At 59.9% G+C, this 226,873-nt stretch carries 219 protein-coding genes, 1 tRNA gene and 3 pseudogenes (1 of these 223 running past the window's edge); 159 read left to right on the forward strand and 64 right to left on the reverse strand.

Annotated elements, in window-relative coordinates:
- The first annotated feature begins 235 nt into the window (after positions 1-235).
- Both CRX69_RS03115 and CRX69_RS03120 read left to right on the forward strand, forming a co-directional pair.
- Positions 236-595 carry a DUF6124 family protein gene (locus tag CRX69_RS03115; protein WP_107321523.1) on the forward strand — a complete coding sequence of 120 codons (360 nt, stop codon included), beginning with the start codon at positions 236-238 and terminating at the stop codon, positions 593-595.
- Between the two features lie 209 nt (positions 596-804).
- Positions 805-1,674, forward strand: a complete 870-nt coding sequence (locus CRX69_RS03120) for a TIR domain-containing protein (protein ID WP_107321524.1) — start codon at positions 805-807, stop codon at positions 1,672-1,674.
- A 1,064-nt stretch (positions 1,675-2,738) separates the two neighbouring features.
- Here the strand turns inward: CRX69_RS03120 and CRX69_RS03125 are convergent.
- From CRX69_RS03125 to CRX69_RS03160, 8 genes and pseudogenes are all read right to left on the reverse strand, one after another.
- A complete protein-coding gene (locus tag CRX69_RS03125) occupies positions 2,739-3,215 on the reverse strand; it encodes a hypothetical protein (RefSeq protein ID WP_240539582.1) in 477 nt (158 codons plus the stop codon).
- Positions 3,212-3,484, reverse strand: coding sequence for an ECs_2282 family putative zinc-binding protein (locus tag CRX69_RS03130; RefSeq protein WP_107321525.1), 273 nt, complete (start codon positions 3,482-3,484; stop codon positions 3,212-3,214). The genes CRX69_RS03125 and CRX69_RS03130 overlap by 4 nt, the downstream gene beginning before the upstream one ends.
- Positions 3,485-3,702: 218 nt before the next feature.
- Positions 3,703-3,834, reverse strand: a complete 132-nt coding sequence (locus CRX69_RS28050) for a hypothetical protein (protein ID WP_275112858.1) — start codon at positions 3,832-3,834, stop codon at positions 3,703-3,705.
- 62 nt (positions 3,835-3,896) lie between these two features.
- Positions 3,897-4,379 (reverse strand): toll/interleukin-1 receptor domain-containing protein, encoded by a 483-nt coding sequence (locus CRX69_RS03135; RefSeq protein ID WP_240539583.1) that lies wholly within the window; start codon positions 4,377-4,379, stop codon positions 3,897-3,899.
- A gap of 1,048 nt (positions 4,380-5,427) precedes the next feature.
- Entirely contained in the window at positions 5,428-7,893 is a 2,466-nt protein-coding gene (locus tag CRX69_RS03140) for a toll/interleukin-1 receptor domain-containing protein (RefSeq protein ID WP_107321526.1), read from the reverse strand.
- A 505-nt stretch (positions 7,894-8,398) separates the two neighbouring features.
- Positions 8,399-8,587, reverse strand: a complete 189-nt coding sequence (locus CRX69_RS03150; protein WP_107321528.1) for a hypothetical protein — start codon at positions 8,585-8,587, stop codon at positions 8,399-8,401.
- A gap of 66 nt (positions 8,588-8,653) precedes the next feature.
- Complete coding sequence (locus tag CRX69_RS03155) at positions 8,654-9,496, reverse strand: coiled-coil domain-containing protein (RefSeq protein ID WP_107321529.1); 843 nt, start codon at positions 9,494-9,496, stop codon at positions 8,654-8,656.
- A 91-nt stretch (positions 9,497-9,587) separates the two neighbouring features.
- Positions 9,588-10,608: pseudogene (locus tag CRX69_RS03160) on the reverse strand (DUF927 domain-containing protein); the annotation flags it as partial.
- A 365-nt stretch (positions 10,609-10,973) separates the two neighbouring features.
- Here CRX69_RS03160 and CRX69_RS03165 point away from each other — a divergent pair.
- Positions 10,974-12,290 (forward strand): colicin-like pore-forming protein, encoded by a 1,317-nt coding sequence (locus CRX69_RS03165; RefSeq protein ID WP_107321530.1) that lies wholly within the window; start codon positions 10,974-10,976, stop codon positions 12,288-12,290.
- A 20-nt stretch (positions 12,291-12,310) separates the two neighbouring features.
- Here the strand turns inward: CRX69_RS03165 and CRX69_RS28185 are convergent, their stop codons facing one another.
- From CRX69_RS28185 to CRX69_RS03185, 4 genes are all read right to left on the reverse strand, one after another.
- Positions 12,311-12,667, reverse strand: a complete 357-nt coding sequence (locus CRX69_RS28185; protein ID WP_107321531.1) for a colicin E1 family microcin immunity protein — start codon at positions 12,665-12,667, stop codon at positions 12,311-12,313.
- Positions 12,668-13,022: 355 nt separating this feature from the next.
- Entirely contained in the window at positions 13,023-13,427 is a 405-nt protein-coding gene (locus CRX69_RS03175; protein ID WP_107321532.1) for a hypothetical protein, read from the reverse strand.
- A 98-nt stretch (positions 13,428-13,525) separates the two neighbouring features.
- On the reverse strand, positions 13,526-13,855 hold the full coding sequence (locus CRX69_RS03180; RefSeq protein WP_107321533.1) for a hypothetical protein: 330 nt from the start codon (positions 13,853-13,855) through the stop codon (positions 13,526-13,528).
- 385 nt (positions 13,856-14,240) lie between these two features.
- Positions 14,241-14,325: transfer RNA gene (locus CRX69_RS03185), tRNA-Leu, on the reverse strand.
- 108 nt (positions 14,326-14,433) lie between these two features.
- Between CRX69_RS03185 and queA the strand changes: the two genes are divergently transcribed.
- From queA to CRX69_RS03215, 6 genes are all read left to right on the forward strand, one after another.
- The gene (gene queA, locus CRX69_RS03190) at positions 14,434-15,483 is read left to right on the forward strand and encodes a tRNA preQ1(34) S-adenosylmethionine ribosyltransferase-isomerase QueA (protein ID WP_107321534.1); all 1,050 of its coding nucleotides are present in this window, start codon (positions 14,434-14,436) and stop codon (positions 15,481-15,483) included.
- A gap of 14 nt (positions 15,484-15,497) precedes the next feature.
- Entirely contained in the window at positions 15,498-16,613 is a 1,116-nt protein-coding gene (tgt, locus tag CRX69_RS03195; protein WP_160891620.1) for a tRNA guanosine(34) transglycosylase Tgt, read from the forward strand.
- A gap of 43 nt (positions 16,614-16,656) precedes the next feature.
- Positions 16,657-16,992, forward strand: a complete 336-nt coding sequence (gene yajC, locus CRX69_RS03200; RefSeq protein ID WP_007956696.1) for a preprotein translocase subunit YajC — start codon at positions 16,657-16,659, stop codon at positions 16,990-16,992.
- Positions 16,993-17,055: 63 nt separating this feature from the next.
- On the forward strand, positions 17,056-18,924 hold the full coding sequence (gene secD, locus CRX69_RS03205) for a protein translocase subunit SecD (RefSeq protein ID WP_107321535.1): 1,869 nt from the start codon (positions 17,056-17,058) through the stop codon (positions 18,922-18,924).
- Between the two features lie 9 nt (positions 18,925-18,933).
- Positions 18,934-19,848 carry a protein translocase subunit SecF gene (gene secF, locus CRX69_RS03210; protein ID WP_047227465.1) on the forward strand — a complete coding sequence of 305 codons (915 nt, stop codon included), beginning with the start codon at positions 18,934-18,936 and terminating at the stop codon, positions 19,846-19,848.
- Positions 19,849-19,964: 116 nt separating this feature from the next.
- Positions 19,965-20,513 carry a glycine zipper 2TM domain-containing protein gene (locus tag CRX69_RS03215; RefSeq protein ID WP_107321536.1) on the forward strand — a complete coding sequence of 183 codons (549 nt, stop codon included), beginning with the start codon at positions 19,965-19,967 and terminating at the stop codon, positions 20,511-20,513.
- Positions 20,514-20,804: 291 nt separating this feature from the next.
- Here the strand turns inward: CRX69_RS03215 and suhB are convergent, their stop codons facing one another.
- Complete coding sequence (suhB, locus tag CRX69_RS03220; protein WP_003185165.1) at positions 20,805-21,623, reverse strand: type III secretion system regulator SuhB; 819 nt, start codon at positions 21,621-21,623, stop codon at positions 20,805-20,807.
- Between the two features lie 144 nt (positions 21,624-21,767).
- On the opposite strand from suhB, the gene trmJ reads away from it, so the two are divergent.
- The 22 genes from trmJ (at position 21,768) to CRX69_RS03330 (ending at position 41,203) form a co-directional block, all read left to right on the forward strand.
- Entirely contained in the window at positions 21,768-22,538 is a 771-nt protein-coding gene (gene trmJ, locus CRX69_RS03225; protein ID WP_047227467.1) for a tRNA (cytosine(32)/uridine(32)-2'-O)-methyltransferase TrmJ, read from the forward strand.
- A 2-nt stretch (positions 22,539-22,540) separates the two neighbouring features.
- Entirely contained in the window at positions 22,541-23,317 is a 777-nt protein-coding gene (gene cysE, locus CRX69_RS03230) for a serine O-acetyltransferase (RefSeq protein WP_047227468.1), read from the forward strand.
- Positions 23,318-23,584: 267 nt separating this feature from the next.
- A complete protein-coding gene (gene iscR, locus CRX69_RS03235; protein ID WP_047227469.1) occupies positions 23,585-24,076 on the forward strand; it encodes a Fe-S cluster assembly transcriptional regulator IscR in 492 nt (163 codons plus the stop codon).
- Between the two features lie 50 nt (positions 24,077-24,126).
- Positions 24,127-25,341: an IscS subfamily cysteine desulfurase gene (locus CRX69_RS03240; protein WP_047227470.1), complete on the forward strand. Its 1,215-nt coding sequence runs from the start codon at positions 24,127-24,129 to the stop codon at positions 25,339-25,341.
- 43 nt (positions 25,342-25,384) lie between these two features.
- Positions 25,385-25,771 carry a Fe-S cluster assembly scaffold IscU gene (iscU, locus tag CRX69_RS03245; RefSeq protein ID WP_003185157.1) on the forward strand — a complete coding sequence of 129 codons (387 nt, stop codon included), beginning with the start codon at positions 25,385-25,387 and terminating at the stop codon, positions 25,769-25,771.
- A 24-nt stretch (positions 25,772-25,795) separates the two neighbouring features.
- Positions 25,796-26,119 carry an iron-sulfur cluster assembly protein IscA gene (gene iscA / locus CRX69_RS03250; protein ID WP_047227471.1) on the forward strand — a complete coding sequence of 108 codons (324 nt, stop codon included), beginning with the start codon at positions 25,796-25,798 and terminating at the stop codon, positions 26,117-26,119.
- A gap of 8 nt (positions 26,120-26,127) precedes the next feature.
- A complete protein-coding gene (gene hscB, locus CRX69_RS03255) occupies positions 26,128-26,649 on the forward strand; it encodes a co-chaperone HscB (protein ID WP_107321537.1) in 522 nt (173 codons plus the stop codon).
- 50 nt (positions 26,650-26,699) lie between these two features.
- Positions 26,700-28,562 (forward strand): Fe-S protein assembly chaperone HscA, encoded by a 1,863-nt coding sequence (gene hscA, locus CRX69_RS03260; RefSeq protein WP_047227473.1) that lies wholly within the window; start codon positions 26,700-26,702, stop codon positions 28,560-28,562.
- 3 nt (positions 28,563-28,565) lie between these two features.
- Complete coding sequence (fdx, locus tag CRX69_RS03265; RefSeq protein ID WP_046063912.1) at positions 28,566-28,907, forward strand: ISC system 2Fe-2S type ferredoxin; 342 nt, start codon at positions 28,566-28,568, stop codon at positions 28,905-28,907.
- A gap of 13 nt (positions 28,908-28,920) precedes the next feature.
- Entirely contained in the window at positions 28,921-29,121 is a 201-nt protein-coding gene (gene iscX / locus CRX69_RS03270) for a Fe-S cluster assembly protein IscX (protein ID WP_047227474.1), read from the forward strand.
- A gap of 88 nt (positions 29,122-29,209) precedes the next feature.
- Positions 29,210-29,635, forward strand: coding sequence for a nucleoside-diphosphate kinase (ndk, locus tag CRX69_RS03275; protein WP_042727994.1), 426 nt, complete (start codon positions 29,210-29,212; stop codon positions 29,633-29,635).
- A 28-nt stretch (positions 29,636-29,663) separates the two neighbouring features.
- Complete coding sequence (gene rlmN, locus CRX69_RS03280) at positions 29,664-30,812, forward strand: dual-specificity RNA methyltransferase RlmN (protein WP_047227475.1); 1,149 nt, start codon at positions 29,664-29,666, stop codon at positions 30,810-30,812.
- A 12-nt stretch (positions 30,813-30,824) separates the two neighbouring features.
- Positions 30,825-31,583 carry a type IV pilus biogenesis/stability protein PilW gene (pilW, locus tag CRX69_RS03285; RefSeq protein ID WP_107321538.1) on the forward strand — a complete coding sequence of 253 codons (759 nt, stop codon included), beginning with the start codon at positions 30,825-30,827 and terminating at the stop codon, positions 31,581-31,583.
- Positions 31,583-32,626, forward strand: a complete 1,044-nt coding sequence (locus tag CRX69_RS03290; RefSeq protein ID WP_107321539.1) for a RodZ domain-containing protein — start codon at positions 31,583-31,585, stop codon at positions 32,624-32,626. The genes pilW and CRX69_RS03290 overlap by 1 nt, the downstream gene beginning before the upstream one ends.
- Before the next feature lie 3 nt (positions 32,627-32,629).
- Positions 32,630-33,739 (forward strand): flavodoxin-dependent (E)-4-hydroxy-3-methylbut-2-enyl-diphosphate synthase, encoded by a 1,110-nt coding sequence (gene ispG, locus CRX69_RS03295; RefSeq protein WP_003185136.1) that lies wholly within the window; start codon positions 32,630-32,632, stop codon positions 33,737-33,739.
- A gap of 24 nt (positions 33,740-33,763) precedes the next feature.
- Positions 33,764-35,053, forward strand: a complete 1,290-nt coding sequence (hisS, locus tag CRX69_RS03300) for a histidine--tRNA ligase (protein WP_047227478.1) — start codon at positions 33,764-33,766, stop codon at positions 35,051-35,053.
- A 40-nt stretch (positions 35,054-35,093) separates the two neighbouring features.
- The gene (locus CRX69_RS03305) at positions 35,094-35,735 is read left to right on the forward strand and encodes a YfgM family protein (protein WP_047227479.1); all 642 of its coding nucleotides are present in this window, start codon (positions 35,094-35,096) and stop codon (positions 35,733-35,735) included.
- Entirely contained in the window at positions 35,728-36,879 is a 1,152-nt protein-coding gene (gene bamB, locus CRX69_RS03310) for an outer membrane protein assembly factor BamB (RefSeq protein ID WP_047227480.1), read from the forward strand. The genes CRX69_RS03305 and bamB overlap by 8 nt, the downstream gene beginning before the upstream one ends.
- A gap of 199 nt (positions 36,880-37,078) precedes the next feature.
- Complete coding sequence (gene der / locus CRX69_RS03315; protein WP_047227481.1) at positions 37,079-38,551, forward strand: ribosome biogenesis GTPase Der; 1,473 nt, start codon at positions 37,079-37,081, stop codon at positions 38,549-38,551.
- A gap of 237 nt (positions 38,552-38,788) precedes the next feature.
- The gene (locus CRX69_RS03320) at positions 38,789-39,937 is read left to right on the forward strand and encodes a pyridoxal phosphate-dependent aminotransferase (protein ID WP_107321540.1); all 1,149 of its coding nucleotides are present in this window, start codon (positions 38,789-38,791) and stop codon (positions 39,935-39,937) included.
- On the forward strand, positions 39,925-40,716 hold the full coding sequence (locus CRX69_RS03325; RefSeq protein WP_107323226.1) for an amidohydrolase: 792 nt from the start codon (positions 39,925-39,927) through the stop codon (positions 40,714-40,716). Before CRX69_RS03320 ends, CRX69_RS03325 begins: the two co-directional genes overlap by 13 nt.
- 70 nt (positions 40,717-40,786) lie before the next feature.
- Positions 40,787-41,203 (forward strand): hypothetical protein, encoded by a 417-nt coding sequence (locus tag CRX69_RS03330; protein ID WP_047227483.1) that lies wholly within the window; start codon positions 40,787-40,789, stop codon positions 41,201-41,203.
- 206 nt (positions 41,204-41,409) lie between these two features.
- Here the strand turns inward: CRX69_RS03330 and leuA are convergent, their stop codons facing one another.
- The 3 genes from leuA to xseA all read right to left on the reverse strand — a co-directional run bounded on the left by leuA (position 41,410) and on the right by xseA (position 45,762).
- Positions 41,410-43,089, reverse strand: coding sequence for a 2-isopropylmalate synthase (leuA, locus tag CRX69_RS03335; protein WP_047227484.1), 1,680 nt, complete (start codon positions 43,087-43,089; stop codon positions 41,410-41,412).
- Between the two features lie 468 nt (positions 43,090-43,557).
- On the reverse strand, positions 43,558-44,379 hold the full coding sequence (locus tag CRX69_RS03345; RefSeq protein WP_047227485.1) for a peptidoglycan DD-metalloendopeptidase family protein: 822 nt from the start codon (positions 44,377-44,379) through the stop codon (positions 43,558-43,560).
- A 3-nt stretch (positions 44,380-44,382) separates the two neighbouring features.
- Entirely contained in the window at positions 44,383-45,762 is a 1,380-nt protein-coding gene (xseA, locus tag CRX69_RS03350; protein ID WP_107323227.1) for an exodeoxyribonuclease VII large subunit, read from the reverse strand.
- 151 nt (positions 45,763-45,913) lie between these two features.
- Here xseA and CRX69_RS03355 point away from each other — a divergent pair, with 151 nt between their 5' ends.
- The 3 genes from CRX69_RS03355 to guaA all read left to right on the forward strand — a co-directional run bounded on the left by CRX69_RS03355 (position 45,914) and on the right by guaA (position 49,832).
- Positions 45,914-46,462, forward strand: a complete 549-nt coding sequence (locus tag CRX69_RS03355) for a sugar ABC transporter ATPase (protein WP_107321541.1) — start codon at positions 45,914-45,916, stop codon at positions 46,460-46,462.
- A gap of 243 nt (positions 46,463-46,705) precedes the next feature.
- Complete coding sequence (gene guaB / locus CRX69_RS03360; protein WP_047227487.1) at positions 46,706-48,175, forward strand: IMP dehydrogenase; 1,470 nt, start codon at positions 46,706-46,708, stop codon at positions 48,173-48,175.
- 79 nt (positions 48,176-48,254) lie between these two features.
- Positions 48,255-49,832: a glutamine-hydrolyzing GMP synthase gene (gene guaA, locus CRX69_RS03365; protein WP_047227488.1), complete on the forward strand. Its 1,578-nt coding sequence runs from the start codon at positions 48,255-48,257 to the stop codon at positions 49,830-49,832.
- Between the two features lie 183 nt (positions 49,833-50,015).
- On the opposite strand, the gene CRX69_RS03370 is transcribed toward guaA, so the two are convergent.
- Together CRX69_RS03370 and CRX69_RS03375 are read right to left on the reverse strand one after the other, a co-directional pair.
- On the reverse strand, positions 50,016-52,313 hold the full coding sequence (locus tag CRX69_RS03370; RefSeq protein WP_107321542.1) for an autotransporter family protein: 2,298 nt from the start codon (positions 52,311-52,313) through the stop codon (positions 50,016-50,018).
- Positions 52,314-52,581: 268 nt separating this feature from the next.
- Positions 52,582-53,481: an alpha/beta hydrolase family protein gene (locus CRX69_RS03375; RefSeq protein WP_047227594.1), complete on the reverse strand. Its 900-nt coding sequence runs from the start codon at positions 53,479-53,481 to the stop codon at positions 52,582-52,584.
- Between the two features lie 494 nt (positions 53,482-53,975).
- Between CRX69_RS03375 and CRX69_RS27800 the strand changes: the two genes are divergently transcribed.
- The 4 genes from CRX69_RS27800 to tadA all read left to right on the forward strand — a co-directional run bounded on the left by CRX69_RS27800 (position 53,976) and on the right by tadA (position 56,821).
- Positions 53,976-54,251 (forward strand): hypothetical protein, encoded by a 276-nt coding sequence (locus tag CRX69_RS27800; protein WP_107321543.1) that lies wholly within the window; start codon positions 53,976-53,978, stop codon positions 54,249-54,251.
- 3 nt (positions 54,252-54,254) lie between these two features.
- On the forward strand, positions 54,255-54,779 hold the full coding sequence (locus tag CRX69_RS03385; RefSeq protein WP_047227490.1) for a helix-turn-helix transcriptional regulator: 525 nt from the start codon (positions 54,255-54,257) through the stop codon (positions 54,777-54,779).
- 168 nt (positions 54,780-54,947) lie between these two features.
- Positions 54,948-56,324: a multicopper oxidase family protein gene (locus CRX69_RS03390; protein ID WP_076386220.1), complete on the forward strand. Its 1,377-nt coding sequence runs from the start codon at positions 54,948-54,950 to the stop codon at positions 56,322-56,324.
- On the forward strand, positions 56,324-56,821 hold the full coding sequence (gene tadA / locus CRX69_RS03395; protein WP_047227492.1) for a tRNA adenosine(34) deaminase TadA: 498 nt from the start codon (positions 56,324-56,326) through the stop codon (positions 56,819-56,821). Before CRX69_RS03390 ends, tadA begins: the two co-directional genes overlap by 1 nt.
- Positions 56,822-56,947: 126 nt before the next feature.
- Here the strand turns inward: tadA and cmoB are convergent, their stop codons facing one another.
- From cmoB to CRX69_RS03435, 8 genes are all read right to left on the reverse strand, one after another.
- Positions 56,948-57,904, reverse strand: coding sequence for a tRNA 5-methoxyuridine(34)/uridine 5-oxyacetic acid(34) synthase CmoB (gene cmoB, locus CRX69_RS03400; RefSeq protein ID WP_107321544.1), 957 nt, complete (start codon positions 57,902-57,904; stop codon positions 56,948-56,950).
- Positions 57,901-58,644, reverse strand: a complete 744-nt coding sequence (gene cmoA / locus CRX69_RS03405) for a carboxy-S-adenosyl-L-methionine synthase CmoA (protein WP_107321545.1) — start codon at positions 58,642-58,644, stop codon at positions 57,901-57,903. Before cmoA ends, cmoB begins: the two co-directional genes overlap by 4 nt.
- A gap of 95 nt (positions 58,645-58,739) precedes the next feature.
- A complete protein-coding gene (locus tag CRX69_RS03410; protein WP_047227495.1) occupies positions 58,740-59,375 on the reverse strand; it encodes a lysoplasmalogenase in 636 nt (211 codons plus the stop codon).
- A 2-nt stretch (positions 59,376-59,377) separates the two neighbouring features.
- Complete coding sequence (locus tag CRX69_RS03415; RefSeq protein WP_107321546.1) at positions 59,378-59,770, reverse strand: protease inhibitor I42 family protein; 393 nt, start codon at positions 59,768-59,770, stop codon at positions 59,378-59,380.
- Between the two features lie 209 nt (positions 59,771-59,979).
- Positions 59,980-62,394 carry an endopeptidase La gene (gene lon, locus CRX69_RS03420; protein WP_047227497.1) on the reverse strand — a complete coding sequence of 805 codons (2,415 nt, stop codon included), beginning with the start codon at positions 62,392-62,394 and terminating at the stop codon, positions 59,980-59,982.
- A gap of 150 nt (positions 62,395-62,544) precedes the next feature.
- Positions 62,545-63,858, reverse strand: a complete 1,314-nt coding sequence (locus tag CRX69_RS03425) for an MFS transporter (RefSeq protein ID WP_047227498.1) — start codon at positions 63,856-63,858, stop codon at positions 62,545-62,547.
- A gap of 172 nt (positions 63,859-64,030) precedes the next feature.
- Positions 64,031-65,272 carry an HlyC/CorC family transporter gene (locus CRX69_RS03430; RefSeq protein ID WP_107321547.1) on the reverse strand — a complete coding sequence of 414 codons (1,242 nt, stop codon included), beginning with the start codon at positions 65,270-65,272 and terminating at the stop codon, positions 64,031-64,033.
- Positions 65,273-65,284: 12 nt separating this feature from the next.
- On the reverse strand, positions 65,285-66,097 hold the full coding sequence (locus CRX69_RS03435) for a cytochrome C assembly family protein (RefSeq protein WP_047227500.1): 813 nt from the start codon (positions 66,095-66,097) through the stop codon (positions 65,285-65,287).
- A 207-nt stretch (positions 66,098-66,304) separates the two neighbouring features.
- Between CRX69_RS03435 and ffh the strand changes: the two genes are divergently transcribed.
- From ffh to CRX69_RS03490, 11 genes are all read left to right on the forward strand, one after another.
- Entirely contained in the window at positions 66,305-67,681 is a 1,377-nt protein-coding gene (gene ffh, locus CRX69_RS03440) for a signal recognition particle protein (protein WP_047227501.1), read from the forward strand.
- A gap of 251 nt (positions 67,682-67,932) precedes the next feature.
- A complete protein-coding gene (gene rpsP / locus CRX69_RS03445) occupies positions 67,933-68,184 on the forward strand; it encodes a 30S ribosomal protein S16 (protein ID WP_003198088.1) in 252 nt (83 codons plus the stop codon).
- 5 nt (positions 68,185-68,189) lie between these two features.
- On the forward strand, positions 68,190-68,726 hold the full coding sequence (rimM, locus tag CRX69_RS03450; RefSeq protein ID WP_107321548.1) for a ribosome maturation factor RimM: 537 nt from the start codon (positions 68,190-68,192) through the stop codon (positions 68,724-68,726).
- Positions 68,708-69,517, forward strand: coding sequence for a tRNA (guanosine(37)-N1)-methyltransferase TrmD (gene trmD / locus CRX69_RS03455; RefSeq protein ID WP_171061421.1), 810 nt, complete (start codon positions 68,708-68,710; stop codon positions 69,515-69,517). The genes rimM and trmD overlap by 19 nt, the downstream gene beginning before the upstream one ends.
- A gap of 9 nt (positions 69,518-69,526) precedes the next feature.
- The gene (rplS, locus tag CRX69_RS03460; protein ID WP_003175895.1) at positions 69,527-69,877 is read left to right on the forward strand and encodes a 50S ribosomal protein L19; all 351 of its coding nucleotides are present in this window, start codon (positions 69,527-69,529) and stop codon (positions 69,875-69,877) included.
- Positions 69,878-70,008: 131 nt separating this feature from the next.
- Entirely contained in the window at positions 70,009-70,905 is an 897-nt protein-coding gene (gene xerD / locus CRX69_RS03465; RefSeq protein ID WP_047227504.1) for a site-specific tyrosine recombinase XerD, read from the forward strand.
- A 321-nt stretch (positions 70,906-71,226) separates the two neighbouring features.
- Entirely contained in the window at positions 71,227-71,958 is a 732-nt protein-coding gene (gene dsbC, locus CRX69_RS03470; protein ID WP_076386216.1) for a bifunctional protein-disulfide isomerase/oxidoreductase DsbC, read from the forward strand.
- A gap of 132 nt (positions 71,959-72,090) precedes the next feature.
- A complete protein-coding gene (locus CRX69_RS03475) occupies positions 72,091-73,395 on the forward strand; it encodes a homoserine dehydrogenase (protein ID WP_047227506.1) in 1,305 nt (434 codons plus the stop codon).
- A 103-nt stretch (positions 73,396-73,498) separates the two neighbouring features.
- Positions 73,499-74,908: a threonine synthase gene (thrC, locus tag CRX69_RS03480; RefSeq protein ID WP_047227507.1), complete on the forward strand. Its 1,410-nt coding sequence runs from the start codon at positions 73,499-73,501 to the stop codon at positions 74,906-74,908.
- A gap of 120 nt (positions 74,909-75,028) precedes the next feature.
- Positions 75,029-76,399, forward strand: a complete 1,371-nt coding sequence (locus CRX69_RS03485) for a transporter substrate-binding domain-containing protein (protein ID WP_076386214.1) — start codon at positions 75,029-75,031, stop codon at positions 76,397-76,399.
- Positions 76,400-76,584: 185 nt separating this feature from the next.
- Positions 76,585-76,872 carry a DUF3509 domain-containing protein gene (locus CRX69_RS03490; protein ID WP_047227509.1) on the forward strand — a complete coding sequence of 96 codons (288 nt, stop codon included), beginning with the start codon at positions 76,585-76,587 and terminating at the stop codon, positions 76,870-76,872.
- Between the two features lie 332 nt (positions 76,873-77,204).
- Here CRX69_RS03490 and CRX69_RS03495 read toward each other — a convergent pair whose 3' ends face one another.
- The gene (locus tag CRX69_RS03495; protein ID WP_047227510.1) at positions 77,205-78,404 is read right to left on the reverse strand and encodes a CaiB/BaiF CoA transferase family protein; all 1,200 of its coding nucleotides are present in this window, start codon (positions 78,402-78,404) and stop codon (positions 77,205-77,207) included.
- A gap of 146 nt (positions 78,405-78,550) precedes the next feature.
- Between CRX69_RS03495 and CRX69_RS03500 the strand changes: the two genes are divergently transcribed.
- From CRX69_RS03500 to CRX69_RS03515, 3 genes are all read left to right on the forward strand, one after another.
- Positions 78,551-79,093, forward strand: a complete 543-nt coding sequence (locus CRX69_RS03500) for a YaeQ family protein (protein WP_047227511.1) — start codon at positions 78,551-78,553, stop codon at positions 79,091-79,093.
- Positions 79,094-79,264: 171 nt separating this feature from the next.
- Complete coding sequence (gene recJ / locus CRX69_RS03505) at positions 79,265-80,974, forward strand: single-stranded-DNA-specific exonuclease RecJ (protein ID WP_107321549.1); 1,710 nt, start codon at positions 79,265-79,267, stop codon at positions 80,972-80,974.
- A gap of 346 nt (positions 80,975-81,320) precedes the next feature.
- Positions 81,321-82,427, forward strand: a complete 1,107-nt coding sequence (locus tag CRX69_RS03515; RefSeq protein ID WP_047227513.1) for an NADH:flavin oxidoreductase/NADH oxidase — start codon at positions 81,321-81,323, stop codon at positions 82,425-82,427.
- Between the two features lie 202 nt (positions 82,428-82,629).
- On the opposite strand, the gene CRX69_RS03520 is transcribed toward CRX69_RS03515, so the two are convergent.
- A complete protein-coding gene (locus CRX69_RS03520) occupies positions 82,630-84,255 on the reverse strand; it encodes a glucan biosynthesis protein D (protein ID WP_047227514.1) in 1,626 nt (541 codons plus the stop codon).
- Positions 84,256-84,619: 364 nt separating this feature from the next.
- Here CRX69_RS03520 and CRX69_RS03525 point away from each other — a divergent pair, with 364 nt between their 5' ends.
- Complete coding sequence (locus tag CRX69_RS03525; RefSeq protein WP_047227515.1) at positions 84,620-84,805, forward strand: hypothetical protein; 186 nt, start codon at positions 84,620-84,622, stop codon at positions 84,803-84,805.
- Between the two features lie 267 nt (positions 84,806-85,072).
- Here the strand turns inward: CRX69_RS03525 and CRX69_RS03535 are convergent, their stop codons facing one another.
- Positions 85,073-86,497, reverse strand: coding sequence for a gamma-aminobutyraldehyde dehydrogenase (locus CRX69_RS03535; RefSeq protein ID WP_047227516.1), 1,425 nt, complete (start codon positions 86,495-86,497; stop codon positions 85,073-85,075).
- Between the two features lie 196 nt (positions 86,498-86,693).
- Here CRX69_RS03535 and CRX69_RS03540 point away from each other — a divergent pair, with 196 nt between their 5' ends.
- The 15 genes from CRX69_RS03540 to CRX69_RS03610 all read left to right on the forward strand — a co-directional run bounded on the left by CRX69_RS03540 (position 86,694) and on the right by CRX69_RS03610 (position 103,279).
- Entirely contained in the window at positions 86,694-87,407 is a 714-nt protein-coding gene (locus CRX69_RS03540; protein WP_047227517.1) for a tellurite resistance TerB family protein, read from the forward strand.
- A gap of 331 nt (positions 87,408-87,738) precedes the next feature.
- Positions 87,739-89,301, forward strand: coding sequence for a methyl-accepting chemotaxis protein (locus CRX69_RS03545; RefSeq protein ID WP_371516293.1), 1,563 nt, complete (start codon positions 87,739-87,741; stop codon positions 89,299-89,301).
- Positions 89,301-89,837 (forward strand): chemotaxis protein CheW, encoded by a 537-nt coding sequence (locus CRX69_RS03550; protein WP_076386210.1) that lies wholly within the window; start codon positions 89,301-89,303, stop codon positions 89,835-89,837. Before CRX69_RS03545 ends, CRX69_RS03550 begins: the two co-directional genes overlap by 1 nt.
- Positions 89,834-91,111 (forward strand): CheR family methyltransferase, encoded by a 1,278-nt coding sequence (locus tag CRX69_RS03555; RefSeq protein ID WP_107321551.1) that lies wholly within the window; start codon positions 89,834-89,836, stop codon positions 91,109-91,111. Before CRX69_RS03550 ends, CRX69_RS03555 begins: the two co-directional genes overlap by 4 nt.
- Positions 91,108-91,779, forward strand: coding sequence for a chemotaxis protein CheW (locus CRX69_RS03560; RefSeq protein WP_047227521.1), 672 nt, complete (start codon positions 91,108-91,110; stop codon positions 91,777-91,779). The genes CRX69_RS03555 and CRX69_RS03560 overlap by 4 nt, the downstream gene beginning before the upstream one ends.
- On the forward strand, positions 91,776-94,037 hold the full coding sequence (locus CRX69_RS03565) for a hybrid sensor histidine kinase/response regulator (RefSeq protein WP_107321552.1): 2,262 nt from the start codon (positions 91,776-91,778) through the stop codon (positions 94,035-94,037). Before CRX69_RS03560 ends, CRX69_RS03565 begins: the two co-directional genes overlap by 4 nt.
- Entirely contained in the window at positions 94,034-95,044 is a 1,011-nt protein-coding gene (gene cheB, locus CRX69_RS03570) for a chemotaxis response regulator protein-glutamate methylesterase (protein WP_107321553.1), read from the forward strand. Before CRX69_RS03565 ends, cheB begins: the two co-directional genes overlap by 4 nt.
- A 46-nt stretch (positions 95,045-95,090) precedes the next feature.
- Positions 95,091-96,092, forward strand: a complete 1,002-nt coding sequence (locus tag CRX69_RS03575) for a diguanylate cyclase domain-containing protein (RefSeq protein WP_107321554.1) — start codon at positions 95,091-95,093, stop codon at positions 96,090-96,092.
- Positions 96,093-96,349: 257 nt separating this feature from the next.
- A protein-coding gene (prfB, locus tag CRX69_RS03580) for a peptide chain release factor 2 (RefSeq protein WP_107321555.1) occupies positions 96,350-97,445 on the forward strand; the annotation gives its coding sequence in 2 pieces (ribosomal slippage) (positions 96,350-96,421 and positions 96,423-97,445; 1,095 coding nt in all).
- A 109-nt stretch (positions 97,446-97,554) separates the two neighbouring features.
- Positions 97,555-99,057 (forward strand): lysine--tRNA ligase, encoded by a 1,503-nt coding sequence (gene lysS / locus CRX69_RS03585; RefSeq protein WP_107321556.1) that lies wholly within the window; start codon positions 97,555-97,557, stop codon positions 99,055-99,057.
- Between the two features lie 102 nt (positions 99,058-99,159).
- Positions 99,160-99,876, forward strand: coding sequence for a TetR/AcrR family transcriptional regulator (locus tag CRX69_RS03590; protein WP_047227527.1), 717 nt, complete (start codon positions 99,160-99,162; stop codon positions 99,874-99,876).
- A 154-nt stretch (positions 99,877-100,030) separates the two neighbouring features.
- The gene (locus tag CRX69_RS03595) at positions 100,031-100,585 is read left to right on the forward strand and encodes a hypothetical protein (protein ID WP_107321557.1); all 555 of its coding nucleotides are present in this window, start codon (positions 100,031-100,033) and stop codon (positions 100,583-100,585) included.
- Positions 100,586-100,621: 36 nt separating this feature from the next.
- Positions 100,622-101,899, forward strand: a complete 1,278-nt coding sequence (locus CRX69_RS03600) for a flavohemoglobin expression-modulating QEGLA motif protein (protein ID WP_047227529.1) — start codon at positions 100,622-100,624, stop codon at positions 101,897-101,899.
- A gap of 148 nt (positions 101,900-102,047) precedes the next feature.
- Entirely contained in the window at positions 102,048-102,953 is a 906-nt protein-coding gene (locus CRX69_RS03605) for an alpha/beta hydrolase (RefSeq protein WP_076386204.1), read from the forward strand.
- The gene (locus CRX69_RS03610) at positions 102,950-103,279 is read left to right on the forward strand and encodes a PA3694 family proteiin (protein WP_047227531.1); all 330 of its coding nucleotides are present in this window, start codon (positions 102,950-102,952) and stop codon (positions 103,277-103,279) included. The genes CRX69_RS03605 and CRX69_RS03610 overlap by 4 nt, the downstream gene beginning before the upstream one ends.
- Before the next feature lie 179 nt (positions 103,280-103,458).
- Here the strand turns inward: CRX69_RS03610 and lptF are convergent, their stop codons facing one another.
- From lptF to CRX69_RS03625, 3 genes are all read right to left on the reverse strand, one after another.
- Complete coding sequence (gene lptF, locus CRX69_RS03615) at positions 103,459-104,247, reverse strand: lipotoxin F family OmpA-related lipoprotein LptF (protein ID WP_107323229.1); 789 nt, start codon at positions 104,245-104,247, stop codon at positions 103,459-103,461.
- Positions 104,248-104,298: 51 nt separating this feature from the next.
- Positions 104,299-104,712 (reverse strand): DUF4398 domain-containing protein, encoded by a 414-nt coding sequence (locus tag CRX69_RS03620; protein ID WP_047227532.1) that lies wholly within the window; start codon positions 104,710-104,712, stop codon positions 104,299-104,301.
- 341 nt (positions 104,713-105,053) lie between these two features.
- Entirely contained in the window at positions 105,054-105,398 is a 345-nt protein-coding gene (locus CRX69_RS03625; protein WP_047227533.1) for a hypothetical protein, read from the reverse strand.
- A gap of 189 nt (positions 105,399-105,587) precedes the next feature.
- Between CRX69_RS03625 and ppc the strand changes: the two genes are divergently transcribed.
- The 7 genes from ppc (at position 105,588) to CRX69_RS03660 (ending at position 112,927) form a co-directional block, all read left to right on the forward strand.
- Positions 105,588-108,218, forward strand: coding sequence for a phosphoenolpyruvate carboxylase (ppc, locus tag CRX69_RS03630; protein WP_107321558.1), 2,631 nt, complete (start codon positions 105,588-105,590; stop codon positions 108,216-108,218).
- Positions 108,219-108,508: 290 nt separating this feature from the next.
- Complete coding sequence (adk, locus tag CRX69_RS03635) at positions 108,509-109,159, forward strand: adenylate kinase (protein ID WP_047227535.1); 651 nt, start codon at positions 108,509-108,511, stop codon at positions 109,157-109,159.
- A gap of 94 nt (positions 109,160-109,253) precedes the next feature.
- Positions 109,254-109,931, forward strand: coding sequence for a tRNA (adenosine(37)-N6)-threonylcarbamoyltransferase complex dimerization subunit type 1 TsaB (tsaB, locus tag CRX69_RS03640; RefSeq protein ID WP_107321559.1), 678 nt, complete (start codon positions 109,254-109,256; stop codon positions 109,929-109,931).
- A 259-nt stretch (positions 109,932-110,190) separates the two neighbouring features.
- Positions 110,191-110,499 carry a hypothetical protein gene (locus tag CRX69_RS03645; protein ID WP_107321560.1) on the forward strand — a complete coding sequence of 103 codons (309 nt, stop codon included), beginning with the start codon at positions 110,191-110,193 and terminating at the stop codon, positions 110,497-110,499.
- Positions 110,499-111,359 carry a DUF72 domain-containing protein gene (locus tag CRX69_RS03650; protein WP_107321561.1) on the forward strand — a complete coding sequence of 287 codons (861 nt, stop codon included), beginning with the start codon at positions 110,499-110,501 and terminating at the stop codon, positions 111,357-111,359. The genes CRX69_RS03645 and CRX69_RS03650 overlap by 1 nt, the downstream gene beginning before the upstream one ends.
- 31 nt (positions 111,360-111,390) lie before the next feature.
- Positions 111,391-112,212, forward strand: coding sequence for an isocitrate lyase/PEP mutase family protein (locus CRX69_RS03655; protein ID WP_107321562.1), 822 nt, complete (start codon positions 111,391-111,393; stop codon positions 112,210-112,212).
- A 16-nt stretch (positions 112,213-112,228) separates the two neighbouring features.
- Positions 112,229-112,927, forward strand: a complete 699-nt coding sequence (locus tag CRX69_RS03660; RefSeq protein ID WP_107321563.1) for an extensin-like domain-containing protein — start codon at positions 112,229-112,231, stop codon at positions 112,925-112,927.
- Between the two features lies 1 nt (position 112,928).
- On the opposite strand, the gene CRX69_RS03665 is transcribed toward CRX69_RS03660, so the two are convergent.
- Positions 112,929-113,549, reverse strand: coding sequence for an energy transducer TonB (locus CRX69_RS03665; RefSeq protein WP_107321564.1), 621 nt, complete (start codon positions 113,547-113,549; stop codon positions 112,929-112,931).
- 108 nt (positions 113,550-113,657) lie between these two features.
- Between CRX69_RS03665 and CRX69_RS03670 the strand changes: the two genes are divergently transcribed.
- Complete coding sequence (locus CRX69_RS03670) at positions 113,658-114,440, forward strand: class I SAM-dependent methyltransferase (protein WP_047227542.1); 783 nt, start codon at positions 113,658-113,660, stop codon at positions 114,438-114,440.
- 120 nt (positions 114,441-114,560) lie between these two features.
- Here the strand turns inward: CRX69_RS03670 and CRX69_RS03675 are convergent, their stop codons facing one another.
- Complete coding sequence (locus CRX69_RS03675; protein ID WP_047227543.1) at positions 114,561-115,205, reverse strand: TetR/AcrR family transcriptional regulator; 645 nt, start codon at positions 115,203-115,205, stop codon at positions 114,561-114,563.
- Positions 115,206-115,299: 94 nt separating this feature from the next.
- Between CRX69_RS03675 and CRX69_RS03680 the strand changes: the two genes are divergently transcribed.
- Both CRX69_RS03680 and CRX69_RS03685 read left to right on the forward strand, forming a co-directional pair.
- Positions 115,300-116,400 (forward strand): efflux RND transporter periplasmic adaptor subunit, encoded by a 1,101-nt coding sequence (locus CRX69_RS03680; protein WP_047227544.1) that lies wholly within the window; start codon positions 115,300-115,302, stop codon positions 116,398-116,400.
- A gap of 6 nt (positions 116,401-116,406) precedes the next feature.
- The gene (locus CRX69_RS03685; RefSeq protein WP_047227545.1) at positions 116,407-119,472 is read left to right on the forward strand and encodes an efflux RND transporter permease subunit; all 3,066 of its coding nucleotides are present in this window, start codon (positions 116,407-116,409) and stop codon (positions 119,470-119,472) included.
- Between the two features lie 136 nt (positions 119,473-119,608).
- Here CRX69_RS03685 and CRX69_RS03690 read toward each other — a convergent pair whose 3' ends face one another.
- From CRX69_RS03690 to plsB, 3 genes are read right to left on the reverse strand one after another with little or no spacing between them, the layout of a single operon-like run.
- Positions 119,609-120,298: a DUF4197 domain-containing protein gene (locus CRX69_RS03690; RefSeq protein ID WP_076386199.1), complete on the reverse strand. Its 690-nt coding sequence runs from the start codon at positions 120,296-120,298 to the stop codon at positions 119,609-119,611.
- Between the two features lie 32 nt (positions 120,299-120,330).
- Complete coding sequence (locus CRX69_RS03695) at positions 120,331-120,729, reverse strand: YbaY family lipoprotein (protein ID WP_047227547.1); 399 nt, start codon at positions 120,727-120,729, stop codon at positions 120,331-120,333.
- Between the two features lie 51 nt (positions 120,730-120,780).
- Complete coding sequence (gene plsB, locus CRX69_RS03700; protein ID WP_047227548.1) at positions 120,781-123,282, reverse strand: glycerol-3-phosphate 1-O-acyltransferase PlsB; 2,502 nt, start codon at positions 123,280-123,282, stop codon at positions 120,781-120,783.
- A gap of 226 nt (positions 123,283-123,508) precedes the next feature.
- Between plsB and CRX69_RS03705 the strand changes: the two genes are divergently transcribed.
- Positions 123,509-123,718 (forward strand): cold-shock protein, encoded by a 210-nt coding sequence (locus CRX69_RS03705; protein ID WP_003184959.1) that lies wholly within the window; start codon positions 123,509-123,511, stop codon positions 123,716-123,718.
- Between the two features lie 178 nt (positions 123,719-123,896).
- Here the strand turns inward: CRX69_RS03705 and CRX69_RS03710 are convergent, their stop codons facing one another.
- From CRX69_RS03710 to dapE, 3 genes are all read right to left on the reverse strand, one after another.
- Positions 123,897-124,274: a hypothetical protein gene (locus tag CRX69_RS03710; protein ID WP_047227549.1), complete on the reverse strand. Its 378-nt coding sequence runs from the start codon at positions 124,272-124,274 to the stop codon at positions 123,897-123,899.
- Positions 124,275-124,356: 82 nt separating this feature from the next.
- On the reverse strand, positions 124,357-125,166 hold the full coding sequence (locus tag CRX69_RS03715) for a putative RNA methyltransferase (protein WP_047227550.1): 810 nt from the start codon (positions 125,164-125,166) through the stop codon (positions 124,357-124,359).
- Positions 125,166-126,317, reverse strand: a complete 1,152-nt coding sequence (dapE, locus tag CRX69_RS03720; RefSeq protein WP_107321565.1) for a succinyl-diaminopimelate desuccinylase — start codon at positions 126,315-126,317, stop codon at positions 125,166-125,168. Before dapE ends, CRX69_RS03715 begins: the two co-directional genes overlap by 1 nt.
- A 376-nt stretch (positions 126,318-126,693) precedes the next feature.
- Here dapE and tcdA point away from each other — a divergent pair, with 376 nt between their 5' ends.
- On the forward strand, positions 126,694-127,506 hold the full coding sequence (gene tcdA / locus CRX69_RS03725; protein WP_003198205.1) for a tRNA cyclic N6-threonylcarbamoyladenosine(37) synthase TcdA: 813 nt from the start codon (positions 126,694-126,696) through the stop codon (positions 127,504-127,506).
- Between the two features lie 117 nt (positions 127,507-127,623).
- On the opposite strand, the gene CRX69_RS03730 is transcribed toward tcdA, so the two are convergent.
- From CRX69_RS03730 to CRX69_RS03745, 4 genes are all read right to left on the reverse strand, one after another.
- Positions 127,624-128,028 (reverse strand): SufE family protein, encoded by a 405-nt coding sequence (locus tag CRX69_RS03730; RefSeq protein ID WP_047227552.1) that lies wholly within the window; start codon positions 128,026-128,028, stop codon positions 127,624-127,626.
- Entirely contained in the window at positions 128,025-129,230 is a 1,206-nt protein-coding gene (locus CRX69_RS03735) for an aminotransferase class V-fold PLP-dependent enzyme (protein ID WP_107321566.1), read from the reverse strand. The genes CRX69_RS03730 and CRX69_RS03735 overlap by 4 nt, the downstream gene beginning before the upstream one ends.
- A gap of 76 nt (positions 129,231-129,306) precedes the next feature.
- Positions 129,307-130,341 carry a 2,3,4,5-tetrahydropyridine-2,6-dicarboxylate N-succinyltransferase gene (dapD, locus tag CRX69_RS03740; protein WP_107321567.1) on the reverse strand — a complete coding sequence of 345 codons (1,035 nt, stop codon included), beginning with the start codon at positions 130,339-130,341 and terminating at the stop codon, positions 129,307-129,309.
- A gap of 32 nt (positions 130,342-130,373) precedes the next feature.
- The gene (locus tag CRX69_RS03745) at positions 130,374-130,736 is read right to left on the reverse strand and encodes an ArsC family reductase (protein ID WP_076386191.1); all 363 of its coding nucleotides are present in this window, start codon (positions 130,734-130,736) and stop codon (positions 130,374-130,376) included.
- A gap of 319 nt (positions 130,737-131,055) precedes the next feature.
- On the opposite strand from CRX69_RS03745, the gene CRX69_RS03750 reads away from it, so the two are divergent.
- A complete protein-coding gene (locus CRX69_RS03750; RefSeq protein ID WP_107321568.1) occupies positions 131,056-132,702 on the forward strand; it encodes a Na+/H+ antiporter in 1,647 nt (548 codons plus the stop codon).
- A 9-nt stretch (positions 132,703-132,711) separates the two neighbouring features.
- Here the strand turns inward: CRX69_RS03750 and CRX69_RS03755 are convergent, their stop codons facing one another.
- Entirely contained in the window at positions 132,712-133,107 is a 396-nt protein-coding gene (locus CRX69_RS03755) for a type II toxin-antitoxin system PemK/MazF family toxin (RefSeq protein ID WP_107321569.1), read from the reverse strand.
- A 484-nt stretch (positions 133,108-133,591) separates the two neighbouring features.
- Between CRX69_RS03755 and CRX69_RS03760 the strand changes: the two genes are divergently transcribed.
- Positions 133,592-133,954: a DUF6124 family protein gene (locus CRX69_RS03760; RefSeq protein ID WP_047227557.1), complete on the forward strand. Its 363-nt coding sequence runs from the start codon at positions 133,592-133,594 to the stop codon at positions 133,952-133,954.
- Between the two features lie 260 nt (positions 133,955-134,214).
- Here the strand turns inward: CRX69_RS03760 and CRX69_RS03770 are convergent, their stop codons facing one another.
- From CRX69_RS03770 to map, 5 genes and pseudogenes are all read right to left on the reverse strand, one after another.
- On the reverse strand, positions 134,215-134,517 hold the full coding sequence (locus CRX69_RS03770) for an XRE family transcriptional regulator (protein ID WP_107321571.1): 303 nt from the start codon (positions 134,515-134,517) through the stop codon (positions 134,215-134,217).
- Positions 134,495-134,701: pseudogene (locus tag CRX69_RS03775) on the reverse strand (type II toxin-antitoxin system RelE/ParE family toxin); the annotation flags it as partial. The pseudogene CRX69_RS03775 and the gene CRX69_RS03770, both read right to left, overlap by 23 nt.
- Positions 134,702-134,889: 188 nt before the next feature.
- A complete protein-coding gene (dapC, locus tag CRX69_RS03780) occupies positions 134,890-136,089 on the reverse strand; it encodes a succinyldiaminopimelate transaminase (protein WP_047227558.1) in 1,200 nt (399 codons plus the stop codon).
- Positions 136,090-136,212: 123 nt separating this feature from the next.
- Complete coding sequence (locus tag CRX69_RS03785; RefSeq protein WP_107321573.1) at positions 136,213-138,915, reverse strand: [protein-PII] uridylyltransferase; 2,703 nt, start codon at positions 138,913-138,915, stop codon at positions 136,213-136,215.
- Positions 138,916-138,957: 42 nt separating this feature from the next.
- Positions 138,958-139,740 carry a type I methionyl aminopeptidase gene (gene map / locus CRX69_RS03790; protein WP_047227560.1) on the reverse strand — a complete coding sequence of 261 codons (783 nt, stop codon included), beginning with the start codon at positions 139,738-139,740 and terminating at the stop codon, positions 138,958-138,960.
- 350 nt (positions 139,741-140,090) lie between these two features.
- Between map and rpsB the strand changes: the two genes are divergently transcribed.
- The 23 genes from rpsB to ispD all read left to right on the forward strand — a co-directional run bounded on the left by rpsB (position 140,091) and on the right by ispD (position 166,262).
- Positions 140,091-140,828 (forward strand): 30S ribosomal protein S2, encoded by a 738-nt coding sequence (gene rpsB / locus CRX69_RS03795; protein WP_003198231.1) that lies wholly within the window; start codon positions 140,091-140,093, stop codon positions 140,826-140,828.
- 191 nt (positions 140,829-141,019) lie between these two features.
- Positions 141,020-141,886, forward strand: a complete 867-nt coding sequence (gene tsf, locus CRX69_RS03800; RefSeq protein WP_047227561.1) for a translation elongation factor Ts — start codon at positions 141,020-141,022, stop codon at positions 141,884-141,886.
- A gap of 210 nt (positions 141,887-142,096) precedes the next feature.
- A complete protein-coding gene (gene pyrH, locus CRX69_RS03805) occupies positions 142,097-142,840 on the forward strand; it encodes a UMP kinase (protein ID WP_024779012.1) in 744 nt (247 codons plus the stop codon).
- Positions 142,837-143,394 carry a ribosome recycling factor gene (gene frr, locus CRX69_RS03810; protein ID WP_047227562.1) on the forward strand — a complete coding sequence of 186 codons (558 nt, stop codon included), beginning with the start codon at positions 142,837-142,839 and terminating at the stop codon, positions 143,392-143,394. Before pyrH ends, frr begins: the two co-directional genes overlap by 4 nt.
- Positions 143,395-143,407: 13 nt before the next feature.
- A complete protein-coding gene (gene uppS, locus CRX69_RS03815; protein ID WP_047227563.1) occupies positions 143,408-144,163 on the forward strand; it encodes a polyprenyl diphosphate synthase in 756 nt (251 codons plus the stop codon).
- Positions 144,163-144,969 (forward strand): phosphatidate cytidylyltransferase, encoded by an 807-nt coding sequence (locus CRX69_RS03820; RefSeq protein ID WP_047227564.1) that lies wholly within the window; start codon positions 144,163-144,165, stop codon positions 144,967-144,969. The genes uppS and CRX69_RS03820 overlap by 1 nt, the downstream gene beginning before the upstream one ends.
- Entirely contained in the window at positions 144,966-146,156 is a 1,191-nt protein-coding gene (gene ispC / locus CRX69_RS03825) for a 1-deoxy-D-xylulose-5-phosphate reductoisomerase (RefSeq protein WP_107323230.1), read from the forward strand. The genes CRX69_RS03820 and ispC overlap by 4 nt, the downstream gene beginning before the upstream one ends.
- Before the next feature lie 52 nt (positions 146,157-146,208).
- Positions 146,209-147,561 (forward strand): RIP metalloprotease RseP, encoded by a 1,353-nt coding sequence (gene rseP / locus CRX69_RS03830; protein ID WP_107321574.1) that lies wholly within the window; start codon positions 146,209-146,211, stop codon positions 147,559-147,561.
- Between the two features lie 74 nt (positions 147,562-147,635).
- Positions 147,636-150,011, forward strand: coding sequence for an outer membrane protein assembly factor BamA (gene bamA, locus CRX69_RS03835; protein ID WP_047227566.1), 2,376 nt, complete (start codon positions 147,636-147,638; stop codon positions 150,009-150,011).
- 45 nt (positions 150,012-150,056) lie between these two features.
- Positions 150,057-150,560 carry an OmpH/Skp family outer membrane protein gene (locus CRX69_RS03840; protein ID WP_047227567.1) on the forward strand — a complete coding sequence of 168 codons (504 nt, stop codon included), beginning with the start codon at positions 150,057-150,059 and terminating at the stop codon, positions 150,558-150,560.
- 3 nt (positions 150,561-150,563) lie between these two features.
- Entirely contained in the window at positions 150,564-151,619 is a 1,056-nt protein-coding gene (lpxD, locus tag CRX69_RS03845) for a UDP-3-O-(3-hydroxymyristoyl)glucosamine N-acyltransferase (RefSeq protein ID WP_047227568.1), read from the forward strand.
- A gap of 108 nt (positions 151,620-151,727) precedes the next feature.
- Positions 151,728-152,168, forward strand: coding sequence for a 3-hydroxyacyl-ACP dehydratase FabZ (gene fabZ / locus CRX69_RS03850; RefSeq protein ID WP_047227569.1), 441 nt, complete (start codon positions 151,728-151,730; stop codon positions 152,166-152,168).
- Positions 152,165-152,941: an acyl-ACP--UDP-N-acetylglucosamine O-acyltransferase gene (lpxA, locus tag CRX69_RS03855; protein ID WP_107321575.1), complete on the forward strand. Its 777-nt coding sequence runs from the start codon at positions 152,165-152,167 to the stop codon at positions 152,939-152,941. Before fabZ ends, lpxA begins: the two co-directional genes overlap by 4 nt.
- A 2-nt stretch (positions 152,942-152,943) precedes the next feature.
- Positions 152,944-154,074, forward strand: a complete 1,131-nt coding sequence (lpxB, locus tag CRX69_RS03860) for a lipid-A-disaccharide synthase (RefSeq protein WP_047227571.1) — start codon at positions 152,944-152,946, stop codon at positions 154,072-154,074.
- 11 nt (positions 154,075-154,085) lie between these two features.
- Positions 154,086-154,730 (forward strand): ribonuclease HII, encoded by a 645-nt coding sequence (rnhB, locus tag CRX69_RS03865; protein ID WP_160891751.1) that lies wholly within the window; start codon positions 154,086-154,088, stop codon positions 154,728-154,730.
- A gap of 96 nt (positions 154,731-154,826) precedes the next feature.
- Positions 154,827-158,348, forward strand: a complete 3,522-nt coding sequence (gene dnaE / locus CRX69_RS03870) for a DNA polymerase III subunit alpha (protein WP_107321576.1) — start codon at positions 154,827-154,829, stop codon at positions 158,346-158,348.
- A 151-nt stretch (positions 158,349-158,499) separates the two neighbouring features.
- Positions 158,500-159,447, forward strand: a complete 948-nt coding sequence (locus CRX69_RS03875) for an acetyl-CoA carboxylase carboxyltransferase subunit alpha (protein WP_047227574.1) — start codon at positions 158,500-158,502, stop codon at positions 159,445-159,447.
- Positions 159,448-159,578: 131 nt separating this feature from the next.
- Positions 159,579-160,880 carry a tRNA lysidine(34) synthetase TilS gene (gene tilS / locus CRX69_RS03880; RefSeq protein WP_047227575.1) on the forward strand — a complete coding sequence of 434 codons (1,302 nt, stop codon included), beginning with the start codon at positions 159,579-159,581 and terminating at the stop codon, positions 160,878-160,880.
- Between the two features lie 298 nt (positions 160,881-161,178).
- Positions 161,179-162,810: a CTP synthase gene (locus tag CRX69_RS03885; protein WP_047227576.1), complete on the forward strand. Its 1,632-nt coding sequence runs from the start codon at positions 161,179-161,181 to the stop codon at positions 162,808-162,810.
- Positions 162,811-162,814: 4 nt separating this feature from the next.
- Complete coding sequence (gene kdsA / locus CRX69_RS03890; RefSeq protein ID WP_047227577.1) at positions 162,815-163,660, forward strand: 3-deoxy-8-phosphooctulonate synthase; 846 nt, start codon at positions 162,815-162,817, stop codon at positions 163,658-163,660.
- A 159-nt stretch (positions 163,661-163,819) separates the two neighbouring features.
- Entirely contained in the window at positions 163,820-165,109 is a 1,290-nt protein-coding gene (gene eno / locus CRX69_RS03895; protein ID WP_047227578.1) for a phosphopyruvate hydratase, read from the forward strand.
- 170 nt (positions 165,110-165,279) lie between these two features.
- Positions 165,280-165,558, forward strand: a complete 279-nt coding sequence (gene ftsB / locus CRX69_RS03900; RefSeq protein ID WP_047227579.1) for a cell division protein FtsB — start codon at positions 165,280-165,282, stop codon at positions 165,556-165,558.
- Positions 165,555-166,262, forward strand: a complete 708-nt coding sequence (ispD, locus tag CRX69_RS03905; protein ID WP_047227580.1) for a 2-C-methyl-D-erythritol 4-phosphate cytidylyltransferase — start codon at positions 165,555-165,557, stop codon at positions 166,260-166,262. The genes ftsB and ispD overlap by 4 nt, the downstream gene beginning before the upstream one ends.
- Before the next feature lie 135 nt (positions 166,263-166,397).
- On the opposite strand, the gene CRX69_RS03910 is transcribed toward ispD, so the two are convergent.
- Entirely contained in the window at positions 166,398-167,294 is an 897-nt protein-coding gene (locus CRX69_RS03910; protein ID WP_047227581.1) for a LysR substrate-binding domain-containing protein, read from the reverse strand.
- 107 nt (positions 167,295-167,401) lie between these two features.
- On the opposite strand from CRX69_RS03910, the gene CRX69_RS03915 reads away from it, so the two are divergent.
- The 8 genes from CRX69_RS03915 to rpoS all read left to right on the forward strand — a co-directional run bounded on the left by CRX69_RS03915 (position 167,402) and on the right by rpoS (position 174,593).
- Positions 167,402-168,514 (forward strand): S-(hydroxymethyl)glutathione dehydrogenase/class III alcohol dehydrogenase, encoded by a 1,113-nt coding sequence (locus tag CRX69_RS03915; protein WP_107321577.1) that lies wholly within the window; start codon positions 167,402-167,404, stop codon positions 168,512-168,514.
- Positions 168,515-168,522: 8 nt separating this feature from the next.
- Positions 168,523-169,371 (forward strand): S-formylglutathione hydrolase, encoded by an 849-nt coding sequence (gene fghA, locus CRX69_RS03920; protein WP_047227582.1) that lies wholly within the window; start codon positions 168,523-168,525, stop codon positions 169,369-169,371.
- 93 nt (positions 169,372-169,464) lie between these two features.
- Entirely contained in the window at positions 169,465-169,938 is a 474-nt protein-coding gene (gene ispF / locus CRX69_RS03925) for a 2-C-methyl-D-erythritol 2,4-cyclodiphosphate synthase (protein WP_047227583.1), read from the forward strand.
- Positions 169,935-170,993 (forward strand): tRNA pseudouridine(13) synthase TruD, encoded by a 1,059-nt coding sequence (gene truD, locus CRX69_RS03930; RefSeq protein ID WP_047227584.1) that lies wholly within the window; start codon positions 169,935-169,937, stop codon positions 170,991-170,993. Before ispF ends, truD begins: the two co-directional genes overlap by 4 nt.
- Positions 170,981-171,730, forward strand: a complete 750-nt coding sequence (gene surE / locus CRX69_RS03935) for a 5'/3'-nucleotidase SurE (RefSeq protein WP_047227585.1) — start codon at positions 170,981-170,983, stop codon at positions 171,728-171,730. The genes truD and surE overlap by 13 nt, the downstream gene beginning before the upstream one ends.
- Before the next feature lie 41 nt (positions 171,731-171,771).
- Entirely contained in the window at positions 171,772-172,407 is a 636-nt protein-coding gene (locus CRX69_RS03940) for a protein-L-isoaspartate(D-aspartate) O-methyltransferase (protein ID WP_171061419.1), read from the forward strand.
- Between the two features lie 226 nt (positions 172,408-172,633).
- Positions 172,634-173,479: a peptidoglycan DD-metalloendopeptidase family protein gene (locus CRX69_RS03945; protein WP_047227587.1), complete on the forward strand. Its 846-nt coding sequence runs from the start codon at positions 172,634-172,636 to the stop codon at positions 173,477-173,479.
- Positions 173,480-173,585: 106 nt separating this feature from the next.
- Positions 173,586-174,593, forward strand: a complete 1,008-nt coding sequence (gene rpoS / locus CRX69_RS03950; RefSeq protein ID WP_047227588.1) for an RNA polymerase sigma factor RpoS — start codon at positions 173,586-173,588, stop codon at positions 174,591-174,593.
- Positions 174,594-175,089: 496 nt separating this feature from the next.
- On the opposite strand, the gene fdxA is transcribed toward rpoS, so the two are convergent.
- From fdxA to CRX69_RS03965, 3 genes and pseudogenes are all read right to left on the reverse strand, one after another.
- Complete coding sequence (gene fdxA / locus CRX69_RS03955; RefSeq protein ID WP_076386173.1) at positions 175,090-175,413, reverse strand: ferredoxin FdxA; 324 nt, start codon at positions 175,411-175,413, stop codon at positions 175,090-175,092.
- 142 nt (positions 175,414-175,555) lie between these two features.
- Positions 175,556-178,135 carry a DNA mismatch repair protein MutS gene (mutS, locus tag CRX69_RS03960; protein ID WP_107321578.1) on the reverse strand — a complete coding sequence of 860 codons (2,580 nt, stop codon included), beginning with the start codon at positions 178,133-178,135 and terminating at the stop codon, positions 175,556-175,558.
- A 681-nt stretch (positions 178,136-178,816) separates the two neighbouring features.
- Positions 178,817-179,170 (reverse strand): annotated as a pseudogene (locus tag CRX69_RS03965) (DUF6124 family protein); the annotation flags it as partial.
- Positions 179,171-179,950: 780 nt separating this feature from the next.
- Here CRX69_RS03965 and CRX69_RS03975 point away from each other — a divergent pair.
- From CRX69_RS03975 to recX, 40 genes are all read left to right on the forward strand, one after another.
- Positions 179,951-180,685, forward strand: coding sequence for a LexA family transcriptional regulator (locus CRX69_RS03975; protein ID WP_047230040.1), 735 nt, complete (start codon positions 179,951-179,953; stop codon positions 180,683-180,685).
- A 515-nt stretch (positions 180,686-181,200) separates the two neighbouring features.
- Positions 181,201-181,551: a phage holin family protein gene (locus CRX69_RS03980; protein ID WP_047229987.1), complete on the forward strand. Its 351-nt coding sequence runs from the start codon at positions 181,201-181,203 to the stop codon at positions 181,549-181,551.
- Between the two features lie 47 nt (positions 181,552-181,598).
- On the forward strand, positions 181,599-182,111 hold the full coding sequence (locus tag CRX69_RS03985; protein ID WP_107321580.1) for a hypothetical protein: 513 nt from the start codon (positions 181,599-181,601) through the stop codon (positions 182,109-182,111).
- 3 nt (positions 182,112-182,114) lie between these two features.
- Entirely contained in the window at positions 182,115-182,726 is a 612-nt protein-coding gene (locus tag CRX69_RS03990; RefSeq protein ID WP_107321581.1) for a phage baseplate assembly protein V, read from the forward strand.
- Positions 182,727-182,737: 11 nt separating this feature from the next.
- The gene (locus tag CRX69_RS03995; protein WP_076386161.1) at positions 182,738-183,070 is read left to right on the forward strand and encodes a phage baseplate protein; all 333 of its coding nucleotides are present in this window, start codon (positions 182,738-182,740) and stop codon (positions 183,068-183,070) included.
- Complete coding sequence (locus tag CRX69_RS04000; RefSeq protein WP_076386159.1) at positions 183,067-184,062, forward strand: baseplate J/gp47 family protein; 996 nt, start codon at positions 183,067-183,069, stop codon at positions 184,060-184,062. The genes CRX69_RS03995 and CRX69_RS04000 overlap by 4 nt, the downstream gene beginning before the upstream one ends.
- Positions 184,059-184,694 carry a phage tail protein I gene (locus tag CRX69_RS04005; protein WP_107321582.1) on the forward strand — a complete coding sequence of 212 codons (636 nt, stop codon included), beginning with the start codon at positions 184,059-184,061 and terminating at the stop codon, positions 184,692-184,694. Before CRX69_RS04000 ends, CRX69_RS04005 begins: the two co-directional genes overlap by 4 nt.
- A complete protein-coding gene (locus tag CRX69_RS27805) occupies positions 184,695-186,584 on the forward strand; it encodes a phage tail protein (RefSeq protein WP_240539585.1) in 1,890 nt (629 codons plus the stop codon).
- Positions 186,585-186,586: 2 nt separating this feature from the next.
- A complete protein-coding gene (locus tag CRX69_RS04015) occupies positions 186,587-187,015 on the forward strand; it encodes a phage tail assembly chaperone (RefSeq protein ID WP_107321583.1) in 429 nt (142 codons plus the stop codon).
- Positions 187,016-187,113: 98 nt separating this feature from the next.
- A complete protein-coding gene (locus CRX69_RS04020) occupies positions 187,114-187,323 on the forward strand; it encodes a hypothetical protein (RefSeq protein ID WP_107321584.1) in 210 nt (69 codons plus the stop codon).
- 2 nt (positions 187,324-187,325) lie between these two features.
- Positions 187,326-188,492 (forward strand): phage tail sheath protein, encoded by a 1,167-nt coding sequence (locus CRX69_RS04025; RefSeq protein WP_047229995.1) that lies wholly within the window; start codon positions 187,326-187,328, stop codon positions 188,490-188,492.
- Entirely contained in the window at positions 188,492-188,998 is a 507-nt protein-coding gene (locus CRX69_RS04030) for a phage major tail tube protein (RefSeq protein ID WP_047229996.1), read from the forward strand. Before CRX69_RS04025 ends, CRX69_RS04030 begins: the two co-directional genes overlap by 1 nt.
- A 179-nt stretch (positions 188,999-189,177) precedes the next feature.
- Positions 189,178-189,753, forward strand: coding sequence for a phage tail assembly protein (locus CRX69_RS04035; protein ID WP_107321585.1), 576 nt, complete (start codon positions 189,178-189,180; stop codon positions 189,751-189,753).
- A 128-nt stretch (positions 189,754-189,881) separates the two neighbouring features.
- Positions 189,882-192,041: a phage tail tape measure protein gene (locus tag CRX69_RS04040; protein WP_107321586.1), complete on the forward strand. Its 2,160-nt coding sequence runs from the start codon at positions 189,882-189,884 to the stop codon at positions 192,039-192,041.
- The gene (locus CRX69_RS04045) at positions 192,041-192,424 is read left to right on the forward strand and encodes a phage tail protein (RefSeq protein WP_076386147.1); all 384 of its coding nucleotides are present in this window, start codon (positions 192,041-192,043) and stop codon (positions 192,422-192,424) included. The genes CRX69_RS04040 and CRX69_RS04045 overlap by 1 nt, the downstream gene beginning before the upstream one ends.
- Complete coding sequence (locus CRX69_RS04050) at positions 192,417-192,629, forward strand: tail protein X (RefSeq protein ID WP_047230001.1); 213 nt, start codon at positions 192,417-192,419, stop codon at positions 192,627-192,629. Before CRX69_RS04045 ends, CRX69_RS04050 begins: the two co-directional genes overlap by 8 nt.
- Before the next feature lie 9 nt (positions 192,630-192,638).
- Positions 192,639-193,655 (forward strand): contractile injection system protein, VgrG/Pvc8 family, encoded by a 1,017-nt coding sequence (locus CRX69_RS04055; RefSeq protein ID WP_107321587.1) that lies wholly within the window; start codon positions 192,639-192,641, stop codon positions 193,653-193,655.
- 139 nt (positions 193,656-193,794) lie between these two features.
- Positions 193,795-194,379: a phage tail terminator protein gene (locus tag CRX69_RS04060; RefSeq protein WP_107321588.1), complete on the forward strand. Its 585-nt coding sequence runs from the start codon at positions 193,795-193,797 to the stop codon at positions 194,377-194,379.
- Positions 194,376-194,558 (forward strand): DUF2635 domain-containing protein, encoded by a 183-nt coding sequence (locus CRX69_RS04065; protein WP_047230004.1) that lies wholly within the window; start codon positions 194,376-194,378, stop codon positions 194,556-194,558. Before CRX69_RS04060 ends, CRX69_RS04065 begins: the two co-directional genes overlap by 4 nt.
- On the forward strand, positions 194,558-196,054 hold the full coding sequence (locus CRX69_RS04070) for a phage tail sheath subtilisin-like domain-containing protein (protein ID WP_047230005.1): 1,497 nt from the start codon (positions 194,558-194,560) through the stop codon (positions 196,052-196,054). Before CRX69_RS04065 ends, CRX69_RS04070 begins: the two co-directional genes overlap by 1 nt.
- 67 nt (positions 196,055-196,121) lie before the next feature.
- Positions 196,122-196,469, forward strand: coding sequence for a phage tail tube protein (locus tag CRX69_RS04075; RefSeq protein WP_003198314.1), 348 nt, complete (start codon positions 196,122-196,124; stop codon positions 196,467-196,469).
- Entirely contained in the window at positions 196,466-196,762 is a 297-nt protein-coding gene (locus CRX69_RS04080; RefSeq protein WP_047230006.1) for a phage tail assembly protein, read from the forward strand. The genes CRX69_RS04075 and CRX69_RS04080 overlap by 4 nt, the downstream gene beginning before the upstream one ends.
- A 130-nt stretch (positions 196,763-196,892) precedes the next feature.
- Positions 196,893-198,467: a phage tail family protein gene (locus tag CRX69_RS04085; RefSeq protein WP_107321589.1), complete on the forward strand. Its 1,575-nt coding sequence runs from the start codon at positions 196,893-196,895 to the stop codon at positions 198,465-198,467.
- Positions 198,454-199,692 carry a DNA circularization protein gene (locus tag CRX69_RS04090; protein ID WP_107321590.1) on the forward strand — a complete coding sequence of 413 codons (1,239 nt, stop codon included), beginning with the start codon at positions 198,454-198,456 and terminating at the stop codon, positions 199,690-199,692. The genes CRX69_RS04085 and CRX69_RS04090 overlap by 14 nt, the downstream gene beginning before the upstream one ends.
- 3 nt (positions 199,693-199,695) lie before the next feature.
- Positions 199,696-200,736, forward strand: coding sequence for a phage baseplate assembly protein (locus CRX69_RS04095; protein WP_107321591.1), 1,041 nt, complete (start codon positions 199,696-199,698; stop codon positions 200,734-200,736).
- A 251-nt stretch (positions 200,737-200,987) separates the two neighbouring features.
- Positions 200,988-201,497: a phage baseplate assembly protein V gene (locus CRX69_RS04105; protein ID WP_076386133.1), complete on the forward strand. Its 510-nt coding sequence runs from the start codon at positions 200,988-200,990 to the stop codon at positions 201,495-201,497.
- Positions 201,497-201,895, forward strand: coding sequence for a phage GP46 family protein (locus CRX69_RS04110; RefSeq protein ID WP_047230011.1), 399 nt, complete (start codon positions 201,497-201,499; stop codon positions 201,893-201,895). The genes CRX69_RS04105 and CRX69_RS04110 overlap by 1 nt, the downstream gene beginning before the upstream one ends.
- Positions 201,885-202,925, forward strand: coding sequence for a baseplate J/gp47 family protein (locus CRX69_RS04115; protein WP_047230012.1), 1,041 nt, complete (start codon positions 201,885-201,887; stop codon positions 202,923-202,925). The genes CRX69_RS04110 and CRX69_RS04115 overlap by 11 nt, the downstream gene beginning before the upstream one ends.
- Positions 202,913-203,512 carry a YmfQ family protein gene (locus CRX69_RS04120; RefSeq protein WP_047230013.1) on the forward strand — a complete coding sequence of 200 codons (600 nt, stop codon included), beginning with the start codon at positions 202,913-202,915 and terminating at the stop codon, positions 203,510-203,512. Before CRX69_RS04115 ends, CRX69_RS04120 begins: the two co-directional genes overlap by 13 nt.
- A gap of 11 nt (positions 203,513-203,523) precedes the next feature.
- Positions 203,524-204,687, forward strand: a complete 1,164-nt coding sequence (locus CRX69_RS04125; RefSeq protein WP_107321592.1) for a phage tail protein — start codon at positions 203,524-203,526, stop codon at positions 204,685-204,687.
- Positions 204,684-205,193: a hypothetical protein gene (locus CRX69_RS04130; protein ID WP_047230015.1), complete on the forward strand. Its 510-nt coding sequence runs from the start codon at positions 204,684-204,686 to the stop codon at positions 205,191-205,193. Before CRX69_RS04125 ends, CRX69_RS04130 begins: the two co-directional genes overlap by 4 nt.
- Before the next feature lie 27 nt (positions 205,194-205,220).
- The gene (locus CRX69_RS04135; RefSeq protein WP_076386123.1) at positions 205,221-206,318 is read left to right on the forward strand and encodes a phage tail protein; all 1,098 of its coding nucleotides are present in this window, start codon (positions 205,221-205,223) and stop codon (positions 206,316-206,318) included.
- Between the two features lie 7 nt (positions 206,319-206,325).
- The gene (locus CRX69_RS04140) at positions 206,326-206,886 is read left to right on the forward strand and encodes a tail fiber assembly protein (RefSeq protein ID WP_107321593.1); all 561 of its coding nucleotides are present in this window, start codon (positions 206,326-206,328) and stop codon (positions 206,884-206,886) included.
- 111 nt (positions 206,887-206,997) lie between these two features.
- Positions 206,998-207,894 (forward strand): gp53-like domain-containing protein, encoded by an 897-nt coding sequence (locus tag CRX69_RS04145; protein WP_107321594.1) that lies wholly within the window; start codon positions 206,998-207,000, stop codon positions 207,892-207,894.
- Entirely contained in the window at positions 207,895-208,341 is a 447-nt protein-coding gene (locus CRX69_RS04150; RefSeq protein ID WP_076386117.1) for a phage tail assembly chaperone, read from the forward strand.
- Between the two features lie 25 nt (positions 208,342-208,366).
- Positions 208,367-208,930 (forward strand): glycoside hydrolase family 19 protein, encoded by a 564-nt coding sequence (locus CRX69_RS04155; RefSeq protein WP_107323231.1) that lies wholly within the window; start codon positions 208,367-208,369, stop codon positions 208,928-208,930.
- Positions 208,912-209,448, forward strand: a complete 537-nt coding sequence (locus tag CRX69_RS04160; RefSeq protein ID WP_047230021.1) for a lysis system i-spanin subunit Rz — start codon at positions 208,912-208,914, stop codon at positions 209,446-209,448. Before CRX69_RS04155 ends, CRX69_RS04160 begins: the two co-directional genes overlap by 19 nt.
- 69 nt (positions 209,449-209,517) lie before the next feature.
- Positions 209,518-210,018 (forward strand): CinA family protein, encoded by a 501-nt coding sequence (locus CRX69_RS04165; RefSeq protein ID WP_047230022.1) that lies wholly within the window; start codon positions 209,518-209,520, stop codon positions 210,016-210,018.
- An 83-nt stretch (positions 210,019-210,101) separates the two neighbouring features.
- On the forward strand, positions 210,102-211,154 hold the full coding sequence (recA, locus tag CRX69_RS04170; protein WP_047230023.1) for a recombinase RecA: 1,053 nt from the start codon (positions 210,102-210,104) through the stop codon (positions 211,152-211,154).
- Positions 211,155-211,162: 8 nt separating this feature from the next.
- Entirely contained in the window at positions 211,163-211,630 is a 468-nt protein-coding gene (gene recX, locus CRX69_RS04175) for a recombination regulator RecX (RefSeq protein WP_107321595.1), read from the forward strand.
- A 46-nt stretch (positions 211,631-211,676) separates the two neighbouring features.
- On the opposite strand, the gene CRX69_RS04180 is transcribed toward recX, so the two are convergent.
- The gene (locus CRX69_RS04180; protein ID WP_107321596.1) at positions 211,677-212,795 is read right to left on the reverse strand and encodes an LOG family protein; all 1,119 of its coding nucleotides are present in this window, start codon (positions 212,793-212,795) and stop codon (positions 211,677-211,679) included.
- A 450-nt stretch (positions 212,796-213,245) separates the two neighbouring features.
- Here CRX69_RS04180 and CRX69_RS04185 point away from each other — a divergent pair, with 450 nt between their 5' ends.
- Positions 213,246-213,440, forward strand: coding sequence for a hypothetical protein (locus tag CRX69_RS04185; protein ID WP_076386115.1), 195 nt, complete (start codon positions 213,246-213,248; stop codon positions 213,438-213,440).
- Here CRX69_RS04185 and CRX69_RS04190 read toward each other — a convergent pair whose 3' ends face one another.
- On the reverse strand, positions 213,441-213,863 hold the full coding sequence (locus CRX69_RS04190) for a PA3611 family quorum-sensing-regulated virulence factor (protein WP_047230027.1): 423 nt from the start codon (positions 213,861-213,863) through the stop codon (positions 213,441-213,443).
- 181 nt (positions 213,864-214,044) lie between these two features.
- Here CRX69_RS04190 and CRX69_RS04195 point away from each other — a divergent pair, with 181 nt between their 5' ends.
- The 3 genes from CRX69_RS04195 to CRX69_RS04205 all read left to right on the forward strand — a co-directional run bounded on the left by CRX69_RS04195 (position 214,045) and on the right by CRX69_RS04205 (position 216,098).
- A complete protein-coding gene (locus CRX69_RS04195) occupies positions 214,045-214,788 on the forward strand; it encodes a tRNA-uridine aminocarboxypropyltransferase (protein WP_047230028.1) in 744 nt (247 codons plus the stop codon).
- 224 nt (positions 214,789-215,012) lie between these two features.
- Positions 215,013-215,666 (forward strand): response regulator transcription factor ErdR, encoded by a 654-nt coding sequence (erdR, locus tag CRX69_RS04200; protein ID WP_047230029.1) that lies wholly within the window; start codon positions 215,013-215,015, stop codon positions 215,664-215,666.
- Between the two features lie 69 nt (positions 215,667-215,735).
- The gene (locus CRX69_RS04205) at positions 215,736-216,098 is read left to right on the forward strand and encodes a diacylglycerol kinase (RefSeq protein ID WP_047230030.1); all 363 of its coding nucleotides are present in this window, start codon (positions 215,736-215,738) and stop codon (positions 216,096-216,098) included.
- Positions 216,099-216,109: 11 nt separating this feature from the next.
- On the opposite strand, the gene CRX69_RS04210 is transcribed toward CRX69_RS04205, so the two are convergent.
- Positions 216,110-217,036: a LysR family transcriptional regulator gene (locus CRX69_RS04210; RefSeq protein WP_047230031.1), complete on the reverse strand. Its 927-nt coding sequence runs from the start codon at positions 217,034-217,036 to the stop codon at positions 216,110-216,112.
- Positions 217,037-217,157: 121 nt separating this feature from the next.
- Here CRX69_RS04210 and fpr point away from each other — a divergent pair, with 121 nt between their 5' ends.
- Positions 217,158-217,937 (forward strand): ferredoxin-NADP reductase, encoded by a 780-nt coding sequence (gene fpr, locus CRX69_RS04215; RefSeq protein ID WP_003184787.1) that lies wholly within the window; start codon positions 217,158-217,160, stop codon positions 217,935-217,937.
- A gap of 207 nt (positions 217,938-218,144) precedes the next feature.
- Here the strand turns inward: fpr and tsaA are convergent, their stop codons facing one another.
- From tsaA to rimO, 5 genes are all read right to left on the reverse strand, one after another.
- Complete coding sequence (gene tsaA / locus CRX69_RS04220; RefSeq protein ID WP_047230032.1) at positions 218,145-218,843, reverse strand: tRNA (N6-threonylcarbamoyladenosine(37)-N6)-methyltransferase TrmO; 699 nt, start codon at positions 218,841-218,843, stop codon at positions 218,145-218,147.
- A gap of 14 nt (positions 218,844-218,857) precedes the next feature.
- Entirely contained in the window at positions 218,858-219,319 is a 462-nt protein-coding gene (locus CRX69_RS04225) for a YehS family protein (protein ID WP_047230033.1), read from the reverse strand.
- Positions 219,320-219,381: 62 nt separating this feature from the next.
- On the reverse strand, positions 219,382-220,092 hold the full coding sequence (locus tag CRX69_RS04230) for an rRNA pseudouridine synthase (RefSeq protein WP_047230034.1): 711 nt from the start codon (positions 220,090-220,092) through the stop codon (positions 219,382-219,384).
- 73 nt (positions 220,093-220,165) lie between these two features.
- Positions 220,166-220,639, reverse strand: coding sequence for a GNAT family N-acetyltransferase (locus CRX69_RS04235; RefSeq protein ID WP_107321597.1), 474 nt, complete (start codon positions 220,637-220,639; stop codon positions 220,166-220,168).
- 228 nt (positions 220,640-220,867) lie between these two features.
- Positions 220,868-222,208, reverse strand: a complete 1,341-nt coding sequence (gene rimO, locus CRX69_RS04240) for a 30S ribosomal protein S12 methylthiotransferase RimO (protein WP_047230036.1) — start codon at positions 222,206-222,208, stop codon at positions 220,868-220,870.
- Positions 222,209-222,542: 334 nt separating this feature from the next.
- On the opposite strand from rimO, the gene CRX69_RS04245 reads away from it, so the two are divergent.
- Positions 222,543-224,384, forward strand: a complete 1,842-nt coding sequence (locus CRX69_RS04245; protein WP_370695188.1) for a potassium transporter Kup — start codon at positions 222,543-222,545, stop codon at positions 224,382-224,384.
- Positions 224,385-224,609: 225 nt separating this feature from the next.
- On the opposite strand, the gene CRX69_RS04250 is transcribed toward CRX69_RS04245, so the two are convergent.
- Both CRX69_RS04250 and mprF read right to left on the reverse strand, forming a co-directional pair.
- Positions 224,610-225,893: a virulence factor family protein gene (locus CRX69_RS04250; protein WP_047230038.1), complete on the reverse strand. Its 1,284-nt coding sequence runs from the start codon at positions 225,891-225,893 to the stop codon at positions 224,610-224,612.
- On the reverse strand, positions 225,893-226,873 hold the end of the coding sequence (mprF, locus tag CRX69_RS04255; RefSeq protein WP_107321598.1) for a bifunctional lysylphosphatidylglycerol flippase/synthetase MprF. Its footprint extends 1,662 nt past the window's final position; 981 of the gene's 2,643 nt are visible here — the last part of the coding sequence; its start codon lies off the right edge, out of view — the gene reads right to left on this strand; the stop codon is at positions 225,893-225,895. The genes CRX69_RS04250 and mprF overlap by 1 nt, the downstream gene beginning before the upstream one ends.

The following is a 226,873-nucleotide window of genomic DNA, read 5'->3' on the forward strand; positions in this document are numbered from 1 at the left end:
TAGTTTGGGACCTGTCACTGCTCATCAGTGATCGGGTTTAGTCGCCCGTCGTTGCTAAGTCGCTCAAGCGTCCATCAGTCAGGTATCCCCATCCCTGCACTCGATGGTGGCTGTGCGCAGGGCGCCCTCGGGCGCGCCGATTCCTTAGCTCGTCGGTCGACTAACCTGCGTACAGCTGCCTCCCAATCGTTTAGTCGCGAGCGGGAAGTAGCCTCAACCAAAGAGAGCTAAGGCTATGGTCAAAATTACACCGAATCCTCCAGTTACAGACGAACCCACATCCCGTGCTCAGTCTGCCCGTAACAAAAAGCTCGACGAAGCGGCCACTCGTGCCCTGGATTACTACCTGAAACCCAAGCCTAAGGGCGAAGCGTCTGACAAGACCGACTCCATTTTTCGGATTGATCCGGGGGTTGATTCTGAGTGTTTGCTTGCGAATCTGAGTGAAAACCTGGCTTCGGCGAATGCCATGATCAGTGATCTGGCGTTTGATCTGGATGGGTCGCGACGGCATGTTGCATTGGGGATTTTGCAGGTGATTGAGGTGAGTGAATTGTTGGCTAATCGGGCGTTGGATATTGTTGAGGTGAGGTAGGGGCTGCAGCGCTATGTGCCGCCTGGATCAAAAAAGGTCTTGCTAGCAAGACCTTTTATTTCCGAGGGAGACTCGAGACTACCATAAGATCCGTGGCTCGCAGGCCGATTGTGAGGTTTGGGATACATGGAGGGATACACGGTGGTGGGGGCTGGCACACCCTCTAATATGGGATAGTGTTCTGCACCTCACAAAGGAGTACGTCTTCGATGGCCCGAGTTCAGCCCCCAGCAGAACCTTCTGCTTCCAAGTTTCAAACTCAGCAACAGGATATCAATCGGAAAATCGATAGGCTGCGAGAGCGTGTGTCCGAACTCGAAGCATTCGATCTGAATTCTGTGCGTAGCGGCCTTACGCCTGAGGTACGTGGGCTGGAGGTCAGAATCAAAGACACTCTCGTACGGTGCTTCGGCGAGAACACGTCTACGTACAATGATTTGCAATCTGCGGCCTCTCTTGCCTTTTTCCCTCGTTTCAGAACCAACGGAGTGCCAACGGACTACGTTGGACGTCTTGAAAAAAACATTAGAAGAGCTATCGAGCTTCTTCGGCAAGGACAGAAAACGTTAGCGGAAGACTTGGCTGACTATGAGCATGAACATGAGACTAAGGTGGATGTGGGGGAAGTGATGGAAGGTTTATCGCGACGTGTATTTGTCGTTCATGGTCATGACGACGGCTCACGCGAGATGGTGGCGCGCTTCCTTGAAAAAGTAGGTTTCGAGGCCGTGATATTGCACGAGCAAGCTAACCAAGGTCGGACGGTTATTGAGAAGGTCGAAGCCCACGGAGATGTTGGATTCGCGGTTGTACTGCTTACTCCTGATGATGAGGGATGTGTGAAAGGCGGAACGCTTCAATCACGGGCTCGCCAAAACGTCATCTTGGAGCTGGGGTATTTCATCGGTCGTCTGGGGCGAGGAAAGGTCTGTGCACTTAAGCGAGGAAATTTAGAAATACCTAGCGATTATGCCGGTGTGGTGTATGAGTCATTGGACGGTAATTGGAAGCATGCCCTGGGCCGTGAGCTTGAAGAAGTCGGTCATGAAATAGATTGGAATAAGGTTATGCGGTCATAAGGTTTGTGCGAAATGCCACCCGCAGGTGAAGGGTAAGGCTAACACCATCCGACCACGGCGCCGAAGGCCGCCGGGGACCCTGAGGATATCGAGAGGATACGGGGCATGAAACCCGCGGGATCTTGGTAGCAACAGAGATTGCAGCTTACTGAAATTTCAACGTTGAAATTGAAAGGATCCTGACGAAAGAAGGGGATCGTTACCACAACGGTAAAGGTGAGCCATTGTGTTGTTGATAGCGAACGGTTGAACCCGGCCAACCTTGGGGATGCTGTCAACCACGTCAACCTGTCAACCGACGTAGAGAACTCAGTCGCTAACAAGATGCTGCGGGTTCTTTGCCCCGTACCCATTCGAAATGCCCAGGGTCCCCGGCGGAGCTACCAAGCGATAGGGCAAATGCTCAGGTGAACCACCAGTTCACCAGGTTCACCTGTTCACTAAGCTGTGCACTTTTTCGCTAACACGATCACGCGGGTTTCCTACCCCGTGTCTTAAAGAAACCTCAGGGTCCCCGGCAACATTTGAAACTGCTCCTGACGTTCGCTGGTGGCATTGATGTTTCCGGGGAGCGGGGGAATACGCATCCGTCTGAAAAGCAGTGTTACGAACGTTACTGGTGTAACGGTTGTCGATAACTGACTGTATTTATTGGATATTTTGGGCGTAACACAGTGTTTGAGCATGAGTTTTAGGAGTGTTACTAAGCCAACTGGTGTAACGCTCCCGAGGTCTGAAGTAGACCCTAAAATAGGAAAGAGGCTTGTCCATCAGCAACGATTGGCAGTTAGGTATGAGCACTTTGCTAGGCGTCAGCAAGCTATCAGCGATTAGCCCGCTGGTGTGATAGGCCGCTACCGGCCGAGGCTGTGTAAAAACGTTTTTGAACGCGGCAGGTACTCACAACTTGACTGGAAATCGCGTTTCTACGCGAGTTCCACACCTGCGGACGTGCCGATAAATTTCAGATTTAACGTAGACGCGAATACTTTAATTTTGGCGAAGCGTTTTTCCACAGCCTGGGCCAAAAGCGGTCATTCGCAGACTTCTTTAAGTTGCGATTGTTAGATCGTTACCCATATGAGCTTTTCAACTCTCTGCATTCTCCCGTCCGACCATTCAAGTTTTACAAGGTGCTTCGACTTGGTGCTGAGGCCCACGAATGCAATGAGTTCAACTGCCTGATGAACATCAAGGAACTGTAGCGGAAACTTTTCATTGATCTCGTGCTCTGAAATAACTTCATTTCCTTCAGGGAACTCTATTGAGACATTCTGTGCGAGTGCCTTACCTTTATTCCAAATCTTCAATCGATATTTGTTGCTTCCCAGTTTTAGAAAGGACGCGCCGAGTTCAGCTTGCTTTTCGAACTCAATTACTGTGGTTTCTTTCTCAAGCAGCAACTGATTAAGTTTCTCTTGTGTAAGAATCAGCTTTTGCTGCCGATTGTTAAACTTAATAGTTTTGAATGTTGCATAAATTGAAAAAAATAATGCAATTCCTGCAATTATATCTCCGGAATCGACTACAAAATTAATCATTTGAATTTTATATTCTTGTTGCCCTTGAAAGCATCTTTCAAAGTCTTTCTAACCTGGTCGGTAATATCTTTTGAAACGTTTGATGTTACTTCATTTAAATTCTCCTGAATGGTTTCACTATTCTCGCGCAAAAGCTCATCGCGCTGAATTACTCTCTCGCACTGAACGCATTTGACTTCAGGGCTTTCAATCGTTTCAAATTCAAAAGATGAGCCTCCACAAGTCGGGCACTGTAGGGTAATAGTACGGGAGTGCTTATCAAGATTCATAATCAACCTCAGCTGCTTGAGATAGGGGGTGGGCTGAAATGCGCACAGCTTAGGATAAAGTATAGTCCAAGCTAAAAAACAAGCGCTCACGGCATTAGCTGTCCGTCTCATTCACGCAAAAAAGGGGTAGCAGCCCAAACTGTATCAGGGCTCAAGTCTGCTTTCGACCAGAAGCTGCCTAACCTACGTGACTCGCCCCCCTCTCACTGCTTTTAAGGTCAGTCACTTTTTTTGTGTTTATGTACTTCCAGATCAGGATGTTTGGGTTTGTTTTCTTCAGTAACACGACGGCGCTGGTCCTTTTTGCCGGTGGATTCAGCGATCGGTTTGGGGCCGGGTTTAATACTCATGTGTTCAACTCCTTCGATTGATAACGGGTCTGTAAGCAAAGCCGTAAGCATGGACAGTGAAGCTACGGGGCGACCAACTCGGAAAGCTTGGCCGCAATATCTGCAAACGTATCTTCAGTAGTGCTCAGGCCGCTTCTCGAACCGAGTAGAGGACTGACTTCGCGCAGCGATTCGTATGTTGTGTCGTGAATGATGGGAACCAGCAGATCCCTTGCGAGGAGCGCGGAAAGCTCTTTGTCGGCGATGCCTTCGGCTGCTAGGCGGCGCAGCAAAGCAGGGGTGACCAGCACAATTCCTACTCGAGACTTCGCCAATCCCTTATCAATTTCACGCAGTAACGAAGAGCCTAGAAGGACATCTTTCTCGCTGAACCAAACGGAAACACCGAGCGATTCGAGTACATCATGCAGCTCCTTCGCGGATCCTTTCCGGTCGTCCCAGGCGTGACAAAGAAAGACGTCACGTAGATCAGGTACTGTCGCACGCCTCTCGACATTTTCGCGTACCGGCGTGAGCGTTCGTACCTCGGCGGAGGTGTAGGCCACAGAGGATCCGGGTTTCGACCAGCGCGGCTTTGCGCTGCTGGATGAACCGCCGCTACTGCGACCACCCCCGCCATGAGACGGGGACGAATAGGATGGTGCGTAGGACGAGGATGAATACGATCGCGATCCGTACCCGCTATATCCGCTGCCACATGCGGGACACGCTGCCCTTGCGCTTGCCGAACGATGACCATGTACCGGTGCTGTACATCTAGACATGTCGTAAACCTTCCGTTTGTAGCTGCTCGCCCAAGAGATGATTAAGTAGCGGCTGTACCGAGCCATCAGCTTTTGAAAACACCGCAGCCCATCCTTATTGGCCTCGAAATCACCTGCGCTTCAGATCGTGATTCCAATATGCTGGCACAAACGATAGCCCATAGCGCGAATTCCGCTAGCAGGCGTAGCGTGAATATTCGCTAGCGGCTTCCGTTACAAATGCCGCCATGGTCTAGAGCTATCTATCATAGCGGGTAGCTCTCGACCCAGGTTTCAGGTCCCTGACGTTCAACGGCCCAGCCATCGATGCCGTTGTTCAATCGACGAACGTCGCCTATGGGGCTTTCTGCGACAGGCAGCAATCGGCCGATACTGTTGAAAAAGCCGGTCCTCCCAGACTGCCCACGTACTGACTGCTGAAAATGCCTTTTTTACGCGCAGCTACGTGAAATCTGAGCCCGGAACCCTCTGCTCAAAATAAAGATTTCAATCTCAGGCGCGTACTTTTCTGCCGTGGAAACGGTGGTCGACTTTTTCAACAGAATCGGCCAATAGCGGACATTATTATGGGGGCAGAATTAGACTATGGATTTGGGTTTGTCCCGTTCCGTGCGGGCAAAGCAAGGCTGGCCGTTGCTGTGATAGGGGCTGTATTCGATCTACCGCGTTAGTTGATGTGAAGCTTTGGCTGAATTCAGCCGAAGCCCCACAAACGTCAGATGATCATTTAAATCAGAGACCCGCTGGTCGCGTTGTTACACGTCGATCAATCTAATATGTCTAGCCCGGCGTCCATTTTTTAGCTCTAGTTTGTTGAGTTATTAAATGGTTACTTAGAGCCGATGTATTCAAGTCGCTCATTCAATCGCTGCAAGGATGTTCCAATTAATCCTTTAAGCTCTTTGTTGACCAGTGTTTTTGCTTGAGACACATTACCTTCCATAGCCAAAAGAGTTGCTTTAAATCTAACAAACGTTCGGTAGGTTTGAGCATTGCGGCCTATGGATTTTTCAAGCCTATCAACTGCCTCTTTAAGTTTGGTTTTATTTCGAAAGTGAACAGCAAGCTCAGCTTTGGTCAGGATAGGGTAGTCGATGTTTGAAAAGCGGTGAATTGACTCTTCAATCAAGTCCATACTGCCGACCTCATCACCATCGTAATATGCAAGCATGCGAGCTCTAGCTGAACTTAATATTTCTTGTGCGCGATCGGAACCGTCAAAGCCCAGCCTACTCATAATATTCTCAAGTTCGGCTCTGTTTTCAGCGGTGTGTTCTTTGATTATCAAACAGGCAAAATAATTATTAGCATTTATCAGATTGCCCGGCCGCCCTCTATATTGCTCTCTAGATAAGTCGAAAGCCAAGTCATACTCGTCACTTTGCATATAGACAAGTACTAGCTCTCCGACAACACGCGGATCTCTTCTTCCTTTTTGGTTCAATGTACGAGTCAGGCTTTCTTCAGCCTTCACATAATCGCCGGCCAATCGATAGTAGAAACCGTGCAGAAATGACCTGTCTGGCTCTGGCACGCTTCGTACTTCGGAGAAAAAATTTGAATTCCTAGTGCGCGCCAGACACTGGCACTTGATGAATCTAATATGATTCACAGTATTAGAGTGCATATATCGTTCGCGCTGAAGTACTCTATCGGCCAGGAGAATAGCCTCTTGATAGTTGCGATCTTCGTCGTAAAGCTTTTTGATGGTTTTTACGAAGGCGGACGGAATAATAAGATCATCCGGGATACCACTGCCTTGCCTAAGAGACTCCTGTGCTGAAAATATATAATCCGATATATCGTAATTATCATCTTCATATCGTTCCAAAAAAGAGGAAATGTGCTCCTTGATTTTAGATTCGAAACCCGTCAAAGTCCCAAATCGACTTCGACTCACATAGTCCCTTATTACCTCGTTCACCCTTAGATATTCCGCTGCCGCCCCCATGCGCTCACAAACCGAAGAGGAAATAAGCCTTTCTAAGATCGGAAAGTACACGGACTCATCAGCTATATCAAATAAAACGTCATAGCTTATAAACTCAAACTTACATAGCAGGTAAATAAAATTTAGAATAACTTCATCGCCGACAAACTCGTCCATTACCACTTTTGCTTTGTCAGCACCATATTGCTGAATCAGGTGTGATTCTTTTTTTGCTTTAAATAGCCCAAGATCACGGATTTGATGAATAGCATAAAGTACCTGCTCCGGATATCCAGTTAAAAGATCCGAGAAAAAACCATACTCTGCCTTTGAAATCTCGAGACCTTCAAATTTTGCATAACGAGTTAAGAGGCCGTTTCGCTCCGCAGGAGTCATTTCACCTAATGGGATAGAATAAAACATAGGGTTCAGGCGATTGAGCGACGCCTTTGAACGAAACTGGCTAGCTACAACAAATGTTAAGTGCTCAGTTGGGGAGATTGATTGTACAACCTCCTCAAACCAGTCCACCACATCACCATTACCTTGAAAAAGAACACCCCGATCCTCAATTAATATCCGTTCTTTCTCAAAAACTATCTGAGAGGCCACTTCCTTCGCTAACGCTAACTTTTCAGCGAATGAGCCATTAAGACGCTGAAGGATGTCCCCGTCACCAATAAAACCCAAATCACAAATTTTTAAGATAAAGTCTTCAATTCCATCTAACGGACTCAGCGATATTATAGGGCATTCATAGGACTCCCTTACTAAGTTTGATTTGCGCAACGCATGCTGCAGCAAACTTTTCCTTCCGATAGAGGGCAAGCCAGATGATATTAAAACGACGGGCGTTTTTTTGGAGAAGTCATCAAGTCGCTCCTCGATCTCCTTGATCTGTTCGTTCCTACCGACAAAAATTTGTTGACGCTCTTTTAATCGCGGATGAAACGCCCAAGAAAGTTCAGTCAGGCGAGTGTTTATACGTCTGGCAGCAACAGAAGGTTTCAATATTGGCTGAATATTTAAATCTGCTCTCATCCAGTCCGGTATGCGAGCGTCGGCGTAGGTAATATTTGGGTCAATTATTATAGGGTATATTCGTGCAAGTTTTTCCTCATCAAGTAGGCTCTTGGCCTTTTCAAGTTCAAGCTTAACCCACGGGGTTTCTAATGCTTGCTCCGAGATGAACAACACGAATAATGAGCTTTCGTCGAGACCTTTGATTATTTCCTCTATTGGGGACATACCCTCCTCGAAAGTTTCCTCGTCGAAAACCTTGACCTCTTTCTTCATTCTTCTAGCAACCTCACGGACGTAATGCTTCTTGTCATGGGAGCTGTGTGATAGAAAGCATTTGATCATCGTTGCGTCCTTTCAGATAAGGGGGTAGCCACCGTCGTCATTAAGAGAAAGCTATCACGAATCTTCTCATAGGAGCTTGGCCAAAGCATGGCTGATCTATCGAATCCGGCCTGGTGAATGAAAAAAATCGCTCCACTGGTCTGCATCCGAATTCGTGTAGCCAGGATCGGATTGATTGGGTTTATCGTGATCAGAATCGACAGTCCGCTTTTGGCCGATTCTGTTGAAAAAGTCGGTTCTTCCAGACTCCCCGCATACTGACCGCTGAAAACGCCTTTTTTGCGCGCCGCTACGCGAAATCTGAGCCCGGATTCCTCTGCTCAATGTAAAGATTTCAATCTCAGGCGCGTACTTTTCTACCGTGGAAACCATGGCCGACTTTTTCAACAGAATCGGCCGAAAGCTGCCCTTTTAAATGTGAGGGTGGGACTGAACAGTTAAACCTGTCGGCTCAACCAATTACCTATAGAGCGGGCAGCGGAAGCCGGATAGGCTTCCACGTGCGTTAACTCCGGTGCTTCAATTGCTGATCGATGAGGCTCAGCTCTGCTTTGATCGCGTTGGCGGTGAGGCTTTGTATTGCTGTGCTTTTCCCCCAGCGAGAACCCATGAGCTTGAGCAGGCTGCTCAGATGGGTTTTCCTGGCCTTCAGTGTTTCGGTACGACTGGGGCTGTTCTGCGTGGCAGTGTTCATAGTGCTGATCCTTGGGCAGTGTTTAAACAGCCCACACGCGTAGGCTGTTTCAGGTGGGGCAGGTCGTTACAAAGCCAGCACGTCTTGCACCTTGTACCGCACTGAGCGCTCCGACAGGTCACTCCAGTCCCAACTGCTGAAATTTTCGCCTTGCTCTGGAACGTTGAGCTTGAGCAGCGCAACCGGATCTCGGTCGATCATTCGACGCGCTGCGCAAAGTTTTCCGCCTACATCAAGCAACGCTTGAGCGGCCTCATTCCACTTCTCTTCAAGCACGGCGTTGGCGAGGTGTAGCGCGTTTTTCTCAATCTTCTGGTGTTCTCGCTGCGCTTCAGCGATGTGCTGGTCGATGGTGTCCAGCTCTTGTTCCAGAGCGCTGATGATCAACTGCTGACGACGGTTGTGCTCGGCTACAGTCGCGAGGGTTTTCGCGGCTTTTTGGGCGTCAGCATTAGCCGTCTTCTCGCCATCTGTGTCGCCCCACGCGACAGCCTGGGCATAGGCAGTCGCCGCTTCTGTCTCGGCCTGACGAGCCTTCGCCATTTCGTCTGTGGCTTGCTGACGGATTTCATTCAGGCGTGTGCTGACACTCTGGCGCTTTTCGTTGAGCTCGTGCTCGTCGGCTTTCCACGTCGCCATGGCGTCGCGGTAGCCCGCCATCAGGGTTTCGTGATTGGCGATGTTTTCGCGTCGAACAATTTTTTGATTTAACTGATTGATTTCAAAGTCCAGTGAATCACATTTTCTTTTCCGGTCGGCGTACTGATCCTGCACGTCCCGCTCCCGGCCTCGCTGGATAGACTCGGGGGCGGCTAGAGCGGTCTCATAGTGCAAGAATTCGGCTCGCAGGCGTTCCACTTCGGAGGTCAGTTGTTCACGGCGGTCTTTCAGTTTTTGGATGTCGTTCATTGTTTCGTCTCTGTGTAATTCGATTGGGTTGGGTTGAGCGGCTGGCGAGGCCGGGAATCAGCCGGCGCTACCTCGATCAGTAGGGAGGCCGTCAGGCAGCCCGAGCCTCGCTCTCATCCGTTCCCGGTATCGTCTTCACGATGTAGCAGCGTTGCGGACCCAGGCCGGGCAACCGGACCAAGCTCGATGCCTTGCCATCGCTACCAGGTTCCAGCACACCCCGGTGCAGCAGTTCCTTGTTCACGGCGTTGATGTTCATGCCCCGAAATATCTCGGATCGCCATGCCTCGGGCAGTACGTAGTAGGTGTGGGTGGTGTGCATGGTGTCGCCCATGCCGTGCTCCAGGGTCTTGCGAAAGCCCAGCCGGTCAATAGTGCGTGGCCCGTGCTCATCGATCTTCGCGGCGGCGGTTTCCCAGCGCGTGAAGCGGCTTTCACCAAAGCGCTCGATGATCTGGCGCAGACGGGCCAAAATCGCATCGCCTTCAAGGTTTCCGGCGCCGCCACGCTCATTCAGCCACGCGCTCAGGCACACGCGTGCCGCTGTGGTCGCGGTGCCGTCGGGCCAGCCGGTGATGCCGAGTGCGGTCGCCAGTTCTCCGGCTGCTGCGGCCAGCCCAAAGCGTGCAGCGGCTCGGTGTGCCTGCCCACTGGCCGAGGCGGGAAGGGCTTTGGCGACGAAGCCTTCCAGAGTACGGCGAAGAATCGTTGACCATCCGTGCATCTTCCCGGGCTCACAAAGGGCCGCCAAGAAGGCGGTGAGTGGCGTGCCGTAGTATTTGGCTACCCGCGCCTTGAGCGCGTCAGAGAGGGCCGCTGCGTCGTCGAAGCCACTCAACACGTCGAACATCCCGAGACCTTTACTGGCGTCCGCTGGCACGGCGAGCATGCGCACCTCCATACCGGCTTTCAGCTCCTTGTTTGCCTCGGCCATGTGCTGCGCCAACGTCTTCTCGCCCGTCGAGAGAAACAGCAACCGCCACTCTTGTACCTGTCGGCCCGCTTGTCCTCGGTCATTGGCACGAGCCTTCGGTGCCATTACCGAGCATGTACACCATTTCATCGATGATGCGCGGGTTGCACATGCCAATTTCATCCAGTACGAGGAATCGAGTGGAATTAGGGGCAGATGTATTTCTCCTGACCCCGGTATTTCGAATCGATAGCTTCTACGGCCCCCCAACCGCAGCTATCCAACACCGCCCACACTAGCCACTAACTCGATATTCGTGCCTCTGCAGGTGCATTGCCGACGGATCGAGCGAGCCTACGAAGCTCGATTATGCATTGATTTATGCATAAATGCATATTTTTGTTGATTTCATTGCTGTGTTTTTATACAGTATTTTTGCCTTGTTCGCTCCCAGCTCTAGAGGCGGAGGGCAACACAGGCACGGAAGCCGTAGGTCTCGATAGAGACCTTAACAGTGCTGATATCCCACTGATCAACAGTGTGATCTCATATTAGGAGAACATCATGTCTACAAACGGAACCATAGAATTACCCCCAATCATAATTACACCTAATCCGCCGCCGCTGCAGCCGCCCAAACCGATACCAGGTGGTGGATACATTGCGAAACCCCAACCATGGGTTAAGGGGGTCGGCCCCATAACCAAGCTTAGTGATCTGCGAATAAATCTAGATCACGACAGTGCGGCAGTTTCCATATTTGTGGTGGCGGCTGGCTCCCTAAAAACAATTGAAGACGCATACAAAGCCAGTGTGCGAAATATTCCTGCCAATCTTGAACTTCAAATTAATGCAGCTACTGGATCAAATGTTAATGAATCGCTACAGGGGCTGAAGAAAAAAAAGGCTTCGATTGACGCCCTTTTGCTGGCCAAGCAAGCTGAGGCTAAGAGTGATACTGCAAAATCCAGATCTTTTTTTGGAAGGGATTTTTTAAGTAAAGACTTTAAGCAGAACGGAGTCGATTTTGCAAATAGGATTTACTCTCGTCGTGATAAGGATGCATATTATAATCTTTTTATCGCGGCTGGTACTGCGGCATACAATGTTAAGGTTTTAACCGAGGAGATTAGAATTCTCACTGCGAAAACTAAGACTTTCGCGACGAAGATTGCGGTAGCCCAAGCGGCGGAAGAGAAGGCCAAGGCTGAAGCTAAGCGGTTGGCAGAAGAGAAAGCCAAAGCCGAAGCTAAGCGGTTGGCGGAAGAGAAGGCTAAAGCCGAAGCAGAGGCTAAGCGATTGGCAGAGGAAAAGGCCAAGGCAGATGACGAGTTAAAGGATGCTATTAAATTTACTGCTGATTTTTACAAAGATATAAGTGAGAGATTTGGCACGCAGATGTCGACTTTAGCTCAACAGATGTCTGAGGATGCGAAAGGCAAAGTACTTCGAAGCGCTGATGAAGCTTTGCGAGCATTCGATCAGTACAAGGATAATCTGAACAAGAAATTTAATGTCACTGATCGGACGGCAATTGCTAACGCTCTTGAGTCGTTAGATAGGGGCGAGTTGGCAAAGAATCTAAATATTTTTGGTAAGGCTTTTGGGTACGTGGGGAAAGCTATTGACGCCATGGATCTGCTTGTCGAAATCAAAAAAGGTTATGAGACTGGTGACTGGAACAGTACGGTATTGAAAGTTGAAACTCTATTTGCCGGCGCAGCCGCGACGGGTCTGATAGCATTTGCATTCGGTCTATCAGTTACCACCCCTATGGGTATTGTTGCATTTGGTCTCATCATGGCGTTGGTAAGTGCGTTTATTAATGATGCACGTGTCAAGATGTATAACGATGCTCTTGATTCGGTTTTGAGCCGATAGCAGAAATTAGAGCGGTCTATTTAGGCCGCTCTCTTTATCCAAAGATATATTAAAAAGCCACCGCCCAAAGGTATTGCTGTAGCCATGCATATGAATAAATATATCACGTAGAGTCCGTTTTTTCCGGGGCTCTCAGTCAATAGTCCAGTTGTCCAAAACTCACGGCTGGTAAAGCGCAAGCATGTATCTTCAATAAGCTTTCGGGAAAAAGGAAAAAGGAAGGCGCTGCAGAAAGATATAGCTAGATAGCTAAGGTTTACCGCTTCGTATAACGGCTCGTTGTAAAACCAAACGGTTAGGCCCAGTGCGAGTAGGCTGAGGGAAATTAATAGATTGTTAAGGTAATATTTTTTGTTCAAGGGGCTCTCGAAAATCATGTTGAGTTTAGTTCGATTTTTACGTCTTGTATGGTAGGTTGTTTATCGGCGCTCGCAGGTCTTGATTGCTGAGCTAAATAATATAATAGATGTGTAATTATTAAGATGTAGAATTCAATTCCTTCTGATGTCTATATGGTGTCGTTATTCTACTCTGGGCATCCTGCCAATCTCAAGACTCAAACTGGCGGTGTTGATACCCTTGGCCCACCGCAGGCGGCATATTTCGAAAAGGGAGATCGTTAAATTGTAGGTTTAGAGATGCTTTATTTTTCCTAAATGTACCCAAATGCGATTATCGGGGCACGAATCTCGTCGCTGACCACACGGTAATGAAGCCACAACCGCGACATTTTCAGCCTTTGAAATCCGACAAAACAAACGACGTACAGCTAGTAAGATAAGCCGCAACCCTCTCCAACGACGGCATCACCTCGCTACACGACTCGGTGCGCTCCCCATTAGCCTCCCGAGTCAGTCCAACGGTATACCCGCCCTCAACCCGCCGCAGGGTGCCAACATATTTAACCGCACGACCTTCTTCGTCACTAAACGACGTCGCGACGAGTTCCTTCTCCGGCAAGGCCTGCTCCGTTCGCGTCATCAGCGCCTTACGTTTCGCAGCGTGATCCTTCGCGGCGATCACGCTGGCAATCCCGAAGGCGATCCAAAAGAGCATTTCCAGGTTGCTCACCATCCGCCGCTTCGCTTCATGGGTTTCGGTTAGCCAACTGCCTATCGCTGCGATGATGTCGTCCATGGATTACCTGCGTAGGAGTGTGTTCTGCCTGTTTAGTCTGCAACGCAGAGCGTTGCGGGATGCGTTACCACGCGGAGCGTGGGAACGAGCGCTCCGGTTTATAGAATATCTTTCACATAACCGTGAAGCGCGATGAGCGGAGCGTAAAGGTCGTCCATTTTCTGCACTGCCCTGAAATCCGCAGCCAGACGATGCAGCTCTCGGCCCAGCACCGTATCCACCCCACCAATCGCCCCCAAAGCTAAATCCAGGCATCGACCGATTTCGCCCTGAATCCCAGCCAGATCGCCCCGCCGTATCAACAACTCAAAAACCTCACGGTCGCAACTGCCCATCAACGGATCATCCCGCAGAATCGGGCTGTGGCCTTCCGTCTCATAAGCCAGCTTGAGGGAGTAAAGAGCGACCGTTTCCAGCAGCAATTCCATGGGGTGAAATCCTTAGTGACTGGGTGGGGAGGGTGGGGTGGAGCTGGGTTGATGGGTTATGCCTTTGCAGTGGCAGATCGGAGCATCGGTGGGGGCGGTGATATTTTTGTGAGCGCTTTGCGCTCAAGCGGGAGCAAGCTCCCTCGCCACAGGTTTCCCCCCCACCGGTTCTTCTCTACCACTGGTTCTTCCTCACCATGGGGTTGGTATTTGGGGCCGCTTCGCGGCCCAGCGGGGATAAATCCCCTCGCCACAAAGGGTGCGGTGATTTATCCATCCACCACAAAAGCGGGTGGGGGATTGGTTGGGATCTGCGTTAGTCGCGAAATACCACTTTCCTGCAGGCGAAAAAAAAGACCTTGAATTTCAAGGTCTTTCTTTAAGATGGTGCCCCGAGGGAGACTCGAACTCCCACTCCTTTCGAAAACGGATTTTGAATCCGCCGCGTCTACCAATTCCGCCATCAGGGCTCAATGGCGGCGAAGTATAGAGAGGTGCCTACCGTTGGTCAATCACGTTTCATGGTGAATTTTTGATAATTCCGCTAGACTTTCCGGCCCTGCTAGACGAACCCCATCATGCGTGTTGCTGACTTTACCTTCGAACTCCCTGATTCGCTGATCGCTCGCCACCCTCTGGCCGAGCGTCGCGCCAGTCGACTGTTGACCCTGGACGGGGTCAGCGGTGCCATGGCTCACCGTCAATTCACTGATTTGCTTGAGCATTTGCGCCCGGGCGATTTGATGGTGTTCAACAATACCCGGGTGATTCCGGCGCGTTTGTTTGGCCAGAAGGCCTCCGGCGGCAAGCTGGAGATTCTGGTGGAGCGGGTGCTGGACAGTCACCGTGTGCTGGCCCATGTGCGGTCGAGCAAGTCGCCCAAGCCGGGTTCGTCGATTTTGATCGACGGCGGCGGCGAGGCGGTGATGGTGGCGCGGCATGATGCGTTGTTCGAGCTGGAATTTGCCGAAGAGGTGTTGCCGCTGCTCGACCGTGTCGGGCACATGCCGTTGCCTCCTTATATAGACCGCCCGGACGAAGGTTCGGACCGCGAGCGTTATCAGACCGTGTACGCCGAGCGCTTGGGGGCGGTGGCGGCGCCGACGGCGGGGCTGCATTTTGATCAGCCGCTGCTGGAGGCGATTGCCGCCAAGGGCGTGGAGACGGCGTTTGTGACGTTGCACGTCGGTGCCGGCACGTTTCAGCCGGTGCGGGTGGAGCGTATCGAAGATCACCATATGCACAACGAATGGCTCGAAGTGAGCCAGGAAGTCGTCGATGCCGTGGCGGCCTGTCGTGCGCGCGGTGGGCGGGTGGTGGCGGTGGGGACCACCAGTGTGCGGTCTCTGGAAAGCGCTGCGCGCGATGGCGTGCTCAAGCCGTTCAGTGGCGACACTGACATCTTTATCTACCCGGGCCGGCCGTTTCATGTGGTTGATGCCCTGGTCACCAATTTTCATTTGCCTGAATCCACGCTGTTGATGCTGGTTTCGGCGTTCGCCGGTTATTCCGAAGCCATGGCCGCCTACAAGGCCGCCGTCGAGCATGGATACCGCTTTTTCAGCTACGGTGATGCGATGTTCATCACCCGTAACCCCGCGCCACGCGGACCCGAGGAAACAGTATGAGTCGCACCTGTCGCATGTCCTTCGAGTTGCTTGCTACCGATGGCAAGGCTCGTCGCGGTCGTCTGACCTTCCCCCGCGGTACGGTGGAAACCCCCGCGTTCATGCCGGTGGGCACTTACGGCACGGTCAAGGGCATGCTGCCACGGGACATCGTGGCCACGGGCGCGGAGATCATCCTCGGCAACACGTTCCACCTGTGGCTGCGCCCGGGCATGGAGGTGATCAAGGCCCACGGTGACTTGCACGATTTCATGCAATGGAAAGGTCCGATTCTGACCGACTCCGGCGGTTTCCAGGTGTTCAGCCTGGGCGCGATGCGCAAGATCAAGGAGGAGGGCGTGACCTTCGCTTCTCCGGTGGATGGCGCCAAGGTGTTCATGGGGCCGGAAGAGTCGATGCAGGTCCAGCGCGACCTGGGCTCGGACATCGTGATGATCTTTGACGAATGTACGCCGTACCCGGCCGATGAAGACGTGGCGCGGGTGTCCATGGAGCTGTCGTTGCGCTGGGCCCAGCGCTCCAAGAACGCCCATGGTGAGAACACGGCGGCGCTGTTCGGCATCGTCCAGGGCGGCATGCACCAGGATTTGCGCATGCGCTCGCTCGAAGGCCTCGACAAGATCGGCTTCGACGGCCTGGCCATCGGCGGTCTGTCGGTGGGCGAACCCAAGCACGAAATGATCAAGGTGCTCGATTACCTGCCGGGCCAGATGCCGGCTGACAAACCTCGTTACCTTATGGGCGTTGGCAAACCGGAAGATCTGGTTGAGGGTGTGCGCCGCGGTGTGGACATGTTCGATTGCGTGATGCCAACCCGTAATGCCCGCAATGGGCATCTGTTCATTGATACAGGCGTGCTGAAGATCCGTAACGCGTTCCATCGCCATGATGAATCGCCGCTGGATCCGACCTGCGATTGCTACACCTGCCAGAACTTCTCCCGTGCTTATCTGCACCATTTGGACAAGTGCGGCGAAATGCTGGGTAGCATGTTGAATACCATCCACAATTTGCGCCATTACCAGGTGCTTATGGCTGGTTTGCGCGAGGCTATTCAACAGGGTACATTGGCCGCCTTTGTCGATGCCTTCTATGCCAAGCGCGGGTTGCCTGTTCCGCCCTTGGACTGAGTTTTCCGATCCTAAGATTCAATACTTGCAACTGGAGTGCTAAATGAGCTTTTTTATCTCTAATGCCATGGCTGATGCCGCTGCCCCTGCAGCAGCGCCAATGGGTGGCGGTTTCGAGTGGATTTTCCTGGTTGGCTTTCTGGTCATCTTCTACCTGATGATCTGGCGTCCACAGGCCAAGCGTGCCAAAGAGCAGAAGAACCTGCTCAGCAGCCTGCAAAAGGGCGATGAGGTGGTCACCACCGGCGGCATCGCTGGCAAGATCACCAAAGTGGCCGATGACTTCGTGGTACTGGAAGTGTCCGACACCGTTGAAATGAAATTCCAGAAGGGCGCCATCGCGGCCACGCTGCCAAAAGGCACGCTGAAAGCGATCTAAGTAACAACTTCTATTCAATCGACGGGGCGCGCAAGGCGCCCCGCGTCATAAGCGGGCGGCGTGATGCTGAACAAATACCCTCTGTGGAAATATTTACTGATCCTGGCGGTGCTGGCGGTCGGTCTGATTTATTCCGCTCCCAATCTTTATCCTGATGACCCGGCCATTCAGGTCAGTGGCGCAAGCACTGCCTTGCAGGTCACTCAGGCCGATCTGGACCGTGCGAGCACAGCGCTCAAGGCGTCCGGTATCGACGTGAAGGCCGCGACCATTGCCGAAGGCGGCAAGGGCGGTTTGTTGCGTCTGCTCAAGGCTGAAGACCAGCTGCCGGCCAAGGACGTGGTGCGCAAGGCCCTCGGTGACGACTATGTCGTGGCCCTGAACCTGGCCCAGACCACCCCGCAATGGCTGCGCAACCTCGGTGCGCATCCGATGAAGTTGGGTCTGGACTTGTCCGGTGGTGTGCACTTCCTGCTGGAAGTGGACATGGACAAAGCGCTGGATGCACGCTTGAAAGTCTACGAAGGCGACGTCAAGAGCCTGTTGCGTAAAGAGCGCCTGCGCTATCGCAGCCTGCCGCAGCTCGACGGTGCCATTCAGCTGGGTTTCACTGACGAAGATGTACGCGAGAAGGCCCGTGCGCTGATCCGCAAGAACTTCAACGATTTCGACATTGTGCCAGCCGACCTCAATGGTCAGCCGGTGCTGCGTCTGGCGATGACCCCGGCCAAGCTGGCGGAAATCCGCGAATACTCCATCAAGCAGAACTTGACCACGGTGCGTAACCGGGTCAACGAGCTGGGTGTGGCCGAGCCGATCGTGCAGCGCCAGGGCGCCAACCGCATCGTGGTTGAGCTGCCGGGCGTGCAGGACACTGCCGAAGCCAAGCGTATCCTCGGCAAGACCGCCAACCTGGAATTCCGTCTCGCGGCCGAACCGGGTGCTTCCCGCGCTACCACCGAGAGCTTCGAGTTCCGTGAAGGCGGTCGTCCGGCGGCGCAGATCGAGCGCGGCCTGATCATCACCGGTGACCAGGTGACCGACGCCCAGGCGGGCTTCGACGAGCAGGGTCGCCCACAGGTGAACATTCGCCTGGACGGCCACGGCGGCGAACTGATGAGCCGCGCCACGCGCAGCAACGTCGGTCGCAGCATGGCGGTGATCTTCATCGAGCAGAAGCCGACCACCACTTACACCAAGCAAGTGGTCAACGGTGTCGAGAAAGACGTACCGGTCCAGACGTTCAAGGAAGAGAAAAAGATCATCAGCCTGGCGACCATCCAGTCGCCACTGGGCAGTCAGTTCCGCATCACCGGCCTCAATGGCCAGGGTGAATCCTCGGAACTGGCCCTGCTGCTGCGTGCCGGTGGTCTGGCTGCGCCGATGTACTTCGCTGAAGAACGCACCATTGGCCCGAGCCTGGGTGCCGACAACATTGCCAAGGGTGTCGATGCATCGCTGTGGGGCATGCTGTTTGTCTCGCTGTTCATCATCGCCATCTACCGCTTCTTCGGCCTGATCGCCACGGTTGCGCTGGCGGTGAACATGGTGCTGCTGCTGGCGCTGATGTCGCTGCTGGGGGCTACGCTGACCCTGCCGGGTATTGCCGGTATCGTGTTGACCATGGGTATGGCGGTGGACGCCAACGTGCTGATCTTCTCGCGGATTCGTGAAGAGATCGCCGCGGGCATGTCGGTCCAGCGTGCAATCAACGAAGGCTTCGGCCGGGCATTTACTGCGATTATCGATGCCAACCTGACCACCTTGCTGGTGGGCGGGATTCTCTTCGCCATGGGCACTGGCCCGGTGAAGGGCTTCGCAGTGACCATGTCCCTCGGGATCTTTACCTCGATGTTCACAGCCATTCTGGTGACCCGTGCAATGGTCAACCTGATTTATGGTGGCCGTGACTTCAAGAAGTTGTGGATTTAAGGGGCTGCCATGTTACGTACAATCAACTTCATGGGCGTTCGCAACGTTGCGTTCGGCGTCACTGTATTGCTGACCTTGCTGGCGTTGTTCAGCTGGTTCAGCAAGGGCCTGAACTACGGTCTGGATTTCACCGGCGGTACGCTGATCGAGCTGACCTACGAGCGTCCGGCCGATGTCACCAAGGTGCGCGAGCAACTGATGACCTCGGGTTACACCGACGCTGTGGTGCAGAGCTTTGGCGCGACCACCGACCTGCTGGTGCGGATGCCGGGTGAAGACCCGCAACTGGGTCAGCAAGTGGCCGAGGCCTTGCAGAAGGCCGGCGGCGACAACCCGGCGCAGGTCAAGCGTGTCGAGTATGTCGGCCCGCAAGTGGGTGAAGAGCTGCGCGACCAGGGCGGCCTCGGCATGCTGATGGCGCTGGGCGGGATCCTGCTGTACCTGGCTTTCCGCTTTCAGTGGAAGTTCGCGGTGGGCGCGATTGTCTCGCTGATCCACGACGTGATCGTGACTGTGGGCATCCTGTCGTTCTTCCAGATCACCTTCGATTTGACGGTGTTGGCGGCGGTGCTGGCGATCATCGGTTACTCGCTCAACGACACCATCGTGGTGTTCGACCGGGTGCGTGAAAACTTCCGTGTGCTGCGCAAGGCCTCGCTGATCGAGAACATCAACATCTCGACCACCCAGACCCTGCTGCGGACCATGGCGACGTCGATCTCCACGTTGCTGGCGATCGGCGCGTTGCTGATTTTCGGTGGCGACAACCTGTTCGGCTTCTCCATTGCGCTGTTCATTGGTGTATTGGCGGGTACTTACTCGTCGATCTACATCGCCAACGTGGTGCTGATCTGGCTGAACCTGAGCACCGAGGATCTGATTCCCCCGGTGGCCACAGATACGGAAGTGGACGACCGACCGTAAGGTTTGGTCTCCGTCCGTCACGGCCTGAAAGGCGCGAGTTGAACTCGCGCCTTTTTTTGTGCTCCAAGGCTGGGAGAAGCGCGGATAAATCCGCATGTGATGGTCAGGAGGTTCAAGTGAACAAATCGATGCTGGTTGGTGCGGTATTGGGTGCTGTCGGTGTGACTGCCGGTGGTGCGGTAGCCACCTACAGCTTGGTCAAAAGCGGCCCTGAGTATGCGCAAGTATTGGCCGTGGACCCGGTTAAAACACAAATCAAGACCCCCCGTGAAGTGTGCAAGGACGTCACCGTGACCCGGCAGAAGCCGGTCCAGGATCAACACCAGATCGCCGGTACCGTATTGGGCGCCGTGGCCGGTGGCCTGTTGGGTAACCAGATCGGCGGCGGCACCGGCAAGAAAATCGCCACCGTGGCGGGTGCGGCCGGCGGCGGTTATGCCGGTAACAAGATTCAGGAAGGCATGCAGGAGCGCGACACTTACACCACCACCCAAACTCGCTGCAATACGGTCAATGACATCAGCGACAAGGTTGTAGGTTATGACGTTCGCTACATGGTCGATGGCAAGGAAGGCAAAGTCCGCATGGACCGCGACCCGGGCAACCAGATCCCGGTGAACAAGGAAGGCCAACTGATCCTGGGGCAGAACGAACCGGCTCAGTGATCCAGCGGTTATGAAGAAGCACCCTTCGGGGTGCTTTTTTTACGCCCGCATTTTATGGCCCGCCACCCATCCTCTGTGGGAGCGAGCCTGCTCGCGATAGCGGTGTGAATGTTGATCGTTCCCACGCTCTGCGTGGGAATGCCGCCAGGGACGCTCCGCGTTCCGCTTCTAGAGGTGACGCAGAGCGTCACCGGATGCATTCCCACGCAGAGCGTGGGAACGATCAGTGAGCGGTGTGAGACAGGCATAAAAAAAGCACCCCGAAAGGTGCTTTTTCTGTAGCCGAGCTGCTTAGCGCTTCAACGAAGCCGGCAGGTGTGGCTGGATGGCCGTCAGCACAGCCTTGAAGCATTTGGTGTTGCCGGCAACGATGTGGCCTTTTTCAAGGAAGTCGTGGCCGCCGGTGAAGTCGCTCACCAAACCACCGGCTTCCTGGATCAGCAGGGCGCCTGCTGCCATGTCCCATTCGGACAGGCCCGACTCCCAGAATGCATCGAAACGACCGGCGGCGACATATGCCAGGTCCAGGCTCGCGGCGCCCGCGCGGCGGATGCCGGCGGTCTGGCCGACCAGGGCGCGGAACATGCCCAGGTAGTTGTCCAGGTTGTCCATCTGGTCATCGCGGAACGGGAAGCCGGTGCCCAGCAGGGCGCCGTCCAGGCTGGTGCGACCGCTGACGCGCAGGCGACGACCGTTCAACTGGGCGCCACGGCCACGGCTGGCGGTGAATTCTTCCTGGCGAACCGGGTCCAGCACGACGGCGTGTTCCAGGCGACCACGGTATTTGCAGGCGATGCTGACAGCGAAATGAGGAATGCCGCGCAGGAAGTTGGTGGTGCCGTCCAGCGGATCGATGATCCACAGGTACTCTTCGCCTTCGATGCCGGTGCCGGCGTGCATGCCGGTCTCTTCACCCAGGATCGAGTGGTTCGGGTAAGCCTTGCGCAGTGCGTCGACGATTTTCTGTTCGGCGGCGCGATCAACCTCGGACACGTAGTCCTTGGCGTCTTTTTCATCGACCTTGATGGTATCCAGGCGCTCGATGGAGCGGAAGATCAGTTCACTGGCGCTGCGGGCGGCGCGCAGCGCGATATTCAGCATGGGCTGCATGGATGTGTCACCTAAGGTTGTTAAAGAAAGCCGCGCATTCTATCAGAAAGTTTTCCCAGGAGAAGGTTGGTGTTCGCTTTCATAGCTTAACGGTAGGTGCTTAGGTAAGATTTGCTCCCTTTATCGTGTTCGAGAGCGCCTCCCTTGTTGCAGAACATTCGTGTCGTCCTGGTCAATACCAGCCATCCGGGAAATATCGGCGGGGCTGCGCGGGCCATGAAGAACATGGGCCTGTCGCGGCTGGTGCTGGTCGAGCCACGCTCGTTTCCCCATCACGAAGCCGACGCCCGGGCTTCCGGCGCCGGTGACATCCTGGCAGCCGCCCAAGTGGTCGCCACCCTGGAAGACGCCCTGGTGGGCTGCAACCTGGTGCTCGGCACCAGCGCCCGCGACCGCCGTATCCCCTGGCCGCTGCTCGACCCCCGCGAATGCGGAACGAAAGTGGTCGAGGAAGCCGGGCAGGGCGCTGAGATCGCTCTTGTGTTTGGCCGTGAAGATTCCGGCCTGACTAACGAAGAGCTGCAGCGATGTCACTTTCACGTGCATATCCCTTCCGACCCGCAGTTCAGTTCCCTGAACCTCGGGGCGGCGGTGCAGGTGTTGAGTTATGAAGTGCGCATGGCCTGGCTGGCAGCCGAAGGCAAGCCCAGCAAGGTGGAAAAATTCGAGGCCACGTCGCCGCGCAGTGAGACACTGGCGACCATGGACGAGCTGGAGCGGCTCTATGAACACCTGGAGCAGACCCTGGTGGACATCGAGTTTCTCGACCCGGACAAGCCCCGGCACTTGATGGCGCGCCTGCGTCGGTTGTACGGACGAAGCTCGGTCAGCCGGGCGGAGATGAATATATTGCGCGGCATCCTCACGGAAACCCAGAAAGCGGCCCGTGGCGAGCTGATTAAGCGGAAGGAATAAAGATGTTCGATCGTTTGCGTGAAGATATCCAAAGCGTTTTCCATCGTGACCCGGCGGCGCGCAATGCCTTTGAAGTGCTGACCTGCTACCCGGGCATGCACGCCATCTGGATCCATCGCCTGTCGAGTGCCTTGTGGGGCATGGGCTGGAAGTGGTTGGCTCGAGTTGTCTCCAACTTCGGACGCTGGCTGACCGGAATCGAGATCCACCCGGGCGCCAAGGTCGGTCGGCGGTTCTTCATCGACCACGGCATGGGCATTGTCATTGGTGAAACCGCCGAGATCGGCGATGACGTGACGCTCTACCAGGGCGTTACCCTCGGCGGCACCAGCTGGAACAAAGGCAAGCGCCACCCGACGCTGGAAGACGGCGTGGTGGTCGGTGCCGGCGCCAAGGTGCTCGGGCCGTTCACGGTGGGAGCGGGGGCGAAAGTCGGCTCCAATGCGGTGGTGACCAAGGCTGTGCCGGCCGGAGCAACCGTGGTGGGCATTCCGGGGCGGATCATCGTCAAGACCGATGACGAGCAGGACGCCCGCCGCAAGGCCATGGCCGAGAAGATCGGCTTCGATGCCTACGGTGTTGGCGAAGACATGCCCGACCCGGTCGCCCGTGCCATCAATCAACTGCTCGATCACCTGCAGGCCGTCGATGGGCGCCTGGAGGGCATGTGCGGCGCCCTGAAGGACCTGGGCAGTAATTACTGCGCCAAGGACCTGCCTGAACTGCGCGAGGAAGATTTTGCGTGTGTGAAGGATAAGGATCAGAGTCAGGCGGGCTGAAATCCTGTAGGCCCCTTCGCGAGCAGGCTCGCTCCCACATTGGATCTGTGGTGTACACAAATCGTGCAGCCACCCAAGACCTCCTGTGGGAGCGAGCCTGCTCGCGATGAACGTTAACGCGGTATCACTGGTCGCCACTGGCCAGCCTTTGCTATGATGCGCGCGCTCTTTTGCGGGTAAACCTGAGTAAAGCACTAGGTCTTATACTTGACTTAAATACTCGGGAATTGCATACTCGCCCCATTCCGAACTCCGTGGTAATTGTCCATGCGACTGACTACAAAAGGCCGATACGCCGTGACCGCGATGCTGGATTTGGCATTGCATGCGCAGCACGGGCCGGTGTCCCTGGCCGATATCTCCGAGCGCCAGGGCATTTCCCTGTCTTACCTTGAACAGCTGTTCGCCAAGCTGCGCCGCAGTAACCTGGTTTCCAGTGTGCGCGGCCCCGGCGGCGGTTATCAGCTGTCACGCGACATGCAGGGCATCCAGGTTGCCCAGGTGATCGACGCGGTGAACGAATCGGTCGATGCGACCAAATGCCAGGGCCTTGGCGACTGCCATGGCGGCGATACTTGCCTGACCCACCACTTGTGGTGCGACCTGAGCCTGCAGATCCACGAATTTCTTAGCGGTATCAGCTTGGCTGACCTTGTAACTCGTCGTGAGGTGCAGGAAGTAGCCCAGCGTCAGGACCAGCGTCGTTGCAATGGCAAGACGCCGCACCTGGACAAGATTGAAGCGTCCGCCGTCGAATGACCGCCGCAGAGCAAGCGGAACGCCAGCCAGCCTGATTTAGGAGAAAGTCCATGAAATTGCCGATTTACCTTGATTACTCTGCGACCACCCCGGTTGATCCGCGTGTCGCGCAAAAGATGAGTGAATGCCTGCTGGTCGACGGAAACTTCGGTAACCCGGCGTCCCGCTCCCACGTGTTCGGCTGGAAAGCTGAAGAGTCGGTCGAAAACGCCCGCCGCCAGGTCGCTGACCTGGTCAATGCCGACCCGCGTGAAATCGTCTGGACCTCTGGTGCTACTGAGTCCGACAACCTGGCAATCAAGGGTGTCGCGCACTTCTATCACACCAAGGGCAAGCACCTGATCACCTCCAAGATCGAGCACAAGGCTGTCCTGGACACCATGCGCCAACTGGAGCGTGAAGGCTTCGAAGTCACCTACATCGAGCCAGGTGAAGACGGCATCATCACTCCGGCCATGGTGGAAGCCGCACTGCGGGACGACACCATCCTGGTTTCGATCATGCATGTGAACAACGAAATCGGCACCGTCAACGACATCGAGGCCATCGGCGAGCTGACCCGCTCCAAGGGCGTCCTGTTCCACGTCGACGCGGCTCAGTCCACCGGCAAGGTCGACATCGACCTGTCGAAGCTCAAAGTCGACCTGATGTCGTTCTCCGCCCACAAGACCTACGGCCCTAAAGGCATCGGCGCGCTGTACGTGAGCCGCAAGCCGCGTGTTCGCCTCGAAGCGACCATGCACGGCGGCGGTCACGAGCGTGGCATGCGTTCCGGCACCCTGGCGACCCACCAGATCGTCGGCATGGGCGAAGCCTTCCGTGTGGCCAAGGAAGACATGGCCGCCGAGAACGTACGCATCAAGGCCCTGAGCGACCGCTTCTTCAAGCAGGTCGAGCACCTCGAGGAGCTTTACGTCAACGGCAGCATGATCGCCCGCGTACCGCACAACCTGAACCTGAGCTTCAACTACGTTGAAGGCGAGTCGCTGATCATGGCGCTCAAGGATCTGGCCGTGTCGTCCGGTTCGGCATGCACCTCGGCGTCCCTCGAGCCTTCGTACGTACTGCGCGCCCTGGGCCGCAACGACGAACTGGCTCACAGCTCGATCCGCTTCACCTTCGGCCGCTTCACCACCGAAGAAGAAATCGATTACGCCGCGCAGAAAGTCTGCGAGGCCGTTACCAAGCTGCGTGCTCTTTCGCCGCTGTGGGACATGTACAAAGACGGCGTCGACATCTCGAAAATCGAGTGGGCGGCGCACTGAAGAAGTCGCCACCAGAGCGGCTCACTGATGAGGATTGAAGCAAATGGCATATAGCGAAAAGGTCATCGACCACTACGAAAACCCGCGCAACGTCGGCAAGATGGACGCGCAGGATCCTGATGTTGGCACCGGCATGGTCGGCGCCCCAGCGTGCGGCGACGTCATGCGTCTGCAGATCAAGGTCAACGAGCAAGGCATCATCGAAGACGCCAAGTTCAAGACCTACGGCTGCGGTTCGGCCATTGCGTCCAGCTCCCTGGCCACCGAGTGGATGAAGGGCAAGACCCTTGATGAGGCTGAAACCATCAAGAACACTCAGCTGGCCGAAGAACTGGCCCTGCCGCCAGTGAAGATCCACTGCTCGGTACTCGCCGAGGACGCCATCAAGGCTGCCGTTCGCGATTACAAGCAGAAGAAAGGCTTGATCTGATCCGCGCACAGGTAAGGAGTTTTCATGGCTATCCAGATGACAGAAGCGGCAGCTAAGCATGTGCAGCGCTCTCTTGAGGGGCGCGGCAAGGGCGAGGGTATCCGCCTGGGTGTTCGCACCACGGGCTGCTCTGGTCTTGCCTACGTGCTCGAATTCGTCGACGAAGTGGGCGAAGACGATCAGGTGTTCGAGAGTCATGGTCAGAAAGTGATCATCGACCCGAAAAGCCTGACGTACCTGGACGGCACTGAGCTGGATTTCGTCAAGGAAGGGTTGAACGAAGGCTTCAAGTTCAACAACCCCAACGTGCGCGGTGAATGTGGCTGCGGCGAAAGCTTCAACATCTGAGGCGGCTTGTGGGTACTCCTTGTCATTTTGCTTTGTTCCAGTTGCAGCCGGGCTTTTCCCTGGATATCGAGCAGTTGTCCGCTCGTTATCTGGAGCTGGCCCGCGGTGTCCATCCCGACCGCTTCGCTGATGCCTCGGAGGCAGAGCAGCGGCGCGCGCTGGAACAGTCGGCGAACCTCAACGACGCTTACCAGACGCTCAAGAACCCGGCCAAGCGCGCGCGTTATCTGCTGGCCATCAGTGGTCATGAGTTGCCTCTGGAAGTCACCGTGCATGATCCCGAGTTTCTGTTGCAGCAGATGCAGTGGCGCGAAGAACTCGAAGATCTGCAGGACAGCGCCGATCTGGCCGGTGTCGCGGTGTTCAAGCGCCGCTTGAAGGACGCCCAGCACACCTTGAATGAAAGCTTCGCAGCCTGTTGGGACGATGCCGCGCAACGCGAACAGGCCGAACGCCTGATGCGGCGCATGCAGTTCCTCGACAAGCTCACCTACGAAGTGCGCCAGCTTGAAGAGCGCCTCGACGATTAACCCAGTGCCGCTCCGGTCGCACGCCTGATTACAGATAAGTCCTGATTACGATGGCCCTACTGCAGATCGCCGAACCCGGCCAAAGTCCACAACCGCACCAGCGTCGCCTGGCTGTGGGAATTGACTTGGGTACTACCAATTCCCTGGTCGCTGCGTTGCGCAGCGGTCTTTCCGAACCGCTGGCCGATGAGCAGGGGCAAGTGATCCTGCCGTCCGCCGTGCGCTATCACGCCGATCATGTGGAAGTGGGCGAGTCAGCCAAGCTGGCCGCCGCGACCGATCCGTTCAATACCATTGTGTCGGTCAAGCGCCTGATGGGGCGTGGTCTGTCCGACGTCAAGCAATTGGGTGATCAGCTGCCGTACCGTTTCGTCGACGGCGAATCCCACATGCCGTTCATTGAAACGGTGCAGGGCCCGAAAAGCCCGGTGGAAGTTTCCGCTGACATTCTCAAGGTGCTGCGCCAGCGCGCCGAAGCGGCATTGGGCGGCGAATTGGTCGGTGCGGTCATCACTGTCCCGGCCTATTTCGACGACGCCCAGCGTCAAGCCACCAAGGACGCGGCCAAGCTGGCCGGTCTGAACGTGCTGCGCCTGCTCAACGAGCCGACCGCCGCTGCGGTGGCCTACGGTCTGGACCAGCACGCCGAAGGCCTCGTCGCGATCTATGACTTAGGCGGCGGCACCTTTGATATCTCCATTCTGCGCCTGACCGGCGGTGTATTCGAAGTCCTGGCCACCGGCGGCGACAGCGCCCTGGGCGGCGATGACTTCGATCACGCCATCGCCGGCTGGATCATCGAGCAAGCGGGCCTGTCCGCCGACCTTGATCCGGGCGCGCAACGTCACCTGCTGCAAACGGCCTGCGCCGCCAAGGAAGCCCTGACCGACGCTGCAAGTGTCGAAGTGGCGTACGGCGACTGGAAGGCTGCACTGAGCCGTGAGGCCTTTGATGCGCTGATCGAGCCCATGGTTGCCCGCAGCCTCAAGGCTTGCCGCCGCGCCGTGCGTGATTCCGGCGTGGAGCTCGAAGACGTCAAGGCCGTGGTCATGGTTGGTGGTTCGACCCGTGTGCCTCGGGTTCGCGAAGCCGTTGCCGAGGCCTTTGGCCGCCAGCCGCTGACTGAAATCGACCCGGACCAGGTGGTTGCCATCGGCGCCGCGATCCAGGCCGATACACTGGCCGGCAACAAGCGCGACGGCGGCGAGCTGCTGTTGCTCGACGTGATTCCATTGTCCCTGGGGCTGGAAACCATGGGCGGCCTGATGGAGAAGGTGATTCCGCGCAACACCACCATCCCCGTTGCCCGCGCCCAGGACTTCACCACTTATAAAGACGGCCAGTCGGCCATGATGATTCATGTGCTGCAAGGCGAGCGTGAACTGATCAGCGACTGCCGTTCCCTGGCCCGCTTCGAATTGCGCGGCATCCCGGCGATGGTGGCCGGTGCGGCGAAGATCCGCGTGACCTTCCAGGTCGACGCCGACGGTTTGCTCAATGTTTCCGCCCGCGAGCTGGGTTCGGGCGTCGAGGCGAGCATCCAGGTCAAGCCGTCCTACGGCCTGACCGACGGCGAAATCGCCAAAATGCTCAAGGATTCGTTCCAGCATGCCAGCGACGACAAGGTCGCCCGGGTATTGCGCGAGCAACAGGTCGACGGCCAGCGTCTGGTCGAAGCCGTGCAGGCCGCTCTTGAGGCCGATGGCGACCGTCTGCTGGACGCCGAGGAACGCATGGTGATCGAGCTGCAAATGCAGGAATTGTCTGAATTGATTAAAGGCACCGATGGTTATGCCATCGAGCAGCAGACCAAGCGTCTGTCGCAAGTCACCGATGCCTTTGCTGCCCGCCGCCTGGACTCGACGGTCAAAGCCGCCCTGGCGGGGCGCAACCTGAATGAAATTGAGGAATAACTGATGCCGCAGGTGATTTTTCTGCCCCACGAGAAGTTCTGTCCCGAGGGCATGGTCGTGGAGTGTGAGCCCGGAATTTCCATTCTCGAGCTGGCCCATGAGCACCATATCGAGATGGAAAGTGCCTGTGGCGGCGTCTGTGCGTGCACTACGTGCCATTGCATTATTCGTGAGGGTTTCGATTCGCTGGAAGAAGCGGATGAGTTGGAGGAAGATTTCCTCGATAAGGCCTGGGGCCTGGAAGCCCAATCGCGTCTGGGCTGCCAAGCCATTGTCGGCACCGAAGACCTGACCGTCGAAATTCCGAAATATTCGCTTAACCATGCGGCCGAAGCGCCGCACTGATGGTGACACTGTCATGAGCTATGGTTGGAATGATGTACAACGCATCGCAGAAGAACTGGCCGAAGCCAAGCCGGACGTGAATCCGCTGACTGTGAATTTTGTCGATCTGCAGCGCTGGATCATGGAGCTTCCCGATTTCGACAATACCTCTGGCCGTTGTGGCGAGAAGGTGTTGGAGGCCGTCCAACAGCTCTGGATCGAAGAAATCGACTGATCCACCTGGCAGGTTAGGCAATACCCCTGAACCCGCGTATAATTCGCGGGTTTAATTTTTCGCAAATTACCGTTTCTGGAGTTACACCATGGCTGTTCAACGTACTTTCTCCATCATCAAGCCTGACGCCGTTGCTAAAAACGTGATCGGCAAGATCGTTACCCGCTTCGAAGACGCTGGCCTGCGCGTTGTAGCTTCGAAAATGAAGCAACTGTCCAAAGCCGAAGCCGAAGGCTTCTACGCTGAGCACAGCGAGCGCGGCTTCTTCGGTGAGCTGGTTGCCTTCATGACTTCCGGTCCGGTTGTCGTTCAGGTGCTGGAAGGCGAAAACGCCATTGCTCGCAACCGTGAGCTGATGGGCGCCACCAACCCTAAAGAAGCTGCTGCCGGCACCATCCGTGCTGACTTCGCTGAGTCGATCGACGCCAACGCCGTTCACGGTTCGGACTCCGAAGCCGCTGCTGCTCGCGAAATCGCTTACTTTTTCTCCGCTACTGAAGTAACCACTCGCTAAGCCCAGGCTTTTGAGTGAAGGTGAATCCATGACTACATCGAACGGCAAAACCAACCTGTTGGGCCTGACCCAGCCGGAAATGGAGAAATTCTTCGACTCGATCGGGGAGAAGCGTTTCCGTGCCGGCCAGGTGATGAAATGGATTCACCACTTTGGCGTCGACGACTTCGACGCCATGACGAATGTCAGCAAGGCCCTGCGCGAAAAGCTCAAGGCCGTTGCTGAAATTCGCGGTCCGGAAGTGGTCAGCGAGGACATCTCCAGCGACGGCACCCGTAAGTGGGTGGTGCGCGTGGCGTCCGGCAGCTGCGTCGAGACCGTCTACATTCCCCAGGGCAAACGCGGCACTTTGTGCGTTTCGTCCCAGGCAGGCTGTGCCCTGGATTGCAGTTTCTGCTCCACCGGCAAGCAAGGCTTCAATAGCAACCTCACCGCCGCCGAAGTGATCGGCCAGGTGTGGATTGCCAACAAATCCTTTGGCAGCGTCCCGGCGACCGTCGACCGTGCCATCACCAACGTGGTGATGATGGGCATGGGTGAGCCGCTGTTGAACTTCGACAACGTCATCGCTGCCATGCACCTGATGATGGATGACCTGGGTTATGGCATCTCCAAGCGCCGGGTGACCCTGTCCACCTCCGGCGTGGTGCCGATGATCGATGAGCTGGCCAAGCACATCGACGTCTCCCTGGCGTTGTCACTGCACGCACCCAATGACGCATTGCGTAACCAATTGGTGCCGATCAACAAGAAATATCCGCTTAAGATGCTGCTGGAATCGTGTCAGCGCTACATGTCGTCCCTGGGCGAAAAACGCGTGCTGACCATCGAGTACACGCTGCTCAAGGACGTGAACGACAAGGTTGAACACGCGGTCGAGATGATCGAGCTGCTCAAGAACATCCCTTGCAAGATCAACCTGATCCCGTTCAACCCGTTCCCGCATTCCGGTTACGAGCGTCCGAGCAACAACGCGATTCGTCGCTTCCAGGACCAGCTTCATCACGCGGGCTTCAACGTCACCGTGCGTACCACCCGCGGCGAAGACATCGATGCCGCGTGTGGCCAATTGGTAGGACAGGTGCTGGATCGCACCCGTCGCAGTGAACGCTACATTGCCGTGCGTGAGTTGAACGCCGCCGACGATGTCGCGCAAAACGCTGCGAACAGTCACTAAGAGAGGAACTCTATGTCCCTGCGCTTCGCGCTGCTGTTGCTGTTGGCCGGTCTTTGCACCGGCTGTGTTCTGTCGGGTGACTACAACCCCATGAAAACCAGCAAGGGGCGCGACGAGGCGCGTGAAGCCTATGTGCAACTGGGCATAGGCTATCTGCAACAGGGCATGACCGAGCGGGCCAAGGTGCCGCTCAAGAAAGCCCTGGAGCTGGACGATTCAGATGCTGATGCCAACGCGGCCCTGGCGTTGGTATTCCAGGCCGAGATGGAATCTGAACTGGCCGACGCGCATTTTCGCAAGGCGCTCTCCGCTGTGCCGCAGGATGCGCGGATCCTGAACAACTACGGCAGCTTCCTTTTCGAGCAGAAGCGTTACAAAGAGGCCTACGAGCGCTTCGAGCAGGCGACCGCCGATACCCTTTACCCCGAGCGTTCGCGGGTGTTTGAAAACCTGGGCATGACGGCCTCGAAACTCGGCCAGCGTGATCTGGCTCGCCAGCAGCTTGAAAAAGCGCTGCGGCTCAACCGCCAGCAGCCACGGGCATTGCTGGAAATGGCTGAGTTGTCTTACGAAGACAGGCATTATGTGCCCGCGCGCGATTATTACGAACGTTTTAGCCTGCTGAGCGAGCAAAATGCACGTAGTCTATTGCTCGGTGTTCGGCTGGCCCACGTGTTCGAAGATCGTGACAAGGCCGCCAGTTTTGGCCTGCAACTAAAAAGACTCTATCCCGGTACGCCGGAATATCAGCAATACCTGTCGGAGCAATGATGAAAGCGGCGCATCCTGAAGTTGTAGCAGCGACTCGCGTAAATCCCGGTGAGACCCTGCGCCAAGCTCGCGAAAGCAATGGTTGGTCGCTGGCAGAGGTGGCCCTCAAGCTCAATCTCACCGTGGCTTCCCTGGGCAACCTGGAAGCCGGCGCGTTCGATAAATTGCCTGGGCATACTTTCGCTCGGGGCTACATCCGTGCCTACGCCAAATTGCTCGGCATGGACCAGACCGAACTGGTCCAGCAATTCGATCAATACACCGGTTCCGACGCCCAGGGCAGCAGCGTGCACAGCCTGGGCCGCATCGAAGAGCCGGTTCGCGTTTCCCACACCATTTTGCGAATCGTCAGTTTGTTGCTGTTGATCGCGGTGATTGGTGGCGGTTTCCTCTGGTGGCAGGACCAGGCCGCCTTGCGCGCCAAGGATCCCATCGCCATGAACCCTGAGCATGTCGAGGTCGAAGGCGCCGACGGCACCACTCGCATACATCCACTGGATGAGCCGGAAGATCAGGCTGTGGTGGAAGGCCAGAGCGCAGGGGAGACCAACCTGGTGTTGCCTCAGGGGCAGGATGGCGCAGATCCGGCCGTCGGTGCTGAACCGAGTGTGCCGGCCGCTCCGGCAGACGCGCCTGCTGCACCCACCACGCCAGCCCCGACCGCCAATGCGCCGGCTACTCAAGCGCCAGCTGTACCGAGCACACCAGCCCCTGTCATCGAGACTCCGGCTGCGCCAGCCGCAGCGCCAGCAACTCCGACAGCCTCCACCACTGCGGTAGCGCCCGTCGCTCCCGCAGCCGGTCAAGGCCAGGTACAGATTCAATTTACCGCCGACTGCTGGACGCAGATCACCGATGGCACCGGCAAGGTGCTGTTCAGTGGCCTCAAGCGCAAGGGCGACAGCACTTCCGTCAACGGCACGCCGCCGTTTGCTGTGCGCCTGGGATATGCCCGTGGCGCGCAGGTCAGCTACAACGGCCAACCGGTCGACGTGGCTCCGTTCACCAGTGGCGAGACCGCTCGCCTGAAGTTGGGTCAATAAGTCATGCACGGCGAATCTCCAATCAAACGTCGCGAATCGCGAAAGATCTGGGTCGGCAACGTTCCTGTTGGCGGCGATGCGCCCATCGCTGTGCAAAGCATGACCAACAGCGACACCAACGACGTGGCCGCCACCGTTGCGCAGATCAACCGACTGGAAGCCGCCGGTGTCGACATCGTGCGGGTTTCCGTGCCGGACATGGACGCCGCCGAGGCGTTCGGCAAAATCAAGCAGTTGGTCAAAGTGCCGCTGGTGGCCGACATTCACTTCGACTACCGCATCGCCCTGCGCGTGGCCGAGCTGGGTGTGGACTGCCTGCGCATCAACCCGGGCAACATCGGTCGCGAAGACCGCGTGCGTGCGGTGGTGGATGCCGCCCGCGACCGTGGTATTCCGATCCGCATCGGCGTCAACGCCGGTTCCCTGGAAAAAGACCTGCAAAAGAAATACGGCGAACCGACCCCGGCTGCACTGGTGGAGTCGGCCCTGCGCCATGTCGAGCACCTGGAGCGCCTGAACTTCCAGGACTTCAAGGTTAGCGTGAAGGCTTCCGACGTGTTCATGGCCGTCGAAGCCTATCGCTTGCTGGCCAAGGAAATCGTCCAGCCGCTGCACCTGGGCATCACCGAGGCCGGTGGGTTGCGTTCGGGCACGGTGAAATCCGCCGTCGGCCTCGGTATGCTGCTCGCCGAAGGAATTGGCGATACCATCCGCATCTCGTTGGCGGCCGATCCGGTGGAGGAAGTGAAAGTCGGCTACGACATTCTCAAGTCCCTGCACCTGCGTTCCCGTGGCATCAACTTCATCGCCTGCCCAAGCTGCTCGCGGCAGAACTTCGATGTGGTCAAGACCATGAACGAGCTGGAAGGGCGCCTGGAAGACCTGCTGGTGCCGCTGGATGTCGCGGTGATTGGTTGCGTGGTCAACGGGCCAGGTGAAGCCAAGGAAGCCCATATCGGCCTCACCGGCGGTACACCGAACCTGATTTACATCGACGGCAAGCCGTCGCAGAAACTGACGAATGACAATCTGGTGGATGAACTGGAACGACTGATCCGCCAGAAAGCGGCCGAAAAGGTCGAGGCCGACGCTGCTGTAATCGCGCGTGGTTGAGTCGAACGAATTTAAGGATTACCTGTGAGCAAGTCCCTGCAAGCCATTCGTGGCATGAACGACATCCTGCCCGAGCAGACGCCCCTGTGGCGCTATTTCGAGGGCACCGTGGCGCGTTTGCTGGATAACTACGGTTACCGGCAGATCCGCATGCCGATCGTCGAGTTCACCGAACTGTTCAAGCGTTCCATCGGCGAAGTGACCGACATCGTCGAAAAAGAGATGTACACCTTTGAAGACCGCAACGGCGATTCGCTGACCCTGCGCCCCGAAGGTACGGCGGCGTGCGTGCGTGCAGTGCTCGAGCACGGCATTACCGGTGGTGGCCAGGTGCAGAAACTCTGGTACATCGGCCCGATGTTTCGCCACGAGCGTCCGCAGAAAGGTCGTTATCGCCAGTTCCACCAGATAGGCCTGGAGGTATTCAACCTCGACGGTCCGGACATCGACGCCGAGCTGATCGTATTGACCTGGCGCCTGTGGGGCGAGCTGGGCATTCGTGATGCGGTCAAGCTCGAACTCAACAGCCTGGGCACCAGCGAGTCCCGTGGGCGCTACCGCGAAGCGCTGGTGGAGTTCCTGTCCGCTCACCTGGACAAGCTGGACGAAGACAGTCAGCGCCGCCTCAAGACCAATCCGCTGCGGGTGTTGGATACCAAGAACGCCGACACGCAGGCGATCCTGGTCGATGCGCCGAAGATGGCTGACTACCTCGACGATGAATCCCGTGCGCACTTCGAGGGGCTGAAGGCGCGCCTGGATGCCGTCGGTATTCCCTATGTCATCAACCCGAAGCTGGTCCGCGGGCTGGATTACTACAGCAAGACCGTCTTTGAATGGGTCACCGACAAGTTGGGCGCCCAGGGAACTGTGTGTGCCGGCGGCCGTTACGACGGGCTGGTGGAACAGATGGGCGGAAAGCCGACCTCGGGCGTGGGTTTTGCCATGGGCATCGAACGTCTGGTGTTGATGCTTGAGACGCTGGACAAGATCCCGCAGGAAATCGCCCGTCAGGTCGACGTTTACCTGTGCGCCTTCGGCGAAGCAGCCGAACTGGCGGCCCTGGCGCTGAGCGAGCGGGTCCGCGACCAGTTGCCCAACCTGCGCCTGCAGATCAACGCCGGCGGCGGCAGCTTCAAGAGCCAGTTCAAGAAGGCCGACAAGAGCGGTGCGCTGTATGCACTGATTCTTGGTGACGACGAATTGGCCCAGCAAGTGGTAGGTTTCAAACCCCTGCGTGGCCAGGGCGAACAACAAAGCATTGCCTGGGATGCGCTTGCCGCACACCTGGCCACCTGCGTCGTGCAGGGTTGAAGCTGTCAAACAGCCGATTTAGCGATTAAGGAGTATTGGGGTGTCGAGTACCGAAGATGAACAGCTGGCGGATTTGAAGGACTGGTGGACGCGCAACGGCAAGCCGCTGGTCACTGGCGGCCTGTTGGCGCTGGTCATCGTGTTCGGCTGGCAGGCCTGGCAGAAGTACCAGAGCAACCAGGCGCAAGGCGCTTCGATGCTCTATCAGCAGTTGCTGGAAACCACCCTGACCCCGGACGGCAAGCCTGACGCTGCCCGCGTGGCGGAGTTGGCTGGCAAGCTCGACAACGAATTCGGCGGCACCGCCTACGCGCAATATGGCCGTCTGTTCGTGGCCAAGGTCGCGGTAGACACCGGCAAGCTGGACGACGCCGCCACCGAGCTGAAGGCCATTGTCGACAAGCCGGTCAACCCGACCCTGGGCGAAGTGGCGCGTCAGCGCCTGGCGCAGGTGCTGGCGGCGCAGAACAAGGCCGAAGATGCGTTGAAGCTGCTCGACGGTGATGCCGACAAGGCGTTCCTGGCGACCCGCGAAGAACTCAAGGGCGACCTGCTGGTACAGCTTGGTCGTGCTGATGAGGCCCATGCGGCCTACCAAAAAGCCAAGGCTGCGCTGTCGGATGAAGCCGCGGTCGGTGGCCTGCAAATCAAGCTGGACGACCTGGCCAAAGGGGATGCGTGACGTGATCCGTTGGAAACATGCAGCATTGCTGGCTCTGGCCATTCTGGCCGCGGGTTGCAGCAGCAACAGCAAGAAAGAACTGCCACCGGCCGAACTGACCGACTTCAAAGAAGAAGTCGTGCTGCAGAAGCAATGGAGTCGCTCCATCGGTGACGGCCAGGGTGAAACCTACAACATGCTGGTGCCAGCCATCGATGGCGACACTATCTATGCCTCCGACGTCACTGGCGTGGTGATGGCGATGGATCGCACCAATGGCGACGTCAAGTGGGAGCAGGATCTCGAATTGCCCGTTTCCGGCGCCGTTGGCGTGGGTTACGGGCTGGTCATGATCGGCACGCTCAAGGGCGAAATCGTGGCCCTGGACGCCAGCAGCGGTGAAGAGAAATGGCGCGCTCGCGTGACCAGTGAAGTCCTCGCACCGCCGGCCACCAACGGTGACGTGGTCGTGGTACAGACCCAGGATGACAGCCTGATCGGTCTGGATGCCGCCACTGGCGAGCAGCGCTGGTTGTACGACAGCACTCCGGCGGTACTGACCCTGCGCGGCACCAGTGCGCCGATCGTCACCAACCGCCTCGCGGTGGCCGGGTTGTCGACCGGTAAAGTGGTGGCCCTGGATATTTCCAACGGCGTGCCGGTCTGGGAACAGCGCGTGGCCATCCCACAGGGCCGTTCGGAGCTGGAGCGCGTGGTCGACATCGACGGCGGCCTGCTGCTGTCTGGCAGTACTCTGTACGTTGCCAGCTACCAGGGACGCGTTGCGGCGCTGGACCTGGAAAGCGGTCGCCCGCTGTGGCAGCGCGATGCGTCCAGCTACGCCGGTGTCGCCGAGGGTTTGGGCAGCGTCTACGTGAGCCTGTCCTCGGGCACGGTTGAAGGCGTCGACGAGCGTTCCACCACCGCATTGTGGAGCAACGACTCCCTGGCCCGTCGTCAACTGTCGGCCCCGGAAGTGTTCTCCAGCTACGTTGCAGTCGGTGACCTGGAAGGTTACCTGCACCTGCTCAGCCAGGTGGACGGTCGCTTCGTCGGCCGTGAGCGCATCGACAGCGACGGCCTGCGTGCCCGTCCGCTGGTGGTGGGCAACATGATTTATGTGTATGGCAACAGCGGCAAACTGGAAGCCCTGACCATCAAGTAAGACTATGCTTGGGTTAATCCCAAGCGGCTTCATTTTTGTGGGCGCGAGCCTGCTCGCGAATGCGGTGGTCCAGTGGCATGGATGTCGACTGATCCAACGCTTTCGCGAGCAGGCTCGCTCCCACAGGATGGCCCCCGAGCACCAGCCGCTGCCTCGCAGCGGCTTTTGTATTTTCTGAAATAACGAAGTGGAGAGCCGCATGGTTCCCGTAATCGCCCTGGTGGGCCGACCGAACGTCGGCAAGTCCACCTTGTTCAACCGCCTGACCAGGACTCGCGACGCCATTGTCGGCGACTTGTCCGGTCTGACCCGTGATCGCCAATACGGTGAGGCCAAGTGGCAAGGGCGTACCTATATTCTGGTCGACACCGGTGGCATCTCCGGTGATGAACACGGCATGGACGAAAAAATGGCCGAGCAGTCGCTGCTCGCCATCGAAGAAGCGGATGTGGTGCTGTTCCTGGTAGACGCCAAGGCCGGTTTTACCGCCGCCGACCAGATGATCGCCGAGCATCTGCGCAAACGTAACAAGCGTTCCTACGTGGTGGCCAACAAGGTCGACAACATCGACCCGGACATGGCTCGCGCTGAATTCGCGCCGTTGGGCATGGGCCAGGCGATCCCGATCGCCGGCGCCCACGGTCGTGGCATCACCCAGATGCTGGAAATCGCCCTGGCTGATTTCCCCAAAGACGACGAAGACGAACCGGAAGACGGTGAAGAAGAAATCGTTGCCGAAGGCGAGGAAGCCAAGCGCATTCCTGGCCCTAGCGAAAAAGACGGGATCAAGATCGCCATCATCGGCCGCCCGAACGTCGGCAAGTCGACGCTGGTCAACCGCATGCTCGGCGAAGACCGGGTCATCGTGTACGACCAGCCCGGCACCACCCGCGACAGTATCTACATCCCGTTCGAGCGTAACGAAGAGAAGTACACGCTGATCGACACGGCCGGTGTGCGCAAGCGCGGCAAGATCCACGAAGAAGTCGAAAAATTCTCCGTGGTCAAAACCCTGCAGGCGATCAAAGACGCTAACGTGGTGATCTTCGTGATGGACGCCCGCGAAGGCGTGGTCGATCACGACCTGAACCTGCTGGGCTTCGCCCTGGAAGCCGGCCGTGCGTTGGTCATCGCGATCAACAAGTGGGACGGCATGACGCCTAGCGAACGGGATTTCGTCAAGATCGAACTGCAGCGTCGCCTGTTCTTCGTTGACTTCGCCGACATCCACTTCATTTCGGCCTTGCACGGTACGGGCGTGGGCAACCTCTACGCGTCGGTGCAGAACTCGTTCAAGTCGGCGGTCACCCGCTGGCCGACCAACCGTCTGACCCAGATCCTGGAAGACGCCGTCGGCGAGCACGCGCCACCGATGGTCAACAACCGCCGGATCAAGCTGCGTTACGCTCACCTGGGTGGTGCCAACCCGCCGATCATCGTGATTCACGGTAACCAGATCGAGAAGGTGCCCAAGTCGTACGTCCGGTATCTGGAAAACACTTATCGCCGCGTCCTGAAGCTGGTCGGCACGCCGATCCGCATCGAGTTCAAGGGCGGCGAGAACCCGTACGAAGGCAACAAGAACACGCTCACCGACCGTCAGGTCAACAAGAAGCGCCGCTTGATGTCGCACCACAAGAAGGCCGACAAGAAGCGTCGTGATAAACGCTGATCGATAGTCACCGCAGTTCCACTGTGGGAGCGAGCTTGCTCGCGATAGCGGCAGTACATCAACAGGGATGCATGCTGATCCACCGCCATCGCGAGCAAGCTCGCTCCCACAGGGTATGAGTTGTGTCAGCGTAAGAAGGGTGCCCTTGGTGGCACCCTTTTTCATGCCCGGCGATTGGGCTATCCTCGACCTCTCCCGCGCCGCACCAGAGCCGGGTGTAGACGCAGGGAACCCCCAATGATCACCAGCAAGTTGCCGAATGTCGGCATCACTATCTTCACCCAGATGTCCCAGCTCGCCGCGCAGACCGGCGCGCTCAATCTGTCCCAGGGGTTTCCCGATTTCGATGGTCCGCAGGCCCTGCGCGATGCAGTCGGCCGGCATGTCGCCCAAGGGCATAACCAATACTCGCCCATGACCGGTTTGCCGGCGCTGCGCCAGCAGATCGCGGCGAAGATCGCCCGCAGCTATGGCGTCACCGTCGATGCCGACCAGGAAGTGACCGTGACCCCCGGTGCGACCCAGGCGATTTTCTGCGCCATCGCGGCAGTGGTTCACAGCGGCGACGAAGTGATCGTGTTCGACCCTTGCTACGACAGCTATGAGCCCGCCGTCGAGTTGGCCGGTGGCCGTTGTGTGCATGTGCAATTGGGCCTGGATGATTTCGCCATCGATTTCCAGAAGCTCGGTGAAGCTTTGAGCCCGCGTACGCGCATGATCATTCTCAACACGCCGCACAATCCCAGTGGCGCGCTGATCAGCCGCGCCGAACTCGACCAGTTGGCGGCGCTGATTCGTGACCGCGATATTTACCTGATCAGTGACGAAGTTTACGAACACCTGGTGTTCGACGGCGTCGCCCACGCCAGTGTCCTGGCCCATGAAGAACTGTACCGGCGGGCCTTTGTGGTCAGTTCGTTTGGCAAGACCTACCACGTCACCGGCTGGAAAACCGGCTATGTGGTGGCGCCACCCGCCCTGACGGCGGAACTGCGCAAGGTGCATCAGTACGTCAGCTTCTGCGGCGTGACGCCGTTGCAGTACGCCCTGGCTGACTACATGGCCGATCACCCGGAGCACGTCGAAGAACTGCCGGACTTCTACCAGGCCAAGCGTGACCTGTTCTGCGATTTGCTGGCCCCCTCGCGCTTCAGTTTCAAGCGAGTACCCGGCACCTATTTCCAACTGGTGGATTACTCGCAGATCCGCCCGGACCTCAATGACGTCGACATGGCAGTCTGGATGACCCGTGAGCACGGCGTGGCGACGATCCCTGTCTCGGTGTTCTACCAGAACCCACCCGAAGGCCAGCGCCTGGTGCGCCTGTGCTTTGCCAAACGCGAGGAGACGCTGCGCGAAGCGGCGGAAAAACTATGCGTGATCTGAGTACCTTGCCCAATCTCAATGTTGCGCTGATCCAGACCACCCTGGCCTGGCACGATCGCCAGGCCAACCTGGAACATTTCGAGGGCTTGCTTGCGCAGGCGCGCGGGGCGGACCTGATTATCCTGCCGGAAATGTTCACCACGGGTTTTTCCATGGAGTCCGAGACCCTGGCTGAGCCGGAAAACGGTCCTTCGCATAAGTGGCTCCAGGCTCAGGCTGCGAAGCTCGGAGCGGTGATCACCGGCAGTGTGATTATCCAGGCCGCCGACGGCAGCCATCGCAATCGTCTGCTCTGGGCACGACCGGACGGCGAAGTGCTGCATTACGACAAGCGTCATTTGTTCCGCATGGCCGGTGAGCACAATCACTACACGCCGGGCGAGCGCCAGGTGCTGTTCGAACTCAACGGCTGGCGGATCCGCCCGCTGATTTGCTATGACCTGCGTTTCCCGGTGTGGAGCCGCGACGCCGAGGACACCGACCTGTTGCTGTACACCGCCAACTGGCCCGGCGCGCGGCGCCAGCATTGGAATCGTCTGCTGCCGGCCCGAGCAATCGAGAACCTGTGCTACGTGGCCGCGGTAAACCGCATCGGCCACGACGGCAAGGGCTTTGCCTATACCGGTGACAGTCAGGTGCTGGACTTCCAGGGTGAAACCCTGCTCAGCACCGGTGAGGCCGACGGGGTATTCACTGTGTGCCTGAGTGCGGCGGAGCTGGCGGCATATCGCACTCGCTTTCCGGCGAACCTGGATGCCGATCGTTTTGAATTCATCTGATTGAAACGTTTCAGCCCTTCAGAAGCGCTGGTGTTTGCCGATAACCGGGGCAGCCAAGGAGAAGTCCCTTATGACCAGCATCAGCGCAATCACGGTAAATCCATACCCTCTCTCTGCACCCAAGGTTTCCATCAAGGGTGCGGAAGACGAAGCAGCAGTCAGCCCTGCGGTATCGACTGACGCCAGCGAAGACAAAGACCGCCAGTTGAAAGTTGACACCAGTGGCGCGAACATCGGCGGTGCTCCAGCCAGCGGCAGCGGCGATGTCATCGAGCAGCTGAAAAAACAGATAGAGCAAACTGAAAAACTGCTGGCCGAGCAGCAAGCCCAGTTGGCTCGCGTGCAGAAAAGCCAGGCCAACCAGGAGCAGAAAGCCCAGGAAGCCATGGCGATCCAGACTCAGATCATGGCGACCCAGGCCACATTGCAGACCTTGCAGGCCGCTTTGCTGCAGGCGATGACTATTTCGATTGATACCCATGCCTGAGACTTGTATTGCCTGACAGGCCGCCATCGCGAGCAGGCTCGCTCCCACACTGATCTTCAGCGGGTTCAAAATCCTGTGCCCACCTCAGATTCCCTGTGGGAGCGAGCCTGCTCGCGATGAGGCCGGAACAGTCACCCAAGTCATCAGCCAAACAAAAAGGCCCCAGGGTTCACACCCCAGGGCCTTTTTGCATTTCAGCTAAACCATCAGGCCGCTTTGGCTTCCGGCTGGCTCAGGGAGCGGTTCAGCGCGCTGAACAGGGCCTTGAAGCTGGCGGTAGTGATGTTTTCGTCGATGCCCACGCCGTGCACCGCACGCTCGCCGTTGACCCGCAGCTCGATGTACGCCGCAGCCTTGGCGTTGGTGCCGGCGCCGATGGCGTGTTCGTTGTAGTCCATGATCTCCACCGGAATCGGCAGCCCGGCCACCAGCGCTTCCAGCGCGCCGTTGCCCTTGCCGCGCCAGTGCAGGTTGGTCTCGCCCTGGCCCTTGCTGGCCACTTCGACTTCCACGGCGCTGTTGCCGTTTTCTTCCTGCAGACGATGGCTGACCAGCGCGTACGGGGTGTTGGCTTGCAGGTATTCGCTGTGGAGCAGGGCATGGATCTGCTGGGCGGTCATTTCCAGGCCCAGGCGATCGGTTTCGCGCTGAACCACCTGACTGAACTCGATCTGCATGCGACGCGGCAGGCTGATGCCGTATTCCTGTTCCAGCAGGTAGGCGATACCGCCCTTGCCCGACTGGCTGTTGACCCGGATCACCGCCTCGTAGCTGCGGCCGATGTCGGCCGGGTCGATCGGCAGGTACGGCACTTCCCACAGGGTGTCCGGTTTCTGCTGGGCAAAACCTTTGCGAATGGCATCCTGGTGCGAGCCGGAGAACGCGGTGTGAACCAGGTCGCCCACGTACGGATGACGCGGGTGCACCGGGATCTGGTTGCACTCTTCGACCACTTTGCGCACGCCGTCGATGTCGGAGAAATCCAGCTCAGGGTTGATGCCCTGGGTGTAGAGGTTCAGCGCGACGGTCACCAGGTCGACGTTACCGGTGCGTTCGCCGTTGCCGAACAGGCAGCCTTCGACACGGTCGGCGCCGGCCATCAGGCCCAGTTCGGTGGCGGCTACGCCGGTGCCACGGTCGTTATGGGTGTGCAGGCTGATGAGCACGCTGTCGCGACGGGTGATGTTGCGACCGAACCACTCGATCTGGTCGGCGTAGACGTTCGGAGTCGCGACTTCCACGGTGGCCGGCAGGTTGAGGATGACCTTGCGCTCAGGCGTCGGGTTCCAGACCTCGATCACTGCGTCGCAGACTTCCTTGGCGAATTCCAGCTCGGTGGCGCTGAAGGTTTCTGGCGAGTATTCGAACTGCCACTGGGTTTCTGGCTGCTGGGCGGCGTATTTGACGAACAGCTTGGCTGCATTCACCGCGATTTCCTTCACGCCTTCCTTGTCCTGGTTGAACACGATGCGGCGGAACGAAGGGCTGGTGGCGTTGTACAGGTGGACGATGGCTTTTTTCGCGCCGCGCAGGGATTCGAACGTGCGGGCGATCAGGTCTTCACGGGCCTGGGTCAGCACCTGGATGGTGGTGTCGTCCGGGATGTGGCCTTCTTCGATGAGGGTACGCACGAAGTCGAAGTCGGTCTGCGAAGCCGCCGGGAACGACGCTTCGATTTCCTTCACGCCCACAGCGACCAGGGTTTTCCAGAAACGCAGCTTCTTGGCGGCGTCCATCGGCTCGATCAGCGACTGATTGCCGTCACGCAGGTCGGAGCTGCACCAGATCGGCGCGGCGGTGATGGTCTTCGACGGCCAGGTGCGATCCGGCAGGTTGATGGTCGGGAAGGCGCGGTACTTGGAAGACGGGTCTTTGAGCATGCTCATCGCAGAATCCTTTTATTGTCGTGGCCGGGAAAAGGCGGCCTGCCGGTGGTTCGAACGGGGTGGCTTTACAGCCGGAACGAGGTGCCGCGATTCAGCCCGGCAGTCGTGCGCTGACGAGGCACAGGCTGCGGTGCTGGCGAAGCTGAATGAGGGTGTGAGAGGTTTTCATGCCTTCAACCCTAACCGCGCGGAGGGCGGATCGCAAGCAGTCGGGAAAAATTGAGATAAGTTCTGTTTTTAGGCGGGTTTGCGAGATTTAATCGCGCAGGTTCGAAGTGTTCATCTTGGAAATTGCGTCGATGTTTTGAGCTTGGCAATTCGCTGGATGGTGGTGATGTGGCTGCCGTCATCGCGAGCAGGCTCGCTCCCACAGGGATTTTCTGTTGGTCACAAATGTTGTGTTCACAAGAGATCCAAATGTGGGAACGAGCCTGCTCGCGGTCAGGCCGGCAGCTTCACCGCAAAAACTCAGGGCTGGAATGCCCCGATAAAAATCGCCGGATCCACCCGCGCATCGTTCAGGCTGATATTCCAGTGCATGTGCGGGCCAGTTGCCCGGCCCGTGGAGCCGACTTTGCCGACGACCGTGCCGCGCTTGAGCTGCTGGCCGACCTTCACGTCGATCTTCGACATGTGGCAGAACATGCTGATGAAACCCTGGCCGTGATCGACAAACACGGTGTTGCCATTGAAGAAGTAATTGCCGGTGAGGATCACCTTGCCAGCGGCCGGAGTCTTGATGGGTGTGCCGGCGGGCACGGCGAAGTCCAGGCCGGCGTGGGGGTTGCGTTCTTCGCCGTTGAAGAAGCGCCGCACGCCGAACTTGCTCGACATCGGACCATTGACCGGCTTGTCCAGCAGCAGGTTACTGGGGATGTTCGGGCTGAAGCTGCGATAGGCCTTCAGTTGCACGGCCAGTTCGGCGTTGATGCGTTTGAGGTCCGCCGGGTTCGGATTGACCTGGCGCTTGTTCTTCAGGGTGATGTGTTGCTCGGGGTACTTTTTATAGCCGACCACGAACGGCTGGGTGCTGCCGCCGCTGCTGATCTGCTGGGTGCCGGGCTTGACCGTCAGCGGGATGCCGACAATCGCCAGCCAGTTGTCCTTTTCCTTGACCACCAGCACCGGTTTGCCCTGGTAACTGGCTTTTGGCGCCTGGGCCGCGCTGCCCAGGTCCACCACGGCCACGCCGCCGGGCACCGGTTTGTTCAGCAGACGGGTGATGTAACTGTCGGCGTTGGCGTTGAAGGTCAGGCACAGCAAGAGCAATGGGGCGAGATATCGCGGCATGAATCAATCCAATAGAGAAAGGGTGACCGGCGTCAGGTGATTGTCTTCGACCCGCACCAGCAGTTCGCCTTCACCGAGCCGCGCGGTCAGGCGCTGGCCGGTTTGGGTCTGCGCGGCGTTGCGGATCGCCTGGCCGCGTTCGTCGAGCAAAATACTGTAGCCGCGGCCGAGGGTCGCCAGGGGGCTGACGATGTGCAGCGTCTGCATCTGGTTTTGCAGTTGCAGGCGTCGCGCCTTCAGGCCCTCGCGCATGGCCCGGGGCAGGCGCGCGGCGAGGCTGTCCAGGCGTTGGCGCAGCAGTGCCAGGTGCCGCCCCGGATGTTGCGCGGCCAGGCGGGTTTCCAGGCGGATCAGGCGTTCGCGGCGGGTATTGAGGCTGCGCTCGAAAGCCCGGCGCATGCGCATGTCCAGGTCGTCGAGGCGCTGGGCTTGCTGGCGTAGGCGCTCACCGGGGTGGCGCAGGCGTCGGGTCAGCCCTTCGAGGCGCAGTTGATCGCGCATCAGGCGATCGCGCATGCGCATCACCAGCCGCCGGTGCAGGCTTTCGACCCGGCGCACCAGGTCGCCGGCATCGGGGGCCAGCAGTTCGGCAGCGGCGGACGGGGTCGGGGCGCGCACGTCAGCGACGAAATCGCTGATGGATACGTCGGTTTCATGGCCGACGGCGCTGACGATCGGCGTGACGCAGGCGTCCACCGCCCGGGCCACGGCTTCTTCGTTGAAGCACCACAAGTCTTCCAGCGAGCCGCCGCCTCGGGCCAGGATCAGCGCATCGAACCCCCGGGCATCCGCCAGTTTCAGCGCACGGACGATTTGCGCGGTGGCTTCGCGGCCCTGTACGGCGGTGGGGATCAGCGTCAGGGAAATCTGCGGCGCACGGCGGCGGAACACGCTGATGATGTCGCGGATCACCGCGCCGGTGGGCGAACTGATGATGCCGATGCGTTGCGGATGGGCCGGCAGCGGCACCTTGCGCTCGGCGCTGAACAGGCCTTCGGCGCTGAGCTTTTCCTTGAGCGCATCGAAGGCCAGGCGCAGGGCGCCATCGCCGGCCGGTTCCACGGTGTCGAGAATCAGCTGATAGTCGCCGCGGCCCTCGAACAGTGAGACCTTGCCGCGTACTTTCACCGCCAGTCCGTCTTTGAGGGCTTGACGCACCCGCGCGGCATTTTGCCGGAAGAGTGCGCAACGCACCTGGGCGCCGCTGTCCTTGAGGGTGAAATACACATGGCCGGAGGCAGGGCGGGCAAGGTTGGAAATTTCGCCCTCGACCCAGATGTTGCTGAACACGTCTTCAAGCAGCACCCGCGCACGGCCGTTGAGCTGGCTGACAGTCAGGACCTCGCGGTCCAGGCCCAGTCGGGCAAAGGGATCTTTAATCATGGGCAGCATGATAAGGGCATTCGCTGCTCAATCTCCATGTTCACCGAAAAACCTTCCGGGAATTGGCACGGTACAATGCACCATTGCCCATAGGTTCAAGGTGGGCGCGGGCTTGCTCGTCGCCACCCGTAGATTCGCCGCAGGATGTCCCATGAATTCGCAAAGCATCATCGTCCCGAAAATTTCCTCCTTGCCGGTCCACGAGCCTCGGGCCCGGGCGGTTGTGCGCTGGCTGGTGCGCAAGAATATCGTCGAAGAACAACTGACCACCTGCGGGCGTACCGGCAATCGCATGGCCCACGCCATCGCCCCCGGCGCCCGCGAGGTGGTCACGCACCCTGAGGCCTTGCCGTTTGGCGAACCGGTCAATGGCCTGGAAATCATCACCAAGCGCTGCATCTATACCCCGGCCAAAGGCTTTCTCGAGGAAGCGGGCTGCGCCGAATGCCGCAAGGAAATCGGCGAGGCGCTGTTCGAAAGCCTGGAAGACTGGATGCCGGCCCGCACCGACAACTTCACCTGCCCAGAGTGTGGGCATGAAGATGACATCAACGGGTTTCTGTTCCTGCAACCGTGTGGCTTTTCCAATTTGGGGTTTATCTTCAACAACTGGCTCGAGGCGGGGTTCAAGCAGGACTTTATCGACGAGTTCGCCGACTGGCTGGATCAGCCGGTGAGTTGGGTGAAGGTGGAGTTGTAAGAGAGCGATTCCCCCCCTGTGGGAGCGAGCCTGCTCGCGATTGGCGTCGGGTCAGTTGGCACGGTGTTGACCGATACACCGCTATCGCGAGCAGGCTCGCTCCCACAAGGGAATGTGTAGCAATCGGGCAGTGTTTAGCCCCTTCAATCACCCCGACAATAATAGACAGAGTTTTACATTGAGCCAGAGGGGGTGCATGTATATAATGGCGCGCTTCCATTTTCCCGCTCGGGAGCCCCCGCGATGCTGCGTATCAGCCAAGAAGCTCTGACCTTCGACGACATTCTCCTAGTGCCCGGTTATTCCGAGGTACTGCCTAACGAAGTCAGTCTCAAAACCCGTCTTACCCGTGGCATCGAACTGAATATCCCGTTGGTTTCCGCCGCCATGGACACCGTGACCGAAGCCCGTCTGGCCATTGCCATGGCCCAGGAAGGCGGTATCGGTATCATCCACAAGAACATGACCATCGAACAGCAGGCCGCCGAAGTGCGCAAGGTCAAGCGGTTCGAGGCTGGCGTGGTCAAGGACCCGATCACCATCGAGGCTGACGCCACGGTTCGTGATCTGTTCGAACTGACCCGCATGCACAACATCTCCGGCGTTCCGGTGCTGCACGATGGCGACCTGGTCGGCATCGTCACCTCCCGCGACGTGCGTTTCGAGAACCGCCTGGACGCCACCGTCCGTCAGGTGATGACGCCTAAAGAGCGTCTGGTCACGGTCAAGGAAGGCATCGGCAAGGACGAAGTTCGCGAGTTGCTGCACAAGCACCGCATCGAGCGCGTGCTGATCGTCGACGACAAGTTCGCCCTCAAGGGCATGATGACCGTCAATGACATCGAAAAAGCCAAGGCTTATCCGCTGGCCAGCAAGGACGACCAGGGTCGTCTGCGCGTAGGCGCTGCGGTCGGCACCGGCAAGGACACTGGCGACCGCGTCGCGGCCCTGGTCAATGCCGGCGTCGACGTGGTGGTGGTCGACACCGCCCACGGTCACTCCAAAGGCGTGATCGACCGCGTTCGCTGGGTCAAGCAGAACTTCCCTGAAGTGCAGGTGATCGGCGGCAACATCGCCACCGGCGCTGCCGCCAAGGCCCTGGCCGAAGCTGGCGCCGATGCGGTCAAGGTCGGTATCGGCCCAGGCTCGATCTGCACCACCCGCATCGTTGCCGGTGTCGGCGTGCCGCAAATCAGCGCCATCGCCAACGTCGCCGCAGCCCTTGAAGGCACTGGCGTACCGTTGATCGCCGACGGCGGCATCCGCTTCTCCGGTGACCTGTCCAAGGCCATCGTCGCCGGGGCCTCCTGCGTGATGATGGGTTCGATGTTTGCCGGTACTGAAGAAGCGCCAGGCGAGATCGAACTGTTCCAGGGCCGCAGCTACAAGGCTTACCGCGGCATGGGCTCGCTGGGTGCCATGTCCCAGGCCCAAGGCTCTTCCGACCGTTACTTCCAGGACTCCTCTGCGGGTGCCGAGAAGCTGGTGCCCGAAGGCATCGAAGGTCGCGTGCCGTACAAAGGCACCCTGAGCGCCATCATCCATCAACTGATGGGCGGCCTGCGTTCTTCCATGGGCTACACCGGCAGCGCCAACATCGAAGAGATGCGCACCAAGCCGGAATTCGTGCGTATCACCGGTGCCGGCATGGCCGAGTCCCATGTCCACGACGTACAGATCACCAAGGAAGCGCCGAACTACCGCGTAGGTTAAGGCCTTCAGCAAAACGTTAATCACCGGGGCTGTTCATTCAGCCCCGAGTTGTTTCTGATTCACTACATGAGAATGAGTCATGGCCCTCGACATTCACGCTCACCGCATCCTGATCCTCGACTTCGGTTCCCAGTACACCCAGCTGATCGCCCGCCGCGTGCGTGAAATCGGCGTGTACTGCGAATTGCATCCGTTCGACATGGATGACGAAGCGATTCGCGAATTCGCGCCTAAAGGCGTCATCCTCGCCGGCGGCCCCGAGTCTGTGCACGAAGCCGACAGCCCGCGTTGCCCGCAAGCGGTGTTCGACCTGGGCGTGCCGGTCTTCGGTATCTGCTACGGCATGCAGACCATGGCTGAACAGCTGGGCGGCAAGGTAGAAGGCTCCGACCTGCGTGAGTTCGGTTATGCCCGCGTCGACGTGGTCGGCAAGAGCCGCCTGTTGGACGGCATCGAAGACCATATCGATGCCGACGGCCTGTTTGGCCTCGACGTGTGGATGAGCCACGGTGACAAGGTCACCAAGATGCCGGAAGACTTCCACATCCTGGCCAGCACCCCGAGCTGCCCGATCGCCGGCATGTTCAACGATGACCGCCGTTACTACGGCGTGCAGTTCCACCCGGAAGTGACTCATACCAAGCAAGGCGGTCGCATCCTGTCGCGTTTCATCCTCGATATCTGCGAGTGCGAAGCCCTCTGGACGCCATCGAAAATCGCTGAAGACGCCATCGCCCAGGTCCGCGCCCAGGTCGGCACCGACAACGTACTGCTCGGCTTGTCCGGCGGCGTGGACTCCTCGGTGGTTGCCGCGCTGCTGCACAAGGCCATCGGCGATCAACTGACCTGCGTCTTCGTCGACAACGGCCTGCTGCGCCTGCACGAAGGCGAGCAAGTGATGGCCATGTTCGCCGAGAACATGGGCGTCAAGGTGATCCGCGCCAACGCCGAAGAGCAGTTCCTGAACAACCTGGCCGGCGAGTCCGACCCGGAGAAGAAGCGCAAGATCATCGGCCGCACCTTCATCGACGTATTCGATGCCGAATCCTGCAAGCTGGACAACATCAAGTACCTGGCCCAAGGCACCATCTACCCCGACGTGATCGAGTCGGCCGGCGCCAAGAGCGGCAAGGCCCACGTGATCAAGTCCCACCACAACGTCGGTGGCCTGCCGGAAGAAATGAACCTCAAGCTGGTCGAGCCGCTGCGCGAGTTGTTCAAGGACGAGGTGCGTCGCCTCGGCCTGGAACTGGGCCTGCCGTACGACATGGTCTACCGCCACCCATTCCCGGGCCCGGGCCTGGGCGTGCGGATCCTTGGTGAAGTGAAGAAGGAATACGCCGACCTGCTGCGTCGCGCCGACCACATCTTCATCGAAGAACTGCGCAAGGCCGACTGGTACCACAAGGTCAGCCAGGCGTTCGTGGTGTTCCAGCCGGTGAAATCGGTTGGCGTGGTCGGCGATGGCCGTCGTTACGCCTGGGTCGTGGCCCTGCGCGCCGTGGAAACCATCGACTTCATGACCGCGCGCTGGGCACACCTGCCGTACGAGCTGCTGGAAACCGTTTCCGGTCGGATCATCAACGAAATCGAAGGCATCTCCCGCGTGACGTATGACGTGTCGAGCAAGCCGCCGGCGACGATTGAGTGGGAATAAGGCTGATCCGCAGCTCTCTGTTTTATAAGTAAAAAACTAGAGAGCCCCAGGTCGAAACAGAATTGTGACCTGGGTGATATTCAGTCAGGCAGGTGACATCGCCAGACGCTACGGGCTTTACCATCAGCCTCAAACAACAAAACCCGCATTGGCGGGTTTTGTTGTTTCAGACGAACACGTTGATCAGAAGTCGTAACGCACGTTCGCAGTGAAGGTGTCGGCGTCGAAACCACTGCTGGTCAGGTAGTTGTACGTCCCTCCCACGCTCCACGCGCCCACGCGGTAGTTCGCGCCCAGTCCCAGCTCGTAGCTGTCGCGCGCCGGTGTCGCGCCTGTGGTGGTGAAGGGGGTACCACCGAGTACGAAGGTGGAGGTGGTGCCGGCCTTGTCGCCGATGAAATCGTGCCAGGCCATCAGCTTGGCTTCCGGTTCCAGGCTGCCCACACCTACGTCAAAAGCGGCCGCCAGACGAGCGCCCAGGCCCATTTCGCCGATTTCATAACGCTGGCTGCCGACGTTGAGGGCGGCTGAGCTACCTTTTTCACGGTACGAATCAATCGACACGTTGGCATAACGCGCACCGATCTGTGGTTCCAGCAGCCACTGCTTGTCGAGCTGGAAAGTGTAGCCTGCCAGTGCGTTGACGCCGAAGATCTCACTGTCGTAATCGGCCTTGGCGCGGGTACCGGCGATGTAGCGTTTGGACTCGTTGTCGTTCCAGCCATACATCAGCGAGGTGTCGACAAAGAAGTTGTCATGGGTCCAGTTGCCGTACAGGGTCAGTGCATGGCCGCTGACGTCGGTTTTGTGGCCCAGGTCGGATTTGACGTCGCTGGTCAGGTAGCTGTAAGCCAGGCCCATGGTGGTATCGGCGTTGAGCTTGCCGTCGGCACCCACGGCGATGCCGTTGGTGTTGGCGTCGTAGCCGTCGATACCGTGGCGGCTGTCCTGGTTGGCATCGCTGGACAGCGCTTGCAGCCATACGCCTTGTTCTGCCAGGACGTCACCGGAGGACAGACCGCTACGCGCTTTGCTGGCGCGGCGGTTGATGGCACTTGCGACCAGGTTCTGGCTGTTGGTGGCGGCGTTGATCGCCCCGCGGCTGACGTCCGGGGTCAGGGTTTCGGCAAGTTTGGCCAGATCTTCACTGGTGGCGGCGTTGGCGAAACGCTGGAATACCGGGTCACTTTCGTCCAACTGGCCCATGACCGTGTTCTTGAACGGATTGATGGCGTTCACCGCGTTGCGCGAACCACGGGCACCCAGCAGGTCTTGCGTGATCGCCTCATCACTGCGGGTGGCAACCAGTGCTTTCACGTCCTGGCCTTCAATGCCGAAGTTCCTCACCTCAAGCAACGCCGAGGAGGAAACCACGGACAGGTTCTGCGGGTCTTCCCAAGTGCCAGAGTTGATGAGGGTGTAGCGGGTGCCCGACGTGCGGAAGTCGTCGGAGCGAGCCTGCAGTTCGATCTGGCTGCCTGGAGAGAAGTAGGTATTGCCGGTGACTTTCAGGATCGGCGTGTTGGGCAGTGTGTTGTTGTCCAGCAGCAGGCGCAAACGCGCAGTCTCGCTGTCCATGTCGAGGTCGCCCACAATCGTAGTCTGCGGGCGAAGCAGAGTCAGGCGGCCCCCGTCGATATCGACGAAACCGGCGCGGATGGTCGAGCCATCGAACATCGCGTCCCCTTGCACCAGCACACCACTCAGGCCCAGCAGGTCACCCTTGACCTGACCACCTTGCCAGTAGAAATACGAAGGGGAGGCATTGTCGTCCGCCAGAATTGCTGCGGTGCCGCCTTCGATCAGGCCACCTGTCTGCCTGATGGTGAGGATGTCGAAACCGCCGGAGGTGTCGAGACTGCGAAAATGGATACCGACTCCATCGGCGGAGATAGTCCCGCTGTTGTTGATATCGCTCTTGAAGGGAGCGCCTGTCATCTGACCGGTAAAGCGAGCGTTCTCGATCTCGATACCCGCAGAGTCGATGCCACGAGCGGTGATAGTGCCCGAGTTATTGATGTTCGCCTGGGTCGAGGTGATCATCATGCCGTTGGCATCTTCGCCAGTCACAGTGATGTTGCCGTTGTTGTTCACTTCGCCAGCGATATTCGCCAGATACAGGTCCAGCCCCATGGCGCCATTGCCGCTCACCGTAATGTCGCCATGATTTACCAGATCGCCAGCGACGGTGGAATTGAGGGTCATGGCGAGGCCGGCCGGGATGTCGCTGGGGTTCGCGGCCGTCAGGTTGATGTTGCCCTGGTTGACCAGGTTGCCCGCCAGGGTCACGTCGGTCAGCTCTACACCAGCGTTTTGCGACGTCCCGGTGAAGGTGGCGTTATTGAAAACGTCACCGGAGCTGCTGTATGCCCCTGTGCTCAGGTCGTGGTTGAAGTCGGGTGCGGGTGCGGCATGGACCGTGGCAGTGGCAGCCGCGATGGACAGCGCCAACAACGAGCGGCGCAGGTGGGAGATGTTCAAGACAGTATCCTTACAGGGTAGAAACTGACAGAGAACAACCTGCGCGTCAGCGTCTGTTTTAGGCTTCCCTGCCAGCTTGTCAGTGAAGTGCTGATTCAAGCGCGGTGAAATTTACACGATGCTTGTAGGGCAAATCACCATAAAAAGAATAAATGACGAAGAAAAAGCTAAAAAATGCGACGTTACAGTTATTTTTTGAGGCTTTATAGGGTTATTCAGCAATAAGCGGAACTTAAGGTCGCCGTCGTGGTCACGCCCGGGTCAGGCACTAGGGGGAATGGTGTTCGGATGTTTTTAAACGGACGTGCCCACCCTTAATCTCAGGATTCTCATGTGCCAATGGAATTTTGGCCCACCGGCTCCATGTCGCTTCCCACCCCCTATCATGGCTGGCTCCTGGTACATGGACGTATTGGGAAAGGGGCGAGCCCAGCGCCTGTTGGTACCTATCAGCTAAACGACCTGGAACAATCAGGTCTGCTTCTCCGATGAGATGACGCTGGGGCAATAAGGCGAGTCGACTACGATAGTCCAGCGGATCCAGTGAACCGTCGAGTGGCGACAGTCCTTTCATCGTCGCCCACAGACGTGGACTGAGATTGCCAGCAAGGGTTTGCACCTGGGTAACATCATTGCGCTGTGCCGCTAACAATAATGCGAGAGCGGCTCCACCTGAATACCCCACCAGTTCGAACTCCCTATTGCCATATCGCTGTTTCAGTTGGTCCAGCGCCTGGCTGAGACGGGTGACCACTTCCTGAGAAAAGCGGCGATTGGTCCAGAGTGCTGATTGACAGGCTGCGGCCATGACGAACTGGCAGGGGCGTGCCAGGTACGCGTTCGGTGTCGGATCATCGACCGCCAGTCGTGGCACTAACAGATTGTGCGGGCTCGGATCCAGGCTGGGTTGAGTGGCCGTCGCCCAGGAATGGCCATCGCCTTCCAGGTAGACACGCAGGCGAGTCATCTTTTCCCCAGTGTGCGGCGCAAGTATGAGGAGGGGGAAGGCGTGGCCTGGCAAGACCTCCCATTGTCGGCCGTGCTCTTCAGCCAGTTGTTGCAGTGCCTCGCGCGGCGATTGGCAGGCGATGAGAAGCGCGCTGACCATCACCATCCAGGCTTTATAGAAGCCGGCCAATGTCCCACGACAGGAAAAGTATCTACTCATCATCTGTCGTAACACACCTTGGCAATTGGCAGCATCGGCATTGAAGTCGGCATTGGCGGTGTAGTTCTTGGTTAAGTTAGGGCGGCGATGGCAGGATGTGGCGACCAGCCTATCCCAGTTCGAAGCGCGCCATTTATAGATCCGATTTCGATCCCCAAGTTGCTGATTCAACGCAGCAGATGCGCGAAGAGTCTCTTATCTGCGCATGCTGCACGAATGACCACCGTATCGATGTGTACAGGAAAACCCTGTGGATAACCTCTCCAGGGTTTTTTCATTTTGACTGGCCTTACTATTTCTCATCTGCGGGTCTCCTGAGGAAAGCTTCTGTCAGGCGGTTTTCCCGTCACGTTTCGCTACGATTACCGTCTCAGCGGGGGCCGAGAGGCGCTTATCATCGGGCGGTATGGCCTGCGGGAATCGCAGCTATTGAAGAGCGGGCCAAGGTTGTCGATTGACAACCTGGTGGGCCATGCGAATACTGGAGATCACGGATGAGTCGTCCCTCGCACCCGAAGAAAGAGGTCGAAGAAGTGCTTAGGCATGCCGAAGCGCAGGGCTGGCGTGTAGTAGTTGGCGGTAGTCACGCCTGGGGGCGGGCTTATTGTCCTTATAACGATGAGGACTGCCGCTGCGGTGAGTTCTGTATTACGTCGATATGGAGCACGCCAAAGAACCCTGGCAATCACGCGCGAGCATTGCGGCGCGTTGTGGACAATTGCACTGCGCATCGTAATTGGCGCGAAGCTGATGACGGTGCTGAGGACTAGGAAATGGAATACACCTTTACCTTGAAATATCAGCTCGCTGGTGATGACTGTCCCGCGGATGAACTGGTCGAGCGGCTGGGTGAGGCTGGCTGCGACGACGCTCTGGTAGGCATTGGGCAACCGGGGCGGCTGGCGCTTGAGTTCACTCGGGAGGCTGAGGATGCGATCAAGGCCGTGCTTAGTGCCCTGGGCGATGTCCGCCGCGCGGTGCCGTCGGCCAAACTGATCGAGGTTGCTCCTGATTGGGTCGGGCTGACCGACGTAGCCGAAATCGTAGGCGTATCTCGACAGAACATGCGCAAGCTGATGTTGGCTCATCCTGGCAGCTTCCCGACGCCTGTGCACGAAGGGAGTTCGTCTATCTGGCACTTGGCAGACATCCTGACCTGGCTGCAGGCCAAGGGCAGCTATTCACTTCCCAAGCACGTGTTGGATCTGGCGCAGGTGGCTTTGCAGGTCAACGTTGCGAAAGAGGGGCGGCGGTTACCTGGCTTGGCTGTCAGAGAGTTGGAAGTTTTGGTTGGGTGACGGTCTGAACCGCTTGGGGCGCCATTAGGCGCCCTTGTCGCATCTGACGATGATGGCTCGACCGGGCGACGCGACAATCCTTCACTTAATATTTCTCAATTGCAGGTGTATCGTATTCGCCTTTTGCGGGCCCCAGGGTCCGTCGCAGATTCAAGAGGTGGTCGCTTAATGTCCTTTACCCGTCGCCAAATACTCGGTGGCCTGGCCGGTCTTGTTGTCGTTGGCGTAGGGGCGGGGGGCGCGTCGCGGTATTGGTTGGGCAAGATGGCCGATGCCGAGGCCGGTCACGACTATGAATTGATCGCCGCGCCCCTGGACGTGGAGCTGGTGGCCGGGCACAAGACCCAGGCTTGGGCCTTTGGTCCGTCGGCACCGGGTACTGAATTGCGGGTGCGTCAGGGCGAATGGTTGCGGGTGCGCTTCATTAATCACCTGCCGGTTGCGACCACCATTCACTGGCACGGTATCCGTCTGCCGCTGGAGATGGACGGTGTGCCGTATGTCTCGCAATTGCCGGTGCTGCCGGGTGAATACTTCGATTACAAATTCCGCGTGCCGGACGCCGGCAGCTATTGGTATCACCCCCACGTCAACAGCAGCGAAGAGCTCGGTCGCGGGCTTGTTGGACCTTTGATTGTCGAGGAGCGTGAGCCCACCGGCTTCAAATACGAACAAACCCTCAGCCTCAAGAACTGGCATGTGGATGAGCAAGGCGAGTTCGTCGCCTTCAGCATTCCCCGTGAAGCGGCCCGTGGAGGGACGGCCGGGCGTTTGTCGACCATCAACGGCGTGCCGCTGCCGGTGATTGATCTGCCGGCCGGACAGATCACCCGGGTACGCTTGCTGAACCTGGACAATACCCTGACCTACCGCATCAACATTCCTGGCGTCGAGGCGCAGATCTACGCCCTGGACGGTAACCCTGTCGCGCCGCGCCCGCTGGGCAAGGAATACTGGCTGGGTCCGGGCATGCGCATTTGTCTGGCGATCAAGGCGCCGGCGGCCGGGGAGGAGTTGTCATTGCGCAATGGTCCGGTGCGGCTGGGCACTTTGCGCTCCGTGCCCAACAACGAGGCGCCGGCCCAGTGGCCGCCCGCGCTGCCACCTAACCCGGTGGCCGAGCCGGACCTGGCCAATGCCGAGAAACTCAACTTCAATTTCGAGTGGGTCGGTTCGGTGTCGGTCAATGTCGACAACGGCAAACCACCGAGTTTGTGGCAGATCAACGGCAAGGCCTGGGACATCACCGACAAGACCTGCGCCGACCGGCCAATCGCCACGCTGAAAAAAGGCCAGAGTTACATTTTTGAATTGAAGAACATGACTCAGTACCAGCATCCGATCCATTTGCACGGCATGAGCTTCAAAGTGATTGCGTCCAACCGGCACAAGGTCATCCCATATTTCACCGACACTTACCTGCTGGGCAAGAACGAGCGGGCGCAGGTCGCGCTGGTGGCGGATAACCCGGGGGTGTGGATGTTCCATTGCCATGTGATCGACCACATGGAAACCGGCCTGATGGCCGCCATCGAGGTGGCGTGATGCGCCAGATTCGCCCCGCCAAAATCATCGACCGCAGCCGTGACCAGGATTTCATGCGCGAAGCCCTGAGCCTCGCCGCACAAGGCGCGGCTTTGGGTGAAGTGCCGGTGGGCGCGGTGCTGGTGCAGGACGGTGAGATCATCGGCCGCGGCTTCAACTGCCCGATCAGCGGCCACGACCCCAGCGCCCATGCGGAAATGGTCGCCATCCGCGCCGCCGCCCAGGCCGTGAGCAACTATCGCCTGCCCGGCAGCACCCTCTATGTGACGCTGGAGCCGTGCAGCATGTGCGCCGGCCTCATCGTTCACTCGCGCATCGCCCGGGTCGTCTACGGCGCCCTGGAGCCCAAGGCCGGCATTGTGCAGAGCCAGGGGCAGTTTTTCAGCCAGGGGTTTCTCAATCACCGGGTGATGTTCGAGGGCGGGGTGTTGGCTGACGAGTGCAGTGCGGTGTTGAGCGAGTTCTTCAAGGCCCGCAGAGCCAAATCCCAAGACTGACGCTGTACCCTGTGGGAGCTGAGCTTGCTCGCGATAGCGGTGGGTCAGCTTGCATTCATGTTGAATGTGCTGCCGCCTTCGCGAGCAAGCCCGCTCCCACAGAGGGGTTTGTGGTACCTGGGCGATTTATTTCCGCGCCACAATCACCGCCCGCATTGGCGCCGGCAGTCCTTCGATGGTTTTGCTGTGGTCGGCGGGATCGAGAAAGTCGCTAAGCGACTGATACTTCATCCACTCGGTGCTGCGCTGTTCTTCCACGGTGGTCAAGCTCACGTCCACACAGCACACATCGCTGAACCCGGCGCGGCGCAGCCAGCGTTCCAGGGCTGGGACTGAAGGCAGGAACCAGACGTTGCGCATCTGTGCGTAACGGTCCTCGGGCACCAGAACCTGATGTTCATCGCCCTCGATCACCAGGGTTTCCAGGACCAGTTCGCCGCCCTTGACCAGGCAATCCTTGAGCGCCAGCAAATGCTCGATTGGCGAGCGACGGTGGTAGAACACACCCATGGAAAACACTGTGTCGAAGCCTTCCAGCTCCGGCGGCAGCGCCTCGAATGGAAATGGCAGGTGCCAGGCGTTGGGCTGCGCGAGGTAACGCTGCACGGCCTGGAACTGGCAGAAGAACAGCCAGTTGGGATCGACGCCGATCACCGTGTCGGCGCCAGCGCCGAGCATCCGCCACATGTAATAACCGTTGCCGCAGCCCACATCGAGGATGCGCTTACCTTTGAGATCAAGGTGCGGGGCCACCCGCGACCACTTCCAGTCCGAACGCCATTCGGTGTCAACGTGCACGCCAAACAGGTCGAACGGCCCTTTGCGCCACGGCGACAGGCCCATCAGCGCGGTTCGCATCTGTTCACGGGTTTCGTCGCTGCAATCGGTATCGAGGGTCAGGCCGTTCAGCAGGTCGATCCGGGTCGGTTGCAGCACCGGCAAGGCATCGAGGGCGCTTTGCCAACGCTCCAGGTCGCCATGACCCTTTTCCATTTTGCTGTCCAGTTGCGTTTGCAGCGTCGCGGCCCAATCGGCCAGAGGGGTGCCGGCCAGATGGCGGGCCAGGGGAGACAGATCAATCATGGCAGGGCAATCAACGAGGCAAAATTAAGACACTGGAACCACGGCACGACTTTCGAGAACCCGGCGGCCATCAGGCGTTCGCGGTGTTCTTCGAGGCTGTCGGGCTTCATGACGTTTTCGATGGCGCTGCGTTTCTGGGCAATTTCCAGCTCGCTGTAGCCGTTGGCACGCTTGAACGCCACATGCAGGTCGTTGAGCAGCGCGTGCTCTTGTTCATCGTTAAAGCGCAGCTTCTCCGAGAGGATCAACGCACCGCCGGGCAGCAGGGACTGGCGGATGCGGCTCAACAAGGCGGTACGCTGATCCGGCGCGATGAATTGCAGGGTGAAGTTCAGCGCTACCACCGAGGCCGGCTGGAACGTCAGGGCGAGGATGTCGCCTTCGATCACTTCAACCGGCAGCAACTCCTGGAACATCGAGTCCTGGCCGTTAAGGTACTCGCGGCAGCGCTCGACCATGGCCGCCGAGTTATCCACCGCAATCACCCGGCAACCGTCGGTGCGCACATGGCGGCGCAGGGCCTGGGTCACCGCGCCCAGGGACGAGCCCAGGTCGTAGAGGACGCTGCCCGGCTGGGCAAATTGCGCGGCGAGCACGCCCAGGTTCTCGACGATGGTCGGGTAACCCGGCACCGAACGCTTGATCATGTCCGGAAACACCCGCACCACGTCCTCGTTAAAGGCGAAGTCAGGCACCTGGGCCAGGGGCTGGGCGAATAGACGATCGGGTTCTTTGCTCACGGCAGTTCCAGCGGCATGGGTGGTGAAAAGGCCGGCATTTTAACCAAAAAACCTCTGGGAGCGAGCCTTTGTGAGCGCCGGGCTTGCTCTCTGGTTCAGTGGTTTTTTTGAGTGAAGGCCGACGCCGCAATGCCCCACTGGCCCAGCCAATAACTGATGATGATCAGGTAAGGCGCGGCATGAAAGGGCGCCACGAACCGGTTTATGCCAATGACGCTGTCGGAAAACACAAACGCCAGAGCCCCGGCAGCGGCCAGCCAGGCCGAGCGCTCGGGGACTTCAGTACCCAATCGCGCCAGCGCACGCCAGAGCATGGCGCTGATGGCCAGGCCATAGACAATCACCGGGACGAGCAAAGGCCCCAGACCGCTCGATATCAGAATCCCCAGCAGCGTTGCGCCAAGCCCCAATGCCAGGGCCAGCGATAGCAACGCCGGACGGCGACAGTCGCTGAGGTAGGCTTTCAGATAGGCCAGGTGCGCCAGCAGAAACGCGCCAAGGCCGAACACGAACAGATCCCCGGGCCAAGCCAGCAGCACATCGCCCACCAGCGAGAAAATCAGGCCCAGGCTGATCCAGCGTCGATATTCGCTGGGTGGCGCATCGTGCAGCCAGCCGAGCAGGGCCAGCACCGGCATCGGCTTGACCAGCAGGCACAGCAGGGTGGCATGCACAGTGAGCCCGTACACATAGGTGGCCGCGCCCATCAATGCAAGGATCAGCCAACCCATGGTCAATTCACCGAAATGGCGCAGTCGAAGGTTTCCACCGGCGGTACTTCAGGTGCCCAGGGCTGTTGATAAGTCAGTCGCAAGCGACCGGTTCCGGCAGCAAATGCCTGGAAACGCCAGGTTGATACCCCGGCCGCGCCGACGATGCCGGCGTCTTCCGGGTTGCGGTAAACCTCAGGCCCCAAGGCCTTCAGCACGCCGCCAGCCGAATCCTGGACCGCCCAGCGATAACCGGTGCTGGGGTTGCTGGGCAAATTCAGGATCAGGTTCTGGCCGTTAGTGAGCTGCACCGGGCACTGGCTCAGTTTTTCCACGGTCACGTTGTGTTTCGGTTGCGTGGCGCAGGCACTCAGCAGGGCGAGGCTGAAAGGGACGAGCAGGCGGGTGAGGGACATAAGGGCTCCGGCATTCACGACGAACGGCGAGCATAACCGAAGATGCTACTGGGTGTGTCAGCGGGGCATGTGTTGGATCTCATGGCCTTATCGCGAGCAGGCTCGCTCCCACAAGGGTTTGGTGTGGATCACACATGTTGTGAACAACACAAAGCCACTGTGGGAGCGAGCCTGCTCGCGATGAGGCCCGCACAAGCGCTACAGGACTATCAGAACAACACCTTGGCCACATCGGCAAACCGCTTGGCGAAGTGCACGGTGACGCCTTCCTTGAGGTAGTCCGGCAGTTCTTCGAAGTTGCCCCGGTTGGCTTCCGGCAGGATCAGCTCATTGATTTTCTGCCGTCGCGCTGCGATCACTTTCTCGCGCACCCCACCAATGGGCAGCACGTGCCCGGTGAGGGTCAGTTCGCCGGTCATGGCCACGCCTTTTTTCGGCGCCTGGTTGCGAGCCAGGGACAGCAAGGCGCTGGCCATGGTCACCCCGGCACTCGGACCGTCCTTGGGGGTGGCGCCTTCCGGTACGTGCAAGTGAACGAAGGCTTCGTCGAAGAACTTCGGATCGCCGCCAAACTGCTTCAAATGCGAGCTGACGTAGCTGTGGGCGATTTCTGCTGACTCTTTCATCACCTCCCCCAGTTGCCCGGTGAGCTTGAAGCCGCGATTGAGCGTGTGGATGCGCGTCGCTTCGATCGGCAGCGTCGCGCCGCCCATGCTGGTCCAGGCCAGGCCGGTAATCACACCGATGCCGGACAGCACTTGCTCGTTGCGGAACACCGGCTTGCCCAGCGATGCCTCAAGGTCCTTGGGCCCGAGCTTGATCACGGCTTTCGGGTCATCGATCAGTTTCATCACCGCCTTGCGCACCAGCTTGCCCAGCTGTTTCTCCAGCTGCCGCACCCCGGCCTCACGGGCATAACCGTCGATCAGGGCCTTGAGGGCGCTGTCGGTGATATTCAGGCTGCCTTTGGACACGCCGGCCTTGGCCAGTTGTTTGGGCCACAAATGGCGCTTGGCGATGGCGACCTTCTCTTCGGTGATATAGCCGGACAGGCGAATCACTTCCATCCGGTCCAGCAGCGGGCCAGGGATCGAGTCCAGGGTGTTGGCGGTGCACACGAAGAGCACTTTCGACAGGTCCAGGCGCAGGTCCAGGTAGTGATCGAGGAATTCGACGTTCTGCTCCGGGTCGAGGGTTTCCAGCAAGGCCGAGGCCGGATCGCCCTGGTAGCTCTGACCCATCTTGTCGATCTCGTCGAGCATGATCACCGGGTTCATCACTTCGACATCTTTAAGCGCCTGCACCAGCTTGCCCGGTTGAGCACCGATGTAGGTGCGCCGATGGCCCTTGATTTCGGCTTCATCGCGCATGCCGCCGACGCTGAAACGGTAGAACGGCCGACCCAGGGTTTCGGCGATGGACTTGCCGACACTGGTCTTGCCCACCCCCGGCGGCCCCACCAGCAGCACGATGGAGCCGCTGATTTCGCCTTTATAGGCACCCACGGCGAGAAACTCGAGGATGCGGTCCTTGATGTCCCCCAGCCCGGCATGGTGCTGGTCGAGCACCTTGCGCGCGTGCTTGAGGTCGAGCTTGTCCTGGCCATACACGCCCCACGGCACCGACGTCGCCCAATCTAGGTAATTGCGGGTGACCGCGTATTCCGGCGAGCCGGTTTCCAGGATCGAGAGCTTGTTCATTTCCTCTTCGATGCGCTTTTGCGCCTGGGCCGGCAAGTCCTTGCCCTCCAGCCGTTGCTCGAATTGTTCGATATCGGCGCTGCGATCGTCCTTGGTCAGCCCCAGCTCCTGCTGGATGACCTTCAACTGCTCCTTGAGGAAGAATTCGCGCTGATGCTCGCCAATCTTGTTGTTGACCTCGGCAGAAATCTCCTTCTGCAGCCGCGCGACTTCAACTTCCTTGCGCAGCATCGGCAGCACTTTTTCCATGCGCTTGAGCATGGGGACGCAATCGAGCACTTCCTGCAACTCACTGCCGGTGGCCGAGGTGAGTGCGGCGGCAAAGTCAGTCAGGGGCGACGGGTCGTTGGGGCTGAAGCGGTTGAGGTAATTCTTCAGCTCTTCGCTGTACAGCGGATTGAGTGGAAGCAGTTCCTTGATCGCATTGATCAACGCCATGCCATAGGCCTTGACCTCGTCGGTCGGCTCGCTTGGCTGGTGCGGGTATTCGACTTCCACCAGGTACGGTGGGCGATGGTGCTTGAGCCAGGTGCGGATGCGCACGCGGGTCAGACCCTGGGCAACGAACTGCAGTTTGCCGCCTTCGCGACTGGCGTGGTGCACCTTGACCAGCGTGCCATACAGCGGCAGCGCTGAGGTGTCGAAGTGGCGCGGATCTTCCTGGGGCGTGTCCATGAAAAACAGCGCCAGGGAATGGTGTTCGGATTTGGCGACCAATTCCAGGGTTTCAGCCCAAGGTTCCTCATTGACAATGACCGGCAGCACTTGGGCCGGGAAGAACGGGCGATTGTGGATTGGAATGATGTAGACCTTGTCCGGCAGGTTTTGGCCGGGCAGGGCCAGGCCGGTGCCGGAGGAGGTGTGTTCGATGTGTTCGGAGTCGGCGTAATCGTTCGTGGCTTCAGTAGAGTGCTGGTCGCTCATGGGGCACCTGCGCAATGGAGTATGGGTCTTAGATGGGGCAGGTGAGGGGTGGTTTCAATGGTGGGCGATTGTTAGCTGTTATTTCATTGCAAGGCATTCAGCCTTGTGACAGGTTCGGTGCGGGCCTGTTGCCGGACCCGCACCGAGGGTTCAGGCGACCCTGTTCAAATCGTTATGGCGCGTCTCTTTCAGGCACAGTACCGCGATCACGCTGAGCACCGCGGCCCCCGAGACATAACCACCGACGTAGCTCAAACCGCCCATTGCCACCAGTTTCTGGGCAAAGAACGGGGCGGCCGAAGCGCCGACGATGCCGCCCAGGTTGTAGGCGGCCGAGGCGCCGGTATAGCGCACATGGGTGGGAAACAGCTCCGGTAGCAGGGCGCCCATGGGGGCGAAGGTCACGCCCATCAGAAACAGCTCAATGCACAGGAACAGCGCCACGCCCAAGGTTGTGCCCTGGGTCAGCAAGGGCTCCATGAGGAAACCCGAGGCAATTGCCAGTACGCCCCCGATAAGCAATATCGGTTTGCGGCCGTAGCGGTCGCTGGCCCAGGCCGACAGCGGCGTCGCGGCGGCCATGAACAGCACCGCAAAGCACAGCAGGCCGAGGAAGGTTTCGCGGCTGTAGCCGAGGGTGGACACACCGTAGCTCAGGGAAAACACGGTCGAGATGTAGAACAGCGCATAACACACCACCATCGCCGCGGCACCCAGCAACGTCGGCGCCCAGTACTGGCTGAACAGCTCGACCAGCGGAACTTTCACCCGTTCCTGGCGGGCCATGGCATCGGCGAAGACGGGTGTTTCATGAAGCTTGAGGCGCACATAGAGGCCGACGATCACCAGCACCGCACTGAGCAGGAACGGGATGCGCCAGCCCCAGGAACGGAACTGCTCGTCGTCCAGGGTCATGGCCAGGGTCAGGAACAATCCGTTGGCCGCCAGAAAGCCGATCGAGGGCCCCAGTTGGGGAAACATACCGAACCAAGCGCGTTTGCCCTTGGGCGCGTTCTCAGTGGCGAGCAACGCTGCGCCACCCCATTCACCGCCCAGGCCCAACCCCTGGCCAAAGCGCAGCACGCACAACAGGATCGGCGCCCAGGCGCCAATGCTGGCGTAACCGGGCAGTACGCCGATCAGCGTGGTACACACACCCATCAGCAGCAGGGACGCCACCAGCGTGGACTTGCGCCCGATCCGGTCGCCGAAGTGGCCGAACAGCGCCGAACCCAGCGGGCGAGCGAGGAATGCGATGCCGAACGTCAGGAAGGACGAGAGCATTTGTGCCGTGCCTGAGGTTTGCGGGAAGAACACCGGCCCGATCACCAGGGCCGCAGCCGTGGCGTAGACGTAGAAGTCATAGAACTCGATGGCCGTGCCGATGAAGCTTGCGGTCGCCACGCGGGTGGCGGAGTTCGTCGGCGGGGCAGACACAGCTTCGTTGCAAGTGGTCGTTGTCATGCGGTTATCCCTGACAGTCATGTGCTCCGTTGGAGCTAATTATTATGGTCGAACTCCCTCGGCTCGCTGGCGCGCGCTGGATAAGCGGGTTGAGTATAGGAAGGGGGCTAACGATTCAACAAGAGAGCCCGTACACAATAGTGGCGCTTGCGCACAACCCTGTGGCAAGGGCTTAGGACGCCAGCGGCACCGAACTGTTGTGCCACACCAGCACCTGGCTGACGCGGTTATCCACGGTTTCGATGATTTCCAGCCGATAGCGGCCGATCTTCAGGCAGACCGGGCTTTCGGGAATGGTCTCCAGTGCTTCGGTCACCAGGCCGTTGAGGGTCTTGGGGCCTTCGCAAGGCAGGTGCCAGCCCAGGGTCCTGTTCAGTTCGCGGATCGACGCGGCGCCATCGATCATGAGGCGTCCATCAGGCTGGGGATGGACGTGGGGGTTGTCGAGGCTGTGCTCGCTTTCGAACTCCCCGACGATTTCTTCAAGGATGTCTTCCAGGGTGACAATGCCCAGCACTTCGCCATATTCGTCCACCACCATGCCCAGGCGCCGTTGCTGCTTGTGGAAATTCAGCAATTGCAGCTGCAGTGGCGTGCTCTCGGGAACGAAGTAGGGTTCGTGGCAGGCAGCCAGCAGTGCTTCCTGGGTCAGGCTCGCGTCCTTGAGCAGGTGGCGGATCTGGCGGGTGTTGAGCACCGCTTCGACCTGGTTGATGTCGCTGTGAAACACCGGCAGGCGAGTGCGGCGGTTCAGGCGCAACTGTTCAATGATGTCGCCGATGGGGTCGTCGAGGTTGATGCCATCGACCTCACTGCGGGGTACGAGAATATCGTTGACGGTAATGTTGTCCAGGGCATGGATGCCGGAAACCGGATGCGGCCGACCGCTGTTGTGTTCGGGGTCGTGATCGTTGCGCGCGGGTGTGGGCATTTCATCGTCGTTTTGCTGTACCACGCTTGCCTGGCGGGCAAACGGACGCAGCAGCAATTGACTGATGCCATTCAACAGCCAGGCAAATGGATAAAGAATCTTCAAGGGCACGCCAAGCAAGGCGTTACCCAACGCCAGTACCGCATCGGGATGGCGGGTGGCCAGGGTGCGCGGCAGGTAATCGGCAAAGACCAGCAGAGCCGCGCTGGTACCGAGCCAGGCTACCAAGGGGCCGTGTTGCAGCCAGGTAAAAATTGCCAGCAGTGTTCCGATCACCACCGCGAGGGCGCGGCAGAGGGTATTGCACAGAATCAGACTGTCCCGGGGGAAACTCAGCTTCGCCAGCGGTTTGTCACCGGCGCGCGAAGCCTTGCGTTGGGCCAGCAAATGCTGCTGGGCGGCTTCGATGGCCGTGAACAGGGCGGACCAGAGGATCAGCACGACCAGTACAGCGAACAGCGGGCCCACGGGCAACATATCCATCAGAGGCGTCCGTCAGACATGCAGAATGTATTCACGAACCAGCTTGCTGCCGAAGTACGCCAGCATCAGCAGGCAGAAACCGGCCAGGGTCCAGCGAATGGCTTTATGGCCGCGCCAGCCCAGCCGATTTCGGCCCCACAGCAGTACGCTGAACACCACCCACGCCAGGCACGCCAGCAGTGTTTTGTGCACCAGGTGCTGGGCGAACAGGTTTTCGACGAACAGCCAGCCAGAGATCAGCGACAGCGACAGCAGCGTCCAGCCGGCCCAGAGGAAGCCGAACAACAGGCTTTCCATGGTCTGCAAGGGCGGGAAGTTGCGGATCAGCCCGGAAGGGTGCTTGTGCTTGAGCTGGTGATCCTGCACCAGCAGCAGCAAGGCCTGGAACACCGCGATGGTGAACAGGCCGTAAGCGAGGATCGAGAGCAGGATGTGGGCCAGGATGCCCGGTTCTTCATCGATGATCTGTACCGTGCCTGACGGCGCGAATTGCGCCAGCAGCACCGTGGCCAGGCCCAGCGGGAAAAGCAGCACCAGCAGGTTTTCCACCGGGATGCGTGAACAGGCCAGCAGCGTCAGGGCGATCACGGCCACGGCAATGAGGCTGGCGGCGTTGAAGAAGTCCAGGCCCAGGCCAATGGGCGTCATCAGGTGGGTATAAAGGCTGGCCGCGTGGCCGAGCACCGCCAGCACGCCAAGCATGACCAGCAGGCGTTTGTTCGCCTTGGCGCCGGTGGCCAGGCGGGAGCCTTGATAGAGGGTCGCAGCGGCATAAAGACAAGCGGCGGCGAGGGAGGCAAGCAAACTGGGTGACAAGGGGAGCATAAATCCTGTTAGGCAGGCCCGAAAGGCGCTGAGTTTGGCATAGAATCCCCATCGCACGAAAGACCAGCGCAACTGACGGCGAGGTGTGCGCCGGGCGCAGTCTTCGCTATAATCCGCGACCTGCCCACGCCGCAGGCTCGCCGAGCACATTTTTTACGGTCTGGGCCGCCATTATCCCGGTCTTATCTGGGCCTGAAAGGATCGCGCATGTTTGAAAACCTAACCGACCGTCTCTCGCAGACGCTGCGCCATGTCACCGGCAAGGCGAAGCTGACCGAGGACAACATCAAAGACACTCTGCGCGAAGTGCGCATGGCGTTGCTCGAAGCCGACGTCGCCCTGCCGGTGGTCAAGGACTTCGTCAATTCGGTCAAGGAACGCGCCGTCGGCGCCGAGGTGTCGCGCAGCCTGACGCCGGGCCAGGCGTTCGTGAAGATCGTCCAGGCCGAACTCGAAAGCCTGATGGGCGCCGCCAACGAAGACCTGAACCTGAGCGCCGTGCCGCCAGCGGTGGTGCTGATGGCCGGCCTGCAGGGCGCGGGCAAGACCACCACGGCCGGCAAGCTGGCGCGCTTCCTTAAAGAGCGCAAGAAGAAGTCGGTGATGGTGGTGTCCGCGGACATCTATCGCCCGGCGGCGATCAAACAGCTCGAAACCCTGGCCAACGACATCGGCGTGACGTTCTTCCCGTCCGACCTGAGCCAGAAGCCGGTGGACATCGCCCAGGCGGCTATTAAAGAAGCAAAACTGAAATTCATCGACGTGGTCATCGTCGATACCGCCGGTCGCCTGCACATCGACGAAGAGATGATGGGCGAGATCAAGGCGTTGCATGCCGCGATCAACCCGGTGGAAACCCTGTTCGTGGTCGATGCCATGACCGGCCAGGACGCGGCCAACACCGCCAAGGCGTTCGGTGATGCGCTGCCGCTGACCGGCGTGATCCTGACCAAGGTCGACGGTGATGCCCGTGGCGGTGCCGCGCTGTCGGTCCGTGCCATCACTGGCAAGCCGATCAAGTTCATCGGTATGGGCGAGAAGAGCGAAGCGCTCGAGCCGTTCCATCCCGAGCGTATTGCCTCGCGGATCCTCGGCATGGGCGACGTGCTCAGCCTCATCGAGCAGGCCGAGCAGACCCTCGACAAGGACAAGGCCGACAAACTGGCCAAGAAGCTGAAGAAGGGCAAGGGCTTCGACCTCGAAGACTTCCGCGATCAGCTGCAACAAATGAAGAACATGGGCGGCCTCGGCGGCCTCATGGACAAACTGCCGAGCATCGGTGGCGTGAACCTGGCGCAGATGGGCAATGCCCAGGGCGCGGCTGAAAAGCAGTTCAAGCAGATGGAAGCCATCATCAACTCCATGACCCCGGCCGAGCGCCGCGACCCTGAGCTGATCAGCGGTTCGCGCAAACGCCGCATCGCCATGGGGTCCGGTACCCAGGTGCAGGACATCGGTCGCTTGATCAAGCAGCACAAGCAGATGCAGAAGATGATGAAGAAATTCTCCGCCAAGGGCGGGATGGCCAAGATGATGCGCGGCATGGGCGGTATGTTGCCCGGCGGCGGCATGCCGAAAATGTAAAGAATCTGCGCCGGCTGTCATGCCGGCGTTGCCCCGCACGGATGCGGGGATCTCCAGCAAACCCGTGCTGCACGGGAGCTGACCTGCCGTTTTTCATGACGGCTCTATGGCAAATCTTGATCGCATGGCGCCAGGCGCCGGAAAAAGACATTTGCAAAAGTCCGGATATTCCTTAGAATATGCGGCCTTTCGGGCACCTATGCCCGCTGTGCATTTAGATTTGCAGCACCGACTACAGGAACGATGTTCACATGCTAACAATCCGTCTTGCCCTTGGCGGCTCCAAAAAGCGCCCGTTTTACCACCTGACCGTAACCGACAGCCGCAACCCGCGTGACGGTTCCCACAAGGAGCAGGTTGGTTTCTTCAACCCTGTTGCCCGTGGTCAGGAAGTTCGTCTGTCCGTGAACCAAGAGCGCGTAGCCTACTGGCTGAGCGTTGGTGCACAACCTTCTGAGCGTGTTGCTCAGTTGTTGAAGGAATCGGCTAAGGCTGCGGCCTGAGCAATATGAGCGCGACGCCAAAAGATGCTGATGATTTGATCGTTGTCGGCAAAATCTATTCTGTTCATGGCGTTCGCGGCGAAGTGAAGGTGTATTCCTTTACTGATCCGATCAAAAACCTGTTGGACTACAAAACCTGGACGCTCAAGCGCGAAGGTAGCGTGAAACAGGTTGAGCTGGTCAGCGGACGTGGGAACGACAAGTTCCTGGTCGCAAAGCTCAAGGATCTCGATGATCGTGAAGAAGCGCGTCTTCTGGCCGGTTTTGAGATCTGCGTGCCACGCAACCTGTTCCCTGAACTGACCGACGGCGAGTACTACTGGTACCAGCTGGTGGGTCTGAAGGTCATCGACCACCTCGGGCAATTGCTCGGGAAAATCGATCACCTGCTCGAGACCGGTTCGAACGATGTCATGGTGGTCAAGCCTTGCGTCGGCAGCCTGGATGATCGCGAACGCCTGTTGCCCTATACCGAGCAATGCGTGTTGGCCGTCGACCTTGCAGCAGGCGAGATGAAGGTGGAATGGGATGCGGATTTCTAAACGTGGCTAATTTGCGCGTTGAAGTCATAACGTTGTTTCCCGAGATGTTTTCCGCCATCAGCGAGTACGGCATAACCAGCCGCGCGGTGAAACAGGAGCTGTTGCAGCTTACCTGTTGGAATCCGCGGGACTACACCACGGATCGGCATCACACTGTGGACGATCGCCCGTTTGGCGGTGGTCCGGGCATGGTGATGAAGATCAAGCCCCTGGAAGACGCTCTGGTTCAGGCCAGAACCGCAGCCGGGGAGGGCGCGAAGGTGATTTACCTGTCGCCCCAAGGCCGTCAGCTGACTCAGTCGGCGGTACGCGAGCTGGCAAATTCGGATGCATTGATCCTGATTGCCGGCCGTTATGAAGGCATTGACGAGCGTTTTATTGAAGCTCATGTCGATGAAGAGTGGTCGATTGGCGACTATGTACTGTCTGGCGGCGAGCTGCCGGCGATGGTCCTGATCGATGCGGTTACACGACTGCTGCCTGGAGCTTTAGGGCATGCAGATTCCGCCGAGGAAGATTCCTTTACGGATGGTCTGCTGGATTGCCCGCACTACACCCGACCGGAGGTGTATGCGGATCAGCGTGTTCCCGACGTGTTGCTAAGTGGCAACCACGCGCACATCCGGCGTTGGCGTTTACAGCAGTCCCTTGGTCGGACCTATGAACGACGCGCCGATCTTCTGGAAAGCCGCTCGCTTTCTGGAGAAGAGAAGAAGCTGCTCGAGGAATATATCCGCGAGCGGGACGATAGTTCACAACGTATCGATGGTAAGTCCGACGACTTGCCTTAGGAGCACAGCATGACTAACAAAATCATTCTTGCACTCGAAGCAGAGCAGATGACCAAAGAAATCCCTACCTTTGCCCCGGGCGACACCATTGTCGTTCAGGTGAAAGTGAAGGAAGGCGACCGTTCGCGTCTGCAAGCGTTCGAAGGCGTTGTTATCGCCAAGCGTAACCGCGGCGTAAACAGTGCATTCACCGTTCGTAAAATCTCCAACGGTGTTGGCGTAGAGCGTACTTTCCAGACCTACAGCCCGCAAATCGACAGCATGGCTGTCAAGCGTCGCGGTGACGTACGTAAAGCCAAGCTGTACTACCTGCGTGACCTGTCCGGTAAAGCAGCTCGCATCAAGGAAAAACTGGCTTAAGTCCAGCTTCCGATGCAAAAAAAGCAGCCTGCGGGCTGCTTTTTTGTTGCCTGCGATTTGGTCTTTGAGCACCCTGCATCTCATCATTTCCATTTCGAGGCCGCGTACGCACGCATCCCTCATGAGTTTTTATGCCAGCCATTGATCACCCGCTGATAGACCAGTTTCTCGACGCCCTATGGCTGGAGAAGGGGCTGTCCGACAACACCCGCGATGCCTATCGCAGCGACTTGGCGCTGTTCAATGGCTGGTTGCAGGAACAAGGCCTGGAGCTGGCCAATGCCGGGCGAGAGTTGATCCTCGATCACCTGGCGTGGCGTCTGGAGCAGAACTACAAGCCGCGCTCGACCGCACGGTTTCTCTCGGGTTTGCGTGGGTTTTATCGTTATTTACTGCGGGAAAAGCTGATTGCGGTGGATCCGACCTTGCGCGTGGAGATGCCGCAGCTGGGGCGACCGTTACCCAAGTCCCTATCCGAAGCCGATGTAGAGGCGCTGCTGGCGGCGCCGGATCTCAGCGAAGCCATCGGTCAGCGCGACCGGGCCATGCTGGAGGTTTTGTACGCGTGCGGCCTGCGGGTCACCGAGCTGATCAGTCTCACGCTGGAGCAGGTCAACCTGCGTCAAGGCGTGCTGCGGGTGATGGGCAAAGGCAGCAAGGAGCGTCTGGTACCCATGGGCGAAGAGGCAATCGTCTGGGTTGAGCGCTACATGCGCGATGCGCGTCATGAACTGCTGGGCGGGCGCCCCAGCGACGTGCTGTTTCCCAGCCTGCGCGGCGAGCAGATGACTCGCCAGACCTTCTGGCACCGCATCAAGCACCAGGCCAAGGTGGCTGGGATCGGCAAGTCACTGTCCCCCCACACCTTGCGCCATGCCTTCGCCACGCACCTGCTCAACCACGGCGCCGACTTGCGTGTGGTGCAGATGCTGCTGGGCCACAGCGACCTGTCCACCACTCAGATCTACACCCATGTGGCTCGGGCGCGGTTGCAGGATCTGCACGCCAAGCATCACCCCCGAGGCTGAATGAAGATCCCTGGATTGATGAGTACCCGATAGCCCATGTGGGAGCGAGCCTGCTCGCGATGACGGTGGCGCATTCAAAATCAATGCAAGCTGACCCACCGCTATCGCGAGCAGGCTCGCTCCCACAGGGAGTTGTGGTGAGCGCCAGATATGTGAACCCACGCCAGCACACAGAAAAAAGGCATCCATATGCCTTGTATCACCGGCATTCGGCCATGCGGGCCTTATGTGGTAGGCTTTGCCGGTTTGCACAGTGGGCGGTTGGAACCCGAATCTGCCGGTCGGCGTTCCCCGTCCCATTTGTCCGTCTCAGGAGCTCCCATGCGTTTGATCCAGATGTTCACCGCCGCCGCCATTGCGTTGGCCAGTACTGTTGCCATCGCCGACGACGCGGCCGACAAGGCTATCCGCAAGAGCCTGGAAAACCTTCAGATGGAGGTGCCGATCGAAACCATCACCGCCAGCCCCATGTCCGGCCTGTATGAAGTCAAGCTCCAGGGCAGCCGCGTGCTCTACGCCAGCGCCGACGGTCAGTACATCGTCCAGGGCAACCTGTTCGAGCTCAAGGATGGCAAGCCAGTCAACCTCACCGAGAAGACCGAACGCCAGGGCATTTCCAAGCTGATCAACGGTATTCCTGTTGCCGAAACCGTGGTTTACCCGGCGGTCGGTGAAACCAAGTCCCACATCACCGTGTTCACCGACACCACCTGCCCGTATTGCCACAAGCTGCACGCCGAAGTGCCGGAGCTGAACAAGCGCGGCATCGAAGTGCGCTATGTGGCGTTTCCGCGCCAGGGCCTGGGTTCACCGGGTGATGAGCAGTTGCAGGCGGTCTGGTGCTCCAAGGACAAAAAAGCGGCCATGGACAAGATGGTCGATGGCAAGGAAATCAAGGCCGCCAAGTGCGAAAACCCGGTTTCCAAGCAGTTCGCCCTCGGTCAGTCCATCGGTGTGAACGGTACGCCGGCCATCGTTTTGGCGGACGGCCAGGTGATTCCGGGCTACCAGCCGGCGCCACAAGTCGCCAAACTGGCCCTTGGCGCCAAATGATCATGGGCAGTGCGTTTATGAAGATCTCGGCTCGGCGAAAACCTTCGTCGGGCCGTTAAACACAAAGTCGCGTTGCTGCGCGGCTGTATTTCACGGCCGACCTTGCGTCGGCCGTTTCATGGGGAGTCAAGAGTGAATCCGGTCAAAGTAGGCATCTGTGGGTTAGGTACCGTCGGTGGCGGCACCTTCAACGTACTTCAGCGCAACGCCGAGGAAATTGCTCGTCGTGCCGGGCGTGGAATCGAAGTGGCACAAATTGCCATGCGCACGCCAAAGCCTCAGTTCCAGACGACCGGTATTGCGATTACCAACGATGTCTTCGAAGTGGCCACGAACCCTGAGATCGACATCGTCATAGAGCTGATGGGCGGCTATACCGTTGCCCGCGAGCTGGTACTCAAGGCCATCGAGAATGGCAAGCATGTGGTCACCGCGAACAAGGCGCTTATCGCTGTTCACGGTAATGAGATTTTCGCCAAGGCGCGGGAAAAGGGCGTGATCGTTGCGTTCGAAGCCGCCGTGGCCGGTGGCATTCCGGTGATCAAGGCGATTCGTGAAGGCCTTTCGGCCAACCGCATCAACTGGGTCGCCGGGATCATCAACGGCACCGGGAACTTCATTCTCACCGAGATGCGCGAAAAGGGTCGCACCTTCGAAGACGTGCTCGCCGAGGCCCAGGCCCTGGGTTACGCAGAAGCCGATCCGACCTTTGACGTGGAAGGCATCGACGCGGCGCACAAGCTGACGATCCTGGCGTCCATCGCCTTTGGTATTCCGCTGCAATTCGACAAGGCCTACACCGAAGGCATCACCAAGCTGACCACTGCTGACGTGAACTACGCTGAAGCCTTGGGCTACCGCATCAAGCACCTGGGCGTAGCCCGTAGCACGGCCAGTGGCATTGAGCTGCGCGTGCACCCGACCTTGATCCCGGCCGATCGCCTGATCGCCAACGTCAACGGTGTGATGAACGCTGTGATGGTCAACGGCGACGCCGCGGGCTCCACGCTGTTCTACGGCGCTGGCGCCGGCATGGAACCGACCGCTTCCTCGGTGGTGGCCGACCTGGTGGATGTGGTGCGTGCGATGACCTCCGACCCGGAGAACCGTGTGCCGCACCTGGCTTTCCAGCCGGACTCGCTGTCGGATCATCCGATTCTTCCGATCGAAGCATGCGAAAGTGCCTACTACCTGCGTATCCAGGCCAAGGACCACCCAGGGGTACTGGCTCAGGTGGCGAGCATCCTTTCGGAGCGTGGTATCAACATCGAGTCGATCATGCAGAAGGAAGTCGAGGAACACGATGGCCTGGTGCCGATGATCCTGCTGACCCACCGAGTGGTCGAGCAGCGCATCAACGACGCGATCACCGCGTTGGAGGCTCTCCAGGGCGTCGTCGGGCCGGTGGTCCGTATCCGCGTCGAACACTTGAACTGAAGCAGCTACAAGCGACGAGCTGCACGCTACAAGTTAAAAGCAACCCCGCTTTACTTGTAGCTTTCAGCTCGTAGCTTGCAGCTCAAACCAAAGGTTTGCCCCTATGCGCTATATCAGCACCCGCGGCCAGGCACCGGCCCTGAATTTCGAAGATGTCCTGCTGGCCGGCCTGGCCACGGACGGCGGCCTCTATGTGCCGGAAAACCTGCCGCGTTTCACTCAGGAAGAGATCGCCTCCTGGGCCGGCTTGCCGTATCACGAACTGGCCTTCCGGGTCATGCGCCCGTTTGTCACCGGCAGCATCCCGGACGCCGACTTCAAGAAAATCCTGGAAGAGACCTATGGCGTCTTTTCCCACAACGCCATCGCGCCGTTGCGTCAGCTCAACGGTAACGAATGGGTGATGGAGCTGTTCCACGGCCCGACCCTGGCTTTCAAGGACTTCGCCCTGCAATTGCTCGGTCGTCTGCTGGACTACGTGCTGCAAAAGCGTGGCGAGCGTGTCGTGATTGTCGGTGCCACTTCCGGCGATACCGGTTCGGCCGCCATCGAAGGCTGCAAGCATTGCGAGAACGTCGACATCTTCATCCTGCACCCGCACAACCGTGTCTCGGAAGTGCAGCGTCGGCAGATGACGACGATTTTCGGCGATAACATCCATAACATCGCCATCGAAGGCAACTTCGATGACTGCCAGGAAATGGTCAAGGCCAGTTTTGCCGACCAGAGCTTCCTCAAAGGTACGCGGCTGGTCGCAGTGAACTCGATCAACTGGGCGCGGATCATGGCCCAGATCGTTTATTACTTCCACGCGGCCCTGCAACTGGGCGGCCCGGCCCGTTCGGTATCGTTCTCGGTGCCTACGGGTAACTTCGGCGATATCTTTGCCGGTTATCTGGCGCGCAACATGGGGCTGCCGATCAACCAGTTGATCGTCGCCACCAACCGCAACGACATCCTGCACCGCTTCATGAGCGGCAACCAGTACGTCAAGGAAACCCTGCACGCTACGCTGTCGCCGTCCATGGACATCATGGTGTCGTCGAACTTCGAGCGCTTGCTGTTCGACCTGCACGGTCGCAATGGCGCGGCAATTGCCGGCCTGATGGACAGCTTCCGGCAGGGCGGTGGTTTCAGCGTCGAGCCTGAGCGCTGGACCGAAGCGCGCAAGCTGTTTGACTCCCTGGCGGTGGATGATGCGCAAACCTGCGAGACCATTGCCGAGGTGTTCGAGCAGAGCGGTGAATTGCTCGATCCACATACGGCCATCGGTGTGAGAGCCGCTCGTGAGTGCCGTCGCAGTCTGGACATTCCGATGGTGATCCTGGGCACTGCTCATCCGGTCAAGTTTCCGGAAGCGGTGGAGAAGGCCGGTGTAGGAAAAGCGCTCGAACTACCCGCACATCTTTCTGATTTGTTTGAGCGAGATGAGCGTTGCACCGTGTTGCCCAATGACTTGAAAGCCGTGCAGGCCTTTGTCAGTCAGCATGGCAACCGCGGCAAGCCTCTCTGAGCGCTGAAACCTGTCACATTTTGAAGCCCGTCTCCTGACGGGCTTTCTTGTTTCTGCATGCCAAACTGATCGGGTTTTCGCCCTTGGAGGGACGGGCGAGTAATCTCGAAGGATATGCAGATGTTGTTTTTTATCAGACGCAAACCAGCCCTGGGCTGGATGATGGGCCTGGTCCTGGTGTTTTGGACACTGGGGGTGGACGCCGCACAGTTGGCGACCTACGAAACGCCACCGTTCGGCCCCGGCGAACGGTTGGTGCTGGATCCGCAGGAATTGAAATGGATCGAGCAAAACCCGCAGGTCATCGTGGCCTCGATGCAGTTTCCGTTGTACCTGTTCAAGAATGAGCATGGGCAGTGGAACGGCCTGAACAACGACATTCTCCAGCGTATTGCGCGCATGACAGGCCTTGAGTTTGTGCATCGGGAGTCGTTCTCCCCTGAACAATTACTGGCGATGCTGGAAAACGCAGAGGCCGACATGACGACCACGCTGGCGATGAACGACGAACGCAGGGATTTTCTGAGCTTCAGCCACGCCTTTGGCGGTTCCGGCTGGGTATTCGTCGGGCGCGACGGGGAGTCCGTCCCCGATTCGCTGGAGCAGCTCAATGGCAAGATCCTGGCATTGCCGGCACGGCATGCATTGGAGGCGCAGATCCGGCGCGACTACCCGGCCATCGAGTTGCGCACGGTCAAGACTTACGGGGAAGCGAGGGCCCTGGTGGAGAGCCGGGAGGCCCACGCCACCATTGAAAACGAAACCGGGGTGCACCTTTATCCGGCGGGACAGTTGCGTGTAGGAAGAAGTCTGGAGGGCAAGTGGGAACCGGATTATCTGGCTGTACGTCAGGATCTGCTCCCATTGCTGAGTATTCTGAACAAGGCGCTGGAAGCTTTTCCGGCCGAAGAAATGCGGGCGCTGCGTTCCAAATGGATGGCCGGTATCGCCCCTGGCCAGGCGCCATCGGTCTGGTTGCGGATTTCCCGCTGGGGTTATTGGTGTGTGACGGTGGTCGTGTTGTTCGCTCTGCTGTCCCTGCTCTGGAACCGCCGCCTGCAGATACAAATCGACCAGCGCCTCAAGGCCGAGGCTGTCCTCAATGATCAGTTGATGCTCCAGAGGGCCTTGATGGATGCCATTCCCGATCCGATCTTCATTCGTGACCTGGAAGGGCGCCTGATCATGTGCAACAAGAGTTACGAAGAGCAGTTCGCGACGCGCTTTGAAAAGTTGCGGGGGACCCGGCTGACGGATTCCGCGGTGTTCCCGCCGGCGACTGCCGAGCTGCTGCATGGAGAGGTCATGGAGCAACTGCGAACCGGCCAGTCCCGGTTCGTCGATCGTCAACTGATGTTCAGGAGTGGATTACGCAAAATCTATCATTGGTCGGTGCCTTTTTATGGGGCCGATGGGCAGTTGCGCGGTTTGCTGGGAGGCTGGATCGATGTCGGGCGCCGGTGGAACCGCGCTGAGCCATTGCTGGCTTGATGCAGGCTGCTCGTGAGGAAATTTCTTCAAGCGGTAGCTGTTGTTTGCCTGTCATATTGGACGCGCATGCTCGGTTCAACGGCTTCGAGGTGTACCGGCTCGGTATGCGAACGAACTTTCTGCTGCGGCCCACGGTCATTTACTGTGAACAAGCAGTTGTTTTCGGACTATTGAAGGGTGAGCGAATGGAAAGTATCAGCCTATTGCTGGGTGAGGCTTTGAGCCCGTATCAGGTGACGCTGACTCCCTCTGGCGCCAGGGGCGAGTGTCTGGTAACGCTGAAGAATGCCTCCGGGGCCATCATGGTCGAACGTATGTTCAACCAAGCGCAATTGACCGACAGACGCCAACTGACGGACGTGGTCGATGGCCTGCACCGCGACGTGCTGATTGCCGAGGGCCGGCTTGAGCCCTGTGTGATCGCGGCGCTGCGTAATCTGGCACGTGACAAGGTGATGGCTCTCCCAAATTGAACACTATTTCGTGGGAACCTTCCTACGTCCTGATGAGTCAGACCCTTTACCAGCAAGATCAAGCATTGTGCTCCGGTGCTTGTCGCTTGTTGTACGGACCTGAATGGTCGCGTTTAACCCCGAGTTGTCTCCCCACTTCTCGGGGTTTCTTTTTGCCCGGCGTTTAAGGTTTTAGCGTGCTCTGGCGCTGAGCGATGCCGAACCCTTGTGGGAGCGAGCCTGCTCGCGATTGCGGTGTGTCAGTCAATATCAAGTCGACTGAACCGACGCTATCGCGAGCAGGCTCGCTCCCACAGTTGATCTTCAGTGGCCACAGACTTTCGTTCACCGCATCAAATGGCGCCGTCGATGCGCAGTTGGGCGATCTGCTGTGCATCATAGCCAAGCTCGCCTAGCACTTGGGCATTGTGCTCACCCAGCGTCGGTCCCACCCATTCAGAGGTGCCCGGTGTGTCGGAGAGTTTCGGTACGATGCCCGGCATCTTGAACGCCTTGCCGTCCGGCAGCTTGGCCTGGAGAAACATTTCCCGGGCCAGGAACTGCGGATCGCTGAACATATCTTCGGCGCTGAAAATCCGGCTGGCCGGCACTCCCGCCTGGTTCAAATGCTCGATAACGGTATCGAGCGGGAGTGAATTGACCCAGCGATCGATGACCCCGTAAAGCTCATCGCGGCGGCTGTCGCGCCCGTCATTGCTGGCCAGTTGCGGGTCATTGGCCAGATCCTCACGGCCGATGACCTGCATGAAGCGCTTGAAGATCGCGTCGCCGTTGGCGCCAATCTGCACGTGCTTGCCATCGGCACTGGTGTGGATCGACGACGGGGTGATGCCGGGCATGATGTTGCCGGTGCGCTCACGGATGAAACCGAACACATCGAACTCCGGCACCATGCTTTCCATCATGGCGAAAATCGCCTCGTACAGCGCCACATCCACCACTTGCCCGGTTCCGCCGTTGACCTCGCGATGACGCAGCGCCATCAGTGCGCCAATCACGCCCCAGAGGGCGGCAATCGAATCGCCGATGGATATGCCGGTGCGCACCGGTGGCCGGTCTTCGAACCCGGTGATGTAACGCAGGCCGCCCATGGACTCGCCCACTGCGCCAAACCCGGGCTGATCTTTCATCGGCCCGGTCTGACCGAAGCCCGAGAGCCGCACCATGACCAGCTTCGGGTTCAGCGCATGCAATACATCCCAGCCCAGGCCGAGCTTTTCCAACACGCCGGGGCGAAAGTTCTCGATCAGGATGTCGGCTTCGCCGATCAGCTTTTTCAGAATCGCCAGACCTTCGGGGTGCTTGAGGTTCAGGGTCAGGGATTTCTTGTTCCGCGCCTGGACGAACCACCACAAGGACGTGCCTTCATACAGCTTGCGCCATTTACGTAACGGGTCGCCGCCATCGGGCGATTCGACCTTGATCACCTCGGCACCGAATTCACCGCAGATCCGCGAGGCAAAAGGTCCGGCGATCAAGGTGCCGAGTTCGATGACTTTGACGCCCGCAAGGGGTTTGGCAGTAAGCGACATGACGGATCCTGTAGAACAAAGGCAGAACGAAAGAGCGTTTTATCATAGGCCGGCGTCAGTCGCCGCAGGTTGATGGTCGGCAATTCGTGGAATGCCCGCCTCATCGGTTAGACTTGCCGCCTTTCCTCGTATCAAGAAGCCCGTTCATGGCCCAGCCGTCCACGACCTATAAGTTTGAACTGAACCTCACCGACCTCGACCGCAGTGTGTACGAGAACGTGAAGCAGACCATCGCCCGTCATCCTTCGGAAACCGAAGAACGCATGACCGTGCGCCTGTTGGCCTACGCTTTCTGGTACAACGAGCTGCTGGCATTTGGCCGAGGTCTGTCGGATGTCGATGAACCTGCGCTGTGGGAAAAAAGCCTGGATGACCGTGTGCTGCACTGGATCGAAGTGGGCCAGCCCGACGCCGACCGCCTGACCTGGTGCTCGCGCCGCACCGAACGCACCAGCCTGCTGGCCTACGGCAGCCTGCGAGTCTGGGAAGGCAAGGTGATCCCGGCGGTAAAGAACCTCAAGAACGTCAACATCGCCGCCGTGCCCCAGGAAGTGCTGGAGACGCTCGCTAAGGACATGCCCCGCGTGATCAAGTGGGATGTGATGATCAGCGAGGGGACGATTTTCGTGACCGATGATCGCGGCCAGCATGAAGTCCAGTTGCAATGGTTGCTGGGTGAGCGCGGCTGAGCCATTGACCCGGTATTGAGTGAGCCATTGTGGTAGCGGGCTTGCTCGCGAAGGCGGCAGATCAGTTTGCATTGATGTTGAATGTGCCGCCGCTTTCGCGAGCAAGCCCGCTCCCACCCAAGCTTTCCTTGCCACTACCTTCACGATTTCCAGAGAAAACTTTGTCACCCCATGCGCATAGAACCCCGCCAGCTACCCGACACCCTGCCATTCCTCGGTGACTTGCCACCCCTGTTGACGCGCCTGTATGCGGCCCGTGGCGTGCAGTCCGAGGCTGAACTGGACAAGAGCCTGGCGCGCTTGATTCCTTATCAGCAACTCAAGGGTATCGACGCGGCCGTGGATCTGTTGGTGGTGGCGCTGGAGCAGCGCCAGCGCATCCTGATCGTCGGCGACTTCGATGCCGACGGGGCGACAGCCAGCACGGTGGGCATGTTGGGCCTGCGTTTGCTCGGTGCGGCCCATGTCGATTATCTGGTACCCAATCGCTTCGAGTATGGCTACGGACTGACCCCGGAAATTGTCGAGGTCGCCCTGACCCGTGAGCCGCAGTTGCTGATCACCGTGGACAACGGCATTTCCAGTGTCGAAGGTGTGGCAGCGGCGAAAGCGGCGGGGCTCAAGGTGCTGGTTACCGACCACCATTTGCCGGGCCTCGAACTGCCGGCGGCGGATGCCATCGTCAACCCGAACCAGCCGGGCTGTGAGTTCCCGAGCAAGGCATTGGCCGGTGTCGGTGTGATCTTTTATGTGCTGATGGCCTTGCGGGCGCGTCTGCGCAGCCTGGGCCGGTATGCCAGCAGCCCCCAGCCAAACATCGGCGAACTGCTGGATCTGGTGGCACTGGGCAGCGTGGCGGATGTGGTGCCTCTGGACGCCAACAACCGGATCCTGGTGCATCAGGGCCTGGAACGCATTCGTGCAGGGCGCGCCCGACCCGGCATCAAGGCGATCCTGGAAGTGGCTAGGCGCGATCATTCTCGTATCACTTCCACGGACCTCGGGTTTATCCTCGGCCCGCGCCTGAACGCAGCCGGGCGTCTGGACGACATGAGCCTGGGCATCGAATGCCTGCTCACTGACGATCCGGCCTTGGCGAGGGAGATGGCGGCGCAACTGGACGGCATGAACCAGGATCGCAAATCCATCGAACAGGGCATGCAGCGTGAAGCGCTGGCCCAGCTCAAGGACTTGCCGCTGGAGTCCATGCCGTTCGGTTTATGTCTGTTCGATCCTCAGTGGCACCAGGGCGTTATCGGGATCCTCGCCTCGCGGATGAAGGAGCGGTATTTCCGCCCAACCATTGCTTTTGCCGATGCCGGAGACGGCCTGCTCAAGGGCTCGGGGCGCTCGGTGCCGGGTTTTCATATTCGTGATGCCCTGAGTGTGGTGGCGGCGCAACATCCAACGCTGATCAGCAAGTATGGCGGCCACGCCATGGCGGCGGGCCTGACGTTGGCGCAAGAGAATTTTCCACTGTTCGCCGAGGCGTTCGACGCTGAAGTGCGCCGCCAATTGCGCGAAGAAGACCTGACCGGACGCCTGTTGTCGGACGGCACCCTGGCGGTGGAAGAGTTCCACCTGGAGCTGGCTCGGGCGCTGCGTCACGCCGGGCCCTGGGGGCAGCATTTCCCAGAGCCGATGTTTCACGGTGTGTTCCAGTTGGTCGAACAGCGCGTGGTGGGCGAACGGCACCTCAAGGTCGTCCTCAAAAGCGAATGCGGCTCGGTGAAACTGGACGGTATCGCCTTCGGCATCGACCGCGATATCTGGCCAAACCCCACCGTGCGCTGGGTGGAACTGGCCTACAAACTCGACCTCAACGAGTTTCGCGGCCAGGAAACGGTGCAGTTGATGATTGCCCATATCGAACCGCGGTAGACACGCCGCCATCTTGCGTTCGTACTCTGTGGCGAGGGAGCTTGCTCCCGCTGGACGCGCCAGCGTCCCCTTGCGATGTGATGGCTGCAATGCCGGGGCTGCTTCGCAGCCCAGCGAGAGCAAGCTCCCTCGCCACAGGGGTACACCATTGCGTCACACCGTCGATTTTTAAGTTCTGAACCCTCCCGCCTCCCAGGTTGTCGACTAGGCTCTAAGCACTGCTTGATAGCCCTTGTGACGTCTTGTCGGATTTCTTTGCCCGCGGGGGCGGGTGTTGCACCTTTTGTCACTCGTCGACTTTTCAAACAGAACCCTGGAGCCTGCCCACTGATTCGAGAGGTGCCCCATGAGTCTGCTGCTGGAACCCTATACCCTTCGCCAATTGACCCTGCCCAATCGCATCGCGGTGTCGCCGATGTGCCAGTACTCGAGCGCCGATGGCCTGGCCAATGACTGGCACCTGGTACACCTCGGCAGCCGCGCCGTGGGCGGTGCCGGCCTGGTGTTCACCGAAGCCACTGCCGTCACTGCCGACGGCCGCATTACTGATCAGGACCTGGGGTTGTGGAACGATGAACAGATCGGCCCCCTGCAACGCATCACCCGCTTCATCACCGCTCAAGGGGCCGTGCCCGGCATTCAACTGGCCCACGCCGGACGCAAGGCCAGCACCTGGCGACCCTGGCTCGGTAAGCATGGCAGCGTAAAACCGGAGGAGGGCGGCTGGGTTCCGGTCGGCCCGTCGCCGATTGCCTTCGATCCGCAGCACACCCAGCCGATCCAACTGGACGAGGGGCAGATTGCCGGTGTCATCCAGGCGTTCGTGGAGGCGGCCAAACGTAGCCTGACGGCCGGATTCAAAGTCGTGGAAGTCCACGCAGCCCACGGCTATCTGCTGCATCAATTCCTGTCTCCCTTGAGCAATCAGCGGCGCGATCAATACGGCGGCTCGTTCGAGAATCGCATCCGGCTGGTGCTGCAAGTGACCGAAGCGGTCCGGGCGGTATGGCCTGAGGAATTGCCGGTGTTCGTGCGCGTATCGGCCACCGACTGGGTCGAGGATGGCTGGAACCCGGATGAAACCGTGGAGCTGGCGCGGCGATTCAGGGCGCTGGGGGTGGACCTGATCGATGTGTCATCGGGCGGCACCGCTGTGAATGCGGAAATTCCCACCGGTCCGGGGTATCAGACGCGCTTTGCCGAACGGGTGCGCAAGGAGTCGGAAATCGCCACCGGCACTGTCGGCATGATTACCGAACCGGCCCAGGCCGAGCACATCTTGCGGACCTGCCAGGCCGACATCATTTTCCTGGCCCGCGAACTGTTGCGTGATCCGTACTGGGCGTTGCATGCCGATGATGACCTGGGGGGCCGCAAGGCCACGTGGCCAGCGCAGTATCAGAGAGCCACGCATCGGGACCAGCCGATTCATGAGTCGGATTTGCGCGATTAAGGGTTAGCTTGAAACAAAAAGCCCCGGTCGTTTTGGCCGGGGCTTTTGTTTATTTGGCTGGATGGTACGGCGTCTGTACGTGCCTCATCGCGAGCAGGCTCGCTCCCACAGTGGATTGGTGTTGTTCACAGAATTTGTGATCCACACCCCACCCTGTGGGAGCGAGCCTGCTCGCGATGGCGTCATCCCTGACGCGCAAGGATCAAGGGTATTTACGCTTATCCGGCGCCGGCGGGAAGTACTGGTACAGCCAGGTCTCGCTCAAGGTCCGGTCATTGGTGCGCAGGAACAGGCGCATCTCCACCGGGTCCACGCGGTCGTCGGTCGGGTACCAGTCGAAGGTGATGCGGTAACCCTTGATCGCATCGAGCACCAGCACGTTGAAGTCCTTCACCTCGCCGTGGGAGCAGGTCACTACCGGTTCGATACCGGTGCCAGGGGGGAGCTGGTCGAGGCCGCCGCCGTTGAAGTCCACGGCAAAACGTCGGGCCCAGACGGTGGGGTAGTGCTCGCCCGGTGCCCAGCCTTCGATGAAGCCGCCCATGCCTGAACGGGTCGCGTTGACCTGGGCCAGCTCGGTGCTCACCGGTGGCAAGGCGCTCCAATAGAGCTTGTAGCCGTAGTTCAGCGATTCACCGGCAGCGACCGGCTTCTTCGGCGTCCAGAATGCGACGATGTTGTCCAGGGTTTCACCGGTCGTAGGAATTTCCAGCAGATCGACCGAGCCTTCGCCCCAGGCCGTTGTCGGTTCGACCCACAGGCTCGGGCGCTTGCTGTACCAGTCCACGGTGTCCTGGTAGCTGGCGAAGTCGTGATCGGTCTGCACCAGGCCGAAGCCTTTGGGGTTGTTGTCGGCGAAGGCGTTGAACTGCAGGGTGGCGGGGTTGTTCAGCGGGCGACAAACCCACTCGCCATTGCCGCGCCACATCGCCAGTCGGTCGGAATCGTGAATTTGCGGGTGGATGGTGTCGCACATGCGCCGCTCAACGGTGCCACAGCTGAACATACTGGTCATCGGCGCGATGCCCAATTGCTCGATGGCGGTACGGGCATTGATGTGCGCATCGATTTCCATCACGACGCGGGTGGGCTGACAATCGATGTCAAAACGATAGGCGCCGGTGGCGCTGGGCGAGTCGAGCAGGGCGTAGACCACGAAACGGGTACTGTTCTTGTCCGGGATTTCGAACCAGAACTTGGTGAAGTCCGGGAATTCCTCACGCTTCTTGGCGTAAGTGTCGATGGCCAGGCCCCGGGCCGATAATCCGTACTGGCCGGTGTTGTCCACGGCGCGGAAATAACTGGCCCCCAGAAACGAAACGATATCGTGCCGGTCCAGCTCCGGCGCCTTGAACACCCTGAACCCTGAGAAGCCCAGGTCACCGGTCAACTGCGAAGTGTTGACCGTGGTTTTCTCATAGTTGAACAACTCCGGGCGGAAGTGCACTTCACGGGCCATGCGGGTCTTGGCATCGACACTGTACATGCGCACCGGTTGCTTGAAGCCCATGCCGACGTGGAAAAACTGCACGTCCAGTTGACCGTCCAGCTCCTTCCACAGCGAGTGGTTGGCGTCGTAGCGGATGGCGTTGAATTGCAGCGGGGACATCATCGCCAGTGTCGGCGGCAAAACTTGCTTGGTGTCGACGTAACGGCTCTTGGCCAGTTCCCGGGCCTGTTCTTTCAACCCATTGAAATCGAAAGGACGGGCCTCGCCGTCGGCGGTCCGGTCAGCAGCCCAGGCGCGTGCGGCCATAAGCCCTGAGGCCGAAAGCCCGGTGTAGGCAGCGAAAGCCATGGACGCCTTGAGCAGATTCCTGCGGTGCATAAATACAACCTTTCTGGAAACAATCCCGAGCCTTTCCTGGCAACAGAGACTGGTAAAGAAGTTCGGACATGCCTTTGGCCAAACGCGACGGACGTTAGAACAGATACCTGAGAGCTGGATCGGTTCACCGAGGCGCAAAATCATAGGGGATACGTGGCACGGGAGAGAGAGGAAAGCGTGGTTTAGTTAAATTTCCTTACAGATATTTCCTTTTTTAACGGGTAACTCTGCATTTTTTGACTAATTACTCTAAAACTCCCTGTTCACGGTGTGAATCCTCCCTATCCTTTAGCGTGATAGAGGTTGAACCCGCGGATTCAGCAGGTGCTATCGGTCAATTCGACGTACAGAAGGACAAGGCTCAATGACAAAAATACAGGGCATCACCCAATTGCTGGGGATCCTTCCATGCTTGACGAGCGCGCGCCGGACCCGGCCGCTCAGCATGGACGAACTAAGACTGGTGGAACGCTATCGCGAACTGTCGGAAAACGACCGGATCGCCATGCGTTGCCTGATGGATGCGATGCGCAGTGTTTCGAGGTTTTGAATGAGTGCGGATCTGCTCGTAGAGAGCTCGGATTGCGCTTTTATCCATCTTTCTGGTTTCACATCAGCCAGTAGGAGGCGGGAAAAATAACGTGCTGGCCGATTTTTTTATCGGTGCCCATGCGGCTGTGAATGGCCTGCCTTTGCTCACTCGTGATGCCAAACGCTACCGAAGTTATTTTCCCTCAGTGGCGTTGGTAGTGCCGTCATGACACTTGAACCGCCACGACCAGACTCTGCCGTCCGGCCTTGGTAATCGTTCTTTGGTTCAATGCTTGAACATCACATGCCGCACTACTGTGTAGTCCTCCAGTCCATACATCGACATGTCCTTGCCATAACCGGAACGTTTCTGACCGCCATGGGGCATTTCGCTGACGAGCATGAAGTGGGTGTTCACCCAGGTGCAGCCATATTGCAGGCGTGCCGCCAAGCGATGGGCGCGGCCGATGTCAGCGGTCCAGACTGAAGACGCCAGGCCGTAGTCCGAGTCGTTGGCCCAGGCCAGCACCTGCGCTTCGTCGATGAACGGTGTGACGGACACCACCGGCCCAAAAACCTCGCGGCGCACGATTTCGTCGTCCTGCTGGGCGTCGGCCAATACCGTTGGTTCAAAGAAGAATCCGTTGCCGTCCACGGCCTTGCCACCGGTAATCAGGCGAATATGCGACTGGGCGATGGCCCGTTCGACAAAGCCGGCCACGCGGTCGCGGTGCTGGGCAGTGATCAGCGGCCCCATCTCGGTGTCCGGGGCGGTTTGCAGGCCGTATTTGATGCTGGCCACCGCCGCACCGAGTTTCTCGACGAACCTGTCGTAGATGCCTTGTTGGGCGTAAATGCGGCAGGCAGCGGTGCAGTCCTGGCCGGCATTGTAGAAACCGAAGGTGCGGATGCCTTCCACGGCTGCGTCAATGTCGGCATCGTCGAAAATGATCACCGGGGCCTTGCCGCCCAGTTCCATGTGGGTGCGTTTGACGCTGTCGGCGGTGCTGGAAATGATGTTCGCGCCTGTGGCGATGGAGCCGGTCAGCGAAACCATGCGCACCTTTGCGTGAGTGACCAACGGTTGCCCGACCGTCTGACCACGACCGAACAGCACGTTGAGTACACCCGCGGGGAAAATTTCCGACGCCAGTTCCGCCAGCCGCAACGCCGTCAGTGGGGTCTGCTCCGAGGGTTTGAGCACTACGGTGTTACCGGCGGCCAGGGCTGGGGCGATTTTCCAGGCGACCATCATCAACGGGTAATTCCACGGCGCGATGGAGGCGATCACGCCCACCGGATCGCGGCGGATCATCGACGTGTGCCCCGGCAGGTATTCGCCACCCGCCGAGCCGCTCATGCAACGGCTGGCGCCGGCAAAGAAACGGAACACGTCGGCAATTGCCGGGATCTCGTCGTTCAGCACGGCGTTCAAAGGTTTGCCGCAATTGTCCGATTCGAGCCTGGCCAGTTCTTCGCCGTGGGCTTCGATGGTGTCGGCCAGCTTGAGCAGGAGCAGGGAGCGGTCCTTGGGCGATACCTGGGACCAGCTTTGGAAGGCACTGTCGGCCGCGCGCACGGCGGCATCGACCTGAGCTTCGCTGGCTTCGTTGATTTCCACCAGCACCCGGCCCAGCGCGGGGTTGAACACGGCCTGGCCGGGCCCGTCGCCGTTCACCAGGTGACCATTGATCAGCAGTTTGGTTTGCATGTCCAAGCCCTCGTCAAAGCTGTTTTTGCTGCGGTTTTTCAGTTGATTCGAGTCTATATCGTTTTATCGGGTTCGCCGCAGCCACAGGAAAATTGGCAAGCAACATCTCGAAGCACTCTCACCGACAGACTCGGGCACTTTCGAACTAGGCTGATTGCCTTAATGATCCGGTTACCCGAATGCGTGGAGGCAGCAAATGAACACCCGTGGATTGCTCGATCAGCTTCTCAAGTCCGGTCAGGAAATGTTGCAGAACAAGGCTGGCGGCTCCCAAGGCAAGTCATCCGGCGGCCTGGGCGGTTTGCTCGGCGGTGGTGCTGGCAATTTGGGCGGGATGCTCTCCGGCGCGGGTGGCGGGGCGCTGGCCGCCGGAGCCATGGGCCTGTTGCTGGGCAACAAGAAGGCTCGCCAGTTTGGCGGCAAGGCCCTGACCTATGGTGGTCTGGCGGCATTGGGCGTGATCGCCTACAAGGCCTATGGCAATTGGCAAGCCCAGCAGGGCAGTGCGCCGAAAACTGAACCGCAGACGCTGGATCGTCTTCCCCCGGCCCAGGTCGAGCAGCACAGCCAGGCGATCCTCACGGCCCTGGTGGCGGCGGCCAAGGCCGATGGCCATGTCGACGAGCGTGAAAAGCAGTTGATCGAAGGCGAGTTCACCAAGCTCGACAACGATCAGGAGCTGCAACACTGGCTGCACGCCGAGCTCAACAAACCCCTGGACCCCGCCGACGTCGCCCGGGCCGCCAGCACGCCGGAAATGGCCGCCGAGATGTACATCGCCAGTGTGATGCTGGTGGATGAGGAAAACTTCATGGAGAAATCCTACCTCGATGAACTGGCGCGCCAGCTCAAACTGGAGCCGGGGTTGAAGACTGAGCTGGAGAAGCAGGTACGTCAGGCGTCTCTTTGAGTCAGGCCTGACCCCAAGGTAAATATCACCCCCTGTGGGAGCGAGCCTGCTCGCGATAGCGGTATGTCAGTCGACACTATTATTGACCGATGCACCGCAATCGCGAGCAGGTTCGCTCCCATAGAACTTTTGCATCGACTGCCACATTGATGCCTGGCTTGAGCTGTTTGAACAGCTGAGCGAATCACCAAACTCCTTCCTCACCGCCATACAGCCGCAACGTCGCCCTCGGCTATACTCCCCAGCATTTCAAAATGCCCGAGGTTGTACTGTGAAGAACTGGACGTTGCGCCAACGCATCCTGGCGAGTTTTGCGGTGATCATCGCCATCATGCTGCTGATGGTGGTCGTCACGTATTCGCGGTTAATGAGGATCGAGGCCAGCGAAGAAAAAGTACGCGTCTACGCGGTGCCGGGGGTGTATTACAGTTCCATGATTCGCGGTGGCTGGGTCGACAGCTACGTCAAGACCCAGCAGATCGTCGGCCTCTCCGGCCAGCGGGAAATCACTGCCGAGGACAAGGCCCTCTACCAGGGCTACGAGCAGCATCTGCGCGAGGAAATCCAGCACTATCAAAAGCTGATCCAGGACCCTGCCGATCAAGTCTCCTTCGATGAGTTCGAGGTCAATCATCAGGACTTCAACAAGGCCCTGGCGAAGGTTCTGGACCTGTATGAACGCAAGGATTTCGAAGGGGCACAGCTGGCGCTGGAGAAGGAGCTGACGCCGGCATGGCTCGACGGTCGCGGGCATTTGAACCAGATCATCGAACGCAACCGGGAGCTGGCGGAAAAAGCCGCCCTGACCATCAGTCAGTCGGTAACCGCCGCTGAAGTTGCCATGGGGCTGTCGTTTCTCGTGGCGGTGCTCATTGCCATGCTTTGTGGCCTGTTGTTGATGCGCGCGATCATGGCGCCGATGAACCGCATTGTGGAAATCCTCGGCATCATGCGCAGCGGCGACCTGAGCGGGCGCCTGAACCTTGCGCGTAAAGACGAGTTCGGTGCGGTGGAAACCGGCTTCAACGACATGATGGCCGAGCTGACATCGCTGGTGTCCCAGGCCCAGCGCTCTTCGGTGCAGGTCACCACCTCGGTCACCGAGATCGCCGCCACCTCCCGCGAGCAACAGGCCACGGCCACCGAAACCGCCGCTACCACTACGGAGATCGGCGCGACCTCTCGGGAAATTGCCGCCACGTCCCGGGATCTGGTGCGCACCATGACCGAAGTTTCCAGCGCCGCCGACCAGGCCTCGGTGGCGGCCGGTTCCGGCCAGCAAGGCCTGGCACGCATGGAAGAAACCATGCACTCGGTGATGGGCGCGGCGGATCTGGTGAACGCGAAGCTGGCGATCCTCAACGAGAAGGCCGGCAACATCAACCAGGTGGTGGTGACCATCGTCAAGGTGGCCGACCAGACCAACCTGTTGTCCCTCAATGCCGCCATCGAGGCCGAGAAGGCGGGAGAGTATGGCCGCGGTTTTGCCGTGGTCGCCACTGAGGTTCGGCGCCTGGCGGATCAGACAGCCGTGGCGACCTACGACATCGAGCAGATGGTGCGCGAGATCCAGTCCGCCGTATCCGCTGGAGTGATGGGCATGGACAAGTTTTCCGAAGAAGTGCGCCGTGGCATGGCCGAGGTGCAGCAGGTCGGCGAGCAACTGTCGCAGATCATCCACCAGGTACAGGCGCTGGCGCCGCGGGTGTTGATGGTCAACGAAGGTATGCAGGCCCAGGCCACCGGCGCCGAGCAGATCAACCATGCCCTGGTGCAATTGGGCGATGCCAGCAGTCAGACGGTGGAGTCCCTGCGCCAGGCCAGTTCTGCCATCGATGAACTGAGCCAGGTGGCCGTGGGGCTGCGCAGTGGCGTCTCGCGTTTCAAAGTCTGATGAGCGAGTTCGAGGCCAGACGTGGCGCCGTGTCGGCGGCCCGTCAGTCGTTGTTCCTGGTGTTTTGCATCGGCAACGAACGCTACGCCCTGCAAGCCATCGATGTGGTGGAAGTGCTGCCGCGCTTGCCCCTCAAACCGATTGCCCAGGCACCGTCCTGGGTGGCGGGGGTGTTTGCCTGGCGCGGCGCGGTGGTGCCCGTGATCGATCTGTGCACGCTGACCTTCGGTCAGAGCGCCCAGACGCGTACCAGTACGAGACTGGTGCTGGTGCATTACCGACCCGACGCGCAGCAGGCGGGGCAGGTTCTGGGGCTGATTCTGGAACAGGCCACCGACACCTTGCGTTGCGATCCGGCGGATTTCCGACCTTATGGCTTGGATAACCCACAGGCGCCGTACCTGGGCCCGGTGCGCGAAGACGCGCAAGGCCTGTTGCAATGGGTGCGGGTCAATGACCTGCTCGACGAGTCGGTCCGTGCCGTGCTGTTTCCCACGCCGCCCTTGAACTTCGATGACCTCGAGGGACGGGCATGAACAGCGACCAGCGGTTTTTCGATTTTCTCAAGGTGCGCATCGGCCTGGATGTCACCTCCGTCGGCACCGCCATCATCGAGCGGGCCGTGCGCCAGCGCATCATTGCCGTGCCTGGGCGTGCGGCAGATGAGTACTGGCAATGCCTGCAACATTCTGCCCAGGAGCAACAGGCGCTGATCGAAGCGGTGATTGTCCCGGAGACCTGGTTCTTCCGTTATCCCGAGTCCTTCGCCACCCTCGCCAGGCTGGCCATCAAGCGTCTGGCCGAGATCAAGCACCTGCGTGCGCTGCGCATCCTCAGCTTGCCCTGCTCCACTGGCGAAGAGCCTTACTCCATTGCCATGGCGTTGCTCGACGCGGGCCTGGGACCGCATCAGTTCAAGGTAGACGCGCTGGACGTCAGTCCGCTGTCGATAGAACGTGCCAGGCAAGCGCTTTACGGCAGGAACTCGTTCCGTGGCGCCGACCTCGGCTTTCGCGAGCGATATTTCAGCGCCGAGGCAGAGGGGTATCGCCTCAGCGAGCGGGTGAGTGAACAGGTGCGTCTGCAAGTGGGCAACCTGCTGGATCCGACCTTGCTGGTGAACGAGGCCCCTTACGATTTTGTGTTCTGCCGCAATCTGCTGATCTATTTCGACCAGCCGACCCAGCAGCAGGTGTTCGAGGTGCTCAAGCGCCTGACCCACCAGGACGGCGTGCTGTTTATCGGCCCCGCCGAGGGCAGTTTGCTGGGGCGGTTGGGCATGCGTTCAATCGGGATTGCCCAGTCGTTTGCTTTCAGTCGCCAAGGTGCCCCGCAGCCACAGCCAGTGCCCGCCTTGATGTCGACGCCACTGCCGGCCCCGCTGCCGCTTGGCCAGGTCGCGCCTCGAGTCATTCCACCGGTGGTCCGGCCTCGGCCGTTCGCAGCCAGCGTGACCCCGATCACTGAGCCGAAAAACAGCGACGCCACTACCTTACTGGCCAATATCGCGGCGCTGGCCAATGCTGGCAAAAGCGCCGAAGCCCGTGCGGCCTGCCAGCAGTACCTGCGCAATCATGCGCCGGCGGCCCAAGTGTTCTACTGGCTGGGGCTGCTCAGTGACATGGCCGGTAGCGCGCTTGAGGCCCAGGGTTTTTATCGCAAGGCGCTCTATCTTGAACCGCAACACGCCGAGGCCCTGGTGCATCTGGCGGCGTTGCTGGCTTCCCAGGGAGACGCGGCCGGTGCCCGTCGATTGCAGGACCGCGCCGCTCGCAGCGGGCGCATGGCTGACAGTGAGCGTAAACAATGAGTGGTTCGGCTAATGACAACCTGACCCATGACGATGCCCAGGCCATCGACGATTGCTGGAATCGCATCGGGGTGCATGGCGATAAATCCTGTCCGTTGCTGGCCGAGCATATTCACTGCCGCAACTGCGCGGTGTATTCGGCGGCTGCCACCCGTTTGCTCGATCGCTACACCTTGCAGCACGACGACCGGGATCTGGCCCACGCGCCGCTGGACACCGATATCGTCACACGATCGCTGTTGATGTTCCGACTGGGCGAAGAGTGGCTGGGCCTGACCACCCGCAGTCTGGTGGAAGTGGCGCCGTTGCAGCCGATTCACTCGCTGCCCCACCAGCGCTCGCGGGCCTTGTTGGGCGTGGCGAATGTGCGCGGGGCCTTGGTGGCCTGCCTGTCGCTGGTGGAACTGTTGGACCTGGAACCCGGCGGGGCAGTGGTGGCCGGCGCGCGGGTCATGCCGCGCATGTTGATCGTCGCGGCCCAGGGCGGTCCGGTAGTGGTGCCGGTGGACGAGGTGGACGGCATTCACGCCATTGATGAGCGCGTCCTGGGCGCGGCCTCGCAATCGGCGGCCAAGTACACCCGTGGCGTATTGAAGTTCAAGGGCCGCAGCCTGCGCTGGCTGGACGAAGAACAATTGTTGTCCGCCATGACCCGGAGCCTGTCATGACCCCTGATCAAATGCGTGACGCCTCGTTGCTGGAGTTGTTCAGCCTGGAAGCCGAAGCCCAGACTCAGGTGCTCAGCGCCGGCCTGCTGGCCCTGGAACGCGACCCGACCCAGGCCGATTATCTTGAATCGTGCATGCGCGCGGCCCATTCCCTCAAGGGCGCGGCGCGGATCGTTGGCGTGAACGCCGGGGTCAGCGTGGCGCATGTCATGGAGGATTGCCTGGTCAGCGCCCAGGAGCGTCGCCTGGTCCTGCGCGCCGAGCACATCGACGCCTTGCTGCAAGGCACCGACCTGTTGACGCGAATTGCCACGCCAGGCAACAGCGTCGGAGCCCAGGACGTCGATGCGTATGTGGCGTTGATGGGGCAACTGCTCGATCCTGCCGCTGCGCAAGCGCCTGTCGTGTCGCCGCGAATCGAGATGCAAGCGGAGGCTTTTCGCGTTGAGCCGGCCGAGGCAGAACCGCTCGCGGCAACGGAACCGCTGCCCAAGGGGAAGCGGGTCACCGAAGGGGGCGAGCGGGTCTTGCGGGTCACCGCCGAGCGCCTCAATAGCCTGTTGGACCTGTCCAGTAAATCCTTGGTGGAAACCCAGCGCCTCAAGCCCTGGCTGGCGACGATGCAGCGGCTCAAGCGCCAACAGAGCAACGGCTTGCGGGCCTTGGAAGAGCTGAATGTGCACCTCAAGGAACATGCGTTGAGTTTGCAGGCCGAGGAAGCGCTCAACGACGCCCGCCGTTTGCTGGCCGAAACCCAGCAATTGCTGGCGCAGAAAACCGCGGAGATGGACGAGTTCGCCTGGCAGGCCGGTCAGCGAGCACAGGTGTTGTACGACACGGCGCTGGCCTGTCGCATGCGACCGTTTGCCGATGTGCTCTCCGGCCAGGCCCGGATGGTCCGTGACCTGGGGCGCAGCCTGGGCAAGCAGGTGCGCCTGGAGATTGAGGGTGATAAAACCCAGGTCGACCGCGACGTGCTGGAAAGACTCGAAGCGCCGCTGACCCATCTGCTGCGCAACGCCGTAGACCATGGCATCGAATCTCCGGAGCAACGGGTGCTGGCCGGCAAGCCCGCCGAAGGCCTGATCCGCTTGCGCGCCTCCCATCAGGCTGGCCTGCTGGTGCTGGAACTGGCGGACGACGGCGCCGGTGTGGACCTGGAACGGGTGCGGCGCAGCGTCGTCGAACGAGGGCTTTCCCCTGAGCAGACCGCAGCCAATTTGAGCGAAGAGGAACTGCTGACGTTCCTGTTCCTGCCCGGCTTCAGCCTGCGCGACACCGTCACTGAGGTGTCCGGGCGCGGCGTCGGCCTGGACGCCGTCCAGCATATGGTCCGGCAGTTGCGCGGCGCGGTGGTGCTGGAGCAGACAGCGGGCGAGGGCAGCCGCTTCCATCTTGAGGTGCCGCTGACGCTCTCAGTGGTGCGCAGCCTGGTGGTGGAAGTCGGCGGGGAAGCCTACGCCTTTCCCCTGGCTCACATCGAGCGCATGTGCGATCTCGCTCCTGAGGACATTGTGCAGGTCGAAGGGCGCCAGCACTTCTGGCACGAAGGGCGGCATGTCGGGCTGGTCGCCGCCAGTCAGTTGCTCAATCGTCCGGCATCACAGAACAGCAGCCAGGCGCTCAAGGTCGTGGTGATCCGTGAGCGCGAGGCCATCTACGGCGTGGCGGTCGAACGGTTCATCGGTGAGCGCACGCTGGTGGTCCTGCCCCTGGACGAACGCCTGGGCAAGATCCAGGACATCTCCGCCGGGGCCTTGCTGGACGATGGTTCGGTGGTGCTGATCGTCGATGTCGAAGACCTGCTGCGCTCGGTGGACAAGTTGCTCGACACCGGGCGCCTGGAACGCATCGCCCGCCAGAACCAGACGCAGACACCGCGCAAGCGGATCCTGGTGGTGGACGACTCCCTGACCGTGCGCGAGCTGCAACGCAAGCTGTTGCTCAATCGTGGGTATGACGTGGCGGTGGCCGTGGACGGCATGGACGGCTGGAACGCGCTGCGAGCGGAGGATTTCGACCTGCTGATCACCGACATCGACATGCCGCGCATGGACGGCATCGAGCTGGTGTCGCTGTTGCGGCGCGATAACCGTCTGCAGTCGCTGCCGGTGATGGTGGTGTCTTACAAGGATCGTGAAGAAGATCGTCGCCGTGGCCTGGATGCCGGCGCTGACTATTATCTAGCCAAGGCCAGTTTCCATGACGACGCCTTGCTTGATGCCGTCGTCGAATTGATCGGAGGAGCACGCGCTTGAAGATCGCCATCGTCAATGACATGCCCCTGGCGGTCGAAGCCCTGCGCCGTGCCCTGGCTTTCGAGCCGGCGCACCAGTTGGTCTGGGTGGCCGCCAACGGTGCCGAGGCGGTTCAGCGTTGCGCCGAATACACCCCGGACCTGATTCTGATGGACCTGCTCATGCCCATCATGGATGGCGTGGAGGCGACCCGGCGGATCATGGCCGAAACCCCGTGCGCCATTGTGATTGTCACCGGTGACAGCCAGCAGAACGTTCACCGGGTGTTCGAAGCCATGGGGTATGGCGCGCTGGATGTGGTTGATACCCCTACCTTGGGGGTGGGCAACCCCGCGGATGCGGCGGCACCGCTGCTGCGCAAGATCACCAACATCGGTTGGCTGATCGGTGAGCGCAATCACGGTGAGCGCGCTGCGCCGGCTGCGCAGCGGATGTCGGTGTCACGCAATAGCCTGATTGCCATCGGGTCGTCGGCGGGTGGGCCGGCCGCGCTGGAGATCCTGCTCAAGGGCCTGCCCCGTCATTTCGCCCCGGCCATTGTGCTGGTCCAGCATGTGGACGAGGTGTTTGCTGCGGGCATGGCCCAATGGCTGAGCAGTGCGTCAGGCCACCAGGTGCGCCTGGCCCGGCACGGCGAGCCGCCGCAAAGCGGTACGGTGCTGCTGGCCGGCACCAACCACCATCTGCGCCTATTGAAAAACGGCACCCTGGCCTACACCGCCGAGCCGGTCAACGAGATCTACCGGCCGTCCATCGACGTATTTTTCGAGAGCGTCGCCCACTTCTGGAGCGGTGACGCGGTAGGCGTTTTGCTCACTGGCATGGGCCGCGACGGTGCCCAAGGGCTTAAACTCATGCGCCAGCAGGGCTATCTGACCATCGCCCAGGACCAGCAGAGCAGCGCGGTGTACGGCATGCCCAAAGCGGCCGCGGCCATCGACGCGGCTGCGCAGATTCTTGCGCTGGACCATATAGCGCCACGGTTAGTGGAGATTTTTACCCAATGAAGAACCCCGGCAGCCTTGTCCACCAGCCGTATTCAGGTGAGTTCCCATGAGTGATTTACAGCTCGACGATTTCAAGCGTGACGAGAACGCGGCCATGGTCTTGCTCGTCGACGACCAGGCGATGATCGGCGAGGCGGTGCGGCGCGGGCTGGCCAATGAAGAGAACATCGACGTTCACTTCTGCGCCGACCCACACCAGGCCATCGCCCATGCGGTCCGCATCAAGCCAACGGTGATCCTCCAGGACCTGGTGATGCCCGGTCTTGATGGCTTGAGCCTGGTGCGCGAATACCGTAACCATCCGGCGACCCGGGATATTCCGATCATTGTCCTGTCCACCAAGGAGGACCCGCTGGTCAAAAGCGCGGCGTTCGCCGCCGGGGCCAACGATTACCTGGTCAAGTTGCCGGACAACATCGAACTGGTGGCGCGCATTCGCTACCACTCGCGGTCCTACATGATGCTGCTGCAACGCGATGCGGCCTATCGCGCCCTGCGGGTCAGCCAGCAGCAACTGCTCGACACCAATCTGGTGCTGCAACGGCTGATGAATTCCGACGGTCTGACCGGGCTGTCCAACCGCCGGCACTTCGATGAATACCTGGAGCTGGAGTGGAGAAGGGCGCTGCGGGACCAGTCCCAGCTCTCGCTGTTGATGATCGACGTGGATTACTTCAAGTCCTTCAACGACAATTTCGGCCACCTGGAGGGGGACGAAGCCCTGCGCAAGGTCGCCACGGCGATCCGTGATGCGTGCAGTCGTCCGTCCGACCTGCCGGCCCGTTACGGCAGCGAGGAGTTCGCCCTGGTCTTGCCCAGCACCTCGGCTGGCGGCGCGCGGTTGATGGCCGAAAAGCTGCGCCAGAGCGTCGTTGCCCTGAACATCCCCCACATCACGCCTCATGAGGGGGCGAACCTGACTGTCAGCGTTGGCGTCTCGACCTTCACGCCACAGCAAGGTGGCGATTGCCGCCAGCTGATTTCGGCGGCGGACAAAGGGCTGTACACGGCCAAGCACAATGGGCGTAATCGGGTGGGTATCGAGTAGTGCGTCCGGCCGGCTGGAGAGTTCTTGTGGCGAGGGAGCTTGCTCCCGCTGGGGCGCGTAGCGGCCCCTAAACCAGATAACTCGGTGAGTCAGGTTGACTGAGCTGTGTTTTTTTAGGGCTGCTGCGCAGCCCAGCGGGAGCAAGCTCCCTCGCCACAAGAATTGGTGTCCCTAAAGCCGCCAGGCGGGCTGCCGCTGGCGCTTGATTACGTTATACTCGCCGGCTTTCAAAAGTTCGCCAACGAGTGCTGCCCGCCATGGAAATCAACCCGATCCTGAACACCATCAAGGACCTGTCCGAGCGCTCCGAAACTATTCGGGGGTATCTTTGACTACGATCAAAAGCATGAGCGTCTGACCGAAGTCAATCGCGAGCTTGAAGATCCGAATGTCTGGAACAACCCGTCGTACGCCCAGGAACTGGGCCGCGAGCGCGCTGCGCTGGCGCAGATCGTCGAGACCCTGGATGAAATGTCCAGCGGCCTGGCCGACTGCCGCGACCTGTTGGACATGGCTGTCGAAGAAAACGATGAAGGTGCCGTCGGCGATGTCGTCGCCGAGCTGACACGCCTCGAGGAGGCGTTGGCCAAGCTGGAATTCCGGCGCATGTTCAGTGGCGAGATGGATGCCAACAACGCCTACCTGGACATCCAGGCCGGTTCCGGCGGCACCGAAGCCCAGGACTGGGCCAACATCCTGCTGCGCATGTACCTGCGCTGGGCCGACAAACGCGGCTTCGACGCGACCATCATGGAACTGTCGGCCGGTGAAGTCGCCGGAATCAAGGGTGCCACCGTGCACATCAAGGGCGAATACGCCTTTGGCTGGCTGCGCACCGAGATCGGCGTCCATCGCCTGGTGCGCAAAAGTCCGTTCGACTCCGGTAACCGTCGTCACACGTCGTTCTCGGCGGTGTTCGTTTCGCCGGAAATCGATGACAACATCGAAATCGACATCAACCCGTCGGACCTGCGCATCGACACTTACCGTTCCTCCGGGGCCGGTGGCCAGCACGTTAACACCACCGACTCGGCCGTACGGATTACCCACGTACCGACCAACACCGTGGTCAGTTGCCAGAACGAACGCTCCCAGCACGCGAACAAAGACACCGCGATGAAAATGCTGCGGGCCCGTTTGTACGAGCAGGAAGTGCAGAAGCGCAACGCGGCGTCCCAGGCCCTGGAAGACACCAAGTCGGACATCGGCTGGGGTCACCAGATCCGTTCGTATGTACTTGACGCCTCGCGGATCAAGGACCTGCGCACCAGCATCGAACGCAGCGACTGTGACAAGGTGCTCGACGGCGACATCGACGAATACCTGATCGCCAGCCTCAAACAAGGGCTGTAACGCGACCCCCATGCGGCGGACAGGCACGCTTCCAACCAGGAGCGAGGCCTGGCCGCAAACTCCGGCCCGGGGCCGGGGGCAACGAACCTGTGATGGAATCTTTAAAGACATGAGCGACCTAGAACTCGACCCGCAAGCCCTGCAACAGGAAGAAAACTCCCTGATCGCCCTGCGCAAGGAAAAGCTTGCTGCCGAGCGCGCCAAGGGCCAGGCCTTCCCCAACGACTTCCGCCGCGACGCCTACTGCGACGTCTTGCAGAAGCAGTATGCGGACAAGACCAAGGAAGAGCTGGCCGAGGCGGCGATTCCAGTCAAGGTGGCCGGTCGTATCATGCTCAACCGTGGTTCGTTCATGGTGATCCAGGACATGACCGGGCGCATCCAGGTCTACGTCAACCGCAAGACCCTGCCGGAAGAAACCCTGGCCGCCGTCAAGACCTGGGACCTGGGCGACATCATTGCCGCCGAAGGCACCCTGGCCCGTTCCGGCAAGGGCGACCTGTACGTCGAAATGACCAACGTGCGCCTGCTGACCAAGTCCCTGCGCCCACTGCCGGACAAGCACCACGGCCTGACCGACACCGAGCAACGCTATCGTCAGCGTTACGTCGACCTGATCGTCAACGAAGACGTGCGCCAGACCTTCCGCGTGCGCTCGCAGGTCATCGCCCACATCCGCAGCTTCCTGATGAAGCGTGACTTCCTTGAAGTCGAAACGCCGATGCTGCAGACCATCCCCGGCGGTGCGGCGGCCAAGCCGTTCGAAACCCACCACAACGCCCTGGACATGGAAATGTTCCTGCGTATCGCGCCAGAGCTGTACCTCAAGCGCCTGGTGGTGGGTGGCTTCGAGAAAGTCTTCGAGATCAACCGCAACTTCCGTAACGAAGGCGTTTCGACCCGGCACAACCCCGAGTTCACCATGCTCGAGTTCTACCAGGCCTACGCCGACTACGAAGACAACATGGACCTGACCGAGGAGCTGTTCCGCGAACTGGCGCAGCTGGTGCTCGGGACCACCGACGTGCCGTACGGCGACAAGGTGTTCCATTTCGGCGAACCGTTCGTGCGCCTGTCGGTGTTCGACTCGATCCTCAAGTACAACCCGGACATCACCGCGGCCGACCTGCAGGACATCGAAAAGGCCCGCGCCATCGCCAAGAAGGCCGGCGCCAAGGTGCTCGGCTTCGAGGGTCTGGGCAAGCTGCAAGTGATGATTTTCGAAGAGTTGGTCGAGCACAAGCTGGAGCAGCCGCATTTCATCACCCAGTACCCGTTCGAAGTGTCGCCGCTGGCCCGTCGCAATGACGAGAACCCAAGCGTGACCGACCGTTTCGAGCTGTTCATCGGTGGTCGCGAAATCGCCAACGCCTACTCCGAGCTCAACGACGCAGAAGATCAGGCAGAGCGTTTCATGGCCCAGGTGGCCGACAAGGACGCCGGCGACGACGAGGCCATGCACTACGATGCCGACTTCGTTCGCGCCCTTGAGTACGGCATGCCGCCGACGGCCGGCGAAGGCATCGGCATCGATCGCCTGGTGATGTTGCTGACCAACTCACCGTCGATCCGGGATGTCATTCTTTTCCCGCACATGCGGCCCCAAGCGTAAGTGTTTCAATTAAAAAGCCGCCTCGAACAGGCGGCTTTTTATTGCCTGTCTGGTACAAACGTATCAATTGGTTAATTTTGAAATAGCGAGGAAAGACCTGTCGTGAATCGTGTAATGGCTCCAGAAGGTGCGGCGGGCGTCGCCACTGCTGTCGCTGAAAGTGTTCAGTACCAGGGTCGCAAGGCCAGCCGGCAGGGCAGTGAACAGCGTCGCCAGGAGATTCTCGATGCGGCCATGCGCATTGTGGTGCGTGATGGTGTGCGGGCGGTACGCCACCGCGCCGTGGCCGCCGAAGCGGGTGTGCCGCTGTCGGCCACGACTTATTATTTCAAGGACATCGATGACCTGTTGACCGATACCTTCGCCCAGTACGTGGAGCGCAGCGCGGCGTTCATGGCCAAGTTGTGGACCAACAATGAAGGCCTGCTGCGGGAGATGGTTGCCTACGGAGACGGCAGCGCCGAATCCCGCTCGCAGCTGGCGGACGACATCGCCCGGATGACCGCCGACTACGTGCAGCATCAATTGCACAGCCGGCGCGAATACCTGATGGCGGAACAGGCTTTTCGTCAGGAAGCGCTGCTCAACCCGCGCCTGGCGGAGCTGGTGCGCTCTCACCAGCAGATCCTGTTGCACGGCACTTGTCAGTTTTTCCAGGTTTTGGGCTCGCGTGAACCCCAGCAGGATGCCAAAGTGTTGACGGCGATTATCGGACGGATGGAATATCAAGGCTTGCTCAATGGCGCCGAGCCGGTAGCGGCAGAAGAAATGCTCGGCATCCTGACCCGCTACATGCATCTGGTATTGGCGTCGGTTTAGTTTTTCAGGAGCACCACATGTGGCGAGGGAGCTTGCTCCCGCTGGGCTGCGTAGCGGCCCCTTTTGTGAGCGCTGCGCACTCAAGCGGGAGCAAGCTCCCTCGCCACAAAGGCTCCTCACAAAGACTAGGCGTCGTATGCCATAGGGAGTTCAAATGAAAGCCTGGCGTGCCGTTGTAATGGCCGTGTCGTTGCTGCTGCTCAGTGGCTGCCTGGTGTCCTTCAAGGCGCCGTTGCCCGACAGCGAAGCCGCGCCCCAAGGGCTGGTCGGCCACTGGACCAGTACCAACGCCTGGGGCGAGCCGCTCAACCTGGAGTTGGATGAAGTGGGGCCGCGCCGGTATCAAGCCGTCACCTACTTCAGGGCCAGGCCGCTGGAGCGCGAAGCCATCCCGGTGACCGTCTCCCGTCACGGCAGCCGTTGGTATCTGTCGGCCAAGGTGCCGGCCCGCTATGGAGGGCATTTCGTGATCGCCGGTTTTGAACTGACCGACAAGCAGGAACTGGTGATCTACAACCTGGATATGGATCAGATCAACCAGGCCATCAGCCATAAGATCCTCAGTGGCCAGCCGAACCAGAGCGAAGAAGGTGACGGCGTGCTGGTGGACAGCGACATGGGTACGGTTTTCCGTTACCTCGACGACCCGGCCAACTCCGATGTGTTCTCGGAGGCCGTGCGCTACCAGCGGCTGGTCAAATCCCAATAATTGCAACAAGCGGACGTTTTTTCACAGGAGTTCCGGGTGGACGATTACCAGCAGACGATACGCACCTTGTCCGATCGCATTGTGCTGGCGCAAACGCCGATTCGCATTCTCGACGCAGTAAAGTGGGACGAAAGCATCCGCAAGGGTTTCCTCAAGGCCAAGGGCAAGGAAATGCCCGCCGTGGACCGCGACTATTACCTCAACCGGCCCCTGTCGTTCGATTCCAGCAAAGTGAAGCTCGAATTCCAGAACATCGAACGTGACATCACCCGTCAGCTCGGGCAGTTCAACCCGGTCGGCCAGATCATGCGTCGCATGTGCAAGGAATACCGCATGGTGGTGCGCATGCTCGAAGCACGCGGCACCGAGGATTTCGGGCTGATCTCCCAGGAGTTGTACGGGGCCGCTTCCGATGCGTTCCATGCCGGCGACCCGACCCTGGCTGACCTGGGCTTGATGCTGTCCGATTACCTGAACAACATTGATGGCCGTGGCGACCTGAAGGACGAGCCGAAGATTCTGACCGCCCAGGACGCTGTCAGCCTGCTGCAGCATCGGCTCAACCGGGTTTTTGGTGAGGCCGAGGAAACCATCCGGGTGTTCGAGTCCGACGGGATCGTGGCCGATGCGGCGGCTGGCGCCGATTACATCAAGATTCGCACTGATGCGATGTTCAACGACCGTGACGTTCGGGCCCTGGAAGTCCATGAAGGTCTGGTGCACGTCGGCACCACCCTCAATGGCCTGAATCAGCCGATCTGCACCTTCCTGTCCAAGGGGCCACCCTCGTCCACGGTGACCCAGGAAGGCCTGGCGATCCTGATGGAGATCATCACCTTCGCCTCTTACCCAAGTCGCCTGCGCAAGCTGACCAATCGCACCCGGGCCATTCACATGGTGGAGGAGGGGGCGGACTTTCTGCAGATATACGAGTTCTTCCGTGAGCAGGGCTTTGAGATGGGCGAAAGCTACGGCAACGCCAGCCGGGTTTTCCGTGGTTCGGTGCCGACCGGTCTGCCATTCACCAAAGACTTGTCCTACCTCAAGGGCTTCATCATGGTTTACAACTACATTCAGCTGGCCGTACGCAAAGGCAAGCTGGAGCAGGTGCCGCTGTTGTTCTGCGGTAAAACCACCCTTGAAGACATGCGCACGATGCGCCAACTCGTGGACGAAGGCTTGGTCGTGCCGCCCAAATACCTGCCGGAACAGTTCCGCGACATGAACGCGCTGTCGGCCTGGATGTGTTTCTCCAACTTCCTCAACCACCTGAGCCTGGACCGGATCGAAGCGGATTATTCCAATATCCTCTGAATACAATGTGGTTGAAAATGTGGGAGCGAGCCTGCTCGCGATTGCGATGTTCCAGTCAACATTGATGTTGACCGTTCTACCGCAATCGCGAGCAGGCTCGCTCCCACAGGGGACGGTGTTTCATTTATTTTTTGCGAGGTTTCACCGGATGCGAACCCTCGGCATCTTATGCCTGCTGCTGACCCTGAGCGGTTGCAGTTCCCTGCTGTTCTACCCCGAACGCGGCCTGCCCTTTACCCCGGAACGGGCCAAGCTCGACTACCGCGACGTCACCCTGACCACCGCCGACGGTGTCAGGCTCCACGGCTGGTGGCTGCCGGTCAAGCCAGGGGTGGAGGTCAAGGGCACCGTACTGCACTTGCACGGCAACGGCGGCAACCTGGCCTGGCATCTGGGGGGGAGCTGGTGGTTGCCCGAGCAGGGTTACCAGGTATTGATGGTGGATTACCGCGGTTACGGCCGCTCCGAAGGCGAGCCGAGCCTGCCGGCGATCTATCAGGACATCGACGCAGCGTTCAAATGGCTCGACCAGGCGCCACAGGTTCAAGGCAAGCCGCTGGTGCTGCTCGGCCAGAGCCTGGGCGGCGCGCTGGCGGTGCATTACCTGGCCGATCATCCCGAGCGTCAGCCGCAACTCAAGGCCCTGGTGCTCGATGGCGTGCCCGCCAGTTATCGCGACGTAGGGCGTTTCGCCCTGAGTACTTCATGGCTGACCTGGGCATTGCAGGTGCCGCTGTCCTGGCTGGTGCCCGACGGTGACAGTGCAATCGGTTCGGTGGCGCAATTGAAGGGCGTACCGAAATTGATCTACCACAGCCTCGATGACCCCATCGTGCCTCTTTCCAACGGCATCCGTCTGTATCAAGCTGCGCCGCCGCCCCGGGTCCTGCAACTGACTCGCGGTGGGCATGTGCAGACATTCGCCGACCCGGTCTGGCGAACGGTGATGCTGCGCTATCTCGACGACCCCTGGCACTTCGACGGCCTGCGCCGCCTGGGCGAGATCCCGAATTATCCGAAATCATCCGTTGAATCTTCAGAGAGCCCGCAATGAGCGAAGAACGTAACGCCATCCCCCTGATCATCACCGGTATCTGCAGCATCCTCGGCACCGTCGCGGTGCTCTGGTACTACGGCTACCTGCACTTCGCCAAGCCCGAGGATGCGTTGCTGCTCAACGAGTTCACCATGCTCAAGACCGTGCCGGGCGAAGACTACAAAGTCGCCCTGGAACCGGCTCCGCAAGTTGCCCAGTGCATTGATGGCGTACTGGTGCTGTTCGACACCGAACAGAAAGGCCTGACCGGCGTGCTGATCAATGAGAAAAAGCGTGCGGTGCGCTGCATGGGGCAGGAGACGCCGCAGAAGCTTGAGCCATAACCCAGCCTCAATTTCCCTGTGGGAGCGAGCCTGCTCGCGATAGCGGTGGACCAGTTGCAACTGCATTGACTGACCCACCGCTATCGCGAGCAAGCTCGCTCCCACAAGGGAAATGTGTTGGCCGATAAAAAAGCCCCGCCTGATCACGTCAGGCGGGGCTTTTGCTTGCAGTCAGCCGATCAGTTGGCGCTCATGGTCGAGCGCGGGGCGACTGGCTGGTTGTCGTTGGAGATGGTCACCTCGACCCGACGGTTCATCGCACGGCCCGAGACGCTGGTGTTGTCCGCTACCGGGAATTCCTTGCCGTAACCCTGGGTCACGATGCGCGCCGGGTCGACGCCCATTTTCACCAGAGCCATACGCACGGAGCTGGCGCGGCGCTCGGACAGCGACTGGTTGTAGGAGTCCGAACCGGTGCTGTCGGTGTAACCTTCGACAATCACCTTGCGGTCGGGATTTTCCTGGAGGAACTGGGCCAGTTTATTCACGTTGACCAGGCCGCTGGAACGCAGCTCGGACTTGTTGGTGGCGAACAGCACGTCACCGAAGGTCACCAGCGTGCCGCGTTCGGTTTGCTTGGCGTTGAGGCTGTCTTGCAGTTGCTTGATCTGCGCGTTACGGGCCTCGAGCAGTGCGCGGGCGCGTTCATCACCGGCGTTTTTCAGCTCGGCTTCAGCGGTGCGCAGGGCGATGGTCTGCTTGGCCACCTCCACGCGCTGGTTGGTCAGATAGGCCAACTGGTCGACCTTGGCTTCATCTTCCTTGTCCATGTAAGCCTTGTCGGCTTTGGCCAGGAAGTCGGCGGCGTCCTTGGTTTCCAGAGCTGCAACCTTGGTCGCCGCCGGGTCAGCCTGCAGACCGTTGTAGTTGGTACGGGCCTGTTCCAGATTAGCGTTCGGATCTGTGGAACACGCGGCCAGCGAGACGCAGGCGGCCAGCAGGGCGGGGATCATCAAGTGTTTGTGCATCATAGTCTGTCGTCCTTTTATCAATGAGAAGTACGTCGCGGCGTGAACGGCTTACTGAAGCTTGTTCATGCCTTCCTGACGCAGTTCCTGAACCCCTTTCTGGGAGTCCTTGAGAGCCTGTTCGGCCTTGGCGGCCTGGGCCTTGCGCTCAGCGACGCGGGCGTCCCACTCGGCCTGCTCGGCCAGACGCTTGGCTTCTTCGTAGTTCTTGTCGTGCATCGCGATCTCGGCCTGCTTGAGCTTGTCCTGGGCCGACTTCATTTCCACGGCGGCGAATTCGGTACCGCCGGCGCTGACGGCGCTGTTGACCGCCGATTGGGTCACCGCGTACTGCTCCGAGGGCGGGTTGCCGGCGCAACCGGCGAGGATGAAGCTGCTACCGATAGCCAGGGCAGCCAACTTCAGGCCGCGCAGGCCAGTGGATGAGGGTTTGGCAGTGCAGGTATTCATAGGCTTCAACTCCATTGGAAAACTCCTGAAAAAACTACAGATCCATGCTGGGACCGAAGCCGGGACGTCTGTTTCGGCGCTGGCGCCGGGGCGCGTTTATTTAAACGACCGTTCCAGTATGGTTACTCGGTGTGACCTGAGGCGTTTTTCAAAAGTTCAGCGAGGATGGCCAATCGCCAAAAGTTTTGCTGACTGATTGGTCAGCGCCAGAAAAGCTGAACTTTCAAGGCGCGTAGCGGTATTCCCGGCGTAGGAGCCGTGCGTTTTTTGTGGGGGACGCGTGTAGGAACTGGCGAAGGTTGCGATCTTTTGACCTGGCGTCTGGGAAAGATCGCAGCCCCCGCTCCTAAAGAAATTTAGTGTTTGGACTTGTCGTTCTGCGAGGAGAGTTGATGCAGATGACGCCGCGACAGAGCGAGAAAACGCGGGGTCGGGCCGACGTCTTCGTAGAGCGGGTCGCCCTCTTCATCGGTGGCCACCACTTGCGAGCCCTTGATGTAAGGGAAGCTGGCTTCCAGTTCTTCCAGCGCCGCCCCGATCAATTCGCCGAGCAGTTCCTCGGGTTGGCGCTTGGGGTACATCTCGCAGATCGCCGCCAGTCGTGCGGCGGCCTCCACGTCCAGGTGAATGGTGTAGCCGGTCTGGGTCAGGCAACCCTTGGCGTTTTCTTCCCAGTGTTGGGCGAGCTCACGGATTTTCATGATGGCCTCAATAGCCCGCGGATGGCAGGCGCGCAGAGTGACAAGCCGTTGTGTGGCTTACTGTTAAGACTAGCTTTGTCCGACAAGGTTTAATGTCCCCTCGTCGCTTGTCATAAACGTCTTGCGTCGGCACTCTCTGTAAAACGTCTAACCCAAGAGCTGTCCGGACCTTTTGCTGGAGAACTGCTGATGACCGATATCGATGCACGCTTGCGCGAGGATGTTCACCTGCTCGGCGAGCTGCTGGGCAACACCATCCGCGAACAGTACGGGGACAGGTTTCTCGACAAGATCGAGCAGATCCGCAAGGGTGCCAAGGCCGATCGACGCGGCTCCATGGACGCCGAACTGAGCGCCAGCCTCAATCAGTTGGGCGAGGACGAACTGCTGCCGGTGGCGCGGGCGTTCAATCAGTTCCTCAACCTGGCCAACATCGCCGAGCAGTATCAACTTATCCACCGACGCGAAGAGTCCAAACCGGCACCGTTCGAGGCGCGGGTGTTGCCCGAACTGCTTGCTCGATTGCGGGCCGAGGGCCATGGCGCCGAGTCCCTGGCGCGGCAATTGGGACGGCTGGAAATCGAGCTGGTGCTCACCGCTCACCCCACGGAAGTGGCCCGGCGCACGCTGATCCAGAAATACGATGCCATCGCCGCGCAACTGGCGGCCCAGGACCACCGCGATCTCACCAGCGCCGAACGTGCGCAAATCCACGAGCGTCTGCAACGGCTGATCGCCGAAGCCTGGCACACCGAAGAAATACGCCGCACCCGGCCGACCCCGGTGGACGAGGCCAAGTGGGGCTTTGCGGTGATCGAACATTCGCTGTGGCAAGCCATTCCCAATTACCTGCGCAAGGCCGATCAGGCCCTGCATGCCGCCACCGGCTTGCGCCTGCCGCTGGAGGCTGCACCGATCCGCTTTGCCTCGTGGATGGGCGGCGACCGGGATGGCAACCCCAATGTCACCGCTGCGGTAACCCGCGAAGTGCTGTTGCTGGCGCGGTGGATGGCGGCGGATCTGTACCTGCGCGACGTTGACCACCTAGCGGCTGAGCTGTCCATGCAAAAAGCCAGCGAGGCTTTGCGCGCCCAGGCCGGTGATAGCGCTGAACCCTACCGTGCCGTGCTCAAGCAATTGCGTGAACGCCTGCGCGCCACGCGCAATTGGGCGCACGCGTCCCTGAAAGTCACTACCCCAGCCTCTGCCGATGTGTTGCAGAACAACCGCGAACTGCTGGACCCGCTGGAGCTTTGCTACCAGTCCCTGCACGAGTGCGGCATGGGCGTGATCGCCGACGGGCCGCTGCTCGACTGCTTGCGCCGGGCGGTGACGTTCGGGTTGTTCCTGGTGCGCCTCGATGTACGCCAGGACTCCACGCGCCACAGCGCAGCCATGACTGAAATCACTGACTACCTGGGCCTGGGCCGCTATGAGGACTGGAGCGAGGAGCAGCGCATCAGCTTTCTGCTGGAGGAGCTGAACAACCGGCGTCCGCTTTTGCCCGCACATTTCAAACCGTCGGCCGATACGGCGGAAGTCCTGGCCACGTGCCGGGAAGTGGCGGCGGCGCCGGCGGCGTCCCTGGGCTCGTACGTGATCTCGATGGCGGGCGCCGCTTCCGATGTGCTCGCGGTGCAGCTCTTGTTGAAAGAGGCCGGCGTGTTGCGACCTATGCGGGTGGTGCCGCTGTTCGAGACCCTGGCCGACTTGGACAACGCCGGGCCGGTGATCGAGCAATTGTTGCTGCTGCCGGGCTATCGATCGCGGCTGCAAGGGCCTCAGGAGGTGATGATCGGCTATTCCGATTCGGCCAAGGATGCCGGCACGACAGCGGCGGCCTGGGCACAGTATCGAGCCCAGGAACGGCTGGTGGACATTTGTCGCGAACAGCAAGTCGAACTGCTGTTGTTCCATGGCCGCGGAGGCACCGTGGGGCGTGGCGGCGGTCCGGCTCACGCGGCGATTCTGTCGCAACCGCCGGGTTCGGTGGCCGGGCGGTTCCGTACCACTGAGCAGGGTGAAATGATTCGTTTCAAATTTGGCCTGCCGGACATCGCCGAACAGAATCTCAATCTGTACCTCGCCGCCGTGCTGGAAGCGACACTGCTGCCACCGCCGCCACCCACTCCTCAGTGGCGTCATCTGATGGATGAACTGGCGGCCGACGGGGTCAAGGCTTACCGCGCCGTGGTGCGGGAAAATCCGCAATTCGTCGAGTACTTCCGCCAGTCCACACCGGAGCAGGAACTGGGCCGTCTGCCGCTGGGCAGCCGGCCGGCCAAGCGCCGGGCCGGAGGCATCGAAAGCCTGCGGGCGATCCCGTGGATCTTCGGCTGGACCCAGACGCGCCTGATGCTGCCGGCCTGGCTCGGTTGGGAGACCGCCCTGGGCAAGGCGCTGGAGCGCGGCGAGGGCGAGTTGCTGGGGCAGATGCGCGAGCAATGGCCGTTTTTCCGCACCCGCATCGACATGCTGGAGATGGTGCTGGCCAAGGCCGACGCGGACATCGCGCGCTCCTACGATGAGCGTTTGGTCGAACCTGGGTTGCTACCGTTGGGCGAGCATTTACGCGACCTATTGTCGCAGGCGTGCTCGGTGGTCCTGGGGTTGACCGGTCAGTCGCAGCTACTGGCACATAGCCCTGACACTCTGGAATTCATTCGCCTGCGCAACACCTACCTCGACCCGTTGCACCTGTTGCAGGCTGAACTGCTTGCCCGTTCGCGGCAGCAGGACGTTGCCCAGGGCAGCCCCGTGGAACAGGCGCTTCTGGTGTCTGTGGCGGGGATTGCCGCCGGTTTGCGCAACACCGGCTAAGGTTAAGCGGCGTACCGAAACGGCCCGCCCGGTATCCCCCGGGCGGAGGCCGGGTGGGCAGGGAGGAGGTCGGTCGGGCGACAGTTTGTTGTCCGGTTGCGACGATCGCCACCTCCTCCCAAGGTCGCGTCAGGCGCGGGTTCCTTCGACTTTCGGCGGCTTGTGTGGGTCGGGCCTGCTGTGTATCTTGATCAGCCTTTGGCCGTTTGGGCGGTCACGATCCTGTTTTCCGAGATTGGCCCCACGAGGCGAATCCGAGCGTTTACATAAAAAAATTGAGGAGCACATCGATGCGCGTCATTCTGCTGGGAGCTCCCGGGGCCGGTAAAGGTACTCAGGCAAAGTTCATCACCGAAAAATTCGGTATCCCGCAAATCTCCACTGGCGACATGCTGCGTGCCGCGGTCAAGGCCGGCACCGAGCTGGGCGTCAAGGCCAAGAGCATCATGGATGCCGGCGGCCTGGTGTCGGATGACCTGATCATCGCGCTGGTCCAGGATCGCATCGCTCAAGCCGATTGCGCCAACGGCTTCCTGTTCGACGGTTTCCCGCGCACCATTCCGCAGGCCGAAGCCTTGGTTACGGCTGGCGTGGAGCTGGATCACGTTGTCGAAATCGCCGTCGACGACGAGGAGATCGTTCAACGCATTGCTGGTCGTCGTGTCCACGAGCCGTCCGGCCGTGTCTACCACACCGTCTATAACCCGCCGAAACTCGCCGGCAAGGACGACATCACCGGTGAAGCACTGGTGCAGCGCAAGGACGACACCGAAGAAACCGTGCGCCATCGCCTGTCGGTCTACCACTCCCAGACCAAGCCGCTGGTGGAGTTCTACCAGAAGCTGTCCGCCAAGACCCAAGGCAAGCCCAAGTACAGCTACATCGCGGGCGTTGGTTCGGTTGAAGCGATCACCGGCAAGGTGCTTGAAGCACTGAGCTGACAAGTCTGCTGTGCAGCAAATAACAACGGCCCGCTTGCGGGCCGTTGTTGTTTATACTGGCGCACTTTTCCCCATCTGATTTACGGACACACCGATGAGCACCTTGCTGGCCCTGGATACCGCGACTGAAGCTTGCTCCGTTGCCTTGCTGCACGACGGCAAGGTCACGAGCCATTACGAGGTGATCCCGCGCTTGCACGCCCAGAAGCTGCTGCCGATGATCCAGCAATTGCTCAGCGATGCTGGGACCAACTTGCAGGCGGTGGATGCGATTGCCTTTGGTCGTGGGCCGGGAGCGTTCACTGGCGTGCGCATTGCCGTCGGCGTGGTGCAGGGCCTGGCGTTTGCCCTGGAGCGGCCGGTGCTGCCGGTGTCCAATCTGGCGGTACTCGCCCAGCGCGCCTTGCGTGAACAGGGCGTCAGCCAGGTCGCGGCGGCCATCGATGCGCGCATGGACGAGGTGTATTGGGGCTGCTACCGCGAGTCCGAGGGTGAGATGCGCCTGGTGGGCGCCGAAGCGGTGCTCCCCCCCGAAGGGGCGGCGTTGCCTGCCAACGCTAGCGGCGACTGGTTCGGCGCCGGTACCGGTTGGGGCTACGGCGAGCGGATTGCCGTCCCCCTCAGCGGCCAGGACGCCTCGATGCTGCCCCATGCCGAAGACCTGCTGACCCTGGCCCGCTTCGCCTGGGAGCGCGGCGAAGCCATCCCGGCCGACGATGCACAACCGGTGTATTTGCGGGACAAGGTTGCAACGCCCAAATCCGAACGGTAGGCACAGGCTTCGTGAGAGCAAAGTTTGCGCGATACGGGGGCCTCTGTTCTCCGGCGGACCGCGTCATCTTCATCGCGGGCAAGCCTTGCTCCTACAAAGTCATTTGCTCCCCCAAAAGTCACGCCCAATATTACCAGTCGTCATTTTTTCGAGCCGGTTTTAAACCTTTTTGACTTTATGTGCTCTAGTTATCACTTGCGCATTTGCGCGGCTGTGAAAGTGCCGCTAAATTGCCATCATTGATACCGAGCATTCTGTTATGCGTATAGACGGCGTTTCATCCCAGTCCTACCCCATCAAACGCAGGCCTCGTGCAGGCAAAGCTGCTGCGGATGAGTCCTTCGATGACGTCGATGGCGAACTGGAATTTCCGTCCGAAGAGCAACTGGCCGCCCGCGCTGCCAAAGCCTCGGCGCAACGCCTGAGCAATCTTCCGGCCCGTCAGCAAGACATGCTGTATCACCGCGCCATGAGCCGCAGTGTATCCGTGGCCCTGGCCAGCTACCTGAGCACTGCCGGTTTTGTTGACTGGGATATGGAAGTGCTGGGACTCGACCTCTACATCTGATGGGGTTGCCTTACTACCTGGGCTGCCCGTCCTGGAGCGAAAACGCCTGGCGCGATTATCTTTATCCGCAAGACGCCAAAAGCTCCGATTTCCTGAACCTCTATTCTCAAGTGTTCAATGCCGTGGAAGGCAATACGACCTTCTACGCCAGCCCCTCTGCAGCCATCGTTCAGCGCTGGGCGCAGACCATGCCCGAGCAGTTTCGCTTCACCGCCAAGTTGCCCGGTGAGATCAGCCACAATGGCGATTTGCGTGAGCACCTGACGGCCATCGAAACCTTCGTGCAATTGCTCAGCCCCCTGGGCGAACGGGTTTCACCGTTCTGGTTGCAGCTACCCAAGGCCTTTACCCCGAATCGCTTGCCAGAGCTGGCGGGCTTCATCGATGCTTTTGAGCGACCCTTGGCCGTGGAGGTCCGTCACGGTGACTTCTTTGCCAAAGGCGATGCCGAACGACAGCTCAACCGCCTGCTCCTTGATCGCGGGGTAGAACGCATCTGTCTGGATCCCCGGGCATTGTTCAGTTGCACCTCGACCGATCCTGCCGTGCTCCATGCTCAATCGAAGAAACCGCGCGTACCGCCCCGGCCGACCGCGTTCACCCACTGCCCGCAGGTGCGTTTCATCGGCCATCCAGTGCTGGAGGCCAACGAACCGTTCCTGACCCCCTGGGTGGAAAAAATCGCCGGGTGGATCGAAGAGGGGCGCACGCCTTATATCTTTCTGCACACCGCCGACAACGTGCTGGCGGCCAAACTCGCGCAACACTTTCATCGCCGATTGATGAGCCGTTTGCCTGGCTTGCCGGCCCTGCCTGAGCTATACAGAGAGCCCGCCGCCGAGCAACTGGGTTTGCTCTGAGGCAAAATTTCTCTGCCCAGGAGTGATTTCCATGGATGCGCAAACCCGTCGAGCCCAGGCCTTCAAAGCCTTGCATGAACGCGAAGGCGCGTTCGTCATTCCCAACCCGTGGGACGCCGGGTCGGCAAAGATGCTTGCCAGTCTCGGCTTCGAGGCCCTGGCCACCACCAGTGCCGGTTACGCTTTTTCCCTGGGACGGCCCGATGGTGCGACGGGGCTGGATGACACCCTGGCCAATGTCCGGGCGATTGTGGCGGCCACTGACTTGCCAGTGGCGGTCGATCTGGAGAACGGCTTCGCCGATGCCCCCGAGGCGTGCGCCAGCAGCCTGATCCGCGCGGCGCAGGCCGGCGCGGTGGGTGGCTCGATCGAAGATGCCACAGGGCGCGAAGACAGCCCGATCTATGGCTTCGAGCATGCCGTGGCGCGGGTTAAAGCTGCGGCTGACGCGGTGCGCAGTCTGCCGTATCCCTTTGTGCTGACCGCCCGGGCGGAGAATTTTCTGCACGGCAAGCCCGACCTGGATGACACCATTGCCCGCCTGAAGGCGTTCGCCGATGCCGGTGCCGACGTGCTCTATGCCCCAGGCTTGAGCTCGGCCGAGCAGGTGCTGGCGGTGGTCCGGGCGGTGGCGCCGAAACCGGTGAATGTGTTGATGTCCGGGGCGCTGGACCTGACAGTTGCGCAGCTGAGCGAGATGGGCGTCAAGCGCATCAGTGTCGGGTCCGCGCTGGCCCTGGCGGCGTATGGCGAGTTTTTCCGCGCCGCCGAGGAAATCCGCGAACAGGGCTCGTTCACCTTCACCCGTCGTTCGATGCCCTTCAACCAGGCCAACCAATTATTCAAGGGTTGAGGCCCGAGGCATTGTCGTGCGGGTTTTGAAAGGTTTTACGCTATTGGTGCTGGTTGTTGGCGTCGCAGTGCTGGGGGTATGGCGCGGTTGGCTGTCGGTGCCGGCACAATGGAATCCCTGGGCGCCCCTGGACGTCAATGCGCCGCCGAACCTGCTGACCCGTTACAAACTCATGGCCCTGCGCAACGATCCGCAGTTATGCGACCAGGCGCTCGCGACCTCGGGGCTGCGGGCCACCCGCCAGGCCGACAGCAGTCCCCAGGCCAGTTGCCCGCTGAGCAATGTGCTGAGGGTGCAGGGCGGCGAGGTGGCGTTGAGCAGCAGCTTCCTGGCCAGTTGCCCGCTGGCGGTGGCGTTCGCCTTGTTTGAACGTCACGCGCTGCAGCCGGCGGCGCTGGCGACCTATGGGCAGGAAGTGGTGCAGGTCGATCATCTGGGCAGTTTCGCCTGTCGCAATATGTACGGTCGGGAGAGCGGGGCGCGCAGCCAGCATGCCACGGCCAGTGCGCTGGATATCGCCGGGTTTCGCCTGGCGGACGGCCGTCGTGTGAACGTGCTCAAGGACTGGCCGAAGGACAACACCCACGCCCAATTCCTGCGCCAGGTGCGCGACGGTGCCTGTGACGTGTTCAATGTGGTCTTGAGTCCGGATTACAACGCGGCGCACCGCAACCATTTTCATCTGGATGTCGGGCCGTGGTGGATTTGCCGTTGATTCAGGCGGCGATGCGCAGGTTCTGCAACACGATCGGGCGTGCCCAGCGGGTATCGAAGTCCAGTTGCTTCTGCTGTGCCACCAGTTCCTCTTCCGGGAACGGCGGGAACGGCTTGTCCAGCAGGTCCAGTTCGAATTCGGCAATCGGCAGGTGCAGTGGACGTGGCTGAGGCGCAGGTCCCGGTTCTGGCAGCGGTTGGCCGGCGGCAAGCACCAGAGGGCGAACCCAGTTGCTTTCGAAGGTCTGCTGTTTTTGCTGGGTGGCGATTTCTTCCGGCGGGAACGGCGGGAAGGGTTTGTCCAGCAGGTCGAGTTCAAATTCAGCGATTGGCAGGAACAGCGGCTCAGGCGGTTTGACTTGGGTTTCTGTCACTTGGCAGTTGCGCTGGCTGACAATGTGCTCGAGCAATTCGGCGCCGAGGGTCGGTTCAACAGCCTCATCGAGGGCAACTGGCTGGTAGCTGCCAGGCGCCGGTGCGTTATCACCCAGTTGATCGGCCAGGGCCCGGGCAAAAAAATCCTGCCACAGGTGACTGACGCCGCTCAGGGCTTGGGTGTTGCGCAGGCTGTAATCGCCGTAAGGGGAGATGACGCCTATCGATGTGGATTGAATGTCTGACATTTTTCTCGGTCGACGCTCAGCTCTGGCAAAATGCCGTTCACCGTTGTTATCGGCCGTTTTTGCCGATCCTTAATTTTTTGAGCATGTTTCCAAGAATGAACAACTTCCATGAGTGATCAACCCGCGGCCTGCCGCATCCATGTTGAGGCCCTGGCCCCGGCCTTCCAGCCGCAGGCCGAGCACTGGGCACAGCGCCTTGACCTGCCGTTGCAGGTGGACGATGGCGAGTTTGCCTTGCAGGTCGGTGAGCAGGGGTTGCAATTGCAGCAACTGGGGCCGGATGCGCCGGGACCGGTGCGGGTGGACTTCGTCGAAGGCGGCGCGGCCCATCGCCGCTTGTACGGCGGCGGTAGCGGCCAGATGATCGCCAAAGCCGTCGGTGTGGCCCAGGGCGTACGTCCGCGTGTGCTGGATGCCACGGCCGGGTTGGGCAAGGATGCGTTTGTGCTGGCCAGCCTGGGCTGTGAAATGAGCCTGATCGAGCGCCAGCCGCTGATCGGCGCATTGCTTGAGGATGGCCTGGCCCGAGGCGCGGAGGACTTCGACGTGGCGCCGATCGTCGCCCGCATGCGGTTGCTCAAGGGCAATTCCATCGAGGTGATGCGCAACTGGCAAGGCGAGCCGCCCCAGGTGATCTACCTGGACCCGATGTTCCCTCATCGTGAGAAAACGGCCCTGGTGAAGAAGGAAATGCGCCTGTTCCGGCCGCTGGTGGGCGACGACCTGGACGCTCCGGCGTTGTTGGCCGCGGCCCTGGCCCTGGCGACTCACCGCGTCGTGGTCAAGCGCCCGCGCAAGGCACCGTGCATCGAAGGGCCAAAACCCAGCCACGGGCTCGAGGGTAAATCCAGCCGCTACGACATCTATCCCAAGAAGGCGCTCAAGGCCTGAGACCGCGTCGCCTCCATCGCGAGCAGGCTCGCTCCCACAGATGTGTGTTGTGTTAACTACACCTTACCCTGTGGGAGCGAGCCTGCTCGCGATGAGGCCCGCCCAGTCGGCGAGAATCTATCAGATGATCTGCGGCCGATAAGCGCGCATAAACAACCCCACCACTTCCTCGACATGAGCCTCGGCCGCTGCGGCTTCCAGCGGTGCGCCGCAGCCATACAGCAAGCGGAAATTCGCCGCACCCTTGATGAGGCAGAAGAAGTGTTCCGCCGCATTGCGCGGTTTGTCGATGCTCAGGGCGCCGCTCTGGTTGACCTTGTTCAGCAGCCTTTCCATGCCTGAGAGCATCCGTTGCGGGCCTGCTTCGAAGAAGATCGTCGACAGCTGCGGGTCCTGACTGCCCAAGGCCATGATCAACCGATGCAGGTTCACCGATTCGTCGCTGTTGATCAGTTGGTGAAAACCACGGGCAATGTTCAGCAACACATGTTCGATCGGTACGCCGTCCGGCCATTCGAAGAAAAGCGGCGGCACTTGCTCTTCACACTTAGCCACCACGGCAGCGGAAAACAGCGTTTCCTTGTCGTTGAAGTGGCTGTAGACCGTCAGCTTCGACACACCGGCCTCGGTGGCGACCGCGTCCATGCTGGTGTTGGCATACCCCAGGCTGACGAAGAGTTTTTTTGCCGCGTCGAGAATGGCCTGGCGCTTGGCCAGATCCTTCGGACGGCCTGGGCCGTTGGGAGGTGAAAGATTGTTCGACATTATTCGCTTTTAATACTGGACTGGTGAGTTTGCTATTAATAACATACTCGTCAGTATAATTATTCCAAGCACCATTAGCGAAAGGTCACTCGCCATGTTCCGCTATGCCTTGCCCCTCGCCCTGCCAGTGAGCCTGGTTTTTTTATTGTCTGCGTGTGGTCAGGACGAACCCGTGTCCCTTGCCGTGCGCCCCGCCATGGTGGTGCAGCCAGAGCCTTCGGGCCAGGCGATGGAAAGTTATCCGGGTGAAGTCAGGGCGCGATTCGAGCCAGACTTGGCCTTTCGCATCGGCGGCAAAGTAAGCCGACGACTGGTCGAAGAGGGCCAGCGAGTCAAGGCCAACCAGCCCCTGGCCGAGCTCGATCCCCAGGACGTGCGCCTGCAGCTGGAAGCCACCCGTGCCCAAGTCGCCGCCGCCGAAGCCAACCTGAACCTGGTGCGCGCTGAACGTGATCGCTACAAAACCTTGATGGAGCGGCAGATGGTCAGCCGCTCCCAGTACGACAACGCAGAAAACCTCTACCGCTCCGGTGCCGCGCGGCTCAAGCAGATCAAGGCTGAATTCGATGTCGCCAGCAACCAGGCCAGTTACTCGGTGCTGCGTGCGCCTCAGGATGGCGTGGTTGCCCGGCGTTCCGTGGAGGTAGGGCAGGTGGTGTCGGCCGGTCAAACGGTCTTCACCCTCGCCACTGACGGCGAGCGTGAAGTGCTGATCAGCCTGCCGGAGCAGGGCTTTGGCCGGTTCAAGATTGGTCAGCCGGTCTCGGTGGAGTTATGGAGCCAGCCCGATCAGCGTTTCAGCGGACGCATCCGCGAACTGTCGCCAGCCGCCGATCCCAGATCCCGCACCTTCGCCGCTCGCGTTGCCTTCACCGCCGGCAGTGTTCCGGCTGAGTTGGGCCAGAGTGCCCGAGTGTTTATCCAGACCGGCGACCAGGTGTCGCTGTCGGTGCCGCTGTCGGCACTCACCGCCGAGAACGGCGCCACTTACGTGTGGGTAGTCAACGGCAATAACACCCTGAAAAAAGTCCCGGTGCGCGTCGGCCCGTTTGGCGAAAAAACCGTTCCGGTGCTTGAAGGGCTGAGCCCCAATGACTGGGTCGTCGCAGCCGGTGTGCACGTGCTCCTCGACGGCCAGCAGGTGCGGCCGGTGGATCGCTCCAACCGCGTGGTCAATCTGGCGGCCAAGGAGTAATCCCCGATGGGCTTCAATCTTTCCGAATGGGCGCTGCGTAACCGCCAGATCGTCCTGTTCCTGATGTTGTTGCTGGCAATCGTCGGCGCGCTTTCCTACACCAAGCTCGGCCAGAGCGAAGACCCGCCGTTTACCTTCAAGGCCATGGTCATTCGCACCAACTGGCCGGGGGCTACGGCCGAAGAGGTTTCTCGCCAGGTCACCGAACGCATCGAAAAGAAACTGATGGAAACCGGCGATTACGAAAGAATCGTCTCGTTCTCCCGCCCGGGCGAATCCCAGGTGACTTTCATGGCCCGCGATTCCCTGCATTCGGCGCAGATTCCCGAGTTGTGGTACCAGATCCGCAAGAAGGTCAGTGACATCCGTCACACCTTGCCGCCGGGCATCCAGGGGCCGTTTTTCAACGATGAGTTCGGCACCACCTTCGGCAATATCTATGCGCTGACTGGCGATGGTTTTGACTACGGCGTGCTCAAGGATTACGCCGATCGCATCCAGATCCAACTGCAACGGGTCAAGGATGTGGGCAAGGTCGAACTGCTGGGTTTGCAGGACGAGAAAATCTGGATCGAACTGTCGAACGTGAAGCTGGCGACCCTCGGCGTGCCGCTGGCGGCAGTCCAGCAGGCGTTGGAAGAGCAGAACGCAATATCGACCGCAGGTTTTTTCGAAACCGGCAGCGAGCGAGTCCAACTACGGGTATCGGGAAATTTTCAGACAGTAGAAGAGATCCGCGACTTTCCCATTCGTGTCGCTGATCGCACGTTCCGTATCGGCGATGTCGCGGATGTGCATCGCGGTTTCAACGATCCGCCAGCCCCGCGCATGCGCTTTATGGCCGAAGATGCCATTGGTCTGGCCGTGGCGATGAAGGACGGCGGCGACATTCTGATTCTGGGCAAGGCCCTGGAGGCGGAGTTTGCCCGTATCCAGAACAACCTGCCGGCCGGCATGCAATTGCGTAAGGTCTCGGACCAGCCGGCGGCGGTGAAAACCGGTGTTGGCGAGTTCGTCCAGGTGCTGGTGGAGGCCCTGACGATCGTGTTGCTGGTGAGCTTCTTCTCCCTCGGGCTGCGGACCGGGATGGTGGTCGCCCTGGCGATTCCGCTGGTGCTGGCGATGACCTTCGCCGCGATGTATTACTTGGGCATCGGCCTGCACAAGATTTCCCTTGGCGCGCTGGTGTTGGCGTTGGGTCTGCTGGTGGATGACGCGATCATCGCGGTCGAGATGATGGCGATCAAAATGGAGCAGGGCTTCGACCGGATCAAGGCCGCCAGCTATGCCTGGACCAGCACCGCATTCCCGATGCTCACCGGTACGCTGATCACCGCTGCGGGTTTCCTGCCGATCGCCACGGCGCAGTCAGGCACCGGTGAGTACACCCGTTCGATTTTCCAGGTCGTCACCCTGGCGCTGCTGGCCTCCTGGGTGGCCGCGGTGGTGTTCGTGCCGTACCTGGGGGAGAAACTGTTGCCGGACCTGGCGAAAATTCATGCCGCCAAACACGGCACCGCTGATGGCCAGTTCGACCCCTACGGCACGCCGTTCTACCAGCGTGTCCGGCGCTTGGTGGAGTGGTGCGTGCGGCGGCGCAAAACCGTCATCGTGCTGACCGTGCTGTTATTTGTGGGCTCGGTGGCGCTGTTCCGTTTCGTGCCACAACAGTTCTTCCCGGCCTCGGGGCGACTTGAGCTGATGGTCGACCTGAAGCTGGCCGAAGGCGCGTCCCTGAGCAACACCGCCGAGCAGGTCAAGCGCCTTGAAGCGCTGCTCAAGGACCACGCGGGCATCGACAACTACGTGGCTTATGTCGGCACCGGTTCACCGCGCTTCTACCTGCCGCTGGATCAACAACTGCCGGCACCCAGCTTCGCCCAGTTCGTGGTGCTGGCCAAGACCATCGAAGACCGCGAGCCCCTGCGCAGCTGGTTGATCACCACGTTGAACGAGCAGTTCCCGGCCCTGCGCTCGCGGGTCACGCGCCTGGAAAATGGCCCGCCAGTGGGTTATCCGGTGCAGTTTCGCGTGACCGGTGAGCACATCGAACAAGTCCGGGCCCTGGCGCGGAAAGTGGCGACCAAGGTTCGTGAAAATCCCTACGTGGCCAACGTGCATCTGGATTGGGAAGAGCCGAGCAAGGTGGTGTACCTGAACGTCGATCAGGACCGCGCCCGAGCGTTGGGCGTGAGTACGGCTAACCTGTCGAGCTTTTTGCGCAGTTCCCTCACCGGCTCCAGCGTCAGCCAATACCGGGAAGACAACGAACTGATCGAGATTCTGCTGCGCGGCACGGTGCATGAGCGCACCGAATTGTCCCTGCTGCCGAGCCTGGCGGTGCCGACCGACAATGGCACAAGCGTTGCGCTGTCGCAGATCGCGACGCTGGAATACGGCTTCGAAGAAGGCGTTATCTGGCACCGCAATCGCCTGCCAAGTGTGACCGTGCGGGCTGATATCTATGGCAAGGAACAACCGGCGACCCTGGTGCAGCAGATATTCCCGACCCTGGCCCCGATTCGTGCCGAGCTGCCGGACGGTTATCTGCTGGAAGTGGGCGGTACGGTAGAGGATGCCGCCCGTGGCCAGCAATCGGTGAACGCCGGCGTGCCGCTGTTCATCGTCGTGGTGCTGACGTTGCTGATGCTGCAATTGCGCAGTTTTTCCCGCACGGCCATGGTGTTTCTCACCGCCCCCCTGGGACTGATCGGTGTCACGCTGTTCCTGCTGGTGTTCCGCCAGCCGTTCGGTTTCGTCGCCATGCTGGGCACCATCGCCTTGTCGGGGATGATCATGCGCAACTCGGTGATTCTGGTGGACCAGATCGAACAGGACATCAAGGCGGGGCTCGCCCCGTGGCAGGCGATCATCGAAGCCACTGTGCGACGGTTCCGCCCGATTGTGCTCACCGCGCTGGCGGCGGTGCTGGCGATGATTCCGCTGTCACGTAGCCTGTTCTTTGGCCCGATGGCGGTGGCGATCATGGGCGGGCTGATCGTGGCGACGGCGTTGACGCTGTTGTTCCTGCCGGCGTTGTATGCGGCGTGGTTCAGGGTCAAGAAGACCTGACACGATTTTGATAACACTGAAGATCGAATGTGGGAGCGAGCTTGCTCGCGATGGCGGAACATCAGTCAACACAGATGTTATGGCTGATACCGCTATCGCGAGCAGGCTCGCTCCCACAGTGTTTTTGCGCTGAATCTCAGAGCGTACCAAACACCTTCTTGGCCAAACTGCTCGCCGCCGCCGCAGGGTTCTGGCGGATGGTGGCTTCCTGTTTGCCGATCATCTCGAACAAACCGTCCAGCGCTTGTTCGGTCACGTAGTTTTCGATGTTGGCGCTTTTGGCGTCCAGCACGCCGAAGGTCGCCGCTTGGCCTGCGAACGTGTTGTATTTCTGCGCCAGGCCAACCTTGTCGGTGGCTTGCTTGACAATGGGCAGGAACTTGGCGCGGATCTGCTCGCGGCTGCTCTTGTTCAGGTACTGCGTGGCGGAATCGTTGCCGCCGCTCAGGATCCCCTTGGCATCGCTCACACTCATGTTCTTCACGGCATTGACCAGGATCGGCTGGGCCTGGACCACAGCGGCTTCAGCGGCCTGGTTCATGCTGGCTTCCAGTTGTTCGACCTGATCGCCCATGCCAAAGGCTTTCATCTTGCTGGCGACTTTACCGAGCTTGCCCGGCAGTTCGATCTTCACCTCGGGGTTGTTGCTGAAGCCACCGGGTGTGCCCAACTGCTTGACGGCTACTTGGGCGCCCTGGGTCAGTGCGTCCTTGAGGCCGCCGGTGGCGTCCTTCTGCGAGAGGTCGGCCAGGGACAGGGCCATGGTGTTGGCGCAGAACAACAGGCCGGCGCACAGGCTGGTGAAACGGAGCGTAGAGCGGAGCATGGCAGCTTCCTTGAAAAAATTAGAAAGAGAAATCAGCGGGCGGCGTTGACGCGGATCTTCAGCGGCTGTGGATCTTTGCCATCGAGCTGCACGGTGTGTTGTTCGGTGGTGATGAACATCAACTGGCCGTCCACTTCAATGCGCGCGCTCACAGCATAGCGATGGCCGGGTTTGACCTGGGCCGGATCATAGCTGAGGTGAAACGGCAGCGGGACCTGGCCCTTGACCGGACCGCTCTGTTCATCGAGCACCACCGCGGGGGCGTCGGCCAGGGACACATCCTGCAGGCTCACGCTTAAGACAGCGGTGGGCGGCAGGGCGATGCGCTGCAGGTAGAACACTTCACCGTCGAGACTGTTTTTGCTCGCCAGCGGTGCGCTGGAGCAGGCACTGAGTAACGTGGCAACGGCGACGAGAAGAAGCTTTTTCATTGGGGGCATTTCCATATTGAGGGCGCCAGAGAGAACCTGGCGCCTGTGGGGTCAGTCCGCAACCACCGGGATGACCTGATCTGCCGCATCTTCACTGCGATGCAACGCCACCTGACGGATCGACAAACGGATCTCCGCCGGCAGGACCCGCTTGGCCGCACCTTCGGCCAGTTCACCCAGCAGCTCGTGATAGCTTAGCTTGCCCGCTTCGTCCCGGCGCAGTACGTCCAGGTCCAGCATTGTCTGGATGAAATGCCGGAACAGGCTCTTGTCGAAGAATTCCGGTGCGTTCAAGCCGTGCAGGATCGACAGGCGCTGGGCCATGACCGTGCAGAGGTCTTCCAGTTCTTCAGCGCTGATGCTGTTCTGGCCGCTGTTGAGCAGCAGGGAGACGGTCATGTAGAAGCGCTGCAAGGTCTGCGCGATGCTCTTGGACAACAGGGTCAGCAGCACGAAATGCCGTGAGCTCGGGGCCGGGCGCAGATACAGGTCTTTTTCGAAACGCAGCAGCCCTTGTTCGACGAACGCTTCGAGCCATTGGTCGACCACGGCGTCCAGTTCTTCCAGTGACCAGCGAATGAACAGCTCCGATTGCAGGTAGGGGTACAAGGCGCGGGTGTAGCGCAGGATCTGTTCGCGGCTCATGCGCGAGGTGCTTTGGAAGAAACTCGCCAGCAACGCCGGCAGGGCAAAGATGTGCAGCACGTTGTTGCGGTAGTAGGTCATCAGGACGGCATTCTGCTCGTCCAGATACAGAATCTTGCCCAGGGCATCGCTCTGTTCCGACAGCAGGTGCATGCCTTTGACGTGCTCGATCAGCGCTCGACCATCGCCCTCGGGCAAGGTGGTGTGAGGCGAGTACGGCACTTTGCGCAACAACGCCAGGTACAGGTCCAGCACCCGGGCCATGGCACGGTCGTCCAGGGCCAGGCGGCTGGTGGACAGCAGCGCTAGGGCGACCAGGTTGACCGGGTTGATGGCCGCTGCTTCGTTCAGGTGCCGGGCCACCCGCTCGCCGAGGCGGTGGGTGGTTGCGTTGAGCCAGGCCGGTTTGAATTGCGGGCCCAGCTCCTGTTGGCGCCAGCCTGGCTGTTCGCCGTCGAGAAACTCCGCCAGTTTGATCGGCTCACCGAAGTTCACCGCTACTTGGCCGAAGCGCTGCTTGAGGGCACCGATGACCTTGAAAATGTCGAAGATCGATTCTTTCTTCTTGCTCGCCCCACGCAGTTCACCCAGGTAGGTGCGGCCTTCCAGGACGCGCTCATAGCCGATGTAGACCGGCACGAACACGATGGGCATGCGCGATGAGCGCAGGAAGCTGCGCAAGGTGATGGCGAGCATGCCGGTCTTGGGTTGCAGCATGCGTCCGGTGCGCGAGCGACCGCCCTCGACGAAATACTCCACCGGAAAGCCTTTGGTGAACAGTGTGTGCAGGTATTCGTTGAACACCGCGGTATAGAGCGGGTTGCCCTTGAAGGTGCGACGCATGAAAAACGCCCCGCCCCGACGCAGCAGACCGCCGATCACCGGCATGTTGAGGTTGATGCCGGCGGCGATGTGCGGCGGGGTCAGGCCGTTGCGAAACAGCAGGTACGACAGCAGCAGGTAGTCGATATGGCTGCGGTGGCACGGCACGTAGATGACTTCGTGGCCCTGGGCGACCTTCTGCACGCCTTCGATGTGGTTGACCTTGATGCCGTCGTAGATCTTGTTCCAGAACCAGCTCAGCACCACTTCCAGGAAACGGATCGCGGTGTAGGTGTAGTCCGAGGCGATTTCGTTGCCGTAACGCAGCGCTTGGGCCTTGGCTTTTTCCGGGGTGATTTTTTCCCGCTCGGCCTCGTCGGCAATCGCCTGTTTGACCAGCGGCTGGTTCAGCAGCCCCTTGACCAGATTGCGTCGGTGGGAAATGTCCGGGCCAATGACCGCCGCTTTCAAGTTGCGAAAATGTATCCGCAGGATCCGCTGGGCCATGCGCACGGTGCGTTCGTGGCCCTTGTCGTGCTCGATCAGTTCGCGCAAATGGATCGGCGCGGAAAACTGCACGCGGGTCTTGCGCCCCAGGATCATGATGCTCAGCAAGCGCCGCAGCCGGCCAGTGACGGCCCAGCTGTCGGCGAACAACAGTTTCCACGGGCTGGATTCGCTGTCGGGCGACTGCCCCCAAAACACGCTGACCGGGATGATCTGTGCGTCTTCGGCGGCGTTGTGGGTCAGGGCATTGACCAGTCGCGTCAGGGTCGGCGGCGCGCCACGTTTGTCCTGCCGGCCGAGCCAGTCCGGCTCCGGGGTCAGGTAGAAAAACGCCGCCGGTTCCAACAGGTTGCCCACGGACACCGGCAGTACCGGGCGGGGCAGGCCAGCCTTGGTGCACTCGGTGTCGAGCACCGCCAGGTCGGTGAGCGAAGGGTTTTGCAGGACGTAGAACACCGGACGACTGCGGTCGAGGTTGAGGGTGAAGGACGACTGATTGATCGTCTCGGAGCGAACCCAGAGGTACAACAGTCGGCGCAGGGTGCCAAACACAAGACGGCGGAACGGGGAACGGGTCATACGGCTTCTGCATGAGTGGATAAGATAAAGCGGCGGCTAGTGTGCCGGATTCGTCGAAAATCGGCAAAAAAGCGCCGAAGTAAAGTCAGTTGAGAGTTTTTACGTCTGTCATATACTCGGGCAGCTGACTGCCTCTGCCTTCCTCGTGGACGGCCGGACGGCGGCGAAGATCGTACGGCTTTCTATCGAAAGGCCGACTTAAAAATAAAAATGGGAGTGAGCAATCATGGCAGCACGCGAAACCGGCAATGTGAAGTGGTTCAACGACGCCAAAGGCTACGGCTTCATCCAGCGTGAAGGCGGGGCGGATGTATTCGTGCATTACCGCGCGATCCGTGGCGAAGGCCATCGTTCTCTGACTGAAGGCCAGCAGGTCGAGTACGCGGTGGTGGAAGGGCAGAAGGGCTTGCAGGCTGAGGATGTGGTGGGGTTGTAACCCGCATTCACTGGCGACACAAAACCCCTTTGTGGGAGCGAGCCTGCTCGCGATAGCGGTGTATCAGGCAATGCATCATTGACTGTCACACCGCTATCGCGAGCAGGCTCGCTCCCACATGGGTTGTGCTTTTACCTTTGTATCTGCGGCGGGCATCGCGAGGGTGGCCCTCAGATAGTCACGCCGTCTTCCAGGTAATCTCTTCTTCCCCATCGGCGCTGATGCGAATCCAGCGATCGGCCGATTCCTCACCTTCTTCCTCCACCCACGACCCAGGTGCGCAGCGCACTTCGACGTTCAGCGCGGCAAAGGCTGCACGGGCGCAGGCGATGTCGTCTTCCCACGGGGTCTGGTCGCTTTCCAGGTACAGGCTGTTCCATTTACCCACAGCCTTGGGTAGCCAGGTCACCGGGATATCGCCGGCCTTGCACTTGTAAGTCTGGCCTTTCTGGACCCAGTCGCTGCACGGGCCCAGGGCCTGGCCGAGCCACGCGGCAATGGCCTTGTGATCGACGTCGGCGTCTTTGAGGTAAATCTCGATATCGGGTTGGCGCATGGATGTCCTCACTGCGGTCTTGAAAAATCCATTCGCGGATTTAACTGGCCTCTGGCGGTTGCCCGAGGCCGGGAATTAAAAGTTATTGAAGAACGAAATAATCGTAGCGCATCGACACGGTGACCTCGAACGGCTCGGCCTGCTCGATCACGCTGGCGCGGCGTTCGGCACTGGCGCGCCAGCCGTGGGGCGTCATCGCCAACAGGTTGGCGCGGTCCTGGCCACTTATGAGTGTGAGCTTGAACTCGAGGGTTTCGCTGTGATCGAGCACCATGCCCGACGGCACCAGGGCCAGGTGTTTGTCATCCGTGTACTGGCGCACTTCGTCGTACAGTCGCTCGCGCAATTCCATCAGGTGGCCGCTGGTCGGGCCGACCTTCATCAGGCCGCCACCGGGGCTGAGCAGGCGTTTGGCCTCCTGCCAGTCCAGCGGGCTGAACACGCTGGCCAGAAACTGGCAGCAGCCGTCCGCCAGCGGTACGCGGGCCATGCTGGCGATCAACCAGGTCAGCCGTGGATCGCGTTTGCAGGCGCGTTTGACCGCCTCGCGGGAAATGTCCAGGGCGTAGCCATCGGCATCCGGCAAGGCGTCGGCGATCTGCGCGGTGTAGTAACCCTCGCCACAGCCGATGTCCAGCCAGCGACCGGGCGCGCGCTCGGCGGCCAGTTCGGCCAGGCGCCGGGCGACAGGGGCGTAATGCCCGGCGTTGAGGAAGTCGCGGCGGGCTTCGACCATCGCCTGGTTGTCGCCGGGATCGCGGCTGTTCTTGTGCTGCACCGGCAGCAGGTTCAGGTAACCCTGCCGCGCGCGGTCGAAGCGATGGCCGGCCGGGCACACCACGCCGTTGTCCACCGCGTTCAGCGGTTCACTGCAGATCGGGCAGGCGAGCATCAGGCGAGCAACTTGATCAGCGTCTTGTAGTAGATCTCGGTCAGTACGTCGAGATCGGCCGCCAGCACGCGCTCGTTGACCTGGTGGATGGTCGCGTTGACCGGCCCCAGTTCCACCACTTGGGTGCCCATGGTGGCGATGAAGCGGCCATCGGAGGTGCCACCGCTGGTGGAGGCTTTTGTCTCGCGACCGGTGACATCCTTGATGCTCGAAGACACGGCATCCAGCAACGCGCCTGGTTCGGTGAGGAATGGCAGGCCCGACAACGCCCAATCGATGTGCCAGTCCAGTTGATGCTTGTCGAGGATATCGGCGACGCGTTTTTGCAAGCCTTCGACGGTGGACTCGGTAGAGAAGCGGAAGTTGAACACCGCCACCAGGTCGCCAGGGATCACGTTGGTCGCGCCAGTGCCGGCGTTGAGGTTGGAAATCTGGAAACTGGTGGGCGGGAAGAAGTCGTTGCCGTGGTCCCAATGCTCGGCGGCCAACTCTGCCAGGGCCGGCGCGGCCAGATGGATGGGGTTCTTCGCCAGGTGCGGATAGGCCACGTGGCCTTGCTTGCCGCGCACCGTCAGTTTGGCGCCGAGGGAGCCGCGGCGGCCGTTCTTGACCACGTCACCCACCAGGGTGGTGCTCGACGGCTCGCCGACGATGCACCAGTCCAGGCGTTCCTGGCGGGCCTTGAGGCGCTCGACCACGGCCTTGGTGCCGTGGTGGGCCGGGCCTTCTTCGTCGCTGGTGATCAGAAAGGTGATCGAGCCCTTGTGGTCCGGGTAGTCGGCGACAAACCGTTCCGCTGCCACCACCATCGCCGCCAGGCTGCCTTTCATGTCCGCCGCGCCACGGCCACAGAGCATGCCCTGTTCGTCGATGACCGCATCGAACGGGTCGAGCTGCCAGGCCTGCACTGGACCGGTCGGCACCACGTCGGTGTGCCCGGCGAAACACAGCACCGGGCCGTCATGCTTGCCATGGCTGGCCCAGAAGTTATCCACATCCTCGATGCGCATCGGTTCGAGCGTAAAGCCCGCGCTGCCCAGGCGCTGCATCATCAGTTTCTGGCAATCGGCATCCACCGGCGTCACGGACGGACGGCGGATCAGGTCGCAGGCGAGTTGCAGGGTCGGCGAGAGGTCGGCGTGGGCCGTCATGGAAAACTCCGAAAGCTGGAAAGGAGATCACAGTCCATGTGGGAGCGGGCTTGCTCGCGAAGCTTTTAGCGTCAGTGATGACGCCTTCGCGAGCAAGCCCGCTCCCACAGGTCCTGAGTTCGACCGTTGGATTGTATTCGGTCGAGGCTTACAAAATGGCGGTTATCTTATAGCAAAACGACCCCGGTGGGCCCCTGGTGCTGGTCAGTTGGACCACGAAACCTGTGGGAGCGAGCTTGCTCGCGATGCGGTGGATCAGTCGACATTGATATTGACTGGACCGATGCCATCGCGAGCAGGCTCGCTCCCACAGAGGTTTTGCTTAAATTGCTACGACAAAGCCCTATAATGCGCGCCGGTTTTTGGGGTAATGGTCATGAGTACAGAAGATCCACGGTTTGCCGGTATCGCCCGTTTGTATGGCATCGAAGGCCTGGAGCGCCTGCGGGCGGCCCATGTGGCGATTGTCGGGGTGGGCGGCGTTGGTTCCTGGGCGGCGGAAGCCATCGCCCGGTGCGGCGTGGGCGAGATTTCGCTGTTCGACCTGGATGATGTCTGCGTCAGCAATGCCAACCGCCAACTGCACGCCCTGGACAGCACCGTCGGCAAACCCAAGGTCGAGGTGATGGCCGAGCGCCTACGCGGCATCAATCCCGACTGCACGGTGCATGCCGTGGCGGATTTCGTCACCCGCGACACCATGGCCGAATACATCACGCCGAACATCGATTGCGTGATCGACTGCATCGACAGCGTCAACGCCAAGGCGGCGCTGATCGCCTGGTGCAAGCGCCGCAAGATCCAGATCATCACCACCGGCGGCGCGGGCGGGCAGATCGACCCGACGTTGATCCAGGTGTGCGACTTGAACCGCACGTTCAATGATCCGCTGGCCTCGAAAGTGCGTTCTACCTTGCGCCGCGATTACGGTTTTTCCCGTACCGTGACCCGCCATTACAGCGTGCCCTGCGTGTTCTCCACCGAGCAACTGCGCTACCCGAAACCGGACGGCAGCATTTGCTTGCAGAAGAGCTTTGTCGGCGATGGCGTCAAGCTCGACTGTGCTGGCGGGTTTGGTGCGGTGATGATGGTCACGGCGACGTTCGGCATGGTCGCGGCGACCAAGGCTGTGGATAAGATTGTGGCGGGTGTGCGGCGGCCGGCGGACCGGGTTAAGCCTCAGGTTTGAGCACTGGGGCTGATGGCCTCATCGCGAGCAGGCTCGCTCCCACATTGGATCTCATGGAACACAAGTTTTGTGTACGACACGGATCCCCTGTGGGAGCGAGCCTGCTCGCGATGGCGATCATTCAGTCAACTCAAGCATCCGCTTCAACACCGCATTCAAACCATTGCTGCGCGAAGGCGACAACTGCCGTGACAATCCCAACTGATTGAACCACCCCGGCAAATCCACCTGCTGCAACTCGTCAGCCGACAAGCCGTTGACCCGCGCCAGCAGCAACGCCACCAGCCCACGAATCAACCGCGCATCGCTGCTGGCGGCAAACTGCCAATGTCCGTCCTGCAGCCGTCCCACCAACCACACCTGACTTTCACAACCATGGACGAGATTGGCGTCGCACTTATCCGCATCGCTCAAGGGCGGCAGGCGCTCGCCCCATTGCATCAGTAGCCGGGCGCGTTGTTCCCAACCCGATGCGTCCTGAAACACTTGCAGCGCTGTGGCCGCGTCGGCCGGCAGGCTCATCGGAGCATCTCCAGGGCCTGGTCCAGAGCCTCGAAGAAGCGTTCGATATCGGCGGAGTCGTTGTACAGCGCCAGCGACACGCGAATCGCCCCCGACAGCTTCAGATGTTTGAACAGCGGCATGGCGCAGTGATGCCCGGCGCGTACAGCGATGCCTTGTTCGGTCAGCAAGTGGGCCAGGTCGGCGTTGTGCACGCCTTCGACCACGAAGCTGACCAGGGCCAGGCTCGGATTGCCCACCAGGCGGACGCCATTGCGCGCCAGCAGCCCGTGAAGCAGGTAGTCATGCAGTGCAGTTTCATGGTCGCTGACTGCCTGCGGGTCGAGGCCGGACAGGTAGTCGAGGGTCGCGCCCAGGCCGATCACACTGGCAATCGGCGGCGTGCCGGCTTCGAAGCCCAGTGGCGCCGGACGGAACGTGGCGCTGTGGTAGTCGGCCTGTTGCACCATCTCGCCGCCGAACTGCCAATGACGCAGTTGATGAAGCGCTTCGGTGCGGCCGAACAACACGCCCAGTCCTTCGGGGCCATAGAGCTTGTGGCTGGAAAATACATAAAAGTCGCAGCCCAGTGCCTCCACATCGTGACGGCCATGAACCACACCCTGGGCGCCATCGATCACCGTCAGCGCGCCTTGGACCTTGGCCAGGGCCAATAGCGCTGGCAAGGGCTGCCAGGTGCCCAGCACGTTGGACAGCTGGCTCACCGCCAGCAGGCGCGTACGTGGGCCGATCAGTTCGGCGGCGGCGCTGATATCGATCACCCCGTCGGCACCCAGCGGCAACACCACCAGCGTCAACGCACGACGCTCGGCCAGTTGTTGCCACGGCAGCAGGTTGGCGTGGTGTTCCAGGGCACTGATGACGATTTCATCGCCCGGATTGAAAAGATGTTCCAGCCCATAGGCCAGAAGATTCAGCGCCGAAGTGGCGCCATGGGTGAAGACGATTTGCCCGCAATCCCCGGCATTGAGCCATTGCGACACTTTGAGTCGGCTGTCTTCGAATGCCTGGGTCGCATGGGCGCCCGGCAGATGCTGTGCGCGATGCACGTTGGCCGCGCCATTGGCGTAGTAATGCGCCAGGGCGTCCAGCAGGGCTTGGGGTTTTTGCGTGGTGGCGGCGTTGTCCAGGTAGGTCTGGCCTTGCCGTTGCAAGGCGGCGATGGCCGGGAAATCGGCGCGCCAGGGAGAGGGAATCAACATGCTTTCGGGCCCTGCTGGAGTTACGCCGGACCCTGTGGGAGCAAGGTTGCTCCCACAGGTGATGGTGTGAAGCGGCTTAGTTGTGGGCGTGCAGTGCTTCGTTCAGCTCGATGGCCGATTTATGGGTTTTGCATTCCACCGCGCCGGTCTCGGAGTTGCGGCGGAACAGCAGATCGGGCTGGCCGGCCAGCTCGCGGGCCTTGACCACCTTGACCAGTTGGTTGTTCTCGTCCAGCAGCGCCACCTTGGTGCCGGCGGTCACGTACAGGCCCGACTCCACGGTGTTGCGGTCGCCCAGCGGAATGCCGATGCCGGCGTTGGCACCGATCAGGCAGCCTTCACCGACCTTGATCACGATGTTGCCGCCGCCCGACAGGGTGCCCATGGTCGAGCAACCGCCGCCCAAGTCCGAACCCTTGCCGACGAACACGCCAGCCGATACACGGCCTTCGATCATGCCCGGGCCTTCGGTGCCGGCGTTGAAGTTGACGAAACCTTCGTGCATCACCGTGGTGCCTTCGCCCACGTAGGCGCCCAGGCGGATCCGCGCGGCATCGGCGATACGCACGCCAGCCGGGACCACGTAGTCAGTCATTTTCGGGAACTTGTCCACCGAGAACACTTCCAGCAGCTCGCCGCGCAGACGGGCTTCGAGCTGGTGCTCGGCCAATTCGCCCAGGTCGATTGCGCCCTGGCTGGTCCAGGCCACGTTCGGCAGCAGCGGGAAAATACCGGTCAGGTTCAGGCCGTGAGGCTTGACCAGGCGGTGGGACAACAGATGCAGCTTGAGGTAGGCCTCGGGCGTGGAGCTCAGTTGGGCGTCTTCAGCCAGCAGGGTGGCGACCAGCGGCTTATGGCTCTCGGCCAGACGGGTCAGCAACGCGGCTTGCCCAGCATCGACGCCCTTGAGCGCGTCAGCCAGTTGCGAAGCCTGGGCGGTGGTGAAGGTGATGGCCTGGTTGCCTTCGCTATAGCCCAGAATCGGCGCGATGGCCTTAACGATCTCGGCCGAAGGGTTGAGCAACGGTTGGGCGTAGAACACTTCCAGCCAGCTACCTTGACGGTTTTGCGTGCCGACACCGAAGGCCAGGCTGAACAGAGTATTGGACATGAAATTACCTCTACAAAATGGACTGGGCAGGCTTACTTGATTTCTGCCGCATATATATCTGGCTTGAAGCCAATCAGGGTTCGGTCACCGAGATCAAGCACCGGGCGCTTGATCATCGAGGGTTGGCCGAGCATCAGTTCGATGGCTTTCGTCTGGTCGAGATCGGCTTTGCGTTCGTCGTCGAGTTTGCGAAAGGTCGTACCGGCACGGTTCAACACCACTTGCCAGCCATGCTCGTTGCACCATTGGGTCAGGTGCTCACGGTCGATGCCGGCGGTCTTGTAATCGTGAAAGTCGTAGTGCACAGCGTGTTCATCGAGCCAGGTGCGCGCCTTTTTCATCGTGTCACAGGCTTTGATACCGAAAAGGTGCAACGTTTTACTTGAATCGGTCAAGGAATTGCCCCCTTTGCAGGTGCTGGAAATAAAAGGTCAAGGATTATGCCATGACCGGACGGTTTCGCGACGCCAGATCGGCATGCACCCAAACCTGTGGGCGAGTCTGTGGGAGCAAAGCTTGCTCGCGATACAGGCGACACGGTTCAACTGCAAGACTGCGCCATCGTTCATCGCGAGCAAGCTTTGCTCCCACAGGCTCATTCCACAGGGCTGACTGCGACATAGGTGTAGCGGCCAAGTTAATGCTAGGCGGTTAATATGGCACTTCAACGGCAAGCTGTTGCCGGATGTGTGTCGCTGTGAATGGAAACTCGTTATGCAAAGCGCTTATACCGTGCTGATCCTGTTGACGCTGGTGGGTGTTTCACGGCTGATCGGACGGTTGATTCCGCTGCCGTTGCCCTTGGTGCAGATCGGCGCAGGGGCGTTGCTGGCCTGGCCATCCCTGGGTTTGCATGTAACGCTCAATCCGGAGTTGTTCCTGTTTTTATTCCTGCCACCGCTGCTGTTCTCCGACGGCTGGCGTATGCCCAAGCGCGAATTCTGGCGCCTGCGCGGGCCGATCCTGACACTGGCGGTGGGGCTGGTGCTGTTTACGGTGGTGGGCGCCGGTTATTTCATTCACTGGCTGCTGCCGAGCATCCCGCTGCCGGTGGCGTTTGCCCTGGCGGCGGTCCTGTCGCCGACCGACGCGGTGGCGGTGTCGGCGATTGCTCGCGACCGCTTGCCCGGCCCCCTGATGCACATGCTCCAGGGCGAAGCGCTGATGAACGACGCCTCGGGCCTGGTCACCTTCAAGTTCGCCCTGGCGGCGGCCATCACCGGGGTGTTTTCCCTGGCCAACGCGAGCCTGACCTTCATGCTGGTGGCGATCGGTGGACTGCTGGTCGGCGTGGCCTTGAGTTGGCTGGTGGGCCGTATGCGGGCCTGGATGATCGGGCGCGGCTGGGACGACCCGGCCACCCACGTAGTGTTCATGTTGCTGTTGCCATTCGCGGCCTATGTGCTGGCTGAACGTTTGGGCGCTTCGGGGATTCTCTCGGCAGTGGCGGCCGGCATGATGCAGAGCTGGCTCGACCTGCTGCCGCGCCAGACCGGCACGCGGTTGCTCAACCGCAGCGTCTGGTCACTGCTGGAGTTCGCCTTCAACGGCTTGATCTTCCTGCTGCTGGGCCTGCAATTGCCGGACATCGCCAAGGCGGTGACCAGCCACGAAACCACATTGTGGCCGACGCTGTTCTACCGCTGCCTGGACGTGGTGGCGATTTTCCTGGTGTTGCTGGTGCTGCGGTTTGTCTGGGTGCAAAGCACCTGGCGCCTGTCCGGGCTATTGCGCCGCTGGCGTGGCAAGGGCGAGCTGACGCTCGTGCCGACTGCGCGCTCCTGCTGGTTGCTGACCTTCGGCGGGGTGCGCGGAGCGGTGACACTGGCGGGCGTGCTGTCGGTGCCGATGCTGTTGGCGGCGGGTGAGCCGTTTCCCGAGCGAGACTTGCTGATCTTCATTGCCGCCGGGGTGATTCTGCTGTCATTGATCGCCGCCTGCATCGCCCTGCCATTGCTGCTGCGAGGTATCGAGAAAAGCCCCGATGACAAGCGCCGCCACGAAGTGCGCGATGCCTGGCGCAAAACTGCTGAAGCGGCGATCCATGCATTGGAAGTGGACGAAACGAGCGAGGCTGCCAGCGCGCCCGACGCGACCCAAGCGGCGCTGGCGACCGAGGTCAAGGCGCGGTTGATGTCTGAATATCGCCATCAGTTGGAGGTGTTCAACGACTCCGCCGAAGCCCAGGCGCTGGCGTTTGAGATGGACCTGCTGGAACGCCGGCTGCGCTTGAAGGCCTATCGGGCGCAGCGGCTGGAGTTGTATCGCCTCAGCCGTCATCACCAGATTGGGGATGATGTGCTGCGAGAGGTGCTGGGGGAGTTGGATCTGGCGGAGGCGAATTTGGGGTTGGGTAAATAACGGTTGGGGTTAGAGCGGAAGGTAGGCCTTCACACCGGCGATCACGCCTTGCATGTCTTCAGAGCCCAGGCGAGGAACGAAGTACTCTCGGCCCTTGGATCGAGTCTTTTTATGCAGCTTGTCCAGACGTTCAAAACTCACGGTATAAATCATGTCGCACTTCACCCACAGCTCTTTGCAGCCATCGGACTGGAGGGGGTTGGTGCGGAGCAGGTGGTGCCAGTCCTGCTGAGTTTGTGGAGTTGTGGAGGAAATCGGCACCACAGTGCAGAGCTTGCGACTGTGTGTGGCAGTAGGAGAGATCACCACCACCTTGCGGATCTTCAGCATTTCAGGCGCAACAAAGCCCCGCGTGAAGTCGCAAAGAAGAACATCGCCTTGCTTGGGATGGTAATAAAGAGGCATTCCTTATCCTCATAAAAAAGCAAAGCCGCCCGAAGGCGGCTTCAATCGACACGCAGTTGAGCTTGCTTCGCCCTTTCTGCGCCGCTGGGTCAACCTCGAGAGGGACCCAGACTCCTGCCAGCTTTCGCTGGTGACGGGGAGGATTATGGCTACAGGGGATAGCGAATTCAAGCCAGCTTGAACCCTCGTAACAGGGTTGAATGAGATCTTTCGGTGTACAAAGTAAGCGAAATCAACGGCTTGGCGTTCGCGGTACGTTTTATGTCTTTTCTTGTCTGAGCAGACAGACCGTGGTCTGTCAGACGCGCCGAAGTTTCCGACAAGTTTTTAAGGTTGTCCGTCGGAAGCGAGGGCTCTAGCCTCTGGGTGTCGCTGCCAATTCAGCGACCGGACGTGAGAATCCGAACAAAACCTCTAGGAGCACGGGCTTCTGCGCTATCCAAGCGCGGGGCTTTACATACTTCAGCTCTAGGGAGCAATTTTGATGGACAACAAAGAGACTCAAAACGCACCAAAGCCCGCATCCACTTTCCCCTACGGCGATTACGCACCCGAAAAACTGCAAGAAGCCGCTGATCGTGTGCTGGATCACTATCTCAAACCTGACGACAGCGAGTCAGAACCCAAGCCCTCAGTACAGCTATTCACTGTGGCTGACGGTATCGACACCGAAGTGTTGCTGGCCAATCTCAGCGAAACCCTGGCTTCGGCCAATGCAATGCTCAATGACCTTGCCTTCGATCAGGACGGCTCGCGACGACATGTAGCATTGGGAGTGGCCCAGATGATTGAGTTGGGGATGTTGTTGGCGAACAAGTGCCTGGATCGAGTAGAGCTTCGGGCTTGATGTAATAGTGCCGTCCTCATCGCGAGCAAGCTTTGCTCCCACAGGATCCGGTATCGATATGGATCGTTCCCACGCTCTGCGTGGGAATGCCGCCAGGGACGCTCCGCGTTCCGCTTCGGGGATGTGACGCAGAGCGTCACGGGATGCATTCCCACGCAGAGCGTGGGAACGATCAAACGGAATACATCAGGCAGATTGAGTTGACTGCTTTGGGCTGCTACGCAGCCCAGCGGGAGCAAGCTCCCTCGCCACAACAGCGCTTATGCGTGAGCCTCTTCCTGCTCGGGAACCAGCCGCACTTCCACTCTCTGACCCAACGCACGCGCTGCGCTGGCAAGCTTTGCCAGCGTCATTCCTGCATCGTTCTGATCCAACGCACGATCAACAGCAGTGCGACTGGTGTGCATCCGCTGTGCAAGGGCCTTTTTGGTCACTTTCTGAAGTTTCATTGCTTCGGCAATCTGCCAGGCAATAACGCGTTTGAGCGCAGCTGCGGAAACTTCTTCGGCGATACCTTGCTCGGCGAGGAAGTCGTCAAAATCAGATCCGATGTGCTTGTTCATTTGCTGTGCCTAATAGTCTTGCTTTGCGCTGCTTGGCAGTTGCCATGTCGGTGGTTGGCGTTTTTTGACTTTTCTTTATGAAAGCGTGGAGTAGAACCATGTCAGAGCCCACCACAGTGAAAAGAACGCGGGCGATGGTATCTCCAAGGTCAATCCTGACCTCCCATAGCCCAGTGTCCAGTTTGGGGGCGATATCAACCATGGATGGAGTGCACCGAAATAGGTGCATTGCGCAACCCGGGAGTCACTGAGAATTTGTACAGGGCCCCAAGACTGCGGTGTGTCAGAGCACTGCTTTGGGGCCGCTTCGCAGCCCAGCGGGGATAAATCCCCTCGCCACAACAGCAGTTCGCTCAAGTCCTGGTGCAGCCATCAACCCCGACGCTGAATGAACGCGCGAATCCGCTCCGCCGCTTCCACACATTCAGCCAATGGCGCGACCAGGGCCATGCGCACGCGTCCGGCGCCTGGGTTGACGCCATCCACTTCGCGGGACAGGTACGAGCCCGGTACCACGGTCACGTGTTCCTGTTCGAACAGGTCACGGCAGAACGCCGCATCATCACCCGCTACGTTCGGCCACAGGTAGAAGCTACCGTCGGGGCGTTGCACGTCCAGTACCGGGCTGAGGATTTCCAGTACCGCGTCGAACTTTTCCCGGTACAGCGCGCGGTTGGCCCGTACGTGCACTTCGTCGTTCCATGCGGCGATGCTCGCCAGTTGGGTCTGAACCGGCATCGCGCAGCCGTGGTAGGTGCGATACAGCAAGAAGCCCTTGAGGATGTCCGCATCGCCGGCCACGAAACCGGAGCGCAGGCCTGGCAGGTTGGAGCGTTTGGACAGGCTGTGGAACACCACGCAGCGCTTGAAATCCTGGCGGCCGAGCTCGACGCAGGCGCTGAGCAGCCCTGGTGGCGGGGTCTGTTCGTCGAAGTACAGCTCGCTGTAGCACTCGTCCGCGGCAATCACGAAGTCGTGCTCGTCGGCCAGGGCAATGAGCCTCTTCAGCACATCCACCGGGATCAGCGCCCCGGTCGGGTTGCCCGGGGAGCACAGGAACAGGATCTGGCAACGTTTCCAGATGTCCGGCGAGACCGCATCGAAATCCGGATTGAAGCCGTTTTCGTCCAGGCACGGCAGGTAGTGTGGCTTGGCTCCGGCCAGGAACGCGGCACCTTCATAGATCTGATAAAACGGATTCGGGCTGACCACCAGCGCGTCGTCGCCACGGTTGACCACGGTCTGGGTGAAGGCAAACAGCGCTTCACGGGTGCCATTGACCGGCAGCACGTGGCGCGCCGGGTCCAGCCAGCCGTTCGGCACGTTGAAGCGGCGCTCGCACCAGCCGGTGATGGCTTCACGCAATTCCGGGATGCCGAGGGTGGTCGGGTACACGGCCATTTTTTCCAGATTGCTGGCCAGGGCTTCAGCCACAAAGCTTGGCGAGCGGTGCTTGGGCTCGCCGATGGACAGCGCGATCGGGCGTTTGTCCGGGTTGGGCGTGACGCTGCCCAGCAGGGCGCGGAGCTTTTCGAACGGGTAGGGCTGCAACTGGTTCAGAGCGTTGTTCATCGGGGGCCTCTTTCAATGTGGGAGCGAGCCTGCTCGCGATAGCGGTATGTCAGGAAACATCTGTGCTGGATGTTCTGCCGTCATCGCGAGCAGGCTCGCTCCCACAGGGGGAAATTTGTTCGTTCAGATGCTGATCCGTGTCGGGTGAGCATCAGGTTCCTGGTTGACGCTCAACTGCCGGACAATCGCGTCCTGCAAGCGGCTGCACAGCTGCGGATCGGACAGCGGCTGGTTATGCGCGTCAGTGATGAAGAACACGTCTTCCACCCGTTCGCCCAAGGTGGCGATCTTGGCGTTCTGCAACGACAGGTCGAACTCCAGGAATATATGCCCGACCCGCGCCAGCAGGCCAGGGCGGTCCGGGGCGCTGAGCTCCAGCACCGTGACCTGACGCTGGGCGTCGTTGTGGATCGTTACCTGGGGAGCGAAGGCGAAGTGCTTGAGCTGGCGCGGGACCCGGCGCTGGATGATGGTCGGGTAATCCGCCGGGTTGCGCAGGGCCTCGGTGAGACCGTCGCGGATCTGTTTGACCCGCGTCGGGTTGTCGCCAATCGAATCGCCATCGGTGTCGAGCACAATGTAGGTGTCGAGGGTGAACTGGCTGCTGGAGGTAATGACCCGGGCGTCGTGAATGTTGAGGTTGAGCTGGTCCATCGCCGCCACAGTCACGGCGAAGAAGTCGTGCTGGTCTGGGGCGTAGATGAAAATCTGCGTGCCGCCCTCGAACTCGCGCTGGGTGGTTTCCTTGATCAGCACCAACGGCCCGCCATCGGCCGGTTGCTGCAAAATCGCGTCGCTGTGCCAGGCGACGTCGCCGGCAGTGTGGCGCAGGAAATAGTCATCGCCCAACTGCGACCAGAGCTGTTCGACGTCGTCCGGATCGGTGCCGCCGCGCACCAGGATGTCCAGGGCGGCAGTCTGGGTGCGACGGATCTGCTCTTCGCGGTCCACCGGGTTTTCCAGGCCGCGGCGCAGGGCACGCTTGGTCTCGGTGTAGAGCTGGCGCAACAGGCTGGCGCGCCAGGAGTTCCACAGGCTCGGGTTGGTGGCATTGATATCGGCCACGGTCAGCACGTAGAGGTAATCCAGACGTGTTTCATCACCGACGATCTGGGCGAAGTCGTGGATCACTTGCGGGTCGGACAGGTCCTTGCGCTGGGCGGTGGTCGACATCACCAGGTGATTCTGCACCAGCCAGACGATCAGCCGGCTGTCCCATACCGGCAGTTGATGGCGCTGGCAGAACGCCTCGGCATCCACCGCGCCGATCTCGGAGTGGTCGCCCTGGCGACCCTTGCCGATGTCGTGGTAAAGCCCCGCCATGTAGATCAGTTCGGGCTTGGGCAGCTTGCCCATGAGCTTGCTGGCCAGCGGGAATTTTTCCGATACCTGGGTGTATTGCAACTTCCGCAGGTGCTTGATCAGGTTCAGCGTGTGGGCATCGACCGTATAGATGTGGAACAGGTCGTGCTGCATCTGACCGACGATGAAACCGAACTCCGGCAGGTAGCGCCCCAGAATGCCGTAGCGGTTCATCCGCCGCAGGTTGCGATGCACCCCGATCCTGCACTTGAACAGCTCGATGAACAGGCTGGTGTTGCGGATATCGTGGCGGAAGTCGTCATCGATCAGGTGACGGTTTTCCCGCAGCAGGCGAATGGTGTCGGCGCGCACCCCCTTGATTTCCGGCTGCTGGGCCATGAGCACGAAAATCTCCAGCATGGCGAACGGCGTACGGCGGAATACATTGGCGTTGCGCGCTTCGATGTAACCATCGTGGAGCTGGAAGCGTGAGTTGATCGGCTGCGGCGGTTCTTCGTCTTCGGGGGCGAGGATGACCTCCTCGAAGTGCTGGATGATCAGTTCGCTGAGCTGGGCGATGCTCATCACCACCCGGTAGTACTGCTGCATGAAGTTTTCGATGGACTGCTTGGCATCCTGGCCCTCGAAACCCAGCAAGCCCGCGATGGAGCGCTGGTGATCGAACAGCAAGCGGTCTTCGGATCGCCCGGCAAGCATGTGCAAGGCGTAGCGCACTTTCCACAGGAATTCCTGGGACGAGGCCAGCAGGGCATTTTCGCTTTCCACCAGGAAGCCTTCGCCAGCCAGGGCGCGCAGGTTCAGAGTGCCGTACTGGCGACGGGCAACCCACAGGATGGTCTGGATGTCCCGCAATCCGCCAGGGGAGCCTTTGACGTTGGGTTCCAGGTTGTATTCGGTGTCGTTGTACTTGTGGTGGCGGGCCTTTTGTTCGGCGTGCTTGGCCAGGAAAAAGTCCTTGCTGGGCCACATGTGCGCGGTGCTGGTGACCTCGAGCATACGCTGGCGAAGGCGCTCGGGACCGGCGATGGTGCGGCTTTCCATCAGGTTGGTGATCACCGTCAGGTCGGCGCGGGCCTCTTCGGCGCATTCCTGCACCGAACGCACGCTCTGACCGACTTCCAGGCCGATGTCCCACAGCAGCGTCAGGAAACGCTCGATGGAGTCGCGGAAAACTTCATGGTCGGCGCTGTCCAGCAGGATCAGCAGATCAATGTCGGAGTAAGGGTGCAGCTCACCGCGCCCATAGCCGCCCACCGCCACCAGGGCAATGTCGGCGTCTTCGCTCCAGTTGAACTGTTCCCAGGCCTTTTGCAGGATGTTATCGACGAACCAGGCACGGTCTTCGATCAGCCGGCGAATATCCCGGCCACTGCGAAAGCGCTGGTCGAGCACTTCATGAGCCTGGCGGATCGCCTTCTTGAAGGCCGATATGGGGCTTGCCTTCAGGGCCAGTTCAGCCTGGAACTGGCCGCGGTCGAAGAGTTCGGGATCCACCTGCGGCATCGAATGGCTTTCCTTTCTTTCTATCTATAGCTGGGTTGTGGATCAGGCGGAAACGCGAGCGATGGTGTCATCGCTGCGCAGGGTGAAGATCTCGTACCCAGTCTCGGTAACCAGCAAGGTATGTTCCCACTGGGCCGACAGCTTGCGGTCCTTGGTGATGGCGGTCCAGCCGTCGCCCAGTACCTTGGTGTCGGCGCGACCCTGGTTGATCATTGGCTCGATGGTGAAGGTCATGCCCGCTTGCAGCTCCATGCCGGTGCCGGCACGGCCGTAGTGCAGGATCTGCGGTTCTTCATGGAACACTTTGCCGATACCGTGGCCGCAGAATTCGCGCACCACCGAAAAGCCGTTCTTCTGCGCGTGTTTCTGGATCACTTCACCGATGTCTCCCAGGCGGCAGCCCGGTTTCACCAGTTCGATGGCCATGTACATGCATTCCTGGGTGACTTTCGACAGGCGCTGGGCCCATTCCGGCACGTTGCCGACATGGAACATGCGGCTGGTGTCACCGTGGTAACCATCCTTGATGACGGTAACGTCGATGTTCAGGGTGTCGCCATCCTTCAACGGCTTTTCGTTGGGGATGCCGTGGCAGACCACGTGGTTGATCGAGGTGCAGATCGACTTGGGGAAGCCTTTATAGTTGAGCGGGGCAGGAATGGCTTTCTGCTCGTTGACGATGTAGTCGTGGCAGATCCGGTCCAGTTCTTCGGTGGTAACGCCCGGCTTGACGTGTTCGGCAATCATTTCCAGCACGTCGGCGGCGAGTTTGCCGGCGACACGCATTTTTGCGATGTCCTCGGGGGTCTTGAGGGTGACGGTCATACAGGCTCTCTCTGCGCCCGGCGGCGCTGTTCAAAACGAAATAGGCGGCGGATGATGAGCAGCGCGGCCCTGAAAGAGGCGATTCTAACAGACGATCAGCGCAATGAACCCTATCGCCTGGATGGAACTCTGTGGCGAGGGGATAAAACCCCTTCCATAGGGGTTTTCAGAATCCGTGTTCCGTTTTCGCCCTTGCTGTGGTATAAAATGCGCCGCTTTCCGGGGATGACCCCGCAAGCTTAAATCCACACACGTGTCGACACGATGACCTGGGTGCCTTCGGCTTATATAGGCCGCTGGTTGGTCATTGGGATACGTGGAGGCCAAACCCGACTTATCAAGGAACTATCATGTCCCAAGTCAACATGCGCGATATGCTGAAGGCCGGTGTGCACTTCGGTCACCAGACCCGTTACTGGAACCCGAAAATGGGTAAGTACATTTTCGGCGCGCGTAACAAGATCCACATCATCAACCTTGAAAAAACCCTGCCGATGTTCAACGAAGCACTGACCTTCGTAGAGCGCCTGGCCCAGGGCAAAAACAAGATTCTGTTCGTCGGCACCAAGCGTTCCGCTGGCAAGATCGTTGCTGAAGAAGCAGCACGTTGCGGTTCGCCGTACGTCGATCACCGCTGGTTGGGCGGCATGCTGACCAACTTCAAGACCATTCGCGCTTCCATCAAGCGTCTGCGTGACCTTGAAGTGCAGTCCGAAGACGGTACTTTCGCCAAGCTGACCAAGAAAGAAGCGCTGATGCGCACTCGCGATCTTGAGAAGCTGGACCGCTCCCTGGGCGGTATCAAGGACATGGGCGGTCTGCCTGACGCACTGTTCGTGATCGACGTTGACCACGAGCGCATCGCGATCACCGAAGCCAACAAGCTGGGTATCCCGGTCATCGGCGTTGTCGATACCAACAGCAGCCCGGAAGGCGTTGACTACATCATCCCAGGCAACGATGACGCCATCCGCGCCATCCAGCTGTACATGGGTTCGATGGCTGACGCTGTTATCCGTGGTCGCAACAATGTTAATGGCGGCACCGAAGTCTTCGCTGAAGAAGCTCCGGCAGCAGCCGCTGAGTAATTGACGCCCTGGCGTTGACTCAGTAAGCAAAAAGGGGGCTTGGCCCCCTTTTTGCCACCTCGAAAACCATTTGTCAGCAGCGCAGCTACAGCATCTGTAACGTGCAGCGGCTAACAAGGGTGGTTCGGGAAGAATTGCACGCCCGTTCAATCGGGTGGAATGGTTGAAAACCTATCCAAGAGGATTTTGAAATGGCAGAGATTACTGCAGCGTTGGTCAAAGAACTGCGCGAGCGTACCGGCGAAGGCATGATGGACTGCAAGAAGGCCTTGACCAAGGCTGGCGGCGACATCGAGAAAGCCATTGATGACATGCGTGCTTCGGGCGCCATCAAGGCTGCCAAGAAAGCCGGCAACGTCGCCGCTGAAGGCGCCATCGCCATCAAGGACGACGGCAAGGTCGCCGTTCTGCTGGAAGTCAACTCCCAGACCGACTTCCTGGCTCTGCAGGATGACTTCAAGGCATTCGTCGCTGCCAGCGTCGAAAAAGCCTTTGCTGACAAACTGACTGATGTCGCTCCGCTGATCGAAGCTCGTGAAGCTGATCGTCTGGTTCTGGTCGGCAAGACCGGCGAGAACGTCAACATCCGTCGTCTGGCTCGCGTTGAAGGTGACGTGGTCGGTACTTACCTGCACGGTAACAAGATCGGTGTTGCAGTTGTCCTCAAGGGCGGTTCCGTTGAACTGGCCAAGGACATCGCCATGCACGTAGCGGCCAGCAACCCTGAGTTCCTGCTGCCATCGCAAGTTTCCGCTGAAGCCATCGAACGCGAAAAAGCCGTGTTCATGAGCCTCAACGAAGACAAGATGAAAGGCAAGCCAGCTGAAATCGTTGAAAAAATGATCGGCGGCCGCATCAGCAAGTTCCTGGCTGAAGCCAGCCTGGTTGAGCAAGCTTTCGTCAAGGACCCGGAAATCACCGTGGGTGCCCTGGCCAAGAAAGGCGGCGCTGAAATCGTTTCCTTCACTCGCTTTGCGGTAGGTGAAGGCATCGAGAAGCCAGTCGACAACTTCGCTGACGAAGTTGCTGCTCAGGTAGCGGCTGCTTCCAAGCAATAAGACGGTTTTTTTAACTGTCGCCCTGAAGAGGCTGCCCGCTCACGCGCGCAGCCTCTTTTTGGATGGGATACCGATTTTTATTGGTTTCCTGTCGGAACTGGCTTACAAAGCCGTGTTTCGATGGCGCTGTGTCAGCGTCAAGCTAGAGTGAACGCAGGCTGCAAACAGCCTGAAAGAATTTTCGAAAATACGCCGCAGGAGAGATTCGCAATGGCTCAGCAGGGCAGTGGTTATCAGGCTCGCTATAAACGCATTCTACTCAAGCTTAGCGGCGAGGCCCTGATGGGCTCGGAAGAGTTCGGGATCGATCCGAAAGTGCTGGATCGCATGGCGCTGGAAGTCGGCCAGTTGGTCGGAATTGGCGTTCAGGTCGGCCTGGTCATCGGCGGCGGCAACCTGTTCCGCGGCGCAGCGCTGAGCGCGGCCGGCATGGATCGGGTTACGGGCGACCACATGGGCATGCTGGCCACTGTGATGAACGCCCTGGCTATGCGCGATGCGCTGGAGCGTGCCAATATCTCGGCCATCGTAATGTCGGCCATTTCCATGGTCGGCGTGACCGATCACTACGACCGCCGCAAAGCCATGCGCCACCTCAATGCCAAGGAAGTGGTGATTTTTGCCGCCGGCACCGGCAATCCGTTCTTCACCACGGATTCGGCCGCCTGCTTGCGAGCGATCGAGATCGATGCCGATGTCGTGCTCAAGGCAACCAAGGTCGATGGCGTCTATACCGCTGACCCGTTCAAAGATCCGCATGCCGAGAAGTTCGATCATCTGACCTACGATGAAGTACTGGATCGCAAGCTGGGTGTCATGGACCTGACGGCTATCTGTCTGTGCCGCGACCACAAGATGCCGCTGCGCGTCTTTAACATGAACAAGCCCGGCGCCCTGCTGAATATCGTGCATGGCGGCGCCGAAGGAACACTGATCGAGGAAGTACAACAATGATCAACGAAATCAAGAAAGACGCTCAAGAGCGCATGCAGAAATCCGTGGAATCGCTGGCACACAACTTCGGTCGCATTCGTACCGGCCAGGCGCACCCAAGCATTCTCGAAGGCGTGATGGTGCCGTACTACGGCGCTGATACGCCGATCAAGCAAGTGGCCAACATCACCGTCAAGGATGCCCGGACCCTGCAAGTCGTTGCCTTTGAGCGCAACATGCTGGGCGCGGTCGACAAGGCCATCGGCAGTGCCGGCCTGAACCTGAACCCGACCAACCTGGGTGAGTTGCTGCTGATTTCCATGCCGGCCCTGACCGAGGAAACCCGTAAGGGCTTCACCAAGCAGGCCCGTGATGTGGCTGAAGACGCTCGCGTTGCCGTGCGCAACATCCGTCGTGATGCCAACAGCCAGCTCAAGGATCTGGTCAAGGAAAAGGAAATCAGTGAAGACGAAGAGCGTCGCGCCGCTGGCGAGATTGATGATCTGACCAAGAAGTACGTGGCTAAGATCGATGCGGATTTGGCGCAGAAAGAAAAAGACCTGATGGCCGTATAAGGGTCTCGTTTTCATGGAAAAGACCAAACAGGCCGTGCCGTTTGCGATTCCGCGTCACGTGGCGATCATCATGGATGGCAATAATCGCTGGGCCAAGAAGCGCTTTATGCCTGGCGTGGCCGGGCACAAGGCGGGGGTCGATGCAGTTCGCGCGGTCATCGAGGTGTGTGCCGAGGCCGGGGTCGAGGTGCTGACCCTGTTCGCCTTCTCCAGCGAGAACTGGCAGCGTCCGGCCGATGAAGTCAGCGCCTTGATGGATCTGTTCCTCAAGGCTCTGCGGCGTGAGGCCAAGCGCCTCAACGACAACAGCATCAGCCTGCGCATCATTGGTGACCGCTCGCGCTTTCATCCCGAGTTGCAGGCTGCGATGCGCGAAGCCGAGGCCGCCACGGCGGGTGCCAATCGGTTCGTCCTGCAGATTGCCGCCAACTATGGCGGCCAATGGGACATCGCCCAGGCAGCCCAGCGGCTGGCGCGGGAGGTCCAGGCCGGGCATCTGCGGCCGGAAGACATCACGCCTGAGCTGCTGCAGACCTGTCTGGCCACTGGCGACTTGCCGTTGCCGGACCTGTGCATTCGTACCGGTGGCGAGCATCGCATCAGTAACTTCCTGCTCTGGCAGCTGGCTTACGCCGAGCTGTATTTCTCCGACCTGTTCTGGCCGGACTTCAAACACGAAGCCATGCGCACGGCGCTGGCCGATTTCGCTTCCCGTCAGCGTCGCTTCGGTAAAACGAGCGAGCAGATCGAAGCTGGAGCCCGGGTTTAATGCTTAAACAACGAATCATCACCGCTCTGATCCTGTTGCCCATCGCCCTGGGTGGATTTTTCCTGCTTGAAGGTGCCAGTTTCGCGCTGTTCATCGGGTTGGTCGTGACCTTGGGGGCATGGGAGTGGGCGCGCTTGGCGGGCTTCCCGGCGCAGTCTGCGCGGGTGGCCTATGCCGTGGCCGTGGCGGCGATGCTGTTCGTCATGTACCTGGTGCCGGGTATCGCGCCCTGGGTTCTGGGGGCAGCGGTATTGTGGTGGGCCACGGCGACCTTCCTGGTGTTGACCTATCCGCGGACCACGCATCATTGGGCAGGTGCTGCCGCGAAGCTGGTGATTGGCCTGCTTATCCTGCTGCCGGCCTGGCAAGGGCTGATCTGGATCAAGCAAGGCCCGTTGGGCAACTGGCAGATCATGGCTGTGATGGTGTTGGTCTGGGGGGCGGATGTCGGTGCCTATTTCTCCGGACGGGCGTTTGGCAAGCGCAAGCTTGCTCCCAAGGTCAGTCCCGGCAAGAGCTGGGAAGGGGTCTATGGAGGTCTGGCCTTGAGCCTGGTGATCACAGCGGTGGTCGGCGTCGTGCGGGAGTGGAGTGCCGGGCAGTTGCTGATGGGCCTGTTTGGGGCTGCTCTCATCGTATTTGTATCGGTGGTCGGCGACCTGACCGAAAGCATGTTCAAGCGTCAGTCCGGCATCAAGGACAGCAGTAATCTGCTGCCCGGCCATGGTGGCGTGCTGGATCGCATCGACAGCCTGACCGCTGCGATTCCGATCTTTGCCGTGTTGCTATGGATGGCGGCATCGTGAGTCGCCCTCAACAAATTACCGTCCTGGGTGCTACCGGTTCGATCGGCCTGAGTACGCTTGATGTCATCGGCCGTCACCCGGAGCGCTATCAGGTATTTGCCCTCAGTGGTTTTACTCGCTTGAGTGAGTTGCTGGCGCTGTGCATACGCCACACCCCGCGTTTCGCCGTGGTGCCTGAGGCTGGCCTTGCCCGCGCCTTGCAGGACGACTTGCGCGCGGCAGGCTTGCCTACCCGTGTGCTGGTGGGGGAGGAAGGGTTGTGTCAGGTCGCCTCCGATCCTGAAGTCGACGCAGTGATGGCGGCGATTGTCGGCGCGGCGGGTTTGCGTCCAACGCTGGCGGCGGTAGAGGCAGGCAAAAAAATCCTGCTGGCCAATAAAGAAGCACTGGTCATGTCCGGCGCGCTGTTCATGCAGGCCGTGCGCAAAAGCGGTTCGGTGCTGCTGCCCATCGACAGCGAGCACAATGCGATTTTTCAATGCATGCCGCAGGACTTTTCCCGCGGCCTGGGCGCAGTGGGGGTCCGGCGGATTTTACTGACGGCTTCCGGCGGTCCGTTCCGGCAGACTCCGCTGGAAGAGTTGGTGCATGTTTCACCCGAGCAGGCTTGTGCTCACCCGAACTGGTCCATGGGGCGCAAGATTTCCGTGGATTCGGCCAGCATGATGAACAAGGGCCTGGAACTGATCGAGGCCTGCTGGTTGTTCGATGCCAAGCCGTCCCAGGTGGAAGTGGTGATTCACCCGCAGAGCGTGATTCACTCCCTGGTGGATTACATAGACGGTTCGGTGCTGGCTCAATTGGGCAACCCGGATATGCGTACTCCGATCGCCAATGCGCTGGCCTGGCCTGCGCGGATTGATTCGGGCGTGGCGCCGCTGGACCTGTTCGCCATTGCCCGCCTGGATTTCCAGGCGCCTGATGAGCAGCGCTTTCCATGCCTGCGTCTGGCGCGACAAGCGGCTGAGGCAGGCAACAGTGCTCCGGCCATGCTCAATGCTGCCAATGAAGTGGCGGTTGCAGCGTTTCTCGACGGACGTGTCCGTTACCTCGAGATCGCGAGTATCATCGAGGAGGTCTTGAACCTCGAGGCTGTGGTTTCGCTCGATGACCTCGATGCGGTATTCACGGCGGACGCCAGGGCTCGTGAGCTGGCGGGCCAATGGTTGAAGCGCCACGGGCGTTGAGGCTGCGGTACGTTAGCCAGGGTTGTCCTGGGCAGGATTGCGGAGAAAACAGATGAGCGCGCTCTATATGATTGTCGGCACCCTGGTTGCATTGGGGGTGTTGGTCACTTTTCACGAATTCGGTCATTTCTGGGTCGCGCGGCGCTGTGGCGTCAAGGTTCTGCGTTTTTCCGTCGGTTTCGGCATGCCGCTGCTGCGCTGGCATGACAAAAAGGGCACCGAATTCGTTGTGGCAGCCATTCCGCTGGGCGGCTACGTGAAGATGCTTGACGAGCGCGAAGGTGAAGTGCCGGCCGATCAGGTCGACCAATCCTTCAATCGCAAGACCGTCCGTCAGCGTATTGCCATCGTGGCGGCGGGGCCGATAGCCAACTTTTTGCTGGCCATGGTTTTTTTCTGGGCCCTGGCCATGCTGGGCAGCGAGCAGGTGCGTCCGGTCATCGGTGGGGTGGAGGCCGGCAGCGTCGCCGCCCGTGCCGGGCTGGGTGTCGGGCAGGAAATCGTTGCCATCGATGGGGAGCCGACATCGGGCTGGGCGGCGGTCAACCTGCAACTGGTGCGTCGCCTGGGTGAGAGCGGTTCGTTGCAATTGATGGTGCGCGAGCAGGGTTCCACGGTGGATTCGCCTCGCGAACTGATCCTGGACAACTGGCTCAAGGGCGCCGACGAGCCGGATCCGATCCGTTCCCTGGGGATCAAGCCATGGCGTCCGGCCTTGCCGCCGATACTCGCCGAACTCGATCCGAAAGGCCCGGCCCAGGCTGCAGGCCTGAAGACCGGTGATCGGCTGCTGGCGCTCGATGGCCTGCCGGTCAGTGACTGGCAGCAGGTGGTCGATTCGGTTCGTGTACGTCCGGATAGCAAGATAGTGCTGCGCGTCGAGCGCGATGGTGCGCCGATCGACGTCCCGGTAACCCTGGGCGTCCGTGGCGAGAGCAAGGCGCCGACCGGCTATCTGGGTGCCGGCGTCAAGGCTGTCGACTGGCCGCCGGAAATGATCCGCGAGGTCAGTTTCGGCCCTTTGGCGGCGATTGGCGAGGGCGCGCGTCGTACCTGGACCATGAGCATCCTGACCCTCGATTCGCTCAAGAAAATGTTGTTCGGCGAGCTCTCGGTAAAAAACTTGAGTGGACCGATAACCATTGCTAAAGTGGCGGGCGCTTCTGCCCAGTCGGGCGTCGCTGATTTCCTGAATTTCCTTGCTTATCTGAGCATTAGCCTGGGGGTTCTGAATTTGCTGCCCATTCCGGTACTGGATGGGGGGCATTTGTTGTTTTATCTGATCGAGTGGGCGCGTGGTCGTCCCTTGTCGGATAGGGTGCAAGGTTGGGGGATACAGATCGGTATCAGCTTGGTGGTCGGGGTAATGTTGCTTGCCTTGGTCAACGATCTGGGTCGTCTGTAACGCTTCGCTGAATTGCGAATCTGCCGCATTTTGCGGCAGTTTGTTTATTGCCAGTTGGAATAAGAAAGGACTTCATGAAACGTCTGCTGCTAACTGCGGTTCTCACCGTATTGATGATCGCCGAAGTTCACGCCGAGTCCTTCACTATCTCTGATATTCGCGTCAATGGCCTCCAGCGGGTCTCCGCGGGTAGTGTCTTTGGTGCCTTGCCGTTAAACGTCGGCGAGCAGGCGGATGATCGGCGTCTGGTGGAATCCACTCGCGCGCTGTTCAAAACCGGCTTCTTTCAGGATATCCAGCTGGGTCGTGATGGCAATGTACTGGTCATCACGGTAGTTGAGCGTCCATCGGTTGCCAGTATCGAGATCGAAGGCAACAAGGCGATCTCCACTGAAGACCTGATGAAGGGCCTCAAACAGTCCGGTCTGGCCGAAGGCGAGATCTTCCAGCGCGCCACCCTCGAAGGTGTTCGTAACGAGCTGCAACGCCAGTACGTTGCCCAGGGCCGTTACTCGGCCACCGTCGACACCGAAGTGGTGCCGCAGCCGCGCAACCGCGTAGGCCTGAAGGTCAACATCAATGAAGGCACCGTGGCCGCGATCCAGCACATCAACGTGGTGGGCAACACCGTTTTCCCTGATGAAGACCTGATCGACCTGTTCGAACTCAAGACCACCAACTGGCTGTCATTCTTCAAGAACGACGACAAGTACGCCCGTGAAAAGCTCTCCGGTGACCTGGAGCGTCTGCGTTCCTACTACCTGGACCGCGGCTACATCAACATGGACATCGCTTCGACCCAGGTGTCCATCACTCCGGACAAGAAGCACGTCTACATCACCGTGAACGTCAACGAAGGCGACAAGTACACCGTTCGTGACGTCAAGCTCAGCGGCGACCTGAAGGTGCCTGAAGACCAGGTCACCTCTCTGCTGCTGGTGCAGAAGGGCCAGGTGTTCTCGCGCAAGCTGATGACCACCACTTCCGAGCTGATCACCCGTCGTCTGGGCAACGAGGGCTACACCTTCGCCAACGTCAACGGCGTGCCGCAACCGCACGATGAAGACCATACCGTCGACATCACCTTCGCCGTGGATCCGGGCAAGCGCGCCTACGTCAACCGCATCAACTTCCGTGGCAACACCAAGTCCGAAGACGAGGTGCTGCGCCGTGAAATGCGCCAGATGGAAGGTGGCTGGGCGTCGACCTACCTGATCGACCAGTCCAAGACCCGTCTGGAGCGCCTGGGCTTCTTCAAGGAAGTCAACGTCGAGACGCCGGCAGTACCGGGCGTCGATGACCAGGTCGATGTGAACTACAGCGTTGAAGAGCAGGCGTCCGGCTCGATCACCGCCAGCGTCGGTTTCGCCCAGAGCGCCGGCCTGATCCTCGGTGGTTCGATCACCCAGAACAACTTCCTGGGTACCGGTAACCGGGTCAGCGTTGGCTTGACCCGCAGCGAATACCAGACCCGCTACAACTTCGGTTTTGTCGACCCCTACTGGACTGCTGACGGTGTGAGCCTGGGCTACAACGCCTTCTATCGCACCACTGACTATGATGAGCTCGACTCCGACATCTCCAGCTATGCCGTGGACAGCCTGGGTGCAGGCGTCAACGTGGGTTATCCAATCAGCGAGACTTCGCGTCTGACGTTCGGTCTCACCGCCCAGCAGGACGAGATCAGCACCGGGCGTTATACCGTTGACGAGATTTTTGACTTCGTTGAAAAGGAAGGCGACAAGTACCTGAACTTCAAGGCGTCTGTCGGTTGGTCGGAATCGACCCTGAACAAAGGTGTGCTGGCGACCCGCGGTCGTTCCCAGAGCCTGGTATTGGAAACTACCACCCCTGGCAGCGACCTCTCGTTCTTCAAGCTCGACTATCGTGGCCAACTGTTCCAGCCGCTGTCTGATAATTACACCATGCGCCTGCACACTGAGCTGGGTTATGGCGACGGTTATGGTTCCACCGACGGCTTGCCGTTCTACGAGAACTACTATGCCGGCGGTTTCAACTCGGTCCGTGGCTTCAAGGACAGCACTCTTGGTCCGCGCAGTACGCCGAGCCGGGGCACCAACCCGGGAACCATACGTGATCCGGACCAGGATCCGCTGCCGTTCGGTGGTAATGTCCTGATCCAGGGCGGTGTCGAGCTGTTGTTCCCGATGCCGTTCGTCAAGGATCAGCGCTCCTTGCGTACCTCGGTATTCTGGGACGTGGGTAACGTATTCGACTCTTCGTGCGAGGACACCACCAACGCCGACGGCACCAGGTCCAATACCAAGTGCAACGACATCAGCCTGAGCAACATGGCAAGTTCCGTGGGCGTGGGTGTGACCTGGGTCACCGCGCTCGGTCCTTTGAGCTTCGCCCTGGCGATGCCGATCAAGAAACCGGATGACGCTGAAACCCAAGTGTTCCAATTCTCCCTCGGCCAGACGTTCTAAGCGTCTGACCCAAGATAACGACAATGGATTTTGTAGGAGTACATCGTGCGTAAGTTGACTCAATTGGTTCTCCTGGCGACCTTGATGGTCGCAGGTCCGGCTTTTGCCGACATGAAGATTGCCGTACTGAACTATCAGATGGCCTTGCTGGAATCCGACGCGGCGAAGAAATACGCCGTGGATGCCGAGAAGAAGTTCGGCCCGCAGCTGACCAAGCTCAAGAGCCTGGAGAGCAGCGCCAAGGGTATCCAGGATCGTCTGGTCTCCGGTGGCGACAAAATGGCCCAGGGCGAGCGTGAGCGTCTGGAGCTTGAGTTCAAGCAAAAGGCCCGTGACTTCCAGTTCCAGTCCAAGGAGCTGAACGAAGCGAAAGCCGTTGCCGACCGCGAGATGCTCAAGCAGCTCAAGCCAAAGCTCGATCGGGCGGTGGAAGAAGTCATCAAGAAAGGTGGTTTTGACCTGGTGTTCGAGCGTGGTGCAGTGATTGACGTCAAACCCCAGTACGACATCACGCGCCAGGTTATCGAGCGCATGAATCAGCTGAAGTAATCCATGACAGCGACTATCAAGCTCGGCCAACTGGCTGAGTTCCTCGGCGCCACCCTGCGTGGCGACCCGGAGAAGGTCATCACTGGGCTAGCCACTTTGCAAGAGGCTGGCCCAGCTCAGTTGAGCTTCCTGGCAAATCCTCAATATCGCAAATACCTGGCCGACAGCCGGGCCGCAGCGCTGTTGCTCAAGCCTGCCGATGCTGACGGGTTCGCGGGCGATGCGCTGATCGTGCCGGATCCCTATCTGGCGTATGCGCGGATTTCCCACCTGTTCGACCCCAAGCCCAAGTCGGCCCCCGGCATTCATCCCAGCGCGGTCATCGCGGCGGATGCGGTGGTTGATCCCACGGCCAGCATCGGTCCTTTTGTCGTCATTGAAAGCGCCGCCCGGGTCGGCCCGGGCGTCACGCTGGGCGCCCATTGCTTCATCGGTGCGCGCTGCGAGATCGGTGAGGGTGGCTGGCTTGCTCCGCGGGTCACGTTGTATCACGACGTGCGTATCGGAAAGCGGGTGGTGATCCAGTCGGGTGCGGTACTGGGCGGTGAAGGTTTCGGTTTTGCCAAGGAGAAGGGGATCTGGCAAAAGATCGCCCAGATCGGCGGCGTGACCATCGGTGATGACGTGGAAATCGGCGTCAACACCGCGATCGACCGGGGCGCCCTGTCTGATACGGTCATCGGCAATGGCGTCAAGCTCGACAACCAGATTCAGATCGCCCACAACGTCCAGGTCGGTGATCACACCGCCATGGCCGCCTGCGTAGGCATTTCCGGCAGCACCCGGATCGGCAAGCATTGCATGCTCGCCGGTGGCGTGGGGCTGGTGGGGCACATTGATATTTGTGACAACGTATTCCTCACCGGAATGACCATGGTGACCCATTCGATCACCGAGCCGGGTGCTTATTCTTCCGGCACGGCGATGCAACCGGCGGCCGAATGGCGCAAGAGCGCGGCCCGAATCCGCCAGCTCGATGACATCGCGCGGCGTTTGCGTCAGTTGGAAAAGCGTGTAGGGGACGTGACCCCTGACGGTAATGCTTCATCAGATGGCTGATACCATTTCCATATCAAGTGTGCACAGCCGCTAGACTGCCTCCTTGATTTGCTAGAGGGGCGCGCGTCGATCGTGCGCTTCCAATCTTTACATAGGCTTCCCCCCGAAATGATGGACATCAACGAGATTCGCGAATACCTGCCTCACCGTTACCCGTTCCTGCTGGTGGACCGGGTGGTGGAACTTGACGTTGAAGGCAAGCGGATTCGCGCCTACAAGAATGTCAGCATCAACGAACCGTTCTTCAATGGTCACTTTCCCGCGCATCCAATCATGCCCGGCGTGCTGATCATCGAGGCAATGGCTCAGGCTGCCGGGATCCTTGGTTTCAAAATGCTCGACGTGAAGCCTGCCGACGGCACGCTTTACTACTTCGTGGGCTCCGACAAGCTGCGTTTTCGCCAGCCGGTCACCCCGGGCGATCAGCTGATCCTCGAAGCCACATTCATCAGTTGCAAGCGCCAGATCTGGAAGTTCGAATGCCAGGCTTCGGTCGACGGCAAGCCAGTCTGCTCCGCTGAAATCATCTGTGCGGAACGCAAACTATGAGTTTGATTGACCCTCGCGCAATCATCGATCCGGCGGCAGTCCTGGCCGCCGATGTCGAGGTCGGCCCATGGTCGATCATCGGCCCAGGTGTGGAAATCGGCGAGGGTACGGTGATCGGGCCCCATGTAATTCTCAAGGGTCCGACCCGGATCGGTCGGCACAACCGCATCTACCAGTTTTCTTCGGTAGGCGAGGACACGCCCGATCTCAAGTACAAAGGTGAAGAAACCCGGCTGGTCATTGGCGATCACAACGTGATCCGCGAAGGCGTGACGATTCACCGTGGCACCGTTCAGGATCGTTCCGAAACGACTCTGGGCAACCATAACCTGATCATGGCCTACGCCCATATCGGTCATGACAGCGTCATTGGCAACCATTGCATCCTGGTCAACAACACCGCGTTGGCTGGCCACGTGCATGTGGACGACTGGGCGATCCTGTCCGGTTTCACCTTGGTCCATCAATATTGTCATATCGGCGCCCACAGCTTCTCGGGCATGGGCACCGCCATCGGCAAGGACGTACCGGCCTATGTCACTGTGTTCGGTAACCCGGCCGAAGCCCGCAGTATGAATTTCGAAGGCATGCGCCGTCGTGGTTTCAGCGAAGAGGCGATCACGGCATTGCGGCGCGCCTACAAGGTTGTGTACCGCCAGGGGTTGACCGTCGAACAGGCCCTTGTCGAGTTGGCCGAGGCTTCGGCGCAGTTCCCGGAAGTCGCGATATTCCGTGACTCCATCCAGTCCTCGACTCGCGGCATCACTCGCTAACCATGGCTAACTTGCGTATAGCACTGGTGGCGGGAGAGGCTTCCGGTGACATTCTGGGTGCCGGTCTGATGCGTGCGCTCAAGGCGCAGCACCCAGCAGTGGAGTTCATCGGTGTCGGTGGCCCCTTGATGCAGGCCGAAGGGCTGGCGTCATATTTCCCCATGGAACGCCTGTCGGTGATGGGGCTGGTTGAGGTGCTCGGACGTCTGCGCGAACTGCTGGCTCGCCGCAAGAAGCTGATCGCGACCCTGATCGACGAAAGACCGGATGTGTTCATCGGCATCGATGCGCCGGATTTCACTCTCAATATCGAACTCAAGTTGCGTCAGGCCGGTATCAAGACGGTGCACTACGTCAGCCCCTCGGTCTGGGCCTGGCGGCAGAAGCGCGTGTTGAAAATCCGCGAAGGCTGCGACCTGATGCTCACGCTGCTGCCGTTCGAAGCCCGATTCTACGAAGAGAAGGGCGTGCCGGTACGGTTTGTCGGCCATACCCTGGCCGATACCATTCCCCTGCAAGCGGATCGTGACGCGGCGCGTCAGACGTTGGGCCTGCCCGACGGCCCGCTGGTGGCCTTGATGCCCGGTAGCCGTGGCGGCGAGGTCAGTCGCCTGGGAGGCTTGTTCTTCGACGCCGCCGAGCGTCTGCGAGCGATGCGTCCCGGCGTGCGTTTTGTTCTGCCCTGTGCCAGCCCGCAGCGACGGGCTCAGCTTGAAGCGCTGCTGGCCGGGCGCGATCTGCCTGTCACATTGCTCGATGGCCGTTCTCATCTCGCACTGGCTGCGTGTGACGCCGTGTTGATTGCGTCCGGCACTGCTACCCTTGAGGCGTTGCTGTATAAACGCCCGATGGTGGTCGCCTATCGCTTGGCGCCGTTGACGTTCTGGATCCTCAAACGCATGGTCAAGAGCCCTTACATCTCCTTGCCCAATCTGTTGGCCCAGCGCTTGCTGGTGCCTGAATTGCTGCAGGACGAGGCAACCGCCGATGCGCTGGCCCGTACGCTGTCGCCCTTGATCGACGGTGGCCAGGAGCAGACCCGGGGCTTTGATGACATTCACCGTACCTTGCGCCGCGATGCCTCCAACCAGGCCGCCGACGCAGTATTGACCCTGATCGGCGCCAAACCATGAGTAACGTGAAATTGCAGATGGGCCTGGACTTCAATCTGGTGGCTGAAGTTGAAGAACTGGTGGCCGGTGTTGATGAGGTCGGTCGTGGTCCGTTGTGCGGCGCAGTGGTGACGGCAGCGGTGATTCTCGATCCAAACCGGCCCATTCTGGGCCTCAACGACTCCAAGAAGCTCACCGAAGCCCGTCGCGAAAAGCTCTACGACGAAATCTGTGAGAAAGCCCTGAGCTGGTGCATTGCACGGGCTGAAGTGGAAGAGATCGACGAACTGAATATCCTGCACGCCACCATGCTTGCGATGCAGCGTGCCGTGGAAGGCCTGCACATCACCCCGAAACTGGCGATGATCGATGGCAATCGGTGCCCGAAGCTGTCTATGCGCGCCGAAGCAGTCGTTCAGGGGGACGGCAAGGTGCCGGCCATTGCGGCGGCATCGATTCTGGCCAAGGTCAGCCGTGATCGGGAAATGAGCGCCTTTGAATTGATTTACCCGGGCTACGGCATCGGCGGCCACAAGGGCTACCCGACACCCGTTCATCTGGAAGCGCTGGCGCGCCTTGGGCCAACGCCGATCCATCGGCGCTCGTTCGCGCCGGTGCGGCTGGCTTATGAAGCCCGTGAGGGTTTGATCGTAAGTCATCAGACTGCGGTCTCTTGATGCAGGCTTTTGTGGCAAGGCAATCATGCTGATGTTTTACCCAAGGCTCGGTACAATCCGGGCCTTGTTGTTTTCATGACTTAACGCAGGATCACTATGCCGGCTTCATTCGTTCATCTACGCCTGCACACTGAGTACTCCCTGGTCGATGGCCTGGTGCGGATCAAGCCACTGGTCAAGACTCTGGTGGGCATGAACATGCCTGCTGTGGCGGTCACCGACCAGAACAACATGTGTTCGCTGGTCAAGTTCTACAAAAATGCCATGGGCGCCGGGATCAAGCCGATCTGCGGGGCCGACCTGTGGCTGTCGAACAAAGACCCGGACGCGCCGCTGAGCCGCATCAGCCTGCTGGTGATGAACGCCGTGGGTTACCGCAACCTCACCGAGTTGATCTCCCGCGGTTTTATCGATGGCCAGCGCAACGGCTCGATCATCATCGAGCGCGAATGGGTAGCTGAGGCCAATGAAGGTTTGATCATGCTGTCGGCGGCCAAGGAAGGTGAAATCGGCCTGGCCCTGCTCAGTGGCAATCCAGAAGAAGCCGAAGTGCTGGCCCGCGATTGGATGGCGGTGTTCCCGGACCGCTTCTACATTGAAGTGCAACGCACCAATCGCCCCAACGACGAAGAACACCTGCATGCCGCCGTGGCCCTGGCCGACAAGATCGGCGCGCCGCTGGTGGCGACCAACGACGTGCGCTTCATCAAGCAGGAAGACTTCGAGGCTCACGAAACCCGCGTCTGCATCGGTGAAGGCCGGGCGCTCGATGATCCGCGTCGTCCGAAAAACTACAGCGATCAGCAATACCTCAAAAGCGCCGAGGAAATGGCCGAGTTGTTCAGCGACCTGCCCGAGGCGCTGGAAAACACGGTCGAGATTGCCAAGCGCTGCAACATCGAAGTGAAGCTGGGCAAGCACTTCCTGCCCAACTTCCCGATCCCCGATGGCATGACCATCGACGAGTATTTCCGCAAGGTGTCCTTCGATGGCCTGGATGAGCGCCTCAGCGTTCTCTTGCCCAAGGACACCACCGAAGATTACGAGGCCAAGCGCCAGGTCTATGTCGACCGGTTGAATTTCGAGCTGGATATCATCATCCAGATGGGCTTCCCCGGTTACTTCCTGATCGTGATGGACTTTATCCAGTGGGCCAAGAGCAACGGCGTGCCGGTGGGGCCAGGCCGGGGGTCGGGTGCAGGCTCCCTGGTGGCTTACGTGCAGAAGATCACCGACCTCGACCCGCTGGAATATGACCTGCTGTTCGAACGTTTCCTCAACCCGGAACGGGTGTCCATGCCCGACTTCGACGTCGACTTCTGCATGGACGGTCGCGACCGGGTGATTGATTACGTGGCCGAGAAATACGGCCGCAACGCGGTGAGCCAGATCATCACCTTCGGTTCCATGGCCGCCAAGGCTGTGGTGCGTGACGTGGCGCGGGTGCAGGGCAAGTCCTACGGTTTGGCGGATCGTCTGTCGAAGATGATCCCGTTCGAAGTCGGCATGACCCTGGAAAAAGCCTACGAGCAGGAAGAAATCCTGCGGGACTTCATCAAGGTCGATGAAGAAGCCGCGGAAATCTGGGAGATGGCCCGCAAGCTTGAGGGCGTGGTGCGTAACGTCGGCAAGCACGCCGGGGGCGTGGTGATCGCGCCGACCAAGCTGACTGACTTCTCGCCGATCTATTGCGATGAAGAGGGCGACGGCCTGGTGACCCAGTTCGACAAGGATGACGTCGAGGCGGCGGGCCTGGTGAAGTTCGACTTCCTTGGCCTGCGGACCCTGACGATCATCGACTGGGCGCTGAAAACCATCAACCGTGACCGGGCCAAGGTCGGCGAAGAGCCGCTGGACATCGCCTTCATCCCGCTGGATGACAAGCCGACCTACAGCCTGCTGCAAAAAGCCGAAACCACGGCAGTGTTCCAGCTTGAATCCCGGGGTATGAAGGAGCTGATCAAAAAGCTCAAGCCCGACTGCCTCGAAGACCTGATCGCACTGGTGGCCCTGTTCCGTCCGGGCCCGCTGCAATCGGGCATGGTGGATGACTTTATCAACCGTAAGCACGGGCGCGCCGAGCTGGCGTACCCGCACCCGGATTATCAGTACGACGGCCTCAAGCCGGTCCTGGCACCGACCTACGGCATCATCCTGTACCAGGAACAGGTGATGCAGATTGCCCAGGTAATGGCCGGTTACACCCTCGGCGGCGCGGACATGCTGCGTCGGGCGATGGGTAAGAAAAAGCCCGAGGAAATGGCCAAGCAGCGCGGCGGTTTCATCGAGGGTTGTGCGAACAACGGCATTGATGCGGACCTGGCCGGTAACATCTTCGACCTGGTGGAAAAATTCGCCGGTTACGGCTTCAACAAATCCCACTCGGCCGCCTATGGTCTGGTGTCGTACCAGACCGCGTGGCTGAAGGCCCACTACCCGGCGCCATTCATGGCCGCGGTACTGTCGGCGGATATGCACAACACCGACAAGGTCGTGACCTTGATCGAAGAAGTGCGGACCATGAAGTTGCGCCTCGACGCACCGGACGTGAACGCTTCGGAGTTCAAGTTCACGGTGAACGACGAAGGCCGCATCATTTATGGACTGGGGGCGATCAAGGGTGTGGGTGAAGGACCGGTGGAAGCCATCACCGAAGCCCGTCAGGACGGACCGTTCAAGGACCTGTTCGATTTTTGCGCCCGGGTCGATCTCAAACGCATCAACAAACGTACCCTCGACGGTTTGATCCGCAGCGGTGCATTGGACCGTCTGGGCCCGTACTTCCAGGATGAACCCAAGGCCTACCAGGCCAATATCGACCGCAACCGCGCGGTGCTGCTGGCGGCCATGGAAGAAGCGATCAAGGCCGCCGAGCAAACCGCCCGGACCCATGACAGTGGTCACGCCGACCTGTTTGGCGGGTTGTTTGTCGAGGAAGATGCCGATGTCTACGGCAATCACCGCAAGGCCAAGGAGCTGACGCTCAAGGAGCGTCTCAAGGGTGAGAAAGACACCTTGGGCCTGTACCTCACGGGTCACCCGATCGACGAGTACGAAGGCGAGATCCGCCGGTTCGCCCGCCAGCGCATCATTGATCTGAAGCCGGCGCGTGACACGCAGACCGTCGCCGGTATGATCATCGCCCTGCGGGTAATGAAAAACAAAAAGGGCGACAAGATGGGCTTCATCACCCTCGACGACCGCTCCGGGCGCATCGAGGCGTCGTTGTTTGCCGATGCGTTCCATTCGGCCCAGTCGCTGTTGCAGACTGACGCGATGGTTGTGGTGGAAGGCGAAGTCAGCAACGACGATTTTTCCGGTGGCCTGCGGCTGCGGGTCAAACGGGTGATGAGCATGGAAGATGCCCGGACCAACCTGGCCGAGAGCCTGCGCCTGAAATTGCAGACCCAGGATCTCAAGGGCGATCAGCTACGCTGGCTGGGGGAATTGTTCAAGCGCCATCGCGGTGCTTGCCCGATTACCATGGAGTACGTGCGCCCCGACGCCAAGGCTGTGCTGCAGTTCGGCGAAGGCTGGCGGATCGATCCGGCGGATGCGTTGATTCAAGCCTTGCGTGACCAGTTCGGTAAAGACAACGTCTTCCTCCAATACCGTTGACGGCCAGGTGCCACTCCTGAACCTTGGAGCGGCCCTGATCTCGACCCGAATTTTTAATCTCGACCTGAACGCGCCTCTCCCTTAAGGTAGGGCGCGAATAGACAACCGGCCGGCCCAAGCTCTCTTGGACGTCGACCCAAGACGGACGCCTATGAACCCGAATTTTCTAGATTTCGAACAGCCGATCGCCGACCTGCAAGCCAAGATCGAAGAGTTGCGCTTGGTCGGTAATGACAATTCGCTGAATATCGGCGATGAAATCTCTCGTCTGCAGGACAAAAGCCGCACGCTGACCGAAGACATCTTTGGCAAGCTGACCAGCTGGCAGATCGCCCGCCTGGCGCGTCATCCGCGTCGTCCCTATACCCTGGACTATATCGAGCACATCTTCACTGAGTTCGATGAACTGCACGGCGATCGGCATTTCTCCGACGACGCCGCGATCGTGGGTGGCGTCGCCCGTCTGGACGACCAGCCAGTGATGGTCATCGGCCATCAGAAAGGCCGCGAAGTGCGCGAAAAGGTGCGCCGCAACTTCGGCATGCCGCGTCCGGAAGGCTATCGCAAGGCGTGCCGCCTGATGGAAATGGCCGAGCGCTTCAAGATGCCGATCCTGACCTTCATCGACACGCCGGGCGCTTATCCGGGCATCGACGCCGAAGAGCGCAACCAGAGCGAAGCGATCGCCTGGAACCTGCGCGTAATGGCACGACTGAAAACCCCGATCATCGCCACCGTGATCGGCGAAGGCGGTTCCGGCGGTGCGCTGGCCATTGGTGTCTGCGATCAGCTGAACATGCTGCAATACTCCACCTACGCGGTGATCTCGCCGGAAGGCTGCGCCTCGATCCTGTGGAAAACCGCCGAGAAGGCGCCGGATGCCGCCGAAGCCATGGGCATCACCGCTGAGCGTCTCAAAGGCCTGGGTATCGTGGATAAAGTGATCAGCGAGCCTGTAGGCGGCGCTCATCGTGATCCGGCCGCGGCTGCGGCGCTGATTCGTGCCGAGCTGAGCTCGCAACTGTCGATGCTCAAGAAGTTCGACAACGAGGCGCTGCTGGCCCGTCGCTATGAGCGGCTGATGAGCTACGGTCTCTGACCCGACCGCAATGCCCATGTGGGAGCGAGCCTGCTCGCGATACGGTTTAACATTCAACAAATGAGTTGACTGATATACCGCCATCGCGAGCAGGCTCGCTCCCACAGTTGTTTGTGCCAAGGCTGACTCCTATGAACTCAAGCGCGGATCTGCCAACCCGGCTCCTCACACAGCTATCCCCCTGGCGCAACGCCGTCACCTGGCGCATCGCCTTCTCCGGTGGCCTCGATTCCACCGTCCTGCTGCACCTGCTCGCGTCTCTCTCCAAAAATGAAGCCCTGCCACCGCTACGTGCTGTCCACGTCCATCATGGCCTTCAGGCTGTGGCCGATGCATGGCCGGACCATTGTCGCTCGGTCTGCAAGGCCCTTGGGGTGCCGCTGGAAGTAGTGAACGTGCAAGTCCCGGCCGGTGCCAGCGTCGAGCGTGCCGCCCGGGAGGCGCGCTATGCTGCCTTCGTGGCGCTGCTCCACAGCAATGAAGTGCTACTCACCGGTCAACATCGCGACGATCAGGCTGAAACCCTGTTGTTTCGTTTGTTGCGTGGGGCAGGGGTGAGGGGCTTGTCGGCGATGCCTCGGCAGCGTCCTCTGGGCCAGGGGTACTTGCTGCGACCCTTGCTCGATGTGTCCCGGGCGGAGCTGGAAGCCTACGCGACGCAACAGGGCTTGAACTGGATCGAAGACCCTTCCAACGACGATCACCGGTACGCGCGCAATTTCCTGCGCCAGCGAGTTTTCCCGGTATTGACCGAGCAGTGGTCCCAAGCCTCGACGACCTTCGCCCGCAGCGCTGCGCACCTGAGTGAGGCCCAAGGCTTGCTGGATGACCTGGCGCGAATCGATCTGCACCGAGCCATCACGCCCAGCGCGTTCGACTGGCTTGGGTTGCGGTCGCTTGAGTTGGCCCCGTTGCGAGCCTTGTCGCCGGCCCGTCAGCGTAATGCGTTGAGTCATTGGCTGGCGTCGATGACAACGCTGCCCGACAGTGATCATTGGTCTGGCTGGGACTCGTTGCGCGATGCAGCGGACGACGCCCGGCCGATCTGGCGGCTGGCCGGTGGCGAACTGCACCGCGCCGGCGGGCGCGTCTGGTGGTTATCCGACCGCTGGCTGCGACCGGCCGCAGGCCCCGTAGAATGGACGCTGACTGCTCAAGCATTGACCCTGCCAGACAACGGCACGGTGACCCTCGACGGTAAAATGCCCGACGGACCGCTCTGCGTCCGCTATCGTCAGGGAGGTGAAGCCATGATGTTGCCCGGCCGTGGCCACCGGGACCTCAAGCGTTTGCTCAACGAAAGAGGCGTGCCGGCGTTTGCGCGCGGTCGATTGCCACTGCTGTATCGGGACGAGCAATTGCTGGCGGTGGCGAACCTGCCAGGACTCGACAGCGGCATTGATGGCAACTGGCAACTGATCTGGCAGCCATGAAACCAAGATCTGGGTTTGAGCTGAAAGGGGCTTTCCGGTAGACTACGCTCCCTTCTTGATACAACTTCTGTGGATTCGCCTGAATTGCAGGAGTTGCCGATTACCAAGCAGTCTTTGCTGGGCGATTCCAAAAAATGTGTAGCGAGCAACGTACCGGTGATTTCACTTCCGGTCTGTCCCAACGCGGCGGTTTTTTTGAAAGGTGCACTGTGATTAATGCAGGTGATCGGGGGCTTCGGCCTTCCTTCGCTTTCCCCGGCGGCTCGGACCGCTTTAACGCAGACTTCTAGGGTTTTTCATGACGCGCTACATATTCGTCACGGGCGGTGTTGTTTCTTCATTGGGGAAAGGCATTGCCTCGGCTTCATTGGCGGCCATCCTGGAGGCGCGGGGACTTAAGGTCACCATGCTCAAGCTGGACCCGTACATCAACGTCGACCCGGGCACCATGAGCCCGTTCCAGCACGGTGAAGTGTTCGTCACCCACGACGGCGCCGAGACCGACCTGGACCTGGGCCACTACGAGCGGTTCATCCGCACGACCATGACCCAGAACAACAACTTCACCACCGGCCGTGTCTACGAGCACGTGCTGCGCAAAGAGCGCCGTGGTGATTACCTGGGGGCGACCATCCAGGTCATCCCGCACATCACCGACGAAATCAAGCGCCGCATCATCAAGGGTGCCGGCGACGCCGACGTGGCGATGGTCGAAATCGGCGGCACTGTGGGTGACATCGAGTCCCAGCCGTTCCTCGAAGCCATCCGCCAGTTGCGTTTCGAAATCGGCGCCAAGCGCGCGATGCTGATGCACCTGACCCTGGTTCCGTACATCGCCACCGCTGGCGAAACCAAGACCAAGCCCACCCAGCACTCGGTCAAGGAACTGCGTTCCATCGGCCTGCAGCCGGATGTGCTGATCTGCCGCTCCGATCATCCGATCGATATTTCTTCGCGGCGCAAGATCGCCCAGTTCACCAACGTTGAAGAGCGTGCGGTGATCGGCCTGGAAGACGCTGACACCATCTACAAGATCCCGGGCATCCTGCACTCCCAGGGCCTGGACGATTTCGTCGTCGAGCGTTTCGGCTTGCAGTGCGCCAGCGCCGACCTGTCCGAATGGGAAGCGGTGGTCGATGCCAAGCTCAACCCGGAACACGAAGTCACCATCGCCATGGTCGGCAAGTACATGGAGCTGCTGGATGCCTACAAGTCGCTGATCGAGGCGATGAGTCACGCCGGTATCAGCAACCGTACCAAGGTCAACCTGCGCTATATCGACTCTGAAGACATCGAGAACCAGGGCACCGGTCTGCTCGAAGGCGCCGATGCGATCCTCGTGCCGGGCGGCTTTGGCCTGCGGGGCGTGGAAGGCAAGATCACCGCTGTTCAATACGCTCGCGAAAACAAGGTGCCTTACCTGGGCATCTGCCTGGGCATGCAAGTGGCGGTCATTGAGTTCGCCCGTAACGTGATGGGCTGGAAGGACGCCAACTCCACCGAATTCGATCGCGCCAGCGGTCACCCGGTCGTGGGCCTGATCACCGAGTGGGAAGATGCCACCGGCGCCGTGGAAGTACGCACCGAAGCCTCCGACCTGGGCGGCACCATGCGTCTCGGTGCCCAGGAATGCCTGCTTGAAGCCGGCTCCAAGGTGCACGATTGCTACGCCAAGGACGTGATCGTCGAGCGTCACCGCCATCGCTACGAAGTGAACAACAACCTGCTGCCGCAACTGATCGAGGCCGGCCTGAAAATCTCCGGTCGTTCCGGTGACGGCGCGCTGGTGGAGGTGGTCGAAGCCCCGGATCATCCATGGTTCGTTGCTTGCCAGTTCCACCCCGAGTTCACCTCGACGCCTCGGGACGGCCACCCGCTGTTCAGTGGTTTCGTGAAAGCCGCTTTGGCTCAACACCAGAAGAAGGCATAAAACGATGGCCCAGAAGATCATTCGCGTCGGCGACATCGAGATTGCCAACGACAAGCCCATGGTGCTGTTCGGCGGCATGAACGTACTGGAAAGCCGCGACATGGCGATGCAGGTCTGCGAGGAGTACGTGAAGGTCACCCAGAAGCTGGGCATCCCTTATGTCTTCAAGGCCAGTTTCGACAAGGCCAATCGCTCGTCCGTGACCTCTTACCGTGGCCCGGGCCTGGAAGAGGGCATGCGCATCTTCCAGGACATCAAGCAAGCCTTCGGCGTGCCGATCATCACCGACGTCCACGAGCCTGCCCAGGCCGCAGTGGTCGCTGAGGTCTGCGACATCATCCAGCTGCCGGCCTTCCTGTCGCGCCAGACCGACCTGGTGGTCGCGATGGCCAAGACCGGTGCGGTGATCAACATCAAGAAAGCCCAGTTCCTCGCGCCCCAGGAAATGAAGCACATCCTGAGCAAGTGCGAAGAGGCCGGCAATGACCAGTTGATCCTCTGCGAGCGTGGTTCGAGCTTCGGCTACAACAACCTGGTGGTGGACATGCTTGGTTTCGGCATCATGAAGCAGTTCGAATACCCGGTGTTCTTCGACGTGACCCACGCGCTGCAAATGCCCGGTGGTCGTTCCGATTCCGCAGGGGGGCGTCGCGCCCAGGTCACCGACCTGGCCAAGGCCGGCATGAGCCAGTCCCTGGCAGGTCTGTTCCTCGAGGCCCACCCGGACCCGGACAATGCCAAGTGTGACGGCCCTTGTGCCTTGCGCTTGAACAAGCTGGAACCCTTCTTGTCTCAGCTCAAGGCGTTGGACGAACTGGTCAAGAGTTTTCCGACGATAGAAACCGCGTAACGCGGTTTTCTCCGGTAAAGTACCGCTCGATTATCGCTCTGGCCCGCTGGCCGCACTGCTTTTGTGGGAGCATGGCTTGCCAGCGATGACGTCCTTCGGGACCGTCGTCGGCAAGCCTTACTGTTACAGCGTTTCGTCAACTTTGGAGTGTTTACAACAATGGCAAAAATCGTCGACATCAAAGGTCGTGAAGTTCTCGACTCCCGTGGCAACCCCACTGTTGAAGCGGACGTGCTTCTCGACAACGGTATCATCGGCAGCGCCTGCGCGCCGTCCGGTGCTTCCACTGGCTCGCGCGAAGCGCTGGAGCTGCGTGATGGCGACAAGAGCCGTTACCTGGGCAAGGGCGTGCTCAAAGCCGTCGCCAACATCAACGGTCCGATCCGTGACCTGTTGCTGGGCAAGGATCCTGCCGACCAGAAAGCCCTCGATCACGCGATGATCAAGCTCGACGGTACCGAAAACAAAGCCACCCTGGGCGCCAACGCGATCCTCGCCGTGTCCCTGGCCGCTGCCAAGGCTGCCGCCCAGGACCAGGACCTGCCGCTGTACGCACACATCGCCAACCTCAACGGTACCCCGGGTGTCTACTCGATGCCGGTGCCGATGATGAACATCATCAACGGTGGCGAGCACGCCGATAACAACGTCGACATCCAGGAATTCATGGTCCAGCCAGTGGGCGCCAAGTCCTTCTCCGAAGGCCTGCGCATGGGCACCGAGATTTTCCATCACCTCAAGGCTGTGCTGAAGGCCCGTGGCCTGAGCACTGCCGTTGGCGACGAAGGCGGTTTCGCACCGAACCTGGCGTCCAACGAAGACGCGCTGAAAGTGATCTCCGAAGCCGTGGCCAACGCCGGTTACAAATTGGGCACCGACGTGACCCTGGCCCTGGACTGCGCGGCCAGTGAGTTCTTCGAAGACGGCAAGTACAACCTGTCCGGTGAAGGCCAGGTGTTCACCGCCGAAGGTTTTGCCGACTACCTCAAGGGCCTGACCGAGCGCTACCCGATCATCTCCATCGAAGATGGCCTGGACGAGTCCGACTGGGCCGGCTGGAAAATCCTCACCGACAAGATTGGCGAAAAAACCCAGCTGGTGGGCGACGACCTGTTCGTCACCAACACCAAGATCCTGAAAGAAGGCATCGACAAGAAGATCGCCAACTCGATCCTGATCAAGTTCAACCAGATCGGCACCCTGACCGAAACCCTGGAAGCCATCCAGATGGCCAAGGCCGCCGGCTACACTGCCGTGATCTCCCACCGCTCCGGCGAAACCGAAGATTCGACCATTGCCGACCTGGCCGTGGGCACTGCGGCAGGCCAGATCAAGACCGGTTCGCTGTGCCGTTCCGATCGCGTCTCCAAGTACAACCAACTGCTGCGTATTGAAGAGCAGTTGAACGGCAAGGCCAAGTACAACGGTCGTGCCGAGTTTCGCGGTTAAGCGGTAGATGGTAAAAAGACACCGGATGATGTCAAAAAAGTCGCAATAGCGGCGGTTTTGCCTCTAATCTGATGCCTTATCAAGCACAAGCCTGGTTTTTCCAGGCTTCGTGCTATCAGACGCTTCAAAGTGTGGCATGGCTGTCTTTTTCACTGGAAACCTGAGATTCGATGCGCAGTCCCAATTGGTTGTTTCTTGTCTTGCTCCTGTTGCTGGCTGGCCTGCAGTACCGCCTTTGGGTGGGTAATGGCAGCCTGGCGCAAGTGGCGGACCTGACTCAGCAGATTGCCGAACAGCATGCCGAAAACGAGGCGTTGCTGGAGCGTAACCGGGTGATGGACGCCGAAGTCAGTGAACTGAAAAAAGGCATGGAGACCGTTGAAGAGCGGGCTCGCCATGAACTGGGCATGGTTAAAGAGGGCGAAACCCTCTACCAGTTGGCCCAATGAGTATCCGTTTGCCGGCCTTCTGGGCCGTGATTCCTGCCGCGGGCGTTGGCGCCCGTATGGCTGCGGACCGTCCCAAGCAATACCTGCAACTGGGCGGACGCACAATTCTCGAACACAGCCTTGGCTGTTTCCTCGATCATCCGACCGTAAAAGGCGTGGTGGTCAGTATTGCACACGATGACCCTTATTGGCCGACCCTGGCCTGTGCCAGCGATACACGCATCCAGCGCGTGGACGGTGGCGAACAACGTTCGGATTCGGTGCTCAATGCCTTGCTGCATCTTCACGGACAGGGTGCCGATGATCACGACTGGGTCTTGGTGCACGACGCCGCCCGGCCCAACCTGGCCCGGGACGATCTGGACACATTGCTCAGGGAACTGGTGAATGATCCGGTCGGCGGCCTCCTGGCTGTGCCGGCGCGTGACACCCTCAAGCGAGTCGACAAGCACGGCCGTGTAGTGGAAACCGTTGACCGCAGCGTCATCTGGCAAGCCTACACGCCGCAAATGTTTCGTCTCGGAGCCCTGCACCGGGCCCTGGCTGACAGCCTGGTGGCCGATGCCATGATTACCGACGAAGCGTCCGCCATGGAATGGGCGGGGCAAGCGCCACGCCTGATCGAAGGGCGGGCCGATAACCTCAAGGTCACACGCCCTGAAGATCTGGAGTGGTTGCGCCAGCGTTGGGCGAATCGCCATTAAGTGGAATCGCCATCGCGAGCAGGCTCGCTCCCACAAGGGACTTTGGCTGTACACAAAATTTGTAGCCGCTGAAGATCCAGTGTGGGAGCGAGCCTGCTCGCGATAGCAATCGCTCAGGTCACATGAAAACCAGTGTTACCCCCGATACTCCGGCCGCTGCGCCAACCCCTCCTTCAAGTAATCCACCAACTTGCGCACCTTCGGCGACAAATGCCGTTGCTGCGGATACAACGCCCACACCGCTGTATTCGGCGGCTGGTGAGCCTCTAACAGCGATATCAACGCCCCGCTGTGCAAATGCTCCAACACGTAGTAATCCGGCAACTGACACAATCCCACTCCTTGCAAAGCCGCATCCAGCACCGCCTGCCCGCTGTTACAACGCCAGTTTCCCTGCACTCGTTGGGAAAATTCCCGCCCGTTCTGCTCCAGTTGCCAGAGGTCGGAGCTGCCGATCAGGCAGTTGTGGCGGCTCAATTCCGACAAGCTATGGGGGCGACCGTAGCGCTCCAGGTAGGACGCCGATGCGCACAGGTACATGCGCCGTGGCGCCAGGCGCGTGGCAACCAGGCGCGAGTCCTGCAAACGGCCCAGGCGAATCGCCAGGTCCAGGCCTTCGTGAACCAGATCGAGGGGGCGGTTGCTCAGTTCGATGTCCACCCGCAATTGCGGATAAAGCGTCATGAACCGTGTCACCAGCGGCACAATGAACCGCTCGCCGTAGGCCACGGCACAGGTCATGCGCAACATGCCTTTGGGTTCGCTGGTGAGGTCGCCCACCGCCCGCAGTGCTTCTTCGCGTCCGTCCTGTAGGCGCTGGCAATGCTGCAAGAACGTCTGGCCGGCCTCGGTCAGAGTGACCCGGCGGGTACTGCGATACAGCAGTCGTGTCTGCAGACGCTCTTCAAGCCGTACGATTTGTCGACTGATGTGGGAAGACGAAACCCCCAGGCGTTCGGCGGCGGCGGTGAATTGGCTGCATTCGGCCACGGCGACGAATTCGTCAATGCCCTCCCAGCGGTTATCGGACATGAATGATTATCCCTGTGCAGCAATAATGTTTTGCTTTTGGTTGGATTATTCATCGTCCGGTGAGGGATTACACTCCCTGTCTTGTTTTTATTTGCTGGAGACTCCCCATGATCAAGTCACGCGCGGCCGTTGCCTTCGAGGCCAAGAAACCCCTGGAAATCGTTGAAGTCGACGTCGCCATGCCCAAGGCGGGCGAAGTGTTGCTGCGCGTGGTGGCCTCGGGTGTCTGCCACACCGATGCCTACACCTTGTCGGGCGCCGACCCGGAAGGGATCTTCCCGTCGATCCTCGGCCATGAAGGCGGCGCTATTGTCGAGGCCATCGGCGAAGGCGTGACGTCGGTGGCGGTGGGCGATCACGTCATTCCGCTGTACACGCCGGAATGCGGGCAGTGCAAGTTCTGTAAGTCGGGCAAGACCAACCTGTGTCAGGCGATTCGCGCCACCCAAGGCAAAGGCTTGATGCCAGATGGCACCTCGCGCTTTTCCTACAAGGGTGAGACGATTTTCCACTACATGGGGACCTCGACGTTCTCCGAATACACCGTATTGCCAGAAATTTCCGTGGCGAAAATCCCCAAAGAAGCGCCGCTGGAAAAAGTCTGCCTGCTGGGTTGCGGCGTCACCACCGGTATCGGCGCGGTCCTCAACACCGCCAAGGTCAAGCCGGGTGACACCTTGGCGATCTTCGGCCTGGGCGGCATTGGCCTGTCGGCGGTGATTGGTGCGGTGAAAGCCAAGGCATCGCGCATCATTGCCATCGACATCAACCCGGCCAAGTTCGAAATCGCCAAGCAACTGGGTGCCACCGATTGCGTCAACCCGAAGGATTTCGACCGTCCGATCCAGGAAGTCATCGTCGACATGACGGACGGCGGCGTGGACTTTTCCTTCGAGTGCATCGGCAATGTGCAGTTGATGCGCGCCGCATTGGAATGCTGCCACAAGGGCTGGGGCGAGTCGGTGATCATCGGTGTGGCCGGGGCCGGCCAGGAAATCGCCACCCGTCCATTCCAGTTGGTGACCGGGCGCGTCTGGCGCGGTTCGGCGTTTGGCGGCGTGCGCGGGCGCAGCGAATTGCCAAGCTACGTGGAAATGGCCGAGAAGGGCGAGATTCCGCTGGATACCTTCATCACCCACACCATGGGCCTGGAGGATATCAACAAGGCGTTTGACCTGATGCATGAAGGCAAGAGCATCCGTACCGTTATTCATTTCTGAGGTCGGTCATGAGCCTTGAAAACATTTCCTGCCAGAAAAGCTTCGGCGGCTGGCACAAGCGTTACCGGCATCGTTCCGAAGTGCTTGGTTGTGACATGGTGTTTGCCGTGTACCTGCCGCCCCAGGCCGAGCAGGGCGGTAAGTTGCCTGTGGTGTATTGGTTGTCCGGATTGACCTGCACCGACGAGAACTTCATGCAAAAGGCCGGCGCCCAGCGCATGGCTGCCGAGCTGGGCCTGATTATTGTCGCGCCGGACACCAGCCCGCGCGGCGCCGACGTGCCGGGCGATCCGGACGGTGCCTGGGACTTTGGCCTGGGTGCGGGGTTTTATCTGAACGCCACGCAGGAACCGTGGGCGCGGCACTATCGGATGCATGACTATGTGGTGCAGGAATTGCCGGCCTTGGTCGAAGCGCATTTCCCGGCCTCGGATAAGCGCGGCATCAGTGGTCACTCCATGGGTGGCCACGGCGCGCTGGTCTGCGCTTTGCGTAACCCAGGGCGTTACCGCTCGGTGTCGGCGTTTTCGCCGATCAACAATCCGATGGATTGCCCGTGGGGCCAGAAGGCGTTTTCTCGTTATCTGGGGGAAGACCGCTCGAAGTGGCGTGAGTGGGATGCCTGTGCATTGATCGCCGAAGCTGGCGAAAAGCTGCCGTTGCTGGTGGATCAGGGCGATCGCGATGATTTCCTGGCCAACCAGCTCAAGCCCGAAGCCTTGCAGCAAGCGGCCAAGGCTGCCGGTCATCCGTTGGAGCTGCGCCTGCAACCGGGCTACGACCACAGCTACTTCTTCATCGCCAGCTTCATTGAGGATCACTTGCAACATCATGCCCACGCTTTAGGGGGCTCTTAGTCTGTTTCCCCTTGGCGAGGGAGCTAATTGAGGGCGCTCCCCACGCTGAATGCAGGTAGAATCACGCCCTGACAAAAATCGGGGCGTTTTTTTATGCGTATTGGCCACGGCTACGATGTTCACCGTTTCGCTGAAGGCGACTTCATTACTCTGGGCGGCGTGCGTATTGCACACAGCTTCGGGCTGCTCGCGCATTCTGACGGTGACGTCCTGCTGCACGCCTTGAGCGACGCCTTGCTTGGCGCGGCTGCGCTGGGGGATATTGGCAGACATTTCCCCGACACCGACCCGCAGTTCAAGGGCGCCGACAGCCGGGTGCTGCTGCGCCACGTGGTCTCGCTGATCCACGCCAAGGGCTGGAAAGTCGGCAATGTCGATAACACCATCGTCGCCCAGGCGCCAAAAATGGCGCCACACATCGAAACGATGCGTCGGTTGATTGCCGAGGACCTGCAAGTTGAGCTGGACCAGGTCAACGTGAAAGCCACCACCACCGAGAAACTTGGTTTCGTCGGTCGCGAAGAAGGCATTGCCGTTCATAGCGTTGCCTTGTTGCTGCGCCCATGACCGAACTGGAACTATTAGGCCCCCGTGCCTACGGCGAGTCGCTGGGCAGCGCAGTACTCAAGGCCACTGCTGAAGATTTTCAGGTCGACGAAGTGCTCGACATCCCGCTCACGGGCGAAGGCGAGCACTTATGGATCTGGGTTGAAAAACGCGGTTTGAACACTGAAGAGGCGGCCCGGCGAATTGCCAAGGCCGCCGGCGTATCGTTGCGCACCGTCAGTTATGCCGGTCTCAAGGACCGCCAGGCGCTGACCCGCCAGTGGTTCAGCGTCCAGTTGCCGGGCAAGGCCGACCCGGACCTGTCGGCGGCGGAAAACGAAACGCTGAAGATCCTCAAGACCGGTCGCCATAAACGCAAGCTGCAACGCGGCGCGCACTCGGCCAATGGCTTTACTTTGCGCCTGACCCAGTTCAAGGGCGATCCAGCGGCGATCGATGCGCGTCTGCAACAGATCGCCCGTCTGGGCATTCCCAATTATTTCGGCGCCCAGCGCTTCGGGCATGACGGCGGTAACCTCGTCGATGCCCGCGCCTGGGCGGCGCGCAAGGCTTTGCCGGAACAGCGCAATGTGCGTTCGCGGCTGTTGTCCACCGCCCGCAGTTTTCTCTTCAACCGGGTGTTGGCGGCTCGGGTGGCCGATGGCACCTGGCAGCACGCGCAGGTGGGCGACTTGCTGGCCTTCACCGACAGCCGCAGTTTTTTCCCCGCCGGCGAGGCCGAGTGCAGTGACCCACGCCTAGCGATTCTCGACCTGCACCCCACCGGGCCGCAGTGGGGCGAGGGACCTTCGCCTGCCGCCGGCGCGGTCCATGATCTGGAGCAGGCCATCGCCGAGGCGGAGGCCGATCTGCGCGACTGGTTGATAAACGCGGGAATGAGTCACGAACGTCGCATCCTGCGACTGCCCATTGGCGGCCTGTCGTGGCATTATCCCTCGCCTGACATTCTGCAACTGGAATTCGTCCTGCCGGCCGGATGTTTCGCCACTGTCTTGGTGCGCGAACTCGTCGATCTGGTGCCGGTGGGGCAGACGGACAGCCCATGCGTATTCTGATTTCTAACGACGACGGGGTGACAGCACCCGGCCTTGCCGCGCTTTATGCTGCGCTGGCGGATTTTGCCGAATGCGTGGTCATCGCCCCGGACCAGGACAAAAGCGGCGCCAGCAGTTCGCTGACGCTCGACCGACCATTGCACCCGTGCTATCTGGATAATGGTTTCATCAGCCTCAACGGCACCCCCACCGACTGCGTGCACCTGGGCCTCAACGGCTTGCTGGAGCGCGAGCCGGACATGGTGGTTTCGGGCATCAACCTGGGGGCCAACCTGGGGGATGACGTGCTTTATTCCGGCACCGTGGCCGCCGCCCTTGAGGGCCGTTTCCTCGGGCATCCGTCGTTTGCCTTTTCGTTTGTTTCGCGGCAAGTCGATAATCTGCCTACTGCCGCCTACTTCGCTCGCAAGTTGGTCGAGGCCCATGGCGAGCTGGACCTGCCACCGCGCACGGTGCTGAACGTGAATATTCCGAACCTGCCACTGGATCACATCCGAGGCATCCAGCTCACTCGCCTGGGTCATCGCGCCCGCGCGGCCAAACCCATGCAGGTGGTCGATCCCCGGGGCAAGGCTGGTTACTGGATCGCCGCCGCCGGTGATGCCGAGGATGGCGGGCCGGGCACCGATTTTCATGCAGTGATGCAAGGCTATGTCTCGATAACGCCGTTGCAGCTGGATCGGACCTTCAACGATGCTTTTCGAACGCTCGATGGCTGGCTGGAGGGGCTGCGCTGATGGCTCGCGAGCAAGACGATATACTGCGCCGCGGAATCGGCATGACCTCCCAGCGTACCCGGGAGCGCCTGATTCAACGGCTCTATGAAGAAGGCCTTTCCAACGCTCAGGTGCTGGAAGTGATTCGCCGCACCCCACGGCATTTGTTCGTCGATGAAGCCTTGGCCCATCGCGCCTACGAAGACACCGCATTGCCGATCGGCCACAACCAGACCATTTCCCAGCCTTATATGGTGGCCCGCATGAGCGAGTTGCTGCTGGAGGCGGGGCCGCTGGACAAGGTGCTGGAGATTGGCACCGGTTCGGGTTACCAGACGGCGGTGTTGTCGCAGCTGGTGGAGCGGGTGTTTTCCGTGGAGCGGATCAAGGTGCTGCAGGATCGCGCCAAGGAACGCCTGGTGGAACTGAACCTGCGCAATGTGGTGTTTCGCTGGGGCGATGGCTGGGAAGGCTGGCCGGCCCTGGCACCTTATAACGGCATCATCGTGACCGCCGTTGCCACTGATGTGCCCCAGGCCTTGCTGGATCAACTGGCCCCCGGCGGCCGGTTGGTCATTCCGGTGGGGGCTGGTGAAGTCCAGCAGTTGATGCTGATCGTGCGCGAAGAACAGGGTTTTTCACGTCACGTGCTGGGGGCGGTTCGGTTTGTTCCGTTGCTTAACGGGCCATTGGCCTGAGCATTTATAAACAGACGCTGAATTCCGTGGCGTGGGTTGTGTCTTACACCGGCGCTGATCAATTAACCGTTGATTGGTTAAACGGATTGCAACGGCGTCGAGCAAACGTGTGCGGCAGCGCCTCGAGCTTCATTAATAGAGGTGGGGTTGCGGCCAGCTGTATTTGTAATACCGTTGCCTGCACAGGCAGTTTCCAATTTTTCAACCACCACAAAGGGAGCGGCGGGTGAGTCTCACAGTCATTGCGCAGCGTATGGGTATCACGAGCTTTCAGCGCCTGGTGACTGGCCTTGTCTTGAGTACCTTGCTGGTCGGTTGCTCCAGTACCCCGTCGGGTAACGTCCGGGTTGTCGATCGCACCAACGCAACGCCTCAACGTCCTACAGTAACGACCGGTCAGTATGTAGTCCGTCGCGGTGATACGCTGTTTTCCATCGCTTTTCGCTATGGCTGGGACTACAAAGCGCTCGCAGCGCGAAACAACATTCCTGCGCCTTATACGATTCATCCGGGTCAGAGAATTCGCTTTGATGGGCGCAGTGGTTCAACGCCTACCGCGGTGGTGACTCAGTCCGGTTCGACGGCTTCGTCGTCGAGTAGAACCACGGTGATTCAACGTCCGGTCGGTGCCGCAACGGCAACAGTACCGTCCGTCGCGAGCAAACCGACACCTGCTCCTACCCCCGCGCCAGGCCCCAGCCCGAGCGGCTGGGGATGGCCTTCTAATGGCGTTCTTATTGGAAAATTCTCTTCAAACGGTAGTTTGAATAAAGGAATTGATATCGCCGGGGATTTGGGACAGCCTGTTTTAGCCGCGTCTGATGGCACGGTTGTGTACGCCGGGAGTGGTTTAAGGGGCTACGGCGAACTCGTGATCATCAAACACAGCGATACCTACGTCAGTGCCTACGGTCACAACCGCAGGCTGTTGGTTCGGGAGGGGCAGCAGGTCAAGGTCGGGCAAAAAATTGCCGAAATGGGATCAACGGGAACGGACCGGGTGAAACTGCATTTTGAGATTCGCCGACAAGGTAAGCCAGTCGATCCGCTGCAATTCCTGCCACGTCGTTGATTTGATTGTCAGCCTGTTCCGTCACGTAGAGGGAACAGGCTCCAGCGTTGCCAAGGATAAAGGCGTCGCTTGAGCTTGAGGTCGAACTCACCAAAGGACTATAACAATGGCTCTCAGTAAAGAAGTGCCGGAGTTTGACATCGACGATGAGGTTCTCCTTATGGAGACCGGCATCGCTATGGATTCGATGTCGAATGATGAAGGGGCGACTCCACCTTCCGTTCGTGCCAAATCCAGACACTCCGCTTCGCTTAAACAACATAAGTACATCGACTACACACGGGCGCTGGACGCCACTCAGCTGTACCTCAACGAAATCGGCTTCTCGCCGCTGCTCTCCCCCGAGGAAGAAGTTCATTTTGCGCGTCTGTCGCAAAGTGGCGACCCGGCCGGGCGAAAACGCATGATTGAAAGCAACCTGCGCCTGGTGGTGAAAATCGCCCGACGCTACGTCAATCGTGGCCTATCGCTGCTGGACCTGATCGAAGAGGGTAACCTGGGGCTGATTCGCGCTGTCGAGAAATTCGACCCCGAGCGAGGCTTCCGTTTCTCGACCTACGCGACCTGGTGGATTCGCCAGACCATCGAGCGGGCGATCATGAATCAGACCCGGACCATCCGGTTGCCGATCCATGTGGTCAAGGAGCTGAACGTCTACCTGCGGGCTGCCCGTGAACTCACCCAAAAGCTCGACCACGAACCCTCACCCGAAGAGATCGCCAACCTGCTGGAGAAACCGGTGGGCGAGGTCAAGCGCATGCTTGGGCTCAACGAGCGGGTTTCTTCGGTTGATGTCTCGCTGGGGCCGGACTCGGATAAGACCCTGCTGGACACGCTCACCGATGACCGACCTACCGACCCGTGCGAACTGCTCCAGGACGATGACTTGTCCCAGAGCATCGACCAGTGGCTCTCGGAGCTCACGGACAAGCAACGGGAAGTGGTGATTCGCCGCTTCGGCTTGCGCGGTCATGAAAGCAGCACCCTTGAAGATGTGGGCCTGGAAATTGGGCTGACCCGTGAGCGGGTCAGGCAGATTCAGGTCGAAGGCCTTAAACGTCTTCGGGAGATCCTGGAGAAGAACGGCCTGTCGAGCGAGTCGTTGTTCCAATAACGGGAACGCACGCGTAATAAGAAAAGCCCCGACTGGTTCGGGGCTTTTTCGTTTCTTTGGCGGCTGTTGCAGCGCTTACTCTGTTTGCCGGCTTGGCGTGTAAGCTTTTGCCTAGTGTTGCGTAAGCGTTTGGTTTCCCGTCGAAGGGATAGACGACTATAAAGGCCGTCGTATTTTTCGTATGTTGTTGATATATAGCTATATTTTTATGTATTTCAGTCCTGTGACGAGGCACGGCGACGGCGTTTGGCCAATTGCACTCGCTGGGGAAAATACTAATATCAGTCCTGTGTCGACGGACAGACACACCTGTCACGGACGATGGGGAAGGAAGGACATCGCAGGATGCGATTCATCAGGACGATGAAAAGGATCAAAGGGATTAGGGAAAAAATGTGGGCGGGTCAAACCGCCCCTTTTTTTTGCCTGCGATTTATTGAATCCGAGAAAACAAAAAGGCCCGCAAGGGGCCTTTTTCAACGAGCGCAGGGTGATATCAGCGTTCGAGGTCTTTGAGCTTGTCTGGTTTGCCATCCCACTCTTTGGCGTCTGGCAACTCGTCTTTCTTTTCGGTGATGTTTGGCCAGATGTCCGCCAGTTCAGCGTTCAGCTCGATGAAGTTCTCCATGCCGGCCGGCACTTCGTCTTCCGAGAAGATGGCATTCGCCGGGCATTCCGGTTCACACAGGGCGCAATCGATGCACTCGTCCGGGTGAATGACCAGGAAGTTCGGCCCTTCGTAAAAGCAGTCCACCGGACAGACTTCTACGCAGTCGGTGTACTTGCACTTGATGCAGTTGTCGGTGACGACGAAGGTCATTTCTAATTCTCTCCTCAGGCGGCGGCAGCGGAACCCCTTCACGGTGGGCTCGCCAGGTTCGGGAGCGATAGTCTGCGGACCAGGCTAATAGTCCGCAGCATCCCAAACCGCGCGAGATTCTACCAGCTTGAACGCCAGTGCGTTAGATCCGTGTCTTCAATGAATAAAGCAATTCAAGTGCCCGACGTGGCGTCAGGTCGTCCAGATCCACTTTGGCCAGTTCATCAAGCACCGGATGCGGCAGGCTGGCGAACAGGTCGCTCTGCTGCGGAGCCGCCGGTTTGCCTTTGCTCGGACGCGGTGTTTCGTGGGGCAGGCTGGTGGTTTCCAGACGGCTCAGGTGCTCGCGCGCACGGCTGATCACTTCGCTGGGTACGCCGGCCAGTTGCGCTACCGCCAGGCCGTAGCTCTGGCTGGCCGGGCCGGGCAGTACATGGTGCAGGAACACGATGCGCTCGTTGTGCTCGGTGGCATTGAGATGCACGTTAGCCACCAGCGGCTGGCTTTCCGGCAGTACGGTGAGTTCGAAATAGTGGGTGGCAAACAGGGTGTACGCCCGCAGGTGCGCCAGCCGTTCGGCCGCTGCCCAAGCCAGGGACAGGCCGTCGAAGGTGCTGGTGCCGCGTCCGACCTCGTCCATCAGCACCAGGCTGCGTTCGGTGGCGTTGTGCAGGATGTTCGCGGTTTCGCTCATTTCCACCATGAAGGTCGAACGCCCGCCGGCCAGGTCATCGCTGGAACCGATGCGGGTAAAGATCCGGTCCACCAGGGACAATTCGCAACTGGCTGCCGGCACGAAACTGCCAATGTGGGCCAGCAGCACGATCAAGGCGGTCTGACGCATGTAGGTGGATTTACCGCCCATGTTCGGACCGGTGATCACCAGCATGCGGGTGTTGTCATCCAGGCTCAGGTCGTTGGCCACGAACGGCGTGGTCAATACCTGCTCAACCACCGGGTGACGACCCTGGGTGATGCGCATGCACGGCTCGCTGACAAACCGCGGGCAGTTGAGGTCCAGGTTCAGCGCGCGTTCGGCCAGGTTGCTCAGCACGTCCAGCTCCGCCAAGGCGCCGGCGGTGTCCTGCAGCGGCGGCAGTTGGCTGATCAAGTCTTCGAGCAGCGCCTCATAGAGCATCTTTTCCCGGGCCAGGGCACGGCTCTTGGCCGACAACGCCTTGTCTTCGAACGCCTTGAGTTCCGGGGTGATGAAACGCTCGGCGCCTTTGAGCGTCTGGCGACGAATGTAGTCAGCCGGCGCCTGTTCGGCCTGTTTGCTCGGCAATTCGATGAAGTAACCGTGGATACGGTTGTAACCGACCTTGAGGTTGGCCAGGCCGGTACGGGCTTTTTCCCGGGCTTCGAGGTCGATCAGGAACTGCCCGGCGTTCTCGCTCAGCGATTGCAACTCGTCGAGTTCGGCGTCGTAGCCGGTTTTCAGCACACCGCCGTCACGGATCACCGCTGGCGGGTTGTCGATAATGGCTTTTTCCAGCAGCGCGGCCAGCTCCGGGTAAGTGCTGGTGGTGCGCGCCAGTTGTTGCAGGTGCGGCGCTTCCAGGTCGGTCATCGCCACCTGAAGCTCGGGCAGGGCGCCGAGGGCATCGCGCAGGCGCGCCAGGTCACGGGGGCGGGCGTTGCGCAGGCCGATACGCGCCAGGATCCGCTCGATGTCCCCGATTTCCTTGAGCTGCGGTTGCAACTGCTCGAAGCGATAACGATCCAGCAGGCAGGTAATGGAGCTCTGACGCGCCAGCAGCACCGTCAGGTCTCGCAGCGGACGGTTCAGCCAACGGGTCAGCAGACGGCTGCCCATGGCGGTCTGGCAGCGATCGACCACCGATTGCAGGGTGTTGTCGCGCCCGCCGGCCAGGTTGGTGTCCAGTTCCAGATTGCGTCGGCTCGCGCCGTCCAGCACCACGGTGTCATCCAGGCGCTCATGACGCAGGCTGCGCAAGTGGGGCAGGGTGGTGCGCTGGGTTTCCTTGGCGTAAGCCAGCAGGCAGCCGGCCGCGCCGATGGCCAGGGTCAGGTTTTCGCAACCGAAGCCTTTAAGGTCCTGAGTGGAGAACTGCTGGCAGAGACTTTTCAGCGCCGAGTCGCGCTCAAAATCCCACGGCGCCCGGCGCCGAACGCCACGGCGTTTTTCCGCCGGCAGGTCTTTGGGCCAGTCATCCGGGATCAGTAATTCCACCGGATTGACCCGCTCCAGCTCCGCCAGCAGATTTTCCCAGCCCTTGATTTCCAGCACCGAGAAATTGCCGCTGGTGATGTCCAGCACCGCCAGGCCGAACAGGCGCTCATCGCCCAGCACGGCGGCGATCAGGTTGTCCCGGCGTTCATCCAGCAAGGCTTCATCACTGACCGTACCCGGCGTGATGATCCGTACGACTTGGCGTTCCACCGGCCCTTTACTGGTGGCCGGGTCGCCGACCTGCTCGCAGATCACCACCGACTCGCCGAGCTTGACCAGCTTGGCCAGGTAACCTTCCGCCGCGTGGTAAGGAATCCCACACATCGGAATCGCCATGCCCGCCGATTGCCCACGCGCCGTCAGGGTGATGTCCAATAGCTTGGCGGCCTTCTTCGCGTCCTCGTAGAAGATCTCGTAGAAGTCGCCCATGCGGTAGAACATCAGCTGATCGGGGTGCTGATTCTTCAGGCGCCAGTATTGTTGCATCATTGGCGTGTGGCTGGAGAGGTCGTTTACGGCTGTATTCATGGGTGTCAGGGAGGCTCGTTGAAAGGTGTGGGGCAAAAGGAGGGGCATTGGCCCGGCTTTTCCGCGATGGGCGCAAGGTTAACATGGGCGGTCTGGTGCGACCCATATGTGAGTGGTTTTTGGGGTTGGGTGTATCGGGGGGGTGTATATCCGTTGCTGCGGTAACGGCTGCTTATGGTTCCGCCCTTACGGCGGCTCACTTTTGAGAAGCGCAAAAGTAAGCAAAACGCTTTTGCCCCACCACTTGGCACCTCGCCTAGGCTCGGTGTGCCCTCACTCCGGCATTGCTCCGTGGGCCCGCCGCGAAGGACCATCCATGGTCCAGCGCGGCTATCCCGGCATCCATGCCGGGATACCCACTACGCAATACCTGCGTTCGGCCATCGTGGTTAACGGGGCGCCGAGATCAACGTCCACCGCGAGGCGGCCTGACAGCCGGCCTGGTTCTTGGTGGGTTCGCGTTTCTCCTGTGGGAGCGAGCCTGCTCGCGAAGGCGGTCTGACAGCCGGCCTGGTGCTCTGGCTGTACGCCGATCCAATTGTGGGAGCGAGCCTGCTCGCGATGACGGCTGCCAATACAACTTAGTTGTAACTGGACTACCGCTATCGCGAGCAAGCTCGCTCCCACAGTGATTACTCGGGCTTCTCTTAGGTCTCGGCTTGCATCATGAATGCCTACCTCGGGCTCAACCACATCCAGCGTCCGATTCGCCAGCAACTGCCCCAGTTCGATCATCTGCTGGACCCCCAGCGCGATATGCCGTCGCGAGCCCTCCAGGTCGAATGCCAGATCACTGACCATGGCGTTGGCCGAGGCCAGGGTTTCGCTGAGGTTGGCGAGCAGGCACTCGGCGTCGATGTTCGGAGCGATGACGTAAAGGGTATCGAGTGTGTCGGATGTTTCTTTGTCGGCTGGCGGCTTGAGGTAGTAGTCCAGAGCGCGGGTGGCGGCTTCGTCGAGTTTTTTGGCTTTGGCCGATTGGGTGCGGGCGATGTGATCGTCTGAGGTTGGGGGATTTGGAGTGTTCTTGAACATGCTTTTGGATCCTTGAGGTTGAGCCACCGCTCACTCGCGACTAAACGAGGGGGGGCAGCTGTACGCAGGTTAGTCGACCGGGGATCCAAGGAACCGGCGCGCCCGAGGGCGCCCTGCGCACAGCCACCATCAAGTGCAGGAATGGGGATACCTGACTGAATGGAGCAATGAGCACCTTGGAATACCGAGCGACTAAACCCGATCACTGATGGGCAGTGACGGGATCAAAAGTACTAATTGGATCCAAGGTGGACAAGCCGGCGGATTCTGGCGCAGTTGTAGGCAGAGGCGCAAGGCGACGTAGCCCGGCCTCGCAAATTTGAAGGAGGCAGATCGGGCGGTTTCCCAAGAGGTTGTAGGGGTTTTTCCAAGTGCCGACAATAGCTGACACCAGCCCAGCGCGTTAGGGCCGCCTGCATCGGTGTTGAATGTGCCGCCGTCATCGCGAGCAGGCTCGCTCCCACAGTTTTACCGAGTCGTTCACGGACCTCGCATACACCCCAAATCCCCTGTGGGAGCGAGCCTGCTAGCGAAAGCGGTGGATCAGCTTGCATTGATGTTGAATGTGCTGTGGTCTTCGCGAGCAGGCTCGCTCCCACAGTTTTACCGAGTCGTTCACAGACCTCGCATACACCCCAAATCCCCTGTGAGAGCGAGCCTGCTCGCGATAGCGCTGGGTCAGCTTGCATTGATGTTGGACGGAAACACTTCACCATCGATATGCACACTTATGCAAAACAGCATTTGTCTTCTGCAAAAAGAACCCGCATCATGCGCGTTATGCAAAAACGCAACGTTTCTACCGTATTAAGGGCACTGCTCGATCAGCACGGGATCTCCCCCACGGAGCTTCACCGTCGTACCGGCGTGCCTCAGTCAACCCTGTCGCGGATTCTCAGTGGCAAGATTGTCGATCCTTCGGATAAACACATCTCGAAGATCGCCGAATACTTTGCCGTGAGTACCGATCAGTTGCGCGGGCGCGCGGACATTGCGTCTGCCGGCCATCCGCGCCGCGACGAGCCGCATTCCGAACTCAAGGACATAAGCCTGTGGGATGACGACACCCCCGTCGAAGAAGACGAGGTGTCGGTCCCTTTTCTGCGTGAGGTTGAATTGGCTGCTGGATCAGGAAGATTCGTCATCGAGGAAAGCGAGCGCTCAAGCCTGCGCTTTGGCAAGCGCAGCCTGCGTCATAACGGCGTGCAGTTCGACCAGGCCAAATGCGTGACGGTACGCGGCAACAGCATGTTGCCAGTGCTGCGCGATGGCGCCACGGTCGGGGTGAACGCAGGCAAGTGCGGGATCGGCGACATCGTCGACGGCGATCTCTATGCCATCAACCACAACGGTCAACTGCGGGTAAAGCAGCTTTATCGTTTGCCCACCGGCATCCGTCTGCGCAGCTTCAACCGCGACGAGCATCCGGATGAGGACTACACCTTCCAGGACATGCAGGATGAGCAAATCGTCATCCTCGGCCACGTCTTCTGGTGGGGCATGTACGCCCGTTAACCCCTCCGCTGTCAGATAAAACCCGCCATCGTGCGGGTTTTTTTACGCCTGTGAAAATCCCCTGACCCCTGTGTTTGCTGGGCTTTATGCGCCTATGCATTCGATGCGCATAAATAAATGCATTTACGCATTGACTGTATATGCATTCATGCATATTCTGTGTCCAAGCCGCTCGACAAAGCGGCTGGCAACGAAGCTCTTTAGTTCCACCAACAGGCAGCGATGAACCGGCCTTAACGGTTCAGAGGGTTGGCAACTGACCCGGGTGTGCAGCGTAAAGCACCAGAAGCAGTTATCCGGCGGGCAGGGACCGCGGTCGGAAAAACAATTTGAATGGATCCGTACCGCGCCAGTCGCGCCGAAAGATCAACTTCCTTCTGGCCATCGGCCAGGGAAGGCGAAGGACCGCATTACTGAAAAGCCCGGTTCACCCCGGGCTTTTTGGAATGCCTACCTCAAGAGACATCGTTTGAACCCAACACACATTTCTCATCCATCACCCCAGGAGGCGTGACATGACAAACGAGCAACAAGCGTTGCTGGACATGCCGATCTGGCTGGTCATCGTGCTCGCCCTGGTGGGCGGCGTGACCGGCGAGATGTGGCGTGCCGACAAAGAGGGCGCCCGCGGCTGGTCGCTACTGCGTCGCCTGGCCCTGCGTTCCGGCGCCTGCATGGTCTGCGGCGTCTCGGCGATCATGCTGTTGTACGCCATGGGCCTGTCGATCTGGGCCGCAGGAGCCTTCGGTTGCCTGACGGCGATGGCCGGGGCGGACGTGGCCATCGGGCTTTACGAACGCTGGGCCGCCAAGCGGATGGGCGTCAGTGAGCTGCCGCCGCGTGATTCCCGTTCCGACCAACATTGATCCCTCGCTGCTGATCTTCGTGCCGCCATAAAAAACAGGAGACCTTGATGCCTGCCGCCCTCGAAAAACCGTCGCAGCTGTTCTTCGCCATTGCCCAGACGCTACGCGCCACTTATCCCACTTTGAAAATCGGCAGCCCCCAGGAGTTCGATGGCACCGACGACCAACCCTGGGTGCTGATTGCCCTCGAGCGTGATGCGTCAGGCAACCGCGCCAACGACGGACGTATCGCCCATGTCCTGACGGTTTCCCTGCAAGTGGTCATGGCCGTTGCGGGATGGGAGGCGTGCGATCTCGCCGGTGAGCTGAAACATCTGGTGGTGGATAACCGCTGGGGGCTGTCGGGCGATCAATGTGATCTGCCCACGGAGATCGATGGCCTTGCATCCACGTTCACCCACGAAGCTCGGGCATACACCGCCTGGACCCTTTCATTTACCCAAACCCTCTACCTCGGCTCGACGCTGCTGGAGGACCCGTTGGGCATCCCGAAATTTGCCCGGACCTGGGAAGTCTCGAACATCGATGACCCGGCTCAATACACCGCACTTGAGGGCTGACCCATGTTTGATGCGCTATTACGGATGCATCTGGGGCCGCTCATCGAGCGTCTGGCCGAGATGGAAACCGAACTGGAAGACCTGCATCGGCGCGCCGACAGTTTCTGTCGCATCGGTGTTTGTCAGGAAGTCGATGCGACCAGCAACACCTGCAAGGTCAGCCATGGCGAATTGCTGACCCCGGCGATCCGTTTTTTCAATCCCAGTGCTGGCGAACAGAGCGAGTCGCGGATTCCCTCCGTGGGCGAGCAGTGCTTGCTGCTGAACCATGGCGGCGGTGAGAGCGGTGGGCAGTCAGTGGCGTTGTTCGGTCTCAACGGCGGTCAATTCCCGCCCGTCTCCACACAGGCATCACTGACGCGCCGCCGCTATCAGGACGGCACGGAAAACGGCTACGACCACGCCAGCCATGTCCTGCACTGGCAAAACGGCCCGACGGCATTCACCGGTTCCCGTGAGTCCATCGACTTAAGCATTGGCCCGGCGAGGCTGGCGATGACGCCGCAGGCCATCGAATTGCAACTGGGCGCCGTCGGCATACGGCTCGACGCGTCCGGTGTGCACCTGAGCGGCCCGGTGGTGGATCACCAGGGGCGCGTCATCAGTACCGCATAAGAGATTTCCTCATGATTGGAATCGATCGAAATACCGGCGCCACGGTCGACGACTGGCTGCAGTTCGTGCAGCGCGCCACTCGTGCATTGACCACGCCGTTGGGCACTCGCCAGAAGCGCCCTCTGTATGGCTGCGCCCTCACGCAATTGCTCGGGCAGAACCTCGGCGATGACCTGCTGATCCTTGCCCAGAGCCACGCGGCCCAAGCGTTCTACAACCCGGACAACGGCATTGGAGACTTCGAGCCGCAGGTCATTGTCGCCAGCCGACAGGGTGCCGGTTTGTTGTTGCGCTTCGCCGGCACCTGGAAAAACCGCAAACAGACTTTCGAGGTGGTGACATGAGCATGTTGATACCCGGCCAGAACCAATTGGCCGAACCGGCAATCGTCACTGTCGAAGCGTTCGAAGACTTGCTCGCAGAGTTCAAGACCTTCGTGGTCGAGTACGTCGCCGCACGCTCTCCCGCCAGCGCGGCGAAGCTGGTGGACAGCCTCGAAAACGAAAGCGAATTGCTGACCCTGGCCCTGGAGGCGTTCTGCGTCCGCCTGCAAACCCACGAACGCAAATACAACGCCCGCATCAAGCAGATGCTGGCGTGGTGGGCCACGGGGACCAACCTCGATGCGCGCCTCGCGGACATGGGCCTCGAACGCCAGTTGCTCGATCCTGGCGACCCGGCAGCATTCCCGCCCATCCCTCCGGTTTACGAGAGCGATGATGACGCCCGCTTGCGCTATTACCTGGCGCCCCATGCCCCGGCGGCCGGCTCGCGCATGCAGTATCGGCGGGAGATTTTTACCTTGGGTGAACGGCCCGTCGTGAAGGTGGAAAACGCCTCGGCCGGTGTCGTGACGGTTACCTACACCTTCAACCCGGATGGCTATGCGGCGCAGGTCAAGGACGGTAATGGACGCCGCACCGCGCCGGGAGAAGTCACGGTCACGGTGCTGTCCCGGGAGGGCGATGGCACACCGTCCGAGACACTCCTTGAGGGTGTTCGTCAGCACTTCGCTCGTCCTGATGTGCGACCGGAGACGGATCACATCATCGTTCAGGCTGCGCAAATCAAACCCTACAAAATCCGCGTCGTGGCGAAGATCAATGCCGGCCCGGATTCGGGCTTGACCCAGGTTGCGGCACAACAGCAGCTGCAGGCGTACGCCGAGGCCTGTCATCACTTGGAGGGCCGGGTGGACCCGAGTTGGATCGACTACACGCTGCACAGCGCGGGGGCGGTTCAGTTGCAGATTCTCGAACCGCTCGAGCCGATTGTGACAACGGCTTTTCAAGCTCCGTACTGCACGGGTGTCGAGGTCGAGGTGGATACGTTATGAGTGACGACACACCTCGCCCAAGCCTGCTGCCGGCCAACAGTTCGCCGCTGGAAAAGGCGCTCGATCTGGGTTTCGCCCGGCTGCTGGAGCGTATCGATCCGCCGTTTCCCGAGTTGATGAACCCGGTGGCAACGCCCTCGGCGTTTCTGCCGTACCTCGCGGCGGATCGCGGGGTCAGTGAGTGGAGCTCTGCGGCGCCCGAAGCTGAAAAGCGCCTGACGGTTGAACTGGCCTGGCCCACCGCACGGCAAGCCGGGACGCGAAAGGCGCTGGAAAACGCCGCCAAGGGTTTGCAACTGATGCCTGAGGTGCGCGCTTGGCATGAGCAAACGCCCCCCGGCCCGCCCTACAGCTTTTACGTCAGGGCGTTTACCGAACAGCCCTACAGCGAAGCCATCGACGCCCGTCTCGACCGCCGTCTGGCCGACGCCAAAAGCGAGCGCGACACCTTGACGGTCTCTGTCGGCTTGAGTGCGTTCGGCCGTCACGTCATCGGCGCCGCCACGGTGTGCGGCGAACTCACCACGGTTTATCCGATTGTCATCGAAGGGCTTGAAGCCTCGGGCCAGGCCTTCAAGGCCGCCGCGCTCTACACCGTCGAAACCTCCACTATTTATCCACAGGGGTCCTAAATGGCCGACTACTACACCCTGCTCACCGATGCGGGGATCGCCTACGAAACCGCCTGCAAGGCGGCGGGCACACCGATCAAGCTGTCGCAGATTTCCGTCGGTGACGGCGGCGGCGAAGTTTACAACCCGGCCGCAACCGCCACGGCGCTCAAACGCGAAGTGTGGCGCGGGCCACTCAATGCGCTGTTCCAGGATGAGAAAAACCCGAGCTGGTTGCTCGCTGAAGTCACCATCCCGCCCGACGTGGGCGGCTGGTATGTGCGTGAGGCCGGGATCTGGACCGATACCGGGATTCTGTATGCGATCGTCAAATATCCGGAGTCGTTCAAGCCGGTGTTGGCGACGTCGGGCTCAGGGAAAGAGTTTTATATCCGGTCGATTTTCGAGACCAGTAATGCTGAGTTGGTGACGTTGCTGATTGATGACACGGTGGTCAAGGCGACGCGGGCCTGGGTGGCCGGTTATGTGGCCGACGAACTCGCCAAGCTCGACAGGAAGCAGTCTGTACGGGTGGCGACGACGGCCAACATTGTTTTGAGTGGTGCGCAGGCGATTGATGGTATTGCCGTGGTTGCCGGGAATCGGGTGCTTGTTAAATCACAGACCTTGGCGAAAGACAACGGTATCTACGTTGCCGCGAACAGCGCTTGGGTTCGGGCAAAGGATGCTGATGCGAACGCCGAGGTTACTTCAGGATTGATTGTCTCGGTGGAGGAGGGCACGACGCTTGCCAATACGATCTGGCAGTTAATAACAGATGGTGGGATTGTTCTGGGTACTACGGCGTTGGCGTTTCAGAACATCACTCAAGGGTTTGCGCCGATTAACTCTCCAGCTCTGGTAGACCCTACGGCAAACACACCATCGATTTTCGATAGCAGCAAGTTGCTGGCCACTACCGAATTTGTAGAGCGCGCAAAAGGGAACTATCGAGGATTCCTTAACGCAACATCCAATACGACGCTGGTAGCTTCTACGGCGTTCGGTTCTATGGTGTCCTGCCTTGGGACGTTTAACATCACTCTACCTGCTGCCAACAGCGGCGGTGCAGGCGGAACAGTAAGTCTTCGAAACCGGGGGACGGGTGTAGTAACCATTCTTTGCCCAGGCTCAGACAATATTAAGTCGGGCAGTCTCATTAAAACTACGATGGTTATGCCCGCGGGTTCCACGCTGGATCTTACTACTGACGGCACCAGTGGATGGTGGGCATCAGGTTCCGCCCAGATTGCAGATTCGACAGCCATTAACTCCCTAATTGGAAACTATTCGGGCGTCAAGATCATTACATCATCAACAGCGCTGACGGTAAACGATACAGGATGTCTAATTATCGGATCCGCTGGGTTAGCTGGTTTAGATGTCACGTTGCCAAAGTTGTCAACGACAACATCAGGCCAGTCAATCATTATTTCCGCAGGTGCAGGAAGTTTCAATTTACGAGCCTTTGCGGACGACCTGATATCTATCGGATTATCTGTTCTCTCCGTAGTCCCTATTGATGTTTTCGAAAGCATCATATTGGTTTCCCATGTCGGTGGATGGAGGGTGGTTTCGGGGACCGTACTTAATAAGTACTCGGGGATGTTTTCCACTAGTATCGGGCCTAGTGGCAGTCAAGACTTTCCGAGCGGGCTGATCCGTCAATGGGGAACTTTTAACGCGCCCTCTATTGCAAGCGGTGCGTACGTCGGGCTAGTAATTACCTTGCCCAAAGCTTTCCCGAATGGTCTTCTTTCTGCCTCGGCGTCAGTTCATAGTCAAGGCTTGTGCAGTGCACAGCCGCGCCCGAACGGGTCTTCAAAAACCACAGTTGTCGTCTGTGTTAACAACAACTCCACGTTGGCGCTAACTAACACCAGTGGAACCTGGGAATATTGGGGATATTGATCATGACTGTATTTTTTTGCGCAGAAACAGGCGGCTTTTATCCCGGAGAGCCTTATGGCGATGCGGTCGGGAAGGAGTGTGTAGAGCTTTCTCAGGGGGCGTACCAAGCCTTGAGAGATGAGATTGATCAAGGCAAAGAAATAAGGGTCGTCAATGGTTGGCCTCAGGCCTTTGACCGGGTGATAGCGCCTGATCAAATGATTGCCTTCGAGCGTAGCTGGCGCGATTCTGAAATTCGAAGCACTGAATGGTTGGTCGCACGTCACCGTGAAGAACAGGAGTTAGGAATGGCGCCTACGTTGAATGCAGAGCAATTTTCCGAGTTGCTCTCCTACCGCCAGACGCTTCGGGACTGGCCGCAAGCGTCTGACTTTCCTTTGTTGGAGTCGCGGCCGATTGCACCCCCTTGGCTCGCTGACCAACCCCAATAAAACGCCCCGCACCGACGGGGCGTTTTCTTTTCCGCAACATCACAAACCTGACAACAGCCCCGCACACACGGGGCTTTTTCGTATCTGGAGAACCCCAAATGGCACTACGCCAAACCTACACCGTGCTCCTCCCATTTCCCACCGGCGGCGGCCATTGGTCGAGTGTCGGCCAGGAACTCGACCTGCTCGACGTCGAGGCCAACGCCTTGCGCAGCGCTGGTCGCCTGGAGCTGAAAAAAACCGAAGCCGTCGAACCGGCTTCTGCATCCACCCCGGCCAAAAAGGCCACCACCAAAAAGGCTGAATAACCATGGCTGAGGTTTTGAACTTCGAGCACAACGGCATCACCGTCAATGCCACTGAATCTCCCGAGGCCATGGGTGGCCTGGGTGACAACGTCATCGGGCTGGTCGGCACCGCGCCGAATGCCAATCTGCTGATTCCGAAAAACACCCCATTTCGCATCAACAGCTTCACCACTCAGGCCCAGTTGGACCCGACCGGTGCTGAGGCGGGGACGCTGTTTCAGGCGGTTTACCAGATCCTCAAAGTGGTCAAGGTGCCGGTCTACGTGGTCATCGTCGAAGAGGGCGCCACACCGGCCGATACGCAGAACAACGTGATTGGCGGCATCGAGCCCGAGACCGGGCGCAAACTCGGTCTGGCGGCGCTCAGTGGGGTCGCTGAAGACCTGACCATCATCGGCGCGCCAGGCTTCACCGGCACCAAGGCGGTGGCGAGCGAGTTCGCCTCGTTCGGCAAGCGTATCAAGGCGCGCGTGGTGCTCGACGGCAAGGACGCGGCAGTTGCTGATCAAGTGACCTACAGCCAGGAACTGGGCGGCGCGGACCTCGGTTTCGACCGTTGCCTGGTGGTGCACAACATGCCAGCGGTGTACTCGAAAGCGGCGAAGAAAAATGTCTTCCTGGCGCCGTCGAGCCTGGCCATCGCCGCGCTGGCCAAGGTCAAGCAATGGGAGAGCCCGGGCAACCAGGTGACCTACGCCGAAGACGTGTCGCGCACCGTGGAATACAACATCCTCGACACCTCCACCGAAGGTGATCTGCTCAACCGCTACGGCGTTTGCTACTACGCCCGGACCATTCTCGGCGGCTTCTCGCTGCTGGGTAACCGCTCCGTCACTGGCAAGTTCATCAGCTACGTCGGCCTTGAAGATGCCATCAGCCGCAAGCTGGTGAAAGCCGGCCAAAAGGCCATGGCCAAGAACCTGACCAAATCTTTCATGGACCAGGAGGTCAAGCGCATCAACGACTGGCTGCAAACCCTGGTCGCCGACGAAACCATCCCCGGCGGCAGCGTGTACCTGCACCCGGAATTGAACAGCGTCGAGAAGTACAAGAACGGCACCTGGTACGTGGTCATCGACTACGGCCGCTACGCGCCGAACGAACACATGATTTATCAACTCAATGCCCGCGATGAAATCATCGAGCAGTTCCTGGAGGACGTTCTCTAATGTTTACCAACCGCGTAAGACAGGCCATCGCGGCCACCCTGCAAGGCCTGCCGTTGTCGGCGACGGTGGAAGAGTTCAGCCCGCCGAAGATCGAATTCGACATGGAGGCGATGGTCGGTGGACGCTTCATTGCCGAAGAAATGGCCAAGAGCGGCAAGGTGCTGAACGCTACCCTCGTACTGCAAGGGGCCGGGCCGGAAATCATGCTCGCCCTGGGTGTGCAGTTGGGCGACGACATTCTGCTGAACGTGCGTGAAGCCGGTCAGGATCAGGATGGCAACACTTGGTTCACCTACCACACCGTCGGCGGCAAGCTCAAATCCCTGGAAGAGGCCAAGCTGAAGATGGGCGACAAACCCACCACGACACTTGAGCTGGCCTGCCGTACCTACAACCGTCTCGAAAATGGTGTCCCGGTGATCGACATCGACGTGCGCACCCAGAAGTTCGTGCTCAACGGCGTCGACATCCTCGGCGACGCCCGTCGTGCGGTGTTGTTGCCCTAAGCAAATGCCTGGCAACTGAACGCAATCCGGTGGGAGCGAGCCTGCTCGCGATAGCGGTGTGTCAGACACCTTGATGCTGGGTGTACCGCCGTCATCGCGAGCAGGCTCGCTCCCACAGGTTGCGTCCTCCACTGACCGGCACCGCGCAACTTCCCATGATTGACCAAGGAATTCACTTCATGTCCTGGACACCTCCTGTTCACGTCTTGCTGTCGCCGATCACCGGTGATGACGGGGCGCAAATTGAGCAGCTTCAGCTCAAGCCGCTGCACTACGCTGCACAGAAAGACGCCCTGGCCCGTGCCGGCGACGATGAGGACGACCAGTTTTTCGAGCTGGCCAAATTGGCCACCGGCCTGTCGGTCAAGGAGCTGGATCAGCTCAAGCGCCCGGACTACGTGAGCATTGCGCAATACGTGCACGAAATGTCCGCTCGCCCGGCGTCCCACTTTCTGGAATCGACGGATGGCGCAGCAGTCGACCCCGACCAGGTGCAACTGCTCCAAACGCTCAACGTCGCTGGCCGCAGCCTGACCTCGCTGACCCTGGAAATGCCCGTGCTGCGAGCGACCAAGGCGATGAAAAAACTGAAGACGGCCAAGGAACGCGCCGAGTTCATCACCGCCCATTGCACCGGCCTGATGATTCCCGATCTGGACCTGCTGACCGTGCCCGACTGGACACAGCTTCAGGTACGCATCGACGATTTTTTAAACAAACCGGCGGACTTCTTTCGGAGCGCGACATCGAAGTGATCCTCGATGTGGTGCCGCTCATTTACCCGGTAAGTGAAGCGGAAATTCTGGAGTGGGACGTCGGCAAGGCATTACGTCGTTACGACATCGCGATGACTCGCCTTGGCGTGAAAAAGGAGTAGGGCCGGATGGCGAACGATAAATATTCGCTCAAATACGCAGCCTTCAATGAGAGCGGGCTGGCGTTCGGTAATACCAGCCTCACGAGTGGTGTGGCAGCGCAAGGTGCGTTCGCCGGGAATCAGCTGTCGAGCCTCGATCTGGTGCTGGAAAAACTCGGGCTCAAACTCGGGTTGTTGACCACGGCGATTGAGTCGCTGACCGTGAAACTGTCGGCGCAACGATTGTTCTCCCAAACGATGGGCGCCGGCGCCAAGGGTGAGTCGGCCAGTGAGCCCAAGGGTAAGTCGGGTGGCGGTATCGAACCACCGGTGCTGCTCAAACCGGCGATAGCGATGGATTCGGCCATGGCCGATCTGAAAAAGGCCAGCCAATTCGGGCCGCGTCAGATTCAGCAGGTGGCTGAGTCAACCCAGCAGATCGCCACCGCACCGCTGGTGGCGGCCGGGGGCACCACGGCGGTTGAAGTGGTGAGGATGCAAAGCCTGGCGGCCAGGAAAGGCATCGGTAGCGATGTGCACGATGCCTCGGAGCGACAGTTGGTCCTGTCGAACTTCGCCTCGGATGCTGGCGTCACTGCGGCGGCGTTCGAGATGCCGGCCATGAAGGCCGCCGAAATGCTGGCCGACTGGCGCATCTCCATGAAGCTCAGCGGCGCACAAGCCTTTGACTTGGCGGATGCCGCCAACCAACTGGGCAAATTACCCAATGGTGCGAAAGCGGCTGAGATCGGCGCGGTCTTGCAGCATGACGGTGCCGCTGCGACGACGGCGGGCCTGGCCCCTGCACAAGCCGCCGCGTTGACGGCGGCATTGCTCAATACCGGTACCCAACAAGCTGAAGCCGGGGTGGCGCTGGATAGTTTCACGACGGCCCTGGGCAAGGGTGACCAGGCCTCCGCCACCGAGCAAACGGCCTGGAAACAGCTGGGTCTGGCGCCCACGGCGGTGGCGAGCGGCTTGCGTGACAAGGACACGGCGTCTGGCACGGTGATGACGGTGCTGGCGGCCTTGAACGCGCAACCGGCCGACAAGCGCTCGGCCCTTGCCGGCACGCTCTTCGGCAATGGCGATGAGGCGGTGCTGCGCATGGCGCAGAAACTGCCTGATGTGAACGCAGCCTTCTTGCAGGTGAAAGACCCAGGCCAATATGCCACGTCGCAATTGGGCAACGACGGCTCGGTGCGGCAGGACGCGTTGGCGCTGTCGAAAACCCAACAAGGCCAGCTGAACATCCTCAACGCCCGTAGCGAGCGTTTGTCGGTGGCTACGGGAAATGCCCTGATGCCTTCGGCGGATACCTCGTCCCAGTGGCTGGGTTCGCTGGCCGATGGCATGAGTGAATTGGCTGAATCCTCACCTAAAGCCACCGCTGCAATTGTGCTTGTTGCCGCAGCGATCAAACCGCTGGTGGGTGTGCTGCTCAAGGCCGTAGTGGATGAAATGTCCAGTCAGGTGGCCAAGCGAGTGCTGGGTAGGGCCGCCCCGCACCTTCCCGGCCGATTGGGTGAGGTGATCTCCGAAGATCTCAGAAATCCTCGTGTGGGCAAGCTGGATACAAGCAATGCCAACCAGCGTCCCGAATCCACGAGAAGGCCACGAGGCTCACAGGGAGGCGCAGGGCGTTTTTCACTCGCGCCAACGGCCTCATTGCGCTCGATGACTCGCAAGGCGCCCGGCCCGTTGAAAGTCGTCGGCGCCGTCGCTGATGTAGCCGAGGGAGTGCTCACCGGCGACAAACGGATGATGGGCGCAGGCCTGGGAGCCGCAGGTGGCGGCTGGGCAGGCGCTGCCGCAGGTTCCGCGGCCGGTGCCGCTTTGGGCAGCGTCGTTCCGGTGATCGGCACTGCCATTGGTGGGCTGATCGGCGGACTGCTGGGCGGTTGGTTGGGGAGCGATGCCGGGGCGTCTCTGGGCGAAAAACTCGTCGCACCCACCGACAGACTCGCCGCTCCAGAGCAGGTCAGCAAAGACCTGACCAGCACCCCGACAAGCACTCATCAGAACACCATGACCGCAAACATCTACATCAACGGCCAGGACCAGGCCAGTGCCAGTCAGTTGGCCAACCTGGTTGTGCAACAGCTCTCGGGCCAGTTCGGCCTGACAACCATGCCCAACTCACTCGCCATGCGCAGTGATGCGGCGCTGACTGACGGAGGTACGTGATGCGTCAGCAAATGGCACTGGGCAGTTTCATTTTCGGTCTGTCCAGAAACTTCGCCTACCACTCCTTGGTCCGCACCTCGGATGGCGGTTGGAAAAGCATCGACATCCTCACCAGCAAACCCAAATCCAGTCAGGTCGGTCAAGGGCTGCAAGCGCTGACGATCACCGGCAAGTCGATGTACGCCACTGCCATGGACCGACTCGATGAGCTGCGTGCATTACAGGCCCGACGCGCTCCGGTGCCGTTGGTTGACGGCATCGGCCGCAACTGGGGGCTGTGGCAGATCAACAAGGTGTCGGAAACCCAGACCGAGGTCATTGATGACGGCACCGCGATGGTGGTCGGCTGGGTGATTGAATTGACGGAGTTCGCCAATGCGTAGGGTTCGAAGTATCGCCGGTGATTCGGTGAATCTGTTGCTGTACCGCGAGCTTGAGCGTTGTGACGATGCCGCCGAAGAGGCGCTCTGGCGACTCAATCCGAAGCTGGCCGAGTGGGGGCCGGTATTGCCGGCGGGTGTATGGATTGTCCTGCCGGAAGTGGATCTACAACCCGTCGCACCCACACCGGTTTCGGCCTGGGATTAAGGAGGCAATATGTCACTGGGTTTCACGCCAGCGGTGGAAATCTACGGTGCGAACGCGGCGCTGCTCAACGAACGCTTGCTCAGTTGGACGCACATCGACGCGGCGGGGATTGAGTCCGATCAACTGACGCTCACCATCAGCCTGGAAGGGCTTGAAGGATTGCCCAGCCTGGGCGGGAAAATCGGCCTGCGGGTCGGTTATCTGGAGTCGGGGCTGGTGGATAAAGGTGAGTTCGTCTTGACCCGGCGCACGCCGACGCTGTTTCCCCTGCGCCTGACGCTTGTCGCGACGGCGGCGCCGTTCAGTGCGGCCGATCAGACCGGTTTCAAGCAACGGCGATCCGTCAGTCATGGTCCGACGACCCTGGGCGCGCTGTTTCGTCAGTTGACCTCCAGACACGGGTTTTCCCCGCGTGTGGCGCCGGACCTGGCGCTGATAAAAATCGAGCACATCGATCAGTCCAACGAAACCGACATGGGTTTTCTGACGCGACTGGCTCACCGTTATGACGCCGTCGCCAAGCCGGTCAACGAGCTGTATGTGCTGGCGCGCCGGGGGCAGGCGAAGTCTTTGTCGGGCAAAGTCCTGCCCGAGACAAAACTGTCGGTGACGACGAATAACCGCCCGGGCGACAACGCCTTTATCTCCGCCGTCCTGGATGACACCGCCCGGGCGAAATACCAGGGCTGCAAGGCCAGTTGGTGGGATGCGGCGGCAGGGAAAATGCGCGTCGAGGAGAGCGGCATCGCGCCGTTCAAGACCCTTCGCCAGCGCTTTCAAAGCGCCAACGATGCTCGCGCCGCCGGTGAAGGCGAGGTACGCCGGATGATGCGCGAAGCACTCAAGGTGGCGATCGAATGCCCCGGCAATCCAGGCTTGTGCGCCGAAGGCATCGTGCTGCTGGACGCCTCCTGGCCGGACTTCATGCGCGGGCGCTGGTCGATCGACAAAGTCACCGCCAGCGGCGATCGGGAAAAAAGCTATCGCAGCAGGATTGATGCAACCTGCCTGGATGCCGGGGCCTAAACACCACTCCCCTGTGGGAGCGAGCCTGCTCGCGATGAGGCCGTCATAGCCAGCATTGATGTTGCCTGACACACCGCCATCGCGAGCAGACTCGCTCCCACAGTTCTGACTGCGCCTTCCATACAACTGGAGCACCTCCATGAAGATCACTCCGATCCTCACGCAACTGCGTGAGCAATGTCCTGCGCTCGGCAATCGCGTGGCAGCAGGGTTTGACCTCGCCACGTTGCAAGCCGACATGCCGTTGCAACCCCCCTGCGCCTATGTCCTGCCAAGCGCCGACATTGCCAGCAAGAACGCCGCCCAGAACGCCACGCTGCAAGCGGTGCGTGACCGTTTCGACACCGTACTGGTGCTCGACGCCACCGATGCGACAAAAGCGCTGGATCTGTTGCACGACCTGCGCGCCGAACTGTGGCGGGCGCTGGTGGGGTTCAAGCCCGGTGGTGACTACACCGGCATCGAGTACGACGGCAGTGAACTGGTTTCCATCAACAGCAGCCGCGTGTTGTACCGGCTGCACTTTTTCGCCGAGTTCCAGCTGGGCCGCAATCTGGCGAGCCAGCCTGCCGAAAGCTGGCACGAGCGTGAACTGGACGGCTTGTCGTCCTTTACCGGGGCCACCGTGCGGGTCGATGCCATCGACCCGGCGGACCCCAACCTGAAACGTCCCGGCCCTGATGGGCGCGTGGAACTGACCTTCTCTGGAGACGTAACCCCATGAGCAAACGCATCACCGTGCTGCCGGCCCCGGGCCGTGCCGTACCGGACCCGGAAGCGGGCGATTTGTTGCCCCTCGAGGGCCGTGAAGTACCGGACAGCGCCTGGTGGCGTCGACGTCTGGCCGATGGCGATATCACTACCAAAACCGTGAAAGCGGCAAAACCACAGGGAGCCAAATAATGGCGATCGGATTCAGCAACATTCCCGCGGACATTCGTGTTCCGCTGTTCTACGCCGAAATGGACAACTCGGCGGCCAATAGCGCGTCGTCGGCCATGCGCCGGTTGATCGTGGCTCAGGTCAACGACAACGTGGCCCCGGCCGAGGTCGGTAAACTGGTGCTGGTGTCCAGCGTTGCGCTGGCCAAAAACATCGGCGGTCAAGGTTCGATGCTCGCCTCGATGTACGAAACCTGGCGCAAGACCGACCCGCTGGGCGAGATCTGGTGCCTGCCGCTGCACAACGTCGAAGGTGCCATTGCCCAGGGCGTGCTGACCCTGACCGGCGCCGCCACTCAAAGCGGCATGCTCAATCTGTATGTGGGCGGCGTGCGTGTTCAGGCGGCCATCGTCAATGGAGCGACGGCCGCTCAAGCCGCCACTGCGCTGGCCTTGAAGATCAACGCGGCGGCCGATCTGCCGGTGATTGCTGCGGCTGCCGAGGGTGTTGTGACCCTGAGCGCCAAATGGACCGGCGACAGCGGTAACGACATCAGCCTGCAATTCAATCGCCTGGGCAAGAGCAATGGTGAAGACACCCCGGCCGGCCTGACCACAGCGATCACGGCAATGACCGGTGGTGCCGGTGTGCCGGACCAGACCGCCGCCGTCGCGGCGCTGGGTGACGAGCCGTTCGAATTCATCGCGATGCCGTGGTCCGATGTGGCAAGCCTCAACACCTGGCAAGCGGTCATGGACGACAGCACTGGTCGCTGGTCCTGGGCCAAGCAGTTGTTCGGCCATGTCTACAGCGCCAAGCGCGGCACCATCGGCACCCTGGTGGCGGCCGGTCAGGCGCGCAACGACCAGCACATGACTATCCAGGCCCTGGAATTGGGTGTGCCGCAACCGTTCTGGGTCCAGGCCGCTGCATTGGCCGCCCGTACTGCGGTGTTCATTTCCGCCGACGCCAGCCGTCCGACCCAGAGCGGCAGTCTGCCAGGCCTGGATCCGGCGCCGGCCAGCGAACGTTTCACCCTGACCGAGCGTCAGTCGCTGCTCAACTACGGTATCGCCACGGCGTACTACGAAGGTGGCTACGTGCGCATCCAGCGTTCGATCACCACCTATCAGAAGAACGCTTTTGGCCAGGCTGACAATTCCTACCTGGACAGCGAAACCATGCACCAGTCGGCGTTCATCGTGCGTCGCCTGCAAAGTGTGATCACCAGCAAATATGGGCGCCACAAACTGGCTGCCGACGGCACCCGTTTCGGCGCCGGCCAGCCCATCGTGACGCCGAGCACCATTCGCGGCGAGTTGATCGCCCAGTACGCCAAGCTGGAGCTGGAAGGCCACGTGGAAAACGCCGAGCTGTTCGCCGAGCACCTGGTTGTCGAGCGTGACAGTCAGGACCCGAGCCGGGTCAATGTGCTGTTCCCGCCGGACTACATCAATGGTTTGCGGGTGTTCGCACTGCTCAACCAGTTCCGTCTGCAATACGACGACGCCGCCTGAAAGTCGCGTTTGAACGTATGAACTGCGCCCACCTCGTGTGGGCTTTTTATTTGAAGGGAGAAACACCATGGGTCAACTGATTGCGGGCACCTGCTACGTCAAAGTGGACGGCGCTCAACTGACCATCAACGGCGGCTGCGAAGCGCCACTGATGTTCACCAAACGCGAAACCGTCGTACCGGGTTTCTATAAGGAAACCGACATTGCCCCGTCCTTCAAGGTGACGGCGCTGCACACCGCGGACTTCCCGCTCAAGCAACTGGTCGCCGGCACCGACATGACCGTCACCTGCGAATTCAACAACGGCAAGGTTTACGTACTGGCCGGCGCCTACCTGGTGGAAGAGCCGGTGTCCAAGGGCGACGACGCCACCATCGAACTGAAATTCGAAGGCATCAAGGGGACCTGGCAATGAGCGATGTCGTGACGCTGCGCGTGGCCATCGAGGCCCACGGCGAGCCGCTGAGCGAACTGACCCTGCGCCGTCCGACGGTGCAGGAGGTCCGGGCGATCAAGGCGCTGCCGTACAAGATCGACAAGAGCGAGGAGGTGAGCCTGGACATGGACGTCGCGGCCAAATACATCGCGGTCTGCGCCGGCATCCCGCCGTCGTCGGTCAACCAGTTGGACCTGGCTGACCTCAACGCACTGAGCTGGGCCGTCGCGAGTTTTTTCATGAGTGCGGCGTCGCAGCCATCGGCGACCTGATCGCAGCCGCCTATGACCTGGCCTGGTTCTGGAAGGTTGACCCCGAACAGATGATGGCCAGGCCACTGGATGTGCTCCGCGAGTCCCTGGAGCACGCGCAACGGATCAATGCGATGCAGCAGGTGCAGTGATGGCAGAGACACAAAAGGTAGAGAAAAAAGCAGTGCTGCTGACCGGCATCGATGAGCTGTCGCCCAAGCTTGCCAGCCTTCGAGCGAAGGTCACCAGCTTCAAGCAGAACCTCGATGCCACGGGCCTTGGCAGCCTGGATATTTCCGCTCTGCTCCCCGAGGGCGGCCTGGCCAAACCGTTCATGGAGGGGCTCACGTCAGCAGAGGCTTTCAAAGGTGAAGTGGGCGCGGCGAACGCGGCGGTCAGCAGCTTGAAGGCACCTGAAGCGCCGCGTGTGGCGGCACAGAGCCTGGATGGATTGAAGACTTCCATCAGCAATGTGTCGGTGCAGTTCGGTTCGGCCCTGGGGCCGGCGGTCAACGCGGCGGCAGCCAGCTTGCAGCCGATGGTCACGGGTGTGGCTCAGGTGCTGCAGGATAACCCGCAATTGGTACAGGGCCTGGCGACTGGCGTCGTGGCGTTCAATGCGATTCAAACGGCGGTCAGTGGTGCAAGCCAGGCGCTGGAAGTGGTCAACCTGGCCTTGAAGATGAATCCCATCGGCTTGATTGCCATGGGCATCGCCTTGGCGGCCGGGATGATCATCGCCCACTGGACACCGATCTCGGCGTTCTTCGCCGGGCTTTGGCAGAAGCTAGCGCCGATCGTCATGCCGATGGTCGAGTTCTTCAAGACGATGTTCGCCTTCACCCCGATGGGGTTGGTGATCAGCAACTGGGGCCCGATCAGCAGTTTTTTCGGCGCGCTCTGGAATGTGATCGTGGCGGCGGCAACGCCAGTCATCGGTTTCATGCAGACGCTGTTCGCCTGGTCACCGTTGGGTTTGATCATCAGCAACTGGACGCCCCTGAGCGGATTGTTCGCAGCGATCTGGGATCTGCTCAAGGCGTTGACGGTGCCGGTAATGGACGCGCTGAAAGGTCTGTTCGACTGGACGCCGCTGGGGCTGATCATGGCCAACTGGGGCACGATCGGGGAAGTCTTCGCCGGTATCTGGGAAGGCATTCGCAATCAGGTGTCGATCATGCTGGCGGTGTTCAGCGGTTTGTTCGACTGGTCGCCCATTGAGGGCCTGACCCGACAGTGGGGGCCGGTGGGTGAATGGTTCAGCCAGTGGTGGGACGAACTGCAGGGCGTGATTGCACCGATCAAGGCGTTCTTCAACGGCGGCTTCGGCGAAATCATCACCTCGTTCACCGGCAAGGTCGAAGGGTTGACCGAGGCGCAGCGCCAGACCAATGCCGAAGGCAAGGGCGAGCTGGCGCCGGCGTTTTTTGGTGGGGCCAGTGAGCCGCCTGCGGGCCTGTCATCCAGCCTTGCGCCGGCGTCCGGCAACCTGCCGATGAAAACCTCATTGACGCCAGGCGCATTGCCGCAAACCTCCAGCGCCCTGGTGCAACAAAGCGCCGCCAACAATCGCACGCAGCTCGAAGGCGGCCTGACCGTGCGTTTCGAAAACGCGCCGGCCGGTTTGCGCGCCGATCCACCACAGACCAATCAACCGGCCCTGGCGGTGAGTTCGCGCATCGGCTATCGCTCACTTTCCACAGGAGGTTCCAATGAGCTGGCGTGATCGTTTGTTGCCGGCGTCGTTTCGTGGTGTCGGGTTCTGGGTCGATCAGGCGAAAACCCCGGTCGGCCACAAGGGTCAGTTGCATGAATATCCCCAGCGTGACCAGCCGTTCTTCGAATGTCTCGGTCAGCAAGCGAAGATTCATGAGCTGACCGCGTTTATCGTCGGCCCCGATTGCCTGGAGCAGCGCGACAAGTTGCTCAAGGCCCTGGAGCAGGGCAGCGGCGAACTGGTGCATCCGTGGTTGGGGCGCCTGCAGGTCAAGGTCGGTGAATGCGACATGACCCACACCCGTCAGGACGGTGGCCTGGTGACCTTTGCCCTGAAGTTCTATCCCGACCAACCGCTGCAATTCCCGTCGGCCGCGATCAACAGCCAGAAACTGTTGCTGGTGTCGGCTGACAGTTTTCTGGGGGCGGCGGTGCGGCGCTTCGAAGAGGCCATGACGCTGATCAAGGCCGCGCGGATCGGCATCGCTGACCTGCGCAACAGCCTCAAGGATGTCTACGGCGTCATCGAGCAGGAACTCAAACCGTTGATCGAGACTTATCGGCAACTCAGCGATCTGGTCAAGGCGGTGAAGGAGCTACCCAAGGAAGTGGCGGCCGAGTTCAAAGGGTTGCTGGGGGACATCCGGGAATTGAAGGACTTTGCCCGTGACGGCTATCGCGGTGTGATTGCCAGCGTGTCGCAACAGGTCGAGGCGATTCGCAAGGCGGACGCCCCCAAACTCACCACTGGCAAGGACACCACGGCGGCGGCCCAGGCCGTGGCCGATCTGGTCCAGGACACGCTGTTGGTGCAGGCCGCGCAATGGATTGCGGCGATGCCGGTGGCCGCACCGGCGGTCAAGTTGGGCGCCACCCCATCGGTGGCGCAGCAGGCGGTGCAGCCGGTCCAGCGTCGTGACGTGCCGGTGGCCGACGATGTGCTGGCCCTGCGCGATGCCCTCAACGAGGCCATCTGGCAAGCCTCGCTCAAGGCCGATCCGGATCACTACCAGGCAATGAACAATTTGCGTCAGCAGATGGCCGCGCACCTGACGGCGGTAGCGTCGTCGGGCGTAAGGCTGATCAACCTGTCGTTCAAGCAAAGCCTGCCGGCGTTGGTGGTGGCGTATCAGCAATTTGCCGATGCTACCCGGGTCACCGAAGTGACCCAGCGCAACGGCGTGGCTCACCCTGGTTTCCTGCCGCCCAACGACCTGAAAGTCTCGGGGGAATAAACCATGAACGAGCTCGACAACGCTGTCTCGCTCACCGTCGGCGGGCTGGATTACGGCGGCTGGAAAAGCGTGGAAATCAGTGCGGACCTGGAGCGGCAGTTCCGCACCTTCAAACTCGACATCACCTGGCAATGGCCGGGGCAGACTCAGTCGGTGCCGATTCGACCTGGGGATGAATGTCAGGTGCGCATCGGTGCCGACCTGGTGCTCAGCGGCTACGTGTTCAAAGCCCCGGTCAGTTATGACGGGCGCCAGATCAGCCTGAGCATCGAGGGTGGTTCCAGGACCCAGGACTTGGTGGACTGCGCGGCGATCAATCGCCCGAGCCAATGGCGCGGGCAAACGGTGCTGAGCATCGTCCAGGCCCTGGCCTCGCAATATGGCGTGGGAGTGATCAGTGAGATCCCTGAAACCGCTCGGTTGAGCGAACACAGCATCGTGCCGGGGGAAACGGTCTTTCAATCCATCGACCGTCTGCTGACGTTGTTCCGGGTGTTTTCCACTGACGATGCCGAAGGCCGCGTGTTGCTGGCCAAACCCGGGAGTGGCGGGCGAGCCAGTGATGTGCTGGAACTGGGGAAAAACATTCTCTCGGGCAATGCACCGATGGATTACAGCCAGGTGTTCTCCGAATACCGGGTCATCGGCCAGCACAAAGGCAGTGATCAGCAGAGCGGGGCGGCGGTGAGCGAAGTTTCCGGCATCGCGACCGACCTGGGCTTCAAGCGCAAGCGGGTCACGGTGATCAGCGAAAGCGCGCAATTGACCTTCGAGCTGGCCCAGCAACGGGCCGATTGGGAAAGCGCTATCCGCACTGGCAAGGCCCTGACCACGACCTACCGCGTGCAGGGCTGGCGTCAGGCCAATGGTGATTTGTGGCGACATAACACTCTGGTGCGAGTGATCGACCCGGTGCTGGGGTTTGACGGCGACATGCTGATCTCCAAAGTGACGTATTCACTGTCCGCCCAAGGCTCCGTCACCACCCTGCAGGTCGCGCCGCCCCATACGTTCGACGCGAACCCGGTGCCGCCCAAAACCTGAGCCCAACGCAAAACTCCTTGTGGGAGCGGGCTTGCTCGCGAAAGCGGTGGGTCAGCTTGCCTCAATGTTGAATGAGCCCACGCCATCGCGAGCAAGCCCGCTCCCACAAGGGATCTCCAGTGGATACAAGTTTTGTGTTCGGCACAGATCCCCTGTGGGAGCGAGCCTGCTCACGATGGCGTCGGTACAGCCAACAGAAGTTATGGCCAATAAACACCGCTTTCAAACTTCCGATTCCGAAGGAAACCTCAATGAGCCTACTGACCCGCCTCCTGGCGCGCGGCACTGTCGTGCTCGCCAATTCGGCCACCAAGTTGCAATCGCTGCAAATGCGCCTCACCGCCGGTGAAGTGAACGACGACATGGAGCACTTCGAACCCTACGGCTTCACCAGCAACCCGTTGGCGGGTGCCGAGGGCATCGCCACGTTCCTGGGCGGTGACCGTTCCCATGCCGTGGTGCTGGTGGTCGCCGACCGTCGTTTCCGCCTCAAGGCCCTGGCCCCTGGCGAAGTGGCGATCTACACCGATGAAGGCGACAAGATCCACTTCAAGCGCGGTCGGGTCATCGACATCGACACCGCGACCTTGAACATCCGCGCCAGCAGCGCGGTGAATATCGACAGCCCGGTCATCAACCACACCGGCAAGCTCGTTTCCCAGGGCGACCAGATCGCCGGCGGCATCAGCCAGATCAAGCATGTGCACGTCGGCGTGCAGGCCGGTAACGGCCAGACCGGCGTGCCGGCGGGAGGCCAATGATGTTCATCAGCCAGAACCTGCACGCCGCGCTGACCCGCTCGGTGCTGATCAGCCTGTTCACCTGGCGCCGCGCCGCTGACGACGATGCCGTGGATGACGAGCAACGTTTCGGCTGGTGGGGCGACACTTTTCCCACCGTCGCCGACGACCGCATCGGTTCGCGGCTGTGGCTGTTGCGCCGGGTCAAGCTGACCCGGCAGACCCAGCTCGACGCCGAATTCTATGCCCGCGAAGCCTTGCAATGGCTGATCGACGACGGCCATTGCAGCGCCATCGACATCATCAGCGAACGCCTCGACGCCCAGCGCCTGAATCTGCGCACGGTTTTGACCCTGGCCGACGGCGAGCGCCTGGACATCAACCCCGATAACAGTTGGCAGGTGACCTATGCCGTTTGAAACCCCTTCGCTGCCGGTGCTCATCAAGCGCGCCCAAAGCGACCTGGCCAGCGATTCGCTGCGCCAGTCCGATGCCCAAGTGCTGGCTCGCACCCTGGGTGGCGCCGCCTATGGCCTGTATGGCTACCTGGATTGGATCGCTGAGCAGATCCTGCCAGACAAGGCTGATGAATCCACCCTGGAGCGTATCGCCGCCCTGCGCCTGAACCAGGCGCGCAAAGCGGCCCAGGTGGCCAGCGGCAGTGTCAGTTTCACCGCCACCGCGGGTGCGGTGCTGGATGTCGACACGCTGCTGCAATCCAGCGATGGGCGCACCTACAAAGTGACCAGCGCCCGCACCACCAGCAATGGCCTGAACAGCACCACTGTCGCCGCGTTGGACGCCGGTAGCCTGGGGAATGCCGATGCCGGCCTGGTGTTGACGCCGGTGCAGCCGATCCTTGGCATCGGCAACAGCTTCACCGTGCTCGCGCCCGGGCTGACCGGCGGTCTCGCCCGGGAAAGCCTCGAATCCCTGCGGGCCAGGGTGATCCGTTCCTACCGCATCATTCCCCACGGCGGTTCCGCGCAGGACTATGAAACCTGGGCCCTGGAATGCCCTGGCATCACCCGCGCCTGGTGTCGCGGCAGCTACCTTGGGCCCGGCACCGTTGGCGTGTTCGTCATGCGTGACGACGATCCACTGCCGATTCCCAACGCCGAACAACTGGAAGAAGTCCGGGCCTATATCGAGCCGCTGCGCCCGGTCACCGCCGAGGTGCATGTGCTGGCGCCAACCCAGGTGCCGGTGACCTACAGGTTGCGAATCACCCCGGACACCAGCGCCGTGCGCGCCGCCATCGAAGCGCAACTGCGCGACCTGCATAACCGCGAAGCCGGCCTCGGCGAAACCCTGTTGCTGACCCACATCGCCGAAGCCATCAGCAGCGCCACCGGCGAAACCGACCACAAACTCACCGCACCCATCGCTGACGTGGTCGCTGCCAGCAATCAGTTGCTGACCTTCGGAGGCTGCGTATGGCTGGAATAAGAACCGCCGAGCAGTACCAGGCCCAACTGCGCAGCCTGCTGCCCAGCGGTCCGGCATGGGACCCGGAGCGTGTGCCGGAACTGGAAGAGGTGCTCGAAGGCATCGCCCAGGAATTGGCGCGTCTCGACGCCCGCGCCGCCGACCTGCTCCACGAAATGGACCCGGCGGGGGTGAGTGAGCTGGTGCCGGATTGGGAGCGGGTGATGAACCTGCCTGATCCGTGTCTGGGCGCTACACCGCTGTATGACGATCGTCGTTTGGCGGTGCGTCGGCGGTTGTTGGCGGTGGGCAGTCAGGCCATCGCTTATTACGTGGAAATCGCCAAGAGCCAGGGCTATCCCAACGCCACCATCACCGAGCTCAAGGCCCCTCGTATGGGCCGCGCCCGCTTCGGCGAAGCGCACTTCGGCACTTGGCAGGCGCAATTCATGTGGACCCTCAACACCGGCGGCCGCCTGCTGCTCGGCCGACGTTTTGGCGCCAGCTATTGGGGGGAGCGTTTCGGCGTCAATCCGGGATCGGCGCTCGAGTGCCTGATTCATCGTAGTGCGCCGGCGCATACGAAGGTTCACATCAATTATGACTAGGGAGTAGAGAGATGGATTATCCGAAGAGTGTGCCCAGCGCCGGGCTGGTGAACGGGAAGTTCGTGGATGAAAACCCGTTGACCGGGACGCCGGGGTCGTTGATTCCGGCGGCCTGGGGGAATGGGGTGACGCAGGAGATTGTGAATGTCATCAAGGCGGGGGATCTGACGCCCGATGAAACCCAAAACGATCAATTACTCGAGGCGATTCAGTCAGTCGCCGCCAAGGGCTGGAACCAGGATCTCGCGCTTCCGATCGCCGCTTTGTCGCTGCCGACGATTGCAACGGCGGATGCCCGTCTGGCAGTAACGCCTACGGCCGTATCCACCAGCGGCGGCCGCGTCTCGATTCCGGCGGGTGTGTACCTCAGCATCGGACAAGACCTGGTGAGTGGACGGTTGGGCCGTTCACGTACCTACGTGACGACGGCGTGGAGCAGCGCCGATCTGTTGCCCAGCGCCAGCTATTTTCTAAGAGCACAGGTCATAGGCGGCGCACTGACGTTCTATGTGCAGCGTGGAAGCCTGTATGACCTCCCGCCGGAATCCTTGAAGGGGACTGTCAACGGAGCGTCCGGCGGCGGCTTTGCGTCGACGCCCCTGGACATGTGCCTGGCCTGGGTGATGACCGGGGCGCCGGGCTCCTTGCCGACGATTCGCACGATTTACAACCGTGCTCAATTGACCTGGACGCAAACGGTGAATGGCAGTGGAGTGGTATATCTGCCGTTGGATCCCCACGCCCGAGCAGCACGGCTTGTGGCGGGTAATCCGACACCCGCGCCGAACGTCGTGACCTCGCTGTCGTTTGTTCAGTCAGGGTGGCTTGGGGGCAACTACAGCTACCTGTCACCCGCCGCTACAACTCCTGGCAACAATGCCGTGGGCTGGGCGAACCCCGCAAGTCCGTATATGTGCGTGTTGTTCTCCAACAACGTCGTCAATGACGTGAGCGTCTCCACGGTCACGGCCAGTTTTGACCATGCCCAGTCGCGTTCGCTTTGGCAGTCGTATCAGGCCGAGCACACATTGGGCGCCACCAATGCCGATAGCGACGAGTTGCTATTGAGCATGGGGATCAAGGGGCACCAGGCCCTGACGGATTACAGCGTGGGCATCGGCGTCAACTTTATCAACGCAGTCAATGTTCACCTGTCCTGGGAGCTGATCCGATGAAAGTCATTCAAGAGCTGCACCAGTACGAAGATGGACTTCGCCCGCCTGCGCCTTCATCCGCCCATATCTGGGAGGACGGTACGTGGGTGCTTACCGAAGAGAATGCCGCCGAGCAGTTGCGTCAGGAAGCCGAACGCTTGTGCGCCACGGTCGATACCGCTGCCGACAGCGCCCGCCGCACGTTGGCCGGTGATCCCTTGCGTGCCTTGGAATACCAACAAGCCGCCCAGGAGGCGCAGGCCTTCAAGGATCAGGGCTACCCGAAAAAATTGGTTCCGTTGTCCGTTTCTGCGTGGGTCGTCAAAGGGCGCACAGCCAGGCAGGCGGCGGATCAGATTCTCGCCAAGGCCGCCGAATTTGAAGCAAACCTACTGGCGCTTCGCGAACTGCGTCTCAAGGCCAAGGCACAGATTCGCGCACACATGGCCAAAGGCAAGGCGGATCTTGCCAGCCAAGCCGTTGATGATGTGCTCGCGACTATCCGGGCACTACGTCTTCGCGCTTGAGCCCCATCTCATAGAGAGCAATAAAATATGGATTATCCAAAAAGTGTTCCCAGCGTCGGGCTGGTGAACGGTCGGTTTGTGGATGAAAACCCGTTGGCGGGTACGCCTGGATCGCTGATTCCGGCGGTATGGGGAAACAGTGTCACCCAAGAAATCCTCGGCGTGATCTCCTCGGCCGGCATGACGCCGTCCGAAGCGGATAACGGCCAGTTGATCAAGGCACTGCAAACCATTCTCGGGCGTAGTAGTCCGATGCGTTCAGTCGTCACGCGGCTTACCACATCAAAGGTGTTGGCCGCCGACGAGTTAGGGCTGGTGCTGATCGATTCAAGTGCTGGTGCGAGCACTGTAACCCTACCTGCGGCCAATGCGGCGCTCGGTGTTCGCGATGTGATTGTGCGGCGTGTGGATAACAGTGGTAACCGTCTGACGGTGCGGGCTGACGGTAATGATAGGGTTCGGTTTCATACCCATCTGGCAGCCAATGGTTATCCATTCCTGGTGTTAATGGGCAGCGGGGATTGGTGGCACCTGCGCAGTGACGGGACGGGAGTCTGGTGGCCCTTGGGGCGGTTTGATGCCACCCCGTTGGGGCGCATCTCATTTGATAGCGCGCGTCAGGTACTGCCCGGCGGTTATGCCGTACTCAATGGTAATCTCCTGTCGCGTAGTGATTGGCCGTGGTTGTTCGATTTAGCTCAATCATCCGGTGTGATGGTGACCGAGGCTACCCGAGTAGGGAGCGAAGGTGCCTGGACTAACGGTGACGGTGCTACCACCTTTCGCCTACCCGATATTCGGGGCGAATTTCTGCGTGTCCTGGATGAGGCGCGAGGGGTGGATGTCAACCGCCTGGCGGGTAGCAGGCAGGCGGATGCCTTGGAAAGTCATAACCATTTCCTGCCAACCAGCTCAGGTACTGCTGTGCGTCCGACGCCTAGTCTTCCTGACAGCCTATGGGATTTGACGCATGACGTTAATGCCGCGCCCGTGTCTGGCACTCTCGGTACGACATTTCCCAACGCGGCTTATAACAGTGGCGATTCTGTGGGCAATATCGGAGGTTTCAGTACCGAAACTCGTCCCAGAAACATCGCCTATCCCGCTCGAATCAAGTTGATCTGAGGCCACTATGTTCATCTATCTATTTGACGACAATGGCGTCCTGTCGGGCCCGGTCGAGCTTCCAGTAACGCCCGGCATGGGCATCCAGATTCCAAGCAACGGCATCCAGCTCTCTTTTGAATTGCCCGCTGCCCAAGATCATCATTCTTGGGTCATGGTCAATGGCGTTCCTCGTGAAATGGTGGACTGGCGTGGTTCGGTGTATCGCAAGGACAACGGCGCTCTTCTGGAGTGGACCGAGTTCGGTGAGTTGCCAGATACCTACACAGCCGAACCTTGGCCGGGTAGTTACCATGTGTGGCGAGAGAGCATGTGGGTATTTGATGAGGCGCTACAGCGGGCTGATCTCAAACGCGAAGCCTTGGCAAAACGCGATAAATTACTGCGTGAGGCCGTTCAAAGGATTGCTCCTTTCCAATACGCCGAAGACATCGGCGACGCGAGCGATCAGGAACAACTGGCGCTCATGGAGTGGAAACTCTATAGCGTTGAATTGAATCGCATCCAGCATCAGGTCGGTTTTCCAACCGATATCAACTGGCCTGTCATGCCAGAATCTGCCGCGTAAGCAACCACGGCAGACCATCAAAACTTCCTTAATCTTATGGTGCCACTGCGCATTAACGGTGAGGCTTTATATCGCCTTCATTTTGATCGCTGGTCAGTCAGGAGCGAAAAGTTGGATTATCCAAAAAGTGTGCCCAGCGCAGGTCTGTCGAACGGCAGGTTTGTGGATGAGGATCCCTTGACGGGTACGCCGGGATCCTTGATTCCCGCCAGTTGGGGCAATGGTGTGACGCAGGAGTTGCTGAGTGTCATTCAAACCGCAGGACTAACACCGTCGGAACAATTGGATAACCAGTTGTTGACGGCCTTGCGTGGCAGCGGATTATTTACCACTGCTCCGCAGTTTGATAACGATAGGTCCGTGGCAACCACAGAGTTTGTAAAACGCAGCGGTGTTCAATATTCCGGCTTTTCCGTGTACGCAGTCAGTACGGCGTTGACACAAGCCCATGTGGGTGGAGCCGTCAGTTTTGCCAGCACTACGGCGATCAACGTCACGCTGCCCAGTACAGTGGGAATCATGCATGGGGCGACGCTGACACTGATCAACGTAGGGGCCGTCGTGAACGTATCGACAGCCTCGCCTACCGATACGCTAGGGCCATCATCCTCAGCGCTTGGCCCCATGGAGCTGGGCCGTGGTGAAACAGCGGAGTTCGTCAAGCTGGACAATCAATGGCGGTTGATAGGTGGCACTGTTCTTCTGAAATATACGTCGTTGTTTTCAGGTCAGCAGGGTAATCCGGGTTATCAAAAGTACGCGAGCGGAAATATCGATCAGTGGGGTTACGGTACAACCGACGCCAACGGAGAAGTGTTTGTTACGTTCCCGATCTCGTTCCCCAATGCTTTTGTTTCGGTTGTGGCGAACCATGCAGGTGGTGATGGGGCCATGGTCATTATGGTAGGTGGAACCGCCACCCGCCAAGGCGTGCGCCTGAAAGTCCGAGACTATTCTGGGCACGTCGCTGCTGGATGGGGCGTTACATATTTTGCGAAGGGTTATTGAATGAATGAATTCACTTTGTTATTCAGTCCAAGCACTTGCGGAGCGTATGTTCCCGGTATCAATGTTTCTGATATTCCCGACGATGTCATCGAAATCCCTCGGGCTTACTGGCTGTCGCTGCTTCAGCAACTCGCCATCTCGCCCAAGCGCGTTTCAGCCAACCCCGACAACGGTTATCCCGTTCTCGTTGACCCACCTGCTCTGACATCGGCCCAGGCTTCAGAAAATGAATATGCGTGGCGCAACGCCCAGCTCACAACAACCGACCGCCTCATCGCGAGAGATCGCGACGAAATGGACGACGGCGGCGGTACGACGCTGGACCAAACACAGTACACACAGCTCCAGGCTTATCGCCGGGCTTTGAGGGATTGGCCGCAGGATGAGCACTTTCCAGCCACTGAATATCGTCCGGTTGCGCCGTCCTGGCTGGCCGGGCACCTTTGATCATGCACTTGTCGATAACCTGAACATGGACCTTACGCAGCAGCAACTCATCAACATCATGCCCAACGCCCGCGCCCAAGCGGGCGTTTTTGTTTCCGCGCTAAACACCGCGATGTCGCGCCATCGTGTCGACACACCCAAACGCATGGCCGCGTTTCTGGCCCAGGTTGGCCATGAATCAGGGCAATTGCGCTACGTGCGCGAACTTGGCAGTGATCAATATCTCAGCAGGTACGACACGGGATCGTTGGCCGTTCGCTTGGGCAATACGCCCCAGGCCGACGGTGACGGTCAGCAATATCGTGGTCGCGGCCTGATTCAGATTACCGGGCGTGACAATTATCGGCGTTGCAGCCTGGGTTTGTTCGGCGATGAACGACTGTTGGCATTGCCGCAACTGCTGGAGCAACCGCAATGGGCGGCTGAGTCTGCCGCCTGGTTCTGGAATCAGAACGGTTTGAACGAACTGGCCGACCGTGATCAGTTCAACACCATCACCCGCCGTATCAACGGCGGTTTGAATGGCTTGCAGGATCGTCTGCAACTCTGGGCGCGGGCGAGGGCGGTGTTATGTCAGCCTTCGACCTGATGCCATTTTCTTCCCGCACCCTTGGCGTCGCTGTGTTGCTGGCGTTGGTGGCCGGCGGCCCGGCGGTGTTGGCCTGGCAAGTCCAGGCGTGGCGTTATGACCGGAAACTGGCGCAAGCGGCCCAGGTCCAGGCGCAGACGCTGAATCAAATCACCCAGGCAGCAGCGATTCAACAGAAGGCCGAGCAAGACAAGCGCCTAGCCCTGGAACAACAACTCTCCGCCAGCGAACAATCCCATTACCGAGCCTTGAGCGATGCCCAACGTGATCAGGATCGCTTGCGCGATCGTCTTGCTACTGCCGATGTCCGGCTGTCAGTCCTCCTCGACGCCGACGATGTTGCCGCCGGTTGTGCAGTGCCTGCCACCGCCAGCGCCGGCGGCGTGGATCATGGCCCCCCACGCGCCCGACTTGACCCGGCGCATGCTCAACGAATTATCGCCATCACCGACGAAGGGGATCGCGGATTGATCGCTCTGCAGGCCTGTCAGGCGTACGTCAGGGCATTGGGGCGCTGATCCGGCGAGCCTTGCAAGCCTGGAATGCTCGTGTACGGTAGGGCCCTTGCATCGAATCAGGAGAGCATCATGGACGACATTACCGAATTGGCCGCTGAACTGGGCCGACGCCTGCAGCGGGTCAATGCCCATGTGAGCACGGCCGAATCCTGTACCGGAGGCGGGATTGCCGAGGCGATCACCCGCATTCCCGGGAGTTCGGCGTGGTTCGAGGCGGGTTATGTCACCTATTCCAACCGCCAGAAGACTCAGCAGCTGGGTGTGCCGGCCGAGCTGTTCGCAACGGTGGGGGCGGTCAGTCGCGAGGTGGTCGAGGCAATGGTGCGGGGCGCGCAGCAAAAAAGCCTGGCGCGTTTTGCCGTGGCGGTCAGCGGCGTGGCCGGCCCCGATGGTGGTACGCCGAACAAACCAGTGGGCACTGTATGGCTGGCCTGGGGCGTTGGCGAGACGGTCATCAGTGAGCAGCGATTCTTCCCGGGTAACCGCGACGAGGTCCGCCGACAAACGGTGAAGGCCGCGCTAGAGGGGCTGTTGCAACATGCCGCTGTAGAAATCTCAAATCAGGGGTAGGCGATCTGTAATCGCTGTGGAATAATACTGGCTACTTATACAGGTGTTGGCCGTCAGGCCTTATTGATTACGTGAGGACTTTAATGGACGACAACAAGAAGAAAGCCTTGGCTGCGGCCTTGGGTCAGATCGAACGTCAATTCGGCAAGGGTGCCGTAATGCGTATGGGCGATCAGGACCGTCAGGCTATTCCTTCCATCTCCACCGGCTCCCTGGGCCTGGACATTGCGCTGGGCATCGGCGGCCTGCCAAAAGGCCGTATCGTTGAAATCTATGGTCCTGAATCTTCCGGTAAAACCACGCTGACCCTGTCCGTGATCGCCCAGGCTCAAAAAGCCGGTGCGACCTGCGCCTTCGTCGATGCCGAACACGCCCTGGACCCGGAATATGCCGGCAAGCTGGGCGTCAACGTCGATGACCTGCTGGTTTCCCAGCCGGACACCGGTGAACAGGCCCTGGAAATCACCGACATGCTGGTGCGTTCCAACGCCGTTGACGTGATCATCGTCGACTCCGTGGCTGCACTGGTACCAAAAGCGGAAATCGAAGGTGAAATGGGCGACATGCATGTGGGCCTCCAGGCTCGTCTGATGTCCCAGGCCCTGCGCAAGATCACCGGTAACATCAAGAACGCCAACTGCCTGGTGATCTTCATCAACCAGATCCGCATGAAGATCGGCGTGATGTTCGGCAGCCCGGAAACCACCACCGGTGGTAACGCGCTGAAGTTCTACGCTTCGGTTCGTCTGGATATCCGCCGCACTGGCGCCGTGAAAGAAGGCGACGAGGTTGTCGGCAGCGAAACCCGCGTCAAGGTTGTGAAGAACAAGGTCGCTTCGCCGTTCCGTCAGGCGGAGTTCCAGATTCTTTACGGCAAGGGTATCTACCTTAATGGCGAGATGATCGACCTGGGTGTGTTGCACGGTTTCGTCGAAAAATCCGGCGCCTGGTATGCCTACAACGGCACCAAGATCGGTCAGGGCAAGGCCAACTCGGCCAAGTTCCTGGCGGATAACCCGGAAATTGCAGCAACCCTCGAGAAGCAACTGCGTGACAAGCTTCTGAGCCCAGTTGCGGACGTCAAGTCGGTGGCTAACCGCGAGACTGCAGACGACCTGGCTGACGCTGACATCTGATCGATTCGATGACCGTCGTACTCGATAACCTCGTCGCGGTGCGGCGAACCGCGATGGACCTGCTCGCCAGGCGCGAGCACGGTCGAGTCGAGCTGACGCGTAAGCTGCGTCAGCGCGGCGCTCCAGATGAGTTGATCGACACGGCCCTCGACCGTTTGACGGAAGAGGGCTTGTTGTCGGAGTCTCGTTACCTTGAGAGCTTTGTCTCTTATCGCGCTCGCTCTGGATACGGCCCCTTGCGAATTCGTGAGGAACTCGGTCAGCGTGGCTTGCAGCGCCCGGATATCGAACTGGCCTTGCGCGAAAGCGGTATCGATTGGCAGGCGCAACTGATGGACACTTGGCGCCGCAAGTTCTCAGGGCATCTGCCCATCGATGCTAGGGAGCGAGCCAAGCAAGGACGTTTCCTGGCATATCGAGGATATTCCATGGAAATGATCAACCGTTTATTCAGCGGGCGCGGCATGGACGACTAAACAACAATGGCCCGCTATTTTGATAGCGGGCCGTTTTTTTATGGACTCAGGTCACCTTGATCGGCTCCCAGGTGAGGGGTTGGGCCTTGGTGGCGGGCTGGGCCCAGTTTTCCGACAGGTTGATGTAATCCACCAGTTCCCTCAAACGACCGTGATCGCGGGCATTGAAGGTAAAGGCCAGTCGGGTCAGATGGCTGAAACGGGCCTCGTCGTGTTCCTCGCCGGCGTAGGCGTGTTGATGAAAACAATCGTTGAGGCACAGGTCGGCAAACTCCGCCTGCAAATGCCCAAGGGCCTGCTCGTTCAGCTTGTGATTCATACGGATCACGAATTGATGTTTGAGCCAGCGGCTGGAGTGGAAGTTGCTGTAAAACTGATTGATCTCCTCTACTGCCTCTTGAGCGCTGTACACCAGGCGCATCAACTTCATATCGGTGGGCAGGATGTAGCGGTTTTCTTCCAGTTGCTCACGGATGAAGTGCAGGGCGCCTTGCCAGAACTTGCCTCCCGGTACATCCAGCAGCACCACCGGCACCAGCGGGCTTTTACCGGTTTGCACCAACGTCAGGACTTCCAACGCTTCATCGAGGGTGCCGAAACCGCCCGGGCAGAGCACCAGTGCGTCGGCCTCTTTGACGAAGAACAGCTTACGGGTGAAGAAGAAGTGGAACGGCAGCAGATTCTGCGTGCCGTCAACGGTCGGATTCGCATGCTGTTCGAAAGGCAAGGTGATGTTGAAACCCAGGCTGTGGTCCCGGCCAGCGCCTTCATGGGCGGCCGCCATGATGCCACCGCCGGCGCCAGTGATGACCATCATGTCCGAGCGTGCCAACTCCGCCCCCAGTTCCCGGGCCAGGCCGTACAGCGGATGTTCGATGGGCGTTCGGGCCGAACCGAAGACCGTGACCTTGCGTCGGCCCTTGAATTGTTCGAGCGTGCGAAAAGCGTGCTCCAGTTCTCGCAAGGCCTGCAGCGTGATCTTGGCATTCCAGCGGTTGTGATCTTCCTGGGCCATGCGCAGGACGGTCAGGATCATGTCTCGGTAGATGGGGAGGTTCGGGCTGTTGGGGGAGACCAGGTTGAGTTGCTCTTCGACCTTACGGGTGAGGTCGTGTCCATGGTCCTCAAAATGACGACTCAGCAAGTCATTCGGTTTGTAAGGCATTCAGCTTCTCCTTCTTGGCAAAACCCCAGCCCGAACGAGAGATTCGTCAGGGCCACGACACTCCGTGTGTCGTTGTCAGCCCAGGACCGTGCCTGGACGTTCGACCTGGTTCGACGCGGCGTGCGACAGGCGACCAAGCCATCCTGCGGGTTCTGCGTTTCCCTTGTATGAAAGAACTGTCACGCGCAAAGGTGTCGGTAGGGCAGCCTCGTTCTGCCTGAAGCAAAGAGATACTTTTGAATCTAGTCCCTCGCGCGGATCTTCGCTGTCTTGATCATGGCGCTCAAAAAATATCGTTGGCAACCGCTCAAATGTCATGCCGCTCGTCAGATTGCCAACTAGGTGCGTGCCGCTCTGATTAACTGATTAGCAAGCATTCAATGCTATGGCGCGTCCAGGACTGGACGCTGCGCGATGGATTGAAGTGGATCGGGCATGGAGGCGGGACTGATGACCAGAGTAACTTTGGAGCTCGACAAGCAGTTGTACCTGACGCTGTTGGAAGCGGCTCATGCTAATCGGGTAAGCCTCGAGGAGGAGTGCTGTCGCCGGTTGGAAGGCCGAGCATGGCGCTCGCGCTACCTGCAGGCGCTGGTGGCGGAACTGCGCGCCGACGATGAGCAGCGGCGCGCCAGTTCGGGTTGATTATTTTTTGGTCTTGGCCGGTTTCGGGCAGTCGGATTCCTGGAAGCGCTCAGTCGCAATGGGGCGATTGGTCTTAACTTCGGTGAACTCGTAGCGCATGGTCGCGCCCTGGGCCATCAATTTGCGCAAGCCTGGGTTGGTACACACGGTGGCACCCAGCTGGAAATAGACGGCCTTGGGGTCGGCCCGCATTTTCTGGGCATGGCTGCTTTGCACGCTCAGATGATTGATCAGCTCAGTGCCTTCTACGGTGTAGCCCTGGTCGAGAATGTCCTCGTTGATTGCCCGGGGCGTGCCGGCGCTGCTTTGCGCGGCTACATTGCGCAGCATCTTGTTCAGTTCGAGTTCTTTCAGCGAAGCGGCCTGTGCGGTGACGGACGTCGCCAGTAGCACGGCAACGGTGGGGACGATAAGGCGCAGCATGAAACTCTCCTGGTTCAGTGACTGGTGGTTCGACCGGTCACATGGCTGTGCGTTCAGTGGTGGCGAATTATAGGGTAGGCCGGGTGGACGGTACAGGTTTGCGCGCTCTGGTAGACTGCCGGCCTTTATCCTGCCGAGTCTTGTTCGTGTCGATTTTCCCTGCCTGTCGGCGTCGCCTGCGATGAACCATGCCCCTAACGCCGTAGCCCGTCTGCGCGACCTGCGCATCGATGAAGGTATCAAGCCGATTCAGGCCCGTGGCTGGCGCGCGCCCCGTTGCAGCGCCTGCCGGGTGATCGAGAGCCATTGCCTGTGCGCCTGGCGTCCGAGCGTCGAGGCTCGTTCGGGTGTCTGCCTGATCATGACCAACAAGGAAGTGTTCAAGCCGAGCAACACGGGTTGGCTGATTGCTGACGTAGTGCGCGACAATCACGCGTTCATCTGGTCACGCACCGACGTCGACGAACAACTGCTGGCGCTGCTCAACGACCCGCAATGGCAGCCATATCTGGTGTTTCCCGGTGAGTATGTCGAACCATCGCGGGTCACACATACCGTCAACCTCGATCAGGGCAAGCGTCCGTTGTTCATTCTGCTGGATGCGACCTGGACCGAGGCGCGCAAGATTTTCCGTAAAAGCCCGTATTTCGACCGTTTGCCGATTCTGAGCCTGTTGCCCGACAGGCTGTCGCGCTACCGCTTGCGCCGCTCGACTCGCAGCGAGCATCTGTGCACCGCCGAAGTGGCGGCGTTGTGTCTGGAACTGGCTGGGGACAGTGACGCTGCCTCGGCCCTGGATGCCTATTTCGATGTGTTCAGCCAGCATTACCTGGGTGCCAAACGACAGCAGGAGATGGATGTGTCCACTGCAGCCCACGCTGAGTTGCAGCCCTTTATTCGTACGGCGCAGCCAGTGTTGGCTTAATAGTGGCCCATACTGAACACGGTAGCGGCCGTGCTGCTTGACCACCCCGGTTTCGCTGGGCATGCTTGGCGCCGATTAGGGTACGGCCAAGGTTTGAAACGCCGTGTTTTTACGTGTTGGCGTTGAACGTACCCCTTTGATGCCGCGGCATGTCGGTATCTTGAGTTGCTTGGGCAAGGCATGAGTGCATCAGGCCTGCCATTAAAAACAGGATCATTTGAAAAATGGCCACATACGAAATCCTGATAGCCGATGACCATCCGCTCTTTCGCAGCGCGTTACATCAGGCGGTGACCATGGGGCTGGGCCCCGATGTCCGACTCACGGAAGTGGCCAGTATTGCGGAACTCGAGGCCCGGCTGACTGAAAAGGCCGATTGGGATCTTGTGCTGCTGGATCTGAACATGCCGGGCGCTTATGGTTTTTCCGGGCTGGTCTTGCTGCGCGGCCAATACCCGCAAATTCCTGTGGTGATGGTATCGGCCCAGGAAGAAGCTTCGGTGATGGTCAAGGCCCGGGAGTTCGGCGCCAGTGGTTTCATTCCTAAATCCAGTTCCCTTGAGATGATCCAGGTAGCCGTCAAGGCGGTCCTGGATGGCGATGTGTCCTGGCCTCCCCAGGCATTCGAAGCTGTGAGCGTGTCCGACGAAGCCAAGGCCGCCAGCGAAGGGCTGGCCAGCCTCACTCCGCAGCAGTTCCGCGTGTTGACCATGGTGTGTGAAGGTCTGCTGAACAAGCAGATTGCCTATGAGTTGAACGTGTCCGAAGCCACCATCAAGGCCCATGTCACTGCAATCTTTCGTAAACTGAATGTGCGCACCCGGACCCAGGCAGCCTTGCTGCTGCAGCAACTTGAGTCCATTTCACCGCAATCGTAGCGTTTTGTTCACGCTTTTTTGACCGGGTTTGAATTAGCTTCTCCACCCCTTTTGATCAGTTGCCCACTTATGTCGCCTTTTAAAGGCCAAACCGGCCTGAAACGCATCCTCAACGCCTCCGGCTATTCTCTGGACGGCCTGCGCGCGGCCTTCGTCGGTGAAGCCGCGTTTCGTCAGTTGGTCTTGCTCGACGTCATCCTGATTCCGTTGTCGTTCTTCCTGAATGTCAGCCGTGTCGAGCAGGCGCTACTGATTGCGGTCTGCCTGCTGGCATTGATCGTGGAGTTGCTCAACTCGGCGGTGGAGGCGGCCATCGACCGCATTTCCCTGGAGCTGCACCCGTTGTCGAAAAATGCCAAGGACATGGGCAGTGCCGCTCAGTTCGTTGCTTTGAGCATGATTGCCTTGGTGTGGGGCCTGATTTTGCTCTAGTGCCCCGGCGCTCAGGCAATGGGGGGCAGGACGATTTCGTCGCTGCGCTGCACGCCAGCGGTGAATGCCCGGCACAGCTCGAGGAATTCGCGCATGGCCGACGTCTGGTATTTTTGTTTGTGCCAGATGAAATAAAACTGCCGGGCCAGGTCCATGTCCGGGGTTTCCACGGCTACGAGACTGCCGCGCCGGAAGGCGTCACGCAGGGCCAGGCGTGAAATGCAGCCAATCCCCAGGCCTGATTCCACGGCTCGCTTGATGGCTTCGGTGTGTTCCAGTTCCAGACGTACGTTCAGCGCACTGCGATGGTGACGCATGGCCTGGTCGAAGGTCAGACGGGTGCCGGAACCTTGCTCCCGCAGAATCCACGCCTCATGGGTCAGTTCCTCCATGGTCGCCTGGCCGCGTTTGGCCAGCGGATGTTGAGGAGCGCAAAACACCACCAGTTCATCCTCGACCCAGCTCTGGACCTCGATGTCCGGATGGCTGCAGTCGCCTTCGATTAGACCCAGATCAATTTCATAGTGAGCAACCTGGTGCACGATATTGGCAGTGTTTTGCACATGCAGCTTCACCTGGCTTTCCGGATGACGCTGCATGAAACTGCCGATCAGCAAGGTCGCCAGGTAATTGCCGATGGTCAGGGTGGCGCCCACCGCCAGTGAGCCGAAACCGGACTTGCCGTTGAGCAGGTCTTCGATCTCCTTGGATTGGTCCAGCAGCGCCACCGCCTGGGGCAGCAGTTGTTTGCCCAAGGCATTGAGACTCAGGCGTTTGCCGGCGCGGTCGAACAATTGGCAGCTGGACTGGCGCTCCAGTTCGGTGATGGAGGTGCTGGCCGCCGACTGCGAAAGATTGAGCAGGCCCGCGGCACGGGACACGCTCTCTTGCTGGGCGACGGCGACGAAGACTTGAAGTTGACGTAGAGTAAATCGCATATCGATATAACCGATAACCCTTATCTTAATAATTCATTTAACAGATATTGTCGCCGCCATTAGAATGCGATGCAATTGCGCAAATTAACGACGCAGGCATCATTCCCAGGAGTCCCCGTACATGAGCAACATGAACCACGAGCGTGTCCTCAGTGTTCATCACTGGAACGACACTCTGTTCAGCTTCAAGTGCACCCGTGATCCGGGCCTGCGCTTCGAGAACGGTCAGTTCGTGATGATCGGCCTGCAGCAGCCCAACGGCCGCCCGCTTATGCGCGCTTACTCGATCGCCAGTCCGAACTGGGAAGAGCATCTCGAATTTTTCAGCATCAAGGTGCCTGACGGCCCGTTGACTTCCCAGTTGCAGCATCTGAAGGAAGGCGACGAGATCATCATCAGCAAGAAGCCCACCGGCACCCTGGTGCTGGACGATCTCAAGCCTGGCAAGCATTTGTACCTGCTCAGCACTGGCACCGGGTTGGCGCCATTCATGAGCGTGATCCAGGATCCGGAAACCTACGAGCGTTTCGAAAAAGTGATCCTGTGCCACGGCGTACGTTACGTCAATGAAGTGGCCTACCGCGAGTTCATTACCGAACATCTGCCGCAGAACGAATTCTTTGGCGAAGCGCTGCGTGACAAACTGATCTACTACCCGACCGTTACTCGCGAACCGTTCGAGAACGAAGGCCGCCTGACCGACCTGATGCGCAGCGGCAAGCTGTTTCGCGACATCGGCCTGCCGCCGATCAACCCGCAGGACGACCGCGCCATGCTGTGCGGCAGCCCGAGCATGCTCGACGAGACCAGCGAAGTGCTCAACAGCTTCGGCCTGACTGTTTCGCCACGCATGCGTGAGCCGGGTGATTACCTGATCGAGCGGGCGTTTGTAGAGAAGTAAGCCTCGGTTTATGCGGTGGTTGATCGATCGCCATCGCGAGCAGGCTCGCTCCCACAATGGAATATGTGGGAACACAAATCTTGTGGCCACTGAAGTTCAAAGGTGGGAGCGAGCCTGCTCGCGATAGCCGCAACCCGGTCTGCAGTTACCCATGAAAAAGCCCGCGCTACCTGAAGAAGGCAGCGCGGGCTTTTTCGTTTCTGGCGGTTACGATTTCGCCGGAATCACTTCCAGCACCTTGATCACCCCGGGCTGCGGATAGTGCCAACGCACATCCAGATCCCAGAACTGCGCACCATATTCCCGTTCGGGCGTAGGAATCTGGTACGCCGGACGTGGGTCTTGGGCCAGGCACTGTTCGATCAGCTCCACCAGGGGTTCTTCCAGGCGCTTGGCGTGGTCGCGGGCCTGATGCAGGGCAGAGCTGGCCCATCGCACCGCAATCAGCTCAGGCGCTGCGCTGGCGATGTTGTTGTGCGCCGAGCCGATGATGTCTGCGTAGGGCACGTAGGGTTTGATATCCAGCACTGGGGTGCCGTCCAGCAAGTCGATGCCCGAGATCCACAGGCGCCCGGCTTCGACCCGCTCCAGTTTCACCACCGACTGGCCGATGCCGTTGGGGCGATGGGTGGCGCGAGTGGCGAACACCCCCATGGACTTATTGCCGCCCAGACGCGGCGGGCGCACTTTCAGCCGTGGCTTGTCTTCCAGGGCCTGGTGGAACAGGAACAGCAGCCAGACATGGCTGACCTGCTCCAGGCCCTGCACCGCATCGCCCTGATCGAATGGCGCCACCAACTCCAGCACACCGCGCGCGGCCGGGGCCAGTTGCGGTTGACGGGGAATGGCGAACTTCTCCTTGAAGCAGGAGCGGACGTAGCCGATGGGGGAGACGTTGTAGGTCATGGTTCGGCGGGAAATCAGCCGCGAACGCGCAGCGTCAGGCCCTTGAGGAAGTTGCGCAGTAACTGGTCACCGCACGGGCGATAGTTGGTGTGGCCGAACTTGCGGAACAATGCGCTCAGTTCCGGCTTGGACACAGGGAACTCCGCGGCCTTGAGGATGGCGTGCATGTCGTCTTCCTTCAGTTCGAAGGCCACCCGCAGCTTCTTGAGGATGATGTTGTTGGTGACCGGCACTTCGATCGGCTGCGGTGGACGGCTTTCGTCCTTGCCGCGCTTGAAGATCACCAGGCCGTCGAGAAAATGCGCCATGACTTCGTCAGGGCAGAACACGAAGCCTTCTTCCTCGTCTTTCTTGAGGTAACCCACCAGATCCGCCATGGGCACTTCCAGGCCACCCAGCTTGATGATCTCGATGACTTTTTTGTCGCTGATGTCGAGCATGTAGCGCACGCTGCGAAGTACGTCGTTGTGAACCATGTGTGCAATCCTGATCAATCGGCAGTGGGCGCCGCAGCTCGGTGCGGCGCCGGAAAAAGAAACTAGAACTTCTCTTTGGTGGACAGGTAACGCCACTGGCCCAGGGGCACCTTACCGATGGACACGCCGCCAATGCGGATGCGTCGAATGGCCACCACCTTGAGGCCGACCGCCTGGCAAAACAGCGCGATCACCCCCGGTTGCGGGTTCTTCATGGCAAAGCGCAAGCGGTTCTCGTTCTGCCAACTGGCCTTGACCGCCGGCAACTCCTTGCCTTTGTAGGTCAGGCCATGGTTCAGGCGATTGAGGCCATGGGCGACCATTTCGCCTTCGACTTCCACCACGTACTCCTGCTCGATCTTGGCGGCGTCGGCGGTGAGCTTGCGCAGAATCTTCCAGTCCTGGGTGAACACCAGCAACCCACTGGCGTTGGCCTGCAGGTCGGCACTGGCGGTCAGGCGCAGAAAATGGCCCTTGAGGGGGCGCTTGCCGAAGCGGTGTTCTTCGCTCAGGGTCTGTGGTCCAAGGGACGCCATCGCCGTGTCTGCATCCATGCCCGCCGGGGCGTTCAACAGGAGGGTGACCGGCTCTGGCGCGGTGGCCTTGGCCTCGGGGTCGAGTTCGACTTTCTGGGTAGTGACCTTGAACTGCGGTTCGTCGATCACTTCGCCGTCCACGGTGACCCAGCCGCCCTCGATGAACAGCTCAGCCTCCCGACGGGAACAGCCGACGAGTTCGATGAGGCGTTTGGAGAGACGAATCGGGTCAGTCATGACAGGGCCGTAACAAAAAGAGGGTGGGCATTGTACCTGCCTGGCGCCGGTTAATCGCGGGTCCATTTGCCTTTTAGCCGCGTTGGACCTTCAGGTCGGGCTGTTTGTAGCGCATGTGCAGCAACGGGTACGGCTGGTTCATGCCGTCCTTTGCCGAACGGCCAACCACTTCGAAGCCTTGCTTGACGTAAAAACCCAAGGCTTGCGGGTTCTGTTCGTTGACATCCAGTTGATCGGCGTTCATGTGCTCCATGGCATAACGCAACAGCTGTTTGCCCAGGCCCTGGCCACGGTGTTGCGGGTCGATGAAAAGCATCTCGATCTTGCCGGCTGCGACGCCGGCGAAACCGGTAATGCGCTGGCGAGTGTCCCGGGTGCAGATGAGCATGACCGCGTCCAGGTAACGGGTGAGCACCAGGTTCTTCAACAGTTCGATGTAGCTGTCCGGCAGAAAATCGTGGGTGGCGCGTACCGAGGCCTCCCAGACCCGGGTCAGTTCCTGATAGTCGCTGGATTTCGGTGTGTGGATGACCGAATGCTGACGCATGCCCGCCTGCTCCTTGTGCTGGATATCTCCATACGATAGCTGCAAAAAAGCCTCGCATCTTGTGAGGATAGCGAGGCTCTTCAATTTTTCGGCCTGTGAAAGAACCTGTGGGAGGCAAGCTTGCTCGCGATGGCGTTGTGTCAGCCAATATTGATGYTGGCTGATGCACCGCTATCGCGAGCAAGCTTGCCTCCCACAGGTATCACATTGAGTCTGTGAAGCAGCAGCTCAACCGATCTGTTCAGCCCACAGATCGTATTCGTCAGCGTCGGTCACCTTGCACCAGACCTTGTCGCCCGGCTTGAGATTGCTGCCGTTGTCGATGAATACGTTGCCATCGATTTCCGGGGCGTCGAAGAAGCAGCGGCCCACGGCGCCTTGTTCATCCACTTCATCCACCAGTACTTCGATTTCACGGCCGATGCGCATTTGCAGGCGCGCCGAGCTGATGGCCTGCTGGTGCGCCATGAAACGCTCCCAACGATCCTGCTTGACCTCGTCCGGCACCACATCCAGGTCCAGGTCGTTGGCCGGTGCGCCTTCGACGGGCGAATACTGGAAGCAACCGACGCGGTCGAGCTGGGCTTCGGTCAGCCAATCCAGCAGGTACTGGAAGTCTTCCTCGGTTTCGCCAGGGAAGCCGACGATGAAGGTCGAGCGGATGATCAGGTCCGGGCAGATCTGGCGCCAGTTCTTGATGCGGGCCAGGGTCTTGTCTTCGAAAGCCGGGCGCTTCATGGCCTTGAGGACTTTCGGGCTGGCGTGCTGGAACGGGATGTCCAGGTACGGCAGGATCTTGCCGGCGGCCATCAGCGGGATCAGTTCATCGACATGCGGATACGGGTAGACGTAATGCAGGCGGACCCACACGCCGAGGGTGCTGAGGGCTTCGCACAGTTCGGTCATGCGGGTTTTCACCGGCGCGCCGTTCCAGAAGCCAGTGCGGTATTTCACGTCGACGCCATAAGCGCTGGTGTCCTGGGAGATCACCAGCAGCTCCTTGACGCCGGCCTTGACCAGGCGCTGGGCCTCGTCGAGCACATCACCCACCGGGCGGCTCACCAGTTTGCCGCGCATCGAGGGGATGATGCAGAAGCTGCAACTGTGGTTGCAGCCTTCGGAAATCTTCAGGTAAGCGTAGTGGCGCGGGGTCAGCTTGATGCCTTGCGGCGGCACCAAGTCGATCAGCGGGTTGTGGTCCTGGCGGGGCGGCACTACGTCGTGCACGGCATTGACGACCTGCTCGTACTGCTGCGGACCGGTCACGGCCAGCACGCTGGGGTGCACGTCGCGAATATTGCCTTCTTCCACGCCCATGCAGCCGGTCACGATGACCTTGCCGTTTTCCTTGATGGCTTCGCCGATCACTTCCAGGGACTCGGCCTTGGCCGAATCGATGAAGCCGCAGGTGTTGACCACTACCACGTCGGCGTCCTGGTACGTGGATACGACGTCATAACCTTCCATGCGCAGCTGGGTCAGGATGCGCTCGGAGTCGACCAGAGCCTTCGGGCAACCCAGGGATACGAAGCCAACCTTGGGGTTGGCCGGCGCGGTAGTGGTGGACATGTCTAACCTCGGTGTAGGGGAGATCGTCTCTTGTGGAGACAGGACGCTTGACGCGCCTCTGATCAAAAAGTGCGCAATTCTAGCGGTGCTGGAAGCGCTTGACCAGCTTTATACGGGGAAAAACGACGAGTGCTGCGCTATGCTTCGCGCCGTCCAGCGCAACTGAATCTCTACAGTCAATCATTTGTCTGTAACAGGAAGTAAGGTGGCCTGGGCGCAAGGTCAATCAGGGTGCTTCTTTCCAGCAGCGCGGATCAGGTAGTGGGAGTGTTGGATGGAGCAGGCAGAGAGTCAGGTGTCGGGTACCGGGCATGCAGCGGCCAGGCCCGTGGGAATGTTGGTGGCCGCCGCGGGGGTGGTCTATGGCGACATCGGCACCAGTCCCTTGTACACCATCAAGGAAGTGTTTTCCGGTCAATATGGTGTGCAGGTCAACCATGACGGAGTGTTCGGGATTTTGGCGCTGATCTTCTGGTCGCTGGTCTGGGTCGTCTCGATCAAATACGTGCTGTTTATCCTGCGCGCTGACAACCAGGGCGAAGGCGGCATCATGTCGTTGACCGCGCTGGCCCGGCGGGCGTCCACCCCTTATCCCCGGTTGCGTTCGGTGCTGGTGATTCTCGGGCTGATCGGCGCCTCGTTGTTTTACGGTGACAGCATGATCACCCCGGCCATTTCCGTATTGTCGGCCGTGGAGGGTCTGGAAGTGGCCTTTGATGGGCTGGATCATTGGGTTGTGCCGATGGCGCTGGTGATTCTGGTGGCGCTTTTCCTGATTCAGAAACACGGGACCGATCGGATCGGTAAATTGTTCGGGCCGGTCATGGTGCTGTGGTTCGTGGTCCTTGGCGGCCTGGGCATTCATGGCATTGTCCAGCATCCGCAGGTGCTCGAGGCGTTGAACCCGGCCTGGGGCGTGCGCTTTTTCATGGTGCATCCGGGGGTTGGCGTTGCGATCCTGGGGGCCGTGGTACTGGCCTTGACCGGCGCCGAAGCCTTGTATGCGGACATGGGGCATTTCGGCCGCAAACCGATTGCCCGGGCCTGGTTCGTCCTGGTGTTGCCAGGACTGGTGCTCAACTATTTCGGTCAGGGCGCCTTGCTGTTGGAGAACCCGGAGGCCGCTCGTAACCCGTTTTATCTGTTGGCCCCAGGCTGGGCGCTGGTGCCGCTGGTGGTGCTCTCGACCTTCGCCACGGTGATCGCATCCCAAGCGGTGATTTCCGGCGCGTTTTCCCTCACACGCCAAGCCATCCAGCTCGGCTATATCCCGCGCATGTACATCCAGCACACCTCCAGCGCCGAACAAGGGCAGATCTACATCGGCGCGGTGAACTGGGCGTTGATGGTTGGCGTGATCCTGCTGGTGCTTGGCTTCGAGTCGTCCGGCGCGTTGGCCTCTGCCTATGGCGTGGCAGTGACCGGCACCATGCTGATCACCAGCATCCTGGTGTCGGCGGTGGCGTTGCTGCTGTGGAAATGGCCACCTCTGCTGACGGTGCCGTTGCTGGTCGGTTTTCTATTGGTGGATGGCCTGTTCTTTGCTGCCAATGTCCCGAAAATCCTGCAGGGCGGCGCATTTCCGGTGTTGGCGGGGATCGTGTTGTTCATTCTGATGACCACGTGGAAGCGCGGGAAGGAACTGTTGGTAGATCGGTTGGATGAAGGCGCCCTGCCGTTGCCGGTATTTATCAGCAGCATCCGTGTCGAACCTCCCCATCGGGTCAAGGGCACGGCGGTTTTCCTCACTGCTCGCCCGGATGCCGTGCCTCACGCGCTGCTCCATAACCTGTTGCACAACCAGGTGCTGCACGAGCAAGTGGTGCTGTTGACAGTGGTGTACGAAGACATCCCCCGGGTGCCGCCGCAACGGCGCTTCGAGGTGGATTCCTACGGCGAAGGTTTCTTCCGGGTGATCCTGCACTTTGGTTTCACTGACGAACCGGACGTGCCACAGGCGCTCAGGCTGTGTCATCTGGATGAGCTGGACTTCAGCCCGATGCGCACCACCTATTTCCTCAGCCGCGAGACGGTCATCGCTTCCAAGCTTGAAAGCATGGCCCGTTGGCGCGAAGTGCTATTCGCCTTCATGCTGAAAAACGCCAACGGCAATTTGCGCTTTTTCAATTTGCCGCTGAACCGGGTGATTGAACTGGGGACCCAGGTGGAAATGTAGCCCAAACAAAAAAGCCCCCGTTGCCTTGTGGCAGCGGGGGCTTTTTGGTGGGCGTGGGGTTGAGTGGACAACAATTTGTGGCGAGGGGATTTATCCCCGTTGGGTTGCGAAGCAACCCTCTGGATTTTCCTGGGTTCATGACCTGTGCGAGTGCTTCGCACTCGAGCGGGGATAAATCCCCTCGCCACATTAGGTTCGCAGGGTTCACAAAAAACCAGCCTCAGTTCACTGTTCGGCGTTCTTGTTCTGGCGCTTGTTGATTTCGTCCACCAGGCGCTTGGCCAGCGCCGGATAGTTCTCGTCGAAATGATGGCCACCAGGTAGCTGGATGGCTTCGCCCACCGCGGTCTTGTCGGTACAGCCACTTTCAGCCGCTTCTTCTACGCCGTAGATGCACACCACTTTGTCGGCGGGCAGCTTGGCCATTTCCGGGCCCGTGGCGGCTTCGGTGCCGGCATTGCCGAGCCAGCCTTCGACTTCGATCTCGAAGCTGCCGGTGCGCGCGAAGGCCAGCAGGATGATTGCGTCGACCCCTTGCTGTTCGCTGGCCGGAAGGCGATTGTAGATTGCGGGCAGTACGTCGGCGCCGAAGGAATATCCGGTCAGGATGAAGCGCTTGGTGCCCCAGACCTGACGGTAGTGCTGCATCAGTTCGGTGAGGTCCTGGGCGCTTTGTTCCGGACTCTTGTGCTGCCAGTAGTAGCGCAGGGTGTCGATGCCGACGACCGGGTAACCGATCTTGGCCATTTCTTCGGCCACGTCCCGATCCAGGTCCCGCCAGCCGCCGTCTCCGGAGAGAAACAGGGTCACGGTGTCCCGGGCCTGGCTGGCCGGCACTTCCACTACGGGAATGCTCAGGCCGCCCTGGTCGGTGCCTACCAGGATCTTGTGCAGTTCGTTGTTCAGCACCTGTGGCAGGTTGATGTCGTAGTTGCTGATGCTGGTTTCAGCGTTCGGTTGATCCCGTACGAAACCGGCGCTGGTGTCGTCGGGGTTGTCATTCCAGGCCACCAGCCAGTGGCCGTGGGCCGCGCTTTTAGGCAGCAGGTGGGTGCAGCCGGGTTTTTCCAGGGCCAGGTCCACCGAAACGGCCTGGGCCTTGTCGTTCTTCTGCTCCGCCAGCCAGCGCCAGGCCAGCACGGCTCCGGGGCCGATACCACTGACCAGCGTTGCCGGCCCCTGGAGCTGCTTCAGGCCGGCCTGCAGGGCACGGCCTTGCAGCATGCAGTCCTTGGGCAGGATCACCTGGACGATCTGCGCCGAGCCGCTGCGGCTGAGGGTCAGCAATTGCGTGTCGCTGAGTTTCTGCTCTTCGTTGACCGCCACCAGCACTTGGGCGCGGGGCGGGGTGCCGGGAATGATCCGGGTCATGGGGGCACCGTCGACCGGCGTCAGCTGTTCAAGGGTCGGTTGCGGGGCAGGGCGGTTCCAGTACCAGTAACCGCCACCGAGAATCACCGCCACCACCAGCAGGGTGGCCACTACGTATCGCCAGGAGCGTTGCATCATCAGCGTTTCACCAATCCAGTCAGGCCGCCTGCAATCAGGGCGGCGGTATCGGCCAGAGCTACCAGCGGATCGAGTCCGGCGGGCACGGCCATGTAACGAGGTTCCCAGTCAGGCTGGAATTTATCTTTGAAACGGCGCAGGCCCTGGAAGTTGTAGAGCTGTTCGCCACGGCGGAACACCATCGAACCCAGACGCTGGGTCAGCGGTGCGCCGCGTCGCGGTTGCAGGCCCGACAGGGGGACCATTCCGAGGCTGAAGCGGGCATAGTCATGGGCTTTGTAATGCTGAATCAGCCCGACCATCATGAATTCCATGGTCAGTTTCGGGGCGTCGGGATGGGCGCGCATCAGATCGAGGCTGGCCAATTCATGGCTGTGCGTCTCCAGCAGATTGGCGAACGCCACCGGGCGGCCTTCGAAACGAATCACTGCGATGCGGAAATGCTTGAGGTAGTCATCGCTGAAGCGGCCAAGTGAAAAGCCTTTTTCCCGCACGTTCTTGCCGGTCAGCCAGGCGTCGGAAATGACCTTCAGCTCATCCATCGGCGCCTGGCCCGGTTCGTGGATCTCCAGCGACAGGCCGTCCCGGGTACCGCGGTTCCAGGTGTAGCGCAAGTCCTTCATCTCTTTGCCCTTGGCTTCGAGATCGAAATGCTTGAGGTCGACCCGTGCTTCTTCACCCAGCTTGATCGCGGTCAGTCCGATGTCCATGTAATACGGCAGGTTCTCGGCGCGAACCTGATAGAACACCGGGCGCGCATGATGGATATCGCAAAGGTCGCGGAACTGCCAGATCATTTCTGCGCGTTGCTGGGTAGGGCCGATCGGGTCGTACAATGCCACCAGACTGCGGCCACGGCGGGCATACATCAGAAATGCTTCGTCATTGGGATGAAACAGCAATGCCTTGTCACCGGTCAGGGCCAGGCCGCCGTCGGGTTGTGAAGAGGCCATGAGAATCTTTTTGGCTCGCTCCAGTTC

The sequence above is a fragment of the Pseudomonas rhizophila genome, from assembly GCF_003033885.1.
Lineage (GTDB): Bacteria > Pseudomonadota > Gammaproteobacteria > Pseudomonadales > Pseudomonadaceae > Aquipseudomonas > Aquipseudomonas rhizophila.

Excerpts from the sequence above, each read along its gene's own strand:
- CRX69_RS03730 (WP_047227552.1), bottom strand. The coding sequence starts at position 128,028 with ATGAGCCTGCCGGCCGACGCGGCCACAGCGCTGCAAGTGTTTCAGGAC.
- CRX69_RS03485 (WP_076386214.1), top strand. The coding sequence starts at position 75,029 with ATGTTGTTTTTTATCAGACGCAAACCAGCCCTGGGCTGGATGATGGGC.
- rimO (WP_047230036.1), bottom strand. The coding sequence starts at position 222,208 with ATGTCCACCACTACCGCGCCGGCCAACCCCAAGGTTGGCTTCGTATCC.
- lptF (WP_107323229.1), bottom strand. The coding sequence starts at position 104,247 with ATGCACAAACACTTGATGATCCCCGCCCTGCTGGCCGCCTGCGTCTCG.
- xseA (WP_107323227.1), bottom strand. The coding sequence starts at position 45,762 with ATGATTAAAGATCCCTTTGCCCGACTGGGCCTGGACCGCGAGGTCCTG.
- CRX69_RS03535 (WP_047227516.1), bottom strand. The coding sequence starts at position 86,497 with ATGCAAACCAAACTGCTGATCAATGGTCACCTGGTGAACGGCGACGGG.
- tsaB (WP_107321559.1), top strand. The coding sequence starts at position 109,254 with ATGAGCACCTTGCTGGCCCTGGATACCGCGACTGAAGCTTGCTCCGTT.
- lon (WP_047227497.1), bottom strand. The coding sequence starts at position 62,394 with ATGAGCGACCAGCACTCTACTGAAGCCACGAACGATTACGCCGACTCC.
- CRX69_RS27805 (WP_240539585.1), top strand. The coding sequence starts at position 184,695 with ATGGCCGACTACTACACCCTGCTCACCGATGCGGGGATCGCCTACGAA.
- fpr (WP_003184787.1), top strand. The coding sequence starts at position 217,158 with ATGAGCAACATGAACCACGAGCGTGTCCTCAGTGTTCATCACTGGAAC.
- CRX69_RS04030 (WP_047229996.1), top strand. The coding sequence starts at position 188,492 with ATGTTTACCAACCGCGTAAGACAGGCCATCGCGGCCACCCTGCAAGGC.
- CRX69_RS04205 (WP_047230030.1), top strand. The coding sequence starts at position 215,736 with ATGTCGCCTTTTAAAGGCCAAACCGGCCTGAAACGCATCCTCAACGCC.
- xerD (WP_047227504.1), top strand. The coding sequence starts at position 70,009 with ATGCCAGCCATTGATCACCCGCTGATAGACCAGTTTCTCGACGCCCTA.
- bamB (WP_047227480.1), top strand. The coding sequence starts at position 35,728 with ATGCGTGACGTGATCCGTTGGAAACATGCAGCATTGCTGGCTCTGGCC.
- CRX69_RS03610 (WP_047227531.1), top strand. The coding sequence starts at position 102,950 with ATGAGCGAAGAACGTAACGCCATCCCCCTGATCATCACCGGTATCTGC.
- CRX69_RS03565 (WP_107321552.1), top strand. The coding sequence starts at position 91,776 with ATGACCCCTGATCAAATGCGTGACGCCTCGTTGCTGGAGTTGTTCAGC.
- guaA (WP_047227488.1), top strand. The coding sequence starts at position 48,255 with ATGGCCCTCGACATTCACGCTCACCGCATCCTGATCCTCGACTTCGGT.
- CRX69_RS03430 (WP_107321547.1), bottom strand. The coding sequence starts at position 65,272 with ATGGATATGTTGCCCGTGGGCCCGCTGTTCGCTGTACTGGTCGTGCTG.
- recX (WP_107321595.1), top strand. The coding sequence starts at position 211,163 with ATGACCGTCGTACTCGATAACCTCGTCGCGGTGCGGCGAACCGCGATG.
- ffh (WP_047227501.1), top strand. The coding sequence starts at position 66,305 with ATGTTTGAAAACCTAACCGACCGTCTCTCGCAGACGCTGCGCCATGTC.
- yajC (WP_007956696.1), top strand. The coding sequence starts at position 16,657 with ATGAGCTTTTTTATCTCTAATGCCATGGCTGATGCCGCTGCCCCTGCA.
- trmD (WP_171061421.1), top strand. The coding sequence starts at position 68,708 with ATGGGATGCGGATTTCTAAACGTGGCTAATTTGCGCGTTGAAGTCATA.
- recA (WP_047230023.1), top strand. The coding sequence starts at position 210,102 with ATGGACGACAACAAGAAGAAAGCCTTGGCTGCGGCCTTGGGTCAGATC.
- lpxB (WP_047227571.1), top strand. The coding sequence starts at position 152,944 with ATGGCTAACTTGCGTATAGCACTGGTGGCGGGAGAGGCTTCCGGTGAC.
- secD (WP_107321535.1), top strand. The coding sequence starts at position 17,056 with ATGCTGAACAAATACCCTCTGTGGAAATATTTACTGATCCTGGCGGTG.
- ispF (WP_047227583.1), top strand. The coding sequence starts at position 169,465 with ATGCGTATTGGCCACGGCTACGATGTTCACCGTTTCGCTGAAGGCGAC.
- fabZ (WP_047227569.1), top strand. The coding sequence starts at position 151,728 with ATGATGGACATCAACGAGATTCGCGAATACCTGCCTCACCGTTACCCG.
- plsB (WP_047227548.1), bottom strand. The coding sequence starts at position 123,282 with ATGACCCGTTCCCCGTTCCGCCGTCTTGTGTTTGGCACCCTGCGCCGA.
- uppS (WP_047227563.1), top strand. The coding sequence starts at position 143,408 with ATGGAAAAGACCAAACAGGCCGTGCCGTTTGCGATTCCGCGTCACGTG.
- CRX69_RS03645 (WP_107321560.1), top strand. The coding sequence starts at position 110,191 with ATGCGTATAGACGGCGTTTCATCCCAGTCCTACCCCATCAAACGCAGG.
- kdsA (WP_047227577.1), top strand. The coding sequence starts at position 162,815 with ATGGCCCAGAAGATCATTCGCGTCGGCGACATCGAGATTGCCAACGAC.
- der (WP_047227481.1), top strand. The coding sequence starts at position 37,079 with ATGGTTCCCGTAATCGCCCTGGTGGGCCGACCGAACGTCGGCAAGTCC.
- CRX69_RS04045 (WP_076386147.1), top strand. The coding sequence starts at position 192,041 with ATGCGTCAGCAAATGGCACTGGGCAGTTTCATTTTCGGTCTGTCCAGA.
- CRX69_RS03875 (WP_047227574.1), top strand. The coding sequence starts at position 158,500 with ATGAACCCGAATTTTCTAGATTTCGAACAGCCGATCGCCGACCTGCAA.
- ispG (WP_003185136.1), top strand. The coding sequence starts at position 32,630 with ATGCACGGCGAATCTCCAATCAAACGTCGCGAATCGCGAAAGATCTGG.
- ftsB (WP_047227579.1), top strand. The coding sequence starts at position 165,280 with ATGCGCAGTCCCAATTGGTTGTTTCTTGTCTTGCTCCTGTTGCTGGCT.
- CRX69_RS03180 (WP_107321533.1), bottom strand. The coding sequence starts at position 13,855 with ATGGAATTGCTGCTGGAAACGGTCGCTCTTTACTCCCTCAAGCTGGCT.
- CRX69_RS03500 (WP_047227511.1), top strand. The coding sequence starts at position 78,551 with ATGGCCCAGCCGTCCACGACCTATAAGTTTGAACTGAACCTCACCGAC.
- lpxA (WP_107321575.1), top strand. The coding sequence starts at position 152,165 with ATGAGTTTGATTGACCCTCGCGCAATCATCGATCCGGCGGCAGTCCTG.
- iscR (WP_047227469.1), top strand. The coding sequence starts at position 23,585 with ATGCGACTGACTACAAAAGGCCGATACGCCGTGACCGCGATGCTGGAT.
- fdx (WP_046063912.1), top strand. The coding sequence starts at position 28,566 with ATGCCGCAGGTGATTTTTCTGCCCCACGAGAAGTTCTGTCCCGAGGGC.
- CRX69_RS03620 (WP_047227532.1), bottom strand. The coding sequence starts at position 104,712 with ATGGAGTTGAAGCCTATGAATACCTGCACTGCCAAACCCTCATCCACT.
- rpsP (WP_003198088.1), top strand. The coding sequence starts at position 67,933 with ATGCTAACAATCCGTCTTGCCCTTGGCGGCTCCAAAAAGCGCCCGTTT.
- CRX69_RS04090 (WP_107321590.1), top strand. The coding sequence starts at position 198,454 with ATGAGCTGGCGTGATCGTTTGTTGCCGGCGTCGTTTCGTGGTGTCGGG.
- CRX69_RS04085 (WP_107321589.1), top strand. The coding sequence starts at position 196,893 with ATGGCAGAGACACAAAAGGTAGAGAAAAAAGCAGTGCTGCTGACCGGC.
- CRX69_RS03670 (WP_047227542.1), top strand. The coding sequence starts at position 113,658 with ATGAGTGATCAACCCGCGGCCTGCCGCATCCATGTTGAGGCCCTGGCC.
- CRX69_RS03680 (WP_047227544.1), top strand. The coding sequence starts at position 115,300 with ATGTTCCGCTATGCCTTGCCCCTCGCCCTGCCAGTGAGCCTGGTTTTT.
- iscU (WP_003185157.1), top strand. The coding sequence starts at position 25,385 with ATGGCATATAGCGAAAAGGTCATCGACCACTACGAAAACCCGCGCAAC.
- CRX69_RS04135 (WP_076386123.1), top strand. The coding sequence starts at position 205,221 with ATGGATTATCCAAAAAGTGTTCCCAGCGTCGGGCTGGTGAACGGTCGG.
- CRX69_RS04000 (WP_076386159.1), top strand. The coding sequence starts at position 183,067 with ATGAGCATGTTGATACCCGGCCAGAACCAATTGGCCGAACCGGCAATC.
- CRX69_RS04015 (WP_107321583.1), top strand. The coding sequence starts at position 186,587 with ATGACTGTATTTTTTTGCGCAGAAACAGGCGGCTTTTATCCCGGAGAG.
- CRX69_RS03385 (WP_047227490.1), top strand. The coding sequence starts at position 54,255 with ATGGAATACACCTTTACCTTGAAATATCAGCTCGCTGGTGATGACTGT.
- CRX69_RS04110 (WP_047230011.1), top strand. The coding sequence starts at position 201,497 with ATGTTCATCAGCCAGAACCTGCACGCCGCGCTGACCCGCTCGGTGCTG.
- rlmN (WP_047227475.1), top strand. The coding sequence starts at position 29,664 with ATGACTACATCGAACGGCAAAACCAACCTGTTGGGCCTGACCCAGCCG.
- dsbC (WP_076386216.1), top strand. The coding sequence starts at position 71,227 with ATGCGTTTGATCCAGATGTTCACCGCCGCCGCCATTGCGTTGGCCAGT.
- rseP (WP_107321574.1), top strand. The coding sequence starts at position 146,209 with ATGAGCGCGCTCTATATGATTGTCGGCACCCTGGTTGCATTGGGGGTG.
- tilS (WP_047227575.1), top strand. The coding sequence starts at position 159,579 with ATGAACTCAAGCGCGGATCTGCCAACCCGGCTCCTCACACAGCTATCC.
- CRX69_RS03710 (WP_047227549.1), bottom strand. The coding sequence starts at position 124,274 with ATGCGCCAACCCGATATCGAGATTTACCTCAAAGACGCCGACGTCGAT.
- CRX69_RS27800 (WP_107321543.1), top strand. The coding sequence starts at position 53,976 with ATGAGTCGTCCCTCGCACCCGAAGAAAGAGGTCGAAGAAGTGCTTAGG.
- lysS (WP_107321556.1), top strand. The coding sequence starts at position 97,555 with ATGAGCGACCTAGAACTCGACCCGCAAGCCCTGCAACAGGAAGAAAAC.
- CRX69_RS03120 (WP_107321524.1), top strand. The coding sequence starts at position 805 with ATGGCCCGAGTTCAGCCCCCAGCAGAACCTTCTGCTTCCAAGTTTCAA.
- CRX69_RS03125 (WP_240539582.1), bottom strand. The coding sequence starts at position 3,215 with ATGATTAATTTTGTAGTCGATTCCGGAGATATAATTGCAGGAATTGCA.
- CRX69_RS03770 (WP_107321571.1), bottom strand. The coding sequence starts at position 134,517 with ATGAACAAGCACATCGGATCTGATTTTGACGACTTCCTCGCCGAGCAA.
- CRX69_RS04035 (WP_107321585.1), top strand. The coding sequence starts at position 189,178 with ATGTCCTGGACACCTCCTGTTCACGTCTTGCTGTCGCCGATCACCGGT.
- CRX69_RS03555 (WP_107321551.1), top strand. The coding sequence starts at position 89,834 with ATGAACAGCGACCAGCGGTTTTTCGATTTTCTCAAGGTGCGCATCGGC.
- CRX69_RS04155 (WP_107323231.1), top strand. The coding sequence starts at position 208,367 with ATGGACCTTACGCAGCAGCAACTCATCAACATCATGCCCAACGCCCGC.
- CRX69_RS03390 (WP_076386220.1), top strand. The coding sequence starts at position 54,948 with ATGTCCTTTACCCGTCGCCAAATACTCGGTGGCCTGGCCGGTCTTGTT.
- tsaA (WP_047230032.1), bottom strand. The coding sequence starts at position 218,843 with ATGACCTACAACGTCTCCCCCATCGGCTACGTCCGCTCCTGCTTCAAG.
- rplS (WP_003175895.1), top strand. The coding sequence starts at position 69,527 with ATGACTAACAAAATCATTCTTGCACTCGAAGCAGAGCAGATGACCAAA.
- CRX69_RS03980 (WP_047229987.1), top strand. The coding sequence starts at position 181,201 with ATGACAAACGAGCAACAAGCGTTGCTGGACATGCCGATCTGGCTGGTC.
- CRX69_RS03735 (WP_107321566.1), bottom strand. The coding sequence starts at position 129,230 with ATGTTGATTCCCTCTCCCTGGCGCGCCGATTTCCCGGCCATCGCCGCC.
- CRX69_RS04040 (WP_107321586.1), top strand. The coding sequence starts at position 189,882 with ATGGCGAACGATAAATATTCGCTCAAATACGCAGCCTTCAATGAGAGC.
- rimM (WP_107321548.1), top strand. The coding sequence starts at position 68,190 with ATGAGCGCGACGCCAAAAGATGCTGATGATTTGATCGTTGTCGGCAAA.
- CRX69_RS03325 (WP_107323226.1), top strand. The coding sequence starts at position 39,925 with ATGCGTGATCTGAGTACCTTGCCCAATCTCAATGTTGCGCTGATCCAG.
- CRX69_RS03750 (WP_107321568.1), top strand. The coding sequence starts at position 131,056 with ATGCAAAGCGCTTATACCGTGCTGATCCTGTTGACGCTGGTGGGTGTT.
- CRX69_RS03575 (WP_107321554.1), top strand. The coding sequence starts at position 95,091 with ATGAGTGATTTACAGCTCGACGATTTCAAGCGTGACGAGAACGCGGCC.
- CRX69_RS03175 (WP_107321532.1), bottom strand. The coding sequence starts at position 13,427 with ATGGACGACATCATCGCAGCGATAGGCAGTTGGCTAACCGAAACCCAT.
- pilW (WP_107321538.1), top strand. The coding sequence starts at position 30,825 with ATGTCCCTGCGCTTCGCGCTGCTGTTGCTGTTGGCCGGTCTTTGCACC.
- CRX69_RS04125 (WP_107321592.1), top strand. The coding sequence starts at position 203,524 with ATGGATTATCCGAAGAGTGTGCCCAGCGCCGGGCTGGTGAACGGGAAG.
- CRX69_RS04130 (WP_047230015.1), top strand. The coding sequence starts at position 204,684 with ATGAAAGTCATTCAAGAGCTGCACCAGTACGAAGATGGACTTCGCCCG.
- CRX69_RS04055 (WP_107321587.1), top strand. The coding sequence starts at position 192,639 with ATGTCACTGGGTTTCACGCCAGCGGTGGAAATCTACGGTGCGAACGCG.
- CRX69_RS03975 (WP_047230040.1), top strand. The coding sequence starts at position 179,951 with ATGCAAAAACGCAACGTTTCTACCGTATTAAGGGCACTGCTCGATCAG.
- CRX69_RS03650 (WP_107321561.1), top strand. The coding sequence starts at position 110,499 with ATGGGGTTGCCTTACTACCTGGGCTGCCCGTCCTGGAGCGAAAACGCC.
- CRX69_RS03990 (WP_107321581.1), top strand. The coding sequence starts at position 182,115 with ATGTTTGATGCGCTATTACGGATGCATCTGGGGCCGCTCATCGAGCGT.
- CRX69_RS03140 (WP_107321526.1), bottom strand. The coding sequence starts at position 7,893 with ATGATCAAATGCTTTCTATCACACAGCTCCCATGACAAGAAGCATTAC.
- CRX69_RS04235 (WP_107321597.1), bottom strand. The coding sequence starts at position 220,639 with ATGCGTCAGCATTCGGTCATCCACACACCGAAATCCAGCGACTATCAG.
- CRX69_RS04025 (WP_047229995.1), top strand. The coding sequence starts at position 187,326 with ATGGCTGAGGTTTTGAACTTCGAGCACAACGGCATCACCGTCAATGCC.
- cysE (WP_047227468.1), top strand. The coding sequence starts at position 22,541 with ATGTTCGATCGTTTGCGTGAAGATATCCAAAGCGTTTTCCATCGTGAC.
- CRX69_RS03715 (WP_047227550.1), bottom strand. The coding sequence starts at position 125,166 with ATGCTCGCCTGCCCGATCTGCAGTGAACCGCTGAACGCGGTGGACAAC.
- map (WP_047227560.1), bottom strand. The coding sequence starts at position 139,740 with ATGACCGTCACCCTCAAGACCCCCGAGGACATCGCAAAAATGCGTGTC.
- CRX69_RS03130 (WP_107321525.1), bottom strand. The coding sequence starts at position 3,484 with ATGAATCTTGATAAGCACTCCCGTACTATTACCCTACAGTGCCCGACT.
- CRX69_RS03550 (WP_076386210.1), top strand. The coding sequence starts at position 89,301 with ATGAGCGAGTTCGAGGCCAGACGTGGCGCCGTGTCGGCGGCCCGTCAG.
- CRX69_RS03545 (WP_371516293.1), top strand. The coding sequence starts at position 87,739 with ATGCTGCTGATGGTGGTCGTCACGTATTCGCGGTTAATGAGGATCGAG.
- CRX69_RS03355 (WP_107321541.1), top strand. The coding sequence starts at position 45,914 with ATGAATTCGCAAAGCATCATCGTCCCGAAAATTTCCTCCTTGCCGGTC.
- CRX69_RS03605 (WP_076386204.1), top strand. The coding sequence starts at position 102,048 with ATGCGAACCCTCGGCATCTTATGCCTGCTGCTGACCCTGAGCGGTTGC.
- CRX69_RS03540 (WP_047227517.1), top strand. The coding sequence starts at position 86,694 with ATGAACACCCGTGGATTGCTCGATCAGCTTCTCAAGTCCGGTCAGGAA.
- CRX69_RS03915 (WP_107321577.1), top strand. The coding sequence starts at position 167,402 with ATGATCAAGTCACGCGCGGCCGTTGCCTTCGAGGCCAAGAAACCCCTG.
- surE (WP_047227585.1), top strand. The coding sequence starts at position 170,981 with ATGCGTATTCTGATTTCTAACGACGACGGGGTGACAGCACCCGGCCTT.
- CRX69_RS03155 (WP_107321529.1), bottom strand. The coding sequence starts at position 9,496 with ATGAACGACATCCAAAAACTGAAAGACCGCCGTGAACAACTGACCTCC.
- CRX69_RS03435 (WP_047227500.1), bottom strand. The coding sequence starts at position 66,097 with ATGCTCCCCTTGTCACCCAGTTTGCTTGCCTCCCTCGCCGCCGCTTGT.
- erdR (WP_047230029.1), top strand. The coding sequence starts at position 215,013 with ATGGCCACATACGAAATCCTGATAGCCGATGACCATCCGCTCTTTCGC.
- fghA (WP_047227582.1), top strand. The coding sequence starts at position 168,523 with ATGAGCCTTGAAAACATTTCCTGCCAGAAAAGCTTCGGCGGCTGGCAC.
- CRX69_RS04050 (WP_047230001.1), top strand. The coding sequence starts at position 192,417 with ATGCGTAGGGTTCGAAGTATCGCCGGTGATTCGGTGAATCTGTTGCTG.
- suhB (WP_003185165.1), bottom strand. The coding sequence starts at position 21,623 with ATGCAGCCCATGCTGAATATCGCGCTGCGCGCCGCCCGCAGCGCCAGT.
- CRX69_RS03240 (WP_047227470.1), top strand. The coding sequence starts at position 24,127 with ATGAAATTGCCGATTTACCTTGATTACTCTGCGACCACCCCGGTTGAT.
- CRX69_RS03595 (WP_107321557.1), top strand. The coding sequence starts at position 100,031 with ATGAAAGCCTGGCGTGCCGTTGTAATGGCCGTGTCGTTGCTGCTGCTC.
- adk (WP_047227535.1), top strand. The coding sequence starts at position 108,509 with ATGCGCGTCATTCTGCTGGGAGCTCCCGGGGCCGGTAAAGGTACTCAG.
- CRX69_RS03345 (WP_047227485.1), bottom strand. The coding sequence starts at position 44,379 with ATGCCGCGATATCTCGCCCCATTGCTCTTGCTGTGCCTGACCTTCAAC.
- dapC (WP_047227558.1), bottom strand. The coding sequence starts at position 136,089 with ATGAACAACGCTCTGAACCAGTTGCAGCCCTACCCGTTCGAAAAGCTC.
- CRX69_RS04075 (WP_003198314.1), top strand. The coding sequence starts at position 196,122 with ATGGGTCAACTGATTGCGGGCACCTGCTACGTCAAAGTGGACGGCGCT.
- tcdA (WP_003198205.1), top strand. The coding sequence starts at position 126,694 with ATGAGTACAGAAGATCCACGGTTTGCCGGTATCGCCCGTTTGTATGGC.
- cmoB (WP_107321544.1), bottom strand. The coding sequence starts at position 57,904 with ATGATTGATCTGTCTCCCCTGGCCCGCCATCTGGCCGGCACCCCTCTG.
- CRX69_RS03695 (WP_047227547.1), bottom strand. The coding sequence starts at position 120,729 with ATGAAAAAGCTTCTTCTCGTCGCCGTTGCCACGTTACTCAGTGCCTGC.
- CRX69_RS03525 (WP_047227515.1), top strand. The coding sequence starts at position 84,620 with ATGACAAAAATACAGGGCATCACCCAATTGCTGGGGATCCTTCCATGC.
- CRX69_RS04080 (WP_047230006.1), top strand. The coding sequence starts at position 196,466 with ATGAGCGATGTCGTGACGCTGCGCGTGGCCATCGAGGCCCACGGCGAG.
- CRX69_RS03685 (WP_047227545.1), top strand. The coding sequence starts at position 116,407 with ATGGGCTTCAATCTTTCCGAATGGGCGCTGCGTAACCGCCAGATCGTC.
- CRX69_RS03425 (WP_047227498.1), bottom strand. The coding sequence starts at position 63,858 with ATGACAACGACCACTTGCAACGAAGCTGTGTCTGCCCCGCCGACGAAC.
- CRX69_RS04250 (WP_047230038.1), bottom strand. The coding sequence starts at position 225,893 with ATGATGCAACGCTCCTGGCGATACGTAGTGGCCACCCTGCTGGTGGTG.
- thrC (WP_047227507.1), top strand. The coding sequence starts at position 73,499 with ATGCGCTATATCAGCACCCGCGGCCAGGCACCGGCCCTGAATTTCGAA.
- CRX69_RS03115 (WP_107321523.1), top strand. The coding sequence starts at position 236 with ATGGTCAAAATTACACCGAATCCTCCAGTTACAGACGAACCCACATCC.
- CRX69_RS03330 (WP_047227483.1), top strand. The coding sequence starts at position 40,787 with ATGACCAGCATCAGCGCAATCACGGTAAATCCATACCCTCTCTCTGCA.
- CRX69_RS03495 (WP_047227510.1), bottom strand. The coding sequence starts at position 78,404 with ATGTCGCTTACTGCCAAACCCCTTGCGGGCGTCAAAGTCATCGAACTC.
- dnaE (WP_107321576.1), top strand. The coding sequence starts at position 154,827 with ATGCCGGCTTCATTCGTTCATCTACGCCTGCACACTGAGTACTCCCTG.
- CRX69_RS04065 (WP_047230004.1), top strand. The coding sequence starts at position 194,376 with ATGAGCAAACGCATCACCGTGCTGCCGGCCCCGGGCCGTGCCGTACCG.
- CRX69_RS03560 (WP_047227521.1), top strand. The coding sequence starts at position 91,108 with ATGAGTGGTTCGGCTAATGACAACCTGACCCATGACGATGCCCAGGCC.
- CRX69_RS03690 (WP_076386199.1), bottom strand. The coding sequence starts at position 120,298 with ATGCTCCGCTCTACGCTCCGTTTCACCAGCCTGTGCGCCGGCCTGTTG.
- CRX69_RS04095 (WP_107321591.1), top strand. The coding sequence starts at position 199,696 with ATGAACGAGCTCGACAACGCTGTCTCGCTCACCGTCGGCGGGCTGGAT.
- CRX69_RS03675 (WP_047227543.1), bottom strand. The coding sequence starts at position 115,205 with ATGTCGAACAATCTTTCACCTCCCAACGGCCCAGGCCGTCCGAAGGAT.
- CRX69_RS04120 (WP_047230013.1), top strand. The coding sequence starts at position 202,913 with ATGGCTGGAATAAGAACCGCCGAGCAGTACCAGGCCCAACTGCGCAGC.
- CRX69_RS04140 (WP_107321593.1), top strand. The coding sequence starts at position 206,326 with ATGTTCATCTATCTATTTGACGACAATGGCGTCCTGTCGGGCCCGGTC.
- CRX69_RS03515 (WP_047227513.1), top strand. The coding sequence starts at position 81,321 with ATGAGTCTGCTGCTGGAACCCTATACCCTTCGCCAATTGACCCTGCCC.
- tgt (WP_160891620.1), top strand. The coding sequence starts at position 15,498 with ATGTCCTTCGAGTTGCTTGCTACCGATGGCAAGGCTCGTCGCGGTCGT.
- CRX69_RS04185 (WP_076386115.1), top strand. The coding sequence starts at position 213,246 with ATGACCAGAGTAACTTTGGAGCTCGACAAGCAGTTGTACCTGACGCTG.
- CRX69_RS04020 (WP_107321584.1), top strand. The coding sequence starts at position 187,114 with ATGGCACTACGCCAAACCTACACCGTGCTCCTCCCATTTCCCACCGGC.
- fdxA (WP_076386173.1), bottom strand. The coding sequence starts at position 175,413 with ATGACCTTCGTCGTCACCGACAACTGCATCAAGTGCAAGTACACCGAC.
- queA (WP_107321534.1), top strand. The coding sequence starts at position 14,434 with ATGCGTGTTGCTGACTTTACCTTCGAACTCCCTGATTCGCTGATCGCT.
- CRX69_RS04190 (WP_047230027.1), bottom strand. The coding sequence starts at position 213,863 with ATGCTGCGCCTTATCGTCCCCACCGTTGCCGTGCTACTGGCGACGTCC.
- CRX69_RS03625 (WP_047227533.1), bottom strand. The coding sequence starts at position 105,398 with ATGAAAATCCGTGAGCTCGCCCAACACTGGGAAGAAAACGCCAAGGGT.
- CRX69_RS03885 (WP_047227576.1), top strand. The coding sequence starts at position 161,179 with ATGACGCGCTACATATTCGTCACGGGCGGTGTTGTTTCTTCATTGGGG.
- CRX69_RS03940 (WP_171061419.1), top strand. The coding sequence starts at position 171,772 with ATGACCTCCCAGCGTACCCGGGAGCGCCTGATTCAACGGCTCTATGAA.
- CRX69_RS28050 (WP_275112858.1), bottom strand. The coding sequence starts at position 3,834 with ATGAGTATTAAACCCGGCCCCAAACCGATCGCTGAATCCACCGGCAAA.
- CRX69_RS03165 (WP_107321530.1), top strand. The coding sequence starts at position 10,974 with ATGTCTACAAACGGAACCATAGAATTACCCCCAATCATAATTACACCT.
- CRX69_RS03375 (WP_047227594.1), bottom strand. The coding sequence starts at position 53,481 with ATGAGTAGATACTTTTCCTGTCGTGGGACATTGGCCGGCTTCTATAAA.
- tsf (WP_047227561.1), top strand. The coding sequence starts at position 141,020 with ATGGCAGAGATTACTGCAGCGTTGGTCAAAGAACTGCGCGAGCGTACC.
- CRX69_RS03910 (WP_047227581.1), bottom strand. The coding sequence starts at position 167,294 with ATGTCCGATAACCGCTGGGAGGGCATTGACGAATTCGTCGCCGTGGCC.
- CRX69_RS03705 (WP_003184959.1), top strand. The coding sequence starts at position 123,509 with ATGGCAGCACGCGAAACCGGCAATGTGAAGTGGTTCAACGACGCCAAA.
- frr (WP_047227562.1), top strand. The coding sequence starts at position 142,837 with ATGATCAACGAAATCAAGAAAGACGCTCAAGAGCGCATGCAGAAATCC.
- CRX69_RS04005 (WP_107321582.1), top strand. The coding sequence starts at position 184,059 with ATGAGTGACGACACACCTCGCCCAAGCCTGCTGCCGGCCAACAGTTCG.
- eno (WP_047227578.1), top strand. The coding sequence starts at position 163,820 with ATGGCAAAAATCGTCGACATCAAAGGTCGTGAAGTTCTCGACTCCCGT.
- truD (WP_047227584.1), top strand. The coding sequence starts at position 169,935 with ATGACCGAACTGGAACTATTAGGCCCCCGTGCCTACGGCGAGTCGCTG.
- ispD (WP_047227580.1), top strand. The coding sequence starts at position 165,555 with ATGAGTATCCGTTTGCCGGCCTTCTGGGCCGTGATTCCTGCCGCGGGC.
- CRX69_RS03290 (WP_107321539.1), top strand. The coding sequence starts at position 31,583 with ATGAAAGCGGCGCATCCTGAAGTTGTAGCAGCGACTCGCGTAAATCCC.
- dapE (WP_107321565.1), bottom strand. The coding sequence starts at position 126,317 with ATGACGGCCCACGCCGACCTCTCGCCGACCCTGCAACTCGCCTGCGAC.
- CRX69_RS04225 (WP_047230033.1), bottom strand. The coding sequence starts at position 219,319 with ATGGTTCACAACGACGTACTTCGCAGCGTGCGCTACATGCTCGACATC.
- CRX69_RS03985 (WP_107321580.1), top strand. The coding sequence starts at position 181,599 with ATGCCTGCCGCCCTCGAAAAACCGTCGCAGCTGTTCTTCGCCATTGCC.
- CRX69_RS03820 (WP_047227564.1), top strand. The coding sequence starts at position 144,163 with ATGCTTAAACAACGAATCATCACCGCTCTGATCCTGTTGCCCATCGCC.
- CRX69_RS28185 (WP_107321531.1), bottom strand. The coding sequence starts at position 12,667 with ATGATTTTCGAGAGCCCCTTGAACAAAAAATATTACCTTAACAATCTA.
- CRX69_RS03150 (WP_107321528.1), bottom strand. The coding sequence starts at position 8,587 with ATGAACACTGCCACGCAGAACAGCCCCAGTCGTACCGAAACACTGAAG.
- bamA (WP_047227566.1), top strand. The coding sequence starts at position 147,636 with ATGAAACGTCTGCTGCTAACTGCGGTTCTCACCGTATTGATGATCGCC.
- CRX69_RS03665 (WP_107321564.1), bottom strand. The coding sequence starts at position 113,549 with ATGTCAGACATTCAATCCACATCGATAGGCGTCATCTCCCCTTACGGC.
- CRX69_RS04115 (WP_047230012.1), top strand. The coding sequence starts at position 201,885 with ATGCCGTTTGAAACCCCTTCGCTGCCGGTGCTCATCAAGCGCGCCCAA.
- leuA (WP_047227484.1), bottom strand. The coding sequence starts at position 43,089 with ATGAGCATGCTCAAAGACCCGTCTTCCAAGTACCGCGCCTTCCCGACC.
- mutS (WP_107321578.1), bottom strand. The coding sequence starts at position 178,135 with ATGAATACAGCCGTAAACGACCTCTCCAGCCACACGCCAATGATGCAA.
- guaB (WP_047227487.1), top strand. The coding sequence starts at position 46,706 with ATGCTGCGTATCAGCCAAGAAGCTCTGACCTTCGACGACATTCTCCTA.
- iscA (WP_047227471.1), top strand. The coding sequence starts at position 25,796 with ATGGCTATCCAGATGACAGAAGCGGCAGCTAAGCATGTGCAGCGCTCT.
- CRX69_RS03995 (WP_076386161.1), top strand. The coding sequence starts at position 182,738 with ATGATTGGAATCGATCGAAATACCGGCGCCACGGTCGACGACTGGCTG.
- rpoS (WP_047227588.1), top strand. The coding sequence starts at position 173,586 with ATGGCTCTCAGTAAAGAAGTGCCGGAGTTTGACATCGACGATGAGGTT.
- CRX69_RS04160 (WP_047230021.1), top strand. The coding sequence starts at position 208,912 with ATGTCAGCCTTCGACCTGATGCCATTTTCTTCCCGCACCCTTGGCGTC.
- CRX69_RS04070 (WP_047230005.1), top strand. The coding sequence starts at position 194,558 with ATGGCGATCGGATTCAGCAACATTCCCGCGGACATTCGTGTTCCGCTG.
- ndk (WP_042727994.1), top strand. The coding sequence starts at position 29,210 with ATGGCTGTTCAACGTACTTTCTCCATCATCAAGCCTGACGCCGTTGCT.
- pyrH (WP_024779012.1), top strand. The coding sequence starts at position 142,097 with ATGGCTCAGCAGGGCAGTGGTTATCAGGCTCGCTATAAACGCATTCTA.
- hscA (WP_047227473.1), top strand. The coding sequence starts at position 26,700 with ATGGCCCTACTGCAGATCGCCGAACCCGGCCAAAGTCCACAACCGCAC.
- dapD (WP_107321567.1), bottom strand. The coding sequence starts at position 130,341 with ATGTCCAATACTCTGTTCAGCCTGGCCTTCGGTGTCGGCACGCAAAAC.
- CRX69_RS04195 (WP_047230028.1), top strand. The coding sequence starts at position 214,045 with ATGAACCATGCCCCTAACGCCGTAGCCCGTCTGCGCGACCTGCGCATC.
- CRX69_RS03415 (WP_107321546.1), bottom strand. The coding sequence starts at position 59,770 with ATGTCCCTCACCCGCCTGCTCGTCCCTTTCAGCCTCGCCCTGCTGAGT.
- lpxD (WP_047227568.1), top strand. The coding sequence starts at position 150,564 with ATGACAGCGACTATCAAGCTCGGCCAACTGGCTGAGTTCCTCGGCGCC.
- CRX69_RS03320 (WP_107321540.1), top strand. The coding sequence starts at position 38,789 with ATGATCACCAGCAAGTTGCCGAATGTCGGCATCACTATCTTCACCCAG.
- CRX69_RS04210 (WP_047230031.1), bottom strand. The coding sequence starts at position 217,036 with ATGCGATTTACTCTACGTCAACTTCAAGTCTTCGTCGCCGTCGCCCAG.
- CRX69_RS04165 (WP_047230022.1), top strand. The coding sequence starts at position 209,518 with ATGGACGACATTACCGAATTGGCCGCTGAACTGGGCCGACGCCTGCAG.
- CRX69_RS03755 (WP_107321569.1), bottom strand. The coding sequence starts at position 133,107 with ATGCCTCTTTATTACCATCCCAAGCAAGGCGATGTTCTTCTTTGCGAC.
- CRX69_RS04180 (WP_107321596.1), bottom strand. The coding sequence starts at position 212,795 with ATGCCTTACAAACCGAATGACTTGCTGAGTCGTCATTTTGAGGACCAT.
- CRX69_RS04150 (WP_076386117.1), top strand. The coding sequence starts at position 207,895 with ATGAATGAATTCACTTTGTTATTCAGTCCAAGCACTTGCGGAGCGTAT.
- recJ (WP_107321549.1), top strand. The coding sequence starts at position 79,265 with ATGCGCATAGAACCCCGCCAGCTACCCGACACCCTGCCATTCCTCGGT.
- tadA (WP_047227492.1), top strand. The coding sequence starts at position 56,324 with ATGCGCCAGATTCGCCCCGCCAAAATCATCGACCGCAGCCGTGACCAG.
- CRX69_RS03785 (WP_107321573.1), bottom strand. The coding sequence starts at position 138,915 with ATGCCGCAGGTGGATCCCGAACTCTTCGACCGCGGCCAGTTCCAGGCT.
- CRX69_RS03410 (WP_047227495.1), bottom strand. The coding sequence starts at position 59,375 with ATGGGTTGGCTGATCCTTGCATTGATGGGCGCGGCCACCTATGTGTAC.
- CRX69_RS04105 (WP_076386133.1), top strand. The coding sequence starts at position 200,988 with ATGAGCCTACTGACCCGCCTCCTGGCGCGCGGCACTGTCGTGCTCGCC.
- rpsB (WP_003198231.1), top strand. The coding sequence starts at position 140,091 with ATGTCCCAAGTCAACATGCGCGATATGCTGAAGGCCGGTGTGCACTTC.
- iscX (WP_047227474.1), top strand. The coding sequence starts at position 28,921 with ATGAGCTATGGTTGGAATGATGTACAACGCATCGCAGAAGAACTGGCC.
- CRX69_RS03490 (WP_047227509.1), top strand. The coding sequence starts at position 76,585 with ATGGAAAGTATCAGCCTATTGCTGGGTGAGGCTTTGAGCCCGTATCAG.
- ppc (WP_107321558.1), top strand. The coding sequence starts at position 105,588 with ATGACCGATATCGATGCACGCTTGCGCGAGGATGTTCACCTGCTCGGC.
- CRX69_RS04230 (WP_047230034.1), bottom strand. The coding sequence starts at position 220,092 with ATGACTGACCCGATTCGTCTCTCCAAACGCCTCATCGAACTCGTCGGC.
- CRX69_RS03760 (WP_047227557.1), top strand. The coding sequence starts at position 133,592 with ATGGACAACAAAGAGACTCAAAACGCACCAAAGCCCGCATCCACTTTC.
- CRX69_RS03520 (WP_047227514.1), bottom strand. The coding sequence starts at position 84,255 with ATGCACCGCAGGAATCTGCTCAAGGCGTCCATGGCTTTCGCTGCCTAC.
- CRX69_RS03655 (WP_107321562.1), top strand. The coding sequence starts at position 111,391 with ATGGATGCGCAAACCCGTCGAGCCCAGGCCTTCAAAGCCTTGCATGAA.
- CRX69_RS04060 (WP_107321588.1), top strand. The coding sequence starts at position 193,795 with ATGAAGATCACTCCGATCCTCACGCAACTGCGTGAGCAATGTCCTGCG.
- CRX69_RS04245 (WP_370695188.1), top strand. The coding sequence starts at position 222,543 with ATGTTGGTGGCCGCCGCGGGGGTGGTCTATGGCGACATCGGCACCAGT.
- secF (WP_047227465.1), top strand. The coding sequence starts at position 18,934 with ATGTTACGTACAATCAACTTCATGGGCGTTCGCAACGTTGCGTTCGGC.